Source organism: Brevundimonas sp. (assembly GCF_046293315.1).
In the GTDB taxonomy this organism is placed as follows: Bacteria; Pseudomonadota; Alphaproteobacteria; order Caulobacterales; family Caulobacteraceae; genus Brevundimonas.
In genome coordinates, this window is sequence record NZ_JBKBPF010000003.1 from 55,922 (window position 1) to 279,597 (window position 223,676).

The following is a 223,676-nucleotide window of genomic DNA, read 5'->3' on the forward strand; positions in this document are numbered from 1 at the left end:
GCCCCATGACCCCCTTGTCATCCCGGAAGCGCCAACGGCGCTATCCGGGACGGGACGGGACGCCAACCCTCCAGAACCGGCCCGGACGGCGCCCCGCGACGATCCGGGCCACCGCTTCCACCACGCCAGCCGTCGCCCTTCGCCCGGCCCAGCCTTTCGGCTGTCCGGGCGGCAGGATCATTGCGCCCGCCCGTCCCGGCTCTCCGCTTCGCTCCGGCCGGGATGACAAGGACGCGGGCTCTCCCCCCGGAACAAGTCCGGGGTCCGGCCGGGATGACAAGGTGGCTGCGCCTAAAGCAGCACCACCCGTCCGTCGCGCACCTCATGGGCCACGCCCGCGCGCTGGAACAGGGAGGCGATCATCGCCACGGGGTCCGCCGTCCCCGCCTCCAGCATCACCGCCATGTCAGCGGCCATGGACGGGTCGCCGCTCAGCCGGGTCAGCTCAGCCAGCCATTCGCCGCCGTCCAGCAGCCCGTCGTCGCGATTGGCGTCGATCAGGCCGCGCACGAAGGTGAAGGCGTCGCCGCCGCGCTCCCGGGCCGCGGCTTCGGCCAGCATGCCGAACACCGCCCCGCAGGCGTAATAGGCCCGGTTCTCGTTGCGCGCGGCCGCCGTGTGGATGGGCTGGTCCGCCAGTTCGGCGCAGTCGTCCACGGCGGACTGCAGCATGGCGTCTGCATCAAACGCCGGGTCCAGCGCCTGAGCCGCACGCAGGGCGAGCAGGTCGGCCCCGCCCTCGGTGATCCACATGTCCCGGCCCGAGGCGTAGCTGACGGTGTGGCCCAGCCAGAAGTGGACGCTTTCGTGGGCGATGAACCAGTTGAACATGTCGGCTACCCCCCCGCTCGGCTCCAGCACGCCCTCGCCCTCGAAGGCCACGGCGATCAGGCCAGGCAGGACGCTGCCGCCCATGCTGGTCATGCCCGGGGGGGGGGCCTTCCAGCTGGCCATGACGGCGGGACGGCCCTCCGGTCCTTCCCCCAGACGGTCGGCATAGAAGGCGGCGTAGCGCGGGGCCGTGTCGGCGATGGCGCGCCCGATCCAGTCCGGCAGGGCCGGGTCGATGACCGTGGCCAGATGCGGGCTTTCGCTCGCCTCCAGCGGGCCGAACAGGACATAGGTGTTCACGTCCGTCGCCACGGGCGCGGTCTGGCGCAGGCCCTGAAACAGCACCGGCCCGGCGGCGTCGACCCAGGTCATGGCCACCGGTCCGCCCGGCAGGTCGAGCCCCGTCAGATCGGGCGGCAGGGCGGCGGCGGCCTCCACGTCGTCCAGCGGGAACAGCTCATACTGCTCGGTGTGCAGCGCCACCGAGCCGTCGGAGAACAGCAGGGCCGGGGCGTAGGACGCTTCCATGGCCGTGGGAACGGGGCTGATGGCGATGCGCACCTGACGGGGCACAGGCCCGCCGTCCGTGGCGCGCAGCACGTCCCGGTGCCCAGCGCGCTCCAGCACCACGCCGGGCGTCTCCACCCGCCACTGTCCCGGTCGCCAGGGACCCCGGTTGTTCTGCTGCACGGCCGAGTGATCGAAGGCCCAGACGGCGGCGTCCCGGTCCAGCTCAAAGGTCACGGTCCAGCGGTTCCCGTCCCGCTCGATCCGCGCCGAGGGGCCGGTCTCAGTCTCCGTCGACGGCGCGGGCGAGGATGCCGCAAGGGCGATGGCGGACAGCAGGACGGCGATGGTCATGGGCGGCCTCCGGACGACATCGACCGATACCGGCCGGGCCGCCCATCGTCATCTTAAGCTTGTGTCATTTGCGCGACCGGATCAGCCCTTCAGCGACCGCAGCATCAGCTCATGGCGCCATGCCGCCACGTCCGCCAGCGCCCGGTCCAGTTCGTTGCGCACCCGGCCCAGCCCGGCGCCCTCCCCGGCCTCCGCCTCGGCGCAGGCGCGGGCCAGGTCGCCGGCCCCGATGCCCCCCGCCGCCCCGCGCAAGGTGTGGGCCGCGTCCCGCCAGCCGTCGGTGCCCGGCTCCAGCATGGGGGCCCAGATCGCCGCCTGTTCCGCGAACAGGGCCAGCACCTCCTCGGACACGCCGTCGTCCCCGCCGGTGGTCCGCTCCAGCACCGAGAAATCCACCGCCCCGCTCAGATCCCGCCTCGCCATCACGCCCTCCATTCCCGTCCGGCATCATGACCCACGCAAAAGCCTTGCGAAAGCATCCGCGACCTAGTAGGTGGTCCGCCCTTCGCCGGACATGTCCAGCGAGGCGCACGATGGTTCGGGTGATTAGCTCAGTTGGTAGAGCAGCTGACTCTTAATCAGCGGGTCCACGGTTCGAGCCCGTGATCACCCACCATCGGCCCCTCCTTCAAAGACAACGGCGCAGGAAAGCGCGGCTTCGCCCCCCGGGCGCTGTGCGTCCATGCTCCAGCCCGCTATGAACGCCTTGACGAGATCAAATGGTCGCCCGACCGACGCCATATGTCGGGTTTTCCGCCCGTGAACGTCTGGTGAGTAAGGCAGGTACCCATGGCGACGCTCGCGGACATTCTCAGGAAGGCACGGCGCGCCGTCATACGGCAGGGTATCGCCGATCACGATGCGGATGATCTGGTGCACGAGGCGTTTCTGAAAGTGGAGCAATATCAGCGCGCCCACGCGGTCCGCAGTCAGGAGGCGCTTCTGGTCCGGGCGGCTGTGAACCTGTCGATCGACCGCCAGCGCCATCGCGGGCGCATGCCGATGGCCGACGGCGCCGATCTGCACGAGATCGCCGACACTGCGCCGGACCCGGCCCGGATCCTGGAAGCCCGGGCGCGGCTGCAGCAGGTGGCCGCCGATCTGGCCCAGTTGCCCGAGCGCACGCGCCGGATCCTGTTGAAGCGGCGGCTCGAGAACATGAGCTACGCCGAGATCGCCGCGTCGGAAGAGATGACGGTCGCCGCCGTGGAGAAGGCGGTGGCCCGCGCCACCCTGCACCTCATGAACGGGAGGATGTCGTCGTGAGCCGCGCCCCCTCCCCGCGCGCTGTGGAGGCCGAGGCCGCCGCATGGCTGGCCCGGGTCCATGGCGACCAGGAAGACGCCGCGCGCGACGCCCTGGACGCCTGGCTGGCCGAGGACCCCGCCCATGCGGCGGCGTTCGAGCGCGCCAGTGAAATCTGGGCCATCCTGCCCCGCGCCGCCCGCAGCAGCGAGGACGAAGCCCGCCTGCGCGCCGCGCCCGAGCCGCAGCCGCGACTTCGGGCGGCGATGGCCATGGCCGCGTCGCTGGTGCTGGGTCTCGGCGCCCTGTGGTGGGCGCTGGACCGTCCCGGCGACTATGTGACCCGCCCCGGCGAGCAGCAGGTGGCCACCCTCGGGGACGGCAGCCGCATCGCCCTGAACACCGACACCCGCGTCGCCGTCCAGTACAACGCGGATCGGCGCCACATCACCCTCGACCGGGGCGAGGCCATGTTCGAGGTCGCCCATGACGCGGATCGCCCCTTCGTGGTGATCGCTGGCGACACCCGGATAGAGGCGCTGGGGACGGTCTTCACGGTCCGACGAACCCGGGACGAGGTGGTCGTCACCCTCATCAAGGGCGAGGTGGCGGTCACCCTGGCGGATGCGCGGGCGAGCGGCGCGCCGCAGACGCCGATGCTGCTGCAGCCCGGCGAGCGCCTGACCGAGCCGGTGGCCGGCCCCACCCGGATCGAGTCGGCCTCGGTGGAAGCGGCGACCGCGTGGCGACGCGGTCAGACCGTTTTCCGGGACACGCCCCTGGGCGAGGCGGTCACCGAGCTCAATCGGTACGGGGGGCCGCAGGTGATAATCGACGACCCGCGGGTGGCGGCCTTGCCCATATCCGGCGTGTTCACGACCAATGCGCCAGACTTCGCCGAGGCCGTCGCAGATCTGCACGGCCTCGATGTTCAACGCGAGGGCGATACCCTGCATCTGCAGCGGTGATGAAGAGCCGGTGATTTTTTTGTGTCGCAACCGTGTCGGGTTTGCGGCCAAACGTCGTCTACCTAGTGGGAGCCAAGCATCGCGCTCCCCAAGGGGGACATATGTATTCACGGACTCTCGCGGCCCTGGCCGTCAGCGCCAGCACGCTCGTTCTGTCAGCCCAGGCGCAGGCCCAGGCCCTCTACGTTTTTGATCTGCCCGCGCAGCCGCTTGAGGTTTCGCTCCGGGCCATAGCCGCCCAGACCAACACCAATGTCGTGTTCGCCAGCGAACAGGTGGGCGGCAAGACCGCGCCGGCCCTGCAGGGCAGCTACTCCCCCGAAGCCGCCTATCGCGCGATGCTGAGCGGGTCGGGCCTGCGGCTGGGCGTGACCAGCGGCGGATCGTTCGTGGTAAGCGCGGCTGCGGGGGGGCAAGGCGCCGGGCAGGGCGGGCTGGTCGGCCAGGTCGCGATCGCCGACGCCGCCCGTAGCCCCGACGGCGCCCTGGTGCGCATCGTCGAGACCGGCCAGACCACCAGCGTCGATCAGTCCGGCAGCTTTCGTTTTTCCTCGCTTCCCGCGGGCGATTACACCGTCGAGATCTCGTTTCTGGGCTACCCCCCTCTGGTCGAGACGGTGACCGTCGCGTCCGGCGGCTCGAACCTGCAGAACTTCACGCTTGGCCAGGGCTACGCCACGGCGGTCGATGAGTTGGTCATTTTCGGCTCGCGCAGCGCCCGCGCCAACGCCCTCAATCTCCAGCGCACAGCCGAGAACAGCGCGGATGTGATCTCGGCGGACGAGCTGGGCAATTTTACCGGCACCACCTTTTCCGAGGCGCTTCGCCGCGCCCCCGGCATCTCGTTCCAGCGCAATTCGGTGACCGGCGACGGCACCAATGTGATCGTGCGAGGGCTGGAACCCGACATGAACGCCATCCAGTTCAACGGCCTCAACCTGCCGGTCGGCAACGGCGTGGGCCGCTCGGCCGACCTGTCGAACCTGCTGGCGGATTCCGTCAGCCAGATCACCATCAACAAGTCCCTGCTGCCCAGCCATGACAGCGCCGGCACCGGCGGACTGATCGAGATCGAGACCATGTCGCCGCTGGATCGGCCGCGCCGCTATGCGAACTTCCTGGTGGAAGGGGACCGCACCCCCGATGACTTCGGCGACGACTTCCTCGTCTCGGGCACGGTCGCCCGCACGTTCGGCGACAATTTCGGCGTCAGCGCCTCGGTCCAGTACCGCACCCAGAGCACGCGCTCGATCGCTTATGACGCGGGCAGCAACGGGGGCCGGATGAACTTCGGTCGCTATCTGCCGCTCGACGCCCTGGCGCTCGACGGCGGTGGAAATCCTGCCCTCAACTTCAACGCCATCGACCCGCTGTTGAACTTCCCGTTCCTGTCGGGTGAGGACCAGGCCTATCCAAGCGGGCTGGTCACCAGCTTCTATCACGACGAGACCGACACCCTGGCCGGCACGCTCTCGGCCGAATGGCGGATCGGTGGCCACACCAGCCTGAAGTTCGATTATCAGCACGCCGAGACGCGCACCGACTTCTTCTCCCTGTCGGACACCTTCTCCACCGCAGCCGAGTATGTGGTCGTCCCCGGCGAGACGAACCCGCAGCTGGTGCTGGACCTGAGCCCCGGAAACGAGAGCATCTCGCGCTCGCAGAACTACAGCTACGACCGCGACATCCGGAAGATCACCGACACCTTCAGCCTCAACGGCCGGACCAACCTCGGCGCGTTCGAGTTCAACTATCTGGTTGGCTATGCGCACGGCACGGAGCGGCGTCCCGCCAGCTTCGGCATGCAGCTACGCATGCCCGATACCGACGCCAGCGCGGGCCTGTTCCTGCCTGAAGCCGTCGATCCCCAGACCGGCGTGATCCATACCGGCTTCGGCCCGCGCAGCGGCAGCGGAATCCCTTTGCCCCTGCTGAGCAGCCAGGGCTGGGCCCTGGTAAACGACCCGTCCGGCTTCGTCATCGAAAACGCCAGCGGCCAGATCGACAACTCCGAAGGCAGCAATGACCGCTACACCGCCCGCGGCAGCGCGCGCTGGACCTCGGGCCGTGGCGGCTGGCTGAACTATGTGGAGCTGGGCGGCTTCTACGAGCGCGCCGAGTTCCAGAACAACCTGACGCGCAGTCAGATCGGCGGCGGCGTTCCGGTTTCCGCGCTGGGCCTGGAGTTCGTGCCGTCGGACCTGACGCGGATCGGCCTGTCCGAGCCGGGCTTCTCGACCCTCAGTGAAAACGCCCTCCGGGGCTTCGTCGACAATCTGGGCACGCTGGCGGGCGGTCCGTCGGGCCTCACGCTCACGCCGATCACGCCCCATCCCGACCAGGGCAACGAGAACACCGAGGAGACCAATTTCGCCGCCTACCTGCAGGCGCGGATTGACATCGGCAAGCTGGAGATCATCGGCGGCGTCCGCTTCAATCACACCCGGCTGGAGGCGACCAACCTCAACTTCCCGGTCTACACAGGTCCCATCCTGCCCGAGAACGGCGGCGGCTTCGGAGTGGACTTCATTTTCCAGAACGAGTTCACCCGGCTGGTCACCGAGGAGGCCGTATCGGAAGATTTCCTGCCGCGGGTGCTGTTCAACTACCGCCACAGCGACGACCTGATTTTCCGGGGCGGCTACTTCCTGTCGGTGGCGCGGCCCGCGATCAGCCAGCTGTCCAGCGAGACGCGGATTTCCTTCATCAACTTCCCCATCCCGGGACCTGAAGGCGTCAAGCCGATCCTGCAGATCAACAGCGGCAACCCCAACCTGCAGCCGGCGACCACTGACAATTTCGACCTCAGCGCCGAGTACTATTCCGGCATCGGCATCTTCAAGATCAGCGCCTTCTACAAGCGCATCGACAACCTGCTGCAGAACAACATCACCAATGGTCCCGCCACCCTGGCGGCCGTGACCCTGCCGGATCATCCCTATTTCAACGGGGCGCCCTACTTTGATCCGGCCAATCCGTCCTCGGCCTTCATCACCGGCGGCAGCCCGGTGAACAGCGACGAGGTGGCCGAGTTGTGGGGCATCGAATTCCAGGCCGAGCGCCGGTTCGACTTCCTCCCGGGAATCTGGGGCGGGTTGGGGGTGTTTCTGAACCACACCTGGACCGACAGCAGGCGCGCCGACCGCTACAACTGGAGCTACGGGACGGCGCCCGACAACGTCTACACCTTCACGGACCTGCCGTTCGTACAGCAGCCGTCCCACTCGGGCACGGCGGCGCTGACCTACAACAAGTACGATATCGATGCGACGCTGGCCTACGGCTACCAGTCGCGGGCGCTGTCCCTGTTCCAGCCGCGCGGCGTCAGCGTCTACACCGAAGGCGTGGAGACGCTCGACTTCCGGGCCGAGTACTATCTGCGCCCGAGCTACGGCAGCTTCCGCGTCTATGTGGAGGCCAACGACCTGCTCGACGGCACGTCGGACCCCAATCTGGAGCAGACCTTCGGCGGCGAGCTGGGGGCTCCGACCTTCTTCACCCGCGCCACCTATCTCGGCGGCCGCAGCCTGCGCATCGGCCTGTCGGCGACGTTCTGATCGTCGTTCGGGTCCAACGGCCAGTGCGTCCCGACGCGCTGGCCGTATTCTTCTCCACGTCAGGAAACACCATGAAGACGATGATGCTCGTGCTGGTCGCATCGGCCGCGGCGCTACTCGGTTCGCCCGCCACAGCTCAGTCGGCGGAACAGGCGCTGCTGCCCTACGAGCAGTTCACCCTGCCCAACGGGCTGCGGGTCGTCGTGCATGAGGATCATTCCGCGCCCAAGGTGGCGGTGACCGTCTGGTACCACGTGGGGTCCATGAACGAGCCGGCGGGCCAGACCGGTTTCGCCCACCTGTTCGAGCACCTGATGTTCAACGGGTCGGAGCACCGCGACGACGAGTACATGCCGCCGCTTCAGGAAATCGGCGCGTCGGCGGTCAACGGCGCCACGACGCTGGACCAGACCTACTACTATGCGGTGGTGCCCACCGGCGGTCTGGAGCGGGTGCTGTGGCTTGAGTCGGACCGCATGGGCTATCTGCTCGGCGCCGTGACCCAGGAGAAGCTCGATGAGCAGCGCGGCGTCGTCCAGAACGAGAAGCGCACCCGCGACAACCAGCCCTATTCGATGATGCCGGAGCTGCGGGCCGAGGCGATCTTTCCGTCCGACCACCCCTATCATCACCCCATCATCGGCTCGATGGAGGATCTGGACGCCGCCTCGCTGGAGGACGTGCACGCCTGGTTCCACCAGTACTACGGCGCGTCCAACGCCGTGGTGGCCCTGGCCGGCGACGTGACGGTGGAGCAGGCGCGCGAGCTGATGACCCGCTATTTCGCCAGCGTCCAGCCGGGTCCCCCCATCGGGCGCATGACCGAATGGACGCCGCTGCTGGACCGGGTCAGGACCGAGGTGGTGGCCGACAATGTGCCGCAGACAGCGATCTCTTGGAGCTGGCCCGTTCCCGGCAACGACGCCGGGGACCGACAGGCCCTGCGCATGGCCTCGTCAATTCTGGGTCGCGGGCGGCTGTCGCGCCTGAACCAGGCGCTGGTGATCGACCGGCAACTGGCGAACAGCGTCTCGGCCAATTACGAAGGCGCCGCCATTTCGGGCCTGTTCAATATCGAGATCCGGCTCCAGCCGGGCGTCGATCCGGTCGAGGCCGAGGCGGCCCTGCAGGCCGTACTGGACGAATTCATGGCCGAGGGCCCCACCGCTGAGGAGCTGGAGCGGGTCAAGATCACCACCTATGGCGACACGGTGCGCATGCTGGAGTCGCTGTATCTGCGCGCCATGATGCTGGCGGGCGGCGCCATCGGGGAGGGCAATCCCGGCCAGTTCGAGCTTGACCAGGCGGCGTTCGACGCGGTTCAGGCCGATGAGGTGCGGGCCGCCGTGAATGAGTGGCTGGGCCGCCCCAACTACCGGCTGACCGTCGTACCCCAGACCCAGTACGCGGCCGGGCCGGACGGTGCGGACCGCAGCCAGCTTCCGCCCATGGGCCCCGAGTCAGAACTGGTGCTGCCGCCCGTGCGGGAGGGGCGCCTGTCCAACGGCATCCGCGTCCTCCACGCCCGGCGCGACGGTACGCCGACCGTGGACATGGTCATGGCCTTTGACGCGGGCGGCGCCGCCGACCAGGGCATGAAGCCCGGTCTGCAGGGCTTCACCGTCGGCCTGATGGACGATGGGACGGACACCCTCACCGGCCAGGAATTCGCCCAGGCGCAGGAAATGCTGGGCGCCCGCATCTATGCCTGGGCCGACTCCGACACCACCAGCTTCTCGGTCTCCGCCCTGACCCGCTCGCTGGACGACACCGTCGGCCTGTGGGCGCAGTACATCCGCGATCCCGGCTTCCGGGAGAGCGATCTGGAGCGCGAGCGGGGCATGGCGGTCGCCGGCGTGCAGCAGGCGCTGGCCGATCCCGGCAGCATTGCGGGGCGGGTGTTCAACTATCTGATGTTCGGCGCCGACCACGCCTATGGCGCCCCGCTGGCGGGCCGGGCGGATGTGATCCGGTCCTACAGTCGCGACGATCTCATCGCCTTCCACGAGCGTTTCATCCGGCCGGACAATGCGGTGATCTTCGCCGCGGGCGACGCCGAATTCGACGCCCTGATGGCCACGCTGGAGGACGCCTTCGGAGACTGGACGGCGCCCGCCGCGTCCCGGGGCGAGACCACCATCGCCGGGGTCGCCGACCAGACGGCGCCGCGCGTGGTGCTGGTCGACCGGCCCGGTTCGGTCCAGTCGGTGATCCGGGTCGGCCATGTGGCGCCGAACGGGCTGGATCCGCGCAACTTCGACCTGGACGTGCTGAACGGCATTCTGGGCGGCGGCTTCACGTCCCGGCTCAACATGAACCTGCGTGAGGAGAAGGGCTGGACCTACGGCGCCGGCAGCAATGTCAGCGACGCCCTGGGCCCGCAGGTGTTCTCGGTCTCCACCAGCGTCCAGACCGACCGCACGGCTGACGCCCTGTCCGAGATCGCCCGCGAGCTGAACGAGATCGGCGGAGCCCGGCCCCCCGGCAGCGAAGAGCTCGACCTGTACCGTCGCGGTCAGGTGCTGACCCTGTCGGACCGCTTCGAGACCAACAATGCGATGGTGGGCTATCTCAGCTACGTCACGCGCTTCGAGCATCCGTACGAGTGGATCACGACGCTGCCGGGCCGCTACGCCGCCCTCACGCCCGAGACCGTGGGTGCGGCCGCCGCCATGCTGCGCCCGGACGCCATGACCTGGGTGATCGTCGGCGACCTGAGCCAGATCGAGGCCGGCGTGCGCGCCCTGGGTCTGGGCGAGGTCGAGGTCTGGGACGCCGAGGGCACCCGGCTGCGTTGACCAGCCGCGGCCCGGATCAACCCGGCTCGTCCAGAGCCCTGGCCACGGCCCCGGCGCGGTTCCCGAGGATCAGGTGAACGCCCTCGGCGGTCACCGCCACGCTCCGCACGCCAAGACGCCTCAGGGCCGACACATCGGCGCCGGACGCGGCCTTCAGGCGCACCAGAACCCGGCTCTCACGGTGTTCCGTTGAAAGGACGTTGCCGCGCCCCCCCAGCGCCGCAAGCCAGCCCGGGCCGTCGACGGTGTCCGCGGCGGGACCGGGGTCTGACGCACCGGCCATGGCGCCGCGGATCTCGCTGGCCACCTGATCGGCGATGGGCCCCAGCACCACCTGCAAGGCCCGGTCCGAGGGGCGCACCAGCCCGCGCGCCCCCAACGCTTTCAGCCCGGCCTCGTCCACGGCGCCCTGATCCTTCAGGATGAGGCGCAGGCGGGTAGTGCAGGCGTCCACGCTCTCCACATTGGCCGCGCCGCCGAGGGCCGCCAGATAGCCCGCGCCGCGCCCGCCTGACGACGCCGCCTGCACGGCGCCGGACGGCGCCGCCGGCTCGTCCTCGCGCCCCGGCGTCTTCAGGTCCATGCGATGGATCACCAGCCGGAACAGGCCGTAGTAGAGCGCGAAATAGGCCAGTCCCACCGGGATCAGCATCAGCGGCCGCGTCGACTGGTTGAAGTTCAGCACATAGTCGAACAGGCCCGCCGAAAAGCCGAAGCCCAGCTTCACGTCCAGCAGACTCATGATCACCATGGCCGCGCCGGTCAGCACCGTGTGCACGGCGTACAGCACCGGGGCCAGGAACATGAAGGTGAACTCGATGGGCTCGGTCACGCCCGTCAGGAACGCCGTCAGGGCCAGGGACATGAGCATCCCGCCCACGGCCTTTTTCCGCTCCGGTTTCGCCGCGTGGTACATGGCCAGGCAGGCGGCGGGCAGGCCGAACATCATCACCGGGAAGAAGCCGGACATGAAGGCGCCGGCCTCGGGGTCTCCGGCGAAGAACCGGCGCAGGTCGCCGGTGACGCCCTGATAGTCCCCGATCACGAACCAGGCGATGTTGTTGAGGATGTGGTGCAGGCCCGTGACGATCAGCAGCCGGTTCAGTACCCCGTAGAGGAACAGACCCACCTCGCCCGAACCGACGATGGCGCGGCTGAATCCGTCCATGGCCCCGCTGATGCCGGAAAAGCCGAAGCCGATGATGGCCGCCAGCGCCAGTCCCGCCACGCCGCTGACGATGGGCACGAAGCGCCGCCCGGCGAAGAAGGCCAGATACTCGGGCAGCTTCAGGGTCGAGAACCGGTTGTAGAAGTCGCCCGCGATCAGGCCGGAGAGGATGCCGATGGGCACGCTGAGCCGCGCCAGCGCCCCATCGCGCCACGCCGCCTCGGCGAGAGCGACGGAGGTTTCGGGCAGTCCCGCCACCACTTCGGGCGGCACGACCAGCAGGGCCTTGGCCCCCTCGGTGGCGATCAGGAAACAGACCACCCCCGCCAGCCCCGCCGCGCCGTTGCCGTCGCGCGCGAAGCCCACCGCCACGCCGATGGCGAACAGCAGGCCAAGGTTCGAGAACACCGCATCCCCCGCCGCCGACATAAAGGCGATGTCCAGCAGGTCCGGCTGGCCCAGCCGCAACAGCAGGGCCGCGGCGGGCAGCACCGCGATGGGCAGCATCAGGGCCCGGCCCAGAGGCTGCAGGCGTTCGAGCAGGGCCTTCATCGGTCGGCTCCCCTTCGGAAATCATCAGCCAGGGCGCGCACCTCGTCCACGGACGAGCAGGCCAGCGCCCGCGCCGCCAGATCGCGGCACGCCTCCAGCGTCAGGCCGCGCAGCAACGCCTTCAGGTCCGGCAACACGGCGGGGGCCGCCGACAGCTCGGTCACGCCCAGCCCCACCAGAATCGGCGCAGCGGCCATGTCCCCGGCCAGCCCGCCGCACACCCCCACCCAGCGGCCTTTCGCCTGACCCGCCTCGCAGGTCTGGCGGATCAGGCGCAGCACGGCGGGGTGCAGGCCGTCGATGTCGGCGGCCACCGCCGGATTGCCCCGATCGCGGGCCAGCACATATTGCGTCAGGTCATTGGTGCCGATGGACAGGAAGTCCGCCTGTTCGGCGATCAGGTCGGCGGTGACGGCGGCGGCGGGCGTCTCGATCATCACCCCCAGCTGGACCGGCGTCGTCACCCCCATGTCGCGCCGCGCCTCCTCCAGCATGCGGCGCACGGCCGCCAGTTCATCGGGGCTGGCCACCATGGGGACCATGATGCGGCACTGGCCGGTGGGCGTCACCCGCAGGATGGCCCGCAGCTGGGTCATCAGCAACTGCGGCCGCCACAGCCCCACCCGCACGCCGCGCAGTCCCAGCGCCGGGTTCTCCTCGTGGGGAATGGGCAGATAGGGCATGGGCTTGTCGCCGCCCGCGTCCAGCGTCCGCACGATCAGCGGCCGTCCGCCCAGCCCGTCGGCGATGGCCTGATACTGGGCCGCCTGTTCGTCCTCGTCGGGCGCCGTCTCGCGCTCGAGGAACAGGAATTCGGTGCGCAGCAGGCCGCAGCCCTCGGCGCCGTTGGCCACCGCCCGCCCGGCCTCGCCCACCGCGCCCAGATTGGCGAACACCTCGATGCGGGCGCCGTCCGACAGACGACAGTCCTCGCCCGCGGTCTCGAGGGCGGCGGCGTGGCGCTGGTGACGCCGGGCCAGCGCGGTCTGCGCGGCCCCCAGCGCCGCCGCGTCGGGCGACACCCGCAGGGTGCCGGCGTCGGCGTCCAGGATCAGGGCGGCCCCGTCCATCACGTCCATCAGATCCTCGCCCAGCGCCACCAGACACGGCAGGCCCATGGACGCGGCGAGGATGGCCACATGGGACGTGGGCCCGCCCCGCGCGATGCACAGGCCGCCGATCCGCGACGGGTCCAGCGCCATCACCTGCGACGGCGCCAGCTCCTCGGCGATGATCACGGCGCCCAGCGGCGCATCCGTCCCGCTCTCGCCCTCCCCCGTCAGCACGGCCAGCACCTGACGCTCCAGATCCTTGAGGTCGTCGACGCGCTCGGCCATGCGCCGGTCGCCCAGGGCGTTCAGCGCCTGCACGAAACCGTCGATGGCGGTGCGCCAGGCATGGCCCGCGCTGCGCCCTTCGTTGATGCCCCGCTGGGCCGAGGCGAGCAGTTCGGGATCGTCCAGAAAAGCCAGGTGCGCCCCGGCGATGGCGCCGCGGGTGGCGTCGCCGCCGGTCAGGGCCTGCAGCCTTTCACGCACCGTCTCCAGCGCCCCGTTCAGGGCGGCGTGCTCGACGCGGGCGCCCCGCCCGTCGACGGCAACCTCGATCTCGGTGCGGATCAGCCGCGCGGCCTGGCCAATGGCCACCCCCGGCGCCGCCGTCACCCCACGCAGCACCCCGGTGTGCAGGGCCCGCCGGGGCCGGGGGGTCGGCGCCGGCGTCGTCTTCGGCACGGGGGCGGCGCCCGCCTCGCCCATGCCGCCCTCGATCAGTTCGGCCAGGGCCTGCACCGCCCGCGCCGCGTCCGGCCCGCTGGCCGACAGGGTGATCGCGTCGCCGTGCCGGATGGCAAGGGCCATGACGCCCACCGGGCTCTTCGCGCTGGACCTGCGGTTGAAGGCCGCCACGGTCACCTCGGCGTCGAACCCTTTCGCCAGTGCCGCGATGCGCGCCGCCGGGCGGGCATGGATGCCGTGCGCCAGCGGCGTCACCACCTGCCGTTCGGCGGCGGGCCCCGCCGTCTGCGTCGTTTCCGCTGCCGCCCCCAGAGCCCGCAGGGTCATCAGCGGATCGCCCGCCTTCACTTCCCGGTCCGTGACGCGGGTCGCCACCTCGAAGGCGTCGCCGTTGGTGATGATGATCGGCGTGATCAGGCTCTTCGCTCGCCCCGCGATCCGGTCCAGATCGAACTCGATCAGCGGATCGCCCGCCTTGACCGCCTGGCCTTCCGTGACGCGGGCGGTGAAACCCTCGCCCTTCAGGGCCACGGTCTCCAGACCGATATGCATCAGCACCTCGACCCCGCTCTCGCCGCGGATGGTCACCGCGTGGAGCGCGGGCGCCAGGATCGTCACCACTCCGTCGCAGGGCGCACGCAGCACGCCCTCGATGGGGTCCACCGCCACGCCGTCCCCCATCATCCGCTCGGCGAAGACCGGGTCCGGCGCCTCGGAAAGCGGCGTGGCCCAACCGGCGACCGGGGCGACGAGAACGATGTCGGTCATGGGCGCTCCCGGCCGCCGAGCGTAATCCGTTCGACCGCCCAGATCGGGTCGACCGAGTCCCGCGTGAAGCGCAGGCACAGGTCATGACGCCCGTCCTGCGGCGTGATCTCGCCGGTCAGGACGGTGATGCCGTCATTGTCCACGGCGGGCGCCAGCGACAGGGCGCCGATGAGCGGCCCCTCGCAGCTGTCCAGCCGGATCTCCAGCTCGCCGTGCGGTGTGGCCATGGGATGCAGCGGCACCGAGTCCCGCGCCGCGCCCACCTGATAGTTGAAGGGATGCTGGCCCACGTGCGCCGTCACCATGGTCACCCCGTCCAGCGGCGCCGCCTCATAGACCCAGCACGGGTTGAGAATGTCGGTCACCAGCACGGCGCGCTCGTCCGTGTCCGGCCCGCGCGGCGCGTCGTCCTCCAGCGCCAGAACCAGCCCGCCCACGCACTGGCCCAGCTGATGGCTGGTGCGCGTCACCGCGTCGCGGGCGGACACGGTCCATTCCCGCGCGCGGCCGATGGGTTCGCCATTCAGCCAGCTCTGCGCCCGAAAGGTCGCGCCCGGCTGGACCGTCAACGCGTCGGTGAACACCGCTGCGTCAGGCGACAGCGCGTTGCCGTCGGTGGTGTAGCGGATCTCGCCCGCGTCCAGCTCATTGGACAGCGACACCGCGATCCCGTCGTCGGCCAGGTCCAGCGACAGCATCGGCTCCAGCCAGATGGTCGCGTGGGTCACGCCCAGCGCCTCGTAGCGATCCAGCTGGTCGGGCAGGCGCGCCGCAAAGCTCGCCCAGTCGTTGGCGTGGGGCGGCGACCAGGCCAGCTCGGCGACCGCCGCCATGCGCGGGAACAGCTTGTCCCACAGCCGCTCCTCGGTGCGGATGTGCTCGGTCCAGACATTGCCCTGCACGCCCAGGATATGATCCAGCTGATCCTCGGTGAGAGCGTCCGGCGCCGGGTCGAAGGCGTAGACGTCGCGGGTGCTGATCACCGCGCCGCGCCCGGGGGACTCATCGGGGCTGTTGCTCTGGCGATGGTCGAAATACAGGACCGGCGCGGGCGTCAGGACCGTGTCATGCCCCATCCGCGCCGCCTCGATGGCGCCGTCGATGCCGCGCCAGGACATGACGGTGGCGTTGGGCGCCAGGCCGCCTTCGAGGATCTCGTCCCAGCCGATCAGGCGCCGGCCGTTGGCGTTCAGGTGGCGCTCGATGCGGCGCACGAACCAGCTCTGGAGCTCGCTTTCGTCCGCAACGCCCAGCTCGACCATGCGCGCCTGGATGCGGGCGTTGGCTTCCCACTGATCCTTGACCGCCTCGTCGCCGCCGATGTGGATGTATTCGCTCGGGAACAGGGCCATGACCTCGTCCAGCACCGTCTCCAGGAACGCGAACGTCCCGTCCTCGATGTTGAACAGCCAGGGAAAGACGCCCCAGTCGGTGAAGACGGCGTCCGGCAGATCCTCGACCGATCCCAGTTCCGGATAGGCCACGACCGCCGCCAGGGCATGGCCCGGCATCTCGATCTCGGGCACCACGGTGATGTTCAGCGCGGCGGCATAGGCCACGACCTCGCGCACCTGATCCTGGGTATAGAACCCGCCGTAGAGCAGGGGTTCGCCCTGCTCGTCGAAGCCTGCCGCCCCGGCCTGCTGGCGCCACGCGCCCACCTCGGTCAGGCGCGGATAAGCGTTGATCTCCAGTCTCCAGGCCTGATCGTCGGTCAGGTGCCAGTGCAGCACATTCAGCTTGTGCGTGGCCATGACGTCGATCAGGTCGCGGACCATGTCGATGCTCTGGAAGTGGCGCGCCGAGTCCAGCATCAGCCCGCGCCAGCCGAAGCGCGGCGCATCCTCGATGGTCGTCGCGGCGATCTCGACCGCGCCCTGCCCCGCCCCGGCGGTGGCCAGCTGCCACAGGCTCACCCCGCCATACAGCAGGCCGCCGAAGTCCGAGGCGGCGATGGTCGCTCCGCGCGGTCCGACCGCCAGCCCATAGGCGTCCTCGGCGCCGCCCTCGTTGCGTTCGAAGACGATCCCCGCCCCCGGCTCGGCCGACACGGCCAGTTCGAGCCCCCGGGTGCGTCGGATCAGGTCAGTGAAATAGGCGGCCGCCCGGGCCGCCTCTTCATCACCGGGCGGTATCCGCACCACGGTGGCGGCGTCCAGGCGGAACACGCCCTCGGCGGGCGTCGCCGCGGCCGGCGCCGGAATCAGCGAGGGAGCCTGCGCCCACGAGGGGGCCGCAACCGTCATCAGTCCGGCGACGGACAGGACAATGGCGGATGAAATGGTCTTGAACATGGAAGGCCCCTCGCACTCGGGAAGACTGTCCGGCGAAAGAGGGGGCGGCGCAATGCGGCCGCCCCAGTTCGCTCAGGGGATAGGCTGACGAAGGCGGCGCGGAGCGGCGGGATCGCCCGCCCCGCGCCCCTGCGTCAGAAGTTGACGGCGAGCGTCGCCATCAGCTTTCGGCCGGTCCGGTACACGCCGCGCGGCAGCGCCACGGTATCGGCATAGCTGTAGTACTCGCTGTCCAGCAGGTTCTGGCCCGCGAGGGTCATGCTGACCTGATCACTGAAGGCCCAGCTGACCGTGGCGTCCAGATTTTCATGGTCGTCCACGTACATGTCGTTGGCCCGGTCCACACCCGTGAAGTACTCCGAACGCCAGCTGTAGCCGAGACGGGCCGAGAACTGTCCGCTCTCGTAGAACGGGCTGATGTTCAGCTGGTGGTTCGAGTTGTACGGCAGGGGCGAACCGTCGGCCGCCTCGGCGTCCACATAGGTGTAGTTGGCCAGCAGGCCGAACCCGTAGGCGAAGGTCTGCTGGTAGGCCAGGGCCACCCCGCGCACCTCGGCCGATCCGGCGTTCACCGGGCGGCTGATCTGGTAGGTGGTGACCGCCTGCTGGGCCTGGTTGAAGTGATCCTCGGGCGCTGTCGCCTGCAGAATGTAGTTGTCGATGTCCTTGTAGAAGAACTCGGCGCCGAGGATGGCTTCAGGCTGGAAGTACCACTCAAGCGAGGCGTGCAGATTCAGCGATTCATACGGGTCCAGGTCCGGGTTGCCGCCGCCGCCGGTCAGGATCTGGTCCGACAGCCAGAAGTAGTTGGACATGTCCGCGAAGTTCGGCCGCGCGATCACCTGGGCCGCCGACAGGCGCAGGATCAGGTCGTCGCTGAGGTCGAAGGCCACGTTCGCGCTGGGCAGCCAGTTGTCATAGTCCTTGGTTGCCACCACCCATTCCCAGTCGGCCTCGGTGGTGCCGCAGCCGGACGCCGTCTGGTTGATGCAGGTGTAGCCGCCGCTCTCGGATTCGGTGCGCACATAGCGCAGGCCGAAATTGCCCCGCATCCGGCCGGTCTCGAAGTCGGCCTGCACATAGGCGGCGTGGGCGGCCTCCTGGATGTTCCAGTTCTGCGAGGTGAACTCGGCGTTGCCGAACACCGTCACTTCCGGCGCGTCCTGCCAGGGCTGGAGATAGTCGCCCGAGGCCAGGTAGTCGGCCAGGGCGGCCCCGTCGATGACGAAACGGGTGCGCATCTGGTCGTTGACGTCAAAGCCCTCCAGATAGTTGGACGGCACCTGGCGCGGATTGAACATGGAGGTGTCGCCGACATAGCCGTAGATCGGGATCGACACGCCCGACATGCGCTGGTCCGTCTCGTGGTCGCGGTACTTGTAGCCGAACTGGACACGGTTGATGGCGCCGGCCAGCTCGTAGCCCAGGTCGATCTGGGCGTACTGCTCCTCGTCCGTGGTGGGCTTGGAGACGATGTTGCCGCCCCAGCCCGAGTTCCAGCCCGTCGGGCCCTGGGTCGGATCGCCTGCGCCCCAGCCGCCGTCGAAGGCGAAGGCCGTGGGATCGTCCATGATGTTGTCTTCATAGGTGACCACGCCCGGCCGCCCGGGAGCGCCCGAGATGTCCACCGTATAGTTCGACCAGTTCAGGAACTCGCCGAACAGCTGGCGCTGGGTCCCGCCCTCGGCAGAAGTGTAGCCCGCCACCCCCGACACGTCCCAGCGCTCGCCGGACCATTCCAGATTCAGGCGGTAGCTGTCCGAGGTCATGGACGCCTCGCGGTACTGCACGTCCAGCACCGACAGGGCGTTGTCGAACGTCGCTTGGGTGATGATCCCGTCCTCGACCGTGATGTCGGTGAGGCGGTCCAGCGCGTTCCACGTGTTGCCCTGGAAGGCGAACATGGACTGGTTGGTGTTGTCGTAGCTAGCGTCGATGCGCAGCCAGTCGAAATTGATCTCCAGGTTCGGGGTGGGCCGCCACTGCAGGGCCGCCATGTAGCTGTCCCGGTCACGCTGCTGCTCGAAGTAGGACGCGGCCAGGGCGTTCAGGCCGATGGCGTCGGGGTTGGCCGCCAGGGTGTCCGCGCACTGGCCGACGCAGGTGGGCGATCCGGGTTTCCACGACGGCTGGGTCGACGGCAGATAGTCGGCCGCCGTCACCGTGCCATAGGACTGCACCCCGTCGCGTCGCAGGAAGTCGCTGGCCCGTTGGGCGGCGAGCAGGACGCCGAAGGTGCGTTCCGGATTGGTCCAGTTTCCCATGATCGAATACTGGAAGTCGCCCTCCTCGGAGCGGTCGTTCCACAGATAGGTCACCGCCCCCGAGATCGGGTCGATGCCTGCGTCCAGCGGACGGCGCGTGTTGACGATCACCGTGCCGCCGATCGAGCCCTCGTCGATGCGCGGCTCGGGCGTCTTGTAGACCTCGACGCTGCCGACGATCTGCGGCGCCAGCAGCGCATAGTTGAAGGTCCGGCCCGGCTGATCGAGGATGAACCAGTCCGCCGAGGCCACCGTCTGGCCGTTCAGCAGGGTGCGGTTCAGGGCGGGGTCGGTGCCCAGGATCGAGACCTTCTCGCCCTGGCCGAACTCGCGGTCGATGGTCACGCCCGGAATGATGGTGATGGCCTCGGCCACATTGGAGGACGGGAAGCGACCCACATCCTCGGCCGTCACCACGTCGATGATGGAGTTGGAGCTGCGCTTGGTCTCCAGCGATTGCTGAAGCGCGGCGCGGATGCCGGTGACGACGACCTCGTCCACCTCCGTCACATCCGGTCCGGTTTGAGCCATTGCGGCGCCGGCGGCCATCAGGGCCAGACCGCTGACAGACGCTGCGATGAGCGATTTATGAACTCTGGTCACCCGGCACTCTCCCCTCAAAGATGGGGACCCCCGTCCCCAAGCCGATTGAAGCCCAATGTAATACCAATGATCCTGCTTTCTCTTTGCAGGAGCACGGGCTCGCCGGGCCAATGAACCGAACACTGCCCCATTACGGAAAAATGACAAGCCCAAAATGAGCCCAATTCCGAACAAATTTCATATTGGTATCTCATTGGTCCGGTGTTACCGTCACCGACGACGCGGGATGATCGGCCCGCAAGGAAGAGGTTTCGTCCATGTTTTCTGAACGGATCGGCGCGCTGGACCAGGGCGACCACGCGCCCCTTTACAAGCAGCTTCAGAAGGCCCTGCGCGACGCCATCAACGCCAAGGTGCTGGGGCCCGATGACGCCCTGCCTGCGGAACGGGATCTGGCGGCAGAGTACAAGATTTCACGCATCACCGTGCGCAAGGCGCTGGACGGCCTGGTGGGCGAAGGCCTGCTGACCCGTCGCCAGGGCGCAGGCACTTTCGTCGCCGCGCGCGTGGAGAAGAACTTCTCCAAGCTGTCGTCCTTCACCGAGGACATGATCTCGCGCGGCCGCACCCCGCACAGCGCCTGGCTGACCAAGTCGCGCGGCGCTGTGACGCCGGAAGAGTCCATGACCCTGGGCCTGTCGCCGGGCACCCCGGTCTACCGCTTCAGCCGCATCCGCTACGCCGACGGCGCGGTCATGGCGCTGGAGTTTGCGACCGTTCCCGGGTTCTGCCTGGCCTCGCCCAATGACGTGGACCACTCCCTCTATGCGGCGCTTGAGAAGACCGGCCACCGCCCGGCGCGCGCGCTGCAGCGCTTGCGCGCGGTGCTTCTGGGCGCCGAACATGCCGAGCTGATGGGCCTGCGTCCCACCGATCCCGCCCTGTTGATCGAGCGGCGTGGCATCCTGGCGGATGGTCGGGCCGTTGAGGTGACGCAGTCCTATTATCGCGGCGACGCCTATGACTTCGTCGCCGAACTGAACGCCCTGTCGTGAGAGCCGCCGCCGTGACCGCCCCGTCCGCCGAATCCACCCGCATGTTCGCCGAAGCCGCCGAAGCCTCGACCGCCGTGGCGCGCCAGCTGGCGGCCAACGAGGACATCGTGCGCGAGCTGGCCCAGACCCTGCGCCGCGAACCGCCCCGCGCGGTCGTCACCTTCGGCCGCGGCAGCTCGGACCACGCAGGCACCTACGGCCGCTATCTCATGGGCACGCGGCTGGGGGTCCTTACCTCGGCCGCCGGCCTGTCGGTCAGCTCGGTCTATCAGACCCACCAGACCCTGGACGGCGTACTGGGTCTGGCCATCTCCCAGTCGGGACAGAGCCCGGATCTTCTGTCCGCCGTGCGCGCGGCGAAGGACGCAGGCGCCCGCATGGTCGCCCTCGTGAACGATGCCGACTCGCCGCTGGCAGAGGCCGCCGACATTGTCATCCCGCTGCACGCCGGGGCCGAACGCAGCGTGGCGGCCACCAAATCCTACATCGCCTCGCTGAGCGCCCTGGCGCATCTGACGGCGGCATGGAGCGATGACGCCGGCCTGCGGGCCGGTCTTTCCGCGCTGCCTGCCCAGCTGACCCAGGCCTGGACGCTGGACTGGTCGCAGGGGATCGAGGCCCTCAGAAACGCGCGCAATCTCTACGTGCTGGGACGCGGCGTCGGCTACGGCATAGCCCTGGAGGCGGCGCTCAAGTTCAAGGAGACGTGCGGCTTGCACGCCGAGGCGTTCTCGACTGCCGAGGTGCTGCACGGCCCGATGGCCCTGGTCGAGCCCGGCTTTCCCGCGTTCGTCTTCGCCCAGAATGATGAAACCCGCGACGGAGTGCGGGCCATGGCAGCCGACATGGCCGCGCGCGGCGCCCACGTGCTGACGGCCGCGTCCGGGGAGCCCGGCGACCTGCCTGCCCTGGCCGCCGATCCGGGGCTGGAGCCGATCCTGATGATCCAGAGTTTCTACCGCATGGCCAACGCCCTGTCGGTGGCCCGGGGCTATGACCCCGATCGCCCGCCCCATCTGAACAAGGTCACTGAAACGGTCTGATGCGCACGGTTCTGATCAATGGCCAGGTGCTGACCGGCGAAGTCCTGCGCGAGGACGTGGCGGTGGTTCTGGACGGCGACCGCATCGCCGACGTGGTCGCCGACGACGCCGCGCCCGACGGCGCGCGCGTGGATCTGGACGGCGGAACCCTGCTGCCCGGCTTCATCGACACCCAGGTCAACGGCGGCGGCGGGGTCCTGTTCAACGACGAGCCGACCGTAGAGGGCATCGCGGCCATCGCCGCCGCCCACCGCCGCTTCGGCACCACCGGCTTCCTGCCCACCCTGATCAGCGACGATCTGAACGTCATCGATCGCGCGATGCGCGCGGTGGAGGCGGCCATCGAACAGGGCGTGCCGGGCGTTCTGGGCATCCATATCGAAGGCCCCTATCTCAGCGCTCGCCGCCGCGGCATCCACAGTCTGGATCACCTGCGCGATTTGGACGAGGAGGGCCTGGCCCTGCTCACCTCGCTGACGCGCGGCCGCACACTGGTCACCGTGGCTCCAGAGGCGGCCACGCCGGCGATGATCGGCCGTCTGGCCGCCGCCGGAGTGGTCGTCGCCATCGGCCACACCAACGCCGGCTATGACGAGGCCCGCCGCGCGCTGGACGCCGGCGCCAGCGGCGTCACCCACCTGTTCAACGCCATGAGCCAGCTGGGCAACCGCGAGCCCGGGGTGGTCGGCGCCGTCCTGGACGACCCGAACTGCTGGTGCGGCCTGATCGTGGACGGCCGCCACGTCCATGACGCCACCCTGAAGATCGCCCTGCGCGCCCGCCCCCTTGACCGCTTCATGCTGGTGACTGACGCCATGCCCTCGGTGGGCATGACCGACAAGGTTTTCGAGCTGAACGGCCGCCGCATCACGGTTGAGGACGGCGTCTGCATGGACGAGCACGGCACCTTGGCCGGCGCCGATCTGGACATGGCTTCGGCCGTCCGCAACGCCGTCGCGCGCCTCGGCCTCACCCTGCCCCAGGCTGCCTTCATGGCCGCCACGGCCCCCGCCGCCTTCATGGGCCTGTCCGACCAGCGCGGCGGCATCGTCCCCGGCCTGATGGCCGATCTGGTCCTGCTGGACCACGAGGGTCAGGCGATCCGCACCTGGATCGGCGGCCGCACTCAGTCGCCGGACTAGCTTCAGGTCGGCGGCGGTGTGTCGGGCTGGCCGATGAAGCGCTGGTCGCGGGCGGTTTCGTAGGCCTCGCGCACACCCTGGCGGGGCTGGTCGGCGCCCAGCTGGCTGATCTGGCCGGTCCAGACGTCGGCCAGTTGCTGGACCGTTGCGGTGATCCAGCCCGGCTCCTGCTGGCGGGACCAGGACTGGATCGAGACGCTGTTGAACACCAGCAGGAACAGGGCGGCGAAAATCACCGTGCGGCTGGTCCAGCGGCGGTCCCGGGCCGCCTCCCCCTCCTCGTCCAGCGGCGGCTCGGGCGGGAAGGCGTAGCGGCCCAGGGTCTTCAGACGGGGCTCGCGCGTGGGAAGGTCGTGCGCGTCCGCCGACTGGATCCAGTCGTTGCGATCATCCGGCTCCGGGGCAGGCGTCCGCGCAGACGTCAGACTGTCCGGCGTCAGCTCCTCACCGCGCGGCGGAAAGGGATCGTGCTCGCCGGCCGGGAAGGGGGCGGGCTCGTCGGGGGCTTTCGGCTCGTTCGGGTCCATGGGTTCCGCCAACGCCTAGAACTGGAAATAGATGAAGGGAGCCACGCCCTCGGGACGCACGGCCTCGACCAGCAGGATCAGGATCCCCACCAGCACGCCCATGGTGATGGCCGGGGCCTCCTTGACCCGCACGGCCAGCCCCTCCACGGCGCGCGGCGGCAGCCAGTGCATGGCGACCCCGCCGACGATCAGGGCCAGCAGGAACGGCGTCAGCACCATGACCGGCGCCATGCGGGCGAGGCCATGAAGCATCTGCATGGCCAGGTCGAAGCTCTCGGCCCGGAACAGGATCCAGCCCAGGCAGACGATATGGAAGGTCACGATGACCCCCAGCCAGTGCGGCAGCCCGGCCCAAGAACGTTTTTGGCCTTCGCGGAAGTGCCGCCACACCCGCTCCACCGCCTGCACCGCGCCATGCAGGGCGCCCCAGGCGATAAAGGTCCAGGCCGCCCCGTGCCACAGCCCGCCCAGCAGCATGGTGATCATGATGTTGATGCAGGACGACACCAGCCCCTTACGGCCGCCCCCCAGCGGCACGTACAGATAGTCTCTCAGCCAGCTGGACAGGCTGATGTGCCAGCGCCGCCAGAACTGTTGCAGGGACCCGGCGCGGTAAGGCTGGTCGAAATTGCGCGGGAAGGAATAGCCCAGCAGCGCCGCCAACCCGATGGCCATGTCTGAATAGGCAGAGAAATCGCAGTAGATCTGCACTGCATAGCCGTAGGTCGCCGCGGCGATGTCCAGCGCTCCGTAGGCCGACGGATCGAAGAACACCGGGTCCACCAGCCGCACGGCCAGCTCCGAGGCGATCACGGTCTTCTTGAACAGGCCCCAGGCGATCAGCAGCAGGCCCAGGGCCGCCATTTCGCGGGTCAGGCGCGGCACCCGGTCGAACTGGGGCAGCAGGTCCGAGGCCCGCACGATGGGTCCTGCCACCAGATGGGGGAAGAAGGACATCAGCAGCATGACGTCCACCAGCGAGCGCGCCGGCGGCGTCTTGCCCCGGTGCACGTCCACCACATAGCTGATGCCCTGGAAGGTGAAGAACGAGATGCCGATGGGCAAGACGATCTGCAGCAAGGGCGCGTCCCGCTCCCAGCCGAACTGGTTCAGCAGCTCGATCGCCTGCTCGACGAAGAAGCCGTAGTATTTGAACACGCCCAGAATGATCAGATTGAGTGTGACGCCCAGCGCCACCAGCCATTTTCGTCGGCCCGGGCTGTCGCTGGCCGCGATCATGGCCGCCACGCCCCAGTTCAGAATGGCCGAGGCGATCAGCAGGCCGACGAAGCGCCAGTCCCACTGGGCGTAGAAGAACCAGCTGGCCAGCAGCAGGAAGATCTTGCGCCGCCCGTTCTCGCGATCCAGCGACCAGGCGGTGAAATAGACGAACAGGAAGAAGATCCCGAAGCCCAGGGTAGGGAACAGCATCGGCTATTCCTCCGCGGCGGCCGGGACGGCCCTCGCGCGCCACGCAGCGGTCAGATCCCCGGACAGCATCTGCCCGATCCAGTCGCCCCCGGCGGAGTTGAAATGCACATGGTCGCCCCGCATCAGGGGCTCCCAGGCCGTGGCCAGCCGGTGCGCTGAACAGTCCCCGCCCATGCGTGCATGCCAGTCCCAGAACGCCACACCCATGTCGGCGGCGACCCGGCGCTGCACATCCCGGACCAGCGGCAGTTCGCGCGGGATGCGCCACAGGGTCTCTTCGTCGCCGCAGGTCCCGCCGCCCTCCGGCCGCTGGGCGTCCGGCGCGCCGAGAATCAGGATGTCGGCGTCTGGCGCCAGCGACCTCAGCCGCGCGATCTGGCCTCGCAGCAGGGGCTCATAAGCGCCGGGGTCCAGGAACGGGTCGAAGCCCTCGTTGGTGCCGAAGGCCAGCACGATGAGATCGGGCCCCCAGGCTTCGAGCTCGGCGCGCACCACCGCCGGGTCGCGCACGGCCAGATCTCTCAGGGTCGCCCCGATGACGCCCAGCGCCGACACCGCCACCCCGGGTCCCTCAGCGAACGTCGCCACCGAGTGCAGGTCCACCGCCCCGGTCCCGCCGATGAGGGTCGCTGACCGCGCCGGTTCCCCCAGCCGCACCTCGCGGCAGGCGGCGCCGGCGGCCGCGTCGGCGAAGCTGACCACCGTCTCGCTGAAACCCGCGCGCACCGTCAGGGTCCCGGCGGCGGGGCCCGACGCACCGCACAGGACAATGCGGCTGAAGGCGGCGGAACCCTCGGCTTCCATGCGCAGGGACGACCCCTCGCCCCAGATCAGCACCCGCGATCCGCTCAGCCCCACGCCGGACATGGCGGCTGAACCCGGCCCCGGCGTCACCGCCGTCCAGGCCTGTTCGAACAGTTCCACCTGCCGGGGCTGGTACAGCGCATAGGGCTTGCCCGGCGGCAGCGCACCGCGCCCGCCGCGCCCGATGCTGTTCTGCAGCCGCGAGCGCACCGAGGCGGTGATCAGGTCACCCACCGTGTGGCTGTCGCCCAGTTGCAGGATGTGCACCGGCCGCTCGCCCTCGCCGGCGGCGGCCGCGTCCAGGGCGTCGAAGAAGCGCGTCAGGGTTTCAGGGCGTTCGAGCGCGCTCATGGGGTCCTGGGCCTGTGCGGGCGTCATGACTGTCGTAAGCGCCGCGACCAGTCCGGCCAGCCGCGTGCGGCTCACCCCCCGGCCCCGTCCGCCGTCACGTTCCCCGGGCGGTTCAGCCCGGCGTCGGCCCGCAGGCGCTCGGTCACCGGCTCGGTCAGGCGCAGGTAGCCGGCCATGGACATGTGGATGCCGTCATGGGCTCGCATCAGCCGCCGCCGTCCGTCCGTGGCAGTCAGATAGGCGTCATAGGCGCCGCCGTCGCTGGAGGTCAGGGCCACGGTGTCGATATAGGCCACATCCAGCGCCGCCATGCGCTCGGCCACAAGTCCATTGATGAGGCTCATGCGCGCGTCGCAGGACTCGCGCTTCATGCGCGGCAGGCCGACCCAGTAGACCGCCACGTCGTTGTCGCGCAGCAGGGCCACCAGATCATCCACCCGCCGGGCGTAGATCTCGCGCCAGCCGGGCGTGCCGAACGCGTGGATGACCCCGTCGTCCTCGATGGCCTGGGCGTCGTTGGTGCCGAACATGACCACCGCCGCGTCGATAGGTTGTTCGCGCAGCTGTCGGGCGGTCTTGTCGTGGACGTTGACATAGTCATAGCGCGAGAGGCCGGTGGAGACCTCTGCCATGCGCACCACACGCACCCCGTCCACGTCGCGGAGATCCCGATAGACGCCGGTCCACAGCCCGTCGGCCATGGAGTCGCCGATCACCCCGACCACCAGTTCGCCTTCCGCCACACGCCGGCTCAGCGGCGTGACGCGCGGCGCGGTGGGAAGGACAGGCTCGGGCCGGGCGACCGTCGCCATGACCTGGGGCGGGGGCGGGCTTGCAGAAGCATTGGCCGAACCCAGCATGAGAGTCGGGTTGCGCAGCCAGCCGCGACCGTCCGGCGTCAGGGCCAGGCCCACGATCACCCCCACGATCAATGCCGCCGTCAGTGCGTTGATGCTGGCGCGCAACCCTCTCGCCCCCCGGAACCTGAGCGGTTCACCGGAGCCCTGTTAACCCGACAAGGGATTGTCAGACCAGCCCGAACCCGTCTCAGGCGAGGAAAAAGGTTAACGCAGGCTGCGCGGCGCGAGGATCAGCCCCAGCGTCCCTCGGCCCAGCTGGCGGCGAAATAGCCCGCCGTGGCCGCGCTGGCGGTCAGGACCGTGCCCCAGATGATGTCGATGATCGTCATTTTCGTGGACCAGAGGCTCAGGGTCGCCTGATTAGTCAGGTCATAGGTGGCGTAGGCCACCAGCCCCAGCACCGCCCCGGTGATCAGGGCACGGGTCCACTGACCCTCCTTCAGGGCCGGAGCGATGGCCAGGAAGACGATCCCGAACAGATAGATCAGATAGAAGGCCACCGCCGCGACCATGTTCGGCTTGTCGGCCAGGATCGGGCCGATGATCGGACGATACAGCCGGTCGGTCATGGTGGTCAGCCAGACCGCGTCGATGACGGCGAAGGCCACGCCTGCCCCCAGATAGGCGGCCACATATTTGATCATCGGTCGTCTCCCATTATTCCATCAAACGAACGGCTTGAGCCGATAGTGGCTGACACCCCAGGTGCGCCCGCCGTCGTCGCCGAACAGTCCTGCGGTGGCCATGAAGAATCGTCGCCAGCGCCGCGCCCACAATTTGGCGTCCGGGCCATAGGTCTGGCGCATCAGCGCCATGATCTCGGCACTGTTGACGTCGAAATTCTCCAGCCAGTGGTCTGCGGTGCGCTGATAGTGCTCGCCGGACCAGCGCCATTCCTCCTCCACCTCGAACAGGTCGGGAAACTGGCGGATCAGGCGGTGGCTGGGCATCACCCCGCCGGTGAAGAAATGCTGGGCGATGAAGTCGCTGCTGTCGCCGTGGTCGAAGCGGTAGGGCGCGTCCTTGTGGGTGAACACATGGACGAACAGCCGCCCCTCGGGCTTCAGCCAACCGCGCGCCCGGGTCAGCAGCTCGCGCCAGTTGGCCATGTGCTCGAACATCTCGACTGAGACGATGCGGTCGAAACGTTCGTCGGTCTGGAAGTCGTTCATGTCGCGGGTGATGACGGTCAGGTTCTTCAGCCCCATGGCCGTGGCCGCCGCCTCGATGTGGCCGCGCTGACCGCTGGAGTTGGACACCACCGTGATCTCAGCATTCGGATAGCGCTCGGCCATCCACAGGCTCAGCGAGCCCCAGCCGCAGCCCAGCTCCAGGATCGACTGCCCATCCTTCAAATCCGCGTGGTGGCAGGTTTCCGCCAGGGCGAACTCTTCGGCCTCGGCCAAAGTCTCGCCGCTGGTGGGGTACAGGCAGCTGGAGTATTTCAGCCGCGGCCCCAGGCAAAGACGGAAGAACTGCGGCGGCAGCTCGTAGTGCTGCTCATTGGCCGCATCGGCATGCTCTGCCACGGGCCGCGCCGCCATCTGGCAGGCGAAATCGAACTCGGTGTGGGGCGGGTCCCTGGCCAGCCGCTTCCTGGCCTCGGCCACCAGACTGGCCACCGCCGGACGCGCCACGAAGTCGGGAAAGGGGGCGTCCTGCAGACGACGGATGGCGACATTGGCCAGGTTCATGCGGAACGGCTCCTCCAGCGCGGCATTCAAATCAGATACGGCGCAGGTTCGCATCCGGATGTCATCCGGCGGGCGCTACGGGCCGTAGTTGTCCGTGAAACCCGTTCGGACCCGGAGGTTCCCCTTGCCGCCCCATCTCGTCGCCTCCACACAGGCCGGTTCCGGCGAACGCAAGCGCATCGCGGTGGTGGGATCGGGCGTGGCGGGCCTGTCCGCCGCCTGGCTGCTGGGCAAGGCGCACGCGGTGACGCTGTATGAGGCCGAAGACCGCATCGGCGGCCACTCCAACACCGTGGACGCCCCCTCGCCCCACGGGCCGGTGGCGGTGGACACCGGCTTCATCGTCTACAACGAAGCCAACTATCCCAATCTGACCGCCCTGTTCGCGCACCTGAACGTGCCCCACAAGGCCGCCTACATGTCCTTCGCCGTGTCGCTGGACGGCGGGGCGCTGGAGTATTCCAGCCACGGGGTCGGCGCCCTGTTCGCCCAGAAGCGCAATTACGCCAGTCCCCGCTTCTGGCGCATGATCGGCGACGTGCTGCGTTTCCAGAAGGAGGCGCCCGCTGACCTGGCCGAGCTGGAGGCCAGCGGAGAAACCCTGGACGCCTATCTGGATCGGCGCGGCTACAGCCCCCTGTTCCGCGACGCCCACCTGCTGCCCCAGGCGGCGGCGATCTGGTCCTCTTCCATGAGCCAGATGAGCGAATACCCGGCCGCGTCCTTTGTGCGGTTCTACATGAACCACAACCTGCTGACCTATGACACGCGGCCCACCTGGCGCACTGTGGACGGCGGCAGCCGCGCGTATGTCCAGCGCATCCTGGCCGACTTTTCCGGCGAGGTCCGCCACGCGCGGGTGACCGGCGTGGCGCGCGGGCGAGACGCGGCGGCGGTGCGGCTGGCGGACGGGTCGCTGGAACGGTTCGACGCCGTGGTGCTGGCGGTCCACTCGGATCAGGCGCTGGCCCTGCTGGAAGCCCCCACCGCCGAGGAGCGCCGCCTCATCGGCGCCATTCCTTACCAGAAGAACCGCGCCGTCCTGCACCGGGACGCCTCGCTGATGCCCAGACGCCGCAAGGCCTGGGCCGCGTGGAACCACCTGGGTCACAGCGACCGCTGCGGCGAGGGCGGCGTCACCTACTGGATGAACGATCTGCAGTCCCTGCCGGGCCCCAACCTGTTCGTCAGCCTGAACCCGGCGCGCGAGCCGGACCCCGCTACGGTGCTGGGCGAATGGGACTATGAGCATCCCGTCTTCAATCGCGCCGCCGTGGCTGCCCAGAGCGAGCTCTGGTCCTTGCAGGGTGCGCGCAATGTCTGGTTCTGCGGGGCGTGGTTCGGCTCGGGCTTCCACGAGGACGGCCTGCAGTCCGGCCTCGCCGTGGCCGAGCAGCTGGGCGGCGTGCGCCGGCCCTGGACCGTCGACAATGAGAGCGGCCGCATCCACGTGAGCGCGCCCGCAACCGCTGCGTCCCACGGCCCCTCCATGAGCCGGCCGGTGGAGCAGGTGGCCTGATCCCATGCTGATGGCCGCCCCGCCCGACGCCAGCGCGCTCTACGTGGGCCGGGTGACCCATGAACGCATGCACGGCATCCGCCACCGGCTGGCCTACCGGGTCTATATGCTGCTGCTGGATCTGGATCACATCGAGGATCGGCGGCCAGGCCTGCTGGGTCGGGGACGGTTCGGCGTGCTGAGCTGGCGCGCGGCCGACCACGGCGACCGGTCGGGCCGCGCCCTGCGCGAACAGGTGGAGGCCCATCTGGCCGGGGCGGGCATCGACATCGCGGGCGGACCGATCCGCCTGCTGACCATGCCGCGCATCCTCGGCTATGGCTTCAATCCGCTCAGCGTCTTCTTCTGCCACCACCCGGACGGGGCGCTGGCGGCGATCCTTTATGAGGTCACCAACACCTTCCACGAGCGTCACAGCTATCTGATCGCCACGCCCCGCGTTCAGACCGACGGCCCGGTGCGCCAGAGCGCCGACAAGGTGTTCTTCGTCTCGCCCCTGATGGACATGGACCTGACCTATGACTTCACCGTGCGCCCGCCCGGCGAGGCGGTGGGCGTCACCATCGCCGTGCGCCGGGGCCAGACGCCGATCCTGACCGCCAGCTTCTCCGGCGCGCGTCGGCCCCTGACCAACGGCGCGCTGCTCCGCGCCTTCGTCACCCACCCGCTTCTGACCTGGAAGGTCATGTGGGGCATTCACTGGGAGGCGGCGGTCAGCATGATCAAGGGTGCAAGATACCGCTCGCGCGGCGCGCCCCCCGTCCATCCCGTGACCTTGGGTTCTGCGCGCTGACCGGCTAGAGACGTGGTCTTGCCCGCGCGGCCGCCTCCGGCTACGAAGCGCGCAGGCCGCGTTATTCATTAGTCGGTGAAAATCAGGAACGCAGGGACGCACTCATGGGGAAAATCTATCCTGACGCGAAGGCCGCGCTTGAGGGCCTCACCTTCGACGGCATGACCGTCATGGCAGGCGGCTTCGGCCTGTGCGGCATTCCCGAAAATCTGATCGCCGGCCTGAAGGCTTCGGGCGTGAAGGACCTGACCGTCATCTCCAACAATGCGGGCGTGGACGGCTTCGGCCTGGGTCAGCTGCTGGAGACGCACCAGATCAGGAAGATGATCTCGTCCTATGTGGGCGAAAACAAGGAGTTCGAGCGCCAGTACCTGGCCGGCGAGCTGGAGCTGGAATTCAATCCCCAGGGCACCCTGGCCGAGCGCATCCGCGCGGGCGGGGCGGGCATCCCCGCCTTCTTCACCGCAACCGGCGTCGGCACCCTGGTGGCCGAAGGCAAGGAAGTCCGAAACTTCGACGGCCGCGACTATGTAATGGAGACTGGCCTGGTCGCCGACCTGTCCATCGTCAAGGCTTGGAAGGCCGACGAGCGCGGCAATCTGGTGTTCCGCAAGACCGCCCGCAATTTCAACCCGATGATGGCCACCGCCGGCAAGGTCTGTCTGGTGGAAGTGGAGGAGATCGTCCCCACCGGGTCGCTCGACCCCGACCACATCCACACCCCGGGCATCTATGTGGACCGCCTGATTCAAGGGACCTTCGAAAAGCGCATTGAGCAGCGCACGGTGCGGCAACGGGAGGCGGTCTGATGAGCGAACAGAAAGACCCCCTGAAAGAGATCAACCTCAAGCTGAACGTCGTCCTGGCGTTGCTTTCCGCCCTGATCCTTCTCGCCATCGCGTCACTCGCGGGCTTTGGTGTCCGCGTCGAATTTCCACCCGCCCAGACCGTTGAGGAGACCGCGTAATGGCCCGCACCCGCGAACAACTGGCCGAACGCGCCGCGAAGGAACTGCAGGACGGCTTCTATGTGAACCTGGGCATCGGCATCCCGACCCTGGTGGCCAACCACATCCCCGAGGGGATGGAGGTCACGCTGCAGTCCGAGAACGGCATGCTGGGCATGGGTCCGTTCCCCCATGAGGATCAGGTGGACCCCGATCTGATCAATGCGGGCAAGCAGACCATCACCGAAATCCCCGAGAGCGCCTATTTCAGCTCTGCGGACTCCTTCGCCATGATCCGGGGCGGGCACATCGATCTGTCGATCCTGGGCGCCATGGAAGTGGCCCAGAACGGCGACATCGCCAACTGGATGATCCCCGGCAAGCTGGTGAAGGGCATGGGCGGCGCCATGGATCTGGTGGCCGGCGTCAAGCGCGTGGTGGTGGTCATGGATCACGCCAACAAGCACGGCCAGTCCAAGGTATTGAAAGAATGTAGTCTGCCCCTGACCGGAACGGCCGTCGTCAGCCGCATCATCACCGACCTGGCCGTGTTCGACGTCAAGCCGGACGGCTCGGGGCTGGAGCTGATGGAACTGGCCGACGGCGTCTCCCTGGACGAGGTGCGCGAGAAGACCGAGGCTGACTTCACGGTTTCCGAAAAGGTTAATTCGCTGGCATAGTGCTGTTCGGCCGGGCGAAATACCCCGGATGTTCAGACATGGAGGCGCCAGTGTCAGACGTTCAAACCGAGGAAAGGCCCGTGGACGCGGCGGAGCCGGTCGTCGCGGAAACAGAGCACACCGTCGCCGCCGCGCCCAACTCGGAGGAGACGGCAGAGGCTGAACCGGCTGACGATGACAGCGCCGAGCCTGCTGTCCAGGTGGCCGCCGAAGAGCCGCCCGCCGCCGAGGGCGCCCCCGCCGACCCCGGCCCGCTGGAGGGCCTGCGCGCGGCCGTGATCGCGGGCTGCGAGAGCCTGCACCAGACCTGTCAGGGCGCCGACGCCGACTTCATCCGGGGCCAATTGGCGGATTTGCGCGCACGGATCGCCAGCGTGCGCCCCGCCGAGCTGACGCCACGCACCGGTCTGGGCGGGCTGTTTGACAGCCGCACGAAGCGCCTCGCCCGTTTCCGGGACCATGTGACCGATCTGGCGCCGTCCATCTCCACCGCCGCGGTCAAGCTGCGCGACGCCGCCGCCGGACTGGCCCGCCGCAACGGCGCCCTGAACGAGCACCACCACGGCCTGCTGACCGCCATCACCGCGCTGGACGAGGCCCTGATGACCTTTCCCGAGCGCGCCGATCCGGCCCGCGACGGGGGGCTGAAACACCTGCCCCTGACCCGCATGGTCCAGAACGTGGACGCCCGTCTGGCCGAGACCGCCAAGCAGGCCGCCGAGGCGGCCATGGACTGGCGCGACGATTTGCTGAAGGCCCTGGGCGCCGACGGCAAGAAGCTGACGCCGCTGCGACGGGTGAATCCGGATCAGGGCGTCCTTAATCAGGCCTGCGAGGCCCTGCTGTCCGTCATCGACCGGGCCGAGACCGCCCTGTCCGCCGCCCAGGCCCGCCGTGACGAAGTCATGGCCCGTTTGAACCGCACCCTGATCGCGACGCGAAGCGACGAAGCCTAACCGACGAACCCGGCGGCGCGCTTCAGCCGGTCGTTGACCGCCTCCCCCAGACCGTGAGCCGGAATGGGAGCGACAGCGATGGCGCGGGGCTTTTCCCGATCCGCCTCGCGCAGCATGCGGAACAGGTTGGCCGCCGCCTCGCGCAGATCGCCGGCCGACGAAAGGCTCCAGCGCCCCGGCCCCACCGGGCCGAAGCCCAGCAGGATCTCGTCCGCCTCCGCCCGCTCTGCATTCAGCCGCACCGGCGCATCGGGCGCATAATGCAGGGCCAAGCGCCCCGGCGAGCGATGGCCGTCCCCGCCGCCGTCCGACAGGGCGCCGGCCACCGCCTCGATGTCGTCGCGGGTCACCGAGCCGGGGCGCAGCAGGCGGATCGCGCCGTCCAGCACCGCCACCACCGTGCTCTCCACCCCCACCGCGCAGGGCCCGCCGTCGAGGGCCGCGCCGGCGTGGTCGCCGGTCTCCTCCACCGCATCCTCGAAAGTGGTCGGGCTGGGCCGTCCCGAGCGATTGGCGGAGGGCGCCACCACCGCCCCGCCGAAGGCGGCGATCACCGCCCGCGCCCGCGTATGGCCGGGCACGCGCACCGCCACAGTGTCCAGACCCGCCCGCGCCAGATCACAGACCGCCGCCCGGTCCCGCACCGGCGCCACGATGGTCAGGGGGCCAGGCCAGAAGGCGTCGGCCAGGGCGCGCGCCCGGTTATCCAGCACCGCGATCCGCTCCGCCTGGGCTGCGTCGGCCACATGGGCGATCAGGGGATTGAAGCGCGGCCGCCCCTTGGCCTCGAAGATGCGCGCCACCGCCTCGCCATTGGCCGCGTCGGCGGCCAGCCCGTAGACCGTCTCGGTCGGCAGGATCACCAGTTCGCCCCGCTTCAGGGCGACGGCGGCGTGCTGGATTTCGGCCTCGGGCGTCATGCCCGCCAGCTTACGCCCTCTGGCGCAGGAAGGGCAGCATGCGCTGCAGCACATTGTCCTTGTCGATGAAGTAGTGCTTCAGCGCGCCGGCGATGTGCAGGGCGATGAGGATGTAGAGCGACTTCACCACCGCGCCGTGAATGGCCATCATCAGCCCGGCCGTCTCGCGCCCGCCGCCCACCGGCAGCAGGGGCCAGTTGAACAGGCCGTACCAGTCGAACGCCCGGCCCGCAGCCGAGGAGGCCAGCCAGCCGGTCAGGGGCATCGCCAGCAGCACCACATAGAACAGGATATGGGTGGTGCGCGCCGCCAGCCTCTGCCAGCGCGGCGTCCCTTCAGGCAGCGGGATCGCCGGATGCTTCCACCGCCAGCCGAGCCGGAACAGCGTCAGCAGCAGGATCGACATGCCGTTGGCCTTGTGGGTGGCGATCCACAGGGCCCGGTTCGGCCCTTCCTGATCCGCCGCCGAGATCAGCAGCACCTGACCGATCACCAGCGCGGCGATGACCCAGTGCAGGGCCATGGACACGGCGGAATAGCGGCTGCGGGTCTGGATCATCGGTCCCTCCTGAATCGTGACGGCTACAGTGACCCGACCTGCGCCGTTCGCCAAGATGTGCGTTGCCTGCTCACCGGCTTGACCCTGGGTGATCTTGCGTATGGGGCGCGCATCGCCCAATCAGAGGCGAAAGAAAACGCACCGCTTCAGGAACGCCCCATGACCTTCCGCGCCCCCGTTCGTGACCTGGCCTTCGCCCTCGAGGCCGTCGCCGGCATCGACCAGGTCGCCGCCACCGGCGCCTTTCCCGACTATGACGCTGACCTGATGAGCGCTGTGCTGGACGCCGCGGGCCAGTTCTCGGAGCAGGTGCTGGCGCCCCTGAACCGGGTCGGCGACCAGAAGGGCTCGATCTACGCCAACGGATCGGTCACCGCCGCGCCCGGCTTCGCCGACGCCTATCGCCAGTTCGCGGCCGGTGGGTGGACCGGGCTGGCCGCAGACCCGGCCCATGGTGGTCAGGGCCTGCCCAAGGCGCTGGAACTGGCGGCCTTCGAGACGGTCCACGCGGCCAACATGGCCTTCGGCCTGTGCCCCATGCTGTCGCAGGCGGCCATCGAGGCGCTGCAGGAACACGGCACCGACGCCCAGAAGACGACCTATCTGGGCAAGCTGGTGTCTGGCGAATGGACCGGGGCCATGGTGCTGACGGAGCCCCAGGCGGGCACAGACCTGGGCGCCCTGACCGCCACCGCCACGCCCAACGGCGACGGGACCTACGCCCTGAACGGCCAGAAGATCTACATCACCTGGGGCGACCACGACGCCACCGACAACATCGTGCATCTGGTGCTGGCCCGCCTGCCGGGCGCCCCCGCCGGGCCCAAGGGCATCAGCCTGTTCCTGGCCTCCAAATATCTGCTCAAGGACGACGGCTCGCTGGGCGAGCGCAACGGCTTCCGCCCCGTGGGCATAGAGCACAAGCTGGGCATCCACGCCTCGCCCACCTGCGTCATGAGCTATGAGGGCGCCACCGCCGAGCTGGTGGGCCAGCCCAATCAGGGCCTGTCGCACATGTTCACCATGATGAACGCCGCGCGGCTGGCCGTCGGGGTCGAGGGCGTCGGCATCGCCGAGCGCGCGTATCAGGCCGCCCTGGCCTATGCCCTGGACCGCCGTCAGGGACGCAGCGTCTGGACGGGTGAAAACAACGCCCCGATCTTCGACCATCCCGACGTGCGCCGCATGCTGTCTGTCATGAAGGCCCGGATCGAGGCGGCGCGCGGCATCTGTCTGTCCACCGGCGTCGCCGCGGATCTGGCCCGCCACGCCGGGACCGAGGAAGAGCGCCGCCAGTGGAAGGCGCGCGAGGATCTGTTCACCCCCATCGCCAAGGCCTGGTCCACCGACATGGGGGTCGAGGTCGCCTCCACGGGCGTGCAGGTCCACGGGGGCATGGGCTTCATCGAGGACACCGGCGCGGCCCAGCACTACCGCGACGCCCGCATCGCCCCGATCTATGAGGGGACCAACGGGGTCCAGGCCATGGATCTGGTGGGCCGCAAGCTGTCCATGGACGGAGGCGAGGCGGCCCGCGCGGTGATCGCCGACATGCGCGAAACCCTGCTCGCCCTTCACGGGATTCTTGAAGGCAAGCCCGTCGAGCGGTTCACCGCCGCCATCCAGGCGGTGGAAGACGCGACCCTGTGGCTGATCGACCGCAAGGCCGACCCCGAGGCCGCCGCCGATGTGCTGGCGGCGGCGGACGCCTATCTGCGCCTGATGGGCGACGTCATCGGCGGCTGGATGCTGGCAAGGGGCGCACTCGCCGCCAAAGCGCGGCTGGACGCCGGAGAAGGCGATCCCGCGTGGCTGAACGGCAAGATCATTCTTTACGAGGTCTATGCCGCCAATGTGCTTGGCCACGCGTCCAGCCGACTGGCGGCCGTGGGCCAGGGCGGTGATCTACTGCAGCGCATGACGCCGGAAGCGCTGGGCGCCTAGCCTCCGAAGGGACTGTCCGGCACAGGCGCATTGACCGCCGCGGCGTCCGTCCACTCGACGATCTGGGCGCTGAGATCGGCGGTCGCGGTGTCGAAGGCGGCGACGATGGCTGAAACCCGGTTGTCCGCCGCCGGAAGAGCCACGGTGAACACGCGTTCGTCCACTACGTCCCGGTCGGGGAACGCCAGAATGCGCGCACGGGCCGTGATGTGGGCCACGGGCACGGCGCCTTCGTAGGCGTAGCGCGCCTCGAACGACCGCACGTCAATGTCCAGGGACAGGGTCGACCGTGTGAACTCGCGCGGACCGATCAGGCGGGTGTTTCGGCTCTGGTCCGAAAAGGCGCCGACGAGGGCCTCTGTGAACAATTCGTCAGCCGGGCTGACCCAGCGCGCGCCCGACACATAGGCGGCCTGTGTCCCCGTGATCGCCAGAATGCGGTCGCCGCGCGCAGCTTCGGAAAACTGGATGCGGCGCATGGAGACCGGGCGCAGCGCGCCCGCCGGCGCGGGCGGGGCCGCTTGCATGGAGGTCTCGGAAGACCCGAAGCGGTACATCTGGACCGGATCGGGCGTGGACAGCAGGGCGCAACCGCCCGTCAGGCCCGCTACCGCGGCGACCACGACCAGACGTTTCAGAATGAGGGCTCGGCTCATTGTTCGACCTCGAGTTCGATGGATTCCGGACGGCCGATGAAGTCGCGCGGGCTGGAGCGGACATCGTTCACCAGGCGATCCAGCGATTCTGCCGCCTCCTCCAGGCTCTGGATGGCGTTGGCGAAGCGCGGCAGGCCGTTGGTGGCGAAGTCGCTGACCGGCCCCTGCAGGCCCTCGGTCGTGTCGTTCAGGGTGCCCATGGCCTGCTCGGCCTGGGCGGCGGCGCGCTCGATGCTGGCGATGGCGCGGGCCCCGTCGCCTTCCACGAGCTGTCGGGCGCTGGCCCCGAGGGCTTCGTACTCGCCGATAGCGCGGTTGGCGCCCGCCAGCGCCTCTTCCAGTTCGCGCAGCATGCCGCGCCGGGCTTCCAGCTCGGTGGTGACCTGCTCCACATTGTTCAGACTGGTGGAGAACGAGCGGATATTGTCGTCCGAGAGCACCCTGTTGATGCGATTGAGCGCGTCCACCGCCTCGGCCAGCACGGTCCCGCCGCCCTGCAGCAGCTCGGCGATGGGGCTGGGCTGGCTCTGGATCACGGGAATGACGTCGTCGTCGTACTGGGACTTCAGCAGCGCGCTTTCCGCGTCCCCGGCCGTGACCTGGATGTAGTTCAGGCCGGTGATGCCCTGGGGCTCAAGCTGGGCGCGCGAGCTGACGCGGATGGGCGTGCCGCCGTCCAGGCGGACGCGGGCCACCACCTGATCCGGCTGGTTGGGGTCCAGGTTCAGATCCGACACCTCGCCGACGCGAATACCGTTGAAGTGGACCTCTCCGCCCTCCTGAAGGCCGCGCACCGGTCCGTAGAACACGATGTCATAGACGTCATACTCATTGGCGAACTGGAACCGGGCCAGCCAGATGACGAACACCGCCAGCGCCGCGACGATCGCGACGGTGGCCATGCCGACGGCGGCGTAATGGGCGTCTCTTTCCATGGTTATCCCGCGCTCCTGTCGGGTTTGTCTGTCGTGCTGGCCTTGGCGGCCCTGCCGCGCGGGCCGAGGAAGTATTCCTTGATCCACGGATGATCGGAACGCTCCAGATCCTGAACCGGCGCCTTCACCACCACCTTTTTGTCAGCCAGCACCGCGACCTTGTCGCATACCGCATACAGGCTATCGAGATCGTGGGTGATCATGAAGATGCTCAGGTGCAGGTCGTCCGACAGGGTGCGGATCAGCGTGTCGAAGGCCGCGGCGCCGATGGGATCAAGCCCCGCCGTCGGTTCGTCCAGAAACAGAAGCTCGGGGTCCAGCGCCAGGGCGCGGGCCAGACCGGCGCGCTTGCGCATGCCGCCGGACAACTCGGCCGGCTTCAGGTGATGGCTTTCCGGCCCCAGCCCCACCATCGCGATCTTCAGCTCGGCCAGCTCGCGGATCGTGTCCCGCGACAGCCTGGTGTGCTCGATCATGGGTGACGAGACGTTCTCGATCACGGTGAGCGCCGAGAACAGGGCGCCCTGCTGGAACAGCACGCCCGAGCGACGCTCGGCGTCGGCGTGCTCCGCCCTCGACATTTCGGCGACATCCGTGCCGAACAGGCGCACGCGGCCACCGTCCGGCTTCTTCAGGCCCAGGATGGAGTTCAGCAGCACGGTCTTGCCGGTGCCCGAGCCCCCCACCACGCCCAGGACTTCTCCGCGTTCCAGCGTCAGGTCCAGATCCTGATGGATCACGAGGTCGCCGAAGGCGGTGACCATGCCCTCGACCTCGATAACGGGCTCGGCGCGCTCGGTCATACGCCCATCTCCAGGAAGACCAGGGCGAACACGGCGTCCAGGAAGATGATGGCGAAGATGGCCTGGACCACCGCGGCCGTGACCCGGCGGCCGAGGGACTCCACGTCGCCGGACACCGCCATGCCCTGACGGCAGCCGATGGCCGCCACCACGATGGCGAAGACCGGCGCCTTGGACAGCCCCACCCAGAGATGCTCGATGCCGACGTTCTGTTCGATGCGCTGGATGAAGAAGGAGGGGCCCAGACCCAGCTGCGCCCAGGCGACCAGCAGGCCGCCGAACATGCCCGCGATCACCGCGATGAAAGTCAGCAGGGGCAGCATGATCAGAAGCGCCGCCAGACGCGGGATCACCAGGGCCTGGAACGGGTCGACGCCCATCACCCGCATGGCGTCGATTTCCTGGTTCATCTTCATGGAGCCGATCTCGGCGGCGAAGGCGGAGGATGACCGGCCCGCCAGCAGCACGGCGGTGATCACCACCGCGAATTCGCGAAAGACGGAAATGCCGATCAGCTCGACCGCAAAGACCTGGGCCCCGAACTGCTGCAGCAGGTCCGCCCCGATGAAAGCGATCACGGCCCCGATGAAGAAGTTGGTGGCGATGACGATGGGGATGGCGTCCAGCCCCGCGCGCTCCACATGGCTGACCCAGGCGGGCCAGCGGATGCGGCCCGGATGCATCAGGGCGCTGCCGACGGCCAGGATCAACTGGCCCAGGAAGACCATGCTGAGCATCATCTCGGCCATCACATCGTAAAAGCCGTGGCCGATCCTGGCGAAGATGCGGGTGATGGCGTCGGGTCGCTGGGGCGGGGCGGCGGTGCCGCGCTCCAGCTTTTCGACCAGGGCGTAGATACGCCCGGCTTCGGGCCGGCTTTTCCAGGCCGAGGCGGGCAAGGCCTTGGCGGTGGCCTGAACCAGAACAAGGGCGCCGGCGGTGTCGAAGCCATCCAGCTCGCCGATGTCCAGCTGGTCCACGTGCACCCCGTCCAGGGCGCGGTTCAGCTTCTCGGGGGTGCGGCGCAGGCCCGTTGTGGTCCAGTCGCCGGACAGGCGCAGGACCGCGCCCTTCGCGCCCGAATCAATCTGGAATTCCGCAGCCTTCATGCGCGCATCATACCTCGCCCCCGCGCGTCGCCTAATGGCTGTGCCGCGTTTGGCCCTAACGTATCGCAAGCTGTTTCCGTTCAGTCACAGAAGAACAAGCCCCCCGCGTTCTTGCGATTTATTCTCAATGCCGCTAGGACCACGGCGAACCGAACGAGGAGTTCCCCATGCGTCTTCGCCTGTCCCTGATCGCCGCCGTCGCCGGCGCCGCCGCCCTGGCCGCCTGCGGCCAGAACAATCAGGCTGCAGAGAGCGGCTCCGGCGAAGTGAACCTCTACACCGCGCGCCATTATGATGCGGACCTGGCGCTGTACGACCGCTTCACCGAAGAGACGGGCATCCGCGTCAACCGCATCGAGGGCAACGCCGACCAGTTGATCGCCCGCATGCAGAGCGAGGGCGCCAACAGCCCCGCCGACGTGTTCGTCACCGCCGACGCGGGCGCCCTGTGGCGGGCCCAGAACGCAGGCCTGTTCCAGGCCGCCAATTCGGAAACCCTGAACGACGCCATCCCCGAGAACCTGCGCGCGCCGGGCGGCGAGTGGTTCGGCTTCTCCCGCCGGGCCCGCGTCGTGGCCTACGATTCCGCCCGGGTTCGTCCTGAAGAGGTGGCGACCTACGAACAGCTGGCCTCGCCCCGCTTCCGGGGACGGCTGTGCGTCCGGTCCGGCGACAACGTCTACAACCTGTCCCTCGTGGGCGCCCTGATCGAGGCCTGGGGCGTGGAACGGACCCGCGAATGGGTCGAGGGCATCGTGGCCAACATGGCGCGCCAGCCCGAAGGCGGCGATCGCGACCAGATCCGCGCCATCGCAGCGGGGGTCTGCGACGTGGCCCTGACCAACAGCTACTACTATATCCGGCTGGCCAGCGGCGATGACGCGGGGGACCGGGCGATCACCGAGACCGTCAAGCTGGCCTTCCCCAGCCTGGACGGCCAGGGCAGCCATGTGAACGTGTCCGGCGGCGGGGTGGCGGCCAATGCGCCCAACCGCGACAATGCCGTGCGCCTGCTGGAATTCCTGGCCTCCGCCCCCTCCCAGACCCTCGTGTCGCAGTACAACAACGAGTTCCCGGCCAGCCCGAACGTGCCGGCGCCCGCCCCGGTGGACGCCTATGCGGACTTTGAGGCGCACCCGATGCCCGTGTCCGCCTACGGCCCGCGCCAGGCGGAAGCGCAAAGCCTGATCAGCGCGGCGGGCTGGCGATAAGCCCCGTCGCCGCACCGACGGCCGACACCGCCCGCCCCGTCGCAAGACGGGGCGGGTTTTCGCCTTTCCGGCTCAGCCCGCTGCGCCTGCTGGCCCTGCTCGCGGCGCTCACGGCGATCCTGCCGCTGATCGGGGTGGTGATGGCCGCCCTGTCAGGGGAAACGGCCGATATCGCCGCCCGCGACCTGACGCGGTACGCCCTGACCTCGGCGGCTCTGGCGGTGATGGTGGCGGTGCTGACGGGCGTGACAGGCTCCATCGCCGCTTGGCTGGTGGTGATGCACCGGTTTCCCGGCCGCAACCTGTTCGCCTGGGCCCTGGCCCTGCCGCTGGCGGCGCCGGCCTTCGCGGTGGCTTACGCCTATGCGGATCTGTTCGACGTGGCCGGCCCGCTGCGCATGTGGATGCGGCCGACGCTGGGTTTCGACATGCCGCTCGAGATGCGCACCCTTTACGGCGCGGCCTTCATCCTCAGCTGCGCCTTCTACCCGTACGTCTATCTGGCCATGCGCGCGGCCTTCGTGAACCAGTCGGTGCATGCGCTGGAGGCCGCCCGAACCCTCGGCTGCACCCCGCGTCAGGCGTTCCTGCGCGCCGCCCTGCCGCTGGCTCGTCCGGCGCTGGCGGCCGGCGTCGCCCTGGCGGTGATGGAGACCCTGGCCGACTACGGCGCGGTGCAGTTTCTGGCGGTCCAGACCCTGACCACCGGCGTGGTGCGAGCCTGGTCGGTCTATGGCTCCACAGCCAGCGCGGCCCAGTTCGCCCTGCCGCTGCTGGGGGCCGCAGCGCTGTTGATGTGGCTGGAGCGCTGGGGCCGGCGCGGACGCGGGTTCGAGAGCCCCAGCGCCCGCTGGCGACCGTTGCCAACCACGACCCTGAGCGGCGTCAAGGCATGGGTCGCCACCCTGTTCTGTCTGGCGCTTCTGACCTTCGGCCTGCTGCTGCCCGCCAGCTGGCTGGCGTGGTCGTCGCTGGATGTCACGCCCGAGTGGCCCCGTATCGGGCGGGCGGCCTTGCACACCCTGACCATGGGCGCCGCCGGGGCCGTGGTCACCGTCGGCCTCGCCACCGCCCTCGCGCTCGGCGCCCGCAGCATGCCCCTCGCCGCGAGGATCGCCAGCCTCGGCTACGCCACGCCGGGCGCAGTCATGGCCATCGGCCTTCTGGTCCCGGCCGCTTTCGTCTGGCAGACCTTCCCCGGCGCGGCCTCGGGCTTCGGCATGGGGCTGGCGCTGTTGATCTACGCCTATGCCGCGCGGCTGATGGCGGCGGCGCTGGAGCCCATCGACGCGGGCCTGTCGCGGGTGACGCCCAACATGATCTGGGCCGCGCGCAATCTGGGGCGCACCGAGGGCGGCGCCGCCCGTGCGGTGCAACTGCCCGTCGCCTGGGGCTCGCTGCTGACCGCGGCGCTCGTGGTGTTCATCGACGTCCTGAAAGAGCTGCCCGCGACCCTGATCCTGCGGCCGTTCAATTTCGACACCCTGGCGGTGCTGGCGAGCAACTACGCCCTAGACGAGCGCCTGCCCCAGGCGGGCTGGCCATCCCTGATCATCGTTCTCATGGCCCTGCCGGCGGTGGTATGGCTGACGCGAAAGGTCGCCGCTTCGCGCCCCGGCGCCCCTGCCTGATCGGATCCGCCCCTTGGACATGCCTGTGACCGCCAGTTCCACCCTCGCCCAGCCCGCCGTTTCCGCGCGCGGCGTCTCCCGGCGCTATGGGGCCAAGACGGCGGTGCAGGCCGCAGACCTCGATCTGCGGCCGGGCCGCATCACTTGCCTGTTGGGCCCCTCGGGCTGCGGCAAGTCCACCTTGCTGCGCCTGATCGCAGGGCTGGAGCCTGCGGACGAAGGAGAGATCACGGCCGGCGGCCAGAGGGTGTCCGGCCCCGGCGTCCATGTGCCGCCCGAACAGCGCGGCGTGGGGCTGGTGTTTCAGGACTACGCCCTGTTCCCGCATCTGAGCGTGCTGGCCAATGTCGCGTTCGGCCTGAGGCATCTGCCGCGCAAGTCGCGCGAGGCGCGCGCCCTGGCCCTGCTGGAGAAGGTCAGGCTGGCCGCCCGCGCCGACGCCTGGCCGCACATGCTGTCGGGGGGAGAGCAGCAGCGGGTGGCCCTGGCCCGCGCCCTGGCCCGCGAGCCCGCCGCCGTACTTCTGGACGAGCCGTTCTCGGGACTGGACAGCCATCTCAAGGCCGAGGTGCGCCAGACCCTGCTGTCGGCCCTGCGCGCGGCGGGCGCGGCGGTTCTGATCGTGACCCATGACGCCGAGGAAGCCCTGCTCATGGCCGACGATCTGGCCTTGATGAGCGAGGGCCGCATCCTGCAGGTCGGCGACCCGCGAGACTGCTATCTGAACCCCGTCAGCATGGCGGCGGCGCGCCTTCTCGGCGAAGCCAACGCCCTGCCCGCGCGCATTGCGGGCGGGGTCGCCGAGACGGTTTTCGGCGACGTGCCTGCGCCGGGCCTGCCCGACGGTGCGGGAACCGTCATGGTTCGGCCGGAGGGCCTGCGCCTGTGGCTGGAGGGCGCCCGCGCCCAGATCGGGTCGGTGGCTTTCGGCGGCGGCTTCCACGAAGTCACCGTGATCGCCGGCGGCCAGACGGCGCGCCTGCGCCTGCATGGCGGAGTCCCGGCCGTCGGGGAAGACGTGTCCGTGATGATCGACGCGGACCGGGCGCGGGTCTTCGCCGCCTAAAGCCTGAGCAGGTTGAGCAGCGACGTGGACTGAAGCTGGCTGATCACCTGGGCCGAGGCCTGGATCGAAATCTGCGACATCTGCAGGTCGGTGACGGCCTGGGCCATGTTGGCGTCGGTCCGACCCCCGATCAGTTCCTGCAGCGCCAGTTGCTGATTGTCGTGAGACGTCAGCAGCGAGTCCACCCGCGCCTGCATCGAGCCGGAGCGCGCCGCCACATCCGTGATGTTGCTGTGGGCGTCCCGGAACCGGCCCAGCTGGGTGGTCAGGAAATCGCGCGTGTCGTCGTTCAGCAGGCCGTCGATCGGCCCGTTGGGGCCCGTGTGGTACTCCTGAATATCGCGAAAGATCTGGAACAGTTCGCTCCCCACGTCGTCGGCCAGAAAGCCGGTCTGAAGGGTTGCGTTCTCGTCCAGCCTGGACACCGTCGCCAACCGGTCGTTGACGAACACCGAGGCCACGCTCGGCGCCGCCGCCAGATCCGCCAGGGTGGAAACCGTCACCGGCGGCGTCTCGGTGTCGCCGCCCGCGAATAGCTGGCGGCCCTGGTGCTTGGCGTTGAGCCCTTCCTGGGCGATCTGGAAGTAGGACTGAAGCTCCTGCATCAGCCCGTCCACGCGTCCGGCCGCCAGCCCCTCCGCGATCGCCTGGCGCGCGCCGCTCGCCCCCTCGGCGATGCGGTCGAACGCCAGGGCCTGGGTCGTCATGCGGCCCGCCACCGCCTTGCCGGTTTCGATGAAGCCCTGGATGCGGCTCTGCGCGGACTTCAGGGCGGTGAGGGTCTCCGCGCCTCGGCCATAGCCGGCAAAATCGTCCGCCACCTTCTCGGTGGAGATGCGCTTCTGGGCCTCCAGCCCACGCGACTGGGCCGACATCAGGTTGAGCAGGGCGCTCTGGTAGTTGCCCATTGTCGAGACACGGTTCATCGCAGCATTCCAATCAGGGTGTCGTACATGTCGCTGGCCGCCTGGATCATTCGCGCCGACGCGTTAAAGGCCTGTTGATAGGTGGTCAGCAGGACCAGTTCCTCGTCCATGTTCACGCCCTCCTCGGACATCTGGCGCGATCTGGCTTCCTGGTGCAGCGTCGTCGCGGCGTCCCGGCGATCCTTGGCGATGGACGCCCGCGCCCCGATGTCGCCCGCCATTTCAGAGGCGTAACGGGAGATCGATATGGCCCCGCCCTGGGCGCCGCCCGCCGCCTGAAAGGCCGCCGCCCGCTGTCCCGCGTCGGCCAGCAGCAGGGCGCCGCGACCGTCGCCCGACGAGAGAGCCTGGGTTCCCGGTGCAGCGTTGAGGTCCAGTTGGGCAAGGGCAAGGCGCGATGGGTTCGCATCGATGTCGGCCCGGATCGAGAAGCCGTCGGCCCGCGACGACCTGACTCCGCCGCCGATGCCGAAGAGCTCCGTCAGGGACACGCCCGACGGGACCTGGGTTGTCCGGTCCTCCAGAACCGACAACTGGGGAGCAGGCATTCTGCTTGGGGTGAAGGTCAGGGCGCCCGACCCGTCCAGGGCGAAGGTTCCATAGTAGCCCAGCCCGGTGCTGGGGTCATTCATGGTGGCCAGCAGGTCGTCCACGGCGCCCCCCGGCGGAATGGTCACCTCGATGTCGCGCAAGCGCGCGCCCGTGTCGCCCGTGAAGCGGAACTTGATGGTCTCGCCCGGCGTGAAGCCATGGGCCGACAGTCCGGTCAGGCCGGTCTCGTACAGCGCCATGCGGTCGGTGGAGACCAGGTCGTTCAGGCCGAAGAAGTGCGAGAAGCCGCGCCCGGTCTTGCTGGTCGGATCGTCCGGGTCGTCCGCGATGACGACGCCGTTCGCCCCGCCCGTGCTCAGACTCAACACGCCGTTGGCGAAGGTGGCCGTCGCCTGGCCGCCCAGCTCTGCGTTCAGCACCGCCAAGAAGGTGGCCGGGGTAGCGGCCGTGCCGTTGACGGTCATGGCCCCACCCGAGAAGACGATCTCCACCTGGGCCTGCACCACACCCTGCGGATTGACCACGGCGATATTGGTAGTCCCGGTGAAGCCGGCGATGGCGTTCTCGAACGACTGTCCCACATTGCGTCCGGTCAGGGTGGACGAGGCCGGCACCGCGCTGTTGGCGTTGTGGGCGCGGTTCAGTTCGTCGGCGACGCGGGTGACCAGCTCGGCCAGCCGCTCGGCCGCGGCCGGCGCCTCCACATTGCGCAGTTCCAGCAGGCCCTTGATCTCGCCCGAGGTGATGCTTTCCGCCAGAGCCCGTTTGGTGCCGCGCGGCTCGGTGACCCAGACGTCGGAGAAGGCGCTCTCGGAATTGACCGTGCCTGCGCGCTGGTACTCCAGGGTGGCGTGACCATCGCCGGCCAGCATGACCCCCGCGTTGGTGCGTACCGTCACACCGCCCTGAGTGCGCGCCGAAACCCGCACGTCCATGATCTGGGACAGTTCGCCGATCAGCCGGGCCTGGGCGCTTTCGGCCCCGGAGGCGTCGGAGCCGGTCACGGTGGCGCGCGAGATCTCGATGTTGAGGGCCTCGATCTGCTCCAGCAGCATGTTGGCGCCATCCACCGCACTCTTCAGCCGACCGTCTGCGTCCTCCCGCACGGCCTGAATCTGCGTCTGGATCCGGGCCGCTTCGTCGAACAGGGTCTGGGCGCGGAAAAGGGCCTCCTGCCGGCGCGGCGATGAGACGGGGTCCTCCGCCGCCACGGCGAAGGCCGAGAACATCGTCTCGACCTGGCTGAAGAAGTCGGTCCCGCCGCTGGGATTGCCGAACAGGGACTGGATGCGGTCGTAGAGTTCATAGCGCACGCCCTGGCGCGCCGCTTCGGCCCCGGCGTTGAAGCTGGCGGCCTGCAGGAAGCGGTCTGTTGCCAGGCGCACCCGCGTCAGCTCGACGCCCGCCCCCACACCCTGGGTGGTCATCGCCTGCTGCTCGCCGATCTTGCGCACGTAACCGGGCGTGTTGACGTTGGCGACGTTGTCCGAAATCACCCGCAACTGCCCCTGGGCGGTCATCATGCCCGAGGTTGCGGTGTTCATGATCATGTTCAGGGACATGTGCGTACGCCTTCCGGCTGACGACCCGGCAAAGCCTGCTGGCGCCGTGGCGATTTTTGCCCGGCGAGTCCGCAGATCGATTTGCTCAAGTCATTGATATTCATGATGGTCTCTGTGTGCGGCCGTAAGTCCGCGTCCCCCACGGCGCAAATGGCGGGCCAAACGGGCGCGCGACGTGACGCCGGGCAAAAACCGGCCGCCAGCGCGGCAAAAAACACCCCTTGCGCTGCGAGCCGTCCTTTGACGAGACTGAATTTATTCCACGTAATCAATCGGCTGACTGTCATCCTCTGACTGGCGCGGGGGTTGCTTGACCCATGATGAAGCACCGGGCGCAGCAGGCGCCGCCCCATCCCCCTGTTCGCAAGGCTCCCCCGCGCCATGTCCGCGCTTGATCTTCTCACGGTCCTGTCCGCCCCCGCCTCAAATGGCGGTGGGATCGGCGCGCCTGCGGCGGCCAATGCGGACGCGGCGGAGGTCTTCGCAGGCTTTCTGGCCCTGCAAACGCCGGCCACTGCAAAGTCGGGCCCGCAGGCGGGTCTCGACCCCGGGGCCGACACGACGACGGATGGCCCCGAGGGCGAGCCGCAGGTCTTCGGTGTGCCTTCGCCGCCCTTCGCGCCCACGCCGACAAGCACGGATGTCGCCGCAGGGCCCTTGCTTGCGATCCAGGGGCAGTTGCTGAACTCTGGCCAGACGCCCGCCGAAGCGCCTGCCGGGGACCTTCCCGCACCCGGGGACGACATGGGAGCCGAGGCCGGCGACGACGGCCACAAGTCGGCGGCTTCGCCTGTGCATGCGAATGGAGCCGCCCCCGCGGCGGCGGCGCAGACAGGCGCACCGGTTCTGGACCCGGCGACCGCCCCGTCGACCGCCACGGCCAACGCCGCTCCTGCGCCCCCGGCAAACGGTCAGAATGCCCCGTCCTTCTCTGCTGCGGCCGCCACGCCCGCGTTGGCGTCTGCGGACCCTGACGCCGGGCTGAACGCGGCGTCGGCGACCGGGCCCTTGACCCGTCAGGGCGGAGCGCCCGCGACGTCCGCCGCTGGCCCGTCCGCCACGACGCCCGCAGGCTCCGCCTTCGGCGCCCCCCCCTCCGGGGCGCCGCCTCTCGTCCCCGCGTCCAGCCCCGCCGTGCCTGATGAGCCCGCGGGGCAACCGGCGGCGTCCGGGACGGTGATGACTGCGGAGACGACGGAAACGCCGGCTTTGCAAAAGCCCTCGTCCGGCGCCGTTGAGGCGATGCAGGCGGCGGTGCGAGGCGGCGGCGCTGTTGCTCCGGGCGAAGCGGGGCGGATGATGCAGGCCCAGCGGGATGTCCCGGACGACACCGGGCGACGCAGCGATCGCCGCGAGCCGTTCATGAACCCGCTTCTGGCCACAGCCTCGGAAACGGCAGACGCCGCGCGCCCCGCAGCCAGCGCCCAGATTCCGTCGGCGTTCTCCGCCATCCTCCAGCCGGGCGGCCTGAACATGGCTCAGGCCCAGGCTGGACAGCCGGGCCCGACCAAGATCGAGGTTGCGCCGCCCCCCGTGGACGCCGCCCTGCCGCAGGGTGAAGGCGAGGCTGCCCGCACCCTGGACACCGTCGCGTCCACGCCCCTCTCGGCCCGTGACGGCCTGCCCACGGGCCTGTCACGCGCCACCATCGAGACCACGGCCCTGATGGCTGCCCAGATCGTGCGCCGCCTGGAGGGCCGTTCCACCCGCTTCGAGATGGCGCTCACCCCCGAGGGTCTGGGCCGTGTGGACGTCAGCATGGAGATCGACTCCGACGGCCAGTTGTCTGCCCGTCTGGCCTTCGACAATCCAGCTGCGGCCGCCGAGCTGCGCGGCCGGGTGGACGATCTTCGCCGTCAGCTGGAGGCGTCCGGCTTCCGGATGAGCGAGGACGCCCTGGAATTTACGGACCGCGAGGCCCCCCGGGACCACGGCGCTGACAATCCCTTTGACCGTCGGCCCGGCCGCGCCTTCGCCGGGGCCGGACAGCTGATCGACGACGCTCCTGCACCTCCCCCGCCGTCCCGATGGGCGGCCCTGGCTCTCACGCCCGAGGGCGTGGACATGAAAGTCTGACCATGGTTGACGCCATTTCGACCACCCAGGCCGGGAGCCGGCTGAACTCCGGCAGCCAGATGCTGGCCTCGAACTTCGAGACCTTCCTTCTTCTGCTGACAGCCCAGTTGAAGAATCAGGATCCCCTTTCGCCGGTCGACTCCAACCAGTTCACATCACAACTGACCCAGATGGCGGGGGTCGAGCAGCAACTGCTGACCAACGATCTCCTCACCGCCCTGCTGGAGCAGAGCGGCGGGGGCGGCATGGCCAACGCGGCCAACTACATCGGCCGCGAAGCCACCGCAGCCTGGGAAGCCGTCAAGTTCCAGGATGGCCAGGCCACCTGGAGCTACGAGCTCGCCTCCAACGCCGCCTCGGCGACCGTCCAGGTCCTGAACGGCAACGGCGACGTGATCTGGACCGGCCAGGCCAGCCAGACGTCCGAGGGCATTCACGACTTCACCTGGAACGGCCAGACCACCGGCGGCGGTCAGGTCCAGGAGGGCGGCGTCTACACCCTGCGCGTGACCGCCGCCTCGGCGGGCGGCTCGAGAGTGGATTCCCAGGTGCTGATCCGCGGCCGGGTCAGCGGCGTCGAGATGTACAACGGCCAGCCCTACCTGACCATCGGCCGCTCGGTCGTGCCCCTGACCCACGTCATCGCCCTGGAGGAGCAGGCCCAGGCCCAACTTCCGCCCGACGAGGACGAGGAGAGCCTGCTGGCCTCCATCGCCTCGGCCCTGAACCCTTTCAACTGAACCCAGTCACCTCTCTCTTCGCAGGAGTCTCACCATGAGCATCAATAGCGCGCTTCTCGCCGGCGTCTCGGGCCTCGCCGCCAACTCGGCCGCCCTGTCCGCCATCTCCCAGAACATCGCCAATGTGAACACCATCGGGTACAAGCGCACCCAGGGCGAGTTCCAGACCATGGTCAACAACCAGAGCCACGGCTCCGGTTATTCCGCGGGCGGAGTCATGGCCTCCACCCGGAACTTCATCAGCCAGTCCGGCCAGCTGCAGCGCACAAGTTCATCCACCGATCTGGGCATCTCGGGCGCGGGCTTCTTCGTGGTGGCCGAGCGGTCCGAAAACCTGACCCCGGCGGACACCCGGCTGTTCACCCGCGCCGGCGCCTTCCGCGTCGATGAGATGGGCTACCTCAAGAACACGGCCGGGCTCTACCTGCAGGGCTGGCCGGTGGACACCGAGGGCAACATCAACACCGATCCGTCGGACCTGAACCGCCTGCGCTCCATCAATGTGGGCACGGTCGGCGGCACGGCCGAGGCTACCACCCGGGTACAGCTGAACGCCAATCTGCGCTCCAGCCAGGTCGTGTCGGCCGAGGCCCTGGCCGTCACAACAGCAGGGCCCAACGCCTATGATCCGGCCACCAACTCCATGGCCATGTGGGATCCCGAGACGGGCACCGGCGTGCGGCCCGATTTTGAGCTGACCATCCCGGTGTCGGACTCCAAGGGCGGCCAGCGCAGCCTGGCGGTGTCCTTCCTCAAGAGCGACACGCCCAACCAGTGGTACGCCGAGATCCGCGCCATCCCCGCCGACGACGTGGAAACCGGGGCCGGCCTGACCAACGGCCAGCTGCGCTCCGGCCTCATCGCCTTCACCCAGGACGGCCGTCTGGACGTGGCGGCCATGCAGGCCCTGGGCGCCGCCGCCCTGTTCGACGACCCGGAGAACGCCAGCCTGACCTTCGGCGCCTCGGACAGCGGGCCCCCGGCGGCGGGAGAGTTCCGCTGGGCCGACGGCCTGGGCATCCAGAACCAGACCGTCAGCTTCGATCTGAACGCCTCAGCCGGCGGCTTGACCCAGTACGACAGCGCCTCGGTGGTGCAGGCGACCCTGACCAACGGCACCGCCTTCGGCAATCTGACGGACATCCAGATCGACGACATGGGCTTTGTCACCGCCATCTTCGACAACGGGGTGATGCGCAAGATCGCCCAGGTCGCCCTGGCCACCTTCCCCAGCCCGGACAGCCTCAGCCCGGTCAACGGCAACGCCTATCGCGTGACCCAGGGCAGCGGCACCTTCAACCTGAAGGCGCCGGGCACGGGCGGCGCCGGATTCGTCGGCGCGTCCCAGCTGGAAGCCTCGACCGTGGACCTGTCCACCGAGTTCACAGGCCTGATCACCACCCAGCGCGCCTACTCCGCCTCCTCGAAAATCATCACCACAGCGGACGAGATGCTTGAGGAGCTTCTGCGGATCAAACGCTGATACGCGGGCAAGTAATCGTTAGAGTCGATGAATCATTACCTAAGCAATACCCGTGGAATCCGTTGGGAGAGGGCGGATTTTATCTTTCCGTTCACCACGGCGCTTAAGCGGCCTTTTAGGGCGTCGGCCTATGCTCCTGACTGTGATGGTGACGTACGAGGCTCAAGCCCATGCTGAAAGAACAGCGCCTAAATAACCGCGGCGAGAAGTATGTGGTGGGCCCGACGGGCACCCCGCTGACCCTCGCCGACCTGCCGCCGCCCAACACCGACCGTTGGGTCATCCGCCGCAAGGCGGAGGTGGTCGCCGCCGTGCGCGGCGGTCTGATCTCGCTCGAGGACGCCCTTGAGCGCTATCGTCTGACCGCCGAGGAATTCATCGCCTGGCAAAAGGCGATCGACAAATGGGGCATGCAGGGCCTGCGCACCACGCGCATCCAGCATTACCGCCAGTAGTCGCGGTTTTCTCCGAAGGTTTGGGGGCCGTGTCCGCAAGGACGCGGCCCTTTCCTTTGGCCGCAGCCTCGAATTCTCCGTCTTTAGCCCCTAAATGGCGCCCATGACCCTGATGGAGCCCCTCTGCCCTGTCCCCGACATCGCGCGCACCGACATGGACGCAGCGATCGAGTCCGCGCGCGCGGCGGTCGGCCTGCCCATGGGCGCGCGGGTGGTGGCGGCCATGTCGGGCGGGGTGGACTCCACCGTGGTGGCGGCCCTGCTGGCGAAGGCCGGCTATGACGTGGTGGGCGTGACGCTGCAGCTTTACGACCACGGCGCGGCGCTGAAGAAGAAGGGCGCCTGCTGCGCCGGTCAGGACATTCACGACGCCCGGCTGGCGGCCGAGATGATCGGCATCCCACACTATGTGCTGGATTATGAAAGCCGCTTCCGCGACGCGGTGATCGACCAGTTCGCCGACAGCTATCTGCGCGGCCAGACCCCGGTGCCCTGCATCCGCTGCAATCAGACGGTGAAGTTCCGCGACCTGCTGAATGTGGCCCGCGATCTGGGCGCCGAGGCCATGGCCACCGGCCACTACGTCCGCCGGGCCGCCGTCGGCAATCGCGCGCAGATGCGCAAGGCCGTCGATCACTCGCGCGACCAGTCCTATTTCCTGTTCGCCACCACGGCGGATCAGCTCGATTACCTGCGCTTTCCCCTGGCCGATCTGGAGAAGCCACAGGTGCGCGGCGTGGCGGCCGAACTGGGCCTGAAGATCGCGGCCAAGCCGGACAGCCAGGACATCTGTTTCGTGCCCACCGGCGACTACCGCACCCTGATCGACCGGCTGCGGCCGCAGGGGCGGGAAGCCGGCGAGATCGTGCACATGGACGGCCGCGTGCTGGGTACGCACTCCGGCATCACCGACTACACCATCGGCCAGCGCCGGGGTCTGAACGTGGCGGTGGGCGAGCCCCTGTTTGTCATCAAGCTGGAACCCGAGGCCCGCCGAGTCATCGTCGGCCCCCGCGAGGCGCTGCTGACCGCGTCACTGACGCTGGAGGAAACCAACTGGCTGGGCGATCAGGCGTCCATCGAGGAAGCGGCCCGAGACGGCGCGGCCGTGCTGGCGCGCGTGCGTTCCACCCGCGATCCGTCCCCCGCCCGCCTGGCCATTCAGGACGGGGCGGTGGCCGTGGTGTTCGACGACGGCGAGGAAGGCGTGGCGCCGGGCCAGGCCTGCGTCCTCTATGACCCCGCCGATCCCGACCGCCTGCTGGGCGGCGGCTTCATTCGGGACACGACGGCGGTGGTTCCGGCATGACGGCGGCGGGCGCCAGGACGATTTATCCTTTCACGCCCGCCTCGCTAACCGCCCTGGATTCCAACCTCAACGCCCGTTTTCGAGGCCTCGACGGCCACGACTGGAACGAGTGGTTCGAGATTCAGTGTGACAACGCATCCACAGTTCCCCCTGGGGCGGAGCGCGCTTGGCTGAACCGCAAGAAAGCCTCTCACAAGGGCATCAGAGAGCGCCTCTCTCTCACGCATTTGATCGCAGGTGCGGCAGATCAGTCGTATCTCGCCGAAATCGGCACACTGGTGAACCTTGAACGGCTTGAGCTGGAACACCCTGTCACCGCGCACGACCTGAGCCCGTTGCACGCCCTGAAAAAACTGAAGCATCTCCGCCTCGTCAGCCCAAGGCGCATCACGGATTTCAAGCCGCTGCTCGAACTATCTTCGCTCAAGACCCTATTCATCGAAAACCTAGGACACATGACCGAGATCGATTGGCTGCGGGGCGCCGATCACATTGAAGTTCTGGGCATCGAAGGCAGCATCTGGAAGCCACACGTCATTCCCAGCCTGGCGCCCTTAAGCGGGCTGAAGAGTCTCAAGGCGTTCTTCGCCACGTCGGTCCGACTGAAAGATCAGGACCTGTCGGCCCTTGGGAGCTGCCCCCGGCTGGAATACCTCTCATGTGCGCGCTTCGCGCCGAGGGCGTCTTTTGAACGTCTGCACGCCCTGAACTCCCGATTGGTATGCCGCTGGTTCGGCCCTGAAGGTTGGGACGATGCAAACCTCCTTCGGGATTGAATGCTCAGGTCAACGCGCCGCCGCGATCTGGTCCAGCACCGGCATGAGTTCATCCCGGAGCATCGGCGCCAGCGAGCGGGCGTAGGTCGATCCGAAATGGTGGGTGTCGTGATAGACCATGACATTGCCCACCACCGCCGGACAGGTGGTCTCGTCACAGAAGAAGCGCGAGAAATCGAGCGGATAGAGACGGTCGATCCCGGTCACCTGAAGCGTCGGGTTTTCCGGCGACAGCAGGTCCGCCCGCGCCCGTGAGCACCGAGCCGCATCGCGGCCGAAGCGCTCCACACACTCCGCCACATCGAACTGGAACCACGGGGTGTCGCGCATGCCGACGATGGGGATGCCCAGCACCTCCAGCTCGCGCCAGCGTTCGACGTATCCCGGAGCCACCTCATCGGCCGAATACTCACCGCGCGTGGTGGTGGTGAAGACCGCGTCGGGACGGATGCGCTCCAGCTCGGCCATGACATTGCGGTTCCATTCCGCACATGACGGGGGCTCGTGCGGCTCTGGCGTCTCGCGGAACAAACAGGCGCTCTTGGTGAAGATCATCAGCTTCCAGTCCGATCCTTCCACCGCCCCGACCAAGGCCGGGAACCACTGGGTCACGTGGGAGCCGCCCACCACCGCCAGGGTGTAGGGCGCATCCGGGTCGCCATAGACGCAGTTGGGTGTGGCGGTCCCGGTCTCGGATTGGTGGCAGCCGTTGTCGTAGAGTTCGGGCCGGTCGGCGCGCACGGTGAACGGGCCGGGCGTCACCGGCGCCTCGGGGATGTCCCGTCCGAAGGCACCGGCGCCGGGGTACACATCCGCATCCGCCAGCCGCGCCCACTCGGCGCGGGCCTGGAATTTGGTGTAGCCGATCCAGCCCACGGCGACCCCGCCGGCGACCGCCACGGCGGCGGCTCCGGCGATCAGGATGCGCCAGGGTTTCGCCTCGCTGAGATACCGCGTCGGTCCCTCGATGAAGCGCAGGGTCAGGTCCGCCGCAAGGATGGACGCGCCCATGATGACCAGACCCGCCAGCGGGGTGGCCACGGTCCGTTCGCTGATCGCCAGATAGGCCAGCAGGATCGGCCAGTGCCACAGATACAGCCCATAGGACCGGTCCCCCAGCCAGGTGAATGGACGGCTGCCCAGCAGCCGCGCCACGCCGAAGCGGCTGACGCCCAGACCGCCGATCAGCACCATGGCCGCGCCGAGCGTCGGCCACAGGGCCGCATAGCCGGGAAACACGGTGGAGACCTGCAGCAGGAAGCCGCACGACAGGATCAGGGCCAGGCCCAGCCAGCCGACGATCAGCCGCATCCCCTCGCCCAGCTTCAGTCGCGGCAGGATCAGGGCGACGATGCCGCCCAGGGCGAACTCCCACAGCCGGGCGAAGGTGTCGAAATAGGCGGCGGGCTGGTCGCGCGCCGTATGGATCACCGACCACGCCAGCGAGCCCACGAACATCAGGATCAGGAACCCGGTCACGGCCTTTGTGCGGTCGATAGCCGTCTTGCCCAGCGCCCACGCCAGACCCCACATGGCCACGCCGAAGAACACCAGCGCCTGCACCTGTACCGCCATGGCCCAGTAGTGCTGGACCGGCGGGGTGGCCGCGTCGCGGGTCAGATAGTCGGTGGAGAACCGGATCAGATACCAGTTCTCCAGATAGGCTGCAGAGGCGATCACATGCTTGGCGTAGGGCTCCCACCGCACCCCCGGCGCCCACAGCGGGGCGGTCAGGACGATCACCACCAGCACGAACAGGGACGCGGGCAACAACCGCTTGGCCAGCTTGGCGGCATAGCGGATCAGGTCCACCGAGCCCTTGGCAACCGTCTCCCGGCCCAGCGAGCCGATCAGCAGAAAGCCGGACACCACGAAGAACACGTCCACCCCGCCCGACACCCGGGCGAACCAGATGTGGAACACGGCGACCAGCAGGGCGCCCACGGCCCTCAGGCCCTGGATGTCTCCCCGGCGGTCAGTGCGCGCTGGCGCGACGGACATGGGCGTTCCCCGACAGTTAAGCGCCCTCCCTGCCACGGCGCCGGTTACCGTCGGCTCAACGACCGGCGATTATTTCGGCGACAGTCTGCATCCGTCGTGATGGATTGCCGCCTCTAGAGGTCATCATCGATAGAGGGGTTCTCCATGCGTAAGCTCGCCTGCCTGGTCTCGGCCCTCGCCCTGACCGCCGCCGTCCCCGCCCTGCTCGCGCCCGTCCCGGCGCTGGCCCAGACCGCTGCATCGGCCGAAGCGCCGCGCACCTACACCGCCGCCCAGTTCTTCGAGACCACCAGCTACAGCATGGCCAGCCCTGCCGGGGCGGCCTTCTCGCCGGACGGATCCTCGATCCTGATCTCCAGCGACCGCACGGGCGTGTTCAACGCCTGGGCCCTGCCCCTCAACGGCGGCGATCCCGTGCCGCTCACGGCCTCAACCGACGTGGCCACCTTCGCCGAGAGCTATTTTCCGAACGACGGCAGGGTGCTGCTGACCGCTGATTCCGGCGGCGGGGGCAGCGAGCTGACTCATGTCTATGTGCGCGAGGAGGACGGATCGGTCCGCGACCTGACGCCCGGCGACAATGTGAAGGCCGACCTGCTGGGCTGGAGCGCCGACGGGTCGACATTCTGGGTCACCTCCAACGCCCGCGACCCGCAGGTGTTCGACCTCTACGCCTATGACGCAGCCACCTACGAGAGCCGGCTGGTCTACGAGAACCCCGGCATGTTCATCTCGGCGATCTCGCGTGACGGGCGCTGGCTGGCCATGGACAAGCCCATCACCTCGGCCAATTCCGACGTCTATCTGGTGGACCTGCAGACCGGCGGCGAGCCGGTGCTCATCACCGAGCATGAGGGCAATGTCGCCCACGGGACCTACGACTTCACCCCGGACGGCGGCGCCCTGATCTACGCCACCAACGCGCACGGCGAGTTCAATCAGGCGTGGCGCCACGACCTGTCCACCGGCGAGAAGACGCCCTACCTCGCGGCCGACTGGGACGTGATGTACGTCGCCTTCTCGCCGTCCGGCCGCTACCGCGTGTCCGCCGTCAACGCCGACGCCTCCACCCAACTGACCCTGCTGGACACCACCACAAACCAGCCCGTGGCCCTCACCGGCGTGCCCGACGGCGACATCGGCCAGGTGCGCTTCAACGCCGACGAAAGCGCCATCGCCTTCACCGTCGCATCCGACACCTCGCCGTCGGACGTGTTCGTGGCGGATCTGGGAACGGGACAGGCGCGGCGCCTGACCACGGCCCTGAACCCGGCCATCGCCGAAAGCGATCTGGTGGAGGCTGTCATCGTCCGCTACCGCGCCTCGGACGGCGTTGAGGTTCCGGCGGTGCTGTATCGCCCCCGCGGCGCCTCGGCCGAAAATCCGGTCCCCGCGCTGGTGCTGGTGCACGGCGGGCCGGGCGGCCAGACCCGGCGCGGCTATTCGGCCATGGTCCAGCATCTGGTCAATCACGGCTATGCGGTGCTGGGCGCCAACAACCGGGGCTCGTCCGGCTACGGCAAGACCTTCTTCCACATGGACGACCGCGCCCATGGCGAGGCGGACCTTCAGGACATCGTCGACGGCGGCCAGTGGCTACGCGATCAGGACTGGGTGGCCGACGACCAGGTGGCGGTGATGGGCGGCTCCTATGGCGGCTACATCACCGCGGCGGCCCTGGCCTTCCACCCGGAAGCCTTCGAGGCGGGGGTCAACATCTTCGGCGTCACCAACTGGGTGCGCACGCTTGAGTCCATCCCGCCGTGGTGGGGCGCCCAGCGCGACGCCCTCTATGACGAGATGGGCGACCCGGCCACCGACGCCGAGCGCCACCGCCGCATCTCGCCGCTGTTCCACGCCTCCAACATCGTCCGGCCCATGCTGGTGGTGCAGGGCGCCAACGACCCGCGCGTGCTGCAGGTGGAGAGCGACGAACTGGTCGCCGCCATCCGCGCCAACGACGTGCCGGTGGAATACGTCCTGTTCCCCGACGAGGGCCACGGCTTCCTGCGCCGCGAGAACCGCATCACCGCACAGGAAGCCTACCTGGCCTTCCTGAATGCGCACGTGCGGGGGGACTAGCGTCGACCCGTGATCCTGGCTGACTGGCCGTTCCTCTGGTCAGTCCGCCAGGAATCCGGAAGCCAGGCATTTGAAGGCCTCGACGGCTTTTGGAAGGGTCTTCTGCGGCTCCTCGCTGGCCGCAACCCAAAGCGCCGAGTTCAACGCGGCCCCGTTCAACAACCGCGCTGCGGCCTCTATATCCACCGGCTTGAGCGCCCCCGCCCTCATCAGGTCGGTCACGGCGTCGCGCGTGGCTTCAAGGCAGGCGCTCTGGCTGGGCCATTGCGAGGGGTCGCCAAGAAAGGCTGGGCCATCCAGCAGGACGATGCGCTGGATCTCCGGATCGAGCGCCAGCTCGATATAGGCCGCCCCTTCCGCGAGCAGCGCCGCCCAGGCGCCGTCAGCCTGCCGGCCCGCCTCTCGAGCCGTCGCCGCCATCTCGCCGTCGACCTGCGCGACCACAGCCGCCAGCAGGCCCTTCTTGTCACCGAAATTGTGATAGAGCGCGCCGCGGGTCAGGCCCGCAGCCGCCGTCAGATCATCCATGGACGCGGCGGCGAACCCTTTCTCCGCAAAGGCCTGTCGCCCGGCCGCAATCAGTTTGGCGCGGGTTTCCTCCATCATGTCCGCTCGGGTCTTTTCGGCCATCACGCGCCTCGTGGATCAGGATCATCAACCGAGCCGGCTCATTGACATACGTTTCGTATGCGACCAACTGACATACGAAGCGTATGCCATGCCGCCCGCGCCCTGTGAAGCGCGGCGATCACCCGACAAAGGACCCGAACATGACCAGGCCAGAACCCGTCTATCCCGCCGAGCGCCACGCCCTCTATGACGCCCATGGCTATGCCGCCGCCATCCGCTCGGGGGATCTGCTTTTTGTCTCGGGCCAGGTGGGAAGCCGCGCGGATGGCAGCCCGGAACCCGACTACAAGGATCAGGTGCGGCAGGCGTTCGCCAACCTCAGGGCGACGCTTCAGGCGGGCGGCTGCACGCTGGAGGACATTGTCGACGTCACCACTTTTCACACCGATCCTGAGCGCCAGTTCGAGGCCTTCATGGCTGTGAAGACCGAGGTGTTTCCCCGGCCCCCCTATCCGAACTGGACCGCCGTGGGTGTGACCTGGCTCGCCGGATTTGATTTCGAGATCAAGGTCATCGCCCGCATTCCTGACGCCGCCTGAGCGAACCGGCGTCGGGCGCGCCCTTTCGCCTGCCGGACCGCTAGCTCGCGGACGGCAGGCGGATCTCCTCGACCATGGCCTGGACCTCGGCCGGCGGTGCGGGCGTAGCCAGGGTGACGACGATCGAGACGGCGAAGCTGATCAGCATGCCCACGGCGCCGAAGCCCTCGGGCGAGATGGACAGGAACCAGGCCTCGGGCGTGCCCACGGGCGCGCCGGGGAACAGGCCGAACAGGCCGGCCAGCCCGATCAGGACCAGCACGCCCGACGCCGCCGCGAAGGGGGTGAAGCGCCGTCCGCTGTCCTGGGACGCGCCCAGATGCAGCACGAAAACCGCCAAAGCCAGCACAAGGGCGGTGACGCCGATGACCATGGGCGAGAACCCGACCTTGAAGTGGATCAGATAGGCGCCGGTGATCGTCAGCCCCGAGATCATGCCCCAGATGGCGCCGTGCTTGTTCATGCGCTTCCAGAAGATGCCGAGGAAGATCGCCGGGAAGAAGCTGGCCGCCGCCAGGCCGAAGGCGAAGGCCACCACCGCCGCGACGAAGCCGGGCGGATAGATGCCCGCCAGAATGGCGATCAGCACCGCAACCACCGCCGCCAGCCGCGCCACCAGCAGTTCGCGCGCATCGCTCATGCCCTTGAACAGCACCTTCTTGCACAGGTCGTGGGACACCGCCGAGGAGATGACCATCAGCAGGCCCGCCGCCGTGGACAGGGCCGCCGCCAGACCGCCCGCCACCACCAGCCCGATGACCCAGGCAGGCAGGCCGCCGATCTCCGGATTGGCCAGCACGAAGATGTCCTGGTCCAGCCTGGTCACCTCATTGACCTCGGGGTCGGCGGCGTAGCGGATGCGGCCGTCGCCGTCCTTGTCGGTGAACTCCAGAAGCCCGGTGCGCTCCCAGTTGTAGAACCACTGGGGCGTGGCGCCCTCGCCCTGCTCCGCCGCCGTGGCCTCGCCCCGCCGCACGTCCACTGAGTACTCCGACTGGTGAACCGTATCGATGAAGTTGGTACGGGCGAACACGGCCACGGCCGGGGCAGTGGTGTAGAGAATGGCGATGAAGGCCAGGGCGTAGCCGGCTGACTTCCGCGCATCCGAGGCCTTGGGCACGGTGAAGAAGCGGATGATCACGTGGGGCAGACCCGCTGTTCCCACCATCAGGGCCAGGGTAATGGCGAACACGTCGATGCGCGCCTTGGTCCCTTCGGTGTAGGCGGAAAACCCGAGGTCCGTCAGGGTCCGGTCCAGACTGAGCAGAAGCGGCGTCCCGTCCTGGGCGTTGCCTACGAAACCCAGTTGCGGAATGGGCGAACCGGTGATCTGCAGCGACAGGAAGATGGCCGGCGCCATGAAGGCGAAGATCAGCACGCAGTACTGCGCCACCTGGGTGTAGGTGATGCCCTTCATGCCCCCCAGCACGGCGTAGAACATCACCACGATCGCGCCCACGATCACGCCGATCTCGATGGGCACATTCAGGAAGTTGGAGAAGGCGATGCCCACCCCGCGCATCTGGCCGGCGATGTAGGTGAAGGAGATGAACAGGGCGCAGATCACCGCCACGATCCGGGCGGTCTGGGAATAGTACCGGTCGCCGATGAAGTCCGGCACCGTGAACTTGCCGAACTTCCTCAGATACGGCGCCAGCAACAGCGCCAGCAGCACATAGCCGCCGGTCCAGCCCATCAGATAGACCGAGCCGTCATAGCCGGAGAAGGCGATGATTCCGGCCATGGACAGGAAGCTGGCCGCGCTCATCCAGTCGGCGGCGGTGGCCATGCCGTTGAACACCGGATGCACGTCGTGCCCGGCCACATAGAAATCGTTGGTGCTGGCGGCCCGGGCCCACACGGCGATGCCGATGTAGAGTCCGAAGGTGGTTATGACGAACAGGCCGGTCCAGAACAGGGTCGGCGACAGGCCGAAGATGGTGTCCATGTGCGCCCCTCAGTCCTGCTCTTCAGCGGCGTAGCGCCGCTCGATGCGGTCCATCACCGCCGCATAGACGAAGATCAGCACAACGAAGACATAGATCGATCCCTGCTGGGCAAACCAGAAGCCCAGCGGCGCCCCGCCGATGCTGAACTGATCCAGCCAGTCGCGGAACAGAATTCCAGCCCCGAACGACACCAGGAACCAGATTGCCAGCAGCGCCCCCATCAGGGTCAGGTTCTTCTTCCAGTAGGCCCTGTGCTCGGCCCGGCGGATCTCGACGCGGCTGGTGTCTGTCATGCATCGCCTCCCTGCATCTTGGGAGAGTGAAACGATGACGGCGCGGGGCGCAACAAATTTTGCCGGCCACGCGTCTGCGGGCCTGTGGCGGTGGCGCCGCGGATCCCGTATTTCAGCCGCCCCGGATCAAGCGTCACGTTTCCGTGGCCGACCTGTCGCGCGAGCTACATGAACGGCGATTACGGGTCTCGAACCATTTGGGGGAACTGTCATGTCGCGCACCACATCCTATCGCATCGGCCTCATGAGCGCCGCAGCCGCCTGCGCCCTGGCCGCCGGGGCCGCCCAGGCCCAGGAGGCCACCCAGGTCGACGAGATCATCGTCACGGCGCAGCTGCGCGCCCAGAACCCCATCGACGTCCCCTTCGCCCTGACCGCCTATGACGGCGACTTCCTGCGCGACCTGGGCGTCCAGGAATTCGAGGAAATGTCGGCCTTCGTGCCCGGCTTCCTGGTTCAGAACCAGTCGCCCAACAACCCCGGCTTCGTGATGCGGGGCATCACCTCGGACTCCGGCGCCGCGACGGCCGAGCCGCGCGTGTCGGTCTATCAGGACGGTGTGTCCATCTCGAAGTCGCGCGGCTCCTACGTTGAACTGTTCGACATCGAGCGCATGGAGATCGCCAAGGGTCCGCAGTCGACCCTGTACGGACGCGGCGCTCTCATCGGCGCGGTCAACATCGTCCAGCGCCGGGCCGAACCGGGCGTGTTCGACGCCGAGGCCCGGGTCGGCATGGGCGACCTGGGCTATCGCCTGGCCGAAGGCATGATCAACATGCCGCTGGGCGAGACCTCCGCCATCCGCTTCTCTACCCGCCTGAAGAGCCGCGACGGCTATGTGGAAAACCTGTCGGGTGGTGATGACTACAACAGCATCGACACCGAGGCCTTCCGCCTGTCGGCCGCGTTTGAACCCGCGTCGGGCTTCAGCATCGACGTCATCGCCAACTACCAGACCGATCGCGCTTCGGGCACGCCGTTCACCTCCATGGCCTACGCGCCCGCCAATCCGGTGACTGGCGCCCCGCTCGGCCCGATCGACCCGTGGGCGGGCGCGGCGCTGACGCCGGGCGCCGACTTCGACGGCGGACAGTCCCTCGGGCTGGACCGCGACGTGTGGGGCGTGACCGGCCTCCTGGCCTGGGAGCTGTCGCCCATGCTGACCCTGAACAGCATCACGGCCTACCGCGAGTTCGACTCCTACGAGACCTTCGACGCCGACGGCGTGTCCCTGCCCATCCTGACCGCGGCCGAGGAAGCCTACGGCGAGCAGTTCAGTCAGGAGCTGCGCCTGAACTTCGAGGCCGGGCCCCGCGTGACCGGCTTCTTCGGCGCCGGCTATTTCCATGAGGAAGGCTACCAACGCACCCCCACCCAGTTCGACGAACGCATGGCACTGGCCCAGCTTTCTGGTTTCCTGGACGGCGGACTTGGCGGCGGAACGCTGCCCGCCGCGGCCTATCCGGGCCTGTCCCAGCTGATCCTGAGCCAACTGCTGGCGCCGCTCGGCGCCGGTGGGCTCGCCCCGGCGATCGCCGCGAACCTGAAGCCGGCGCACATCGAGACGCCCACCAACGCTTCGGAGCTGACCTCCTGGGACGTGTTCGGCGACATGACCTTCCAGGCCACCGATCGACTGGAGCTGTCGGCCGGCCTTCGCTACACTACGGACGAGAAGACCACCGGCTACGCGGCCCAGGTGGACAATGGCCGCTCCACACTCGGCGGCATCCTGGGCGCCCAAGCGATCGCTACCCAGATCCAGCAGTTGGTCGCCATCGGCACCCCCGAGGCCCTGACGCAGGCGGCTGCCTTGAACGCCCAGTTGACCGGCCTGATCGGGGCCCTCGCCACGCCGGGCTTCGCCACCCTGCCCGGCCTGCCCCTGTTCGGCCTGACGTCCCAGCCGACCGCCAACAACGGCGACATGATCACCCAGGACCATGAGGACGACGGCTTTACCTGGCGCCTGACCGCCCGCTATGCGGTGTCGGACGACGTCAACGTCTACGCCAACTACGCCCGCGGCCGTCGCCCTGAGGTGCTGTCTGTCGGCCCCCCCTCGGCGCCCGGTGGCGCGCCGGCGTTCAACGTGATCGAGGCCGAGACGGTCGACAGCTTCGAAATCGGGGCCAAGATGGCGCTGATGGACCGGCGTCTGCGCCTGGACGGCGCGGTCTATTTCTACGACTATCAAAACTTCCAGACGACCGTGCAGGAAGGCACCCAGTTCATCACGACCAACGCCGGCGAAGCGGAATCCTATGGCTTTGAAGGCCAGGTGTTCTACGCCGCCTCGGACGCCCTGGACCTGTTCGCCACCTACGGCTTCAACCACTCGCGCTTCGGCAACGGCATCTATGAGGGCAACAGCTTCCGCCTGTCGCCGGACCACATGGCGTCGGTGGGCGCAGTGTGGCGGGTTCGGGCCGGCGCCGGCGCCTTCGAGATCCAGCCCACCTACACCTGGCAGTCCGAGGTCTTCTTCGACGATGACAACGACCTTCCGGCTTTGCAGGCGAACAACCTGGTCCCCGACCTGATCCAGGACGAGTTCCAGGACAGCTACGGCCTGCTCAGCCTGCGTCTGCGCTATGCGCCTGACAGCGCCAACTGGGGCGTCGAGCTGTTCGGCGACAATCTGCTGGACGAAGAGTTCATCAAGGATGCGGGCAACACCGGCGACGCCCTGGGCATGCCCACCTTCATCCCCGGCCGTCCCCGCACCTGGGGTATCAACCTGAGCCTGCGTTACTAGGGAGCCGCTGTCATGCGCATCGACCGTCGCCGCGTTCTGGGCCTGATCGGAGCGGGGGCCGCCGCCCCCGCCGCCTCCGCACAGGCCCGCCAGGCCGCTGCGGCGGTCGCGTTCCGCCATGGCGTCGCCTCTGGCGATCCGCTCAATGACCGGGTCATCCTGTGGACCCGGGTGAGCCCGGATCGCATCGACGCGGCGGTCTCGGTGGACTGGCGCATCCGGCCGCTGGACGCCGACACCGTGGTCGCCTCCGGCACGGTCGAGACCGGCCCGGAGCGCGACCACACGGTCAAGGTTGATGTGGGCGGTCTGCAACCCGGCGCCGACTACCGCTTCGACTTCGCGGTCGGCGACGTGCGCTCGCCCGAGGGCCGCACCCGCACCCTGCCCGCGGGCGGGACCGGGGACGTGGTGCTGGCCGTGGCCTCATGCCAGCTGCACCCCGGCGGCCTGTTCAACGCCTATGAGGCCATGGCCGGGCTGGAGCGCCTGGACGCGGTCGTGCACCTGGGCGACTACATCTATGAGTACGGCGCCGAGGCGGACGACTACGGCATGGTCACCGGCACGCCGCTGAACCGCATCCCCGAGCCGGCCCACGAGATCGTCAGCCTGGACGACTATCGCCGCCGTCACGCCCAGTACAAGACCGACGCCGACCTGCAGGCCGCCCACGCGCGCGCGCCGTTCATCTGCGTCTGGGACGACCACGAACTCGCCAACGACAGCTGGACCGAGGGCGCCCAGAACCATCAGCCCCGCGACGAGGGTGACTACGGCGTGCGCAAGGCTGCGGCCCTGCGCGCCTATTACGAATGGATGCCCATCCGCGAACCCCGCGACGGCCTGTCGATGGAGGCCATCAACCGCACCTTCCACTTCGGCGATCTGGCCACCCTGGTGATGGTCGAGACGCGGCTGACCGCCCGCGACGAGCCCATCGGCTACGCCACCCACCTGCCCATGACCACGGACGCGGCGGGCAATCCGATCCCCGACGTGGCCGGCTTCGAGGCCATCCGTCACGATCCCGCGCGCGAACTGATGGGCACCGACCAGATCGCCTGGCTGAAGGGCGAGCTGGAGGCGTCGCGTCTGGCGGGCCGTCCGTGGCAGATCATCGGCAATCAGGTGGTCATGGCCCGCGTGGCCGGGCCCAATATTGCCGATACGCTGCCGGCGGCCATGATCGAGGGCCTGCTGTCGCAACTTCCCGACGACATCCGGGCCCAGGTGCAACAGTCGATCCAGCTGTTCCGCTTCGGCCTGCCATTCAATCTGGACAGCTGGGACGGCTATCCCGCCGAGCGCGAGCGCCTGTACGCCGCCTTCGCCGAGGCGGGCGTTTCCCCGATCGTCCTGGCCGGCGACAGCCACGCCTTCTGGGTCAACGAGCTGAAGGATGCCGCCGGTGAGCGCCGCGCTGTCGAGTTCGGAACCAGCTCGATCTCGAGCCCGTCGGTGGGCGACGCGGTTCCCGGACTGCCGCTGGGAGCCGCCCTGGCGCAGACCAATGAGGAGGTTGTGTTCTGCGACCAGTCCTCCAAGGGCTTCGTGCTGCTGACCCTGACACGGGATCAGGCCACCGCCGAGCTGAAGGCGGTGTCCACCATCCTGGCCAAGCCCTTCGAGGTCCGCGACGCCGCGCGCTTCACCGTGGCGCGCGGCCCGGCCGGCGCCGGCGAGCTGACCCAGGGCTAGAGCGTATCAGCACCCTGACGCGGGTCTTGAGGACCCCGGCATCGAGCAGGGCCGGGCGCTTCACGGTCCGCCGCTGCCTGATGTGACGCGGTCCTCCCCTGGCAAAACCGCCGGTTCCTTCGTGTTCGAGCGTTCGACAAACGCTTGCCTAGATGATTACGGCTGTGTCATGTAAACGATTACACGCTGAACGCCGGACCGCCGCCAAGGCCGCCGGGGCGGTTCGGACGTGGCCAGGGAGACAGCACCAGGATGACGGCGAAAGCCCTCGCATCAGAGCCTGAGGCGCGGTCATGAAGGCCGCGACCATCAAGGACGTGGCCGCACGCGCGGGCGTTTCCGTGGCCTCGGTCTCGCGCGTGCTCAACGGCCAGGGCGTGGTCGCCGAGGAGACCCGCGCCCGCGTCAGGGAGGCGGTCGAGGCCCTGTCCTATGTGCCCCATTCCGGCGCCCGCAGTCTCATCACCCGCAGAACCGACACCGTGGGCGTCATCCTGCCCGACCTGTTCGGCGAGTTCTTCTCGGAACTGATCCGCGGCATGGATCGGGCGGCGCGCGAGAAGCGCCTGCACCTGATCGTGTCCAGCTCCCATGACGACGCCGACGAGGCGTCCTTCGCCATCAAGTCCATGCGTGGCCGCGTCGACGGGCTGATCATCCTGTCACCCCATCTGGACGCCGCGGCGCTGGCCGCCAGCATGCCCAGATCCCTGCCAGTCCTGCTGATGAACGGCGGCGCGCGCGATATCGGCCGGCCGTCCATCACCGTGGACAACCACGGCGGGGCGGAGGCCATGACCCGTCACCTGCTGGATCAGGGCCGCCGCCGCGTGGCGCATGTGGCTGGACCCGGGGGCAATCTGGAAGCCGAGGCGCGGCGCGCCGGGTATATGGCCGCCATGGCGGAGGCCGGAATCGACCCGGTGGTGCTGGACGGCGACTTCAACCAGGCATCGGGCTATCGGGCCGGGGCCGCCATCGCGGCCATGGACATTCGTCCCGACGCCGTGTTCGCAGGCAACGACATGATGGCGGTGGGCGTTCTACTGGCATTGCAGGAAGCAGGCCTGCGCTGTCCCGAGGATGTTGCTGTCGGCGGCTTCGACGACGTGCCCATCGCGTCGCTGGTCCGGCCTGCCCTGAGCACCATGAGAATCGACATCGCCGAGACGGGCCGCCGCGCGCTGGAGCGCCTGGTGGGCCTGATCGACGCCGCGGGGGACGCCTCCCCCGACCACGAGATCGTGCGGCCCCGACTGGTCGCGCGCGAATCCAGTAGCAGCAACAGCGGGATAAGCGGGTCCAAATCTGCGCTCGCTCAGGGAGGTTAAGACCATGATCCGGAACACCAGACGTCACCGAAGCCTGATGGGCGCATCGGCCGCCGCCATCGCGACCTCGCTGCTCCTCGCGGGAGGCGCCATGGCGCAGACCTCGACCGCCACCGTGCGCGGCGCCGTGTCCGAGCCGGGAGCGACGATCACCGCCACGGACGTCAACACCGGCTTCGTCACACGCGCAACCGCGGGCTCAGACGGGAACTACGCCCTGTCCGGACTGCGGCCGGGCACCTATCGCTTCGACGTCACAGGTCCCAGCGGCGCCACGACGAGCCAGACATCGACCCTGCAGGTGGGCCAGCAGGCCTACATCCCGTTCGAACTCGCCGGCGACGCGGCGGACGCGACGACGGTCGAGGGCCTGGTCGTCACCCTGTCGCGGCTGCCGGAAGTGCGCACGTCCGAAGTCGCCACCAATGTCACCTCGCAGCAGATCAGCACCCTGCCGCAGAACAATCGCAACTTCCTGAATTTCGCCGCCCTTGCCCCCGGTGTGCGGCTGAACACCGACGAGTTCCGTCGGGATTTCTCGGCCGGCGGCAACGCCTCGACCGACGGCCTGAGCTCCAGCCAGGTCAACGTCTTCGTCGATGGCGTCAGCCTGAAGTCCAACGTCAATCCAGGCGGCGTGATCGGCCAGGATTCCAGCCGCGGCAATCCATTCAGCCAGCTGGCGGTGCAGGAATTCCGCGTCGCCACCTCGAACTTCAAGGCGGAGTACGAACAGGCGGGCACGGCGGTCATCACCGCCATTACCCGCTCGGGCGGCAATGAGTTCACCGGCGAGGTCTTCGGGTTCTACCAGGACGACTCCATGGTCGAGCCGGACTTCTTCCAGCGCCGGGACGGTTTGGACACGCCGGAACTGAGCCGCGAGCAGTATGGTGTCTCGCTGGGCGGGCCGATCATTCAGGACCGTCTGAACTTCTTTGCGGCCTGGGAGGTCAACGACCAGGTCCGCTCCAGTCAGGTGACCGCCGGCGGCACGCCCGAGCAGCAGGCGCTCCTCCCGTTCGACGTGGCTGACTACGAAGGCGCCTTCGCCAGCCCGTTCCGGCAGGACATCTATTTCGGCAAGCTGACGTGGCGGCCGTCAGACAACCAGACCCTGGAGCTGTCGGTCAGCCATCGCGACGAGGAAGACCTGCGCGGCTTCGGCGGCGCGACCTCGGTGGAGGCGGGCGAACTGGTCAACAACACCGTGACCAGCGTCAAGGCCCAGTGGGACTATGACGCCGCCAACTTCCTGAACGAAGCCAGCGTCGACTACCGCGAGAGCAGCTTCAATCCCACGATCGTCAATCCCGACCAGGTGGGGCTGGACTACGCCGGCGTCATCCGCATCGGCGGGCGCAGCACGGCTCAGGAGGTCGAGGAGCGCAATCTCACCTTCCGCAATAACGTGACCTTCCAGCCGCTCGACTGGCGCGGCTCACACCTGTTCAAGATTGGCGGGAAGATTTCGTTCAACGAGTACAGCGTGTTTAGCGGACAGAACACCAATCCCACCTTCTTTTTCCAGAATGATCCGGATCAGAATCTCAATTTCAGCTTTCCCGCGGAAGCGCTCTACGGCGTCGGACAGCCTACGGTAACTGCAGAGAACGTTCAGATCGGGCTGTTTATCCAGGACGACTGGGAGATCAACGAGCACCTGACCCTGAATCTGGGCGTGCGCTGGGACGTGGAGACCAACGCCAACAACAAGGACTACGTCACCCCCGACGACGCGGTGGCCGCGCTGCGCTTTCTGGAAGAAGAGTTGCGTGATCAACCCGGTAACCGCTTCTTCGCCGACGACTACATCTCCACCGGCGACAACCGCGATCCGTTCATGGGCGCCATCGCCCCGCGCTTCGGATTCTCCTACGATGTGTTCGCCGACCAGCGGACGGTAGTCTTCGGCGGCTTTGGCCGCTTCTACGACCGCACCCTGTTCCGCAACGCGGCGGAGGAAAGCCTTTTCCGCCAGTTCACCAACCGCACCTTCCGCTTCTCGGCAGACGGCGCGGACCGCAACGGCCAGCCCACCATCGAATGGGATCCCAGCTACCTGAGCCGCGAGGGGCTGGACGGGCTCATCGCCTCGGGCGAAGCGCCGAACGGAGAGCTGCGCATCGTGCGCAACGACACGGAGCCGCCGTTCACCGATCAGTTCAGCATCGGCCTGCGCCAGCGCTTGGGCGAATGGCAGACCTCCATCTCGGTGGTGCACCAGGTCGGCAAGAACGAGATCGCCTACTTCCCCGCGAACCGCACCACCGAGCGCAACGCCTCAGGCTTCTACGACAATATCGTGGTGCCGGGCTTCGGCACTGTGGTCGCGTCCAACAACGAGCGTGAGACGCGATACACGGCGCTGTATCTGACGGCGGACAAACCCTACACCGCCGATTCGGGATGGGGCGTCAGCTTCGCGTACACGGGCGTGGATTCGGAGCAGCGGGGCTATCTGTTCAACTTCGACTTCCCCGATGTGGCGGCCCAGCCGTTCTATCCGAACGCCGCCGACGTGGATCACCAGATCGTCGCATCCGGCATCGTCGACCTCCCCTGGGCATTCCAGCTGTCTACCCTGATCACCCTCAGCTCCGGCACGCCCTTCAGCGTCACCGACGCGTCCAACGGCTTCGGCGAGAACCTTGTCATCGGCAACTTCGGACGCCCGGTGCGCGAGCAGTTTCTGCTGCCTGACGCCTTCGCCTTCCGCCAGATGGACCTGCGCCTGAGCCGCGAGTTCGAAGTGTTCGGGGGGCACCAGCTGCAGCTGATCGGCGAGGTCTTCAACGTCTTCGATTTCGACAACTTCGGTTGCTACGATGGCTTCATTCCGCCGGAAGGCAATCCGAACTTCGGCAATCCGGGCTGCGTGTCCGGTCCGCCGCGCAGCTTCCAGGTGGGCATGCGCTACCGTTGGTGATGATTTTCTCCTGAGCCTCGGCCGCCCCCAATTCTCCCCGGGGGCGGCCGATTTTTTGATACAGTAACGCGTAAGGAGGTTCCTCTTGGACCGCCGTCGATTTCTTCTGACTTCATGCGCCGCCGCGGGCGGCCTCTCCCTGGCGTCGCTGGGCGCCTGCGCCACCGGCGTCGCGCCGGGCCGGCTCGATCCCGAGATCGCCGAACTGCAAGAGCGCACCTTCCGCTGGTTCTGGGACGTGACGCCCCATGAAACCGGCCTGACGCCGGACCGCGCCCCCAGCCTGAGCTTCTGCTCCGTGGCCGCAGTAGGCGACGCCCTGACGTGCTGGCCCATCGGCATCGAGAACGGCTGGATCACCCGCGAGCAGGGACGCCAGCGGACCCTGAACACCATGCGCTTCTTCTACAACGCGCCGCAGGGACCCGAGGCGCGCGGCGTGACCGGCTACAAGGGCTTCTTCTACCACTTCTTGGAGATGGACACCGGCCACCGCTTCGGGACCACCGAACTGTCCACCGTGGACACGGCCCTGCTGGTGGCCGGCATGCTGTTCGCCGCCCGCTATTTCGATCAGGACCACCCCGAGGAAGTCGAGATCCGGCAGCTGGCCGAGGCGGTCTATGCCCGGGTCGAGTGGCCCTGGGCCCAGCCCTACGGGGACGCCTACATCACCATGGGCTGGCATCCCGAGACCGGCTTCATCGAGCACCGGTGGGAAGGCTACAACGAGGCCATGCTGGTGATCCTGATGGCCCTGGGCAGCCCGACTCATCCGGTCAGCCCGCAGGCGTGGACCACCTGGTGCTCCACCTATGACACCCTCAGCTGGACCGACCGCCGGGGCCAGCCCCACCTGCATTTCGCGCCGATGTTCGGCCATCAGTACAGCCACAAGTGGGTCGATTTCCGGGGCATCCTGGACCCCTACATGCGCGACAAGGGCTTCGACTATTTCGAGAACAGCCGCCGCGCCGCCTATGCCCAGCAAGCCTACGCACGGGACAACCCCGGCGGCTGGACGGGCTATTCGGACGAGGTCTGGGGCCTGACCGCCTGCGACGGGCCGGGCGACTTCTTCCTCGAATTCGGCGGACGCGAGCGGGAATTTTTCAGCTACTCCGCGCGCGGGCCGGGCGAACGGGACGACGGCACCATCGCCCCGACGGCGGCGGCGGCGTCCATCGCCTTCGCGCCGGAAATCGTCATCCCCTGCGTCAAGGCCATCAAGGCCCGCTATCCCGAGACCTACACCCGGTACGGTTTCCTCGACGCCTTCAACCCGAGCCTGACCGACACCGGCGGGAACACCCTGCTTCACGGCTCGGTCGACCCCGAGCGGGGCTGGGTGGCCGACGAGCATCTGGGTATTGATCAGGGGCCCATCGTCATCATGATCGAGAACTACAGGTCCGATCTGATCTGGCGGCTGATGCGCACCGACCCGCACCTGCGCCGGGGCCTCGAGCGCGCCGGCTTCAGCGGAGGATGGCTGAGCGCATGACTGGGTCCGGCCTTCATCGACGCGCGGCGCTCGGCCTGATGGCCGGGGGTCTGGCCGCGTCGGCGGGGGCCTGCGCGCGACCGGACGACGGCGTCACGCGCCTGACCCTGTGGGCCATGGGCAATGAGGGGGCCGCGACCCCCGCCCTGCTGGAGGAATTCCACCGCCTGAATACGGACGTGCGCGTCTCGGTTCAGGCCCTGCCCTGGACCGCCGCGCACGAGAAGCTGCTGACCGCCTATGCGGGGGACTCGCTGCCGGACGTGAGCCAGGTGGGCAACACCTGGATCGCCGAGATGACCGCCATCGGCGCGGCCACGCCGGTGCCCGCCGACGCCGACGACATCGTGGCCGGCGGCTTCGACAGCGTCATGGAGACCAACCGCATCGGCGGCCGGATGATGGGTACGCCCTGGTACGTGGACACCCGGCTGGTGTTCTATCGCACCGACCTTCTGGCGCGCGCGGGCTATGACGCCGTGCCCCAGGACTGGGCGGGCTGGAAGCGCGCGATGCATGCGGTCAAGCGCACGGCCGGCGACGGCGCCTACGCCATCCTGATGCCGGTCAACGAGTTCGAGCAGTTGCTGACCTTCGGTCTCCAGACCGGCGAGCCCCTGCTCCGCGACAACGACAGCCGCGGCAATTTCTCGAGTCCCGCCTTCGTCTCGGCCCTGGCCTTCTACAAGAGCCTGTTCGACGAGGGGCTGGCGCCCACCATGTCGGCCACGCAGATCTCCAACGTCTGGGACGAGTTCAGCCGGGGCTTCTTCAGCTTCTATTTCTCCGGCCCATGGAGCGTCGGGGACTTCCGCAACCGGTTGTCCGACGCGATGCAGGCGAACTGGGCCACCGTCGGCGTGCCGGGCCCGGACGGGCCGGGCGCCTCGGCGCCGGGGGGCTCCAGCCTTATCGTGTTCGACAGTTCGCCGCGCAAGGATGCCGCCTGGCGGCTGGTGCGCTATCTGTCCCAGGTGGACACCCAGGCGCGCTTCAACGCCCTGACCGGCAACCTGCCCGCCAAGGTGGAGGCCTGGGCGGCCGCGGGCATCCGCAGCGACGACAAGCTGGCGCCTTTCGAGGCCCAGCTGGAGCGGGCCGTGCCGGTGCCCAAGGCGCCCGAGTGGGAGCGGGTGGTCACCGAGATGCAGGTGGTGGCCGAGCGCATGGTGCGCGGGGAGTACACCCCCGAGACCGCCGGCGCCGAGATCGACCGCCGCGCCGACCGGCTGCTGGAGAAGCGCCGCTGGATGCTGGATCAGGGGCGAGCGGTATGAGCGCGGCGCGGACCGAACGGGCGGCCTGGGGCTTCGTGTCGCCGGCGCTGGCGGCGGTGGGCCTGTTTCTGGTCATTCCGGTGTTCGGCGCCCTGCTGCTGAGCCTGACCGATTTCGACATCTACGCCCTGGCCGACATCCGCAACATGCGCTTCGTGGGGCTGGACAACTACGTCAACCTGCTGGGCAATCCGCTGTTCTGGACGGCCATGCGCAACACGGCCTGGTTCGCCGTTCTGGGCGTGCCGGCCACCATCGTCGCCTCGCTGCTGGCGGCGGTGCTGCTGAACTCGAAGATGGTCAAGTGGCGGCCCATCTGGCGGGTGGCGTTCTTCGCGCCGTATGTGACGACGCTGGTGGCCACGGCGGTGGTGTGGCGCTACCTGCTGCACACCCGCTACGGCGTCATCAACTGGGTGCTGGACGGGTTCGGCATTCCGCCGGTGGACTGGCTCGGCCAGCCCGGGACGGCCATCCCCGCCATCCTGATCTTCGCGGTGTGGAAGCTGTTCGGCTACTCGATGCTGATCTTCCTGGCCGTGCTGCAGACCGTGCCGGAGGAGCTCTATGAAGCCGCCCGCATCGACGGCGCCGGGCCGGTCAAGCAGTTCCGGCACGTGACCCTGCCGGCCATCGCGCCGACCGTCCTGCTGGTCAGCATCATCTCGGTGGCCACCTTCTTCCAGTTGTTCGCCGAGCCCTATGTGATGACCCAGGGCGGACCCGCCCAGAGCACGGTGACGGTGCTCTACTTCATGTACGAAGAGGGCTTCAAATGGTGGAACCTGGGCTCCGCCAGCGCCGTGGCCTTCATCCTGTTCCTGTGCATCTTCGCCATCACCCTGGTGCAGCTGTGGGTCTCGCGCCGCCTGGGGAGCGAGACATGAAGCACGCCCTGCCCAAGGTTCTGCTCAACATCGCGGTGGCCCTGATCGGCCTGATCGTGCTGTTCCCGCTGGCGTGGATGGTGTCGGTGTCGTTCATGAGCGCGGGCGAGGCGGCGACCTTCCCGCCGCCGCTGCTGCCGGCCCAGCCGACGCTGGAGCACTACCGCGACCTGTTCGCCAACCAGGGCATGGGGCGCTATCTGTGGAACAGCGTCGCCCTGGCCGGACTGGCGACGGGGCTGTGCCTGCTGGTCACCGTCCCGGCGGGCTACGCTTTCGCCAAGCTGAGATTCACCGGTCGCGACCGGCTGTTCCAGATGCTGGTGGGCGCGCTGGTGATCCCGGCCCAGATCGGCACCCTGCCCCTGTTCCTGATGCTCAAGCAGGTGGGGCTGGTGAACACCTACGCCGGGGCGCTGGTCCCGTGGCTGACCTCCATCTTCGGCCTGTTCCTGGTGCGCCAGTACGCCCTGTCGATCCCCGACGAGATGCTGGAAGCCGCGCGGGTGGACGGCGCCTCGGAGCGCCAGATCTTCACCCGCGTGGTGCTGCCGACGCTGCAGCCGATTCTGGTGACCCTGGCCCTGTTCATTTTCGTGGGGTCCTGGAACGACTTCCTCTGGCCCCTGATCATCCTGACCGACCAGTCCAACTACACCCTGCCCGTGGCGCTGGCGACGCTGTCGCGCGAGCACGTGCAGGACATCGAGATGATGATGGCCGGATCGGTCATCACCGTCCTGCCGGTGCTGATCCTCTTCCTCGCCCTGCAACGCTACTACATCCGCGGCATGCTCGCGGGCAGCGTGAAGGGCTGAACCCGTGAGTGCCTGACCCATGCTGACCCGTCTTCTGATCGCCCTGTTCGTCCTCGCCCTTCCCGGCGCCGCCCTGGCGCAGGAGACCGTGCTGGACGATTTCGAGGACATCTCGGCCTGGAGCGCCGACGCCTCCACCGACATCAGCGCCCAGGTCAGCCAGGTGGACGGCCACGAGGGACAGGCCCTGCGGCTGGACTATGACTTCAACGACGTGTCGGGCTACGCCTTCGCCGCCCGGCCGCTCGTCATCGACCCGCCCGCCAACTACGAGATCAGCTTCTGGGTGCGCGGCGCGGGGCCGGCCAACACCTTCGAGGTCAAATTCACCGACGTCTCGGTGGACAATGTCCACTGGCGTCAGGTCACCCGTTGGGAAGCGCCGGACGACTGGACCCTGGTCACCATCCGCCGCCGTCACATCGTCAAGGCGTGGGGCCCGAACCCGGACCCGGTCTATCGCGGATCGGAGCGCATCGAATTCGTCATCGCCGCGGGCGAAGGCGGCGTGGGCTTCATCGAGGTGGACCAACTGACCCTTCGCGAGCTGCCGCCCGAGCCGTCGTCGCCGCCCCGTCCCATCGTCGCCGCCACCTCGGAGGCCGGCGTGTTCGCCGCCGCACAGGCGGTGGACGGCGACCTCGAAACCCCGTGGCGCAGCGCGGCGGGCGGGGCCCAGAGCCTGACGCTGGATCTGGGCTATGAGCGCGAGTTCGGCGGCGTGACCCTGCGCTGGGCCGAGGACGAGCAGGCGACCCGCTACACGCTGTCGACGTCGTCGGACGGGCAGGTCTGGACCCGCCAGCGTGAGGTGACCGGGGGCAACGGCGGCGCTGATCCGATCCTGCTGACCGAGACCGCCGCGCGCTGGCTGCGGCTGGACCTGATGGACGGGCCGGGCGACGCCTACGCCCTGAACGAGATCGAGATCGAGCCGCTGAGCTTCGGCGAGGACCCCACCGCCTTCATCACGGCGGTGGCCGAGGAGGCGCGACGGGGCCTGTATCCGCGCGGCTTCCACGGCGAGCAGCCCTACTGGACCCTGGTGGGCGTGGACGGCGGCGGCGACAGCGGCCTGATGGGCGAGGACGGCGCCATCGAGCTGGGCCGCGGCGGGCCGTCGGTGGAGCCGTTCGTGGTGGAGAACGGGCGGCTGGTCACCTGGGCCGACGTGGGCGTGACCCAGAGCCTGCTTGACGACGATCTGCCCATTCCGTCGGTGCGCTGGGCGGCCGAGGACTGGACGCTGGACGTCACCGCCATGGCCGAGGGCGAGCCGGAGCAGGCCGCCCTGTATGGCCGCTATGTGCTGACCAACACCTCGAACCGGACGCTGGACCTGACTTTGGCGCTGGCGGCGCGGCCGCTGCAGGTCAACGGCCCGGTGCAGTTCCTGTCGACGCCGGGCGGGGTCAGCCCCGTGACGCGCATAGACTGGGACGGGCGGCGCCTCAGCCTCGGCGAGGCCTTCGCCGTGACGCCCCTGTCCGCGCCGGACGCGGTGACGGCCTCGACCTTTGACGCAGGATCTGACCCGCAGAGCCTGATCGCCTCGGGCCGCGACGCCTCCCACTCGGTGCAGGACGGCACGGGCCTGGCCGCCGCCGCCATGATCTGGCGCGTGACGCTTGCGCCCGGCGAAAGCCGCGTGGTCGGCTGGGCCGCGCCGCTGGAAGGCGCCCTGCCCGCCCTGACTGGCGCGCCCGAGGCCTTGCTGGCGGGCGTCGAGCAGCGCACCGCCGCGGTCTGGCGCGAGAAGCTGGACCGGTTCGACATCACCGTCCCGGACGAGGGACAGCGCATCGTCGACGTCATGCGGTCGTCGCTGGCCCACATCCTGATGTCGCGCGACGGGCCAAACCTGAAGCCGGGCACCCGCTCCTACAATCGCTCGTGGATCCGGGACGGCGCCATGATCGCTGAAGGGCTGAACCGGCTGGGCTGGGTCGATGTGTCGGCGGACTATCTGCGCTGGTTCACGCCCTACATCTTCAGCGACGGCAAGGTGCCGTGCTGCGTGGATGCGCGCGGCGCCGATCCGGTGCCGGAGAACGACAGCCACGGGGAGTTCATCTTCCTGGCCGCCGAGACGTATCGCTACAACGGCGATCTCGACCTGCTGCGGTCGGTGTGGCCGCAGGTGCAGGGCGCCATCACCTACATGGACCAGCTGCGCGCCTCGGAGCGGACGGCGGAGAACCAGACGCCGGAGCGGCGGCATCTGTACGGCCTGCTGCCTCCGACCATCAGCCACGAGGGCTATTCGGACCAGCCGGCCTATTCCTACTGGGACGATTTCTGGGGGCTGCTGGGCTACAAGGACGCGATGTTCGTCGCCGAGGCGCTGGGCGAGACCGAGGCGGCGGCCCGCATCGCCGCGGCGCGCGATGAGTTCGCGGCGGACCTCCACGCCTCCATCCGCGCGACGGCGGAACACCACGGCATCGACTTCATCGCCGGGGCGGCGGACCGGGGGGACTTCGACCCCACCTCCACCACCATCGGCCTGTCGCCGGGCGGAGAGCAGGCGCGGTTGGACCCCGACCTGCTGGCCAACACCTTCGAGCGGTACTGGAGCGAGTTCGAGCAGCGGATCGAGAACCGCCGCGACTGGGACGACTACACACCCTACGAGCTTCGCAACGTCGGCGCGTTCGTGCGGCTGGGCCAGCGCGAGCGGGCGCTGGCAGCGCTGGACTTCTTCTTCGGCGACGTGCGGCCCCGGGCCTGGAACGGCTGGGCCGAGGTGGTGGTGCGCGACAAACGCGAGCCCCGCTTCATCGGCGACATGCCCCACGCCTGGATCAGCTCGGACTACATCCGCTCGGCGCTGGACCTGTTCGTGCACGACCGGGGCGAGGCCCTGGTGCTGGCGGCGGGGGTGCCCGGCCGCTGGCTAGGTGATCCGGCCGGCGTGGGGGTGAGCGATGTGCGCACGGCCTGGGGCGCCGTGACCTGGGACCTGACGCCGTCGCAGAGCGGCTGGACCCTGACGCTGGACGGCGACGCGGCGCCGCCCGCGGGCTTCATCCTGTCGTGGCCGTCGGACGCTGCCGCGCCGGGCCGCACGGTCATCGATGGGCGGCCCGCCACGTGGGACGGGCTGAACCTGACCATCCCCGCCGACGCGCGGCAGGTGACGATCGCGGACCGGACCGGGGGCTGAAGCCGCCCGGCCCGGCCGCCGGTCAGGCTGCGTCGACCAGAACGATCTCGGCGTCATTGATGGCCGTCACCGTGATCACGTCTTCACCGGTGATGGCCGCGCCGTCGCGGGCGTTCAGCCGCACGCCGTTGACCTCGACCTCGCCCTTTGCGGGCACAAGGTAGCCCCGCCGGGTCGCGCCCAGCGCATAGTCAGCGCTCTCGCCCGCCTTCAGGGTCGCGCCCACCACCCGCGCATCGGTGCGGATGGGAAGGGCGTCCGTGTCATCGTCGAAGCCCGAAGCCAGCACCACGAACTGGCCCGCGCGGTCGCCCTTGGGGAACGGCTTGGCGCCCCAGGCGGGCTTCTCGCCCTGACGGGTAGGCAGGATCCAGATCTGGAAGATGCGCGTGGTCTCCGGCTCCGCATTGTACTCGGCGTGGCGGATGCCGGTGCCCGCGCTCATCACCTGAACGTCGCCCGCCTCGGTGCGGCCCTTGTTGCCCAGGCTGTCCTCGTGGGTGATGGCGCCGTCGCGGACATAGGTGATGATCTCCATGTCCGCGTGGGGGTGGGGCGGAAAGCCCGAGCCGGCCGCGATCTCGTCATCGTTCCAGACCCGCAGGTTGCCCCACTGGGTCCGGTTCGGGTCGAAGTAGCTGGCGAACGAGAAATGGTGTTTGGCCTTGAGCCAGCCGTGGTCGGCGCCGCCCAGGCTGTCGAACGGTCTGCGCTCGATCATGATGGTGTCTCCCGTCGAAGGGTGGATGTTGATGTGGAGATAGGCGCGGGCGTGGCCGGGGAAAGGGTTAACTGGCACACATATTGTTACTGATAACCTCCAGGGTGCGGGCTGGAAACCATGGATAGGAGTTTCGAAGCTCGGAGCCTGAAAAAACAGTGTCCGAATTGTCCGAATTGTCCGAAATCGCCCCTCGGCCCACGACGGTCGCATCATAACCCGGCGGCAAAAGCAGGGGCGGAAAAGGCGCTGATCTTTGCGGCGAAGGCTTGCGCGCCAAGGCATTGGAGCCGCGAAAAGCGGGATGAACTCCGCAAATCCTCCCCCATCGGGGGAGGTAGCGCGGGCGCGACAGCGTCCGTGACGGAGGGGGCTGAAGCCGGGCTGCGGCGGGTCTGGGTGAGGCTGGATCGCCGATGGGCGCGGCGAGCGGGCAGCCAGCCTCCCGGCCAGCCCCCTCCACCGCTACGCGGTCCCCCTCCCCCGATGGGGGAGGATTGGGTCTAGGCCGCCGCTTCGGCGCGGGCCGCGTCGGCCCACGGCGGCAGGGGCAGCCCCCTGGATTTCAGGAAATCGGTGTTGAACAGCTTGGAGGCATAGCGCGTGCCCGGGTCGCACAGGGGGGTGACGATGGTCTTGCCGGGACCGATCTCGCGCGCCAGACGCAGGGCCCCGGCGATGTTGACGCCGCTGGAGCCGCCCAGCGACAGCCCCTCCTCGCGGATCAGATCGAACACGATGGGCAGGAATTCCTCGTCGGGGATCTGATAGCTGTGGTCGGGAGTGAAGCCTTCCAGATTGCCGGTGATGCGCGCCACGCCAATGCCCTCGGTGATGGACGAGCCCGTCCCCTGCATGACGCCATTGGTGAACCAGCTGTAGAGCGCCGCGCCCATGGGGTCGGCCAGGGCGATGCGGATGTCGGGGTTGCGCTCCTTGAGAAAGGCCGAGACGCCGGTGATGGTGCCGCCAGAGCCCACCGCACTGACGAAGGCGTCGACCTTGCCCTCGGTCTGCGCCCAGATTTCGGGGGCGGTGCCGGTGTAGTGGGCGTTGCGATTGGCAGTGTTGTCGAACTGGTTGGACCAGAAGGCGCCGTTGGGTTCGGTCTCGTTCAGCTCCTTCGCCAGCCGCCCCGAATAGTGGACGAAGTGGTTGGGGCTGGAGAAGGGCGCCGCGTCCACCTCAACCAGCCGGGCGCCAAGGGCGCGGATGGCGGCCTTCTTTTCCTCGGTCTGGGTGCGGGGGATGACGATGACCACCGGGTGGCCCAGCGCCGCGCCGACCAGGGCCAGGCCGATGCCGGTGTTGCCCGCCGTGCCCTCGACGATCGTCCCGCCGGGACGCAGCTCGCCCGAGGCGCGCGCGGCGGTGACGATGCCCAGCGCGGCCCGGTCCTTGATGGACTGGCCGGGGTTCAGGAACTCGGCCTTGCCAAGGATGGTGCAGCCCGTCAGCTCGGACGCCTTCTTCAGCTTGATCAAGGGCGTGTTGCCGATCAGGTCGGCGACGGACTGGGTGATGGGCATGGCGATCATTCGGGCGGGTGGGAGACCAGACATATAGGACGCTGCGGGCGGCCGCGCGACCCGGTCAGGCGGCGCGGGCGCCCATGTGGATGCCGCACTCCACCTTGTCCGTGCCGGACCAGCGGCCGGCGCGGGCGTCCTCGCCCGAGCGCACCGCGCGGGTGCAGGGCCAGCAGCCGATGGAGGCGTAGCCCTGATCCGCCAGCGGATGGGCCGGCAGGTCGTGGGCCTCGAAGCGGGCCTCCACCTCGTCCGCGTCCAGATTCGCCAGCGGATTGATCCGCACCTGGCCGTCCAGCACCTCGAACACCGCCAGCCGTTCGCGGGTCGTCGCCTGATAGCGCTTGCGGCCGGTGATCAGGGCGTCATAGGCCGCCGCCGCGCGGGCCAGCGGGCGGACCTTGCGCAGGTCGCAGCAGGCGTCCGGGTCCGTGCGCCACAAGTTGTCCTTGGGATCCTCGCCCGCGCGCTCGGCGGCGTCCGGCAGGACAATCTTCACACTGGTCAGACCGAGGCGGTCCGCCAGTTGGTCGCGATAGGACAGGGTCTGGAGGAAATGCTGGCCGGTATCGAGGAACAGCACAGGGGTGGCGGGGTCGGTCTGGGCCAGCAGATGCAGGCTGACCGCAGCCTCCGCGCCGAAGGACGACAGCTGGGCGATGCGGCCGGGGAATTCGCGGTGGGCGGCGGCGAGGATGTCCTCCGGCTCGGCGTCCCGATACTGTGCATCCAGCCGGGCGGCCTTCTGCTCCAGCGTCTCCACCGCGGCGCGGCGGCGCCAGATCGGAACGGCGGCGTCGGCGGCGGGCTGATAGACCGTGTCGATCACCGCCAGCATGGCGCGCCATTCCTTCGGGTCGGCGCCCGGATTCAGGCGCACCGCGTCAAAGCCCGAACGCTTCAGGTGCCGGGCCTGATCGGGCAGCAGGTCGCCCACAGCGATCAGCTCGCCGTTGTAGCCCCGCTCGCGCAGGATCGAGGCCAGCGAGAAGCCGCGCCCGTCGCGAAAGGCGCCGAAGCGGATGGTCAGACGGTTGGCGCCGACAGCCGCCGCCGCGACCTCGGCCAGCGGCGTGTCGCCCGGGATGGCGCCGTCCGGCTCTTCGGTTTCGGGCAGGGGATCAAGCAGCCTCATAGATGGCCTCGCGGAAGGGTTCGGCGCCGGTGCGGCGCACGGTGTCGATAAAGCGTTCGCCGTCATGGCGGATGGCCAGATAGCGGTTCAGGGCCCGCTCGATGGCGGGGGCGACGTCCTCTGCGGGCAGGCTCTTGCCCACGATCTCGCCCAGGGCCGCCTGTTCGTCGGGCGAGCCGCCGACCGTGATCTGGTAGAATTCCTCCCCCTTCCGATCGACGCCCAGCACCCCGATGTGGCCCACATGGTGGTGGCCGCAGGCGTTGATGCAGCCGCTCATGTTGACGCGAATCGGACCCAGCCTCTCCTGAAAGTCCAGATCGGCCAGCCGCTTGGACAGGGCCTGGGCCACCGGGATGGAGCGGGCGTTGGCGAGGCTGCAGTAGTCCAGCCCCGGGCAGGCGATGACGTCGGTGACCAGATCGGCGTTGGCGGTGGCCAGACCGTTGGCGTGCAGGGTGCGCCAGACCTCGGGCAGGTCGTCCAGCTTCACATGGGGCAGGACCAGATTCTGCTCATAGGCCGCGCGCACCTCGTCGAACGAGAACCGTTCGGCCAGATCGGCGACCACATCCATCTGGTCCGCCGTCATGTCGCCGGGCACCCCGCCCACGGGCTTGAGCGAGATGATCGCGCTGGCGTAGCCCGGCGCGCGGTGGCGGCGGACGTTGTTGCGGCTCCAGCGGGCGAAGTCAGGATCCGCCAGCAGGGCCCGGTCGAAGGGGCCGGAGTGCTTCGGCAGGGTCTCGAAGGGCGGCGGAGCGAAATAGGCGCGGATGCGGGCCAGCTCGTCATCGGGGATGCGCAGGTCTTCGCGGCGCAGGGTCTGGAACTGGCGCTCAACCTCCTCGCGGAAGGCGTCGATGCCCAGGGCGGCCACCAGAATCTTGATGCGCGCCTTGTGGATGTTGTCGCGCCGGCCCAGCAGATTGTAGGCGCGCAGGATGGCGGTCAGATAGGCCAGCAACTCGCGTCCCGGCACGGCTGGGGCGATCTCCTGGGCGATGTGGGGCAGGCGCCCCTGCCCGCCGCCGACAAAGACGCGGAAGGCGGTCTCGCCATCACCATTTTCGTTTTCTGGGCCCCGCACAATCTGCAGCCCCACGTCGTGGGTGCGGATGGCGGCGCGGTCGGTCTCGGAGGCGATGACAGCGATCTTGAACTTGCGCGGCAGGAACGAGAATTCCGGGTGGATGGTCGACCATTGCCGGAGGATCTCGCACCACGGGCGCGGGTCCTCGATCTCCTCGTCCGCAGCCCCGGCGAAGACGTCGGTGGTGACGTTGCGGATGCAGTTGCCGGAGGTCTGGATGGCGTGCATCTCGACCTCGGCCAGCTCGGTCAGGATGGCGGGCAGGTCCGACAGGGCGGGCCAGTTGTACTGGATGTTGGTGCGGGTGGTGAAATGGCCGTAGCCCTTGTCATAGACCCGCGCGATGTGGCCCAGCTTCCTCAGCTGGGCGCTGTTCATGGTCCCGTAGGGCACCGCCACCCGCAGCATGTAGGCGTGCAGCTGCAGATAGACCCCGTTCATCAACCGCAGCGGCTTGAACTGGTCCTCGGTCAGGCGACCGTCGACGCGGCGGCGGACCTGATCGGTGAACTCGGCGATCCGCTCGCTGACCAGCGCATGGTCGAACTCGTCATAGCGATACATCAGGCGGCCCCTTCGACGTCGGGGCGGCTGTGGCCGACCGTGGGGCCGGTAGAGCGGATGAACTCCTTGAAGCGATCGCGGCCCGAGGGCTCGCCGGCGTTCACCTCCACGAGATAGGGGTTCACGAACAGGTCGGGCCGGGCGGCGGCCGACGCCAGGGCGCTCTCGGCTTCGGTGTCGTCCAGCCACAGGGCCTCGGCCAGGCGTTCGGTGGCCATACCCTGCAAGCCCCAATACAGGACGCGGCCGTCGGACAGGCGGTTGGCGGTCAGGACCTTCATGCCGCGACCTCCCGCAACTGACGGAGCGGCTCGACGGAGGCTTCGGCAAAGGCCGCCACCTCACCCACGAACAGCATGGCCGGGCCGGTGACGGCGTGACGGGCGACCAGCCCGCCCAGATCGTCCAGCCGTCCGGTCAGCACCCGCTCGTCGGGCCGCGTGCCGTTCTCGACGATGGCGACAGGGGTGGCAGGGCTGCGGCCTGCTGCGATCAGGTTTTCGCTGACCTGATCCGCCAGGCCGGCGCCCATGTAGATGGCGGCGGTGTGATTAGCCGTGGCCAGCGAGGCCCAGTGCGCCGCCTCCCCGCCCGGCTTCGGCTGGGCGGTGACGAAGCTGACCGCCTGAGCGTGCTCGCGGTGGGTCAGGGGAATGCCCGCAGAGGCGGCGCAGGCCAGGGCGGCGGTGATGCCGGGGATCACGTGGGCCTGAACCCCCGCCGCCTGCATGGCCGCCAGTTCCTCGCCGCCGCGCCCGAACACGAAGGGGTCGCCGCCCTTCAGACGGACCACCCGGTGGCCCGACCGGGCCTCGGCGATCATCAGGGCCTCGATATCGCGCTGGGGCACGGAATGGTCGCCCTTGGCCTTGCCCACATAGATGCGTCTGGCGTCGCGCCGGGCGCGTTCCAGAACGGCGTCCGAAACCAGCCGGTCGTGGATGATGACGTCCGCGTCCTGCAGCACGCGCAGGGCCTTGAGGGTCAGCAACTCGGGATCGCCCGGTCCGGCCCCGACGATGTGCACCACGCCGTGCTCGGGCGCGGCCACGTTCAGCAGGCGCAGCATCTCGCGGCGCGCCTCGGCCTCGCGGCCATGGGCCACCAGATCGGCGGCGGGGCCCCGGAAGGCCCGCTCCCAGAACCGGCGCCGCGCCATGAAATCGGGCACCGACGCCTTGACCGTCTCGCGCAGTTCACCGGCCAGCCGGGCCAGCGGGCCCAGCGCGGCGGGCAGCACCGCCTCGATGCGCGAGCGCAGATCCCGCGCCAGGATGGGCCCCAGCCCGCCGGTGGCCACGCCCACCACCACCTGGTCGCGGTCGATCAGGGCCGGGGTCTGGAAGTCGCTCAGGTGCGGGCGGTCCACCACATTGACCTGGGCCCCCGTGGTGCGCGCCATGGCGGCCAGGCGGGCCGCATCGCCCGCGTCCTCCACCGCGATGAACACCAGCCGGGCGCCGGCCAGATGCTCGGCGGTGGGCTCGGCATAGACCGGCTCGGGCGCGCCATTGGGCCATTCGCGGCGGTCGGCCACCTCGCCCACAGCGAACCACGACAGGGCGGCGGGCGAGCCGACGAACAGGCGCAGCTTGGCCAGCGCCGCTTCGCCGCCGCCGATCACGGCGACGCGGACGTCGGTCAGGGGGATGGAGGCCAGGAAGACGCGCATGGGGCGGAACTCTTGAAACGAGCCGCGATCCAACACCCGGCGCGGGGCGCCTCACAAACCATTATGCCTTGCGTTGCGTGTTAGGAAATCTAATGACGGAGCATGGCCCGTCCTCTCCTGCCCCTCAACGCCCTGCGCGCTTTCGAAGCCTCCGCCCGGCACCTGAACTTCAGCCGCGCCGCCGACGAGCTGTCGGTGACGCCCGGCGCCGTCAGCCAGCAGATCCGCCTGCTGGAGGACATTGTCGGCGCGCCCCTGTTCAAGCGTGAGCCCAAGGGCCTGGCCCTGACCGATCTGGGCCGCGCCTCCATCCCGCTGCTGCGCGAAGGCATGGAGCGTCTGATGGACGCCTCGGCCCTGCTGCGCGAGCCGCCCCGCAAGAAACAGATCAGCGTCAGCGTGGCGCCGTCCTTTGCCGCCAAATGGCTCATGCCGCGCATGGACCGCTTCCACGCCGAGCACCCGGAGGTGGAGGTGTGGATCTCGGCCGACATGGAGCCGGCGGACCTGTCGGACGGCACCGTGGACGTGGCGGTGCGCTACGGCCCCGGCGGCTACGCCAACGCCCATGTGGACCTGCTGATGACCGAACAGGTGCTGCCGGTGTGCGCGCCGGGGCTTATGGGCGGCGATAAGCCCATCCGAAAGCCTGTCGATCTGGTCCACCACGCCCTGCTGCACGACGTGTCCTCGGACGCCGATCCGGGGCGGCCGGACTGGGCCATGTGGCTGAAGGCGCGCAAGGTGCGCCATCCCGATCCGCGCCGGGGATCGCGCTTCTCGCAGTCCAGCCTGCTGATCGAGGCGGCGGTGGCCGGACGCGGCGTGGCCCTGGCCAAGCGCACCCTGGCCCAGGCCGACCTGAGCGCGGGGCGGCTGATGGCGCCCTTCCCCGACGGCAGCCAGACGGTGGGCTTCGCCTATCACATCGTCACCCCCCGCGACCGCCCGGCCTCGCCCAGCGCCATGGCCTTCGCCGAGTGGCTCAAGCGCGAGGCGGTGGACCACGAAAACAACATGGATCAGCTCTGACGCAGAAAGGGCGGCCCCGGCTGGTACCGCCCTTTCCGTGTTCGTGCCTCAGCCGATCAGGGCTTAGTGGACCCCGGCGGCCTGCCGCTGGTCGGTGTCGGCCAGGATCAGCTCTTCCTCGATCAACAGGCCGGACTCGTCGATCTGGATGACGATGGCCGTGTAGCCCAGCCGCAGCAGTTCGCCGAGGCGGTCCACATTGTTGACCAGGATGGCCGGGCGCTGGCCTTCGCCTTCGCCGGCCGGGCTGACCAGTCCCAGAGCCAGACCGACGGGCAGCTGGATCACGCCGGTTGGACCGACCACGCCGCCGACCGGGATGATGAAGCCGTCGATCAGGACCTGGCGAGCGTCCGCATTCCCCCTGCCCACCACGGCCTGGCCGTTGATGACGAAGGTGCCGCGCGCGTCCGTGGTGATCTGGTTGAACACCCCGCCGATCACGCCGCCGGGCGCATTTACCTGAACCACGCCGCCATTCACCACGACATTGATGGTCTGGCCGGCGTTCAGGACGATGGTCCCGCCGCTGGCGTACGACCCGGTGATCGTTCCGGCGCTGTTGATGGTGACCGGTCCGGCGGCCTGTACCGAGCCGCGCACCGAGCCGCCGGTGGAGGTCAGCATGACCGCGCCGCCCGAGGTGATGGCGCGGTTGGTGTCGCCGCCAGAGGTGATGGTCACAGGACCGCCGGCCCTGATCACCCCGTTGGAAGAGCCCCCCACGTTGAGGGTGACCGAGCCGCCCGCATTGATCGGCCCTCTTTCGTTGCCGGCCACGGTGGCGTTGACGTTGCCCAGGGTGTCCAGGGTGTCGTCGCTGAAGACCTGGTCACCGCTGAGGGTCGAGGTGAAATCTCCGGCCAGCAGGACCGTCTCGGCCGTGAAGTCCCCGCCGGTGGCGGTCATCAGACCCAGGCGCAAGCCTTCGACGCCGGCGTCGCCCAGGGTGATGTCGCCATCGCCCGCCGAGCCGCCCGTCCCCGCCAGGAAAACCACGCCCTGCTGGCCGTCGGTCGTGCCGATCAGGTGCGGCGCGATGGAGATCGCCCCGGCCTGGTTCGCCGACTGGACGGTGTTGAAGGTGGTCAGCAGCGCGGTCAGGCGCACCGTGGCGTCCGCGCCGGCGCCCATGAAGGACAGGCTGTTCGCCGCGTAGGCATCGCCCGTCAGCACGGTCTTGTTGGCGCGGACCACGGTGGCGCCCAGGCGCGCCATGGCGCCCAGAGAGCCGAGTTCGACCGAACCGGCGCCGGCGTTCACGCTGAACGCCTGCCCGCCCGCGACAGAGCCGTTCACCGAACCCAGCACCGCGTCACCGCCCGAGGTGGCGATGGTCGTGGCCCCGTTCAGGGTCGCGGGGCCGGACACCGTGAAGTCGCCGCCGGCCGTGGAGAAGGCGCCCGACAGACGGACCTGATCGCCGCTCCAGGACTGCGCGCCGGTGCTGGCCGCACCGGCTATGGTGACGACGCCGCCTGAAACGATCAGATCGTCAACCGCGACGCGGGAGCCCACGGGGCCCAACGCCACATCGCCTGCCCCCGCAGAGATGGTCAGGCTGTGGGCCCCGTCAATCAGGCCCAGCATGACGTCGCCGCCCTGGGTCACGATCTGCACGTCGCCGCCCAGCGTGGTCGCGCCATTGACGCTGAAGGCGCCGCCCGAAGCGTAATCGCCGTTCAGGGTCAGGTCGCCGGCATAGGACTGAGCGCCCGTGGTGGCCGCTCCGGCCGTGGTGATCGAAGCGCCGCTGGCGGTGAGCGAGGTCAGGGCCTGGCTCGCGCCGACTGCGCCGAGGCTCACCGCGCCGTCGGCGGTCAGGCCCAGGGCGTGCGCCCCGTTCACCGCGCCCAGTGCGATGGAAGCCGCATCCACATCGACGTCGCCGCCCAGCGTGGTCGCGCCGTTGACGCTGAAGGCGCCGCCCGCCGTGTAATCGCCGTTCAGGGTCAGGGCGCCGGCATAGGACTGCCCGCCCGTGGTCGACGCTCCGTTGGTGGCGATGGAGGCGCCGCTGGCCGTCAGCGAGGCCAGGGCCTCCCCCGCACCAACCGCGCCAAGGCTCACGGCGCCGTCGGCGGTCAGGCTCAGGTCATGCGTCCCGTTCACCGCACCCAGCGCGATGGAGGCCGCATCCACATCGACGGCGCCCCCCAGCGTGGTCGCGCCGTTGACGCTGAACGCGCCGCCGGCCGCATAATCGCCGTTCAGGGTCAGGGCGCCCGCATAGGACTGCCCGCCTGCGGTGGTCGCGCCGACCGTGGTGATGGTGGAGGCGACAACATCCAGCGACGCCAGGGCGTCCACCGCTCCCGCCTCGCCCAGGATCGCCGAGCCCGCATTGATCGACAGGGCGTGAGCGCCGTCGATCGCGCCCATGACCAGCGATCCGTCCACGTCGATCGACACCTCGGTGGCCAGGGTGGTGGATCCGGTCACCAGCAGGCCGGCGGCGTTGTAGGCGGCCCCGGTGAGGGTCGCGTCGCCGAACAGCAGCAGGCTGTCGAGGGCGGTCGCCGCCCCCGCTGAGCCGACGCTGATGACGTTCGCCCCGATGCTGAGGGTCTGGCCGTTGACGCTGGAGCCCTCGACCCCGGCCAGGGAGACCCCGGCGCCGGTCAGGCTCAGATTATCGATCAGAACGATGCCGCCCTGGATGTTAATGTCGCCGCTGGCCGTGACCCGTCCGCCGAGGCCCGAACCGGCCGCGCCGGCGGTGAGGGTCAGATCCGCAAGCCCCACCCCGGCTTCATCGAAGAGGACCGTGCGTGTCGCGCCCAGGATGGCGGACTGACCGTAATCGCCCGCGCCGATGTTGATCGTGTCGCCGTCGCCGGAGGCGTTGAAGGCCGTCTGGATGGACAGCGCCCCTCGCCCGCCGCCGACCAGATCGCCGAAGCCCACGTACAGGTTGCCGTCCGCGCCCGTGCCGGTCCATCCGCCGACGAGGCTTTCCGACGCATTGGCCAGGTTTACCCCGCGATCGATCGCATCCTGCAGCGACCGGTCGAAGAACAGATAGCTGCTGACCCCGCCGTCCAGGGCGTCGTTGCCGACCACGAAGTCGAAGCCCCCGACGGTGAGGTCCCCCACCTCGTGCAGGGCGCTGTTGTAGACCTGCAGATAGACCGCCGTATTCTCGCCGAAGCTGTTGCTCGCCTCGACCGTGATATCGGTCAGCCGCTGGTCGCTGTGGTTGTTGCGCTGGTAGAGCGCCAGCCCGCCCCAGGCGTTGCCCGAGGTGGTTGTGTTGCGGATGGTGACGCCCGCGCTGTCGGTGATGGCGATGCCGTTGCCGGCGATCACGCCATTGACGGTGACGCCGTCGATCAGCACGTCGAGCACGCTGTTCAGATCAAGGCCGGTCTTGCGTGATCCGTTGATGGCCACGTCGGTGATGCTGAAGCCGGTGTTGCGGCCCGACGCCCCGGAACCGGAGGCGGCCTCGACCTTGACGCCATAGGTCGCATTGGTCGCGGCCGCAGAGCCGTTGAGCGTGAAGCCGCTCAGGGACACGTCGTCGCCGTGCACCCGGATGCCGTAGCTGCTGTGGCCCGACGCGTCGATGATCGTCTGACCTTGCCCCTGCCCCACCACGGAGATGCTGTCATCCTGGATGAACAGGGTGTTGGTCAGGATGTGCGTGCCCGCCGACAGGTTCAGGGTTTCTCCCGCATCCGCCAGCGCCAGGGCGCGAAGCGCGGCGTTCACACCCGACCCTTCGGTCACGAACAGATGCCCGTCCACCACGCGGACGAGACCGACGCCGGACTGGTCGATACCGTGATGAATGCGGTCCTCCAGAGCGAAGAGCTCCGCAGCGCTCATGGCTGAACCCAGCGCGCCGTTGAACATGACGCCGGTCATGTCCAGCCCGCTCGCGCCGACCCAGGTGAGGTGCGCCACGGTGTCGGCGCCGCTGATGAAGTTGTTGCCCGCGCCGAAGTTGATCACGCCCCCGGTGCTGGCGGGCAGGAAGATGTCATAGGCGTTGTTGTCGAAGGTGTTGCCGGTGATGTTGATCACGGTCGGCAAGGCGTTGCCCGCCCCCACCAGGAAGGCCTGCTGGTTGTCGGTGAAGATGTTGTCGGTGATGTTCAGCGTCCCGACCCCGCGAACGATCAGGGCGGCGCCGTCGTTGACCCCGGCGGTGAACCGTGTCGGGCTGGCCCCGATGCCGCTGATGTCGTTGTCGACGAAATCGACCCTCGCCGCACCGAACACCTTGAAGACGCCGCTGGACAGATCGGTGGTGTCGCCGACGTTGCGCACGGTGTTGCCGCTGATCAGGACATTGGCCGTCGGCGTGGCCTGGCGGAAGGTGACGTGTCCGACCGTGCCGTCCAGCAGGTTGTCGGCAAACACCACGCTGGTGATCGCCGTGGCGGTTCCGCCCGTGCTGGTGTCGAAGGCCGAGAAGCCCCGGATGCCGAGGAACTCGGAGTTGGTGATCGAGATGGCGCCGCCGAACTGGCCGCCGGCGAAGCCGTGGCGCCCGGCCACGTTTCCACCGTCAAAGCGCACGTCGTCGACTGTCAGATTGGTGACGCGGCCGTTGCGGACCAGGGCGTTTCCGCCGCCGTCGCCGCTCAGGGTGAAGCCCCGCAGCGTCAGGTTCGAGAAGGCTGTATTGGACAGGGCGATCCCGCCCGTCAGGAAGGTCTCGTCCATGCCCGCGCCGGCCAGGGTCATCCCGTGGCGGATCGTCACCGTCTCGTTGTAGGTGGCCGCGCCGGCGTCGACCAGGCCCCCCGCGCCGGCCAGATCCACCGCGCCCTGCAGGCCGCCGCCCTCGATGCTGACGGTGTTGTCGGACGCGCCCAGGCCGGCGAAGGTGGCCGAGCCGTAGTAGTTCAGGGCGTCGGCTCCGGCGGCGATGGTGAAGGTGTTGCCGTTGAAGCTGTTGGCGCCCTGAAGCAGGCCGACGCCCTCGACCGCGGCGTTGACGGTGTTGCCCGACACGGTGTTGCCCGTGTTCTGCAGGCTGACGCCGTAGTCGGCAGAGATGGTGTTGCCGGTGATGGTCGCATTGCCGGCGGCGTACTGGGTGGTGGTCTGGACGCCGGTCAGCACATTGTCGATGACGTTGCCGGCGACCGTCACGCCCCGGCCCGAGATCGACACGCCCACGCCGCCGCCGTCGCCCTGGATGGTGAAGCCGGACAGGGTGGTCCCGTCGGCGCGCAGGTCGATGATGCGGCCGGTCACGCCCGCGCCATTGATGATCGCGCCGTCCGCGCCGGTGATCGTCAGATTCGCCGGACCGCCGAACGCCGTGCCGAATCCGCCATAGGTCCCGGCGCCGACATTGATGAAGCCGCCGGCGCGCACGTCACGGATGGCCGCGCCGAGGGTCAGGCCGTCCACCACGGTGAAGGCGTTGGTGTAGTCCGTGCCGCTCCAGCCTTCGATGGAGCTGGTGTTCGCGGCGCCGATGTTCAGAGCGAAGGCGGTGGCGTCGTTCAGATCGGTGCGGAAGAAGGTGAACTGGTCGCCGTTGGCGCGGTGCCCGGTGTTGCGCACCGCATAGTCGAACCCGGTCAGGTTCAGCTGGCCGATCTCGGGATGAAGGGTGGAATAGCTCTGGACGAAAACGCCCAGCATTTCGCTGAAGCTGTTCTCGCCCGCGTCGATGTTGATGTTGTTGGTCAGGCCGTTATAGGCGCCCGCCACATTGCTCTGATAAATCGCCACCGAGCCCCAGGCGTTGCCCCGGGTCGTGACCCCGGTCAGGGTGATGTCGGCGCTGTCCGTGATCTGCACGCCCGCGCCGCCGGACTCATGGCTGTCATCGCTCACGCGGCGGCCGTCGGCGGTGAAGTTGGTGATGGTGGCGCCGACCACGCCGTTCAGGTCCAGTTCGGCCCGGGTCGAGCCCCGCACGGTCACATCGCTGATCGCGAAATTATAGAGGCGCTGGTCGCGATTGTAGCCCGTCGAATTCGGCTGGACCTTGATGCCGTAGTTGTTTGCGCCGCTGTCGGCCCCGTACAGGGTGAAATTCGACAGGCTGACATTGTCGGCCGAAACCAGGATCGTGCCGAGTCCGGAGCCGACGCTGCGGCCGTCCAGGATCACGCCGCCTTCGGACTCCCCGGTCAGGGTCAGCGACTTGTTGATGATCAGGCGGGAGCCGGCGAAGTTGTACACGCCGTCCGCGACAAAGACCTGGCCGCCGTTGACCACCGCCGCGACGCCGCCGTGCACCGTGCTGATCGGCGTGGGCGCCGCGCCCTGGCTGGTCGGCGAACCGGCTGTGTCCACATAGACATGGGTGCGGTTCGAGGCGGAGTAGGCCTGGTTGTAGACCGACATGCCGCTGTTGGCGTTGCTGAGATTCAGCAGGTGCAGCTGGGCCGCAGCCGACGGATTGGCGCCGAGCGCACCTCCGCTGGCTGAAATGGCGGAGCCGTTCCACACACCGTTCAGGTGGACATTGATGCCCCACTCATTGCCGAACTGGCCCTGCGCGTTGCCGGTCAGGGTCAGGTTCGAGCCATCGGTGTACTGAACCGAGATGGCGCTCTTGGTGTTGTCGATGATGTTGTCGGTGATGATCGAGCCGGTGTTGCGGCCGTCGATCAGGATGCCGTTGCGGACTCCGGTGATGACGTTGTCCGTGACCGTGACGTTTTCGGCCCCGTTGCGCAGCACCACGCCACGCGTGATGGTCGAGCCCCAGGCGAAGCCGTCGTAAGCGCTGTCGGCCTGGCCGATGAAGTGCAGACCCTGGATGACGGCGCCGTCGCCGCTTGCGTTGACGGTCAGGCCGTCCTGGCCGTTCTGGTTGGCGATGATGCGGGCCGCGCCGCCGCCGTCCACCGTCACATTGGCCGCATTGATGACCGCCCCCGCCGCATAGTCGCCCGCACCGAGGTTGAGCGTCGTGCCGCCGTCGACCACGCCGATGACGCCGAGGGCGTCGGCGATCAGGGTCTCGGCGGTTGTGTCGGCGCCGTTCGGGTCGATGTTGAGCGTCAGGGCGCCGTCGTCGACGTGCACGTCGCCCGCGCCGAAGACGCGGCGGGCGTTGAACGCAATGTCGCCTTCGACGGCGAGATTGGCCGAGACCTCGATGGCGTTGCCGGCGGCCTCCAGCACGATGACGCCGTCGTCGGAACTGGCCGAAGCCACCGACAGGACGCCCGAGGTGTTGATGACCGCGCCGACAAGGGCCGAGGCGGCGGCGGCGCTCATCTGGATGCGTCCGCCCGCCGCGAAGATGTCGCCGTGGTTCTGGACCAGCGGACTGGCGGTCGGCACCGTCAGCTCCAGCAGGCCGTCGTTGGCGAGATCAAGGGTGAAGCCCTCGGCGCCGCCCAGGAACACATGGCCGCCGGTGGCGGTGATGATCCCGCCGTTGGCCACGCTGGGGGCCACGAAGGCCGCCAGACCGGCGTCCGCCACCGTGATGCTGGCTCCGGCGGCGATGGTCACCGCGCCGGACGCGCCGGTGAAGCTGAGCTGGTTGCCCAGGGGATTGGACAGGCTGGCGCTGGAGGCGACCAGGCTGCCCACATTGACGTTGGCGCCCGAACCGAACAGCACGCCGTTCGGGTTCAGGATCATGATCATGCCGTCGCCGGACAGGGCGCCGTAGATCCGCGAGGGGTCGCCGCCCTGATCGCGGTTCACCGCGATGTCGCTGGCGGCCATGTCGAAATGGACCGAGGCGTCCGATCCGATGTCGAAATTCGACCAGTTGATGACCAGCCGGTCGCTGTTCTGGGTGATCGTGAGGTTGTTGGGCCCGCTCGATCCGATGCTGGCGCTGCCGTTGATGACATTGGCCCCCGTCGGCAGGGCCCCGGGCGCGGGCGCGACCTGCGCCAGCGCCGGTTGGGCGCAGACCAGGGCCAGCGTGCCCGCCGACAGCATCAGGGCGCGGCGTCCGCCACGGATGGCGCGGCGGCGGGACGTCATCGTTCCGGTGTTCTGCTGCTTGATCATGTCCACTCTCCCAAACCCTCTCGGCGGCCGCTGCGGGCCGCCCAAGTCCCTGTTGTCGTCAGAACGCCGCGCTCAGCGTGAAGAAGAAGCGCCCGTCGTCATTGCCCTCGGCCGCCACGTCGCGGCCCAGCGGCACGGCGTATTCGATGGAGGCGCCGAAGCGATCGTTGAAGCCGAGCCGAACGCCGACCCCGGCGGATTCCAGCGAGGCGCGCCGGGGCTCGCCCGGCAGCGGATCGTTCTGCGACACCTCGCCGCCCTCGTAGAAGGCATAGGGTTCGAGGGTCGCGAAGCCTTGCGGCGGCAGGGTGTAGAACAGCTCCACCTTGCCCGCGACGCCCTCGTCGCCAGTGATCTCGGAGGGGTCGTAGGCGCGGCCGTACTGGGTCCCGCCCAGGCCGAATTCCTCCGACGCCAGCAGACTGTCGCCGGTCACCTGGGCCACAACGCCGGCGCGCAGGTAGAGCCCGCCGGTCACCGGCTGGATGCGGCTGAGCTCGATGTTGAAGCGGGTGAACTCGCCCGACGCCGTGGCCCGCGACTTGTTCGGGTCGCCCATGCGTGTGGCGTCAAGGATGTTGATCCCCCGCGTCGCCGAGGCGCGCAGCGAACTCAGGCCGCCCCAGCGGTCAGCGTGGTTGGCCATCACCTCGGCCGACAGGGTGCGGATGCTGTCCTCGAAGACCGGATCGATGAAGTCGTTGCCGGAGTCGGCGTCGCGCGCCGTGAAGGTCAGGCGCCCCAGAACATTGGTCTCGCGGCTGCGCAGGAAGGGATACTGAAATCCCATGCCCCAGGTGGTGCTCTCGCCGGTCAGACCCAGCAGCGCCAGTTCGTCGCCCGGCTCCGTGTTCGCATAGCTGGCGAAGGCGTTGAAGCGCAGCCCGGACCAGCCGAGCGGCTGGTCATAGCTGGCGGAAATGAACCCCAGTTCGGAATCTTCGGGCGCGCTCACCGCCGTCAGGGACAGCCGCTCGCCCATGCCCAGCATGTCGTTGAGGGTGACGCCGCCATAGACCTGGATCGGACCCAGCCAGCGCGAGCCGCGGTTGTCCACGGCCACGAAGGCCTCGAACGGATCGCGCTCGACCACCAGGCTGATGTCGGCCGCCCCCTGCTGCGTGGCGGAGGGGCTGACGACGGCGCGGACGTCCACGCCGCCCAGATCGCGCGCCAGCAGCAGGGCGCGGGCCAGGGCGTCGCCCGAAGTGGGCCGCCCGTCGCGCACCGGGTCCATGTAGCGGGTCAGGAAGGGGGCATAGCCGCCGGCGTCGCCCTCGATGGTGATCCGGTCCACATAGCCTTCCAGCACCTGGATGGTCAGGACCCCATCCTCGATGCGCTGGGGCCCCACCACCGCGCGCGACAGGACATAGCCGCGCGAGCGGTATTCGGCGGTCACCGCCTCGGCCAGGGCGAACACCCCCGCCAAGGGCATGGGACGACCCAGATAGGGGGCGGCCAACGCTTCAAGAGCCGCGACCGGCACGGCCTGGGCGCCCTCGAAGCGGACGTCGGTCAGGGTGACGGAGAGATCGCTTTCGGGCGCGCTTTCCTGGCGGGGCAGCTCGGGAACGTCCACGGCGCGCACATCCGGCGCCTCAGGCTGCTGACGGAAGCGTTCATCCAGCCGGCCCGGATCCACTGGCGGCTGCTGCGCATGGGCGACGCCCCCCATCATCACCATGGCGGCGGCCAGCCACGTCCATCTTTTCCCGAAAGCCATCCACTTCCCCCAAATTCACGCCACACACCGTGTCCGCAAACACGAATACCGACGTTCCCCGGGAAGCCCATATAACAACACTATTTTTCTGGCCAGAAGATTCTCGCAGCGTTAACCAACATTCTCTTAGAATTTTTGATTCCCCATCGAAGCGATCCGTGCACAGACACCGATGTATGGGCCTCGAATACTTCAGATTATCTTCACATTATCAAATACAGATGAGATTTGGACTTTACGCTCCTCTGCAACGTCGAAGTTATTTTTAACCCTTATGATTGGTTTATAGCGAATACATCTGTTATCTTTATTTTAAGCATTCTTGTAGGCGGCAGTCTTAAGGGGCGCCGGTGCAGGATTCGGGTCGAACAGACCGGAGTCCTCGACCCCAATGCGCCTTTCAAGAACACTGTCCACTTACGCCGCCGCCGCCGTGCTGAGCCTGGCCGGTGCGTCCACGGTGCAAGCGTCCAGCCTGGACGGCGTGTTCGACGTCGCGGGGCTGCGGCCGGTCATGCAGACCAGCCAGACGCCGCAGTGGAGCCGCGTCATCGCGCGGTCTTCGATCCAGCAGGCCGAGATCGCCTCGGCTGACTGCGACACCTTCGAACAGGTCAAGTCCGCGCCCTGCCGGCTGGCCGCATGGGACCGCAAGCTGGCGGGGTGGGCTGCGCGCCCGGCGCACGAGCGGATCGACCGCATCCACCGGGCGGTGAACCGCCTGGCCTATGTGACAGACGCGGAGAACTGGGGCCGCGCCGACCATTGGGAGACTCCGCTGGAAATGTTCGAGCGTGGGGGCGACTGCGAAGGCTTCGCCCTGACCAAATATTTCGCCCTGCGCGCCACGGGCCATGCCGACGCGGACATGCGCATCGCCGTGGTGTGGGACAACCAGGATCAGGAGGAGCACGCCGTGCTGCTCGTGCGCGTCGACGGCGCCGTCTGGATGCTGGACAACAAGATGGAAGCGCCGGAGCGCGCCGCAGACCACGCGGCGCGCTACCGCCTGATCTACTATTTGAACGAGGGCGGCGTGCGGCTTCCCGAGCCGGCCTCGATCCGCGCCTCGGCGACGCCGCGGGTGCGGCTCACCAACGGCGGACGCACCCTGGTGATGCAGGTGCGGCCCCGCAATGTGCGCCAGCTGCAGAGCGACCGCGGGCGGGTCCTCGCCGCCGTCGACCGCATCCAGCCCGCCGGGGACTGAGCCCCGCTCAGCGTCCGGCCTCGAGCCGCGACAGGGCCCAGCCGGCCGCGTCGCGCACCACAGGGTCCGGATCGTCCAGCAACCGCTCCGCCGACGGGACCAGATCCGGATCGCCGCTGTTGCCGATGGCGTACAGCACATTCCGCACAAACCGGTCCCGGCCGATCCGCTTGACCGCACTCTTGGTGAACAGGGCCCGGAAGGCCGCGTCGTCCAGCGCCGCCAGATCGGCCAGACGGGGCGCGCTCAGACTGTCGCGGGCGTGCAGCCGCGCCTCTTGCGCGCCCCGGGCGAACTTGTTCCACGGACAGACCGCCAGACAGTCGTCGCAGCCGTAGATGCGGGCGCCCGCCGCCACGCGGAATTCTTCCGGCCACGGCCCGGCGAACTCGATGGTCAGGTAGGACAGGCAGCGTCGCGCATCCAGCTGGAACGGGGCGGGAAAGGCATTGGTCGGACAGGCGTCCAGACACGCCCGGCACGAGCCGCAGTGCTCGTCCTCGGCCGGGTCGGGCTCATAGTCCGCCGCCGACAGGATCACCCCCAGAAACAGCCAGTTGCCATGTGTGCGGCTGAGCAGATTGGTGTGCTTGCCCTGCCAGCCCAGACCGGCGCGCTGGGCCAGCGGCTTCTCCATCAGGGGGGCGGTGTCCACGAACACCTTCACCTCCGCGCCGGACCGGGCGGCCACGATCCCGGCCAGCTGCTTCAGCCGTCCCTTGATCAGCTCGTGATAGTCGTCGCCCCGCGCATAGACCGAGATATAGCCCGCCGAGCGGTCCTCCATCTCCGGCAGGGGATCCTGCTCGGGGCCATAGTTCAGGCCCAGCACGACGGCGGTGCGGGCGTGCTCCCACATGGCCGTGGGATGGGCCCGGCGCGCCAGCGTCGTCTCCATCCAGCCCATCTCGCCGTGGCGGCCCTGCTCCACGAAGTGGGCCAGCCGCTCGCCCGCGCTCCACGGCGCCGAGGCCGAGGCGAAGCGGCAGACGTCGAAGCCCAGGTCCGCGGCCCGGCGTCGGATCTCGTCTCGAGGGTCCCTGGCCATGGGGCGCGATAGCGCGCGCGGCGGCGGAAAGCTAGAAATCCAGATCCGCGTAGTGCACCGGCGGCGCCACGCCGGGGAAGCGGTCGCCCAGCAGCGGCCGGAACGAGGGTCGCGACTTGATCGGCACATACCAGGCCTTGAGCGCCGGGAACGAGGCCCACGGCATCTCGCTGAAATAGTCCATCACCGAGAAATGCGCGGCGGCGACCAGATCGGCCTGGGTCATGCGCCGCCCGGCCAGCCAGTCGCGGCCCTTCAGCAGGTCTTCCAGCTCGGCCAGATGCTGGCGCAGGGCCTCGCGCCCGTGACGCAGGCCGCGCGCGTCCGGCGGCCCCAGCTTCAGGATCGCCTTCTCCAGCCGCTCGTGCAGCAGCACGGCGTTGACCTCGTCATTGAAGCGGCGCTCGAACCAGGCGGTCAGGCGGCGAGTTTCAGCCCGCTCCACGGGATCCACCGGCATCAGCAGCGGCCCGCGCGCGCTGTCCTCGATCCAGCCCAGGATCGCCCCCAGCTCGCACAGGGTCAGGGTGCGGCCGTCCAGCATGGTGCGCACCACCGGCGGCATGCCGGTGGGATTGACCTGGCTCAGGATGCAGTCCGGCTCCCATGGCTTGACCGGGCTTTCGCTGAACTCCACCCGCGCTTCGCCCAGCGCCAGGCGCGCGGCGCGCGAGGCCGGATCGAACGGATAATGCAAAAGGGCGGCGACAGGCGAAGACATGGCGCACCCATGCGCCCGCCGTCCTTAATCCCGCGTTTACTCCGTCACCGGGACGCCCGTGGAGGGCTCGGCATCGCCCTTGATCCCGCCATGGGCGCGGGTGCGGCCGCGCGGGTCGGGATGGATCAGGATGTCGGCGCCGGGGAAGGCCTTCAGGATGCGGGCCTCGGCCTCCACCACCACGGCGTGGGCGGCCTCCAGCGTCTGGTCTGGCTCCAGATCCACATGCATCTGCATCATCAGCATTGGCCCGGCCATGCGGGTGCGCAGCTGGTGCACCCCGCCGATGCGCGGATCGGCCAGCACGGCGGCGACGATGCGGGCGCGGGTCTCGTCGTCCACGCCCTTGTCCATCAGATGGTCGGCCGAGCCCCTGAGCATGCCGATCGCGCCCCAGAACAGCCAGACGGCGACCACGAGGCCGGCCGCCGCGTCCAGTCCGGCGGCGCCGAGGAAAGCGCCGGACGCGACCCCGATCAGAACCACGATGTTGGCGCCCAGATCGGCGGCGTAGTGGGCGCGGTCGCCCCGCACCGCCAGCGATCCCGTGGCGCGGATGGTCCGGCTCTGCAGCCACACCAGACCCATGGTCACGGCGATGGAGACGATCATCACCCCCACGGCCCAGCCGCCCGCCGTGATGGGACGCGGGTCGACCATGCGCTGGATCGATTCCCAGGCGATGAAGACGGCCGAGGCGAACACCAGCCCGGCCTGCACCAGGAAGGCGAGCGCCTCGGCCTTGCCGTGGCCATAGCGGTGCTCGTGGTCGGCCGGGATGGCGGCCCAGCGCACGGCGAAGAACACCGACAGCGAGGCGATCAGATCCAGCGCCGAGTCGGCCAGCGACGCCAGGATCGACACCGACCCCGAGGCCCCGAGAGCGAACGCCTTGATGGCGATCAGGAACACCGCCACCCCGACCGACAGGGTCGTGATGCGGCGGTTGGCGGCGTGGGCGTCGAGGGGCGTGGCGGTGTCGGTCATCGGTCAACTTGTGGCGCAACAGCGGGGTCGGAAGCAAACCGAACCCCCGCCGGGGATCGAGAATTGCCGCGCCTGTCACGAAATCGCCGTTTCCGGGGAACAGTTTGTCAATGTTGATCGCGCTACAGCATCGACCACACGAAGATCGCAGGACAAGGGAGCCGTCATGGAGACCGCCCAGCGACACTGGATCGGCCGCACCGAGGCCCTGGACCGCCTGGGCGTGAAAACCCAGACGCTCTACGCCTATGTCAGCCGTGGACGGATCACCGCCCGCCCGGATCCTGAAAACCCCCGCCGCAGCCTGTACGCCGCCGACGACGTGGCGCGCCTGTGCGATGGCTCGCCCGCGCCCGCCGCCCCGGCTGTGATCGGCGGCTCGCCCGTGCGCGGCGAGGCCACGGTGCAGTCCTCGGTCACCGCCATCATCGGCGGCCGCCTGTTCTACCGGGGCCGCGACGCCGTCCAGCTGGCCGAGCACGCCACCCTCGAGGACGCCGCCCGGGTGCTGTGGAACGCCCGCGACGGCAATCCCTTCGCCCCCCTGAAGCCGCGCATCGACGTGGCCTACGCCGGCCCTTCGCGCTCGCGCCTGCTGCAGTTCATCGCCCGACGCGTGGACGAGGATCCGCCCGCCGCCGGCCGGGCCCAGCGTGACCTGACCATCGAATGCGCCGGGGTGCTGAGCGAGATGGTGGACGCCATCGTCGGCATGGGCCCGCGCCTGCACCTGCATCAGCGGCTGGCCCGGGCGTGGAAGATCTCCGAACTGGATTCCGGCATCCTGCGCCGGGCCCTCGTCCTGTCCGCCGACCACGAGCTGAATGGCGCGGTGCTGGCCACGCGGGCCGTGGCCGGCACCGGCGCCAGCCCCGCCGCCGCCGCCATGGCGGGCCTCGCCGCCCTGACCGGCCCGGACGTCAGCCGCCAGCTGGCGGCCGCCAGCGCCCTGGTGCTGGACGCCCGGCGCGATCCCGAGGACACCGTGCGCCGCCGCATGGATCAGGACGGCCGCCTGCCCGGCTTCGGCCACGAGCTCTATCCCGACGGCGACCCCCGCGCCGCCGCCCTGCTGGCCGCCGCCGACCTGCCCCGCGATCTGGTCGCTCTGGTGGAGGCGGGCGAGCGGGCCACGGGGCTGAAGCCGTCCTTCGATCTGGCTCTTGCCCTGATCGTGCGGCGCTTCAACCTGCCCCGCGACGGCGCCTTCGACCTGTTCGCCATCGGGCGGTCGGCGGGACTTCTGGCCCATGCGCTGGATCAATTGCTGGAGGGGGCGCCCATCCGCGCGCGCCTGCGCTATGTGGGCGTCGAACCGGGCGCGCACTGAGGGGCGCCGGGCCATCTGACCAAGACGGGGGATTCGCCGCATGGGCGACTGGTTGATTGCGCTGCTGCTCGGCATCGTCGAGGGGCTGACCGAATTCATTCCCGTCTCGTCCACCGGCCACCTGCTGCTGCTGGGCCACTTCCTCGGCTTCGAGAGCACCGGCAAGACCTTCGAGGTGGTGATCCAGCTGGGCGCCCTGCTGGCGATCGTGACCGTCTATCTGCGCCGCCTGTTCGAGCTGGCCACCCGGTGGCCCCATGACCCCCAGGCGCGGCACTTCCTGATCGGCCTGCTGGTGGCCTTCCTGCCGGCCATGGTGATCGGGGTGTTCATGTACGACATCATCAAGACGGTGTTCTTCGAGACGCCGGTGATCATCTGCGTCTCGCTGATCGTCGGCGGCTTCGTCCTGCTGTGGCTGGACCGCCGCCCCATGACGCCGGTGCATCTGGACGCGGCGAAATACCCCATGCGCATGTATCTGATCATCGGCGTGGTGCAGTGCCTGGCCATGGTCCCCGGCGTGTCGCGCTCCGGCGCCACCATCGCGGGCGGACTGCTGCTGGGGGCGGACAAGCGCTCGGCGGCGGAGTTCTCGTTCTTCCTCGCCTTGCCCACCATGGGCGCGGCGGTGGCCTACGACCTGTTCCAGAACCGCGCCGTGCTGGACTTCTCGGACTTCGGCCTGATCGCGGTGGGCTTCATCGCCGCCACCATCACCGCCTTCCTGACCGTCAAGGCCGTGCTGGCCTTCGTGACGCGGCATGGCTTCGCGGTGTTCGCCTGGTGGCGCATCGCCGTGGGCACGGTGGGCCTGGCCGGGCTTTGGCTGACCGGGGCCCTTTAGGTCCGCACGAACTCAAGGAACAGCGGCGGGGTGTCGCCCAGCTGCTTTTCCTCATAGCGGGTGGTGACATGGTCGGCGGGCGCGGTGCGCCAGTCGTCGGCGCGCTCGGCCTGCCACGCCAGCCCCTCGGTGCGCAGGAAGCGTTCGTGGGCCCAGCCGGCGTAGTCCTTCCAGTCGGTGACGAAGCGCAGACGGCCGCCGGGCTTCAGCACCCGGGCGATCTCGGCCGCCGTCTCGTCCTGGATCAGGCGGCGCTTGTTGTGCCGGGCCTTGGGCCAGGGGTCGGGGAACAGGATCATGACCCGGTCCAGACTGGCGTCCGGCAGGGCCTCCATCACCGCCCGCGCGTCGCCGGCATGCAGGCGCACGTTCTTCAGGCCCATCTCCTCCACATGGCGCAGGGCCGAGCCGACGCCGTTCAGGAAGGGCTCGCAGCCGATCATCAGGGCGTGGGGATGACGCCGCGCCTGTTCGGCCAGATGCTCGCCGCCGCCGAAGCCGATCTCGATCCAGACCTCCGTCGCCTCGGGCATCAGCGCCTTGGGGTCAATCGGCCCGGCCTCGGGATCGGGCAGGGCGATGGTCGGCAGCAGGGTGTCGAACAGGGCCGCCTGACGCGGCTTGAGCGTGCGTGAACGGATGCGCCCGAACGAGCGCATGGGGCCCCAGTCGGTGGCGGCCTCGGTCTTGTCTTCAGGTCCGGCCATCAGTCCCGCAGCAGTTCGTTGACGCCGGTCTTGGCGCGGGTCTGGGCGTCCACGCGCTTGACGATGACGGCGCAGTACAGGGACGGCCCCCCGTTCGGATCAGGCAGGGCGCCGGGCACCACGACGGAATAGGCAGGCACCTCGCCCCGGAACACCTCGCCGGTGGCCCGGTCCACGATCCTGGTGGAGGCCGACAGATAGACGCCCATGGCCAGCACCGCGCCCTCGCGCACGATGACGCCCTCGGCCACCTCGGCGCGGGCGCCGATGAAACAGCCGTCCTCGATGATGGTGGGGTTGGCCTGCAGGGGCTCCAGCACCCCGCCGATGCCCGCGCCGCCGGACAGGTGCACATTCTTGCCGATCTGGGCGCACGAGCCGACGGTGGCCCAGGCGTCGACCATGGCGCCCTCGTCCACATAGGCGCCGATATTCACGAAACTGGGCATCAGCACCACGTTCCTGCCGATGAAGGCGCCCTGACGCACGAAGCTGCCCGGCACGGCGCGGAAGCCCGCCGCGCGGAATTGTTCAGCGTGCCAGGCGCCGAACTTGTTGGGGACCTTGTCCCACCACGGGCCGTGACCGGCATGGGGCGCGGCGAACCCCTTGCCCGAGGTGGACATGATGCCGTTGTCGTTGAGGCGGAAGGACAGCAGCACCGCCTTCTTCAGCCACTGGTGGGTGGTCCAGACGCCGTCCTCGCCGCGCGAGGCCACCCGGGCCTGGCCGGAATCCAGCAGGTCCAGAGCCTCCACCACCGCGTCGCGCGCCTCGCCGGTGGTGGACGGCGACAGCTCGGCCCGGGCCTCCCAGGCGGCTTCGATCACGGATTCCAGGGGATGGGTCATGCGGCGTCTCTCAGGGACAGGCGGTTCAGGAAGGGCGGCAGGGTTTCGGTGCGGTGATCCACGAAGGCGGCGGTGGAGGCCGGGGCGTGGGCGCCCACCAGCACTGTGGCCATGCCCATGTCGGCGGCGGGCTTCAGGTTCTTCTCGGTGTCCTCGAAGAAGGCGGCGCGGCGGGGATCGACCCCGTGCCGCTCGATCATGCGGGTGAAGGCGCGCGGGTCCGGCTTGGGGATCAGGTCCGAGGCCTCGATGTGGAACACGTCATCGAACAGGTCGGCGATCTTCAGCGCGTCCAGCACCCGCTCCGCATGGGCCGCCGCCCCGTTGGTGAAGATCAGGCGCCGCCCGGGCAGGCGCGACAGGCCGTCGCGCAGCACCGGGTCCGGCGTCAGGCAGTCCAGCTCGACCCGGTGCACCTCGTCCAGAAAGGCGCGGGGGTCCACCCGGTGGTTCAGCATCAGCCCGCTCAGCGAGGTGCCGTGATCGCGCAGATATTTCAGCTGCAGCTGGCGCGCCTCGGCCGGGCCCATGCCCACAGTACGCACGAAGAAGGCGTTGATGCGGTCCTGCACCCGCCCCATCAGTCCGCTCTCGGCCGGGTACAGGGTGTTGTCCATGTCGAACACCCAGTGCTCGACGTGATCGAGCGACGGGCTCACGCCTTCACCAGGGTTCCGGCGCCGTGCTCGGTGAACAGCTCCACCAGCATGGCGTGGCTGCGCCGTCCGTCGAGGATCACCACCGCCTCGACCCCGGCCTTCACCGCCGCCATGGCGGTTTCCAGCTTGGGGATCATGCCGCCGGTGGCGACGCCGTCGGCGATCAGCCGTTCCGCCTCGGCCACCGTCATCTGGCGGATCACCTGTCCATTCTGGTCCAGCACGCCCTTCACGTCGGTCAGCAGGAGCATTCTTTTGGCCTGCAGCGACCCGGCCACCGCGCCCGCCACCGTGTCGGCGTTGACGTTGTAGGTCTTGCCGTCTTCCGCGACTCCAATGGGCGCGATCACCGGCACCCAGTCCTCGGACTCCGAGGCGATCAGGCCCCGGATCAGCTTGGGATCCACCTTGGTGGGTTCGCCCACGAAGCCCAGGTCCACCTCGTGCTCGATCATGCTGTCGGGGTCGCGGCGGGTGCGCAGGGTCTTCTCCACCGTCAGCAGGCCCGCGTCCTTGCCCGACAGGCCCACGCCGCGCACGTCGGCCTGTTTCCCGGCCTCGGTGATCCAGCTGGCGATCTCCTTGTTGACCGCGCCGGACAGGACCATCTCGGCGATCTGCATGGTGGCCGCGTCGGTCACGCGCAGGCCATCCACGAACTCGGACTTGACCCCGGCCCGGTCCAGCATGGCGCTGATCTGCGGGCCGCCGCCGTGGACCACCACGGGGTTCACGCCCATCAGCTTCAGCAGCACCACGTCGGCGGCGAACTGCTTCGCCACAGCCTCGTCGCCCATGGCGTGGCCGCCGTATTTGATGACCACGGTCTGGCGGTCATAGACCTGGATATAGGGCAGCGCCTCGGCCAGGGTCCTGGCGGTGGCCCAGCTGCGGTCTTCGGACTGCCGCTCGTCTTCGGTGATGGGAACCTGGTTCATCGCCCCGGCGCGATAGCGGACATGGGCGTCGCTGTCACCTCATCCTTCTCCCTTTGGGAGAAGGGGGCCCCGCGCACGAGGGCGCGAAGCGGCTTCGTGCGCGGGGGTGGAGGAAGGAGCGGCGGAGCCGATCCGACGACGGGGTCGGGTGGACCAGAACGCACAACCGACCCTCACCCTGCGCGCGAAACACGGATGCTCACGCACCCGTGCGCGCAGCCCTCTCCCAGCGGGAGAGGGGGCTTCATCACTCCGCGGCCAGGGCCGTCGGGTTCGAGGAGGCGTTGGCCAGCTTGGTCAGGTCCAGGTCGGTTTTCGACTCTTCCTGCAGGGTCTGGTCCAGCAGGCGCACGGCCTCGGGCAGCTCCAGCATTTCGGCCCAGCGCTTCAGGGTGCCGTAGCGGGTGATCTCGTAGTGCTCCACCGCCTGGGCGGCCGAGATCAGACCGGCGTCCAGCGCCGCCGCGCCCTCGTATTCCTCGAGGATTTCCTCGCCCTCGGCGAGGATGCCCTCGATGGCTTCACAGGTCTTGCCCATGGCGCGCTTGCCGATGATGTCGAACACCTGCTGCAGGCGCTCGATCTGGCCCTCGGTCTCCTCGAGGTGCTTCTCGAAGGCGGCCTTCAGCTCCGGCGACTGGGCGCCGCGAGCCATCTTGGGCAGCGATTTGGCGATCTTGCGCTCGGCGTAATAGATGTCCTTGAGCGTGTCGTAGAACAGGTTTTCGAGGTTTTTCTCGGTCATGGTCGCGTGCCTTCAATTGGAGTGACGGCTGACAACCGGGACGCGGCGGCGAAGTTCCCGAAATCCGGAACCGATGGCGAACACGGCCGGTTCACTGGGCATGGATGGCCAGCGCACAGACCCGGGACCGCCGACGCTGGACGCCGAACTGGCCCGGCAACTGCTCGAGCGCGGCTTCTATCTGTTCGAAGCGCCGTCGCCCCCGCCGACCGGGCCGCAGCCGGTTCAGCCGCCCGCCGCCTCCGCGAAGATCGCATAGGACTTCACCCGCGCGGCGTGGTCGAAGATCTGGCTGGTGACCATCAGTTCGTCAGGCCTGTGGCGGTCGATGAAGGCGCCCAGCTGCGCCTTCACCGTTTCCGGCGATCCCACCGCCGAACAGGACAGGGCCTGATCGATCATCGACCGCGCGCCCGCATCCAGCGCCTGCGCATAGCCCGGGCGCGGCGGCGGCAGCTTGCCGGCCTTGCCCGTGCGCAGGTTGACGAACGCCTGCTGCACCGAGGTGAACAGGTCTCGCGCCTCTTCATCGGTGTCGGCGGCGAAGGCGTTGTAGCCCAGCATGACATAGGGCTCGGACAGGCGTTTCGACGGCTGGAACGATGAGCGATAGATGGCCAGCGCCCGCTCCAGCTCGGCCGGGGCGAAATGGCTGGCGAAGGCGTAGGGCAGGCCCAGATGGGCGGCCAGTTGCGCCCCGTAGGTGGACGAGCCCAGCATCCAGACCTGCACCTCCTGGCCCTCGCCCGGCGTGGCGCGGATGCGCTGGCCCTCCTCGGCCGGCTCGAACCAGCTCATCAGCTCCATCACGTCGCGGGGGAAGTCGTCGACGCTCCCGTCCAGCGTCCTCCGCAGCGCCCGCGAGGTCGCCTGATCGGTGCCGGGCGCGCGGCCCAGCCCCAGATCGATGCGGCCCGGATGCAGCGCCGCCAGGGTGCCGAACTGCTCGGCGATCACATAGGGCGCGTGGTTGGGCAGCATGATGCCCCCGGCGCCCACGCGGATGGTGCTGGTCCCCGCCGCCACATGGCCGATGACCACCGACGTCGCCGCGCTGGCGATGCCGGGCATGTTGTGGTGCTCGGCCAGCCAGTAGCGATGATAGCCCAGCCGCTCGGCGTGGCGGGCCAGATCCAGGGTGTTGGCGAGGGATCGGGAAACGTCGGACCCTTCGGGCACCGGCGACAGGTCGAGTACGGAAAGTCTGGGCATGACGCCCATATGGGGTGGCTGGACGGCGGACCAAGGCCGGCTTGCCTCAACCCCCGTCCTGCGCCACTCACAAATGATGACTGGGGGCAGAGAATGATCGGATTGGCGATACTGGGGGCGCTGCTGTTCGGGGGTGTCGCCGCCCTTGAAGTTCGGTCAGGCCGACGGGCGGAAGCCCTGGGCTGGGTCATCAGCGGCCTGTTGCTGGGGTTCTTCATGATCGCCGCTGATCAGGGCGTGCCTCGCTGGGTGCTGACTCTCGCGCTCCTGTCCGCCGCCGCCATCAGCCTGATTCTCGGGTGGCGTTCCGTCCTTCGTCGGTGGCGCGGCGGCTAGCGCCTTCGCCTAGAGCACCACCCCGGTCGTGCGCATGATCTCGGCGCGCAGTTCGGGGATGCCGTGGCCCTTCTCCGCCGAGGTCACGGCCACGAAGGGATAGGCGGCGGGGCGCTTGGAGACGGCCTTCAGGGTCTTTTCGCCCATGGCCTCGGCCTCGCCCTTCTTCAGCTTGTCGGCCTTGGTCAGGACGATCTGATAGCTGACCGCGGCCTCGTCCAGCGCGTCCAGCGCCTCGTCGTCCACCTTCTTCAGGCCATGGCGGCTGTCGATCAGCAGATAGACCCGCTTCAGCGTCACCCGGCCGCGCAGATAGTCCCGGCCCAGGTTCTGGAACCGCTTCACCTCGCCCTTGGACGCCTTGGCCCACCCATAGCCGGGCAGGTCCACCAGACGCATCTTGCCGTCCAGGTCGAAGAAGTTCACCTCGCGCGTCCGCCCCGGCTCATTGGAGGCGCGGGCCAGCTTGTGCATGCCCACCAGCCCGTTGATCAGGCTGGACTTGCCCACGTTCGAGCGCCCGGCGAAGGCCACCTCGGGCAGGTCCGGCTCGGGCAGCTGCTCGATCTTGGCGCAGCCCATGATGAAGGTGGCCGGGCGGGCGAACAGCACCCGCGCCGCCTCGACCTCCTCCTCGGTGAACATGTCCGTCATGGCGTCGCTCCGCTCATCCCGGCGAAAGCCGGGATCACGTGGCCTTCTTCCTTATGTACCGGTCGATGAAGGTGTCGATCGGGTTCTCGGCCTTGAAGCGGTGCATGATCACGTACTGCTGCAGGATCGACAGGATGTTGTTCCACGCCCAGTAGATCAGCAGGCCGGCCGCGAACGGGGCCATGATGAAGGTGAACACGAACGGCATGAAGGCGAAGATCTTGCGCTGCACCGGGTCCGGCGGCGGCGGGTTCATGGACATCTGCAGCCACATGGTCAGGCCGTAGACGATCGCCAGCACGCTGAGGGACAGGGTGAACCCGCCCATGCCCGTGTTGGACACGCCGATCAGGCCGCCGATGAGGGGCACCGAAGCGGGGTCCCACGGGATCAGGCCGAACAGGTTCCAGACGTTCGTGGGGTCGCGGGCGGAGAGGTCCTGGATCCAGCCGAAGAACGGCGCGTGCCGCATCTCGATGGTGACGAACAGCACCTTGTACAGGGCGTAGAACACCGGGATCTGCAGCAGGATGGGCAGACAGCCGGCCAGAGGATTGATCTTCTCGCGCTGGTACAGCGCCATCATTTCCTGCTGCTGCTTCTGCGGGTCCGAGCCGTGCTTCTTCTTGATCTCCTCCATCTTGGGCGCGAGCATCTTCATCTTGGAGAGGCTCTCGTAGCTCTTGTTGGCCAGGGGGAAGAGCAGCAGCTTGATGACCACGGTCAGCAGCAGGATGGCGACGCCGAAATTGCCCACCAGGCCGTAGAAGAACTCCACCGTCAGGAAGATCGGACGGGTCAGGAACCAGAACATGCCCCAGTCGATGGCCTGGTCGAAGCGCGGGATGCCCAGGCTGCGCTCATAGCCGCGCAGGATCTCGGCCCGCTTGGCGCCGGCGAACAGGCGCTGGGTCTCGGTGATCTGGCGGCCGGGATTGATGACCCGCGCCGTGCCCAGGATGTTGGCTTCGTGGATGTTGACCTCGCCGACCCGGCGCACGCGCAGCTCGGCGTCGATGGCCTCGGTCTGATCGGGCAGCAGGGCCGCCAGCCAGTATTTGTCGGTGATGCCCAGCCAGCCGCCGGTGGACTGATAGGCGATGCGGGGCTCGTCCTCCCAGTCGCGGTATTTCTCCAGCCGCAGGCGCTCGCCCAGAACGCCGATGGCGCCCTCGTGCAGGATGAACTGGCGGCCCAGGTCGTCGGGCACGCCGTGCCGCTGCACCGAGCCGTAGGGCGCAAGCGTGATCGCCTGCGACCCCAGATTGGCCACGGTGTCGGTCAGGGTGAAGACGTACTGCTCGTCCACCTCGATCCGGCGGGTGAAGCGCAGACCCTGCCCGTTGTCATAGGTCAGGGTGACCGGCGCGCCGGGCGCCAGGGTCGTGCCCTCGGTCAGGGTCCATTCGGTATTGGGGCCGGGCACGCCCGGAACGTTCTGACCCAGCCAGCCGAACTGGGCGAAATAGGCGTGTTCGGTGCCCTGTGGGCGGAACAGCTCCACCGGATCGTCCCCGTCCAGGGTCTCGCGGTAGTTGGTCAGGAACAGGTCGTCGATGCGCGCGCCCTGCAGCGACAGCGAGCCGGCCATGGTCGGGGTGCTGATCGGCACGCGCGGACCGGTGGCCAAGGCCGTGCGCCGGTCGGAGAACACCGCCGTGTCGGGCCGGAAGGCCGTGGCCGGGCCGTCGGCCGCCGTTTCGGCGGTCGCCTGTTGCTGGGCCCGCTGACGCTCGGTGGAGGGCTGCAGCACGAACAGCTGATAGATGAGCAGGATCGCCACGGTGCACACGATGAACAGGATCGTGTTGCGGGTGCTCTCATTCTGCATGGGTCAGCGGTCCTGGCCGGAAAGGTCGCGGGTCGGCGTTGAAGAAGCGTCGGAGATCGACGGAGCGGCCGCAGGCGCGGGCGCCGGGCCGGGATTGGGCGCGAGCCTTATCAGCGCGCTTTTCACATCGTCAAGCAATCGGTCCCAGGGGCGGTCGGGCGTTCCCTGACGGGCCACCAGAACATAGTCGTATCCGGCGTGGGCGTGCAGCGGCAAAAGCGCCCGGGCGGCCTCGCGCAGGCGGCGCTTGGCGCGGTTGCGGATCACCGCCCCGCCCACCTTGCGGGTGGCGGTGAAGCCGACCCCCACTGTGGCGCGGCCGTCGTCCCGGTCCAGCGCCTGCACCACCACGGCGCCGCTGGCCTTTGAAACGCCTTTCGCGGCCGCCAGAAACTGGGGCCGCGAAGTCAGGCGTTCGATTTTGAACGGATGGTCCGTCATGCGCTCTTGCTGGAAAAGCGCAGCGGGCGCTTACGCCGTCAGGCGCTTGCGGCCCTTGGCGCGGCGACGCGCAACGATCTTCTGACCGTTCTTGGTGGCCATCCGCGAACGGAAGCCGTGACGGCGCTTGCGCACGAGTCGGGACGGCTGATAGGTCCGCTTCACGATAAGGCTCCGGCAATCAGGGTTGTGCGGCGAGCAAGGTTGTCCGCTGCAGGAAGGGCGGGCGTATAAGTCGGGCTGGCCCGGGAGTCAACGGCGAACGGGCTTTCCGGGCGCCCACAGGAGAATAAGACAGCCCATGGGCGAACGCACGGTCAGACAGTGGGTCGTCCGCCTTCTCCCGCTCATGGGGGTCGTGGCGCTCGCCGCCCTCATCATCGGCATGGGCTGGAATCGCTATCTGTCGCTGGACACCCTCAAGGATCACGGCGAGGCGCTGCACGCCTTTGTGGCCGACCATTATCTGCTGACCCTGCTGGGCCTGACCCTGCTGTTCGCGCTTCTGACCGCGAGCATCATTCCGGGCGTGGTCTTCGTCACCGTGGCGGCGGGCTATCTGTACGGCACCTGGGTGGGCGGCGTGGCCACAACCCTGGGCGCGACGCTGGGGGCCCTGGCGGTCTATGCAGCCGGACGCTCGGCCCTGGGGGAGGCCTTGAGGGCGCGGGCCCAGGCGAAGCCGGGGCTGATGAAGCGGATCTGCGAGGGCGTCGACCAGAACACCTTCCGCTATGTGCTGGTGTCCCGGCTGGTGGTGACGGTGCCGTTCCACCTGATCAATGTGGCGGCGGGAATCGTCTCGGCGCCGCTCAAGCCCTACGCCCTGGCCACCTTCATCGGCTTGCTGCCCGCCCATTTCATCTATTGCTGGATCGGAGACGGGCTGAACGACATTCTGTCGGTCAATGAGGATCCGGATCTTCGCGCCCTGTTCAACGAGTTCGCATGGCCCCTGATGGGAGTCGCCTTCCTGGCCCTGGTGCTGCCGCTGATCATGCGGCGGCTGCGGCGGCCCACGCCGGAAACGGCCGCATGACGCGGGCCCGGCTGCCCCGCCTGCGCGGGCCGGACGGCCTGTCCGCGCGACTGCTGTTGCTGACGGGCGTCTTCACCCTGGCGGTGGTGGGGCTGATCCTGGCCCCCAGCGCCGCCTCCTTCCACGAGCGCTGGCTGCTGGACCGCATCCGCGCCGCCGAACTGGCCTCGGTGGGCGTCGAGGCCCTGCCCTATTCGCTGGTGGAGGACGACACCGCCCGCCAGTTGCTGCAGATCAGCGGCGTGACCGCCGTGGCGGTGCAGGATGAAGGGGTGCGCCGTCTGCTGCTGCAGGCCCCCGCCCTGCCCCGCACGCCCGAACTGATCGACCTGCGCCAATCCGACCCCGGGGCCCGCCTGACCGACCCCTGGCGCACCCTGGCGGGCCATCCCGAGCGGTCGGTGCGGGTCATGGCGCGACCCCGCTATCGCTCCGGCGACTTCATCGAGGTGGTGGCCCCCGCCGAGCCCCTGAAACAGGAGCTGCGCGCCTATCTGGTCAACAGCCTGCTGCTGTCGCTGGTGGTGGCCGGGGCCGCCGGCGGCCTGCTCTACGCCGCCCTGGCGTTCCTGGTGCTCAGCCCCATGCGGCGGGTCACCATTTCCATCGAGCGTTTCCGCGCCGACCCCGAGGCCCCGTCCGAGCCGCCCCAGGGCCGCCGCGACGAGATCGGCCGGGTCGAGGACGAACTGGCGCGCATGCAGGAAGAGGTGCGTCAGGCCCTGCGCTCCCGCGCCCGTCTGGCCGCCCTGGGCGAGGCCGTGGCGCGCATCAATCACGACCTCAGGAACATGCTGACCTCGGCCCAGATGGCCTCGGACCGTCTGGCCGCCAGCCCCGACCCGCAGGTGGCCAAGGCCCTGCCCCGGCTGGAGCGGGCGCTGGACCGCGCCGCGACCCTGGCCACCCACGTGCTGGACTACGGCAAGACCGCCGAGCCGGAGCCGGAGCGTCAGTCCCTGCCCCTCAAGACCGTCGTGGCCGCCGCGGCCGAGGACGCCGGGCTGGAGCCGCGCGGGGTGCGGCTGGTGCGCAGGATCCCGGCCGGCGCCGTGATCCAGGCGGACCCCGACCAACTTCACCGCATCCTGGTCAATCTGATGCGCAACGCCCGCCACGCCATCCAGGGCGCGCGCGGCGATGACGCGCGGGGCAAGGTGACGGTGCAGGCCCTCGCCGCCGACGACGTGGTCATCCTCACCATCGCCGACGACGGGCCCGGCATACCCCCGCGCGTGGTCGAGCGGCTGTTCCAGCCCTTCGTGGCGGGATCGGCGGGAGGCACCGGACTGGGCCTGGCCATCGCCCGCGAACTGGCCGCCAACCACGGCGGCGAACTGACCCTGGCCTCAACCGGGCCGGCAGGCACGACCTTCCGGCTGGTGATCCCGAAGGGCCCGGGCGTGTCCTCATAAGATCGCCGACGCCACAGGTCCGCTTGTCGGCAGCGTGGAAACTGCGGGCGGGTGGGGCTGACAGGTAATCCGCTTCCCGCCCTCGACTCCCGGTCAGCGGGTGGCCCCCGTCAGGACACCCGCCTCCCTAGTCGGGAAGCGTCCGCGCAACACGAAGGCCCGTCCAGTTCTCCCTGCTGTTCGGCCAGCCATAGGAGCGCTGGGCGGAACGCAGCTGGTCCGGGCCACTGTTCCAGGCGCCCCCCCGGGCGACACGGTCGGGACAGTCATCACTCGTGCGCGCCGAGCCGTCAGCGGGCGCGTCTTCATAGCTGTCGGAATAACAGTCCTCGACCAGCTCCCACACATTGCCGTGCATGTCATGAAGGCCAAAGGCGTTGGGGAGCTTGCGGCCGACGGGATGCGTATTGCCGTAGGGGCGGAAGCGGTCGCGGCTATACCAGGCGTGGTCAACCAGCTGGCCGTCATCATCGCCAAAGCTGTAATCGGTGTCCGCGCCGGCCCTTGCGGCGTATTCCCATTCCGCCTCGCTCAGCAGACGGTAGCGGTCCGCACGGTTTGTGTAGCCCGTCTTGTGGTTCAGCCAGTCCACATAGGCTTTCGCATCATGCCATGAGACGCAGGTCACCGGCTGATCGCCGGACTGCTCGAACCCGGGTGACAGCCAGCTCGTTCCGGGCATCGCGCGCACTTGACCGCTGAACCACTGCAGGCAGAGCTCGTCCGGACTCCAGCCCGTCTCTTCCGCGAAGGCGCTGAACTCGTCCACGCTCACTTCGTAGCGGCCGACGGCCAGGCGATATCCGATCTGAACCGTGCGCTGGGGGCCTTCATCACCAAATCCCCTGAACTCCGATGCCGGCGAGCCCATCGTGAAACGCCCTGCGGGCAGAACCACCATCTCCGGGCCCTGGCCAGGCCCGGATATGAACGGGTCACGGAACGAGTCGCCTGTCCGGTTCTGGGCTTCGGCGGCCGTATCGGCCAGAGCGAGCACGCCAAGCGCACACAGGAGTGCGGCCCACGACTTCAGCCCTGCTGGCGATGGGATGGCGACTGCCATGGCATCCAGTACCCCTAAATATTCCCCGTGCTCAGGGGGATCGCCCCGGCTCGGCGGCCTGATCGACCGATGGTATGCATTTCGATCAAAACCCAAAGTCGAAAATCGGCGATCAGCGGACCTGTCAGATGCCGTCAGCCCCCGTGAGCGGGGTCTGCGCCTCCGAAATCCCGCATTTCCGAAGGCCACTCCCGCACGCCACAAGGCTTTGCGCCTCCCGCACCCGGTATTTCGTCCGCCGTCTTTCCCCATGCCCTAGACTGGCCTCAGCAAGACCCGCGCGCGGACTCGGGCGGTTATGGCGTCACGATCAAGGAGGGGATTTCGGACAATTCGGACACTGTTTTTTGGCCACGAAGTCCGAAATCCGGGCGAGGGCGTTGCACCCCGTTGCACTGTTTTTTTCGGGTGCGCCGTCTCATCCAACGGCCCGATTTCGGACAATTCGGACAATTCGGACACTGTTTTTTCGGGCCGGAGTCCGAAACCAGACCCGCCTACCGGGTCAGCACCACGCCCTCGCGGCGCGGATCGGCCCCGGCGTCCCAGCGGCCGTCGCGCCACAGCACCCCGTGCAGGCCCGAGTTCTCGGAAGCGTTGGGCCGCAACTCGATGCCCGCCGCCGCCAGCTCGGCCTGCAGCGCGGGGCTGAACATCTCCGTGTCCGCGCCGAAGCCGTCGCCCCGCGCCACCAGATTGGGCAGGTCGATGGCCTCCTGCATGGACAGGTCCCAGGCCAGGGTCCCGATCAGGGCCTTGGCCACATAGGCGAGGATGGACGTGCCGCCCGGAGAGCCCACCGCGCCCACGAAGCGGCCCTCCCGGTCGAGGATGATCACCGGGCTCATGGACGAGCGCGGCCGCTTGCCCGGGGCCACGGCGTTGGCAACTGGAACACCCGCCGCGTCGGTCGACGAAAAGGAGAAGTCGGTCAGTTGATTGTTGAGAAAGAAGCCCGCCGCCATGCGGCCCGAGCCGAAGATGCTCTCCACCGTGGTGGTCATGCTGACCGCATCGCCCTCGGCGTCCACCACCACGAAGTGGGAGGTGCCGGCGGGCTCGGCGGTGGCGCCGGCGGCGCGGGGCTGGAAGCCCGGCGGCAGGCCCGGCTCGGCCGCCCTGTCCAGCGTCGGCGCCAGGGCCGCGCGCCGGGCCACATAGGCGGGGTCCAGCAGGCCCGCGACCGGAACCTCGACAAAGTCCGCGTCGCCCACATAGCGGTCGCGGTCGGCGTACATCAGGCGCTGAAGCCGGGCGAAGGCGGCCCAGGCGTCCGCCTCGGCGGGCCCCTCGTCCAGGGCCGGGACGTGCTCGGCCATGGCCAGCAGTTGCAGCACCGCCAGCCCGCTGGACGGCGGCGGCGGCACGCAGACCACATACAGCCGCCATTCGCGACAGATGGCCTCGCGCGCCACCGGGCGATAGGCGGCCAGATCCTCGAGGCTGAGGGCGCCGGGTCGCTCGCCGGCCTGCACCGTCTGGATGATCTCGCGGGCGATGGGCCCGCTATAAAGGGCGTCCGGACCGTCCTCGGCGAGGGCCCGCACCGTGGCGGCGTAGGCCGGATTGCGCAGGGTGTCCCCGGCCTCCAGCCGTTCGCCGTCGGCGCCGCTGAAATAGGCCCGCGCCCAGTCGGTGGAGGCTTGGGGCGCCGACGAAGCGATCATGCCCGCCAGACGGGGGCTGACGGTGAAACCGTCCTGCGCCAGCCGCTCCGCATCCCCGAACAGCCCGGACCACGCCAGCCGCCCGTGCCGCTCGTGGGCCATGGCCAGCATGGCCACCGCCCCCGGCGCCCCGGTGGAGCGCCCGCTCAGCACCGCCTCGCGGAACCCCAGCGGCTGGCCGTCCTCGAAGAACAGCTCCGGCGTCGCGGCGGCCTGCGCCGTCTCGCGCCCGTCGAAGGCCGTCACCGCCCCCGTGGCGGCGTCGTAGTGCATCAGGAAAGCCCCGCCCCCCAGACCCGAGCTCTGCGGCTCCACGAGGCCCAGAACAGCCTGGATGGCCACCGCCGCATCCACCGCCGACCCGCCCCGCCGCAGCACCGCCATGCCCGCCTCCCCCGCCAGCGGATTGGCCACGCTGACGATGGGCCCGCGCGCGGCGCTCGCCGGGGCCGTGGAAACGGCGGGCGCCGCCTCGGACGCGACGCTCATCGACCCGGCGCAGCCCGCCAGGATCAGGGCGCTGGACAGGACCGGCGCCAGCAGGCGCGCCGCGCGGCGACGGAAGAAATGGGCATGGGTCATATCCATTCCCTAAGGCGGAACGCGCCCCCTGAAAACCGGCCCACCGATTTCATGCCGCTCATGCGCATTGCGGGCTTGCATCGCCGCCCCGACGCGTCTAGGTGTCCGGCCCTTCGCGGTTCCCACCGCCATGCGCGCCCGTAGCTCAGCTGGATAGAGCACCAGACTACGAATCTGGGGGTCGGACGTTCGAATCGTTCCGGGCGCGCCATCGCGGTTCAAAACTGCGAACTCCGCCAAAGGCGGCGTAATTCCCACCATCACTGGACGCCAGGGCCCCCGCAACAGCTGGGTTCGCGAGCCGATGATGCGCGCCTCGGTTTTGCTGATGACCTCCACCGGCCGGGTCAGGCGCGGAGGTGGTCGCGCCGGTAGCCGCTGGTGCAGTCGCGAGCTTGCGGCGCGTGGCGATGGTCTTCAGGTCCATCGGGCCGTGTTCCCGTCGCCGGTGAGCGCCACCGGTAGATGGTGCGGACGGTTTGGGCCTGAAGCGGATCGATCTCCAGCTTCTTCTTGATCCTGGACCCGCGCTGCTCGACCGCGACGATGCGATAGCCGATGGGCGGCAGGGCGCCGTTCCAGAAGCCTTGGCTGGCGGTCTTTGCCAGCTTGCGGACATAGAACTCACCCTGGAACTGGTCGCGGAAGAGCAGCCATCGAGTCTGGCTCGGTGGCGGGCAAGCCAGTCGCACTGTACAATCGGCGTAATGTACAGGTTCCTGGCAATCTTGGCCCTCTGTGTGGGCTGCTCTCCCACTACGCCTGAGCGCGCGGCAATGTTCGCGTCCGGGGGCCGTGCTTACGTGACGCAGACCAGCGCGCCCGCGCCCGACTATCGCGCCTTGCTCGATCAAGCCGACACAACGGCCGGCCAGGGGCAGATCCGAGAGGCCACCTCATCTCCGCCGCGTGACGGCACACGGATCGGCCGCGAATGGATCGAGCGCCTTGAGCAGCACAGCGCTCTTCTTGGGTATGGCCTGGCAGACGGCGATGAAAATGCTGCAATCAGCGTAATCGACACCGGCCTGACCGAGAGCGAATTTGATCGCTGGGTCGTCAGCAATGGCTGGACAGCGCCCGGATACATCCGCTGGAGCTTCGTGTCCGCGATGACCGTCCCAGCAGTGAGCGAAGCCGCACGGGCCGCCATTCGATATTGGCCCGCCTCGACAGTGCGCACGGGCGTTCAACTCCAGGCGCTTCATGGCGGGCGGGTCGAGCTACGTGACGGATGTTTCTTTGTCGGCGAGCGCGGCCAGGCCGCGAATAAACTGGCCTGGTTTCACGCCGAGGTGGGACTCGATATCGACGAAGCCGGCTTTCTTATACTGCGTGACCGGGTGGACGGTGCGACGCGAGCGCGCATTGGCGAAGAGATGAGCTGGGCCGGTCCAGCAAGCGCAAAGATCGACGACGATGCTCGGCGAGCACTGCAAGAAGCATGTGGTCCAGGGGACGTCCTGGTTGTCGGGTCGCCGGAATCCAGCGAGCGGTTTCAAATGCGCGTTGCGGATGTTCGAAATCGCGGCGGCCCTCGATAGAAAAAAAGCGGCGTGAGTGGTCGTTCTGGACAGGTCCGAAGGACCCCCGGGATTAGGGCGCGCGGCTCCCTGTGAGCTATCATCCATTAGATGGCCGGAGAGGGTCCATCGCGGCCATGGCTTCGGCCGAATACAGACCTTCCACATGTCAGGCCGCCCATTCGAGCATCGCTGGATAGTGCTCCGTGTCATCCGTCTCGGCGCAGCATTCTTTCCCTGGTCCGGGCGCTCTGCGCCGGATCCTCAAAACTCCTCCCACTCCGAGATCGCTGCGGCGGCCCCGCCGACCGTGGCCAGGCGCGGCCTGGCCGCAGCCAAGGCGGGTGCTGACGCCCGGGGCTTGAAGCGCTCGATCTCTGACCCGCCCCGTTGAGCGAACGGCGCCTCCGCCTCCTGGACCCCGCCATCAGCGCTGATCTGGAAGCGCCCCACCAGTTGCGCCATCTCCGAGGCGTCGCGGCTGAGCGCCACGCTGGCGGCGGTGGATTCCTCCACCATGGCGGCGTTCTGTTGTGTGACCTGGTCCATGGCGTTGACGGCGGTGTTGACCTCCGCCAGTCCCACCGCCTGTTCCTGGGTGGACGCCCGGATCTCGGTCATGAGCGTGGTCACGGTGTGGACCCCTTCCGAAATGCCTGTCAGGGCCTCGCCGGTCTGCCGCACGAGGCCGACGCCGTTCTTGACCTGCGCCCCGCTGGTGGAGATCAGCGCCTTGATCTGCCGCGCCGAGTCCGCCGAGCGTTGTGCCAGGGCGCGCACTTCCGACGCGACCACGGCGAAGCCTCTGCCGGCGTCGCCGGCGCGAGCGGCCTCGACGCCCGCGTTGAGGGCCAGCAGATTGGTCTGGAAGGCGATCTCGTCGATCACGCCCAGAATCTCGCCGATCTGATCCGAGGATCGCTCGATCTCTACCATGGCGGCGATGGCGCGCTGGACCACCTCGCCGCCGTTCTCGGCCTGGGCGCGAGTCGCGCCGACAACGGCGTCGGTGGCCTTGGCGTTCTCCGCCGTTTTCTGAACAGTCGCCGTGATCTGGTCCAGGGCCGCCGCGGTCTCCTCCAGCGCCGCGGCCTGGCGTTCGGTGCGGCTCGACAGCTCCTCGGCGGCGCTGCTGATTTCGCTGGCCCCCGACTGGATGGTTCCGGCGTTGCCCCGGATGACGCCGAGGGCCTCGTCCAGCGCGGTCATGGCCTGGTTGAAGTCGTCGCGAAGGCTGGCGTAGTCGCCCGGGAACGCCTCCGCAATGCGATAGGACAGGTCCCCGTCCGCCATGGCAGACAGCCCCCGGCGCAGACCCGCGACCACGGCGGTCTGGGTTTCGGCCGCCTCGCGATCGGCCTGCTCGCGCCGCTCGCGCTCGTCCTCGATGGCCGTGACGTCGGTGGCGAACTTGACCACCTTGTAGGGAGCGCCGGCCGCGTCCAGCATCGGGTTGTACGAGGCCTCGATCACCACGCGGCGACCGTTCTTGCCGTAGCGGACGAACTTGTCGACGAAGAACTCCCCCGCGTTCAGACGGCGCCAGAAGGCGGCGTACTCGGGCGAGGCGGCCTCGGTGGGGTCCACGAACAGGCTGTGGTGACGGCCCTGGATGTCGGCGAGCTCGTAGCCCAGCACAGCGAGGAAATTGGCGTTGGCGTCCCGCACCGTGCCGTCGAGGTCAAACTCGATCACGCCCTGGGAGCGATGGAAGGCAGCGACGAGACTGCGCAGCTCGGCGGTGGCGGCGACGTCGGCGGAAGGGGTGGATCGAACCTTGAACATCGTCGTCTCCGAACGGTCGGGAAGAGCGGGACCGACGCCCTTCGTGTGCGAAGAATATTAAGATTCAATATATCGATCATGATATAAACGAAATTCATTATGTTAATGTTTGCGGTTCAATAGGGTGATCATGAGCGTAGCGTCCAAGCCCCGAAGCGAACCTGCAGATTTCACGGAATTGCATGTGGATCAGCAGCTGTGTCTGGCCCTGCAGACCAGCAGCAGCCTGATCACCCGGCTCTATCGACGGCTTCTGACGCCGCTGGGCCTCACCCATTCGCAGTATCTGGTGCTGATCGCCCTGTGGGAGGTCGAGCGCCCGCTCACCATGGGCGACCTGGGTGAGCGCCTGTCGCTGGATACCGGCTCCCTGACGCCGCTGATCAAGCGCATGGAGGCCAGCGGGCTGCTGTCGCGCACGCGCGACAAGCGCGACGAGCGCAAGGTCTGGGTGGCCCCGACCGCCAGAGGCGCCGATCTGCGCGACGAGCTTCTGGCCGTGCGCAGGGAGGTGGTGCGGCAGATCCCGATCACAGATGAGCAGATCGTCGACCTGCGCCGCATCCTGCAGGACATGAATGACGCCATCAGCCGCGCTGACTCGCTGCGCTAGCTGAAGTCGATCAGCGGGCCCCTGGGCACTACGCCGGAGGGGTTAATCTGGCGATGGCTTTCGTAATAGTGCCGCTTGATGTGCTGCACGTTGACGGTCTCGGCCACGCCCGCCAGGCCGTGAAAGGCGCGCACATACCGCCACAGGGCCGGATAGTCGACGATGCGGCGCAGGTTGCATTTGAAGTGGCCGTGGTAGACCAGATCGAAGCGCACAAGAGTGGTGAAGAGACGGATATCGGCCTCGGTCAGGCGGTCGCCGGTCAGCCATTCTGAACCCGTCAGCAGCCCTTCCAACCAGTCCAGCGTGTCGAACAGCGGCCCGACCGCCTCCTCATAGGCGTCCTGGTTGGCGGCGAAGCCGGCGCGATAGACGCCATTGTTGAGCGTCGAATAGATGCGGTCGTTCAGGGCGTCAATTTCGGGCCGCAGGCGATCGGGATAGTAGTCGCCATCCGCAGCGCCGACCCCGTCGAAAGCGGTGTTGAACATGCGGATGATGTCGGCGGACTCATTGGAGACGATGGTCTCGCGCGTCCTGTCCCACAGCACCGGAACGGTGACCTTGCCGGTGTAGGCGGGATCGGCCGCCGTATAGACCTGATGCAGATAGTCGGCGCCGTGCAGCGGATCGCCGGTCACGGCGGGGCCCGAAGCGAAGGTCCAGCCCTTGTCCCGCATCAGCCAGTGCACCGTCGAGACGTCGATCATGCTCTCCAGCCCCTTGAAGCGGCGCATGATGAGGGTGCGGTGGGCCCAGGGGCAGGCCAGGCTGACGTACAGGTGATAGCGCCCTGACTCAGCCCTGAAGCCGCCCTCACCGGACGGCCCCGGTTCGCCGCCGGCCGTGACCCAGTTGCGGAACTGGCTATCCTTGCGCTTGAAGCGGCCGTCCGTTTTGTCAGCGAAAGCGTCGTCGGCTTGCCACTTTCCATCGACCAGTTGGCCCAAGGCGTTTCTCCTTCGTGCGGATGGGGATGCAGGGCCAACGGCTCAGGCCGCCGTCGGTTCGCCGATCACTGCCTTCACATACGCTCGCCGGGCAGCCGGCTGGCCTGTTTCACCCAGTCGGCAAACTGCGCCTCGTCGACCGCCTCATCCTCGTGGATGTGAAAATAGCGGACGTGCTTCTGTTTCGAGCTCACCGGGGGCGGCGGGTCGAGATCGGCGCCGTTGAAGAACGACACCTTCAGATACCGGTCGAAAACGTGGACGCCCAGGAACCAGCGCCCCTCCTCGACGCCGTAGAGCGGCGAGTTCCACTTCACCGCCTTGCGCACATCAGGAACCGTCTGCGCAATCAGGGCGTCCAGACGCCGCCAGGCGTCGCTTTTCCAGCCCGGCGCGGCGGCGATCCAGGCCTGCACAGGCGCGTCCCCATAGCCCTTGGCGATCTGCGGATTGCCGCCGGACAGCAGGACCGGCTTGTCTGAGGAGGCCATGGTTTACTCCGGGACGGCGCGGCGGCGAACGTAAGGCAGAGCGAACATGTAGAGCCCTGTGATCATCAGCACGAATAACGGAGCCAGCGGCAGATAAAAGATCGGACTCTGCGTGCTCTGTCCCGTCGCCGCCGCGATGGTGGCGGCGATCACAGTGGCGATGAACAGGATCGACACCCAGCGGTGGAAGAACCGCGTCCACTTGCTCAGAGCCATCTGGCCCTCCCGTTTGAATGATTGCGTCGCGTCAGTCAGTCCGGACCAGCAGCGCGTCCAGCCTGGTCAGGAACTGGTTCCAGCCCGCATGGGCGCCGCCGAAGGCCTGCTTCTGGTCGGGCCTGAACCCGGCCTGCTCCATACGCAGATGAGTCCCATCCGGCGTCGGGGTGAGCGTGAAAGTCACCACGCTCTTCAGCGCATAGGCAGGGTCGTCATGGGCATAGTCCCAGCGATAGGACAGCGTCCGGTGCGGTTCGATGGTCAGCACCTCGCAGTCCAGCACCCCGCCCCAGTCCCCAGACAGGTTGAACCGGTGGCCCACCACCGGCTGGAAGTCGTTCTTCATCAGCCATTCCTGGATCAGGTGAGGCTGGGTCAGGGCGCGCCACAGCCGCTCGGGCGGAAAGGCGAAGGCGCGCTCGACGACAACGGATCTGGTTTCGCTCATTGGTCCATCCTGGCCAGCAGGGTTTCCAGATCATCGAACCGCGACTCCCAGAACCCGGCCATCTGGCGTGTCCAGTCCACCAGCGGCCCGAGGGCGGCCAGGTCAGCGCTGTAGTGGGTCTGACGTCCGGCCGGGCGGTCGCGGACCAGCCCCGCCTGTTTCAGGGCTCCCAGATGTTTTGACACCGCCGGCTGGGACACGCCCGATCCGGGGGTGAGCGCGCCGACCGTCTGTTCCCCCTCACGGCACAGGCGCTCGAATAGCGCCCGCCGCGTGGGGTCAGCCAGGGTTTTGAACAGGACGTCATGCGCTGCGGTCATGCGAGATCGATAACCTTATGGTTATTGATTGTCACATAACCTCAGCGTTATGGATGAGTCAAGCGGCTCCTAACGGAGGGCGGCCGCCACACCCGACAGGGTTTGCGCCAGGGCCTGCCCGCGTTCCTGGTCCGCCGCATCGCCCTCAATGGCCAATCCGGACGCGAGGCTCTCAAGCGTGGCCGCCAGTTGAGCATCCCCGCCCTGCGCGTTCATGCGCGCCGCAGCCTGATCCAGCGCCGCGGTCAAGCCTGACACGGCGTCAGCCGACAGGGCGCCGGAGCGCGCCAGCTGATCCACATAGGCGCGCGCCACCACCGGGTGGGCCGGCCATGTCACCGGGAACTGCTGCTGCGGGTTGAAGGTCCCGCCCTGGTCGGCCAGACCGGCCGCCGCGATCTCGGCTGCGGACAGATGCTCGCTGGGCTGCAGGGTCAGCACGTCCAGGCCACGCACGATTTCCGTGCCGTAGATGCGGCCGTCATACCAGTAGGTGGACCAGTAGCCGCCCAGGATCGCATGCTCGCCGTCCACGGGGCCGCGGTCGAACGAGGCGATCTCCACCGGGTTGGCGGAATCGGTGAAGTCGATCACCGAGACGCCGCCCTGGTACCAGGCCTGAACGAAGATATCGCGGCCCGGCACCGGCACGATGGAGCCGTTGTGGGCGACGCAATTCTCCTGCTCGGTCTGGGGCGCGGGCAGCTTGAAATAGCCGCGCTGCTCCAGCTGGCCGTCGACGATGTCGTAGAAGGCGTTGGCGCCCCAGGTCACCGGGTCCTGCACACGACAACGCGGACGGGCGCCGCCGCCCCACTCGTCCGTGAAGAGCACCTTGGTGCCGTCGTTGTTGAAGGTGGCCGAGTGCCAGTAGGCGAAGCCCGGATCATTGACCGCGTCGATGCGCCGGGGCGCACGCGGATCGCTGATGTCCAGCAGGATGCCGTTGCCCGAACAGGCGCCCGCCGCCAGGTTCGCCGACGGGAAGACGGTGATGTCGTGGCACTGGTCGGTGCGGCTGGTGCGCTGGGTGCCCTCGCCATGATCGCCGCCCTGCCACAGGCCGGCCACCACGCCGGTCTCGTCGTCGGCGAAGACGCGCGGGCTGTCGATGATCCGGGACCGGGACGGATCGGCGACCGGAATCTCGATCACGTCGATGCTGAACAGGGCGGTGCGCGGATCGCCCGGCAGGCCGACGACGCAGCCGGCCAGCTCTTCCTCATGGCGCACCGACGAGGTGCCCGAGTTGTAGACGATGATCGATCGCTCGTAGGAGGAGACCACCGAATGGGTGTGCGACCCGCGGCAGGTCTGGACCTGTCCAACCTGCACAGGACGCACCGGATCGCTGATGTCGAAGATGCGCAGGCCGCGGAAGCGGTCGGGACTGACGTCCTCGCTGATGCCCTCGCGGCCGCAGTCGACGCGGGCGGTGGCCTGCTCCACTGACATGAGCAGGAGGTCGCCGACGATGGAGACGTCGCCCTGCCCGCCGGGGCAGACCAGCGAACTGATCAGTTGCGGCTCGGCCTCGCCGATGCGGTAAAGGTTGACGCCGTGGTAGTTGCCCACGGCCATCAGGTCGCCCGAGAAGGCCAGGTCGGTGTTGGCGAAGTTGAGGAACGGCCCGCGCTGGCCGAACCGCCCGGGTGTCTCTTCACCGCGCTCGCCCTCGACGGCGGCGTCCTGGGACGGGATCGGCGGCGGCAGGCCGGCGGGGTTGGCGGGATCATAGAAGCCGGCAGGCTTGGGAAGGCTGGCGACCAGAGCCATGTTGCTGGCGGCCTCGCCCGCGTCGCGGAAGCCCGGGGTCAGGCTGGAGCGCGGATCATCGGTCAGGCCGCGCGCCAGCGTGGTCATGCGGGTGATCTCGGCCTGCTGTTCGTTGGTGATATCGGTCGCGAACTCGAACAGCACCGGATCATAGGCCGAGCCCGACCGGCCCAGAAGGTCGTCCACCATCTCGATGGCGCCCGCGTGGTGCGCGATCATGAGCTCAAGGAACAGGCGGTCGAAGGCCGGGCCGCTGGCGGCCGCCAGTTGGGCCTTCTGCTGGGGCGTGGCCATGCCCGCCATGGCCATGTGGGCGTGGGCCGCGCCATGGGCGGCGTGGTGGCTGTGATCCGCCATGGCCGCAGGATCGGGCGCGTCCTGTCCGCGCTGGCGCAGCCAGTCTTGCATGAAGGCGATCTCGTCGGCCTGTGACGCGGTGATGCGTCCGGCGATGTCGACGATGTCCCGCGTATTGGTGCGATCCGCCACCAGGGCCGCCATCTCGGTGGCCTGATGATGGTGGTGGATCATGTCCTGCATGAAGCGCACGTCGTCGGCCGAGTAGCGGTTGTCGGCGATGCGGGCCGCCTCCTCCGCCGTCAGGGCGCGCGGGGCCTGGCCCGGCGCACCCGGCTGAATGATGGGCGCGTTCTGGGCCACGGCGACGCCGGCGGCCATCAGGCTGAAGACGGAACATCCCACAAGAAGACGGGCGACGGTTGCGGATTTCACGGACAAAGGCAGGCTCCCCACTAACTGAGGCAGAGACCGTAGCCCAATTTTGCGGCAGGTCGACTCGGGGCGAGCCTTAATAATCGGCAAGACAGGGCTGGTTCGCCGGAGTTTCGCGCTCTTGTTCCGGCTCGGCGCATGGGGCAAAGCGCGGGCATGCGCATCGCCTTCATAGGAACCCCCGACTTCGCCGTGCCGTCCCTGGCCGAGTTGATCGCCGCCGGGCACGAGGTCGTGGCGGTCTACTCGCAGCCGCCACGGCCCAGGGGACGCGGCCAGAAGCTGACCCCCTCCCCCGTTCAGGCCTTCGCCGAGAGCATGGGGCTGCCGGTGTTCACGCCCGACAGCATGAAGGCGGCCGAGGCCATCGAGACCTTCCGCTCGCTGGATCTGGATACGGCGGCGGTGGTGGCCTACGGCCAGATCCTCAAGACCGGCGTGCTGGAGGCGCCGCGTCTGGGCTGTCTCAACCTGCATGGCAGCCTGCTGCCCCGCTGGCGCGGCGCCGCCCCGATCCAGCGCGCCATCATGGCCGGGGATCGTCAGACCGGCGTACAGATCATGCGCATGTCCGAAGGTCTTGACGAGGGCCCGATCCTGCTGTCCGAGGTGCTGGACATCCGCGACGACGACACCGCCGCCACCCTGTCGGACCGTATGGCCCATGTGGGCGCCGGGCTGTGGCCGCGCGCGCTGGCGGCCATCGAGCGCGGCGGGGCGACGCCTGTCGAGCAGGCGGGCGAGCCGACCTATGCGAAGAAGATCACGCCCGCCGAGGCGCGTATCGACTGGTCCCGGCCAGCGACGGAGCTGGACTGCCACATCCGCGGCCTGTCGCCCTTCCCCGGGGCCTGGTTCGAGGGACCGGATGGAACGCGGATCAAGGCGCTGATGTCGCGGGTCGAGGACGGTTCGGGCGCGGCCGGTGAGGCGCTGGAAGACCAGCTTCTGATCGCCTGCGGCAGCGGCGCGGTGCGCCTGACGCGGGTGCAGCGCGAGGGCAAGGGCGCGCAGGGCGTCGAAGAGTTCGTGCGCGGCTACCCCATCGCGGCCGGGACGGTGCTGGCCTGATGCCGCGCTATCGCCTGACGCTGGAGTACGACGGTTCGGTCTTCAACGGCTACCAGGCCCAGGACAACCTGCCGACGGTGCAGGGGGTGGTGGAAGCGGCGATCCGGTCTTTCTGCGGTCAGGCCATCCGGCTGCAGGCCGCCGGGCGCACCGACACTGGTGTCCACGCCACAGGTCAGGTGGTCCATGCGGATCTGGACAAGGACTGGCCCGCCCAGACCGTCATGAATGCGCTCAACGCCCACATGATCGCGGCGCCGGTCTCGGTTCTGGCCTGCGAGATCGGCGGGCTTGATGACCGGGGCGAGGCGTGGCACGCCCGGTTCTCGGCGCGCGAGCGGCGCTATCTGTACCGCATCCTCAATCGCCCGGCCCCGCCCGCGCTGGACAAGGGCCGGGTCTGGCATGTGAAGAAGCCGCTGGACGTGGACGCCATGCATGCTGCGGCGCAGGTCTTCGTGGGCCACCACGACTTCACCACCTTCCGAGATGTGAACTGCCAGTCCAAGTCGCCGGAAAAGACTCTGGACGTGGCGCGGGTCACCCGCACGGGCGAGGAGGTTCACCTGACCTTTACGGCCCGGTCGTTCCTGCACCGGCAGGTGCGCTCCATGACCGGCACCCTGACCGAGGTGGGCGCCGGCCGCTGGACGGTCGAGGATGTGCAGAAGGCGATGGACGCGCGCGACCGCGCCGCCTGCGGGCCGGTGGCGCCATCCTGCGGCCTGTATCTGACCGGCGTCGGCTACTAAGGGATCAGCAGCTGCCCTGAACGGTGCACTGCACGCCTTCGCCCGCGGCTTCCAGATCCTGACCCAAGCCGCGCACGGTGTTGCAGGCGGCCACGGTCAGGGTGAGGGCGGCGATGGCGAGAACGGCGATCTTGCGCATGGGGAAACTCCAGGAAAATTCGATAGCGGAATGTCCAGCTTCGCCGCGGGTTCCGCAAGTGGAATAGGCGCCGCGGCGCGCGATCTGCTACTCACCGTGGCCATGACGCACGCCCGCTCCCAGCCGCAAGGCACCGCCGCCCGCCGCCTCGTCGAGACCCTGGTCATCAACGGCATCGACACCGTCTTCTGCGTGCCGGGCGAAAGCTATCTGGCTGTTCTTGACGCCCTGGCCGATGTGAAGGACCAGATCCGGGTCGTCACCTGCCGCCACGAGGCGGGCGCAGCCAACATGGCCGAGGCCTATGGCAAGCTGACCGGAAAGCCGGGCGTCTGCATGGTCACGCGCGGGCCGGGCGCCACCCACGCCGCCATCGGCGTGCACACGGCCCATCAGGACTCCACCCCCATGATCCTGTTCGTGGGCCAGATCGCCCTGACCGACCGGGGCCGCGGCGCCTTTCAGGAAGTGGACTACCGCGAGGTGTTCGGGGGGCTGGCCAAGTGGGCCACCGAGATCGAGACCCCCGCCCGCACGGTGGAGATCGTGGAGCGCGCCCTCGCCACAGCGCTTCAGGGCCGCATGGGTCCGGTGGTCGTGGCCCTGCCCGAGGACATCCTGCACGACGATGGCGGCCCCGCTCCGGTGCGCGCTGTGACACCCGCCCGCTCGGCCCTGTCCCCCGCCTTCGTGGCGCAGGTGCACGAAGCGCTGGCGAAGGCCGAACGGCCTCTGCTTGTGCTGGGCGGTTCGGGCTGGACGCAGGAGGCGTCGGACGCGGTGGCGGCGTGGTGCGAACGCATCGGCCTGCCGGTCAGCCTGTCGTTCCGCCGCAAGGACATTCTGAAAAACGACCATCCCTGCTACGTCGGCGACCTGGGTCTGGGCTGCAATCCCAAGCTGATGACGCGGGCCAAGACGGCGGACCTGATCATCGCCGTCGGCGCGCGACTGGGCGAGAACCCGACCCAGGGCTACACCCTGTTCGAGCGTGACGATCTGGCCGGCCGGCTGATCCACATTCACCCAGGGCCCGAGGAACTGGGCCGGGTCTGGCCGACCCTGCTGTCGGCGGCGGCGGACAATTCCCTCGCTGGGCTGGCTCTGTCCGGGATCGATCCGGGCCGCACCTGGCATGACGAGGCCGCCACGGGCCATGCGGACTATCAGGCGTTCTCCACCCCGGTGGCCGTCACCGGCGCGGTGAACATGAGCGAGTGCATGGCGCACCTGAGCGAAGCCCTGCCGCCCGACGCGGTGGTCACCAACGGGGCGGGCAATTTCGCGGCCTGGCTGCATCGCTTCTACCGCCACAAGGCGTGCCGCACCCAGCTAGCGCCCACGTCCGGAGCTATGGGCTACGGCTTTCCCGCCGCGATAGGGGCCAAGGCGGTACATCCGGACCGCGAGGTCATCTGCATCGCCGGGGATGGCGACTTCATGATGCTGGCGCAGGAGCTGGCTACGGCGGTCCAGCACGACCTCAACATCATCACGGTGGTGGTGGACAACGGAACCTACGGCACCATCCGCATGCACCAGGAAGGGCATTATCCGGGCCGGGTCATCGCCACCGATCTGAAGAACCCGGACTTCGTGAAGTATGCGGAAGCGTTCGGAGCCTTCGGTGTGCGCTGTGACCGGACCGAGGACTTCCCCTCGGCCCTGACGGCGGCGCGCGCGGCGTCCAAGACCCGGCCCGCCCTGATCCACCTGATCACCGACGCCGAGGACATCGCCCCCAACCGCACCATCAGCGGGCTGCGGAAGGGATGACCCCTGATTCTTCTCCCCCACGGGAGAAGCAGGCTCACGTCACTCCGCCGGCAACGGCTGTTCCTGCTCCAGGGGAACCTCGTCCTCCGGCTTGCGGCCCATCCTGCGCCGCACGAAGCGCGCGAAGTCATCGACGATTGTGAAAATTGCCGGGATGTACAGCAGCGACAGGAAGGTGGACGAAATCAGCCCGCCCACTACTGCAATGGCCATCGGCGAGCGGAATTCCACGTCTGCGCCCCAGCCGATAGCCACCGGCAGCATGCCGGCGCCCATGGCGAAGGTCGTCATGATGATCGGACGCGCGCGCTTGTGCGCCGAGTCCATGATCGCGTCATAGCGGCTCATGCCGTTCTGTTCAGCGATGATGACGTAATCCACCAGCAGGATCGAGTTCTTGGCCGCGATGCCCATCAGCATCAGGATGCCGATCAGCGACGAGATCGAGAAGCTGGAGCCGGCGATCAGCAGGGCCGCAAAGGCGCCAGCGATGGCCAGCGGCAGGGCCGTCATGATGGTGATCGGATAGGCGAAGCTCTTAAACAGCAGGACCAGAACCGCGTACATCAGCAGCAGGCCAGTCGCGAAGGCGATGGTGAAGCCGGTCAGCATCTCCTGGATGAACTCGGCGTCGCCGGCCGGCGTCTGGCGTACACCTGCAGGCAGGTTCTGCACGGACGCCAGTTGCTGAACCCGTTGAGCGGCCTCGCCGGTCCGGATGCCGTCCAGCTCGGCGGTGATGGTTGCGACACGGGCGCGGTCCTGTCGCGTGATCTGTGAGGGACCAGCGCCGAAACGGATGTCGGCCACGGACGACAGGGGCACGCTGGCCCCCGTGCTGGTCGGCACCTGCAGAGTCTCCAGAACCGACAAATCCTCTCGCGCGTCAGCAGTCAGGAGCATCCGGATCGGAATCTGGCGGTCACCGAGATTGTATTTCGGCAGGTTCTGATCGACGTCGCCGAGGGTCGCCACCCGCACGGTCTGCGAGATGGCGCTGGTGGAGACCCCCATCATGGCGGCCTGATCAGTGCGGGGGGTGACCAGAATTTCTGGCCGAGCGATGGCGGCGGTGTTCACCACATTGGCCAGTCCTGGTACACCGCGCATGTCGGCCTCGATCTGGCGGGCGGCCGCCTGCAAGGCTTCGCCATCGTCGCTGAGGATCGAGAAAGTGTAGCTGGTGCCGTCGCTCGGGCCGCCGCCCTGCTGGGCGATGCCGGCGCCGATGCGGGCGCCGGCCACTGTGTCCCACTCGTCCACCATTTCACGGGCGAACTCCTGCTGGGTCATGGCCCTGCGGCCGGGCTGCACCAGATCGGCGTAGATATAGGCCTGACGCGGCTCCGATCCCCCAATGGAGGCGTAAACCGAAAGGACTTCGGGTCGCTCGCGCAGGTCGCGGGTCATGCGTTGAACCACGGCGTCCGTCTGAAGCAGCGTCGATCCCGGCGGCAGCTCGGCCGAGAACGAGGCGCGCGAGCGATCTCCCGACGGCTGGAACTCGAACGGCAGCATCGGGATCAGGAACAGAGAACCGATGAACAGCCCCGTCCCCATGCCGAACGCCTTCCAGCGGTTACCCAGCACCCAGGCCAGCGCCAGGATGTAACGCCGCATCCAGAACGGATCCTTGTCCACATGATTGGCGTCGCGCTTCAGCATGTAGGCGGCCATCAGCGGCGTCAGGGTCCGCGCCACGAGCAGAGAGAAGCCAACAGAGACGCAAGAAGCAATCGCGAATGCCTTGAAGAACTGGCCCACGATCCCGGGCATGAAGCCGGTGGGGGCGAACACGGCGATGATGGTGGCGGTGGTGGCCACGACCGCCAGGCCGATCTCGTCCGCCGCCTCCATAGCCGCTTCATAGGGCTTCTTGCCCCCGCGCATGTGTCGGACGATGTTCTCGATCTCGACGATGGCGTCGTCCACCAGGATGCCGATGGTCAGCGACAGGGCCAGCAGGGTCACCCCGTTCAGCGACTGGCCGGTCAGCTCGAGGATGGCCATGGTCGGGATGATCGACATGGGCATGGCGGTCGCAGCGATCAGGGTGGCGCGCCAGTCCCTCAGGAAGACGAACACCACCACAACGGCCAGAACGGCGCCCAGCAGAAGGGCTTCAATGGAGGCCAGATAACTTTCCTCGATGTACTCAACCTCGGCGCTGATCTGCTCGATCGAGACATCGTCATTCTGCGCGTCCAGCTGGGCCACCGCCTCGCGCACCCGTTCGGCGGTTCGGACCTCCGAGGCGTCGCGCGAGCGCAAGAAGTTAAAGGTCACAACCTCCTGGCCGTTGAAGCGGGCCATGCGGCGCGGTTCGGTCCAGTTGTCTTCGACCGCACCCAGGTCGCGCAGCCGCACAGTGCCGCCGCCCGAGAGCGGGATCAGGGTCTCGCGCAACTGTTCGATGGATCCGGCGGACCCAAGGGTGCGGATGGCTCGCTCGGCCCCGGCCACGGTGATGCGGCCACCCGGCAGATCGGAATTGACGCTGGTCAAAGCCTGGCTGACTGCCGCGGCGGTCACGCCGTATGAGGCCAGCCGGTCGGGGTCCAGCTCGACCCGAATTTCGCGGTCTACGCCGCCCTGACGATTGACCTCGCCGACGCCGGCCACTGCCAGCAAGGCGCGACTGACCGTGTTGTCCACGTACCAGCTGAGCTGCTCCGGCGTCATGGTCGGCGAGCGGACCACATAGGTGATCAGGGCGTCGCCGGTGATGTCGATACGCTGGACCGTCGGCTCCTGCATGTCCTGGGGCAGGTCACCGCGCAGGCCAGACATGGCGTTTCGCACGTCATTGGTGGCGCGCTCGGTGTCGGTGCCCAGCTCGAACTCGATGGTCGTGGACGAATAGCCGTCGCCCACGTTCGAATAGATGCGTCGGACGCCGGACAGGGACGTGATCGAATCCTCGATCAGGCGCGTGACCTGAACCTCCATCTCCGCCGGCGCGGCGCCTGGCCGCGCGGCCGATACGGCCACCAACGGAAAGTCGATGTCCGGGTTATTGTTGATCCGCATCGACATGAAGCTGAGCGTTCCCGCCACCGTCAGGATAATGAACAGCAGGATGATCGGGATCGGATTCTTGATCGACCAGGAGGAGATCTGGTTCATGGCGGCGCCCTATTCCGCCGTCTGGGCGGGAGCAGCGGGGGCGGGGGCGGCCTCAGGTCGGGCTGGCTGCGCCACCGTGACCCGGTCGCCGTCGCCCAGGAAGCCAGCGCCGTCGACGACCACGCGCGCGCCCTCGGCTACGCCCTCCACGGAGGTCAGTTGATCGGTGCGCGACAGGATCTCGATGGGCTGGAAGCTCACGCGGTTCTCCGCGCCCAGCACGAACACGCCCGGCCGGTTCTCGCGGTAAAGCACCGAGGGCGTCGGCACGGCGACGGCGGGCTGGGCCCCCACGTCGATGGCGGCGCGAGCGAACATGCCGGGCTGAAGCCCGCTGTTGCCGGTCAGAGCGATGCGCGCGACGCCCAGGCGGGTCTGGGAATCCACTTCCGGGGTCACAATGCGCACCCGGCCGGTGGCCGAGCCCACACCATCGGAGGTCACCGTCGCGCTCTGCCCGGCGCGGATGAGGCCGAGCTCGGTTTCCGGCACCCGGGCGTCAAGCTCGAGCCGGCCGTCGCGAACGATGCGGAACAGCTCGGTCCCCGTCGAGACGATCTGGCCGCGCGTGACGTTGCGGCTGATCACCAGGCCCGCCACCGGCGCGCGGATGGTACTCTGGTTCAGGCGAGTCCGGATCTCCGACAGCGACGCCCGGGCAGACGCCAGTTGGGCGTCGGCTGCGCGCTGCTCGGAAATGGCCAGGTCAAGGGACGCCTGGGCCAGGAAGCCCCGCTCGCGCAGTTCGCGGGCGCGGCCCAGTTCGGTGTTCTCGCGTTCGGCGTTGGCCTCGGCCGACGATACCGCCGCCTCCTGCTGAGCCAGCTGGGCGCGCAGGAGAGCGTCGTTCAGTTGCACGAGGGGCTGGCCCTGACGCACATAGGCGCCCTCGTCCACATAGACGGCCGTTGCGGTCAGCCCGCCAGCCTCGGCGCCTACCGGCACCTCTTCCCAGGCGTTAACGGTGCCCGAGGCGGTGATAGTGCGCACCAGGTCCTGGGTGGTGGCCACGGCCACGGTCACGGTCTGGGATGACGCCCCGCCGCCCGCTTCCGCCGCCTCATCGTCACCTCCGTGCCCGCCGCACGCGGCCACAGCCAGCAGGGCGCACAGGCCCAAGGCCACCGCTCCGCCGCGCAGTGTCTTCGTTAGGCGATCGCCGGTTCCGGCCGCGGTCGTCTGTGCCACGCCATGGTTCCTTCGTCTGGCCGCACGGCCGCTGGGGGGAGGCGAGCGCGCGCAAAGGCCGAAGCCACACGCTCCGACAGACCGGCTGGATAGACGGTTTGGCGGCGCCCCTCAAACGATCTTAGGCTGCATTACGACATCTTAATTCTCGGGCGCTCTTCAGCGGCGGGCCGAGGGCGTCGCCGCGCCGCGCTTGGCGCTGCATCGGGGGCGTGATACCGGCGCGGCATGAGCCAGACGCCCCTCGAACGCATTCGCAATTTTTCCATCGTTGCGCACATTGATCATGGCAAGTCGACGCTGTCGGATCGGCTGATCCAGGTGACCGGCGGCCTGACCGTGCGCGAGATGCGCGAGCAGGTGCTCGACAACATGGAGATCGAGCAGGAACGGGGCATCACCATCAAGGCCCAGACCGTGCGCCTGACCTACAGGGCGAAGGACGGGCTGGATTATGTCCTGAACCTGATGGACACCCCGGGCCACGTGGACTTCGCCTATGAGGTCAGCCGCAGCCTGGCCGCGTGCGAGGGCTCGATCCTCGTGGTGGACGCGTCGCAGGGGGTGGAGGCCCAGACCCTGGCCAATGTCTATCAGGCCATCGACAACAACCACGAGATCGTCCCGGTCCTCAACAAGATCGACCTGCCCGCGGCCGAGCCCGAGCGCGTGCGCCAGCAGATCGAGGACGTCATCGGCATCGACGCCTCCGACGCCGTCCTCTGCAGCGCCAAGTCCGGCATCGGCATCGAGGACGTGCTGGAAGCCATCGTCACCCGCCTGCCCGCCCCCAAGGGCGACCCCGATGCGCCGCTGAAGGCGCTGCTTGTGGACGCCTGGTACGACCCCTATCTGGGCGTCGTGGTCCTGGTCCGCGTGTTCGACGGAACCCTCAAGACCGGCCAGCGGGTCCAGATGATGCAGAACGGCTCGACCCACCTGATCGACCGGGTCGGCGTCTTCCTGCCCAAGAACACCCCGGTGGACCAGTTGGGCCCCGGCGAGGTCGGCTTCATCACCGCCCAGATCAAGGAAGTGGCCCACGCCGCCGTCGGCGACACCATCACCGACGAGAAGAAGCCCACCGCCGAACCGCTGAAGGGGTTCAAGGAAGTCCAGTCGGTGGTCTTCTGCGGCCTGTTCCCCGTGGACGCCGCCGATTTCGAGGACCTGCGCGCCGCCATCGGCCGCCTGCGCCTGAACGACGCCAGCTTCACCTATGAGATGGAATCCAGCGCCGCCCTCGGCTTCGGCTTCCGCTGCGGCTTCCTCGGCCTGCTGCATCTGGAGATCATCCAGGAGCGCCTGAGCCGCGAGTTCAATCTCGACCTGATCGCGACCGCCCCCAGCGTGGTCTACAAGATCGCCATGCGCGACGGGTCCGAGATCGACCTGCACAACCCCGCCGACCTGCCCGACGTGATGCAGATCCTCGAGATCAGCGAACCCTGGATCAAGGCCACCATCCTGACCCCGGACGAGTATCTGGGCGGGGTCATCAAGCTGTGTCAGGACCGCCGCGGCAGCCAGGTCGAACTCAGCTACGTCGGCAGCCGCGCCCTGGTGGTCTACGAACTGCCCCTGAACGAGGTGGTGTTCGACTTCTACGACCGGCTGAAATCCATCTCCAAGGGCTACGCCAGCTTCGATTACGAGCTGTCGGGCTACAAGCCCGGCGATCTGGTCAAGATGAACATCCTCGTCAACGCCGAGCCGGTGGACGCCCTGTCCATGCTGGTCCACCGCAACCGCGCCGAGACCCGCGGCCGCGGCATGGTGGAGAAGATGAAGGAGCTGATCCCGCCCCACATGTTCGTCATCCCCATCCAGGCGGCCATCGGCGGCAAGATCATCGCCCGCGAGACCGTCCGCGCCCTGCGCAAGGACGTGACCTCCAAGTGCTACGGCGGCGACGCCACCCGCAAGAAGAAGCTGCTGGAGAAGCAGAAGGCCGGCAAGAAGCGCATGCGCCAGTTCGGCAAGGTGGAGATCCCGCAGGAAGCCTTCATCGCCGCCCTGAAGATGGACGACGACTGATGCGCGGCCTCGACCTCAGTTCATGGTCGGGGGCGCTGACCACCGTGATCGGCATCGCCCTGTTCGCCCTGATCGGGGTCAGCATCCGGCTGATGCTGATGATGTCGTTCCAGCAGCGGCGCGAGCGCGCCAACCGCCAGATCAGCGAGCGGCTGAAAACGCTGATGGCCGCCTACAAGGTGCTGGGCGGCTCGTTCACCGGAACCCTGTCGGTGGACCCGCGCCACATGCGCGACCTGCGCCGGGCTGAGGCCGAGGGCGCAGAGGGCGGCGCGGCGGCGCCGACGGCAGGGGCGGACGAGGGCTCGGACCGCGCCCGGCGCATCCGCGATGCGGTGGAGGCGGCCCTGTCGGACATCATCCTGCTGGGCACCGACGAGCAGGTGCGGCTGGCCCAGCGCGCCGCCACGGCCCTGGTCGAGGGCCGCCCGGTGCACACCGACGAACTGGTGGTGTCGCTGCGCGACTTCATCCGCGCCTCGCTGGACCTGGCCCCCATTCCCCCCGGACTGGCCATCCCCCGTCAGGGCCCCACCCGGCCCGGCGGCTCGGCGCGCGGCGGCGGCGGTGACAAGGGCGGTCGCGGCGGCGGTGGTGGCGGCATGGGCGGTGGAGGCGGCGGCGGCATGGGCGGCGGCGGCGAGGGCGGGGATACGCCGGCGCGGTAGGTGGGGCTCAGGTTGCGACGCCGCGAAGAAGCCGCTGCTGATGCGGCATCTGACCATTTCGGTGACATCACGCACATAGTCAGATGAGCCGACTGAGAACGTGCCTTTCATCCCGGCGGCGGACTGAACTCGGTGTGGTCTGCATCGAGGTGACCGGCCGCTCGAAGCTTTTCTGCCTCGCGCTCCGTTCGCGGCGTAAAGCTGATGAACTCATCTGAAAGCAGCGGCGGTAGGCCGAGGGCGGCGATCAGGGCGCGGTCGTTCTGCCCCCAGAGGATCACGATCCCTTCAGGACGCAAGATGTCGCGCGCACCGCCGTTCGCTCGCACACGTTTCAGCGGGTCCAGTTGGGCCGCGATCGCGGCGATCGCGGTCCTCGGTATGGGGCGGCCCTGGAGGTTGCGGAACAGTTCCGCGATGCGGGCGGCGCCGCCGCGATGCGCACTGATCACAGCCAGAAGTTCCGGATCGAAACCCTGCCAGATATTCGCAGGATAGGGCTCATTCCTTGCGAGCCATAGGGCCTGTTCACGCCCATAGGCCGACACCTGCAACTTCTGATCCCGGTTCCCACCGGCCGTCAGATTTTCGGGACGGCAGATGATCAAGCCCAGATTAAAGCGCGCCGTCTCTTCGTTCTCAGAGATCAGCACGCAGGGCTTGTGAAGCGCCTCGCGCGGAATCATCCAAGCCGTACCGATGGAATGCTTGATGTCTGTATCCACACCCCCGAGATTCAGATCGAGGTACTCACCTTTCGGTTGCCCGATGGCATCCCGAAAGAGGATTTCCACTTTGGTGCCGAGGTAGGTTTTCTCGGTCTTCTCGCACTCCGACAGAACGAGCCGCTTCGTCCGAGGCGCATCGATCACTTCATCGATTGCGCGACGGATCAGCTGTGCCGTAGCGCCGATGACTCCGTCGGGATCATCAATGGCGGCACGCAGACGGGCAGCCAGATAGGCCAGAAGCTCCTGATCATCGGCGAAGGAAGGTGGCGGCATACCTCCATCTGGCGAGCAGAGCCGTTTGCACCGAGTTAACTACGCCGCCATTTGCTTCCCGATGAGAATGTCATGAACCATCTTCGCCAGCGCGCCAGCCAGATGCGGCGGTACGGCATTGCCGATCTGTCGGGCCACTTCGACCTTCGTGCCGTAGAATTGGAAATTGTCCGGGAAGCCCATCAGGCGCGCCGCCTCGCGATGGGTGATGGGGCGATCCTCCGCAGGGTGCAGGTAGCGGCCCTTTTCCGGCTTGTAGAATTCGGTGCGGATAGTGACGGAGGGGCGATCCCACCACAGTCGCCCGAACAGGTCTGTGCCGCCGCTGGTTTTTCGTATCCAGCAGTCTGGGGTTATGTCGGGACGATTGGCCTGTAGGTCAAAGCGATTTCCGCCCGGCGGAACGGCTGCGTACCGCGCCAAACTCTTGTCCGTAGGCGTCCTGCCGAAGTGAAGGTTCAGCGGCGCGCGTGTACCGATCTCGGTTCCGATGGCGTTATTCGGCAAGTCACCGATAACATCGCGCACCGTTCGCCAGCGTGGGAGATTTCGCTTCAGCTTAGGGTCGGCATGAGAAGGCATGGGGGGGAACGTCGGCAGATCGCAGGCCTCCCGCCATCCGAGAATGATCGTCCGCTTTCTGGTCTGGGGGGCACCATAATCGGCTGCATTGACGATGGTCGCCTGCGTCTTAAAGCCGTGTCGTTGAGCTTTGGCTTCGATTAGTTGTCGTTCAGGCGAGCGGAACAGCTCGGCGACGTTCTCCATTACGAAGACGCGCGCGCCGGAGCGTTCAGCAATCTCAATGAACGGCTCCCACAGGGCGCGGCGCGCGTCACCGTCGCGCTTCTTATTCAACAAGCTGAATCCCTGACAGGGCGGGCCACCGATCACCACGTCAGCTTGAGGCACGTCGTTGTTGAGAAGCCACTCTTCGATATTGGCCTGAACCGCACGCCCGCCGAAATTCAGCTTATGGGTCTTCAGGGCGGCGGCGTCGTTGTCGAGAGCCAAAACCGTTTCAAAGCCGCCGCAGAAATTGGGGTCGCAGAACCCGAGGCTCATGCCTCCGGCGCCGCTGAAAAGATCGATAAGGCGCAGGGTCATGGCTTCCCCATTGGGTCGACGAACAACGTGAAACAAAATGCGAACAAGACGCCGCTGTCAACCATGCGATAACTAGTTCTTGTGGGTGAAGGCAAGGTTACCTACCGCAGGTAGGAGGTGAGCCTGTTTTTCAAACCGACTGTATCTTTCGTCTCGCATTCCCACACGGTCAGCACACGCAGCCCTCGTGACCGAATCGCTGCCTCGGCTGCCGCATCTCTCGCCTTGTTCCGGGCGAACTTTGCCATCCATGCTTGGTGGTTGTGCGCAGGCACCGTCGCTCTCTTGCAGTCGTGCTGATGCCAGAAGCAACCGTGAACTTGGATCACCCAACCCCGTGCCTGATTGGCGAAATCCGGTGAGCCCGGCAGGGTCTTGACGTTGCGGCGATAGCGAACCCCCAACTCTCTCAGCACAGCGGCGACACGATCCTCCGGCGTCGTTCGCTTTTGTCCGACCCGCGACATGGCATGTGATGTGCGGTGATTGAGAGGCTTCATACTCATTGCGGAATGTACCATTGTGGGGAGCGAAAATGTCCAAAGGAGGCAGCAATGGACAGAGCGCAGTGGACGGCGACAGTAGATCAGTTGATGCGCAGGGACTGGCGCATCGGCATTGATGACGCCGGCATCGGTGAACAGCAGTTGGCCGACCATTGGGGCCAGGGGGATACACCTGCCGCGTTCGTCGATTGGTTCGCCGAAAAATACGATCTGATCCGGTTCGAACCCGGATTTTGCGTATCGAGGGCTCAGCCCTTGAAGTAGGTCTCCCGATGATGCGCCAAGAATGCCGGATGAGGCCAGTAGGCCCTATCAGTCGGCAGGTTCAGGCGCCCATTGGCGTTGATCAAGCGCTCCATTTCGGCGGGCAGTTTCCCTTCGGCCTTCATGATCGTCATATCATCGGCAACCGAGAGCAGGCCGCGGTCAAACAGCCAATGAATCGTGCCGGAAAGGGCGAGACCATTTCGTACTGAGTCTGGGCCATGGTCAGCGACCGGTCGGATGTGGGCAGCCTGAACCTCCGGTCGACCGCCACCATTTATGAGGCGCAAACCCGTTACGGCACATCGATTGTCATAGGCTGCGCGGACGGAGCGTCGAAACGCGAGGTCTCTAAAGGGACGAATGGTTGTCAGCTCGACCATGGGGCGTTCGAAGGGAACACTCAGTTCTTCGACCCCCATGTAGGGGCCTTCAGGGGCCGCCACGGGGGCTTGCAGCGGAGGACCACTGAGCCCGGCGGCTAGGATCGCCTCAAACTCTTCATCAGGCATGAGCCGTACCGAGTGACCGAAAGCCCCCTTATTTGTCTGCCCATCGTCGCGTCGGAGAGCGCTTTCGCGATACTCGTCGCCGTCGCGGAAATGCACAGGGCCATCAAAATCCAGATAGTCCCGAACGTCGCAGTAAAAGTGGTCTGGTCTGACCGGATCATCGCGAATCGCGTGCGGGCGCGCGATGGCGAAATAGGACTGCCGTCCACCCCGGCTGCTCAGTTCGGCAGTGCCCCGTCTCGGCTCGTAATAGACGATCGAGTCACCGAGCGTTTGCTCGACCCGCCGAAGGTAGACGCGGGGAAAATGATAATAGAGTTCCGGAAGATCGTCATAGCCGGGGCTCAGCTTGGTGGTGAAGACCGCTTTGACCATCTGCTGATGCTGGCCCATGTCGCGTCAGCGCTCAAGGCTCAGCTTCGTCGCATCGGGCGGGTCAGCGCCGCCGGACTCCGCTGCGTTCGGAAGCCTAACGCCTTGATCCGAAAGGACCGGGCCTCCGTATGGGGGCGACTTGTCCGCACGCCTTGGGGGCGGCCGTATCATGGCCCCATGACACGCAAGATCGAAGAGGCGCAGCCGACCTGGTTTCGGCTGAGCGACGAGAGCTGGGCCGAGATCGGGGAGGCGTACCGCAACGGGGCGACGGCCAAGGAGCTGGCGATCCGGTGGAAGGTGTCGCCCAGCTCCATCTATCGCCACGCCTGGGAGGGCGGCTGGACCAAGAAGCGCAGCGCCGACGCCGATGCGCGGGCGAACGCGGAAGGGATCGGGGCGGAAGAGCGGGCGGACCAGACGCGGCCGGACATGGAGGTCGGCCTGTTCGCGCCGCCCGGCCCGGAGGACGCGGGGCTGGGTGATCCGGCGGCTCTGGCGGAGCAGGCCATGGCGGCCTCGGTGCGGGCCATGCGGGCGCGGCTGTTCGCGGAGGCGGAGAAGCTGGCCCGGCTGTCGGAGACCTATGGCCGCATGGCGGAGAAACGGGGCGGGCCGGCGGTGACCATCGAGACCATCGACCTCGAGACCCTGTGCGACATCGTCATGAACAAGGACGGGCGGGTCGGCGAGCGGTTCCGGGTGGACCCCGACGATCCGGGGCCGCGCGACCCGGTTCTGGTGCGCTACTGGATGCACCGGTACGCCGAGCGCGAGGCCTTCAAGGAACAGGTGCGCAGGGTGCGCGCCAATGCCAGAAAGGCGGCCTGCAGGGCGGTCGGGCTGGACCCGGACGCGCCGCTGCCGGGGTTTTAGGGGGGCTCATGTTAGTGCGCTAACGCTCGGCGCGCGGCGCCGCGCTGCTTGAGCGCGTTTTTTGTGCGCTAACGCTCGGCGCGCGGAGCCTCGCGGCTTGAGCGCAGCGGGGCGGCGGGGTGGCCGCCGCCCCGTGGGGATCAGCCCTTGAGCACGTCCATCAGGGTCGAGCCGAGGCGCGCGGGGGACGGCGAGACGCGGATGCCCGCCGCCTCCATGGCCTCGATCTTGGAGCCGGCGTCGCCCTTGCCGCCCGAGACGACCGCGCCGGCGTGGCCCATGGTGCGGCCTTCGGGGGCGGTGCGGCCGGCGATGAAGCCGACCATGGGCTTGGAGCGGCCCTTTCTGGCTTCGTCGATCAGGAACTGGGCGGCGTCTTCCTCGGCGCTGCCGCCGATCTCGCCGATCATGACGATGGATTTGGTCTCGTCGTCGGCCAGGAACATCTCCAGCACGTCGATGAACTCGGTGCCCTTGACCGGGTCGCCGCCGATGCCGACGGCCGTGGTCTGGCCGAGGCCCTCGTTGGTGGTCTGGAACACCGCCTCATAGGTCAGGGTGCCCGAGCGGGAGACGATGCCCACATTGCCCTTCTTGAAGATGGAGCCCGGCATGATGCCGATCTTGCACTCTTCGGGGGTCAGGACGCCGGGGCAGTTGGGGCCCAGCAGGCGCGACGAGGAGCGGTCCAGCCGCGCCTTGACCCGCACCATGTCCATGACCGGGATGCCCTCGGTGATGCAGGTGATGAAGGGGATCTCGGCGTCGATGGCCTCGATGATGGCGTCCGCGGCGCCGGCCGGCGGCACATAGATGACCGAGGCGTCGGCGCCGGTGCGCGCCTTGCCCTCGGCCACGGAGGCGAAGATGGGCAGGCTCTCGCCGTTGGCGCCGGCCCAGGTCTGGCCGCCCTTGGTGGGGTGGATGCCGCCGACCATTTGCGTGCCGTGGTAGGCCAGGGCCTGTTCGGTGTGGAAGCTGCCGGTTTTGCCGGTCAGCCCCTGGACGAGGATTTTCGTGGTCTTGTCGACGAGGATGGACATGGTGTGTGCTCTGAAATCTGAAGGTCTGGGGCGGCTGTGACGGCGCTCAGGCGACCGCGGCGACGATCTTCTGGGCGGCGTCGTCCAGATCATCGGCGGCGGTGATGGCCAGGCCGGACTCGTTCAGGATTGTCTTGCCCTTTTCGACATTGGTGCCTTCCAGGCGCACCACCAGCGGCACCTTGAGGCCCACTTCCTTGACCGCCGCGACCACGCCCTCGGCGATCACGTCGCACTTCATGATGCCGCCGAAGATGTTGACCAGGATGCCCTCGACCCGGGGGTCGGCGGTGATGATCTTGAAGGCCGCCGCGACCTTTTCCTTGGAGGCGCCGCCACCGACGTCGCAGAAGTTGGCGGGCTCTTTGCCGTACAGTTTGATGATGTCCATGGTGGCCATGGCCAGGCCGGCGCCGTTGACCATGCAGCCGATGTTGCCGTCCAGGGCGACGTAGGCGAGGTCCCACTTGGAGGCCTCGATCTCCTTGGCGTCCTCTTCGCTTTCGTCGCGCAGGGCCTTGATGTCGTCGTGACGGAACAGGGCGTTGCCGTCGAAGCTGACCTTGGCGTCCAGAACGCGCAGGTGGCCGTCGGTCATGACGATCAGCGGGTTGATCTCCAGCATGGCCATGTCCTTGTCGACGAAGGCCTTGTAGAGCGCCGGGAACAGGCTCTTCGCATCCTCGGCGGCGTCGCCGGTCAGCTCGAGGGCCTTTGAAATCTTCGCCACGTCATCGGCGGTGACGCCGGCTTCGGGGGCGATGGCGATGGTCTGGATCTTTTCCGGGGTGTCGTGGGCGACGGTTTCGATGTCCATGCCGCCTTCGGTGGAGACCACGAAGGCCACCTGACCCACGGTGCGGTCCACCAGCAGGGAGCAGTACAGCTCGCGGTCGATGTCGGCGCCGTCCTCGATGTAGAGGCGGTTGACCTGCTTGCCGGCGTCGCCGGTCTGGGCGGTCACCAGGGTGTTGCCCAGCATGTCCTTCGCGTGGGCGACCACTTCCTCGATGGACTTGGCCAGACGCACGCCGCCCTTGGCGTCAGGACCCAGTTCCTTGAACTTGCCCTTGCCGCGCCCGCCGGCGTGGATCTGGGACTTCACGACATACAGGGGCCCGGGAAGCTGCTTGGCGGCCGCTTCAGCCTCGTCGACCGAGGTGATGGCGACGCCCGACGCTACGGGAGCGCCGAAGCCCTTCAGAACCTGTTTGGCCTGGTATTCGTGAATGTTCATGGAGAAAGACCGCTGTCGTGGGGAGGAGGGTTCAGGCGCGCTTATAGGGTCCGCCCCTCCGCCGACGCAACCGGCTAAGTCCGTGCGGCGACCCTCGAGGGGCCGCCGCACGGCGCGATCAGTCGACCCAGTCGCGCTTGAGGGTGCGCGAGGCCGCGATCAGCAGCACCGAGGCCAGCAGGTAGAAGCCCATGCCGGTGTAGATGGCCCAGCGCAGGCTCTCGTCCCCGAAGCGGGGCGCCAGCAGGTCGCTCATCCAGCCGAAATAGTAGAAGCCCACGGCGATGCCGAGCAGGTTGTTGATCAGCAGGAACAGGGCCGAGGCGGTGGAGCGCATGGCCGCCGGGACCAGATGCTGGATCGAGGCCGTGATCGGTCCCAGCCAGGCCAGGTTCAGCCCGGTGGGGATCAGGAAGATCAGGAAGGCCAGGGTCAGCTGCTGCACCTGGCTGCCGCCGCCGGGCAGCACCAGGCCGATGATCCACGGCGAGTTCATGGCGGCGATGAACAGCGGCGCGGAGATGAGGAAGGCGATGGCGGGCGTCAGGGGATAGGCGCCCTTGCCGCGCTTGGCCAGCTTGTCGGCGATGGCGCCGCCCATCCAGATGCCCAGGGTGCCGCCGATCAGGGCGATGCCGGCATAGTACCAGCTGGTCTGCAGCAGGGTCAGGTCGAAGCTGCGCATGAAGAACAGCGGCAGCCAGCCGGCCACGCCATAGCCGCACACCGACGACGAGGCCGCGCCCAGGGCCAGCAGCCAGAAGCTCTTCTTGGGAATGACACGCGAGGCGGTGATGCGGGCGATCCACACCGAGACGCCGATCACCACGGCGAGGCCGCCGGCGAAGGCGATGACCAGCGGGTTGCCGATGGCGAGGCCCGCGAACTGCGCCAGCGCCGCCAGGCCCAGGGCGCCCGCCCCGATGCCCAGCATGATTCGGGCGGCGATGAGACCTACGCGGGCCGAGGCGGGGGGAACGGCCTGGATCGGCGCGCCCTCGACCGGGACCGGACGGGCGATGTCGGTGGCGCCGCGTTTGGGGTCGCGCACGGTCAGGCGCAGCACGGGCGCCACCAGCACACCGAGCAGGCCCACCACGATGAAGGCCGTGCGCCAGCCGTACTGGGCCGCCAGCACGCCGCCCACCAGGGTGCCCGCCGCGGTGCCCAGCGGAATGCCGAAGGCGAACACGGCCAGGGCGCGCGCCCGCTGGTGGGGCGGGAAATAGTCCGCCACGAGGGAATAGGCCGGGGCGACCCCGCCCGCCTCGCCGACGCCCACGCCCATGCGGAACAGGAACAACTGGCTGAACGACCCGGCCACGCCGCACAGGGCGGTGAAGCCGGACCAGACCGTCAGGGCGCCGGTCATGATCCAGACCCGGCTGTAGCGGTCGGCCAGCCAGGCCAGAGGGATGGCCAGGGTCGAATAGACCGAGGCGAAGGCGATGCCGCCCAGCAGGCCGAACTGGCTGTCGGACAGGCCGAACTCGGCCTTCAGCGGCGCGGCGAGGATGCCGATGATCTGCCGGTCCAGGAAGTTCAGCATGTAGACCAGGACCAGGATCGCCAGAACGTAGTAGCGATACCCGGGCTTCTCGATGCGCGCTTCGGCCTGTGCGGTCATCGGCGTCTCCCTCGACTCTTGTGGTTGACCGGAACGGTAGCGTCGTCGCCGCCCCATGCAAAAGAAAAAGGCGGCGAACCGGAGCCCGCCGCCTGTTTCGTGCGACCGCCGCGATCAGTAGCGCGCGGTGAAGTTGATGCTCCAGGTGCGCGGCGCGCCGTAGTAGGCGGTGCGGATGCCGCCCACGGCCGAGAACTCCTGGGCGTCGGTCTTGTAGACCTCGTCGCCGAGGTTGCGGCCGAACACGCCCAGCGAATAGCGGCCGTCCACCGTCTCCCACACCGCGCGGGCGTCATAGAGCCAGTAGCTGTCCTGGAACATGGACCGGTATTCTTCGCGGGTGAGGATGTTGGCGTTGTCCACCGACAGGGCCATTTCCGAACGGTAGCGGGCGTTGGCGCCCACCGTGATCATGCCGTTGGAGCCCAGGTCGAAGCCGTAGGAGCCGCCCAGACGAATGGTCCACTCCGGCGAGAAGGCCGGGGTCTGCCAGCTGCGGTCGATCACGACCTGCTCGCCTGAGCCAACCGGAATTTCTCGCGTCTCATTGAACTCACCGTATTCGGCGTCCAGATAGCCGATCTGGGCGTCCAACTGCAGGTTCGGGGTCGGGTTGGCGTACAACTCCAGCTCGACGCCGCGGATGTCCAGCTGGCCGGCGTTCAGCACCGTCAGGGCGATGGTGCAGGCGCCGCCGGGGATGGTCGGGTCGGCCACGCAGTCCGACACCCGGGCCTGGAAGTCCTCGTAGTCGTTGTAGAAGGCGGCGAAGTTGGCGCGCAGGCGGCGGTCGAACCACTCGGTCTTGGCGCCGATCTCGAAGCTGGTGACGGTTTCCGGATCATAGGGCTGCTGCTCGCCCGGATTGTTGGCCCGGCCGTTGAAGCCGCCCGACTTGAAGCCGCGCGAGATGCGGCCGTAGATCATGGCGTCGGGCGTGACCTGATAGTCCGCCGAGATCATGGGCGAGACGTCGTCCCATTCCTCCGACACCTCGAAAGCGAAGGTTGAACCCGCCAGGGCCCCGGACCAGTCAATGGTGGTGGTGCGCCAGTAGTCCTTCTTCTCCTGGGTGTAGCGGATGCCGGCCGACAGACGCAGGGCTTCCGTGGCCTGCCAGCTGGCATTGGCGTAGGCGGCCCAGCTGGTTGTGTCCAGGTCGTCGTCGATGGTGCGCAGGAAGTCGAGCGGGGCGCCGCCAAAGGTGAAAAGGTCATCGCCGTAGGCTTCCTGGTGGGAGACGATATCTTCCTGCAGGTAGTACAGACCCGCAACGGCGGTGATCGGTCCACCGTTGTCGAAGTTCAGCTGGAACTCCTGGCTGAACTGGTTCTGGTCCACCGCGACCAGCACGTCGCCCATCTCCAGCTCGGTTGCGTCGATGTCGATGTAGTCGTCATACGACAGGTCGCGATAGGCGGTGATCGACTTCAGGGTCAGGGCGTCAGACAGGGTCCATTCGGCGATAGCCGAGACGCCCCAGTGATCCAGCGGCGTTTCGTTGGGCAGGCCCGGCGTGGTGCGGGTCTGGTAGTCGAACTCGCTGCCGGCGGCCGGCGCCGGCTGGCGAATGGTTACGCCTCCCAGAAAATCCGTCGTGATGAGCGCCGCCTCGGCCCGGCCCACGGTCATGGCGGCGCGCTGGCGGGTGTAGTCAGCGGTCAGGTCCAGGCGGAAGTTCGCCCCGGGCGTCCAGGCGGCGGTCACGCGGCCCGACAGGGTATCCTCATCGTTGTACTCGGCGCCGGTGACCGGATCGGTCACATAGCCGTCGCGCTGGGCGTACAGGACCGCGCCGCCCACGGCGAAGGTATCGGTCAGCGGCGTGGCGCCGGACAGGCGGACCCGTTGCTCGTTGTAGTCGCCGTAGGTGACGCTGGCGGTGCCGTACGGGCCGGAGTCGGGGCGGCGGCTGATCAGCTTGAGCGCGCCGCCGATGGTGTTCTTGCCGTACAGGGTGCCTTGGGGCCCGCGCAGCACCTCGATGCGCTGCAGGTCCAGCAGGTCCAGCTGGGTGCCCCGGATGCGGCTGTAATAGACGTCATCCACATAGACGCCGACGGCCGGGTCGAAGGTCTGCAGGGCGTCGGGCTGGCCCACGCCGCGGATGTAGATGTTGGTGGCGTCCGACGAGCCGCGTCCCTGCACCAGATTGAGGTTCGGCACCGCACCCTGCAGGTCGGTCACGTCCTGGGCGCCCAGGCGCTCCAGAGTCTCTTCAGAGAAGGCCGAGACCGACAGCGGCGTGCGCTGCAACGATTCCTCGGTGCGGCGTGCGGTGACGATGATCTCTTCGACCTGGGTGGCGCCGGACGGTTCGGAAACCTGGGCCACGGCGGCCGGGGCGATGAGCGCGCTGACGGCGGCTCCGGCCAGAAGAGCGGATTTGACGAGCGTGTTCATGGGATGACCCAACCTGTGTGTTTCCGGTGACGACGCCATTTATTCAGCGTTCAATGATTTTCCGGGAACCTGATCGGGTTTTCGCTTTCTGTCAAATGGTCAGACGTCGCCGGGGCGGGGGAAAGCCTGACCGTGTGGCGCCGGCGCCATGCTCGCCGATTGCCCGACGCCCCCGCGCGCACTAGCGTCCGCCCATGACCAGCGCCCCCGTCTCCACCCCCCCGGCCAAGGCCGCGCCCGCGCGCCGGGGCCGTCCGTCCAAGGATCAGAAGGCCGGGGAGACCCGCGAGGCGATTCTCGACGCCGCCGAGGACCTGTTCTCCAAGCACGGCTTCTATGGCGTTACCATCCGCGAGGTGGCGCGCGAGGCCGGCGTGGATACGGCGCTGGTGCACTATTATTTCGGGGCCAAGCGGGGGCTGTTCGACGCGGTCTTCATCCGCCGGGCCGAGGTCTGGAACAACGAGCGGGTCGACGCCATCGACCGCTATGTGGCGGAGGCCGGCGATCAGGCGACGCTGGAAGGCATACTCGAAGCCTTCCTGCGCCCGCCGTTCGAATGGTCGCTGAAGGGCGGGCCGGGGTGGAAGCACTATGCGGCGCTGGTGGCCCAGACCAACGCCAACCCGGCCTTCGGCGGCGAGACCATGGCGCGGTATTTCGACCCGGCCATCCACCGCCTGATCGAGGCGGTGCGGCTGGTCCTGCCCGAGGCGCGGGACGTGGATCTTTACTGGGCCTGGCACAATCTGTCGGGGGCCCTGACCCTGACCCTGGGCGAGACCGGGCGCATCGACCGGCTGTCGGGCGGCCAGTGCCGGTCCGGCGATCTGGACACCGCGTGCGACTACATGGTGCGCTTCGCCTCGGCCGGCTTCCGGGCGGTGTGCGGCCGCTGAGGTTGATCGGATGGCGGGGCGGCTCTGTGAAAAAGTCATGCCAGACTGTCGAAATGTCATGTTGACCTGACATCGAGCCCGTGTCATGTAGACCTTACATCTGGTCAGGAGAACATGACATGACGGACACCGTCGCCGCGCACAAACGCTATCTGTTTCGAACCTTCGCCTTCATGGGCGGCTATGTGGCCATCAATGTCGCGGCCATCTTCGACGCCTTCGACGACGCTGCTGGATGGGGGGCCTATGCGCTCGGGCTGGCGGTGGCCGCGCCGGTGGCGGGGCAGATCTGGGCCACCCTGATGCTGATGCGCGAGTCCGACGAGTTCGTGCGCGGCCTGACCGCCAAGCGGTTCATCATCTCGGCGGGCCTGGCCATGGCCCTGTTCACCGGCTGGGGCTTCATGGAGACCTATGGCGACGCGCCCCATGCGCCCGGCTGGATCATCTATCCGCTGTTCTGGGGCCTGTACGGCCTGGTCACCCCCTTCGTTCGGGACTCGCACTGATGAAGAACCGACTTCGGGTGCTGCGCGCTGAAAAGGGCTGGACCCAGGCCGAGCTGGCGGAGCGGCTGGGCGTCTCGCGACAGGCCGTCAATGCGCTGGAGACCGAGAAGCACGATCCGTCCCTCGATCTCGCCTACCGCATCGCCGCCCAGTTCGGGGCCGCGGTGGAAGACATCTTCGACAATCCGCACGGCTGAGGCCGGCGGCTCAAACCCAGGGAGACACCTTATGTTCAACGTACGCTCATGGAGCGGGCGGCTGGCCGCCTGCGCGCTGGTCGCCCTTGCTGTCGGCGCCGTGGCCGCCTTGCCGGAACGGGCCGAGGCCCAGATCGCCGCCCCGGCGCCCGGGTTCGCCTCGGACCGCATCAGCGTGGAGGTGACGGGCGTCGGCCCCGACGTGGTGCTGATCCCAGGCATGGCCTCCTCGCGCGAGGTGTGGCGGGCGACCACCGAGGCGCTGGCCGTCGATCACCGGGTGCATCTGGTGCAATTGTCCGGCTTCGCCGGTCAGCCGTGGGCGCATGGCGAGAGTGACTTTTTGCGGCCCGCCGTCGCCGAGATCGCGCGGTACATCGAGACGGCGCAGTTGGAGCGGCCCGCGATCATCGGCCACTCCATGGGCGGCGCCTCGGGCGTCCTGCTGGCGCAGGCGCGGCCGGACCTGATCGGCCGGGTGATGAGCGTGGACTCCCTGCCCTTCTTCAGCGTGCTGTACGGCTCCGACATGACCGTCGAGCGCGCCCGCCCCTTCGCCCAACAGGCGGTCCGCGCCGGACTCGGCATGGATGACGCGGCGTTCCGCGCCGGGCAGCAGGCCCTCGCCCAGGGCATGAGCCGGGATGAAGCGACCCGCGCGGCCATGGTGGACTGGTCCATGGCGTCGGACCGGCTGGCGCTGGGTCTGGCCATGCGCGACGTGGCGACCACGGACCTGCGCCCGGGTCTGGCGGCCATGACCACCCCGGTGTGGGCGGTCTATGCGGCTGACGCCGACGGCGGCGCCCCGGCCGCCATGGCCGACGCCATGTGGGCGCGGGAGTACGCCGATCTGCCCGGCGTACGGCTGGAGCGGGTGGACGGCGCGCGCCACTTCATCATGGCCGACCAGCCGGAGGCGTTCATGGCGCTGGTGCGGGCGTTCCTGGACGAGTGATCCGGGGCTGCCGGTCCCGGTCCTAGCGGGGCTTGATCTCGCTGGGCATGCGGATGCGGCGCCAGCGGGCCTCGACGAGGGCGAAGGCGCCGAAGGCCATGATGCCGAGACCCGTTCCGCCCAGGATCCAAGCGCCGTAGGGCTGGGACTGCAGCACATCCAGCGAGGCGCCGAAGCTGCGCGCTTCCTCGGCACGGGTGTTGAGGCCCGCCAGCACGACGAACACGCCCATGGGCAGATAGACCACGCCGCGCGCCGCATAGCCCGCCCGCGCCAGAGGCACCACGCGCTCGCAGGTCTTGCGGTCGCACGCCAGCCAGGACGCGAAGTCGCCGCGCAGCCCCTTGATGATGTTGCCCACGCCCATGCCGAGAATGAAAAGCCCGGCCCCGATCAGCAGCCAGTCGCCGTAAGGCAGGCTCATGACCGTGCTGGCCTGCTGTTGCGCCTCGGCGCCGCCGTCGTCGGCCTGGATTTCGCCCGCCTCGTCCAGCAGTTCGAACACGGAGGCGGCCAGCACGCCGTAGAACACGCCGCTCATGGCCTGGCCGCCGCGCTGCAGCAGCGCCTTCCAGGAGCGGCCTTCGTGGTCCACATCGGCGATCGACTGCAGGGCGCGCCAGAGGACGAAACTCCAGAGCCCAAGTCCCAGAAGCGTCAGCCAGACACGCCCGAAGGGCTGCTGGGCGGTCAACGCCAGAACCCCGCCCGCGCCCACGCTGTCGCCCATCAGCCCCATGGCCGTCAGGAGGGCCACCAGCCCCACGTTCACATAGACAAAACCGCGCGCGCCGTAGCCGATGCGCGCGGCCCATTCCAGCAGGGTCTGGATCGACGGCAGGGGTCGCCCTGTCAGGCGCTCGATGCGGCGGCCGGCGCGCTGTCCGAAGCGGCGGCTCTCTGCGATCGCCTGGGTCAGGGTCATGGGTGTTCATCCTCCGTGCGCGGAGGCAAACGCCCGAGCCCTGCAAACGGCTCCGCCTATTCGGCGGCCTGAAGGGCGGCGGGGCGGGCGGCCTCGAGCTCGGCCGCCTTGGCCTCGACCAGCGCGACGATGTGCTCGACCATGCCGGCGTTGTCCTGTTTGTGGGTCATCTTGCCGGCCAGATAGACCATGCCCGCCCCCTTGCCGCCGCCGGTGAAGCCCACGTCGGTGTAGAGCGCCTCGCCCGGTCCGTTCACGACGCAGCCGATGATGGACAGGCTCATGGGGGTGGTGATGTGGGCCAGCCGCTCTTCCAGCACGCCCACGGTCTCGATGACATTGAAGCCCTGACGGGCGCACGACGGGCAGGCGATGATGTTGACGCCGCGGTGGCGCAGGCCCAGCGACTTCAGGATGTCGAAGCCGACCTTGATCTCCTCGACCGGGTCGGCGGCCAGACTGACCCGGATGGTATCGCCGATGCCGGCCCACAGCATCGACCCCAGACCGATGGCGGACTTGATCGTGCCGGTGCGCAAGGGGCCCGCCTCGGTCACGCCCAGATGCAGCGGGCAGTCGATGGCGTCGGCCAGCTGCTGATAGGCGGCCACGGTCAGGAAGGGGTCGGACGCCTTCACCGAGATCTTGAACTCGTGGAAGTCCTCGTCCTGCAGGATGCGGGCGTGGTTCAGCGCGCTTTCCACCATCGCATCGGGGCAGGGCTCGCCGTATTTCTCGAGCAGGTCGCGTTCCAGCGAGCCGGCGTTGACCCCGATGCGCATGGAGCAGCCGTGGTCGCGCGCCGCCTGGATCACCTCGCGCACCCGGTCACGCGAGCCGATGTTGCCGGGATTGATGCGCAGGCACGCGGCGCCGGCCTCGGCCGCCTCGATGCCCCGGCGGTAGTGGAAATGGATGTCGGCCACCAGCGGCACGCGGGACTCCCGCGCGATGGTGCGGAAGGCGGCGGTGGACTCCTCGTCCGGGCAGGACACCCGCACGATGTCGGCCCCGGCCTCCTCCAGCTGGCGGATCTGGTCCAGCGTCCCCGCCGCGTCGACGGTGGGCGTGTTGGTCATGGACTGGACGCTGATGGGCGCGTCGCCGCCTACGGCCACGGAGCCCACGTGGATCTGGCGGCTCTTGCGGCGCTCGATGTGGCGCCAGGGGCGGATGTGGCCCAGCTGGTCGGCGGCGTTTGACATGATGTCCCCTAGATAGGGGATCAGGCGGCGCTATTCCACGACGGAAAGATGTCAGCCGGCGGGCGGCGGCGGACCGGTCCGCTGGGCCAGATCGGCGGCGGTCTGGCGGGCGGCTGCCTGGGCGCGGGCATTCAGGCCCGCCAAGGGCGTCACGGCGGCAGCCAGGGGCCCCTCGTACTCGCCATTCAGATAGACGGTGAAGGCGGACGGTTCGGACACGTCGATGACGGCCGTCACATCGCGCGGCGCGCGCCAGGATTCTCCAGCAGCCAGCTGGCGGGCGAACAGGACCCGGTTGTCGGCCATGCGCACCACAATGCTGGCCGGGCGCTGGGCCTGGATGACCACATTGGAGGCGGTGGGCGAGGCGCCATAGCTGGCGCCACGGGGATTGAAGGCGCGCTGCACCGGGGCGGCGGGCGCCGCCGCGGCGACCTCTCCACCGGCCGCCATCTCGGCGTCCACTCCGCTCAGTTCGGCCTCAAGGCCGGGCGTGATGTAGAGGACCGGGACGGTCTGGTCCGGCGGCGCGGCGCGCGGCGCGCCCAGGCGCACGACGCCGGGGGCGGAGCCCAGCGACCAGGTTTCAGGCGTCTCGGCGATCGCGGGCGGGCTCGGCGCCTGCATCAGGCTGACCCGCTGGAACACGTTCCAGCCGATCACGGCGAACACGAGAGCGGCGGCGGCCGCGATGAGACGCGGCGAGCGGCGGCGGGCTTCGCGCACATCGACCCCGGTCGGCGGCTGCAGCCCCACGGGCGCGTGGGGGCTTTCGCGCTTGAAGCGCTCGCCCGCCAGCTGTTCATCCAGCCCGAGGGCGGCGGCGTAGGCGCGCACATAACCCAGCGCAAAGGCCTGGGACGGCAGGGCGGTGAAGTCACCCTGCTCCAGCGCCCGAAGGTAGCGGACGTGGACACGGGTCGCGGCGGACATATCCTCGATGGAGCGGGACGAATGGTCACGCGCCCGGCGCAGGGCGTCGCCCAGGGTGGCGGACTCCGTCAGAATGCGGTGGGGATCGCTCCACTCCGCCTCGTCGTGTCGCACGTCAGGGTGAACCCCTGCATCCAGCGGCATGTCGCCCGCCCCCATACTCGCACTGTCGATCGATGGATGATCGAAACGCCACGTCCCCCGCGGCGCCCGACCCTGACCTCCCCCCGGAAGTCCCCCGAACTCGTCCTGTGGATAACCCATTGACAGCCCCGGATCAATGTCTGGTTAACCGATTCGCGCCCGGCGCGAGCGGCTTTCTCACAGAGCGACGTTCAACTTCCGGGCCAGGGCCTCCACCTCGTTGCGAACCGAGGCGGACGAGGCGCCGAGCAAGCCCGTCACCCCGCGCCGCGCCGCCGCCAGATCCAGCGACAGGATCATGCGCTTGACCGGCCCCACCCCGCCCGCGGGCGCCGAAAGCCGTGTGTATCCAAGGGCCAGCAGAACCATGGCTTCCAGCGGCCGCCCGGCCAGTTCGCCGCAGACGGAGACGGGGGTCTCGCTCTCCGCGCACTGGCGCTGGATGTCCTGCAGGGCGCGCAGGGTCGGGGGCGAGAGCGGATCGTACCGATCCGAGACCAGCGGATTGGTCCGGTCGGCCGCGTACATGTACTGAAACAGGTCATTGGTGCCGACGGAGACGAAATCGGTCAGCGGCAGCAAGGCGTCCAGATGCCACAGCAGGCTGGGCGCCTCGATCATGGCCCCGACCCGCAGCGACTCCGGCAGGGTCTTGCCGCGCCGCTCGGCCCATTCGCATTCGGCGTCCATCAGGGCGCGGGCGGCGCGGAACTCGTCCACCGTGGCGATCATGGGGAACATGACGCGCAGCTCACGCCCGGCGGCGGCGCTGAGCAGGGCGCGCAGCTGCAGCCGCAGCAGGCCGGGCCGGTCCAGCCCCAGGCGGATGGCGCGGCGGCCCAGCGCCGGGTTCTCCTCGCGCTCCACCTCCAGATAGGGCAGCACCTTGTCGCCGCCGACATCCAGGGTGCGGAAGGTGACCGGGCGGTCGCCGGCCACGTCAAGCACCCGGCGATAGAGATCGGTCTGGGCCTGAAGGCGCGGCAGTTCCTCGGAGACCATGAACTGGAACTCGGTGCGGAACAGGCCGATGCCCTCGGCGCCCGTCTCGTCCAGGGTGTCCAGATCCACCACCAGGCCGGCGTTGGCCAGAACCGTCACGCGCACCCCGTCGCGGGTGACGGCCGGGGTGTCGCGCAGGGCCACGAATTCGGCCCGGCGCTGGGCGCGCAGTTGCATACGCGCCTGCACCGCGTCCAGCATCTCGGGCCGGGGGCGCAGGAAAGCCTCGCCCGACTCGCCGTCGGCGATGACCAGATCGCCTTCGGACAGGCGGTCACGCAGGCCGGCGAGGCGCCCGACGCACGGAATCTGGAGCGCGCGGGCGACGATGCCCGCATGGCTGGCGGCGGAGCCTTCTTCCAGCAGCAGGCCCCGCAGCTTGTCGCGCGGATACTCCAGCAGGTCGGCCGGACCCAGGTTGCGGGCCACCAGAATGGTGTCGTCCGGCAGGTCGCGCTGGCCGGGCTGATCGCCCGCCAGCACCCGCAGCAGGCGGTTGGCCAGATCCTCGAGGTCGTGGAGGCGTTCGCGGATGTAGGGGTCGCGGGCCTTGGCGAAGCGGGCGCGGTGCTCGTTCCTGACCCGGTCCACCGCCGCCTCGGCGGTCAGGCCGCCGCGCACCGCCTCCTCCAGCGACCGGTTCCAGCCCCGGTCCTCGGCGAACATGCGGTAGGTCTCCAGCACCTCGTAGGACGGGCCGGCGAGGCCCTGCCCCCCCTCGAGCATGGAGTCGATATTGGCCTTGAGCGCCGTCAGGCCAAGCTTCAGCCGGCCCTCCTCGGCCACGGGATCGTCGGCCAGCAGCCGTTCGGGCGCCACCGGGGCCTCGTGCAGAACCGCATGGCCGATGGCCAGACCCTCGGCGAAGCGCTGGCCCTTGATGCGCTCGGGACGGTGGGGGGCGACCTCCACGTCGCGCAGCTCGTCCAGCCCCAGCAGTTCGCCAGACGCGACGGTCTCGGCCAGCACCATGGCGATGGTCTGGATGTCCTCGACCTCGTCCTCGTCATAGCGGCGGGCGGCCTGGTTCTGGACCACCAGCACGCCGATGGAGCGGCCGCCGCGCAGCAGGGGGGCGCCGAGGAAGGCGTGGTAGGGGTCCTCGCCGGTCTCCGGGCGGTACGAGAAGCTGGGATGGCTGGGGGCGTCGGACAGGCTGATGGGCTCGTTCAGCCGCGCCACCTCGCCCACCAGACCCTCGCCGGGGCGCAGGCGGGTGGTGTGGACGGCCTCCGGGTTCAGGCCCTCGGTGGCGAACAGCTCCAGCTCGCCCGTGGAGCGGCGCAAGTAGATGGAGCACACCTCGGCCACCATGGACGAGGCGATGGTCCTGACCACCTTGTCCAGCCGCTCCTGGGCCGGGCCGCCGCCGGCCATGGCCTCGCGGATCTGGCGCAGGAGGTTTCTGGGCCCCCTCGTCGTCAATCCGCCGCCCATGGGCATCACGCGCCTGCTCCCGCCATCCGATTCCGCCATAGCTTATACAGAAGGTTCCCCGTCGCGCACCCCGGCTAGTCCGGGACGGATGACCTCGGGGGCACTGGATCGTACCCCGAGCCGCCGAAAGGATGGCAGCGGCAGACCCTTTTCATGGCCAGCCAGCCGCCGCGCGCGGGGCCGTGGGTGATCAGGGCCTCCGCCGCATAGTCCGAACAGGTGGGCAGGAAGCGGCACTGCTGTCCGGTCAGGGGCGACAGCGCAACCTTGTAGCCCCGGTGCGCCAGACGCACGCCGCGCTCGTAGAGGCTGGCCGCCACCGTCAGGCCGCGCCCGAAAGTCGGGCGCGCTCGGCCGCACGCACGGCATCCAGCGCCGCCTCCACCGCCACCAGGGTCGAGGCGTGGCGGGCGGGATAGTCGGCCACCTGTTGCAGCACGCGCAGCTCGGCGAAGCGGCCCTGCGGCCCCTCGCCGCCGGACTTCAGCATGGCCCGCAGGGCGTCGCGGGCCTGTTCGATCTCGTCGCCGGTGGCGCCGATCACATGCTCGCCCAGCACCCCGGCGGCGGCCTGACCGAGGGCGCAGGCCTTCACCGTCTGGGCGTAGTCCCCCACGCGGCCGATTTCATCCAGACTGACATCGACGGTCGCGGTCGAGCCGCACAGTCTGGCGACCCTGTGGCCCGTCCCCTGTGGCGCGGCCAGACGCCCCGTGCGCGGCATGTTGGCCGCCAGGGTCAGGATGCGCGCGCTGTAGAGGTCGTCGATCATGGCTGACAGATAGGCGCTAGGGCGTCCAGCCGAAAGGCTCAGTAGCCGCCGAACCCGCCCGCCGCGCCGGGGAAGACCACGGGGCTTTCGGCGCCGTTTTCGGCCACCGCCGCCACGCCGAAGAAATAATTGTCGATGACCACGTTCTCCAGGGTGAATTCGGTGACGTCCCCGACCCAGCGGCTGTGGGTCCATTGGGGCTCGGTGGTCAGGCGCCAGTAGAGGCGGTAGCCGGCCAGATCGGGGGCCTGGGCGTCGGTCGGACGGGTCCAGCGCAGGGTGGTGTCCGGGCTGACCGCGCCCTCGATCTGGACCCCGGCGGGCGGCGGCGGGCCCCAGGCCATGCCGGCCAGCGCCACCGCGTTCAGCCCGGTCAGCTTGGCCGCATAGTCGAAGTCCACATACTCGATGGTGTCGCCGTAGTGGCGGCCGTCCTCGTTCCTGAGGTCCTGGTGCTGGCGGTCATAGTGCTCGTTGGTCTCCATGATCCGCACGCCGGGGTAGCCCAGATCATTGAACGGTCGGTGGTGCCCGCCGCGCCCGAACCGGTCCAGGCGATAGACCATCATCACGTTCAGGTTCGGCACGTACTGCTCGCCCATCCGCGCGATGTAGCGGGCCAGATTGCGCGAGGGGCTGTCGACCTCGCCGCCGGTGAAGCGACGCTGGGTCGCTTCCTGATCGGTCTCGGTCATGCGCGTGCCTTCGGCGAAGACCCGGGCGGTGACGTTGTCCACCACCCCGTTGATGCCCGCCGAATTGCCGATCATGTCGTTGTTCAGCACCGCCTGGAGCCGCCAGCCCTCGCGCTGGGCGTGGGCCGCCAGGATCTGGCCGCCGAACAGGCCCTGCTCCTCCCCGGCCAGCGCGGCATAGACGATGGTGGCGGGGAACCGGTGTCGGGTCAGCACCCGCGCGGCCTCCAGCGTGCCCGCCACGCCCGAGGCGTTGTCGTTGGCGCCGGGGGAGTCGTCGGTCGCGTTCATCACATCGGTGACGCGGCTGTCGATGTCCCCGCTCATCAGCACATAGCGGTTCGGGTCGGTGGTCCCGCGCTGGATGGCGATGACGCTGACCACCTCGGCGGGTTGGGGGATGCGCGCGCCCGTGACGGTGTCCGAGACATACATCACCTCGAGACAGCCCCCGCAGGCCGCCGAGATGCGCTCGAACTCCGCATGGATCCAGCGGCGGGCCGCGCCGATGCCGCGCGTCTCCGACTCCGTTTCCGACAGGGTGTGGCGGGTGCCGAAGCTGACCAGGGTCGCGATGTCGGCCTCGATGCGGGCGGCGGAAGGCGCCGTGGCGATGTCGTGGAGGGCAGGAACCTCGCCGGGCGGCGGCGGCGTCTGGGCCAGGCCCGCGGCGGGCAGGCTCGCCATGATCAAGGCGGACATCAGGGCGCGCATGGAGGACTCCGTCACTTGAGCCGGCCGACGATGCGGCGGCAATGCTGTGGGGCGCACTTAACAGCGGCTCGCGCGCTCGCGAAAGCCACTGGCGTCGAGAAAACGACGGCTGGGCGCGCGCGGGAGCGGTGCGCCACAGCCGTCATAGCGGTTCGATCGGCGCCAGACAGTGCGCCGACCAACGCGCTTCCCTTGTGTGTCCCTGCCCTAGAACCTCCAGTTCAGCGTCGCCGCCAGCGCATTGGCGTTGAGGTCGGAGGCGAGCTGGGCGGACCAGTCGACGGTGAGGCTGAGGCGGTCCTTCAGGTCCAGATCGAGGCCCAGTTGGGCGACCACGGCATCCTGCGTCACCGGCAGGCCGTGGACGGTGAAGGCGCCGGCGGGGGTGGGGCTGGCGGCGAAGGCGTGGCGGCCGTCGCCGGCGGCAGCGTCCCAGGCGTGACGCCAGCCGAGGCGGCCCGACAGGACGGCGGTGCGGCCGTCGCCCTGATCGTAAGACCGGCTCATGCCCAGCCCGATCGTGGCCAGACTGGCGGTCTGAACCCGGCCCTGCACGGCCAGCGCCGCGTCGCCGCCGGTCTCGGTGAAGGCGTCGCTTTCGGTGCGCACCCGGGCGATGTTGACGAAGGGCTCCAGCGTGGCGCCCGGGCCCATGTCCACCCGCCACGACGCTTCCACGAACGCATGGACCGTCTCGGCGTCATAGTCGGCGATCAGCACCTCGGCGAAGCCCGGGAAGGCGGCCAGACGCTCCGTCTCCACCTCGTGCCAGGTCCCGGACACGGCGCCCCTCAGACCCAGCGCGCCCCATTGACCCGAGCCGTAAGCGGCCAGGCTGAGGCTGGTTCCCTCCGCCGAGCCCGAGCGGGCATGGCTGTCGTAGTCGTGGGCCGAGGCTCCGCCCGCGACGCCCAGACGCACCGCGCCGAAGCCGGCGTCCGCGCCCATCATCAGGCCGGTGGCCCCGTGGGTCAGGGAGGCGGCGTTGCCGTCGGCAGCCATGCGGGTGCGCGAGCCGGTGGCCTGGGCCCAGAAGGCCGCGCCGGTGTCGATGGACCGGGCCGCGTCCATGCGGCCGGTGAGGGTTCCAGCCAGGATCTGGGCGGCCTCGGACTGGGCCGTGCGGATCGAGCCGTGCAGCTCGCCCGACAGCATGTCGAAGGCCAGTCGCGCGTTCCCGGCGTTGAGGCCGACCACGGCGTCGTACAGGGCCGCGCCCGGCTGGGTCGCCTCGACGGCGGCGGCGGTGGACCGCTGGTTGAAGGTCTCGCCCACGGCCGGGAACGGGATGGCGTTGCGCTCCAGCGTCATCAGCACCGCATTGGTCTGATAGGTCAGGCCAGCGTCGAGGAAGGCGAAGTCGGTCTCGATGGCGTCGAAGGCCCCGGTGACCCCGCCGGCGGCGGTCAGGATGGTGTAGGTGGACGAGGGCCGGTACGCCCCGGTCAGGCCGATGTGACGCACCGTCCCGCCGTTGAGGGTGGCGGTTCCGCCCGCCACGATGCGGTCCGAGGCGTCGGAGGCGGGATCCACCTCCACCTCATAGATCGAGCCCGTCTCGAACACGACGTCGCCGGTGATGGTGAGCGTACCGATGGAGTTGCCCGGCGCGATCACCGATCCGGCGCCCGCCGTCAGCTGACCCAGCGCGCCCGAGCCCCCCAGCATGGCCCCGTCGAACAGGCGCAGCTGGCCGCCCAAGGCCCCGTTCACCAGCAGCAGGCCGTCCCGGATCTCGGTGATCCCGGCGAAGGCCGAGGAGTTCCCGGTCAGGGCCAGGCCGCCCGCCCCGGTCTTGGCGAAGGTTCCGTCGCCGCTCAGCACCCCCGAGAAGACCGCGTTCTGGCTGGCGTTGAGGGTGAAGTCCGCGCCCGAGGCGATCTCCACGTCGCCCGAGAAGGCCCCGGCCTGGGCCAGCAGCCCGCCGGTCTCAACGACCCAGTCCATGGCGTTGGCGCCCAGCAGGCTGAGCACCCCGTCGCCCCGCTTGATGGTCTCGCCGTCGCCGGTGATGGCGCCGGCGAAGTCTGCGTCGGTGATCTGGTCGAACACCAGCACGGCGTCGTTGTCGATGTCGCCGATCAGGGAGTCCACATCGCCGATCAGCACGCCGCCGCGCACGACGGTTCCGCCCTGATAGCTGTTGGTCCCGGTCAGGATCAGCGTGCCCAGATCGGTCTTCACCAGCCCGCCCGCGCCGGTCAGGCTGGACGCGATGGTCGCGGTCATGGCCGCCCCCGCCGTCGTGCCGTCGCCCACGCGAACGAGGGTCTGGTCTTCAGTCAGGGCGATCCCGTCGCCGGTGATCGCATAACCGTCCACGGCGAACTGCATGCCGGTGACGCCGATGCCGGCCCCGTCCACGCTCACCGTCCCGCCGGTCCCCATGAACACCGCAAAGGCCGGGTTGTCATAGGCCCCGTTCACCGCCCCGTCCGCCCCGGTCCAGCCGCGGCCGGACGTGCTCCAAACGCCGGACCCGCCCTGGATCGCGCCGTCGTCGGCCGCCCCCCCGCCGTCCCAGAAGCGCAGGTCCACCTCATAGGTGGAGACCAGATTGACCTGATTGCTGACCGAGGTCTGGACGAACAGGTCGTCCGCGCTGACCCCGTCCGGCGTGGCGCCGATGTCCAGACCCAGATCGGTCAGGGTCCCGCCGTAGTCGAACAGGCGGTAAACCCCGGCCCCGAAGCCGCCCACGTCCGTGACCTCGAGCTCGCCATCCAGCGTCAGGTCGCCCGCCACATCGAACAGGGCCGTGTCGCCCGCCGCACCCAGCGCCGCCGACACCACCGAACCGCTGGACAACACCAGCGCGCCCAGCCCCAGCGTCTGCCCCTGCACGCCCGACAGCACCCCGCCCTCGGCGATGGTGGTCAGACCGCCGACAGAGCCCGCGCCGGTCAGGGCGGCGCCGTCGTTGATGGTCAGGCTTCCGCCGAAGGCCGAGGAGTCGCCGCCGAGGCTCAGGGCCCCGCTGGACAGGGTCAGGTCCCCGGTCCCGGCGAAGTCGCCGCCGAACACAGTGTCACCGAGGGCCAGCTCCAGCGCGCCAGCGCCCAGATCCACCTGGCCGAAGCCCGACAGACCCACCAGCCGCTGATCCGTATCGTTCAGGTCGAACCGCCCCCCGGAAGCCACCGCCAGCGCCAGATCGCCCGTCAGGGCGGCGGTCGACGCCAGAACGACACCGCCGTTCACGATGGTCAGGTCGCCGTCGTAGGACACGTCGCCCGCCAGGGTGAAGTCGTCCGCGCCATCCTTGATCAGTGCGCCAGACCCCGTGATGGCGCCGTGGAACTGCGTCCGTCCGTCGCTGAGGGTCAGCACGCCGCCGTCGCCCAGATCCAGAGCCCCGGGCTGGGTAAGGTCTTCCAGCGTCTCGATCAGCAGGGCGTTTCCGTCCAGATCCAGCAGGCCGCCGGACATCTGCACCACGGGGCCGTCGGTTCCGGTCAGATCGCTCCACCCCCCCGCGCCGATACGCACCGTGTTGGAGATGCGCAGGGTGTCCACCGCGTGCGCGCCCGACAGCGTGAGAGTCCCGGTTCCCGACAGGTTCACCGCCGACACCAGCAAGCTGCCCGAGAAGATCGTGTTGTGGTGGTTCAGGCCGGCGCTGAGCGTTCCGCTCGCGCCCGAGATCACGCCATCGCCCGCGAACGAGCCCACGTTCTGGACCGTGGCGCCCAGCGCGAAGGTGGCCCCCTCGGCCACGCTCAGCGCCGTCAGGCTGCCCAGACGATCATCTGCGGAGGATACGTCCAGCGTCCCCGCCTCGACCCGGGTGGCCCCGGTGAAAGTGCTGGCCCCGGTCAGGCTCAGCACGCCGCCGCCGGCCTGAACCACCGCGCCCGTCCCGCTGATGACGCCGCCGAAGCTGACGTCGTCCGCGCGGTCGAAGGCCAGCACGCCCGCATTGAGCACGTCCCCGGCCAGCGATCCGGTCGTCCCGCCGTCGCCGATGCGAAGCGCGCCATGGGCGATCTCCGTGCCGCCGGTGTGGGCGGCGTTCCCCGTCAGGACCAGCGTCCCCAGATCGCTCTTGCGCAGCCGCACTGCACCGGTCAGGTCCGAAGCGATGGTTGCGACCCAGCCCGCGCCCGCCGCCGTGCCGTCGCCCACGCGCAGGTTGACGCCCGAACCGGGAGTCTCCTCCACCAGCGCCAGCCCATCGCCGGTCAGGACATAGCCGTTCGCCGCGAACTGCAGGCCGGTCGCCGACAGGGCCCCGGCGCTGTCGTCCAGCGTGACCGTTCCGCCCATCCCCATGAACACGGCCAGACCGGGGGTCGGGTTCATGGCGCCGTTGGCCGCCCCGTCCACGTCGGTCCAGGTGGCGCCGGTCAGGGTCCAGACCCCGTCGCCGCCGTCGATTGCGCCGTTGTCCGCATTCAGCGGATCGCCGCCGTCCCAGAACAGCAGGTCGGCTAGGCTGGTGTTGACCAGATTGACCTGGCCCGCCACCGAGGTCTGCACCGCGAACCGCCCGGCGCTGTAGCCGATGGGCAGATCGCCCATCTCGAGGCCGTTGTCGGTCAGGGCGCCGCCATAGGTCATCAGGCCATAGACTCCGGCCCCGAAGGCGCCGCCGTCGGTGATGTCCAGCACCCCGTCCAGGGTCAGGTCGCCGGTGACAGCGAACAGGGCGTCAGCGGCCGGCGCGCCCAGCGTCACGTCGATGATCGCCCCGTCGCTGAGCGTCAGCGCATTCATCGTCAGGACCGATCCGGCCGCGCCCACCAGGGTTCCGCCGTTCTGGATGATGGTCAGGCCGCCGATGGAACCCGCGCCCGCCAGCATCCCGCCGCTCTGAACGGTCAGGCCGCCGCCGTTGGTGAGCGATCCGGCGACGTCCAGCACCCCCCCGCTGACCGTCGTGGCGCCGCTGTAGGTGTTGGCGCCCGTCAGCGTCAGCGAACCGGCGCCCGTCTTGGTCAGCGCGCCGCCGCCCGAGATGACGCCGCTGAACGAATCGTTCATGCCCGCGCTGCCCACCGTGAGCACGGCGCTGCCGAGTTCGATCGCTCCAGTGCCATCGATGCGACCGATGGCTGTGCTGAAGCCGGCCAGATCAAGCAAGGTCCCGTCATTTCCATAATAGGACGTGATGCCGGTCACCGCGCCGGTGAGCGTGACGGTCGCGCCACTGGCCTCGTTGGCGATCCCGCCATTGACCTGGTTCTCGATCAGCGCCGTGCTGAAATTACTGATGTCCCCGTTGATGACGCCAACGCTGACGAAGTCGGCGAAATTCTGGACGCCCCCGTCGATCGTGCCGGTGCTGTGGTTGGTCGCAACGCCGGACAGCGCCTGCAGCTGGCCCATGGTTCCGTGATTGTCGAAGGTGCCGAAAGTCTGCGTGAGGCCGATGATGGCGCCGCTATTGGTCGTCGTGCCGAAGTTCTGGAGGACGCTGAATGCGGTGACCGATCCGGCGTTGTCGAGCGTGGCGAAATTCTGGAGGAGATCCGTGGTGACGTCCCCGGCCCCGCTGACCACGAGCGTGCCGGCATTGACCTTGACCATGTTGGTCGCCGCACCGCTGGTCGCCATAGTGACGACGCCGCCCAGGGTCAGGACGCCCGCGCCCTCCTTGGACAGGGTGGCGCCGCTCCCGTCGGTGGCGGTGAGGGAGCCGCTGAAGACGGTCGAGCTGTTGTCTGAGCCGACGCGCAGTTGCCCGCTGCCGAGGGTCACATCGCCTGCGCCGGCGAGCGAGCCCACCGCGGTCGAAAAGCCATCGAGATCGAAGGTTCCGTCCGCGCTCACCGTCAGGGCCGAGACGCTGGCGATCGCGTTGGCGATGCCGAGGCGGAGGGTTCCCTCCGTAATCGTGGTCTCGCCGGTCCAGGTGTTGGCGGCGCTCAGCACCAGTTCGCCGGCGCCGGTCTTCTCGAAGGCGCGCGGGCCGTTCAGCTCCGAGATAACGCCTGACTGGGTGGCCGACCCGGTCAGCACCTGGAACTGTGTCGTGTCTGAGTCGATGACGATGGCGTTGCCGACGGTCACGCCGTCGGCATAGTCGACGACAGAGCCGAAGGTGGTCAGGGTCGAGGCGCCCAGGGCGTTGTCATGGCCCAGGGTCAGCGTCCCTCCGTACAGATTGGTGCCGCCGGTATAGCTGTTGGCGCCGCTGAGGATGGTGTGGCCGGCGTACAGGTTGACCGCGCCCGCGCCGCTGACGGCCGCGGCGAAATCGTAGTCGTCGGTCGTGTGGTTGAAGTTCAGCACGCCGGCGCCGTCGCCGAAGGTCACGGTAGGGGCGTTCAGCGTTCCCGCACCCACGGCGTCCAGCGGATCGGTCGACGCCGCGCCGATGTTCAGCACGCCGGTCGCGCCGACGTCCCACGCGAGAGTCACTCCGCTCGCGCTCACCGCGCCGCCATCGGCGATGGTCAGCGCACCGTCGCCGGAGGCGCCGACAAAGAGATTGAAACCACTGGTCCACGCGCTGTCGGCGCCCGTGACCGTGACGGCGCCGCTGGAGCCGCCTGCGTTGCCGATATAGGCGCTCTGGCTGGACACCGCGCCGCCATCGGCGATGGTCAGGGTTCCGTCGCCAAAATGGCCGACCGAAAGGGCAAAGGCGTTGGTCCAGGCGCTCCCCGCGCCGGTAACGGTGACCGCGCCGCTGGAGGCATCGCTGAAGCCGACATCGCCGACCGTGTTGGAGACCACACCGCCATCGGCGATGGTCAGCGTTCCGCCGCCGGCGTGGCCGACAGCGAGGCCGCCGCTGTTGGTCCAGGTGCTGCCCGCGCCCATGACCGTGACATCGCCGGTGGAGCCCGCGTGGTAGCCAACAAAGCCCTGGGCGTTGGAGACCGCGCCGCCATCGTCGATGGCCAGCGTGCCGCCCCCGTTAAGTCCGACATACAGGTTGCCGCTGTTGGTCCAGGTGCTGCCCGCGCCCATGACCGTGATATCGCCGGTGGAGCCCGCCCAGTAGGCAACAAAGCCCTGGGCGTTGGAGACCGCGCCGCCATCGGCGATGGTCAGCGCGCCGCCCCCGTCAAGTCCGACATACAAGTCGCTGCTGTTGGTCCAGACGCTATCTTCGCCCATGACCGTGACCTCGCCGGTCGAGCCCGCGCTGTAGCCGACAGAGCCCTGGGCGCTGGAGACCGCGCCGCCGTTGCGAATGATCAGGGCGCCGTCATCGCCGACGTTTCGACCCACCATCATGGCTCCGGCCAGGCTGACCGAGCCGCCGTCGAAGGTCAGGGTTCCGTCACGGACCGTGGTCTCGCCGGTCCAGGTGTTGGCGCCGGTCAGGATCAGGGTTCCCGCGCCCGTCTTCACCAGCGAACCGGAGCCGGAGATGACGCCCCCGAACGTGGTCGAGGCGTCATTGGCGCCGGTCGTCAGGACCGCCGATCCGAGCAGGACCGAGCCGGCGCCCGCCAGCCCGCCGATGGTCTGCGCATTGTTGCCGAGCGACAGGGTCGCCCCGGTCGCGACCTCATGGGTGCTGGCGGCCGAGAACACATTGGCCGCGCCGGCCTGAATACGGCCCTGGGCGATCAGGGTCGTGCCGGAATAGGTGTTGGCGCCCCAGAAGGTGAGGCGTCCCGCGCCCGTCTTGGTCAGTCCGCCGACGCCCTGAAAGCCCAGATCGGTGTGGACATTGTAGCTCTGGGTATCGATCGTTCCGCCACCGGCCGCCAGGATCACGTCCTCATTGGCGAAGCCCTGGAAGAGAAAGGACTGGTTGGCGGTCGTTCGCAGGACGCCGCCGTCGAATACCACGCTGGCGTCCCCGTCGAGCTTGCTGACCTGCGAGGTCGCCAGCACCCCGCCGCTTTCGAGCCGGAGGGCGCCGCTCGATCCGGTGAAGAAGCCGACATCGACGTAGTCGGCCTCGACCAGGGCGCCGTCGGCGATGGTCAGCGACCCTTGCCCCAGGAAGCCGATGGACAGGGAGTCCGTCATGGTCAGGACCGAGCCCGCGCCGGTCACGGTGACGGCGCCGCTGCCGTTCTCGTCCAGCCCGATGGTGGCCCACTGCGAGGCAATGCGGCCGCCGTCGGATACGGTCACCACGCTGTCGCCCGCGCCGACACCGACCGAGAGATCGCCGGCGATCGCAAGCTCGGCCCCCGCGCCGGTCACCGTCAGGTCGCCGTCGCCCGGGCCATCGCCCAGATAGACGGAATTGTCGGTCGAGACCACGCCCCCGTCCGAGACGGTCAGGGCGCCGTTTCCGTTCATGCCGACATAGATGTCGCCGGTCACCGTCAGGGTCGACCCGGCGCCGGTGATCGTCGCCGACCCCTCAGCGCCGAAGTGGATACCCATCAGGATCGCGCCGCTCGTCATCGTGGCCCCGTCCGAGACGGTCAGGGCGCCGGTTCCAAACTCGCCGAGGAACAGGCTTCCGGCGTTGGCCCAGCTCGACCCCGCGCCCGTCACCGTCGCCGTCCCGGCGGAGCCGCCGAAGCGCCCCAGATTGGCGTAGCCGGTCGTCAGGGCGCCGCCGTCCTCGATGGTCAGAATGCCCGCGCCGCCTTCCCCGACATTCAGGGAATTGGTCACCGTCCAGCTGGACCCCGGCCCCGTGACGGTGGCGGTGCTGGTTCCGCCATCGCTGGCGATCGATGCGCTGCCGGCCTGCACGAAGCCGCCGTCCGCGATGGTCAGGGCGCCCGCGCCGGACTGCCCCACCGACAGGCCGGCGCCGACGGTCCAGGTGGAGCCCGGTCCCGTGACAGTCACCGTCCCGGTGGCGTCCGACCAGATCGCGATCCAGCCGTTGTCATTCGAGACCGAGCCGCCGTTCCGGATCGTCAGGGCGGCGTCGCCGTCCAGATAGCCGACCAGCAGGTTGCCGGTCAGCGCCAGCGAACCGCCGTCGAAGGTCAGGGCGCCGTCGGTGATCGTTGTCTGGCCAGTCCAGCCGTTGTCCGCCGTCAGCACCAGTTCGCCATCACCGATCTTCTCGAAGGGGCGGGGGCCATTGTCTTCCGAAATCACGCCGGACTGCGTGGCCGAGCCGGTGACAACCTCAAACTGGGTGGTGTCGGAATCGATGACGATGGAATTGGTGATGTTCACGCCGTCGAGATAGCCCACGACGGAGCCGGTCGTGCGCAGCGTGGCGGCGCCCAGCGCGCCATCGGAACCGAATACGAAGCGTCCGCCCTCGAGGTCTATCGTGCCTGTGAAGGCGTTATTGCCCGACAGCATCGTGGAACCGGAGAGGAAGCGGACCGTGCCGGCGCCTGTAATATCGGCGCCCAGCTCGAAATCATCATCAGTATGGTTGAAGATGATGGCGCCCATACCCGAACCGAAATTGATCGCAGCCGTGTTCAGCGTCCCTGCCGCCACGGCCGCTTCACCCGCCGCGGCGCCGAAATTGAGCGTGCCGGTGGCTGAGGCGCTGTTCGCGATGATGACTTGAATGGCGCTTACTGCGCCGCCGTCAGCGATGCTCAGGGCGCCGGCGCCATTCCAGCCCACATAAAGTTGAGCACTATTCGTCCAGCTTGACCCTGCGCCGGTGACACTCACTTCGCCTGTGGAGCCGGAATACGTTCCGATCTCGCCAACAAGGTTGCTGACGGCCCCGCCATCCGCGATGCTCAGAGAGCCGGCGCCCGAACCGCCGACAGCCAGCCAATCACTATTGATCCAGCTCGAGTCAGCGCCGGTGACAAGCACCTCGCCAGTGGAGTCATCGAATCGGCCGATCCAGCTCCCGCCGCTGCTGACCAGACCGCCGTCCGCGATGCTCAGCACGCCGGCGCCTTCAACGCCGACAAACAGCTGACCATTATTTGTCCAGGTGCTGCCCGCACCGGTGACTAGCACCTCGCCTGCCGAGCCGTGAATCAACCCGATATAGCCGAACGTGTTGCTGACCGTGCCGCCGTTGCGCACGATCAACAGGCCCGTTCCTACGTCGCCGACGACGAGATCGCCACCGACGCTCCAGGGGCTGGGCCGGGTGAACACCGGCGCGCCCTCGTCGATGCCGTCGCCGTCAACCATCTCGGCGGCGCCGCCATCAATAACCGCCTGCGCCTGCGCCGCCTGGGGCGCGAAGGCGAGCGCCGCCGCGACAAGGGCGGTCGAGCAGAGCAGCGCGCCGCGGCGCGCCATCGCCCGGCGGGCGGGATTCGGAACAGAAGTGGCCATGGTCGTCAAAGTCCCCCCATCGTCCGGGCGCAGGTCGCCCGTCGGCGAGCAGACGCGCTCCTCGCCGTTGTGATGACGTCCCATGGCGCGGCCCGCACGTCCTGATGGCGCACTGCTGGCGTTCTGATATTTTTCTGATATCTGAAAGGGCTGGCCGACAGGGAAGACGCGCGACAAGCGTCCGGTCGGCCGCGGGGGGCGCGGGGTGTTTCGTTTCGCCGGTTTCGAACTGGATCAGCGCCGGGCCGAGCTGCGGGGTCCCGATGGCGCGCCTGTGAAACTCAGGTCGAAGCCCTTTTCCCTCCTGCTTCTGCTGGTCCGGAATCCCGGGCGCGTCATCAGCAAGCAGGAGGTGATCGACGCTCTCTGGCCGACTGTTCATGTGAGTGAAGACGGCCTGTTTCAGTGCGTGCGCGAAGTCCGGGTGGCCTTGGGCGACCATCGGCGTGAGATGCTCAGGCTGGTTCCCGGACGCGGCTACATCCTGACGGTCGCGGTGACCGACGATGAGACTGTTCCGTCTGAACCCGACCCCGCCGCCGCGTTCGCCGCCAGCGAGGACCGGCGCTCCGGATGGCGCGGCTGGCGCCCCCCCGGGATCGCGGCCGTGGTGATCGGGCTGTGCCTGATGGTCGGTCTGGCGATCGGGGCTCTGGCGTTCGGCGACGCGGTCTTCGGGCGCCGGGCGCCGTCGATCGCCGTGATCCCCATCCTTGACGCCAGCGACGACCCGTACGGCCCGGACATGGCGGGCGCCATTTCCGATCGCCTTGTCGACGGCCTCGCCCGGATCGACAGCGTGCGGGTCGTCACGGGGCCCTCGACCCGGGCCTCATCGCCGAACACGAAAGCGGATTTCGTGGTGCGGGGCGAACTGCGGCGGGCGGCGGGCTCATGGAGCTTGCAGGCGCGCCTGATCCGCACATCCACGGGTCAGGTCGTGGCGGTGGCCGACGCCGCCGTCGACGCCGAGGGGCGCGATCCCGAGTTGCAGCAGTCGCGGCTGACGGCCGGGGTCGGCCATCTTCTGGCGCGGCGGCTCAATGACATGCTGGAGGGCGGCCCCGCCGCCACCGCGTCGACGGCGTCGGCGCGAAACACCCGCTTCGTCATCGATCAGGCCAGCGCCTCCATCAACCAGACGTCCCGCGAGCGTTTCGGGATCGCCGAGGCGCTGCTGCAGGACGCCCTGGCCCGAGACCCGGACAATGTCGACCTCGGCGTCGCCCTCGCCGGCCTGCAGCTGCGCGGGATCCAGATGACCTGGTACACGCCGGAGGAGGCCGCCGCCGCCCGGGCCCAGGCCGGGGCCACTCTGGAACGCGCCCTGCGCGTGAAGCCGGACTCCATCCCCGTCGCCGAGACCTATTGCCGCTTTCTCAGCGCCACCAACCAGTTTGTCGACAGTCTGGTGGCGTGCTCCCGCACCCTGAGCCTCGACCCGTGGAACGGCCTTGCCCTGTACCACGTCGGTCTTGGCCAGATTTATCTCGGGCGTTTCGAGGACGCGCTGGCGACCTTCCAGCAGGCAGACCGCTATGGCACGCCCGAGGTGTCGCGCTGGACGTGGCTTCTCGGCGCCGGGTGGGCCCATCTTCTGCTGGGAAACGCCGAGGACGCGGCGCCATGGCTCCACCGATCCATCGCCATCACCCCGGGGTCGGGGCGGTCCCACATGCTTCTGGCCGCAGCCTACCAACGGACCGGCCGCACGGCCGAGGCCCGGGCGGCCATGCAGGAGGGGCTGAGACTGCGGCCCGGCTCGACCGCGCTCAACCTCCCCGCCCCCACCACGAACGCCAGCCCGGCTTTTGTGGCGGCGTCCGAAGCTGTCCTCCAGTCGATGGTGGAGGCCGGACTGCCAGCGCGCTGATGGGCGCGCCCCCGGGACCGCCGCACCGGCGAGGCAGGCTTCGGCGGTGACGGCCGCCTTGCCAGTCATTGCGGTCTGGGGAGGCCTCAGTCCCGGATGAAGTGCGGCACGAACCGTGAGGTGTTGCGGGTGATGCGGCCGGGGTCGTCGCGCAGGGCGATCCCGGCCGGCTTGTCGCCGACCAGCCACGAGCCGACGATGACATGCTGGCCGTCGAACAGCGGCGGGGCTTGCAGGGCCTGACGGATGTGGCGGCCCTCGCCATAGCCGGCGTCCAGCCCCTCTTCGCGAACCGCGCCCTCGACGATCGAGATATTGGCGCCCTCGCGCGAGAACAGCGGCTTGCGCACAATGAGTGGCGACCCCGGGAGGACTCCAACCTCCGACCTCGGCTTTAGGAAAGCCTTGCTCTATGCAGCTGAGCTACGGGGCCACGTTCGGGGTTCCTAGCGGCTGGCGCCGCGTGTGAAAAGCAGCCGTCTCGATTTGGAAGGGTTTGATGGACTTCACCCACCCCCGCCCCCTGATCGTGTGCGGCTTCGGCCGGTCGGGGACGCGCATGTGCGCCAATCTGCTGGCCAACGCCGGGGTGGTGGAGTTGCAGGGGGAAATCCCGCGTGAAATCGCGCCGGGGACCCTGAGCTGGCTTTCGGACGTGCGCGCGGGGGCGCCGGCGGATCAGCCCGACCGGATCTATCGTCTGGCCCGGTCGGTGTTTCGGGACATCACGCCTGCGCGGCCCATGGACCGGCCCGACGCCATCTGGTTCGGCCACAAGACGCCCCATCACGAGCGCCACTTCGACGGCTACGAGGCGATCTTCGATCATCCGGAGGGTTTGCCCGTCTATGTCTATTGCCTGCGCAATCCCTTCCACGTGTGGCGATCCTACCGGGTGATGCCGTGGGGCGGGTTCGACAGGGCGAGCGGTTTCCTCAAGTCCTGGCTGCGGTCCGTGGCCGCCTGGGAACGGATGCTGCAGGTCGCGCCGGAGCGGGTGCTGCTGTTCAATCTCGACGCCATGATCCACGCACCGGACCGCGCCGCCTGGCTGGACGAGACGCTGTTCGCCCCGCTGGGCATTTCAGCCCAGACCTTCCGCAAGCCGTTGGAGGCGATCGGCAACACCAACTCGGCCGAGGCCAAGCTTGGCGTCGCGCCTTCGCCGCCCCCGCCCGGCGACCTGAGGGTCATCGCCCGCAACCGTCAGGCCATGGCGGTGGTGAGGGCGCACTTCCCGTGGATTGAGGACGAGATACGGGCCGGGTCAGGCGTCGGGCTGTTTCGGACCTGATCGGCCGAGGAACGAGAATTCGGCCTCGGACGCCTTGCGCACGAACTGCTCGCTGACCAGCCAGGCCTTGACCGGGCGCAGGGTGGCCAGACAGCCGACCACGAACAGCGGCAGGGTGAAGATGAAATGCACCCACATGGGCGGGCGCAAGGCGATCTCCATCCACAGGAACATCAGGGTCACCGCGATGCCGACCCCCGACATGACGAAGAAGGCCGGGCCGTCGGCCGGGTCGGCGAAGCTGTAGTCCAGGCCGCATTCCGGGCAAGCCGGGCGTACGGTGATGAAGCCCTTGAACAAGGCCCCTTGCCCACAGCGGGGACAGCGGCAGGCGAGGCCGGTCTTGAGCGGCGACAGCGTCGGCCATTGGGGGGGCTGGGCCTGGGCAGGCGGAGAGGGATCGACCATGCCCCCATATAGGCGCTTGCCTGCGGTTCGGCAGCATCGGGCGCCGCGCTACAACGCCGCGCCGTCGCGATTGTGACTAGTGGTTAAACCCCGTTAAGATACAATATTTTGTATAGAACAAAGCCTGAATCGCCCGACGTCGGTGATTCGGTCCTGATTCGTTTCGTCCCTGTTCCCGCCGCACAGACGTAGCTGTTTACGCTTGAGAGCGAAGGCGGAAACGACGCTTGAGACCCGGCGCGGAAATCGCCACCTTGGGGAAGTCATGAACGACCGCCCCACCGGCATGGCCCCGTCCCGCGTCACCGCGGTGCTGGGGCCCACCAACACCGGCAAGACCCATCTGGCGGTCGAGCGGATGCTTGGCCACGCCTCGGGCATGATCGGCCTGCCGCTGCGGCTGCTGGCGCGCGAGATCTACGACCGCATCGTGGCGCGCATGGGGGCCCGGTCGGTGGCGCTGGTCACCGGTGAAGAGAAGATCATACCGCCCCGGCCTCACTGGTGGGTGTGCACGGTCGAGGCCATGCCGCTGGAGAAGACGGTCGAGTTTCTGGCCGTGGACGAGATCCAGCTGTGCGCCGATCCCGAGCGCGGGCACCTCTTCACCCAGCGGCTGCTGCACGCGCGCGGTCAAGTGGAGACCATGTTCCTGGGCGCGGGGACCATGGCGCCGCTGGTAAGGCGGCTGGTTCCGGACGCGGAGATCGTGTCGCGGGAGCGGCTATCGACCCTGAGCTATGCAGGATCGAAGAAGCTGACCCGCCTGCCACCGCGCTCGGCCATCGTCGCCTTCTCGGCGGATCAGGTCTATGCCATCGCGGAGCTGATCCGCCGCCAGAGGGGCGGGGCGGCGGTGGTCATGGGCGCCCTGAGCCCCCGCACCCGCAACGCCCAGGTGGCGCTGTTCCAGTCGGGCGAGGTGGACTTTCTGGTGGCCACCGACGCCATCGGCATGGGCCTGAACATGGACGTGGACCATGTGGCCTTCGCGGGCTTGAGGAAGTTCGACGGGCGGCGCACCCGCTGGCTTCACGCCCACGAAATCGGCCAGATCGCCGGGCGCGCCGGGCGGCATCTGCGAGACGGCACGTTCGGGGTCACGGGCGAATGCGACGAGATCGACGAGGACATCGTCGAACAGGTAGTGGAGCACCATTTCGACCCGGTTCTGGCGGCGGAGTGGCGCAACGCCCGACTGGACTTCGACACCCTGCCGGACCTGCTGCGCTCGTTGACGGTGACGCCCGGGCGCGACGGCCTGAGCCTGTCGGGCGAGGCGCTGGACGAGACGGTGCTGCGCCGGCTCATGCACGACGAGGCGGTCACGCGGGTGGCCGGGTCGCGCGGCGCGGTGATGCGGCTGTGGGAAGCGTGCCAGCTGCCCGACTTCCAGAAGACGACGCTGGACGAGCATGCGCGGCTGTCGTTGACGGTGTTCAAGGCCCTGACGGGTCGCGGGGGCCGCCTGACCGAGGACTGGTTCGCCGCGCGCTTTGACCAGGCGGACCGGGACGACGGCCAGATCGACCAGCTGTCGGCGCGTCTGGCGGCGGTGCGGACCCTGACCTACATCGCCAATCGGCCCGACTGGCTGCACAATCCCAGGCACTGGCGCGAGCGCGCGCGGGTGCTGGAGGAACGGCTGTCCGACGTCCTGCACGAGCGGCTGACGGCCCGCTTCGTGGACCGGCGCACCACCGCCCTGATGCGGGCGCTTAACGTGCGCGAGGACATGGCCACCGAGATCGAGGGGGACGGGCAGGTTGTGGTCGAGGGCCAGGCCGTGGGCCGCCTGACCGGCGTGGCCTTCGCGCCCGAGCGGGGCGCCACGGGCCTTGAGGACCGCGCCTTGCGCGCCGCCGCGCGGCACGCGGTAGGGCCGGAGATCACGCGGCGGCTGGGGAGGCTGGCCGCCGACGAGGACACAGTCTTTTCGGTGCTGCCGGACGGCGCGGTGCTGTGGCGGGGCGAGATCGCGGCGCGCATCACCGGGGGCGATCCGTTCAATCCCCGTGTGAGCCTGCTGGGCGACCTGGGGCCCGCGCCGGCCCGCGAGCGGGCGGTGCGGCGCCTCGAGGCCTGGCTGGCGGCCGAGGCGGGCCGGGCCCTTAGACCGTTGAAGCGGCTGCGCGACCTGACGGCCAGCGGAAGCCTGAAAGGCCTGCCGCGCGGGCTGGCCTTCCGCCTGATCGAGGCCGGAGGCCTGATCGATCGGCGCACGGTGCAGGCCGATCTGGCGGCCCTGAGCCAGGTGGAGCGGCGGACCCTGAAGGCCATGGCCGTGCGCGTGGGCGCCCATTCGGTTTGGCTGCCCGCCCTGTTGAAGCCGCGCGCGCAGGGGCTGATGCAGGCCCATGTGGCGGACCAGCCTTTCCGGGCGACGCCGGGCGCGGTCATCGCCGCGCCCGCCCCCCTGCCCGCGCCCCGCGCGCTGTCAGCGTTCGGCCTGCGCGCCGTCGGACCGTGGCTGGTTCCAGTGGGGGCGCTGGAGCGCATGGCGGAACTGGCGGGCAATGACAGGGGGCGCCCGGTCCTGTCGGACGCCGCCCTGACCGAACTGGGATGGAGCGAGGATCAGGGCCGCGCGATCCTGAACGCGCTGAGACAGGCGCCCAAGCGCAAGCCCGCCAAGACCGGGCAGGTCAAGGATTCGCCCTTTGCGGCCCTCGCGATTCTGAACGCGTCCTCGCCGCCCCCCGCCCGGCGGCGCAGGCGCCGCAGGGGCGCGGGGCGCCCTGAATGAGCGACGAGGCCTGTCGGCTGGACGTATGGCTTCATCGGGCGCGGTTCATGCGGACCCGGGCTCTCGCGGCCGCCTTTGTGGAGGCGGGCCGGGTGCGCGTCACCCGTGGGGGCGCTCAGCAGCGCGTGGATCGGCCCGGCCGCCCGGTGCGGGTCGGCGACGAGTTGCTGTTCGCCATCGGCGGGCGGGTGACGTCGGTGCGCATCGCCGCGCTGGGCGAAAGGCGCGGACCGCCCGATGAGGCCCGCGCCCTTTATTCAACCCTTAGTCCCGAAGGATGAACTCGCCTTCGATGTGGAGCTTCACCTCGTCCCCCAGCAGGGGCAGGCCGTAGGCGATGCCGAACTCCGAGCGCCGGATGGTCGCTTCGCCGTCGAAGCCGACGGTGTAGCGCTGATTGACCGGGTTCACGCCGGCCTGGTTGAACTCGACCTCCATCACCACCGGCCGGGTGACGCCGCGCAGGGTCAGGTCGCCGGTGACCGTGGCCTCGTCCGCATCGTCGTCATCCACCACGACGGAGGTGGCGATGAAGGTGGCCGTGGGGTGGTTTTCAACGTCGAAGAAGTCGGCGGTGAGGAGGTGCCCGTCCAGGGCGTCGTCATTGGAGGCCACATCGCCCAGCGGGATGGACGCGCTGAGGGCGCTGTTGGACGGATTGGCGGGGTCCAGGGTCAGTTCGCCCGAGACGTTCACGAACTGGCCGACATAGGTGGAGAAGCCCAGGTGGCTGACCGACCAGGTGATCTTGCCGTGGCTGGCGTCCAGATCATAGACGCCGGCGCGCACCTGGGCCGGGTCGGTGACGAACGGGTCCTGGGCGGTGACGGCGCCCGCGGTCGCGGCGGCGGCGAGGATGGCGGCGAAGGCGACGGGTCGGAATGTCGACATGGATTTGATCCCTCTGTGAGCAAACGGCGCGCCGGATCGGCAATCGCCAGAGTTACAGATAGGGGCTCTGCCTGTCCGCGCCAGAGGAACTGCGGTTGACTTGACCGCGCGCCGGGGCCATTTCCGCGACCCGTTCCTGAAACCGCGACCGGACCCGCAACCTTCGATGACCTACATCGTCACCGACGCCTGTGTGAGATGCAAGTTCATGGACTGCGTCGAGGTCTGTCCGGTGGACTGCTTCTACGAAGGCGAGAACTTCCTCGTCATCAGCCCGGACGAGTGCATCGACTGCGGCGTTTGCGAGCCGGAATGCCCGGTGGACGCCATCAAGCCTGACACCGAAGACGAGCCCGACGGCAAGTGGCTGCAGGTCAATGCGGAGTATGCCAAGGTCTGGCCCAACATCACCGTCAAGGGCGAACCTCCGGCCGACAAGGAGCAGTTCGAGCGCGAGACGGGCAAGTTCGAGAAGTATTTCTCTACGGCCCCCGGCAAGGGTTCCTGAGCCGCTTTTCGCGCCTCAATTCCGCCATGGTCGCTCCCGGCGGCGAATGTCCGACCGTGCAACGCGGACATTTTGAAATTGTGCGGTTTTGTGATAGATTATCCCTCATTGGGTCGGGCGGTCGCCGCTTTACAGCGCGCCGCCCGCGTTCGTTAAAGAATCCCGCCCCGGAAGGCGGGATCGGCCAGAGGTTGGGTGTCCCGTTCTCGTTTCTAGTTTTTGCATGCTGATCGCCGGCGATCCTGAATCGCCGTCGATGACCCGTGCCCTGGACGAACGCCCCGTCTTCGCCGCTGAAAGGATTTGATATGACGAGCAAGAGCGGTCTGGAATTCAAGGTGGGCGACAGCGTGGTCTATCCGGCGCATGGCGTCGGCAAGGTGGCGGCGGTCGAGACCCAGGAAGTCGCGGGCATGTCGCTGGAGGTCTATGTGGTGACCTTCGACCACGAGAAGATGACCCTGCGCGTCCCCACCGCCAAGGCAAAGACCGCCGGCCTGCGTTCGCTGGCAGCCGAGGACGTGGTGACCAAGGCCCTGACGACCCTCAAGGGTCGCGCCCGCGTCAAGCGCACCATGTGGTCGCGACGGGCCCAGGAATACGAAGCCAAGATCAACTCGGGCGACCTGATCTCCATCGCCGAGGTGGTTCGCGACCTGCACCGCGCCGAGAGCCAGCCGGAACAGTCCTATTCCGAGCGTCAGCTCTATGAATCGGCGCTCGACCGCATGGCTCGCGAAGTGGCGGCCGCCAACCGCATCGACAAGGATGAAGCCGTGGCCCTGCTGGCCAAGTCGCTGAGCGCCAAGAAGGCCATCACGCCGCCCGCAGCCGAAGCGGCCTGATCCTTTCCCGTTTTCCGTCGTCAGAACGCCCGGCCCTCAGGTCGGGCGTTTTGCTTTACTGACCCCGTAGCGCCGCCTTCTTCATCATCCGCGCCATACCTCCACGCAGATCAGCGATGCGGGCCAGCTCCGGAGCTGTGGCGAAAACCTCGGCCCGGTCCAGGGCTTCAGCCGCCTCATCGAAATGGTGGATGCGGGCTAGGCACGCGGCGCGTTGGCAGTGGGCGCGGGCTGAGTCCGGCCGCAGTCTCAGCGCCTCATCGAGATAGCGCACAGCCTTCCCGGGCTGGCCGGCAGACCTCAGGGTCTTGGCCATGGACTGGAAATAGCTGAAGGATCCAGGGCGGGCGGCGCGCAGGGCATTGCGTGCGTCTCGCCAGGGCTCGGGCGCGCCATGGGCATAGGCGCGGAGCAGCGCACCGCCCTGCCGACCCTCCGCCAGTACGAACCCCGGCGCGTGGCCTTGCCCTGTTGCGACGACCGGTCTGACAGCCGCGCCGCTTTGCGCCAGTCGTTCGAAATGGAAACGATCCATGGGAAAGAGCGGGTCGTAAATCACATGGGTCTCTTTCGCCATGTCACCGGCGGTTATCCGCATGTCCCGGTGAAGCTCCGGCACGAAACTGCTGACGTATCGGGGATCGACATGGCCGACTTCAGCCGGATCAATGGACCACTGCGGCACGATGGCGAGCGCGACCTCTGCGCCGATCTGGGAGGCGTACTTGACCGCCCCGTAGCCGCCCATACTGGTGCCGTAGGTGATGATCCGCCGGTTTCGGAACAGGCCGGTCCCGGCGATTCCGTCCAGCAGCGAGCGCGTGTCGTCTTCCGGATACCAGTGGCGCGTTCTGGCGATGAGCCCCAGCGTCGACACGCCGAGTTTCGCCAGCGGTTCCTTGCCCCAGTATTCCTTGCCGCTGGCCGGCGTCCAGTTGCGGTGGCTGAAGGTGACGAACAGGACGTCGCCGCCCCGGTCATCCAGATAAACACCGGTCAGATTCGTGCTGTTCAATGAACCTTCGCTCCGTTTCGGCGGAGACCAACCGGCGCGGGGGCACGCGCGTTCCTGCAAGACGCAGGCTTTTTTCCAAGGGAGCGCTCGCCTGCCTTCGGCAGCGCAGGCTATGCTGAGGTGAATGACGGTCCGCAGGCAGCCAAGGCGCGCAAGTGAAGGTCTTTGTCGACATTCCGAACTATTTCTGGAAGTCGGACGATCCGGATCGGGCCGACGTGCGGACGACCTATGTCAGCCTGTTCGCCGCCTTGTCGCGCCTGGGCTGCGAGATCGCGGCGCGACCGTTTCGGCCCTATTCAGACACCCTGACCCGGCCCGATCCTGCCGAGGGGCTGCATTACGCCTACCACGCCCGAGACCCCGGACCGGGCGCCTATTGCATCAAGGGCGCCGCCCTGCCGGATCTCTGGTACCTTGACCCTTGCGGCTACAGCGGCTGGTGCGCCCTCGCCAATGACCCCACCCTGCAGGCCGCCGGCGCCGACTACGATCTGGCCGCCGCGGACGCCGTCATCGCCGGTTATCAACATCGCTTTCGAACAGAGAACCTCTCGCGCTACGCTCAGCCGGAGCGGGCTCCCGGGACGACGCCACCGGAGAGCTTCGCCGTCTTCTATCCGCTGCAGGTGAATGACGACGAGGTGCTGAAGCTCAGTCGCTTCGCCCAGTTCGAGGTGCTGGAGGCGCTTGAACAGACGGCTGAACGTCTGCAGCGGCCGGTGGTGGTGAAGCGCCATCCCCTTTGCACCTCTGACCACATCGCCCAGGCCCTGGAAGCGGCGGCTCGCTCGGATTTCGTCGCCGTGTCGGACGCCTCCGTTCATGACCTGATCGCCTCCAGCACGGCGGTGCTGGCGGCGAACTCAGGGGTCGGGGTTCAGGCGCTTGTTCACGGCAAGCCTGTTTTCAGCGTGGCGGGCAGCGAGTACGCGCACATGACGACACCGATCGCGAGCCTCGACACCCTGGCGTCCGCGTTTGAAGCGCCGGCGGGCCCGCAACCGGAAGTCGTTCGTCGTCAACTGGGGTTCCTGTTGAATGCGTACTGGGTGAACACCCGTGACGAGGAAGCGGTGTTCCAGAGGGTGCGAGGCCATCTTGAAGCGTGGCGGACCGATCAGGGCGTGACGACAGGGAAAGTCGGCGACGAAAACAAGAGACGCTCCGGGCTGCTGGCCATGGAGCGGCGCTCCAACGACATGGTCGACCACATGCTGAGGCTGCACGACGTGGCGACAGGGGTCGGCCGGACCGATATCGAGACCCTGCTGCTGCGTTCCTACCGACTGGACGTGCGGCCCGAGTTGATCATCCGGCGGATGTCGGATCGGGCGTTCCTGCTGCGTTGCCTTTCGCACCGCAGAAAGATCGGCGATGAGGCCGGCGCCGGGGTGGTCACCGAACGGCTGGCGGACCTGCCGGACGCGGGTCCCGACGATCTTTTCGCTCACGCCCGTCAACTGTATCGCTTGGGCCGTGACCAGGACGGCCTGGCGGCGCTTCGCCGGATGGCCGACAGGGAAGACGCCCCGGCCCCCGCGCTGGTCTTTCTTGGACGCAAGCTGCTGGCACAGGAGCGGGCCTCAGCCGCCGACGCCGCACTGACGATGGCCGATCGGGCGCTGGCCCTCCAGCCCGACGCGGGGCAGGCGCACTGGCTGAAAGCACGCGCCCTGTTCCTGCTGGACCGCCTGGACGAGGCCCGGGACGCGGCGTTTGCGGCCGTCCGACTGGAGCCGACGGATGCGGCCTTCACCCAGCTGCTGCAGCGTATCGAAGCGGCGAAGTCCGCATCGGCGGCCGCGGGGGATCAATCCTGACTCCCGGCGGCCTCGCCGCGGTCAGAAGTACTCCGCGTTTGCGGGACACTGGGCCGAGATGCGGCGGGCGGTGATGCTGGCCGGGATGTAGGGCGTGCCCCGCGTCAGCTGGGCGCCGCCACTGAAGCGGAAGCTCTCGCTGGTGTACGGGCCCGTCAGCCGCACATTGACGGTTCGCCCGCGCCGGTCCTGGCAGGTGCCCTCGAAGCGGGAGTTGCCGCCCCCGACCTGGCGCACCGGGTAGGTGCACTGCCAGCGGCGCGTGGACAGGCCATTGAAGAAGCGGTTGATCTCGCTCGGGCGCACGCACTTCTGCTCGGTGTCTCGCACGCCCATCACACTGGTGGTGTACTCCCAGTACCCCGGCTGGGGCTGGTCGGGCGCGGGGGTCTGGGCGTGGGGGCCCGTCGCAATCGACAGTGCGGCCACGGCGGCGAGGCCGGAGCCGATCGTCAGGGCGCGTCGCTTTGTAGTCATGGTCGTCATGGTCGCTCTTTCTTGCGGCGATGTTGACAGTCGATCCTACAGATGGCGGTTGAACGGGGGCTGAACAATGGCAGTTCTCCCGCCGGGCGAAAGACTCCCGAGCCCTTGACGCAAAGGGGTCGGTGCGCCTATACGGCCCCCTCTCGCGCGGGAGCCCTGCCCTGCGCGCCACTGTTTCATGCGCCGCGCGGCCGATCAGCCCGCCCGCCTGCCAAGGATTTTGACGATGTCGCGTCGTTGCGAACTCACCGGGATCGGCCCGATGGTCGGCCACAGCGTCAGCCACTCCAATGTGAAGACCAAGCGCCGGTTCCTGCCGTCGCTGAAGACGGTCAAGCTGGCTTCGGACTCGCTGGGTCAGACCTTCTCCCTGCGCATCTCCAACGCGGCGCTGCGCACCCTGGACTACAAGGGCGGCCTGGACGTGTTCATCGTCAAGGCCCGCGACGAGCAGCTGTCGGTCAAGGCCCAGCGCATCAAGCGTCAGGTGCGCGCCAAGCTGGCGGAACAGGCCGCCGCCTGATCAGGCGAGCGATCAAGCATTTCGAAGGGCCGGCGGAAACGCCGGCCCTTTTGCTTTGCACCGCTTGGAATGGTCATCAGGGGCCTCTATCTGTCGCAAGGAACAAGCCCAGGAGCCATCCATGACCATCAAGCCCGGCGACCATCTGCCCGACGCGACCCTCGCCACCATGACGCCCGACGGGCCCAAACCGGTGAAGACAACCGAGCTTTTCGGACAAGGCACCACCGTGCTGTTCGCCGTGCCCGGCGCCTTCACCCCCACGTGCTCGGCCCGCCACCTGCCGGGCTTCAAGGACAAGCGCGACGAGCTGAAGGCCAAGGGCGTGGACCGGATCGTGGGCGTGTCGGTCAACGACCCCTTCGTCATGGGCGCCTGGGCCGAGCAGCAGGGCCTGAGCGGCGACGACATCCTCCTGCTGGCCGACGGCAACGGCGACTTCACCAGGAAGCTGGGCCTGGAGCTGGACGCCACGGGCTTCGGCATGGGTCACCGATCGCAACGCTACTCCATGCTGATCAAGGACGGCGTGGTGACCGAGCTGAATGTGGAGCAGGGCGGCGAGTTCAGGGTGTCCTCGGCAGAGCATCTGCTGGCGCAGCTCAGCTGACAAGCGCCCTATCGCTCGCCGCGCGGCGGCTCGCTGCTTGAGGGCAAGGCGCTGACGCCCCCAATCATGACCACTGACGTCTTCACACCCGAGAAGCGCAGCGCCGTGATGCGGCGGGTGAAGGGTCGTGACACCGGCCCGGAAATGGCCGTTCGGAGAGCGCTTCGCGCGCTGGGCGTCGGCTATCGTCTGGGCGGGGAGAACCTGCCCGGCCGCCCGGACGTGGTGATGAAGGGACGCCGGGCGATAATCTTCGTCCACGGCTGCTTCTGGCACGGCCATGACTGCGCCCGGGGCGCCCGGGAACCCAAGGCCAACGCCGATTACTGGCGCGCCAAGATCGGGGGGAACAGGGAGCGGGATCGGGCGTCCGAACAGGCGCTGACCCTCGACGGCTGGCGAGTGCTGATCCTTTGGGAATGTGACCTGAAGGATACGGCGGTGCTGGAGACGCGCCTGCGGGTCTTCCTGAGCCCTCAGGCGGCCTCGGTCTCGCGCGCTGCCTCTGCAAGGACGTGATCCAGGGCACCCAGCAGGGCCGCCGGCGTCAGGGGCTTGGAGACGAAATAGTCCATACCAGCCGCCATGCAGGCGTCGATGTCTTCCTGGGCGGTATCGGCGGTGACCGCGATCACCGGCGTGGCGCGGTTCGGCCCGTCACCGGCGCGCAGACGCCGCGTGGTCTCGCGGCCATCCAGTTCGGGCATGCGCACGTCCATGAAGATGACGTCATAGGTCTGGACCTCGCACACCTTCAGGGCGGCCATCCCGTCGGCGGCCGAGGCCAGCTCGACGGCAAGCGGAGTCAGGATCAACTGGACCGCCCGGCGATTGATCTCATGGTCGTCCACGACCAGCACGCGCAGCGGCCTGTCAGCAACCTCGGTTTCGGGCTGTTCCGGGACGACAGGCGGCGGCATGGAGGCAGGGTCCGGCGCGGGCGAAACCATATCCGGCGGAGACGCTATACGATCGGGCTTCTCCGGCCGCCTTTCGACCGCCAGCGGACGGCTCTGGGCGATGCGGTCACGCGCCTCGGGCGCCGCCATAAGCGGGGCGTTCGGGGCGGATGTACGCGGCAGCGTCAAGGCCAGCGTGAAGGTCGCGCCTTCGCCCCTGGCGCTACGCGCGGTCAGCCACCCGCCCATCAGTTGGGCGAGATCGCGGCTAATGCTGAGACCCAGGCCGGTCCCGCCGTGCCGGGCGGAGACCGCGTCGCCGGTCTGGTCAAACGGGGTGAACAACCGCGCCAACTGAGCCGCATTCATGCCGGGGCCGGTGTCGATGATGTCGAGGGTCAAGGCGACCGAGCCGTCCTGGTCCCAGGCGCGAATGCGCACGGTCACCGTGCCGTCCTGGGTGAACTTCAGGGCGTTGGAGATCAGATTGTTCAGAACCTGACGGATGCGGGTCGGATCGCCCACGACCCAGTCGGGCGTCTGGGAGGCGCCTTCCAGTCGCAGCTTCAGGCCCTGTTCAGCGGCCTCGCGTTGCCAGAGCCGAATGGTGCGGGAGAGAACCTGGCGCAGGTTGAAGGGCCGCGCCTCCACCTCCATGCGCCCGGCCTCCAGCTTGGCGTGATCCAGCAGATCGTCCAGCAGATTCTTCATCATGCGGCCGGCCTCGCCGATGAGGGCGGCGTTCTCGCGCGAGGCCGCGTCCCGGGCCTTCGCCTCCAGCTCGTGAGCACCGGCCAGAATGGCGGACAGAGGTGTTCTGAGATCGTGGCTCACAGTGGCCACGAAGGCGGACTTGCCGGCGACGGCGGCTTCCGCCTCACGACGGCGACGGTCGGAATCGCGCTGGGCCTGCCGTTCCGATTCCGCCAGTCGGGCGTTGCCGGTGTAGGCGGCGAGGGCGAAGGCGAGAATCGTGAAGGCGACGACAGCCGCCGCCGTGGCCTCGGCGCGGCCCGCGCCTTCCGCCAGCATCAGCAGCGGCGTTCCCGCCAGATACAAAAACAGGGGCGTCAGATACAAGCCCAGCATCAGCGATGACCGTCCCGACACCATCAGGGCGTTCATGACCCCTCCGGTCAGGACCAGCACCGCGCATATGCCGCCCGCCAGTCCGCCCAGGTTCCACAGAGGCAGGGCGAAGAAGCCGTAGACCAGGGTGCTGGCGGCGATCGCGGGCCAGGCTATCAGCTTGCGCCACAGAGACAGGGTTTCCGTCCGGCCCGAGGTAATAGGCGAACACGCCAGGGCGTCGATCAACTGAACGACAAAATACGCCGCGATCCAGGCAAGGGCGAGCCCGGCACCGATGATGGGCGCGAACACCAGAACACCTACGACAGACACGCCCATGCGGATGGGCAGGTTCTTGCGACGACGCCGAACCGCGTCGGCGAAGGCCTCGTCATGAATGGCGGCGTCGTGAGCCATGGATACGCCCGTCTGCGCGCCTTTCGGCGGCGGTGGCGGGTACTCTGCCGTAGACGCCCTAACGTGGAGTCAACGCAAGGGTCACAGATTGAGCAGGGCCGGGTCGCCGCCCTGGGCCGCGATGTTGACGCTGATGGCCTTCTCCGAGGCGTAGCGGATCAGGCTGTTGGGGCCCCCCGCCTTGGGACCGGTGCCCGACAGCCCCTCGCCGCCGAAGGGCTGGACGCCCACCACCGCCCCGGTGATGGAACGGTTTACATAGACGTTGCCCGCAGGGACCAGCGCCATGACATCGGCGGCGAAGGCGTCGATGCGGCTGTGCACGCCCAGGGTCAGACCATAACCGCGCCCGGCCAGCTTGCGCGCGACCTCCTCCAGATTGTCGGGATCGTAGCGATAGATGTGCAGGATCGGGCCGAATACCTCCTTTTCGAGGAAGTCCGGCGTGGGGATCTCGGCGATCACCGGGGCGAACAGGTCGCCACGCCCGGCACCCTCGGGCAGGTCGGCGCGGGCGACGATTTTCGCTTCCTTCTCCAGCCGCTGGACGTGCTTTTCCAGGATGTCGCGGGCGTCGGCGTCGATCACCGGGCCAATGTCCGTGGACGGATCAGCCGGATCGCCGACCACGCGCGTCTTCAGCGCCCCGGCCAGACGCTGGATGAAATCGTCGGCGTTGGCCTTGGGGATGAACAGGATACGCAGGGCCGAGCAGCGCTGGCCGGCCGAGCCGAAGGCCGAGACGATCACATCGTCGATGACCTGTTCGCGCAGGGCCGTGGTGTCCACGAACATGCCGTTGAGCCCGCCCGTCTCGGCGATGAAGGGGATGATCGGGCCCTGACGGGCGGCGATGGAGCGGTTGATGGCGAAGGCCGTCTCGGTGCCGCCGGTGAAGGCCACCCCGTCGATGCCCGGATGATTGACCAGAGCCGCGCCGACGGTGTCCCCCCGGCCGGGGACCAGCGCCAGCAGATCGGGATCCAGACCCGCCTTGTGGAACTGGCGTACCGCTTCGCAGGCCACCAGCGGCGTCTGTTCGGCGGGCTTGGCCAGCACGGCGTTGCCGGCGGCCAGGGCCGCAGCCACCTGACCGGTGAAGATAGCGAGGGGGAAGTTCCACGGGCTGATGCAGGCGAACACGCCCCGGCCGTGCAGGACCAGACGGTTGGTCTCGCCGGCCGGGCCGATCAGATCCTCGGGACCTCCGAACTGCTGCTCGGCCAGCATGGCGTAGTAGCGGCAGAAGTCGGCGGCCTCGCGCACCTCGGCGACGCCGTCGTCCAGAGTCTTGCCCGCCTCGCGGCACAGCAGGGCGATGAGGCGGTCCATGTCCGCCTCCAGGGCGTCGCCCATGGCGCGCAGCACCACCGCGCGCGCGGCGCCGCCCGCGCGGTCCCACGCCACCTGGGCGTTGGCCGCCCGCTGGATGGCCTCGTCCACATCGGCGGCGGTGGCTTCGGAGACATAGCCCAGAATACGCGCGCGGTCACAGGGGTTGGTCACATCCCGGGGGCTCTCGCCAGCCTTCAGGGCGCCGCCGATGAAGGGGCCGGCGTTCAACTTCTCACGGTCCAGCGCCTCCAGCGCCTGCGCGTGGATTTCGCGGTCTTCAGCCTGGGAGTAGTCGCGGCCGAGGGAGTTCAGACGGTTTCCGTACATGTCTCTGGGCACCGGGAGTTTGGGGTGACGGTCGGGCTGGGCCTCGACGGCGGAGATGGGGTCAGCGGCCACGTCGCCGGCCGGGACGCGCTCGTCCAGCAGGGCGTGGACGAAGGACGAATTGGCGCCGTTCTCCAGCAGGCGGCGCACCAGATAGGGCAGCAATTCTTCATGGCCGCCCACGGGGGCATACGCGCGCACCACCGGCTCTGCGCCCTCGTTCCAGGTATGGCGGGCGGCGTCATAGAGCGCCTCGCCCATGCCGTGCAGGCGCTGGAACTCGATGCGCACCTCCCGTTCCCGCGCCATGCGGTTCACCGCCGCAAGGGTGTGGGCGTTGTGGGTGGCGAACTGGGAATAGATGTGGGGCGCAGCCTGGATCATCGCCTCGGCGCAGACAAGGAAGTTGAGGTCGGTGGCCTGTTTGGTGGTGAAGACGGGATAGTCCACGCGGCCCGCGATCTGGGCGCGTTTGATCTCGGTGTCCCAGTAGGCGCCCTTGACCAGACGCACCATCAGGCGACGGCCGGACCGCTGGGCCAGGTCGGCGAGGAGGGCGATGACCTGGGGCGCGCGCTTCTGATAGGCCTGAACCGCCAGACCCAGACCGGTCCAGTCGCCCAGTCCGGGTTCGTGGGCCAGCCGGTCCAGAAGCTTGAGCGACAGGACGAGGCGATCCGCTTCCTCGGCGTCGATGGTGAAGTTCAGATTGTACTTTGCCCCCAGCTTCGCCAGGCGCAGCACACGGGGATAGAGCTCGTCCCAGACCCGGCCTTCCTGAATGGCCTCGTAGCGGGGCGACAGGGCCGACAGCTTGACCGAGACGCCGTGGCCGTCCTCCGGGCCCTGTCCCTTGGGGCGTGCCTTGCCGACGGCCTCGATGGCGCCCGCGTAGATGCGCTCGTAGTTCTCGGCGTCGGCGGCGGTGCGGGCCCCCTCGCCCAGCATGTCGAAGCTGCACAGCCACTCATTGCGATCTGCGCGCTTGAGTGCGGCGGCGATGTTGCGGCCCAGCACGAACTGCTCGCCCATGATCTTGACCGCCGTAACCACCGCCTGGCGGATCACCGGCTCGCCGATGCGGCCGGCGACGCGCGCCAGGAAGCCGGGCAAATCGCGCCGGGCGTCGTCGTCCACATCTACCAGCTTGCCGGTCAGCATCAGGCCCCACGTTGAGGCGTTGACGAACAGGCTGTCGGACTGACCCAGATGGCTGGCCCAGTCGGCGGAGCTGATTTTCTCGGCGATCAGGCGGTCGCGGGTCTCGTCGTCGGGGGTGCGCAGCACCGCCTCCGCCAGGCACATCAGGGCCAGTCCCTCGCGGGTGCCCAGGCTGTATTCCTGCAGGAACCCCTCGACCACGCCCTGACGGTTGGCGGCGGCGCGGGCGCGCTCGACCAGGGAGATGGCTTCGGCGACCACCGCGCCCCGCTCGACGGGGTCCAGCGGCATGCGCGCAAGCAGGTCGGCCACGGCCTCCCGCTCGTCGCGGAACTTCAATTGATCCAGGGCGTCCCAGTTCGTCACGCGTATCGACTCCGGAGGTGTGCGGCTCCCCATACGCTGGGCGGGAAGAAATATCCTCTGTATCTTGCCCACCGAGACCGAACATAATTTGGTTTGGAAGCGAGAACGCCGAATGCATGATTTGGATGCCACTGACCGCCGGATTCTCACGACGCTTCAGCTGGATGGGCGGATCACCAACGCCGAGCTGGCCAAGCGCTGCAACCTGTCGCCTGCCGCCTGTCTGGAGCGGGTCAAGCGGCTGCGAGAGCGCAAGGTGATCCTGGGCTATTCCACCCTGATCGACCCGGCGGCGGTGAATCGCGGCCTGCTGATCTTCATCGAGGTGGTCCTGGATCGCACCACCGGCGATCTGTTCGACGCCTTCGCCGCCCAGGCCCGGAAAACGCCTGAGATCATGGAATGCCATATGGTGGCGGGCGGCTTCGACTATCTGATCAAGGCGCGGCTGGCCGACATGGACGCCTATCGCGCCTTTCTGGGCGACGTTCTGGTGCAGATGCCGGGGGTGCGGGAGACCCGCACCTATGCGGTTATGGAGGAGATCAAGAGCATCCCGATCCTGCCGATTTGATGCGCCCCTCCGGACGCGGATCATGTCTCGCGTTTGTCGCGGTTAGGCGTTAATCCTGTCGCCCTTCGGAAACGGGGAGCTGAAGCTCTTAATGCGCATCGTACTGGCCACCGACGCCTGGGAACCCCAGATGAACGGCGTCGTCCGCACCCTGACCCGCACGGTCGCCGAATGCCGCGCCATGGGCCACGAGGTGGAGGTCATCGAGCCGGGGCAATTCAAGACCATTCCCTGCCCCACCTATCCGGAAATCCGGCTGGCCCTGGGCGCCGAGGAGGAGATCCGCGAGCGCCTGCGCGCCTTCGAGCCCGAGGCGGTGCACATCTCCACCGAGGGGCCCATCGGCATCGCCACGCGGCGCATCTGCGTGGAATGGAAATTGCCGTTCACCACCAGCTATCACACCAAATTCCCCGAGTACGTCTCGGCCCGGTTCCCGATCCCGGTGCAGGTGGGCTACGCCTATATGAAGTGGTTCCACAAGCCGTCGGGACGGCTGATGGTGGCCACCCCCACCTTGCGCGACGAGCTGACCGAGCACGGCTTCAGGAATGTTTCGCCGTGGTCGCGGGGCGTGGACACCGACCTGTTCCGGCCCGACCGCGAGGCCATCTATGAAGAACTCGGCGGCAAGGACTGGCCGCGCCCGTTCTGGCTGAACGTGGGCCGGGTGGCGGTGGAGAAGAACATCGAGTCTTTCCTCAAATTGGACTTGCCGGGCACCAAGATCGTGGTGGGCGACGGCCCGGCGCGGGCTGATCTGGAGGCCCGTTACCCCGAGGCCAAATTTCTGGGCGCACGGTTCGGCGAGGACCTGGCACGCTGCTTCGCCGATGCGGATGTCTTCGTGTTCCCCAGCTGGACGGACACTTTCGGACTGGTGATCCTGGAGGCCATGGCCGCGGGCACCCCCGTGGCCGCCTATCCGGCCCACGGGCCCATCGACATCATTCCCGGCTCCAGCGCCGGCGCTATCGACGATGATCTGAAGTCAGCGTGTCTCGAGGCCCTCAAGATGGATCCCGAGGCCGTGCGCGCCTATGCGGAGAAATTCAGCTGGCGCGCCTCAGCGGAGCAGTTTGTGGAGAACCTGCAGCCCTATCCAGAGCCGCAGAAGACCCGGCTGTGGCGGCGCCTGCGGCGTCTGGCCCGGGTGCGCGGCAAGGCGGCCTGAGCCCGCCTGGGAAGACAGACAAAGAAAAACGCCGCGAACCAGAAGGCTCGCGGCGTTTGTCGTTGCAGGCCTTGTGCCGGGTCAGTCTTCCGGGCGGGTCATGATCGTCTGGCTGGCGACCACCTCGCGCTGTGCGGCGAAGGCGTCCGGCATCAGCGGGATCAGGCCGCGATCCTGCAGATAGCCGCCACGCCCCATGCTGTTCTCGGACACATATTCGGCAACGAACTGCTCCAGGTTCGGAATCACGCCGATGTGGGCTTTCTTGACGTAGATGAACATGGAACGGCTGATCGGATACTCGCCCGAAGCGATGGTTTCGACCGTCGGCGCCACGCCGTCGATGCTGGCGGCCTTCACCACATCGCGGTTCTGCTCCAGGAACGAGAAGCCGAACACACCGAGCGCACCCGGGGTGCGGGTCAGGGTCTGGACGATGGCGTTGTCATTCTCGCCGGCGTCGATCCAGGCGCTGTCCTCCCGCAGGGTATGGGACAGGGTCTCGAAGCGGTCCGGGTCGCTTGCGGCCAGGGCGGCCATCTGCGGCACCGCTTCGGCCGAATGGGCCATGCCCAGCTCCAGCCAGGAATCGCGGGTGCCCGAGGTCGGCGGCGGGCCGTAGACCTGGATGCGCTGGGCCGGCAGGCCGGCGCGAACCTGATCCCAGCGGGCGTTCGGATTGGCGACGAAGCCGCCGCCGCCGGGCACCTCATTGGCCAGGGCCAGGTACAGGTCGCCGCCCGTGAAGGCGAAATCAGCGCCGTCGCGGGCCGTGGCGATGACGATGCCGTCATAGCCGATCATGATCTCGATGATGTCAGTGACGCCGTTGGCCACGCACTGGTCGAACTCCGACGCCTTCATGCGGCGCGAGGCGTTGGCGATGTCCGGGGTCTGCTGGCCCACGCCGGCGCAGAAGGCGGCGATGCCGCCGCCGGTGCCGAGGGATTCGACGCGCGGGGCGACGCCCCCGCTGCGCTGGGCGAAGTTCTCGGCCACGCGGGTCGTGAAGGGGAAAACGGTGGACGAGCCGGCCACCCAGACGGTGTCGCGCTGGGCGCCCGCGCCGCCACCGGCGCCGTCACCGCAGCCGGCCAGAAGGGCGGCCGCCGCCGCTACGATCAGATAGGATCTCATGCCTTCAGTCTCCGATTTCGTATATGAATTTCAAACTGTCCTTACCCGGAGCACGTGACATGGCGTCGGCGCGCCGATGACGGTTCGGTTACAGCAAGCGCTTTCGCATGGCTTGGGACAGCATGTCGATCAGGCTGACGGCGATGACGATGACGATGGCGATGGCCGAAACCGTCGCATAGTTGAACGACTGGATGTTCTCGAACAGCAACTGGCCGATGCCGCCGGCGCCGATCAGGCCCAGCACCGTGGCCGCGCGGCTGTTGGACTCGAACCGGTACAGGGCGAACGAAGTCCACAGGGGCGCCACCTGGGGGATCACCCCCCAGACGATCTCGTGCAGGCGCCCCGCACCGGTGGCGCGCACGCCCTCGACCGGGCCGTGGTCGATGGACTCCACCGCCTCGGAAAACAGCTTGGCCAGAACCCCCGCCGTGTTCAGCGCGATGGCCAGCACGCCCGCCAGCGGTCCCAGGCCGACGGCCACGATGAACAGGGTGCCCATGACCAGGTCCGGGATGGAGCGCAGAATGTCCATGACCCGGCGGATCGGCCAGACCATCCAGTTGGGGGCGATGTTGCGCGCTGCGGCCAGGCCGAGCGGGATGGCCAGAAAAACGGCGATGAAAGTGCCCCACAGGGCGATCTGGATGGTCAGCCACATCTGCCCCACCAGCCGCGCCCAGAGGGCGGGGTTGTCCCAGGGCATGGGCGGATTCAGCAACTCGCGCCCGTAAAGCCGAATGTTGTCGGTGTTGGTGAACAGCAGCGGCAGGCGGCTCATGTCCACCGGGCCGAAGCTGATCAGCAGCAGCAGAAGAAGGCCGCCCCAGAGCAGGATGTCCAGGGCCCAGGCCCCGGCCGAACGGGCCGGGGGCTCAGGGATCGTTCCGGGCGGCAGCGGCGTGGTGGTCAAGGCGTGACCTCACGACGGGCGCGCAGTTCGGACAGCTGGGCCTGAGCCGCAGCGATGCCGGCCTGGTCGCCCGAGGCGGTGGCCTCGCGCAGGGCCTGGTCGGCGCGCATCTCGCGGATGGGGTCCAGATAGCTTCCGTCTGCGGCGCGGAACTGGGAGTAGTTGAGCTGGGCCAGAACCTGACGCTGGCGCTCGGCCTCGGGGCCTTCGCCCTGGCCGTAAGTCAGGAAGAAGCTGCGGATGCGCTCCTTGAGGGCCGGGTCCAGGTCGGACCGCAGGACGATGCCGGATTCCGGGATCGGCGGCGATTCCCAGATGGTCTCCAGTTGCGCGATGATCTGCGGGTTGTTCCGGGTCAGGAATATCGTGTTGACCGAGTTGGAAGTGGAGACGTCCAGCACGCCGGTGGCCACCGAGAACGAGTTGGCCTGATGGTTGGCCGAGCGCACGGTGCGGAAGCAGTCGCTGGGCTCGATGCCGCGGGGGCTGAACAGATAGGTCATGGGCGCCAGGGTGCCCGAGGTGGACTGGGCGTCGCCGAGACCGAACGTCAGCCGCCGGTCGCAGGCCAGAACCTGATCCAGGGTGATGCCCGAGCCACGCCGCACGATCAGGGTGGAGGTGTAGCTGTCGTTGCCCTCCACATCCACGGTGCGGGCGATGACTTCGCCCTGTGACCGGTCGATGGCCTGAAGCGCCGGCAGGGCCGAGAACCAGCCCACCTGCACCTGATTGAAGCGCATGGCCTCGATCAGGGCGTTGTAGTTGCTAGCGAAGAAGGGGCGAACGCGCACGCCGGTTTCCGCCTCCATGTCGTCAAGCAGCGGCTCCCACAGAGGGCCCGACTCCGTCTGGCTCTCGGCTGACAGGATGGAGAAGGTGATCTCGGTCGGAACACCGTCGGCGTCGGTTCCGCCCTGGCCGCACGAGGCGGTGAAGGCGGCCAGGGCGATGGCCGAGGCGGCGACGGCGAGGCGGCGAGTGATGGCGCGGCTCATGCCTGAGTCTCCCAGAACGCGTCCTCGAACTCGGGACCGTAGATATCGATGAGGGTGGCGCGGTCCAACTGGGCCGAGGGGCCGTCATAGACCACCTCGCCCGCCTTCAGGGCGATGACGCGCTCGCAGTAGCGGATGGCGTAGTCCACCTGATGCAGGGTGACGAGCACGCCCATGCCGTCGCGGCGGTTCAGTTCGACCAGCAGTTCCATGACCTTGCGGGCCGAGACGGGATCCAGCGAGGCCACCGGCTCATCGGCCAGGATGGCCTTCGCCCCCTGGACGATGGCGCGGGCGATGGCGCCGCGCTGCTGCTGGCCGCCGGACAGGGTGTTGGCGCGCTGGCCGGCATAGTCCGCGACCCCGACCCGGTGCAGGGCCGCCATGGCCCGGGCCTTGTCCTCGGGCGGCCACAGGCCGAACACGCCGCGCCATGCGGGCAAACGGCCCAACGCCCCCAGCATCACATTCGAGAACAGGGTCAGACGACCCACCAGATTGAACTGCTGGAAGATGAAGCCCAGCTTGCCCCGGGTGCGACGCACGGACGACGCCTGGCGCCCGTTCTGCTGCACGGTTTCACCGAATACGCTGATCGTGCCCTTGCCGCCGTCGATGGGAATCAGGCCCGTGATAGACCGCAGCAGGGTGGACTTGCCTGATCCGGACGGGCCGATCAGGGCCACCATTTCACCGGGCGCGACAGATACCGTCACCCCATTGAGCGCCTTGCGCGCGCCATAGGTCTTGGACACGTCGCGCACATCTGCGACGGCGGCGATCTGGGAGCTCATGAACGCGTCAGGGGGCTGCTGGGAACGGGCAAGTTCGAAGGGCAAGCACCCTTTGTGGCGGGCGCGAATGACCCGTTAATGACACGACGGGCCACGCCCCGTCCAGTGCGGCCGGTGCGGCGGATTGCACGGACCTAGTCCAGCGCCTTCTCCACCGTCTGGAGGTCCTGAGGCGACGGCAGGGTGGTCCTGGCGCGCGCCAGCAGCCGCGCGTCGATCCCGGCCGCAGACAAAGCCAGGTCAGGGGAGACTGCAGAGAGCGCCGCCAGGCCCTTTCGCAGACGGATCAGCACCGCCGGATCGCCGCCTCCGTGAAAGGCGATCGGCTCGAAAACGTCGATCATGAGATCCTCCGCATCGAGGGCGGGGGCGAGAACCCGCGCGCATGGCTCGGGCATGTCGTCTGCCTCCGCAACCGGTCGGGCCCAGCCGTCCAGAAGGCGCACTCCGGCGCCCACCACCTGAATGGCTGTGCCGGGATCGTTGACCCCCGGCGACAGAGCGCGCGTAGCGATCTCCGCCAGCACGATCAGCCCATAGCGGGGATCCTGATCGAAAGATCGACTATGTCCGATGGTGAAGGCGGACAGGAACCGGCGCCGGGCCTTCTCCGCGCAGTCCGACTGGTCCAGCCGGGCCAAGGGATCGCCACGCAAGACGAAGGCGCCGGGCATGATCAGCACCTGGACCCGGCAGTCCAGAGCTTTGGCGGCATCGGCGAGCCTGTCAGGATCGACGTTCTGGACATAGCCGGTGTCCGGCGCCGTGATCTCGAAGCCGCTCTCCACCACGCCCGCCACGCCGCCCAGGCGCGGGCGTCGCACCCGGTCAGCCAGAGCGTCGGCCGCGCACTTCTCAACCACCCCGATCATGTGTCCCACACGCGCCAGATCGGAAAGCCGACCGATCCAGGCCAGAAGGCGAAACGCCACCAGGGCCACAACACACAGACTGACGATGAAGATGATCGCCCGGCCCTCAGCGCCGTAATAGTTGGCGTTGACTGCGGTCACGCCGACGATGGCGTAGAGAAAGGCGCCCACGAAGGTCGCCAGCGCCTTCTGGGTCCCCTCGTCGCCCGTGACCAGGGCGGCGGCGCGCGGTGTCGCCGCAGAGGACACCGCCGTATAGGCCGTCACCATGGCGCCCAGGGAGAACGTGGCCACCACCAGCAGGCTTGAGGCCAGGATAGTCAGGATCTCCTCGACCGACTCGCCCCCCAGACGGTCCGCCATGGCGGACGGAACCCAGGGCGCGCCAGCGACCGCGAGGAGGGCCACCGCCACGCCCACCAGCGCATAGAGCGAGGCGCGAAACCACATGCGGCGCTCGAGCCGCCGCCACGCGAACAACCATCGGTCCATGAAAGGCCTCCCTTGGGGCCTGCAACGCGCCGGATCGGCTGGCGGCTCCCGACAAACATCGGAACGCGCCCTGAAATTGTCACTTTACATGACAGGCCATGAACCTTATGTCGCGCTCTCCGGCGGACCCCGTAGGTCCCTATGCTTGCGCCGCTAACGCCGGTCTGGGTTAACAATCAACAGGGGGTTACGTGAATTGCGCACGTACCACATGCCCCTGGACCTGGTCCGTGAGCGGTCCCCCGAGCGTCCCGTCGCACTTGTGCGGCCGCGCTCTGTTTCCGTAGCGGCACGCTGGTTCCAGGACAATCTGAAGGCCGAGGTCTTTTACGCCGTCAAGGCGAACCCTTCGTCGTGGGTCATCGAGACCCTGATCGAGGCGGGCGTCACCGCGTTCGACGTGGCTTCCCTATCCGAGATCGAACTGGTGCGTTCGGTCAGCGCCGACGCGCGTCTGGCCTTCATGCACCCGGTCAAGGGCCGGTCGGCCATCACCAAGGGCTATTTCGACCACGGCGTCCGCACCTTCGCGCTCGACAGCCACGATGAGCTTCAGAAAATTCTCGACGCCACCGGTGGCGCGAAGGATCTGAACCTGATGGTGCGCATGGCGGTGTCGGCGGACGGCGCGGCCTATACCCTGTCCGGCAAGTTTGGCGTGGCGCCGCACGATGCGCCGTCGTTGCTGCTGGCCGTGCGCCAGGCGACAGTGGACGGCCTGATGGGCGTTTCGTTCCATGTGGGATCGCAGTGCATGCGCCCCTCGGCCTACGAGGCGGCCATGGCCCAGGTCGGCCGCGCCATCACCCGCGCGGGCGTGTTCGTGGACATCGTCGACGTGGGCGGCGGCTTCCCGTCGGTCTATCCGGGCATGGTCCCGCCGGACATGCAGGAATACGCCGACGCCATCCATCGCGGCTTCAACGAGATGCCGGTTTCGGAGACCACCGAACTGTGGTGCGAGCCGGGCCGCGCGCTGGTGGCGGAATCGTCCTCGATCCTGTGCCAGGTCGAACTGCGCAAGGGCGACGCCCTTTATCTGAACGACGGATCCTATGGCTCGCTGTTCGACGCGACGCACTCGCGCTGGCCGTTCCCGGTCAAGCTGGTGCGGGACGGCGACAGCGCGGGCGAACTGAAGCCCTTCCGCTTCTATGGCCCGACTTGCGACTCCATCGATCACATGCCGGGGCCGTTCTACCTGCCCGCCGATGTGCGCGAAGGCGACTACATCGAGATCGGCATGCTGGGCGCCTACGGGGTGGCCATGTCCACCGGCTTCAACGGCTACGGCGTGCACGACATCGCCGTGGTCGAGGACGCCCCCATGGCCTCGCTGTATGGTCTGGCCCCGCGCTCCATCCCCACCGTGCGCACCACGGCCGAGGAGAACGCCCGCAAGGTCGTACGTCTGTCACGTCCAAAGGGTAAGGCCGGGCAAAAGCGCCGGAGGAAGTAGCCTTGAAGTTCATCTCGGGATTGAACGCGTTCCAGGCTGACCGTGCATGGGGCGCTCTCGACGTTGGACAGGTCGATGCGACGACGGTTCGCCTTCACTGGACGGACCAGCCCTATCGGTGGCACGTCAACGACGGTGCGGAAGTCTTCATCGTCATGACCGGGGCGGTCGACATGCACTGGCGGAAGGACGGCGATGAAGGCGTGCAGCGCCTGGAGGCAGGCGACGCCTGTTTCGCTGAGGCAGGCGACGAACACGTCGCCCACCCCGTCGGAGCAGCGCGCATTCTTGTAATAGAACGCGAGGGCAGCGAGTAAGTCGCCTGATATTGAACCAATTCGTGGGTCGGTCGCTCCGTCCTGGCCCGCGGTTTTCTAGAGACGGGCGCTCAAACCAAAGGGAAACCCTTGCTATGAACGCTCCCGTTCAGTCGAACCAGAAAGCCCAACTGCTCCAGAACACCGTCGAGCACGTGGACATCACGTCCTTCGACGCCCGTCCGATCATCGATTCCATGCGCAAGATGTCGTTCTCGAGCCGAGATACGGCCCGGGCCGCCGACATCTTCAACATGGCCATCGAGGACAAGGACTGCTCGCCGTGGCTGATCCTGGCCGGCTCGACCTCGGCCGGCGGCTGCATGCACGTGTACCGGGACATGGTGAAGTTCGGCATGGTCGACGCCGTGGTCGCCACCGGAGCCTCCATCGTCGACATGGATTTCTTCGAGGCCCTGGGCTTCAAGCACTATCAGGCCGCCGGCGAGGTGGACGACAATGTGCTGCGCGAGAACTACATCGACCGCATCTACGACACCTATATCGACGAGGAAGAGCTTCAGGCCTGCGACCACACCATCCTGGAGATCGCCAACCGGCTGGAGCCGCGCGGCTATTCCAGCCGTGAGTTCATCTGGGAGATGGGCAAGTGGCTCTCGGAGGGCAACGCGAAGAAAGAGGGCAGCCTGATCCAGACCGCCTATGAAGAAGGCGTGCCGATCTTCTGCCCGGCGTTCGTGGACTCCTCGGCCGGCTTCGGTCTGGTCAAGCACCAGAAGGAGCGCGCCGCCGCCGGCCAGCCCTACATGATGCTGGACGCCATCGCCGACTTCCGCGAACTGACCGACATCAAGATCGCCGCGGGCGTCACCGGCCTGTTCATGGTGGGCGGCGGCGTGCCCAAGAACTTCGCCCAGGACACCGTGGTGTGCGCCGAGATCCTCGGCGTCGAGGCCGAGATGCACAAATACGCCGTGCAGATCACCGTGGCCGACGTGCGTGACGGCGCCTGTTCGTCGTCCACGCTCAAGGAAGCCGCCTCGTGGGGCAAGGTCCAGACCACCCACGAGCAGATGGTCTTCGCCGAGGCCACCACGGTGGTGCCGCTGATCGGCTCGGACGCCTATCACCGGGGCGCCTGGAAAAACCGCGAGAAGCGCCGCTGGCAGAAACTGTTCGCCTGATCTGAAGGGGCCCCGGTGAAAGCCGGGGCCTTTTTCCTAGTCCTTGAGGTGACGGCGGCGGCGCATCAGGCGATCCGACAGCGCCTCGGCATGTTTCAGGGTAAAGGCGAGAGCCGCCGGATGTCCCCTCTGGGCGCCGATGGTGTCGGCCATTACGGCGCCCCGCTCCCCGAGCGGAACCGGAGCGCCGGTGGTGGTGTCCAGCGCGGTCTGATGCTCGATCTCGGCGTTGAGCTCGGCGCCCATCAGGATGATCTGCACGGTCACCCAGGTCCACAACAGGAACGCCATCATGGCGGCCAGAGGACCATAGGTGTCGGTGCGCACAAAGTTGCTCAGGAACCAGCTGAACAGGAACGAGGTCAGGACGCTGAGGGTCGCGGCCGTCAGGGCGCCGGGCGTCAGCCAGCGCCAGCGCGCGCGCGACCGGCAGGGCCCCATACGATAGATCAGCGTCAGGGCGGAGACATAGCCGGCGAACAGCAGAGGCCAGCGCAGGGGGGCGAGATAGGCCCATTCCTCGCGCAGGCCGAACAGGTCCAGCACCACCGGCACGCCGATCACCATGGCGGCGGTCATCAGAACGAAGACCAGCGCCGAAACGGTGAAGCCCATGCAGATCAGATTGTAGCGCACGAAGTTGCGCTTCTCGATCTCGCTGTAGGCGACGTTCAGGCCGTAGAACAGTTGCTTGACCCCGTTGTTAGCGGTCCACAGCGACAGGGCGAGGGTCCAGACCAGGGTGAAAGTCAGCTGCCCGGCGGAATTTTCGGCCAGCCGCTGCATCTGGGCGCCGATGAACTCCGCGATGTTGGCAGGCAGCACCGAATAGAGAAATTGCAGTCTGCCCCAGGCGTCGCTGGGATCGGCGAACAGGCCGTAGATGGTGACGAAGGCCGCCAGCATGGGGAACAGCGACAGCACCATGAAGAAGGTCACGCCGCCGGCCACAAACCCGACCCGGTCACCCAGATAGGCGGCGCCGACGCGCCAGAGGATGTCGCTCCAGCCTCTGTGCGGGATGTGGGACGGACGGGCCGCGAGACGGCCCCGGCCCGGCTCCTTCTCATCGTAGTCCTCGGGACCCGGATCGGCCGCGTCAGGCTCGTAGGGCCGCGTGCCGGGCTCTACGCCCAGATTGCGCACCAGCTTGTTGCCGCGCGTGTGCAGCAGGTGTGCGCCCGCAGCGCCCGCCGCCAGACCGCCTGCGCCGGCGGCGATCCAGCGCCACAGACTTCCGCCGCCGCCAGAACGGGCCAGAGCCGAAAGAAGACTGTTGTCGGGTCGTGGAAGGCGCGCCATCAGCGGACAACGGCCAAGCCTGATCACCGTTCCCGCTTGCCCCGTCCCGCACGCGAGGCCATCTAGCGCCCATGACCGAGACCCCCACCCTGCTGACCGCCTGGAAGGATGCCCAAGGCCGCCTGAAAGCCGCGCGCATCGACAGTCCGTCCATCGACGCGCGCCTCTTGCTGGAGGCCGCGGCGGAGGTGTCGCGCACCGACATCCTGACGGATCCCTACCGCCCTCTGGAGCCGGACGCCCTGGCGCGGATGGAGGATTATGTGGAGCGGCGCCTGAAGCGCGAACCGGTGTCGCGCATCCTGGGCCGTAAGGGTTTCTGGAAGATCATGCTGTCGGTGACGCCCGACGTGCTGTCGCCGCGCCCGGACACCGAGGCGGTGCTGGACGTGTGCCTGAAGGCGTTCCCCGATGGGCGTTCGTTCGAGATGGCCGATCTGGGCGTGGGCTCCGGCGCCCTCCTGCTGGCGGTGCTGGCCGAACGGCCGGCGGCGAGAGGACTGGGCACCGAGGTGTCCGAGGAAGCCCTGGCGGTGGCCCGCGAGAACGCCGCGAATCTGGACCTGAACACCCGCGCGGTGTTCCTGCGCACGGACTGGACCGCAGGCCTGTCCGACGCCGCCTTCGATCTCGTGGTGTCCAACCCGCCCTATATTCCCAGCAAGGACATCGACACCTTGGACCCGGAGGTGCGCGACCATGACCCGCGCCTGGCGCTGGACGGGGGCGAGGACGGGCTGGATGCCTATCGCCTGCTGGCCCCCGAGATCCGGCGCATCCTGAAGGCTGACGGAATCTTCGCCGTGGAGATCGGCTGGGACCAGGCCGTGGCGGTCAAGGCGCTGTTCCAGGCAGCCGGTTTCGAGGACGTGAAGGTGGTCAAGGATCTGGCCGGGCGCGACCGGGTCATCACCAATGGTCCGGATCCGCATGAGGGTACAGCGCTGAACTGAAGGCTTTCGCGCGAAAGCCTCTTGGAAAGCGGCGCGGCGCGCGCTAAGTCTTGGCTCGTCTCCCACCAATCCGCATCGCTTCGGGACCGTCCCGACGATCGACGACTGGAGTTCGTGACGGCTAACGGGGCTTCCCGCGCGTCGTGATGCGAAGGGCGATGAACGGTTTTCCGAGCAGCGGACGCCGGGGATCGGCCCCGGCCGGCAGGATCAGACCATTTCCGGCGCACGTCCCACCGCCCCAGGCGGCGACCCGCCCCAAGCACGGTAACGTCTATGAGAGATTTCAAGGGCATGAAGCGCCAACGCGGGCGCAACAGGAAGCCCGGCGGCAGTCAGAACAACAACAGCGCCAATCCGAACCGCTCCTGGGACTCGCAAGGGCCCGAGAACATCAAGGTTCGGGGCAACGCCCAGACCGTCTATGAACGCTACCAGCAGCTGGCGCGGGACGCGACCTCGGCTGGAGACCGTGTTCTGGCCGAGAACTATCTGCAGCACGCCGAGCATTATTTCCGGGTCCTGCGCGCGCTGCAGCCGCAGCGGTCGTTCCAGGAGATCGCCCAGCGCGAACAGATCGGTCAGGGCTTCGACATCGATTTCGAGGACGAGTCCGGCGCCCAGGCCGCCGCCTTCCTCGCCGCGCAGCAGGCGGCGGACCGTCAGGCCCAGCCGCAGCAGCCCAACCAGGGCGGACAGGGATCTGGCCAGAACAACAACCAGAACCACGGTCAGAACGGGAACCAGAATTCAGCCCCGGCTTCGGGTCAGAACGAGCGCGCCGGCGACGACAACGACAGTGACAGCGCTCGCCGCGAAAGCCGCCGGGATCGCTGGGAGCGCCGCCGCGACTCGCGTCGGGGCCAGTACGAGCGCGATGAATCCGATGGCGGCCCGGCCCAGGCCGGGGACGAGACGCCTCAGCCCCCGGCCAAGGTCGAAGACTCCGCGGACGACCAGCCCAAGCCCCGTCGTCGAGGCCGCGCTGAAACGGCGGTCTCCGAAGCAGAATCGTCACCCGAAACGGCGCTGCCCGGGTTCCTGACCCGCGCCACACCGACGTCAACCAGCGAGAGCACCCCGGAGACGGGCGAGGACAAACCGGCGCGCCGTCGGGCCCCGCGTCGCAAGACCACGGTGGACGAAGAAGCCTGAGGCGATCGGATATTGGCCGTCCAGACTTGACGTCCCCCGGGCGGCCCGGGCCATAAACGCCTCAGCTTTCAACAGCCAAGGCAAGCCATGCGCATTCCATCCCTCGGCCTGGCGCCCCTTCTGATTTCGGCGGCCATGCTGGCCGCCTGCACGCCGGCCCTGCCGCCCCCGCCGCCGCTGCCCGACGCGTCCGGGGGTGGCGGACGAATCCTGCCGGATTGGGGGGCCTCCATCACCAGCCATGACCGTGACCGGCTCCACCGCATCGACGCGGCCTGGAGCCTGGCGCTGGAGCAGGCGCGCCGCCAGGAAGGCTCAGGCGATCTCGCCTCTACGGGTCGGCTGATCGACCCGAACGCGGCGATCAGCGCCGTGGCGCCGCCGGTGGGCGACTATCGCTGCCGGACGGTCAAGCTGGGATCCCAGGGAGGCGAGCAGGGTCTGGGCTATGTGGTCTACGGCTGGTTCGCCTGCCGGGTCGAGGAGTCGCCGAACGGCCTGAAATTCATCAAGCTGACGGGATCCCAGCGCCCCGGCGGCCTGCTGTTCCCCGAAAGCGACCGGCGCATGGTGTTCCTAGGCTCCATGGCCCTGGCCAGCGAGCCGCCCGCCAACTCCTATGGCCGACGGCCGGAGCGGGACATGGTGGGCGTTCTGGAGCGGATCGAAACGCGGCGTTGGCGACTGGTGATTCCCTGGCCGCAATACGAATCCAATCTGGACCTGCTGGACCTGGTCCCCGCCTGAGCCGGTGAGCACCGGCCCTCGCGACATCGCGGTTGTCGGCGCGGGCCCTTCGGGGCTGGCGACCGCGCTGATGCTGGCGCGTCAGGGACGGCGGGTGGTTGTGCATGAGCGGTTCGAGGCCCCGCGCCCGGTCGGCGCCGGGTTCCTGCTGCAGCCCACAGGCCTGCACGTGCTGGACGATCTGGGCCTGACCGACGAAGTGGCGGCGCTCGGCCAGCCGGTGGCGCGGCTGTTCGGCCGGGCTGCGCCGACCTATCGCACCGTTCTGGACGTGCGCTACGCCGACCTGAAGCAGCCGCGAGCGGCGCTGGGTGTGCACCGGGCCGCGCTGTTCGAGGTGCTCTATGGCGCCTGTCTGGCGGCGGGCGTTGGTTTTGAGACCGGATTTGCTGCGGTCGGGGCGAATGATGGCCGTCTGACCGACGCCAAGGGGCGGAGCTCCCCGCAGTTTGATCTGGTCATCGACGCCTCTGGCGCCCGGTCACCCATCGCCGAGGGACTGGAGGGGCCGCGTCGGCCGCTGACCTTCGGGGCCCTCTGGGCGACCGTGCCATGGGCGGACGGGGCGGGCTTTGACGCCACCGCGCTTGAGCAAGTCTATCGCCGCGCCGACACCATGATCGGGGTGTTGCCATGCGGCCGCAGGCCCGGGTCAGATCAGCGTCTGGCGACGATCTTCTGGAGCCTGAAGGGCCGGGACCACGACGCATGGCGCGCTGGAGGGCTGGACGCCTGGAAAGCCGCGGTGCTGGGCTTCTGGCCCGAGATGGATCCCCTGCTGAACGCCATTACCGCGCCCGGGGATCTGACCCTGGCGCACTACGCCCACTGCACCCTGCAGCGCCCCTATGGAGACCGGCTGGCGGTGATCGGTGATGCGGCCCATTCCACCAGCCCGCAACTGGGCCAAGGTGTGAACATGGGTCTGCTGGACGCGTTCGCCCTGGCCGAGGCGCTGGCGCGGACCGATGATCTGACCATCGCCCTGCCCGCCTACGCCGCCGCCCGCCGCTGGCACGTGAGGCTGTATCAAGCGCTGAGCTGGGCCTTCACGCCATTCTATCAGGCGGACGGACGGGTGCTGCCCTGGGTGCGTGACCACGTCCTGGGGCGTGCGGCGCGATTGCCGGTCGCGCCGCGTTTGCTGGCCGCTACAGTGTCGGGACTGTTGCTGGACCCGCGTTGAGGTCTGTCAGAACTGGATGTCGGCGCGATCGCCCAGATCGGGGGTCTCTTTCGTCAGGTTCGCCTTGGCGATCTCGAAGGCGAAGCGCACCGGACCGGCCTCGCTGATCCAGATCTGGGCGTCGTCCAGCCGCAGGCGGACGAGCGTCAGTCGGGGGTCGTCCTTGCCCTGCGGGTACCAGGCGGCGACGACCGGGTTCCAGTACCGCTCCATGCGCTCGCGATCGAACTGCTCTTCAAGGTGACCGCCGAGGCAGGCGTAGACTTCGCGGTCCTTGGAGATCAGACAGAACATGGCGTGGTGGCCGCCGGAGGCGTTCACGTCGCGCACCAGGTCGGTGTCGCGGTAGGTGTAGAACCAAAGCTCGCCGGCCTCGCGTTCGAGGAAGGCGGTCATGGGCTGCATGTGCCGGGGCTCACCGCCCGCGACGCCCAGCATGCCCACGCGGGTGTCCTCGATCGCCTTGAACAGGCGCTCCTCGGCGTCCTTGCGGTCCAGATGGTCGGTCATGATCGGCTCCTCTTGCGGATGAGCCCCGATAACCGGCGGCGGCGGCCTATGTTCCGATCAGAACCGGGGCCCGGCTGCGCTGGTGTCGAAGCCCGCCAGGTTCACCAGATGAACGATGAGGAAGATGCAGGCGACGATGCCCAGCAGCATCAGGCTGCGCCACGGCACCATGCGCGGTCCCCGCATCAGATCGGGCGGGCGCGCGCCCCGCCAGCCGCTGAAGACGGTCAGGCCCAGGACGATGGCCAGGGCAACGAGGGTGGCGAGGGTGCTCATGACGACGGCCAGATGGCGTGCGCGGCGCCAGGCGGCAAGTGCTGCCGAAAGATTACGCAGGCCGTTAACCCTTTACGCCTCGTTAACCGTATCACCGCAGGTATGAATCCGGCGGCGTGACTGTCCACAGGAACAAGACGGCGCCGCTAGATATTGGGGTTAACCATCCGTTTACACCCCGGATTTGGGCGAGTAGCGTCATGGAAACGGGTCGGGAGACGAATCAGTGAGCGCAGCGGCGCCTTGGAGCGTCAAAGGGATTGAACCCAAGGCGCGTGAGATCGCCAAGGATCTGGCGCGCCGTTCGGGGATGACCCTGGGCGAGTGGCTCAACCAGATGATCCTGGAAGACGAGGATGACGGGGTGACGCCCCTGCCGCGCCGGCATCAAGCCGCGCCGCGGGACGACCGCCGTTCGCGTCTGCGACGGATGGATGACGCCTATGGCCGGGACGAAACCCTGGACCGGGTCGCGGCTTCTGTAGAGATGATCGCCGACCGGCTGGAGGCGTCCGAGCGGCGCTCGACCACCGCGATCTCCGGCGTCGATCAGGCCGTCAGCGGGCTGGTGCACCGCCTGGACAACGTCGACGACCAGTTCAGGACCCACGGCCGCCGCATCGACGACATCGCCGAGGAACTGCGCGAGGGCCATCGCCGTCTGCGTCGCTTCGAGACCGACACCGGTCCGCAGACCGCCGATGCCTTCAAGAAGGTCGAGACCGCGCTGGGGACCCTGGCGGGTCGGTTCTATGATCTGGAAGAGCGCCAGCGGACCGGTTTCATCGAGCTGCGCGGCCGGGCCGACAAGGCCGAGGAGGCGGTCTCGCGCGTCTCCAGCTCGGAGATCCTCAGCCAGGTCGGCGCCCGGCTGGACGCGGCCCAGACCCGCACCACCGACGCCCTGCGGGCGCTGGAGCAGTCCTTCGCCGGGCTGGATCAGCGCATGCGCGCCGCCGAGAGCACGCCCCGCAGCGAAGGGGCCAGCGACGCCGCACGCTTCGAGAAGCTGGCCGAGACCCTGAGCCGTCAGGTGGAGACCAACCGCGCCGAGATGATGCGGCGGCTGGACTCGGCGGCCGCCGAGGGGCGGATCGAGAAGATCGAGCGCGCCGTTCTGGCCATCGGCGAACAGGTGCAGGCGTCCGAGCGACGCTCGGCCCAGGCCGTCGAGACCATGGGCAAGGAGGTTCTGCGCATCGCCCAGAACCTGAACCAGCGCATGGTCAAGGCCGAGGGTGACGACGGCCGCCGGTTCGACGCGCTTGGCCAGGAGATGACCCGCCGGGTCGAGCAGGACATGGTCAAGCTGGCCCAGGGGGTCGAGCAGCGCCTGATCCGCTCGGAAGACCGGCACGCCCTGGCCATCGAGAAGCTGGGCGGCGAGATCACCAAAATCTCCGAGCGGCTGGCCGAACGCATTTCCGACTCCGAGCGGCGCTCGGCCCAGGCGCTGGACGACATCGGCGAGCGGCTCAAGCGGTCGTCCGACAAGATCGAACAGCAGTACGACCGCGCCTCGGGCGAGTTGGCTGAGCGTATGCGGCTCAGTGAAGAGCGCACCGCGCGATTGCTGGCCGAGGCCCGCGAAAGCATCGAGAAGCGCGTCGGGGATCGCCCGGCCGAGCCGGCAACGCCCGCGCGGGGCCCCGAGCCCGACTGGCGCGCCGCCGCCTTCCCCGACGCCTTCAGCGACGAAGACCCCATGAACTGGCCCGGCGAGGATCTGGGCGAGATGGACATCGCGGCGGCGCCGACCGCCGCCGCCGCGGAGCCTTTCGCGCGGCTGCCGGCGGCTGGGCCTGCGGCGGCCGAACCGACGCCGGCCGAGCCCGCATCCGCGGAACCCGCGCAGCAGCCGGTTCTGGCCGAGGCCGCGCCGGCGCCCCAGGTCACGCAGCCCTTCGGCGCTTTCGGCGGAGCCGACGTCAGCGACGCCCTGGCGGTCGAGAACGACTTCGCCGCCGAGACCGAGTTCGTGGAGCCGGGCCCTGGCCAGCGCATCAGCGCGACCCGCGACACCATCAACGCCGCACGCGCCGCCATGGCGACCCCCGAGCCCGCGCCGTCCAGCGGCGGCTTCGGCCTGAAGCGCGGCGGCAAGTCGCGGCTGCAGGAGCGCATGGATCGCCAGTCGCGACGCGACGGCGGCACCATCAAGAAGGCGTTTCTGGCCTCGGTGGCTGTGGCCGCCCTGGCGGGGGCGGTGTTCGGCTACACCCGCCTGACGGACGCCTCGGGCCTGGGGCCGCGCATGGCGGGCGACGAGGGCGGGACAACCCTTCTGGCCGCCGCCATGCTGCCGGACCTGGACGCCGCCGCACGGCCGACCGGGGAGAGCGAGGCGGAAGCCCTGTACCAGCAGGCCGAGGCCCAGCTGGAAGCGGGCGACGCGGGCGCGATCGAGACCCTGACCCGGGCGGCCAACCTGGGCAACGTCACGGCCCAGTTTCATCTGGCCCGCCTCTATGAAGGCGGCGACAACGGGGTGACCCAGAACGCGGCGGAAGCCCGGGTGTGGACCGAGCGCGCCGCGCAGGGCGGCGAGGTGCGGGCCATGCACAATCTGGGGCTCTACCTGTTCGACGGCCTGGGCGGCGATCGCAGCCAGGTGCAGGCGGTGCGCTGGTTCCGTCAGGCGGCCGAGCGCGGCCTGACCGACAGCCAGTACAATCTTGGCCGCATCTACGAGCAGGGCGCCGACGGCGTGGCCGCCAATGCGGGCGAGGCGTACAAGTGGTACCTGGTCGCGGGCCGGGCCGGGGACGAGCAGGCGCAGATCGATGCGGACCGCCTCGCGGGCTTGCTGTCGGCCGGCGTCCGGCGCACCGCGCGGCAGGCGGCCGACGCCTTCGAGGCCCCGCCGCTGGCCTGATGACGGCCTGACGCACCCTTTTCGGGTGTCCGCGCTGGCGCATCATCAGGCGGGTCGGTAGACCAGCCTTTCACGCCTCCCCTTCGGAGGTTGTTTCGAGTTCCTGAGCCGAAGGCGAGCGCCTTGGACATCTACCTGCCGATCGCCGAAGTGTCGGTGAACGCACCCCTGCTGATCCTGCTGGGCGCGGCGGTGGGCTTCATCTCGGGCCTGTTCGGGATCGGCGGCGGCTTCCTGATGGCGCCGGTGCTGATCTTCATGGGCATTCCGCCGACCGTGGCCGTGGCCAGCCAGGCCAGCCACGTGGTCGCCTCCTCCACCTCGGGCGTGATCACCTACACAGCCAAGAAGGGCGTGGATTACCGCATGGGCGGGATCATGGCCCTGGGCGGCGCCATGGGGGCCATCGGCGGGGTCGAGCTGTTCCGCTTGATGCGCCTGCTGGGCCAGGCCGATCTGGTGGTGGCCCTGTCCTATCTGATCTTCCTGGGCGCCATCGGCGGGCTGATGCTGAAGGAGAGCCTCGAGGCCATCATCCGCCGCAAGAAGGGCCTCCCCGCCCCCCGGCCCCAGAACCGCCGCCCCATGTGGCTGTACGGCCTGCCGTGGCGGATGAAATTCCCGCGCTCAGGCCTGTACATCAGCGCCATCCCGCCGCTGGGTCTGGGCGTGCTGGCCGGGATCCTGTCGGCCATCATGGGGGTGGGCGGCGGCTTCATCCTGGTGCCGGCCATGCTGTACGTGCTGCGCATGAGGGCCAGCGTGGTGGTGGGCACCAGCCTGTTCCAGATCATCATCACCACGGCCATCACCACGGTGCTGCAGTCGGGCCGCAACCAGACCGTGGACATCGTGCTGTCGTCCCTGCTCCTGTTCGGCGGGGTGGTGGGGGCCCAGTACGGGGCGCGCATGGCGGGCAAGTTCCGGGCCGAGGAGATGCGGGCCGTGCTGGGTCTGATCGTGCTTCTGGTGGGCATCCAGATGGGACTGGAGTTGTTCGTTCGGCCCGCCGAGATGTTCGTCCTGGCGCCGGGGGTGGACTGATGTTCCAGGACTCACCCCCCCCGCCCGAGCCGCCCGCCGTCGTCGCCGAGGCCCCGGCCGAGAGCATGCAGACCATCACCCCCGTGACCCGGGCGCGGGTGGCCGCCGCCCTGACCGAGGCCACGGTGGACATCGACACGGGCTTCGCCGGCGCCTCGATGGTTCTGTACGGGGCCGTGTTCAATCCGAGCGACACCCCCGCCGACGTGGTGGTGGTGGTGCGGGGCCCGGACCAGCCCCTGCGGCTGGTGCGGAAGGTGCGCGTGGCGGGCCTGTGGCTGAACAGCCGCCCGGTGGTGTTCGAGGGCGCGCCGGGCTTCTACATGACCGCCTCGACCCGGCCGCTCAGCGACATCGCCAGCTTCAGCGTCCTGCGCCGTCTGGGCGTAGGCGTCGACCACCTGCGCATCAACGCCCCGGAGGAAGAGACTACCGTGACCCGGTTCGGGGTGCGGGATGTGGTCATCAACCGGCTGGGCGAGGACTATCTGGACTGGCGCCGGGCGGTGATCCGCCTGAAGGAGGACGCGGCCCTCTACGCCACCGACCCGGACGGGGTGCGCTTCGTGGATCAGGGCCTGTTCCGGGCCGAGGTGGAGCTGCCCACCGAGGCGCCGACCGGCATCTATGAGGCCGAGGTCTGGCTGTTCCAGGAGGGCGAGGCCGTGTCGGTCAGCCGCATGGAGCTGACCGTGGACAAGGTGGGTGTCGAGCGCGCCATCTATGACTTCGCCCATATGCGGTCGTGGCTCTACGGCATCGTCGCCGTGATCCTGGCCGCCTTCACCGGCTGGGCCGCCTCGGCCCTGTTCCGCCGGACCTGATTTCGGACTCCGGGCTTGAAGAAAAGAGAGTCCGAATTGTCCGAAATCCGGAAAACGCCTTTCCATACAAAGCCCCTCCCGGCCGGCGACCTGGGGGGTTTCGGGCCCGGCGGCTAAAAAAACAGTGTCCGAATTGTCCGAATTGTCCGAATCGCGCCTCCGCTTCTAACGAGACCAGTCATTATAGGGGCGCTGGAAAGGCGGCTGCGTAAAAAGCCGCTCCAGCCGTCGAGGAAGCGGTTCCTGAAGATGCCGTTGAAAGCGATTTGAGGGCCATCGCTTCTGACCGTCATCCTCGGGCTTGACCCGAGGATCCAGACTCACTGACAGGGCCGGGCTGGTTCTGAACGGCCGGTGAGTCTGGATTCCCCGCTCAAGGCGGGGAATGACGGGTGGGTGGGGGCACGTTCCGGTTTCGTTTCAGGCGGGCGGCGGCTATGAAACACCGGTGACCACCGCCCTCCACACCCCCGCCATCCAGACCGACGCGGCCGCCGCGTGGCGGGATCTGCCGCCGGCGCTGGCGGTGCCGCCGGGGGCGGGGGCCGTGGCGGATGAGGCGGGGGCGCGGGCGATCGGGCGGGGGGCGGCCGAGGGGCTGTTCACCGGCGGGGCGGTTCTGGTGGCCCACGCCAGCCTGACGGCGCGGCGGCTGGGCCTGACGCCGCCGGGGCGGTCGCCCAAGCTGATGGATGCGCTGGAGCTGTTCGCCTTTGTGCGGCCGGTGGAGTTCTGCGCCCCGTCGCCCACGGGGCTGGCGCTGGCGCTGGGGCGCGAGGCGCCGAAGACCGCGCCGGAGCAGGCCGCGGCCCTGCGCGAGGCGGCGGAGAGCCTGCTGAAGGAGATGACCGATCCGGCCTGGCCGGGGCGCGAGGCGGCGGTGACCCTGGCCGAGACGCTGGAGAAGGCGGGCTGGGCCTGGGCCCCGCGGGTGCTGACGGCCCTGAAGTCGCAGCCGATCCGGGACCGGCAGTATCGGGGCTCGGGCCTCGACGTGTGGTCGCGGCTGACGGAGTGGGAGGACGAGGCGCCGCGCGGCGAGGCGGGGTCGGCGCCGGTGGATTCGGAGTCCGCGCGCATCCGTCTGGCCAAGCTGCTGGAAGCGTCCGGGCTGGACGAGACGCGGCCGACCCAGTCGGACTATGCGGCCGAGGCGGCCTTCGCCTTTTCGCCCCGCAACGAGGAGGGGCGGCCCCGGGTGCTGCTGGCCGAGGCGGGGACGGGCACGGGCAAGACCCTGGGCTATCTGGCCGCCGCCTCGCTGTGGGCCGAGCGCAATCAGGGGGCGGCGTGGGTGTCCACCTACACCCGCGCCCTGCAGCGCCAGATCGACCGGGAGAGCCACGCCATCTGGCCCGATCCGGAGGTGCGGCGGGTCAAGGCGGTGGTGCGCAAGGGGCGCGAGAATTACCTGTGCCTGCTGAACCTGCAGGAGCTGGTTCAGGGGGCGCAGCTGGGGAACGGCGACCTGATCGGGGCGGCTCTGACGGCGCGCTGGGTGATGCACAGCCGCGACGGGGACATGACCGGCGGGGACTTCCCCGGCTGGCTGCCCGGGCTGTTCGCCGTGGCCCCGGCGCAGCAGGCGGGGGCGGCCAATCTGGTGGACCGGCGCGGGGAGTGCGTGCACGCCGCCTGTCCCCACTACCGCATGTGTTTCGTGGAGAAGACCATCCGCGCCAGCCGCCGGGCCGATCTGGTGGTGGCCAATCATGCGCTGGTGATGAGCCAGGCGGCGTTCGACGGGGCGCGGGCGGCGCGGGGCATCAAGGGCGACACCGAGACCGCCGCCCTGAAGCGGGTGGTGTTCGACGAGGGGCACCATCTGTTCGACGCGGCGGACAGCGCCTTTTCCGCCTGTCTGTCGGGGCAGGAGGCGGCCGAGCTGCGGCGCTGGATCCGGGGGCCGGAGGGGCGCGGGCGGCGCGGGCGGGGGCTGGAGCAGCGCCTGGGCGATCTGGTGGCGGAGTCGGAGTCCGCGCGGCAGGCCCTGACGGATGCCGTCAGGGCGGCGGCGCAGCTGCCGGGGGAAGGCGCGTCGGGCCGGATCGCGCCGCCGTCCGGCGAGGTGAACCCCATCGGCCCCATCGAGATCTTTCTGGCCGCGGCGCTGGTGCAGCTGCGGGCGCGCACGTCGGAGACGGCCACCTATGGCGGCGGCGAGTTCGGCATGGAGTGCGCGGTGCGCCCGTCGACCGAGCCGGTGGTCGAGGCGGCGCGCGGGGCGGCGCGGGCGCTGGCGGCGGTGGAGGCGCCCCTGCTGGCCCTGGCCCGGCACCTTGAGGACATTCTGGACGACGAGGCGGCCGAGCTGGACGGCGGGGCGCGGGCGCGCATCGAGGGGGCGCTGCGGGGGCTGGAGCGGCGCGCGCGCATGACCCTGCCCGGCTGGCGCGCCATGCTGGCGGCGCTGGAGGACGGGGACGCGGCGCCGGACCCGGACTTCGTGGACTGGCTGTCGGCGGAGGTGGCCTTCGGCCGCATCCATGACGTGGCCCTGCGGCGGCACTGGATCGATCCGACCATCCCGCTGGAGGCGGCGGTGATCGCCCCGGCGCACGGGGTGCTGGTGACCTCGGCCACCCTGTCGGACCCCATGGCCGACGATCCGTTCGACATGGCGCGCATGCGCACCGGCTCGGCCCGGCTGGTGGAGCGGCCCCGGACCCTGAAGGTGGAGAGTCCGTTCGACTACGCCGCCAACAGCCGGGTGATCGTGGTGGGCGACGTGGCGCGCGACGACCCGCGCCAGATCGCGGCGGCCATGCGCGAGCTGTTCCTTGCGGCGGGCGGCGGGGGGCTGGGCCTGTTCACCGCCATCCGCCGGCTGAAGGCCGTCTATGAGCGGCTGGGGCCGGATCTGGCCCGGGCGGGCATCCCGCTGTACGCCCAGCACATGGATCCGCTGGAGGTGGGCGGGCTGGTGGACGTGTTCCGGGCCGAGGAGGACTCGTGCCTGCTGGGGACCGACGCCGTGCGGGACGGGGTCGACGTGCCCGGCCGGTCGCTGCGCATTCTGGTGTTCGATCGGGCCCCGTGGCCGCGGCCGGACCTGCTGCACAAGGCGCGGCGCGAGACCTTCGGCGGGCGCGGCTATGACGACGCCATCGCCCGGGGCCGGGTCAGCCAGGCGTTCGGGCGCCTGATCCGCCGGGCCGACGACAAGGGGGTGTTCGTGATGCTGGACGCCGCCAGCCCGACGCGGCTGTTCGCGGGCCTGCCGCCGGGGGCCGAAGTGCAAAGAATGGGACTGGTGGAGGCCATCGAGACGGTTGGCGCGTTCCTCAAGCCAAGCTAACGGAGGGCGCATGACCCAAACCCGCGCGGGCTATGCGCCCCTGATCATTCCGTTCGCCATTGTCCTGATCGTCCTGGTCGCCTGGACCGGCTGGTGGTTCTGGCTGTCGCAGCAGGTGCGTGATCGTCTGGACCTGGCCGCCGAGGGCCTGCGCACCCAGGGCTGGGAGGTGGTCTACACCGAGCCCGCCCTGACCGGCTGGCCGTTCCGCACGCGGCTGGAGAGCCAGCATGTGCGCCTGACCGCGCCCACGGGTCATGAGATCGCTGCGCCGCGCCTGATCGCCGAGGCCAACGCCTATCGGCCCGATCGCTGGGTGGTGATCGCGGGCGACGGGCTGGTGCTGACCCGGGGCGACAAGGGCAAGGTGGCGGTGGACGCACCGGTGATCCGCGCCTCGGCCAGCGGCCTGACCCAGCCGTTCCCGACCCTGGCTCTGGAGGTGCTGGAGCCGGTGTTCACCGCCCACCCCGGCGCCGAGCCCTTCCCGCTGGCGCGGGCCGAGCGGATCGAGCTGTATGTGCGGCCGGGTCAGGCCCGCGAGGCCACGGCCGAGGTGGTGCAGACCGCTCTGCCCGCGTCGCGGCGCAATGTGGACGTGCTGTTCCGCCTGATCGACGCCACCGGGCGCGACGGCGGGCCCATCGCCTTCATGAGCCGGGACGGACTGTTCAGTCTGCAGGCCGAGACCGTGGTGGAGAATTTCCAGGGCCTGAGCGGGCCGGACGCGCCGACCCTGCTGGCGGCGTGGACCGCCTCGGGGGGGCGCTTCCTCGACGTGCGCGGCGAGATGCAGGCGGGCGACAGCGCCGCGCGGCTGACCTCGGAAGAGCTGCGCGCGGACGAGGACGGGCGGCTGGTGGGGACCCTGCGGCTGTCCGCCGACCGGGCGGCCACGGCCCTGACGGGGCTGTCCCGCTCGGACACCGTGGACCGGACCGCCACCGTGGGCGCCGCCGCCGCCGCCGGGGCGACGGAGGTCCTGACCGGCGACGTGGAGCTGGAGGTGGAGTTCCGCGACGGCCGGGCGTGGATGGGGCCGTTCAACCTGGCCCCCGCGCCCGAGCTGTTCTGATGACCGATCTGGCCGATCTGGACCGGGCGCTGATGGCCGCGCTGGCCGCGCGCGCGGGCGCCGGCCGGGTCCGGTCGCGCGACGAGTCGGTGATCGCCCTGCGTGCGGTGCTGGCCGAGGCGGGGGGCGTGTCGCCGGCGCTGGTGCGGACCCTGTGGAGCCGGATGGAGGCGGGCAGCGCCGGGCCGGTGAGCGTGTGGGGGCCGCTGTCGGCCCTGCTGGCGGCGGACCGCTTCGGCCACGGGGTGCGCTCGGCCCATGACGCGGAGACCGCACTGAAGGCGGCGCGCGAGGGCGGCCGGGCGGTGCTGGATCTGGGGCGGTCGACGCCGTGGTGGGCGCGGCTGCTGGCCCAGCCGGATCTGCGCGTCACCGCCGCCCTGCCCGACGACGCCTCGGGCCGTCCGCTGGCGCTGGTGGTATCGGGCGAAGCGATCGGGCCCACGGGCGACGACCGCACCTTCTGGGTGGTGGAGGCGGCGGGCGACGAGGCGAAGATCACGGACCTTCTGGCCCAGCGGGGTCTGGCGGGAACGCCGCTGGAAACCGCGGGCGGCTTGAAGCTGTTCATGCTGGCGGGCTATGTGCAGCCCGACGACGGGCGCCTGATCGCCCCCACCGGACGGCTGAGCGGCGTGATCGGCGCCGCGCCGGTGTTCTGAAGATACGACAGGGAAGATGCTGATGACCGACACCGACAAGGGCGCCGCGCCGACTGGACCCGCCCCCAAGAGCGGGATTCTGGACATCGCCCCCTATGTTGGCGGCAAGTCCAAGGTGGACGGGGTGGCCGAGCCCATGAAGCTGTCCTCCAACGAGAACGCCCTCGGGGCCGGGTCGCTGGCGCGCGAGGCCTATGAGACGGCGATCAGGAATCTGGCGCTGTATCCCGACGGACGGGCCGCGAAGTTGCGCGAGGCGGTGGCCAACCACCACGGGCTGGAGCCCGAGCGCCTGATCTTCGGCAACGGCTCCGACGAGGTGTTCGCCCTTCTGAACCAGACCTATCTGACGCCGGGCGACAACATCGTCACCGGCCAGTACGGCTTTCTGGCCTACCGCATCTCGGCACTGGCCAACCAGGCCGAGGTCAAGTCGGCGCCCGAGCCCAAACTCAAGGCCGAGGTCGACGCCCTGCTGGCGCAGGTCGATGAGCGCACCCGCATCGTCTATGTCTCCAACCCGTCGAACCCCACCGGATCGTGGAACGCGGCCGAGGAGATCGAGCGCTTGCACGCGGAGCTGCCGTCCTCGGTCATTCTGGTTGTGGACGAGGCCTATGCGGAGTTCGTGACCGAGCCCGACTGGGCCACGGCCTTCCCGCTGGCGCGGGACAGCGCCAACATCGTGGTGACGCGGACCTTCTCGAAGATTCACGGTCTGGCGGGCCTGCGGGTCGGCTTCGGCTATGCCCCGCTGCACGTGGCCGAGGCGGTGGACCGCATCCGCCTGCCGTTCAATGTCTCCGTCCCGGGCATCGAGGCCGCCGTCGCCGCGCTGGCCGACGAGGCCCACGTGAAGGCGTCGCGCGAACTGGTCCAGACCTGGCGGCCGCGCCTGACCCAGGCCATCAAGGGCTTCGGCTTCGAGGTTCCGCCCAGCGCGGGCAACTTCGTTCTGGTTCGCTTCAAGGACGCGGACCGGGCCAAGGCGGCCAGCGACTATCTGAACTCGAAGGGTATCATCGTGCGGCCCGTGGGCGGCTATGGCCTGCATGACTCCCTGCGCATCACCGTGGGGACCGAGGACCAGAACCGCGCCGTCATGGACGCCCTGAGCGAGTTCGCGGCGACCTGATCCGGCGTCTTGACGCAGGTCCGGACCTGTCGGCTGATGTCGGCGGGAGGGACCATGCATGATCGAGATCAGCCGCCTGAACGCCCTGCAGTCCGGGGCCATGCTGGCCCTGAGGCTCTATGTGGGCGGATTCCTGATCTGGGGCGTGTGGGACAACATCACCTCGACCGCCCGCATGGCCGAGTTCGAGGCGTTCCTCGCCGGGGTGAACTGTCCCCTGCCCGCCATCGCCGCGCCGCTTTCGGTCTGGGCCCAGTTCGCCATCGGTGTGGCCCTGATCCCCGGTGTGCTGACCCGCTGGGCCGGGCTGCTGCTCAGCCTCAACTTCATCGTCGCTGTGGCGCTGCTGTGGGGCGCCGGGGCGGACGGGCGCGGGCTGTTCCCGCCCGCCATCCTCATCTTCGTCGGACTGATCCTCGCCACCTACGGGGCCGGGCGGTGGTCGCTTGACCACCGGTTCGACCGCCGCTGAGCCCGGTCAGGCGGCGGCGACCATCCGAACGTCGGCGTCGCGGGCGGCGTCGAGACGGAACATGGACACCAGCTGGGCCAGTCGCTGGGCTTCCTCGGCCAGGCGATGGCTGGCGGCGGTGGTCTGTTCGACCATGGCCGCGTTCTGCTGGGTCGCCTGATCCATCTGGTTCACAGCGGTATTGATCTCGTGCAGGCCGGTGGACTGTTCCTGGGCCGAGGCCGCGATCTCGGCCACGAGGCCGTCGATGCGCCCGGCCTGGGCGACGATGCCGTCCAGGGCGGTGCGGGTTTCGCGGACGAGCTTCACGCCCGATCCCACCTGGGCCCCCGAGGTGGAGATCAGCGTCTTGATCTCCTTGGCCGCGTCGGCCGAGCGCTGGGCCAGGGCCCGCACTTCGGAGGCCACCACGGCGAAGCCGCGACCGGCGTCGCCGGCCCGGGCCGCCTCGACCCCCGCGTTGAGGGCCAGCAGGTTGGTCTGGAAGGCGATCTCGTCGATCACGCCGATGATCTGGCTGATCTGGGTCGAGGACTGTTCAATGTCGCCCATGGCCTGCACCGCCTGGACGGCGAGATCGCCGCTGGAGCGGGCCGCTTCACGGGCCGAGCGCGCCTCCCGGGTGGCCTCACCGGCGCCTTCGGACGCGTGGCGCACGGTGGCGGTGATCTCGTCCAGGGCGGCGGCGGTTTCCTCCAGCCCGGCGGCCTGCTGTTCGGTGCGGCGCGACAGGTCGTCGGCGGCACCGCGGATTTCTCCGGCGCCGGACGTCAGGGCGTCCACCGCGACCATGATGGTGCGCATGGCGTCCGCCAGCCTGTCGGCGGCGGTGTTGAAATCGTCCTTCAGCTGCGCGGCTTTCGGCGGCAGGGTCGTGGTGATCCGGTGCGTCAGATCCCCGTCGGCCAGGGCGGACAGCGCCCGGTTGAGGGCGGTGAGGATGGCGCGGTCGCCGTCGGCCTCTGCGGTCCTGGTCTGTTCATTCGACAGGCGCTGGGCGTCCGCTTCGGCGCGCGCGGCCTCGGCCTCGCCTTCAAGCCGACGGCGCGCGATCTCGGCGTCGCGGAAGGCGACCACGGCGCGCGCCATGCCGCCCACGTCGTCGCGACGCGCCACTCCGGGCGTGTCGATATCGGTGTGGCCGTCCGCCAGCGCCGTCATGGCGCCGCCCAGCGCCGACAGGGGTTGGAACATGCGGCGCGCCACCAGCGTCCCGCCGCCGGCGATCAGCAGAGTGGCGAGCACGCCCAGGCCCAGCAGCCACAGGCGCGTCTGTTCCACCGAGGCCATGAAGTCGGCGCGGGGAATGCCGACATAGAGCACGCCGATCACCTCGCCGGCGGCGTTCAGGATCGGGTCGTAGGCCACGAAGAAGGGAGTACCCAGGATATCGGCCTCGCCGCGATAGGGCTGGCCGTCGCGCAGCACCGCGTCCCACACCGGTCCGCGCGCCAGCTGGGTGCCCACGGCGCGGCCGCCCTCGGGACGCTCCACATTGGTGGTGATGCGCACATCGTTCTGGAACACGGTGGCCGTGCCCCCGACCAGGGTCTTGATCCGGTCGACAGGCTCGAAATTGTCGTTCAGGGCGGCGTCGCCCGCGTACATGGTCTCGCCGCGGATGGTGAAGGTGTCGCCGTAGCCGCTCAGCACCTCCCAGGCCACGCGCATGTTGGTTTCCTGGCGCTCATGGGCGCGGGACTCAGCCTCGCGCGTCATCAGGTGAGACGCGGTCAGGGTCAGGGACAGGCCAAGGACGATCAGGCCGACGACCGTCAGCAGGGTGACCTTGGCTGACAGGGACAGGGTGCCGAACATGGACAAAATAAAAGACTCCGGTACCGCCCGGCCATTCTGGCGACGGCGACGCATCGCACCGCAACATGGAAAGCTTAAAAAGCCGGAAACCGGCGTTCCCCTGTCCGACATTGATCCGGGCCGGCGGGTTTCCTATCTGCACGGAGACGCCGGGCGTCCTCGCCGCTCACGGGAGGATGCGGACCGGCAGACAGTCGCTTGTTGCGAGGACTGGAATGACGACGCGAACCCTGTTGTTCGACAGCCCCTTCCTGCTGGGTTTCGACCAGACCCGGGCCCTGATTGACCGGGCCGCCAAGGCGGCGGCGGAAGGCTATCCGCCCTACAATGTCGAGGACCGGGGGCCGGACGGCGTGCGGATCAGCCTGGCGGTGGCCGGGTTCACGCCGGATGATCTGACTGTGACCCTTGAAGGCCGTCAGCTGACCATCGCCGGCAAGCGCGAGGACGCAGGCAAGACCGACAACGCCTATCTGCACCGGGGCATCGCGGCGCGCGGTTTCGTGCGCAGCTACGTCCTGGCCGACGGGCTGGAGGTCACCGGCGCGGCGCTGGAGCACGGGCTGCTGCACGTGGATCTGAAGCGCCCCGAACGCGCCGAGAGCATCAGGCGAATCCCGATCACCTCGGCCTGAACCGCATTCTTTTCGTCTGACGGCCGGCGCGCGTCGAACCGCGCGCCCGTCCGGGCGTTGGCTTACTGAAGGAGATATTCCCATGACCCCGGTCATGACCAAAGACGACTTTACCGCCCTTGGCGCGCCGGACCTGGTCTATGTGCGCGAAATCAAGGCTGCCGACGTGCTGGCCGATGCGCGCGTGGACGACATCCGGGGCCTGGATCTGGAGCCCGACCAGACGCTGTACGCCGTGCATGGCGCGGACGGCGAGCGACTGGCGATCATGATCGACCGCGAGACTGCCTTCGCCGCCGCCGTGGCCCACGAGCTGGCGCCGGTTTCAGTCCACTAGGTCACTTATGCCGCCTGCACGGGCCGGTCGCGCACGAACAGGGCGTTGATGGCGTCGGTGGTGCGGGCCTTGCGCAGTTGTTCGCGCATTTCCGACGAGCGCAGCAGGCGCGACACCGCCGCCAGGGCGCGCAGGTGCTCGGCGCCGGATTCGGGTGGCGCGAACAGGCCGAACAGCAGGTCCACAGGCCGGTCGTCCACCGCGTCGAAGGCGACCGGATGATCCAGACGCACGAACACGCCCACGACCCGGTCCAGACCTGCAAGACGCGCGTGGGGGGCGGCCACGCCGCCGCCAAGGCCCGTCGAGCCGAGGGCCTCGCGCTCCATCAGCGCCTCGAGGATCCGGGCGTGATCGATTCCCAGAATCGGCGCCGCCGCGTCGGCCACCATGTTCAGGGCCTGCCGCTTGGACGACGCCCCGCTGCGCGTGACGATGCCGTCCCGCGCGAGCAATTCACCGATGTCCATCTTAACCCCGAAACACTGTTAACTTTTGCGGGCAGGCGGCGCCCCATTAGACGCTTAAGCCGGCAGGGGGAAGCTATAACTCAGGAACCCTGACCGTTCCGTGAAACCACGGTCCGCTCGGGATCGATCCAGCCGATGTTGCCGTCGGGCCGTCTGTAGACCACCGAAATGCCGCCATGGCCGGCGTTGCGGAACAGCATCACCGGGTATCCGGTGAGGTCGAGCTCCAGAACCGCGCGACCAACCGTCATGGTTTTGATCTCGGAATGACTCTCGGCGATGACCATGGCGGCCGGGGCGTCGCCCGGGGCGCCGGCGTCGCCGAATTCCTCATCCTCGACGCTGTCCGGGTCCCGGAAAACCGTCAGGGAAGCCACTTCCCGGGCCGCATTCTCTTCCTGTTCGGGCGACAGCCCTCTGGGGCCTGCGTGGTGGTCCTTGAGGCGGCGCTTGTACCGCCGAACGCGCTTTTCAAGCTTGTCCAGGGATTCGGAAAACGCCGCGTGTGCGTCGCCGCCGAGGCCGTGGGTGACCAGGGTCTGGCCCGAAGCCAGACGGACCCAACAATCCACCTTGAACTGATGCCCGTCGCGGGAAACCACGACCTCGGCGTTCTCTCCGCCGCGTTCGAAGTATTTTCCGATCCCGTCTTCGAGTTCCTGGGAGATGCGCGAGCCTAACGCGTCGCCGACATCCACGTGCTTGCCACTAACCTGGATCTGCATGCCCAAAGAACGCGCCCGCGCGCGTTTGGTGTCAAGCGGAACGGGGGTTTTCGGCGTTTTCTCACGCGGGTGTGAAAGCGGGGCCGTTCAGGCCGATTTCAACGTCCGGCGGCGCTCCACCGAGGAGGGAATCCGCAAGGCCTCGCGGTACTTGGCCACGGTGCGGCGGGCGATGTCGACGCCGGCCTCCTTGAGGATGTCGACGATGCGGTCGTCGCTGAGCACGTCGCCGTCGCGGACCTCGTTGTCGATCATGGACTTGATCCGGTGGCGGATGGCTTCGGCGGAGTGGGCCGCCCCGCCGTCGGTGGCGGCGATGGAGGCGGTGAAGAAGAATTTCAGCTCGAACACCCCGCGCGGGGTGGCCACATATTTGTTGGAGGTGACGCGGCTGACTGTGGACTCGTGCATGCCGATGGCGTCGGCCACGGTCTTGAGATTCAGGGGGCGCAGGAACTCGACCCCAAAGGCGAGGAAGGCGTCCTGCTGGCGTACGATCTCCGACGACACCCTGAGAATGGTCTTTGCGCGCTGGTCGAGGCTTTTCACCAGCCAGTTGGCCTGGGCCGCGCAGTCGGCGACGAAGGTCTTCTCCTCCTCGCCGCGCGCGCCGCCCGAGACGAGGCCGTGATAGCGCTTGTCCACCAGCAGGCGCGGCAGGGTGTCGCCGTTCAGCTCGACCCGCCAGCCGCCCGCGGGATCGGGGCGCACGAAGACGTCGGGGACCACGGTCTGCGCCGGCTCGCCGCCGAAGGCCGCGCCGGGTCGGGGCGTGAGGGCCTTGAGCTCGCTGATCATCTCGCGGAGATCTTCATCGTCGACGCCGCAGGCGCGCTTGAGCGCCGCCATGTCGCGCCGGGCCAGAAGCTCCAGATTGTCCAGCAGGCAGGCCATGGCCGGATCGAAGCGGTTGCGCTCGACCAGCTGCAGCCTGAGGCACTCGGGGGCGGAGCGGGCCATGACCCCGGTGGGCTCGAAGCCGTGGCAGACGGCCAGCACGGCCTCCACCTTGTCGAGGCCGCAGCCCAGCCGGTCGGCCACCTCGTTGAGGTCGCCGCGCAGGTAGCCGCCCTCGTCGGTCATGTCGATCAGGGCCTGGGCCACCGCGTGGTCGGCGGGGCTGAACCCGGCCACGGCGGCCTGGTCCAGCAGATGCTCCCACAGGGTCTGTTCGCGTCGGTCGGGCCGGTCGTCGGAGCCCTCGCCCGGCGGCTGGCCGCCGCCCTTGCCCGCTGCGGACCATTCCGAAAGCCCGGGCTGGCCGGTCTCGTCGGCGGCGCGGTCGCCGCTGCGCTCGCCCGGCGCGGCGTCGCCATAAAGGTCGTCGTCGCGGGCGTCCATGGCGCCCTCGGCGTCGCGCGCAGAGCCTTCGGTCAGGTCGCGTTCCGAGGCGTCGCGGTCATCGGCGACCTCCACGGGCGCGTCGGCGTCGCGGCGCTCCTCGGCGTCGGTCTCGCCTTCGTCGCGCAGCAGCAGGGGGTTGCGTTCGAGCTCGGCCTCGACGAAGGCGTCGAGCTCGAGGTTGGACAGTTGCAGAAGCTTGATGGCCTGCTGCAGCTGGGGCGTGATGACCAGCCCCTGGCCCTGTCTGATCTCCAGCCTTTGCCCGATCACGGCGTCGCCCCTGTCGCGTTCTGTCCGTCCGAGGCCGAGTGGCCCGAAACTTGCTGACGACCATGCCCGGCGAGGGTTAACGCCGCTCTAAGGGCTCCGGAATCGTTGAACGATCGGCCCTCATATGCGCTATGGGAGCGGACCAAACGGAGCCTCCCCCTCATGAAGATCTGGACCCTCGCCGCAGCCGCCGCCGCCGCCCTGACCCTGGGCGCCTGCATGCCGACCACCGCGACCGGGCCCGACGCCGGCCCAGCGGCGCCGACCGCCGTGCCCGAGACGCAGGCGGCTTGTGGCGCCGAGGGCGGAACCTGGCGCGCGGAAGGCCGGCTGGGCCGCATGACCTGCGTCATGCCCCATGCTGACGCCGGTCAGGCCTGCACCGACAGTGACCAGTGCGCGGGCGACTGCCGGCTGGCCGACGACAAGCGTCCGGCCGAAGGCGAGGCCGTGACCGGGATCTGTCAGGCGGACACCTCGAATTTCGGCTGCTTCACCCGCGTCGAGGACGGCCGGGCCGCGGCCACCCTGTGCGTGGACTGAGGCCTCGCCGCATCCGCCAACCCTGATGGACCGTTTCTGACGCCATGACCGACATCCTTCTGCTGCTCGCCCGGAACCTGGCCCTGATCTTGGTGGTCATGCTGGCCCTGTGGGCGCTGGCGCTGCGGCTGAAGGACGTCAGTTTTATCGACGGGGTGTGGGGTCTGGGCATGGTGCTGCTGGCGGGCGCGACCTTCGTGCAGACGGACGGCGATCCCCTGCGCAAGGGGCTGCTGACCGGGCTTTGCGCGGTGTGGGGCATCCGGCTGGGCGTTCACCTGCTGAGGCGCTGGCGCGCCCACGGGCCGGACCGGCGCTATCAGGCCCTGCTGAAGAGCCGCGCGAACAAGGGACAGGGCTTCGCACCGGCCTCGCTGATGTTCGTGTTCCTGCCCCAGGCGGTGCTGCTGTGGCTGACCTGCCTGCCGGTGCAGCTGGGGCAGGTCTCGGCGGCGCCCGCCGTGGGCTGGATCGGCTGGGCCGGCGCGGCCCTGGCGGTGTTCGGGATCGTGTTCGAGACCGTGGGCGACGCCCAGCTCTCGGCGTTCAAGCGCGACCCGGAGAGCAAGGGCAAGGTGCTGGACACCGGCCTGTGGCGCTACACCCGCCATCCCAACTATTTCGGCGACGCCTGCGTCTGGTGGGGTCTGTGGCTGGTGGCGGCGGAGACCATTCCGGGCCTTTTCGCCATCCTCGGGCCGATCTTCCTGAGCTTCACCCTGACCAAGTGGTCGGGCGCGCCCACCACCGAGGGCGGGATGCACAAGTCGCGGCCCGGCTATGCGGACTATGTGGCCCGCACCAGCGGCTTCTTCCCCTTGCCGCCGAAGAAGGCCGCGCGCTGAATTCGCGCCGGAGGCGATAAGCGAACCAAGTCCCGACGGCCGCGTTAACCTTTGCGGCCGAGCTGGAGAACCGCCATGAGATCTGTGCTGTCGATCGCAGCCGTGGGCATGCTGACGCTGTCCGCCGCCCCGGCCCTGAGCCAAACCTATTACGGCGGCGGGTATGATTATGACCGGGTAGCCTACGCCTATGGGGGCCAGAACCCGTCCTACGGCTATGACCGACAGCCGTCCTATGACCGGGGTTACGACCGCCGGGGCTACGACGACCGGGGACGTGGCGACCAGCGCCGTCAGACGCGGTATGATCCGCCCCAGCGCCCGGCGCCCTACACCACCTATAATTCCTACGGTGTGAACAGCGCCCATTTGACGGGCTACAGCCACGGGTATGGCGGGGTCGGCTATCCGTACGCCCGGACCCAGAGCTACACCTACAGCCAGCCGAGCCATGGCTACAGCCAGTATGGCTATGACCGAGGCGGGCGGTACGGCTACAGCCGCAGCTACAGCCATGACCAGCGGCAGCCCGGCTATCGCGACCGGTACGGCTATCACGACGACCGCCCGCCGACACGGCGCCGGGCCGAGTACCGGTATGACAACGATTACCGCTATGACCGGGACTGCTATTGCCAGGACGTCTATCTGTACGACCGCTGAGGTTCGTCAGGCGGCGGTCATCTCCTGAACGATGGCCTGAGCTGCACCGCGAGGATCAGGCGCGGCGGTGATGGGGCGGCCCACCACCAGATGGGTGGCGCCCGCCTGCAGGGCCGAGACCGGCGTTGCGGCGCGGGCCTGATCGTCCAGGGCGGCGCCCGCAGGACGGACACCCGGCGTGACGATCAGGAAGTCCGGGCGGCCCGCGGCCTCGGCCAGCGCGCGAACCTGCGCCGCCTCCTGGGGGCTGGAAACCACGCCTTCGATGCCCGCGTCCAGCGCCTGACGCACCCGCAGCGCCACCAGATCGGCGGCGGAGAGGCTGTGATCGTCGGCGGTCAGGTCCGCATCGGTCAGGCTGGTCAGGACGGTGACGCCCAGAATTTTCAGGCCCGAACCCTCGGCGCCCTTTCTGGCGGCCGCCATCACCTGCGGCCGGGCGTGGACGGTCAGAAGATCACAGCCGGACCCGGCCAGGGCGGCGGCGGCCTTTTCCACCGTCGCGCCGATGTCGTGCAGCTTCCAGTCCAGAAACACCTGTTTGCCCGCCCCCTTCAGATCGCGGGCCAGCGCCATGCCGTCCGTGGCGAACAGCTGCAGCCCCACCTTGTAGAATTCGACGGCGTCACCCAGCCGTTCGGTCAGGGCGCGGGCCTCCTCCGCCGTGGGCAGATCAAGGGCGCAGATCAGGCGGGGGTCGGACATGGCGCGGTCTCCGGGCGCTCGGGTGGATGAACGCGGGTTGCGAAGCGGCGCGACCCGGCCGATAGAGGCGGGACGCGGGGCAGAACAGATTTTCAGGCCAAGACATGGACATGAACGCCGTCGATCTCGGGGTCAATCTTTTCGTGGCCCTGTTCGCCCTGGTGGACCCCATCGGCAATGTGCCCATCTTCGCCGCCGCCACGGCGGGGGCGACGGCGGCCCAGCGGCGCGGCGTGAGCCTGTACATCTCGCTGTTCATCGTCGCCTTCCTGACCTTCTTCTTCTTCACCGGTCTGGCGCTGCTGGAGTTCTTCGGCATCTCTCTGGCGGCGTTCCGCATCGCGGGCGGCATCCTGCTGCTCCTGCTGGGCCTGGACATGGCGCGCGAGGACTTCCTGAAGACCTTCGCCGACGTGGATCCGACCACCGACCCGGGCGATGTGCGCGGCTATGCCCGGCGACGGTTCCAGCGGCTGGTGGTTCCCATCGCCATCCCCCTGCTGATCGGGCCGGGCGCCATCTCGGCGGTGATCATCCAGGCGGGCGAGGCCACCCGGATCGGACCGGCGGGCACGGCGGCGGGTCTGGCCGCCATCGGCGCGGCGGCTCTGGTGACCTTTGTCTGCTTCTCGCTGTCCGGCCTGATCAGCCGGTTGCTGGGCGAGGTCGGCATGGCGGTGGTGGTGCGGGTGCTGGGCCTGATCCTGTGCGCCCTGGCCATCCAGTTCATCATCATCGGGCTGGGTGAGTCGACCAACGGCTTCATCAATCTGGCCGCCTCGTCGCCCTATGCGGACGCGGCCGAATAGGGCTCAGCCCTTGCGGATCGTCGCCAGTACCTCGCCACGCACCTCGGGTGCATAGGGGGCGGCGCGCCCCCGGCCCCACACCGGATCCGGCCACAGGCCGTCGTCGCGGCGACGGCCGACCACATGGACGTGCAGCTGGGCGGTGACATTGCCGAGGGCGGCGATGTTCAGCTTCTCCACCGGCCGCATGGACCGCTGGCCGATGGCGCGCACGACGGCGCCGGCCCGCACCGTCTCCTCCATCAGCACCGCCCGCTGTTCGGCGTTCAGATCGCCCAGCTCGACCAGACCCTCGAAGCGGGGAATCAGGATCAGCCAGGGAAAGCGCGCGTCATCCTGCAACCGCACCTGACAGAGCGGCCAGTCGCCGGCGAACAGGGAACCGGCGTCGAAGGCGGGGTCGGGCTGGAAACCGGCCATGCCTCAGTTCAGGCCGTACACGACACACGCCTGGGACGAGAGCCAGCGCAGAGGCGGCTGGAGCGCCAGGCCGGCGGCGTCGGCCTGATCCGCCCCGCCGCCGGGCGCCGCCGGCGGCGGCGGCGGCGGAGCCGCAGCGACGTGAGCGCCTGTTACGACGACGTCGTCCACGGTCGTGGGCAGAGGCGCCGCGCCATAGGACGGCCAGCCCGCCAGCACGTCGGTCTGGCACGCGCGGCCCGAGGGGTCGATGACGCGGGCCGGGCCCAGGCGCGAACCGGCGGCCTCGGCGGCGACCCGGGCCCGGGCGGCGGCGTCGCGCACCGCCTCGTTCGCCAGCCAGGTGACGGTCTCGTTGTCCGGCTGCAGCGAGAAACTGACATGTCCGATATTGGTGGGCTGGGCCGCCACCACGATCCCGTAGGCCCGCTCCAGCACCGCCGTGTCCTGGACCGTGACGCTGATCACCGCATCCACCTGATAGCGGTCGATACGGTCGGCCCGGACATTGTCGCGCAGATTTCCATCTGCGTCGCGGTACTGGTCATAGAGGGGGCGCGTGGTCAGGGTCGTCTCGACCCGCACCGCGTCCTCGCCAAAACCGGCGAGGGTCTGGCTCAGGGCCCGCACCTGATCGGCAGCGCGTCGGGAGCCCTCGGCCGCAGTACGGTCCACAACCTGGAAAGTGGCCGAGAAGGCAGCGCGGTTGGTCGGGACCTCGACCCGCACATGGCCCACCGAGGCGATCACCGGGTCACGCATCCACCAGGGAGCTGGAACGTACCGTTCGCCGATGGTGGCGGGCGGCGTTTGGGCCAGCGCGGGGCCCGCAATGGCCGCAACGCCCAGGGCCAGGAAGAGATATCGGGTCATGAAGCCTCCGTTGGACGTCCACAGTGCCGACAGGAGCCGGAACCGTAAAGCCGTGATCACAGGCAGTTGCAGCCGCGCCCGCGCGGGTCTAGACCGCCGCCAAGGTTTCAACCTCCCCCTGCCTCGACGGTTCCGACGGCTTGCGCCGCCCGGCGCCGCCAAGACATCCCCGGCCTTCAAGCCGCGCGACTGCGCGACCGGCCACCAGAATGGAGACTTGCCCATGGCTCGCGCCAAGATCGCCCTCATCGGCGCCGGAATGATCGGCGGCACCCTGGCTCACATCGCCGCCCGCGAGGAGCTGGGCGACGTGATCCTGTTCGACATCGCCGAGGGCACGCCGCAGGGCAAGGCGCTGGACATCGTCGAGGCCACCGCCGTGTTCGGCTCGGACGTGATACTGAAGGGCGCCAACGACTATGCCGACATCGCCGGCGCGGACGTGTGCATCGTCAC

Annotated in this window: 186 protein-coding genes and 3 tRNA genes (1 of these 189 cut by a window edge); 92 read left to right on the forward strand and 97 right to left on the reverse strand. The window is 68.6% G+C overall.

The features are described 5' to 3' along the window. Positions 1-9: the 3' end of a hypothetical protein gene (locus tag ACK4SE_RS03435; RefSeq protein WP_409688810.1), read on the forward strand. 732 nt of this gene lie to the left of the window's left edge; only the last 9 of its 741 coding nucleotides appear in the window; the start codon falls outside the window, past its left edge; it ends in the stop codon at positions 7-9. Between the two features lie 282 nt (positions 10-291). Here the strand turns inward: ACK4SE_RS03435 and ACK4SE_RS03440 are convergent, their stop codons facing one another. Together ACK4SE_RS03440 and ACK4SE_RS03445 are read right to left on the reverse strand one after the other, a co-directional pair. After that, positions 292-1,692: a hypothetical protein gene (locus tag ACK4SE_RS03440; RefSeq protein WP_409688812.1), complete on the reverse strand. Its 1,401-nt coding sequence runs from the start codon at positions 1,690-1,692 to the stop codon at positions 292-294. A gap of 81 nt (positions 1,693-1,773) precedes the next feature. Then, positions 1,774-2,115 (reverse strand): Hpt domain-containing protein, encoded by a 342-nt coding sequence (locus ACK4SE_RS03445; RefSeq protein WP_409688814.1) that lies wholly within the window; start codon positions 2,113-2,115, stop codon positions 1,774-1,776. A gap of 117 nt (positions 2,116-2,232) precedes the next feature. On the opposite strand from ACK4SE_RS03445, the gene ACK4SE_RS03450 reads away from it, so the two are divergent. The 5 genes from ACK4SE_RS03450 to ACK4SE_RS03470 all read left to right on the forward strand — a co-directional run bounded on the left by ACK4SE_RS03450 (position 2,233) and on the right by ACK4SE_RS03470 (position 10,260). Then, a tRNA-Lys gene (locus tag ACK4SE_RS03450) sits at positions 2,233-2,308 on the forward strand. Between the two features lie 173 nt (positions 2,309-2,481). After that, positions 2,482-2,958, forward strand: coding sequence for an RNA polymerase sigma factor (locus ACK4SE_RS03455; RefSeq protein WP_409688816.1), 477 nt, complete (start codon positions 2,482-2,484; stop codon positions 2,956-2,958). Then, positions 2,955-3,905 carry a FecR family protein gene (locus tag ACK4SE_RS03460; protein ID WP_409688818.1) on the forward strand — a complete coding sequence of 317 codons (951 nt, stop codon included), beginning with the start codon at positions 2,955-2,957 and terminating at the stop codon, positions 3,903-3,905. The genes ACK4SE_RS03455 and ACK4SE_RS03460 overlap by 4 nt, the downstream gene beginning before the upstream one ends. Before the next feature lie 101 nt (positions 3,906-4,006). After that, positions 4,007-7,462, forward strand: coding sequence for a TonB-dependent receptor (locus tag ACK4SE_RS03465; protein ID WP_409688820.1), 3,456 nt, complete (start codon positions 4,007-4,009; stop codon positions 7,460-7,462). A gap of 71 nt (positions 7,463-7,533) precedes the next feature. Then, the gene (locus ACK4SE_RS03470) at positions 7,534-10,260 is read left to right on the forward strand and encodes a M16 family metallopeptidase (RefSeq protein ID WP_409688821.1); all 2,727 of its coding nucleotides are present in this window, start codon (positions 7,534-7,536) and stop codon (positions 10,258-10,260) included. A gap of 16 nt (positions 10,261-10,276) precedes the next feature. Here ACK4SE_RS03470 and nagE read toward each other — a convergent pair whose 3' ends face one another. From nagE to ACK4SE_RS03490, 4 genes are all read right to left on the reverse strand, one after another. Then, positions 10,277-11,980 (reverse strand): N-acetylglucosamine-specific PTS transporter subunit IIBC, encoded by a 1,704-nt coding sequence (nagE, locus tag ACK4SE_RS03475; RefSeq protein WP_409688822.1) that lies wholly within the window; start codon positions 11,978-11,980, stop codon positions 10,277-10,279. Continuing rightward, complete coding sequence (ptsP, locus tag ACK4SE_RS03480; protein ID WP_409688823.1) at positions 11,977-14,484, reverse strand: phosphoenolpyruvate--protein phosphotransferase; 2,508 nt, start codon at positions 14,482-14,484, stop codon at positions 11,977-11,979. The genes nagE and ptsP (ACK4SE_RS03480) overlap by 4 nt, the downstream gene beginning before the upstream one ends. After that, a complete protein-coding gene (locus ACK4SE_RS03485) occupies positions 14,481-16,778 on the reverse strand; it encodes a family 20 glycosylhydrolase (protein WP_409688825.1) in 2,298 nt (765 codons plus the stop codon). The genes ptsP (ACK4SE_RS03480) and ACK4SE_RS03485 overlap by 4 nt, the downstream gene beginning before the upstream one ends. A gap of 134 nt (positions 16,779-16,912) precedes the next feature. After that, the gene (locus ACK4SE_RS03490) at positions 16,913-19,645 is read right to left on the reverse strand and encodes a TonB-dependent receptor (RefSeq protein WP_409688827.1); all 2,733 of its coding nucleotides are present in this window, start codon (positions 19,643-19,645) and stop codon (positions 16,913-16,915) included. 257 nt (positions 19,646-19,902) lie between these two features. Between ACK4SE_RS03490 and ACK4SE_RS03495 the strand changes: the two genes are divergently transcribed. From ACK4SE_RS03495 to nagA, 3 genes are read left to right on the forward strand one after another with little or no spacing between them, the layout of a single operon-like run. Next, a complete protein-coding gene (locus ACK4SE_RS03495; RefSeq protein WP_409688829.1) occupies positions 19,903-20,640 on the forward strand; it encodes a GntR family transcriptional regulator in 738 nt (245 codons plus the stop codon). Beyond that, a complete protein-coding gene (locus ACK4SE_RS03500) occupies positions 20,637-21,683 on the forward strand; it encodes an SIS domain-containing protein (protein ID WP_409688831.1) in 1,047 nt (348 codons plus the stop codon). The genes ACK4SE_RS03495 and ACK4SE_RS03500 overlap by 4 nt, the downstream gene beginning before the upstream one ends. Further along, entirely contained in the window at positions 21,683-22,825 is a 1,143-nt protein-coding gene (gene nagA, locus ACK4SE_RS03505; protein ID WP_409688833.1) for an N-acetylglucosamine-6-phosphate deacetylase, read from the forward strand. The genes ACK4SE_RS03500 and nagA overlap by 1 nt, the downstream gene beginning before the upstream one ends. A gap of 2 nt (positions 22,826-22,827) precedes the next feature. Here nagA and ACK4SE_RS03510 read toward each other — a convergent pair whose 3' ends face one another. The 6 genes from ACK4SE_RS03510 to ACK4SE_RS03535 all read right to left on the reverse strand — a co-directional run bounded on the left by ACK4SE_RS03510 (position 22,828) and on the right by ACK4SE_RS03535 (position 28,492). Continuing rightward, positions 22,828-23,352, reverse strand: coding sequence for a hypothetical protein (locus ACK4SE_RS03510; RefSeq protein WP_409688835.1), 525 nt, complete (start codon positions 23,350-23,352; stop codon positions 22,828-22,830). Between the two features lie 15 nt (positions 23,353-23,367). After that, a complete protein-coding gene (locus ACK4SE_RS03515; protein ID WP_409688837.1) occupies positions 23,368-24,783 on the reverse strand; it encodes an MBOAT family O-acyltransferase in 1,416 nt (471 codons plus the stop codon). 3 nt (positions 24,784-24,786) lie between these two features. Further along, a complete protein-coding gene (locus ACK4SE_RS03520) occupies positions 24,787-26,013 on the reverse strand; it encodes a GDSL-type esterase/lipase family protein (RefSeq protein WP_409688839.1) in 1,227 nt (408 codons plus the stop codon). Next, entirely contained in the window at positions 26,010-26,903 is an 894-nt protein-coding gene (locus ACK4SE_RS03525) for a DUF459 domain-containing protein (RefSeq protein WP_409688841.1), read from the reverse strand. The genes ACK4SE_RS03520 and ACK4SE_RS03525 overlap by 4 nt, the downstream gene beginning before the upstream one ends. 125 nt (positions 26,904-27,028) lie before the next feature. Beyond that, positions 27,029-27,442, reverse strand: coding sequence for a DUF2177 family protein (locus ACK4SE_RS03530; protein WP_409688843.1), 414 nt, complete (start codon positions 27,440-27,442; stop codon positions 27,029-27,031). A 21-nt stretch (positions 27,443-27,463) separates the two neighbouring features. Further along, positions 27,464-28,492, reverse strand: a complete 1,029-nt coding sequence (locus tag ACK4SE_RS03535) for an SAM-dependent methyltransferase (RefSeq protein WP_409688845.1) — start codon at positions 28,490-28,492, stop codon at positions 27,464-27,466. Between the two features lie 124 nt (positions 28,493-28,616). Here ACK4SE_RS03535 and ACK4SE_RS03540 point away from each other — a divergent pair, with 124 nt between their 5' ends. The 6 genes from ACK4SE_RS03540 to ACK4SE_RS03565 all read left to right on the forward strand — a co-directional run bounded on the left by ACK4SE_RS03540 (position 28,617) and on the right by ACK4SE_RS03565 (position 33,386). Beyond that, positions 28,617-30,011 carry an NAD(P)/FAD-dependent oxidoreductase gene (locus ACK4SE_RS03540; protein WP_409688847.1) on the forward strand — a complete coding sequence of 465 codons (1,395 nt, stop codon included), beginning with the start codon at positions 28,617-28,619 and terminating at the stop codon, positions 30,009-30,011. Positions 30,012-30,015: 4 nt separating this feature from the next. Next, on the forward strand, positions 30,016-30,804 hold the full coding sequence (locus ACK4SE_RS03545; protein WP_409688849.1) for a DUF1365 domain-containing protein: 789 nt from the start codon (positions 30,016-30,018) through the stop codon (positions 30,802-30,804). A gap of 104 nt (positions 30,805-30,908) precedes the next feature. Further along, a complete protein-coding gene (locus tag ACK4SE_RS03550; RefSeq protein WP_409688851.1) occupies positions 30,909-31,613 on the forward strand; it encodes a CoA transferase subunit A in 705 nt (234 codons plus the stop codon). Further along, on the forward strand, positions 31,613-31,771 hold the full coding sequence (locus ACK4SE_RS03555) for a hypothetical protein (protein ID WP_409688853.1): 159 nt from the start codon (positions 31,613-31,615) through the stop codon (positions 31,769-31,771). The genes ACK4SE_RS03550 and ACK4SE_RS03555 overlap by 1 nt, the downstream gene beginning before the upstream one ends. After that, complete coding sequence (locus tag ACK4SE_RS03560) at positions 31,771-32,430, forward strand: 3-oxoacid CoA-transferase subunit B (RefSeq protein ID WP_409688855.1); 660 nt, start codon at positions 31,771-31,773, stop codon at positions 32,428-32,430. Before ACK4SE_RS03555 ends, ACK4SE_RS03560 begins: the two co-directional genes overlap by 1 nt. A 50-nt stretch (positions 32,431-32,480) precedes the next feature. Further along, positions 32,481-33,386, forward strand: a complete 906-nt coding sequence (locus ACK4SE_RS03565) for a hypothetical protein (protein WP_409688857.1) — start codon at positions 32,481-32,483, stop codon at positions 33,384-33,386. Here the strand turns inward: ACK4SE_RS03565 and ACK4SE_RS03570 are convergent. Then, entirely contained in the window at positions 33,383-34,306 is a 924-nt protein-coding gene (locus ACK4SE_RS03570) for an L-threonylcarbamoyladenylate synthase (protein ID WP_409688859.1), read from the reverse strand. The two genes, ACK4SE_RS03565 and ACK4SE_RS03570, sit on opposite strands and share 4 nt — an antisense overlap. A gap of 10 nt (positions 34,307-34,316) precedes the next feature. Further along, positions 34,317-34,865 carry a cytochrome b gene (locus ACK4SE_RS03575; RefSeq protein WP_409688861.1) on the reverse strand — a complete coding sequence of 183 codons (549 nt, stop codon included), beginning with the start codon at positions 34,863-34,865 and terminating at the stop codon, positions 34,317-34,319. Positions 34,866-35,024: 159 nt separating this feature from the next. On the opposite strand from ACK4SE_RS03575, the gene ACK4SE_RS03580 reads away from it, so the two are divergent. Beyond that, positions 35,025-36,809 (forward strand): acyl-CoA dehydrogenase, encoded by a 1,785-nt coding sequence (locus ACK4SE_RS03580; protein ID WP_409688863.1) that lies wholly within the window; start codon positions 35,025-35,027, stop codon positions 36,807-36,809. On the opposite strand, the gene ACK4SE_RS03585 is transcribed toward ACK4SE_RS03580, so the two are convergent. From ACK4SE_RS03585 to ACK4SE_RS03600, 4 genes are read right to left on the reverse strand one after another with little or no spacing between them, the layout of a single operon-like run. After that, the gene (locus ACK4SE_RS03585; RefSeq protein ID WP_409688865.1) at positions 36,806-37,465 is read right to left on the reverse strand and encodes an ABC-type transport auxiliary lipoprotein family protein; all 660 of its coding nucleotides are present in this window, start codon (positions 37,463-37,465) and stop codon (positions 36,806-36,808) included. The two genes, ACK4SE_RS03580 and ACK4SE_RS03585, sit on opposite strands and share 4 nt — an antisense overlap. Beyond that, positions 37,462-38,400 carry an MlaD family protein gene (locus ACK4SE_RS03590; RefSeq protein ID WP_409688867.1) on the reverse strand — a complete coding sequence of 313 codons (939 nt, stop codon included), beginning with the start codon at positions 38,398-38,400 and terminating at the stop codon, positions 37,462-37,464. The genes ACK4SE_RS03585 and ACK4SE_RS03590 overlap by 4 nt, the downstream gene beginning before the upstream one ends. Positions 38,401-38,402: 2 nt before the next feature. Beyond that, positions 38,403-39,203 (reverse strand): ABC transporter ATP-binding protein, encoded by an 801-nt coding sequence (locus tag ACK4SE_RS03595; protein WP_409688869.1) that lies wholly within the window; start codon positions 39,201-39,203, stop codon positions 38,403-38,405. Then, positions 39,200-40,312, reverse strand: coding sequence for an MlaE family ABC transporter permease (locus ACK4SE_RS03600; protein WP_409688871.1), 1,113 nt, complete (start codon positions 40,310-40,312; stop codon positions 39,200-39,202). The genes ACK4SE_RS03595 and ACK4SE_RS03600 overlap by 4 nt, the downstream gene beginning before the upstream one ends. Before the next feature lie 167 nt (positions 40,313-40,479). Here ACK4SE_RS03600 and ACK4SE_RS03605 point away from each other — a divergent pair, with 167 nt between their 5' ends. The 3 genes from ACK4SE_RS03605 (at position 40,480) to ACK4SE_RS03615 (ending at position 44,220) form a co-directional block, all read left to right on the forward strand. Further along, complete coding sequence (locus tag ACK4SE_RS03605) at positions 40,480-41,523, forward strand: extracellular solute-binding protein (protein WP_409688873.1); 1,044 nt, start codon at positions 40,480-40,482, stop codon at positions 41,521-41,523. Between the two features lie 140 nt (positions 41,524-41,663). After that, complete coding sequence (locus ACK4SE_RS03610) at positions 41,664-43,154, forward strand: ABC transporter permease (RefSeq protein WP_409688875.1); 1,491 nt, start codon at positions 41,664-41,666, stop codon at positions 43,152-43,154. Between the two features lie 19 nt (positions 43,155-43,173). After that, entirely contained in the window at positions 43,174-44,220 is a 1,047-nt protein-coding gene (locus tag ACK4SE_RS03615; RefSeq protein WP_409689150.1) for an ABC transporter ATP-binding protein, read from the forward strand. Here ACK4SE_RS03615 and ACK4SE_RS03620 read toward each other — a convergent pair. Further along, positions 44,217-45,146 (reverse strand): flagellin, encoded by a 930-nt coding sequence (locus ACK4SE_RS03620; RefSeq protein WP_409688877.1) that lies wholly within the window; start codon positions 45,144-45,146, stop codon positions 44,217-44,219. The two genes, ACK4SE_RS03615 and ACK4SE_RS03620, sit on opposite strands and share 4 nt — an antisense overlap. Then, on the reverse strand, positions 45,143-47,260 hold the full coding sequence (gene flgK, locus ACK4SE_RS03625) for a flagellar hook-associated protein FlgK (RefSeq protein ID WP_409688879.1): 2,118 nt from the start codon (positions 47,258-47,260) through the stop codon (positions 45,143-45,145). The genes ACK4SE_RS03620 and flgK overlap by 4 nt, the downstream gene beginning before the upstream one ends. Before the next feature lie 381 nt (positions 47,261-47,641). On the opposite strand from flgK, the gene ACK4SE_RS03630 reads away from it, so the two are divergent. The 6 genes from ACK4SE_RS03630 to ACK4SE_RS03655 all read left to right on the forward strand — a co-directional run bounded on the left by ACK4SE_RS03630 (position 47,642) and on the right by ACK4SE_RS03655 (position 54,099). After that, positions 47,642-49,336, forward strand: coding sequence for a flagellar hook-length control protein FliK (locus tag ACK4SE_RS03630; protein WP_409688881.1), 1,695 nt, complete (start codon positions 47,642-47,644; stop codon positions 49,334-49,336). Between the two features lie 2 nt (positions 49,337-49,338). Beyond that, positions 49,339-50,076: a flagellar hook assembly protein FlgD gene (locus ACK4SE_RS03635; RefSeq protein WP_409688883.1), complete on the forward strand. Its 738-nt coding sequence runs from the start codon at positions 49,339-49,341 to the stop codon at positions 50,074-50,076. Between the two features lie 34 nt (positions 50,077-50,110). Then, a complete protein-coding gene (gene flgE, locus ACK4SE_RS03640; RefSeq protein WP_409688885.1) occupies positions 50,111-51,559 on the forward strand; it encodes a flagellar hook protein FlgE in 1,449 nt (482 codons plus the stop codon). A 170-nt stretch (positions 51,560-51,729) separates the two neighbouring features. Then, on the forward strand, positions 51,730-52,014 hold the full coding sequence (locus tag ACK4SE_RS03645) for a DUF1153 domain-containing protein (protein ID WP_292104335.1): 285 nt from the start codon (positions 51,730-51,732) through the stop codon (positions 52,012-52,014). A gap of 103 nt (positions 52,015-52,117) precedes the next feature. Continuing rightward, on the forward strand, positions 52,118-53,323 hold the full coding sequence (gene mnmA / locus ACK4SE_RS03650) for a tRNA 2-thiouridine(34) synthase MnmA (protein WP_409689152.1): 1,206 nt from the start codon (positions 52,118-52,120) through the stop codon (positions 53,321-53,323). Continuing rightward, positions 53,320-54,099 carry a hypothetical protein gene (locus tag ACK4SE_RS03655; protein ID WP_409688888.1) on the forward strand — a complete coding sequence of 260 codons (780 nt, stop codon included), beginning with the start codon at positions 53,320-53,322 and terminating at the stop codon, positions 54,097-54,099. The genes mnmA and ACK4SE_RS03655 overlap by 4 nt, the downstream gene beginning before the upstream one ends. A 9-nt stretch (positions 54,100-54,108) precedes the next feature. Here ACK4SE_RS03655 and ACK4SE_RS03660 read toward each other — a convergent pair whose 3' ends face one another. Then, positions 54,109-56,100: an acyltransferase family protein gene (locus ACK4SE_RS03660; protein ID WP_409688890.1), complete on the reverse strand. Its 1,992-nt coding sequence runs from the start codon at positions 56,098-56,100 to the stop codon at positions 54,109-54,111. A gap of 144 nt (positions 56,101-56,244) precedes the next feature. On the opposite strand from ACK4SE_RS03660, the gene ACK4SE_RS03665 reads away from it, so the two are divergent. Next, a complete protein-coding gene (locus ACK4SE_RS03665; protein WP_409688892.1) occupies positions 56,245-58,182 on the forward strand; it encodes a S9 family peptidase in 1,938 nt (645 codons plus the stop codon). A gap of 39 nt (positions 58,183-58,221) precedes the next feature. Here the strand turns inward: ACK4SE_RS03665 and ACK4SE_RS03670 are convergent, their stop codons facing one another. Next, positions 58,222-58,812 (reverse strand): TetR/AcrR family transcriptional regulator, encoded by a 591-nt coding sequence (locus ACK4SE_RS03670; protein ID WP_409688893.1) that lies wholly within the window; start codon positions 58,810-58,812, stop codon positions 58,222-58,224. Positions 58,813-58,952: 140 nt separating this feature from the next. Here ACK4SE_RS03670 and ACK4SE_RS03675 point away from each other — a divergent pair, with 140 nt between their 5' ends. Further along, positions 58,953-59,351 carry a RidA family protein gene (locus ACK4SE_RS03675; RefSeq protein ID WP_409688895.1) on the forward strand — a complete coding sequence of 133 codons (399 nt, stop codon included), beginning with the start codon at positions 58,953-58,955 and terminating at the stop codon, positions 59,349-59,351. Between the two features lie 40 nt (positions 59,352-59,391). On the opposite strand, the gene ACK4SE_RS03680 is transcribed toward ACK4SE_RS03675, so the two are convergent. Both ACK4SE_RS03680 and ACK4SE_RS03685 read right to left on the reverse strand, forming a co-directional pair. Next, positions 59,392-61,299 (reverse strand): sodium:solute symporter family protein, encoded by a 1,908-nt coding sequence (locus tag ACK4SE_RS03680; protein WP_409688897.1) that lies wholly within the window; start codon positions 61,297-61,299, stop codon positions 59,392-59,394. Between the two features lie 9 nt (positions 61,300-61,308). Beyond that, on the reverse strand, positions 61,309-61,593 hold the full coding sequence (locus ACK4SE_RS03685) for a DUF4212 domain-containing protein (protein WP_409688899.1): 285 nt from the start codon (positions 61,591-61,593) through the stop codon (positions 61,309-61,311). A 211-nt stretch (positions 61,594-61,804) separates the two neighbouring features. Here ACK4SE_RS03685 and ACK4SE_RS03690 point away from each other — a divergent pair, with 211 nt between their 5' ends. The 9 genes from ACK4SE_RS03690 (at position 61,805) to ACK4SE_RS03730 (ending at position 77,964) form a co-directional block, all read left to right on the forward strand. Next, positions 61,805-64,351, forward strand: a complete 2,547-nt coding sequence (locus tag ACK4SE_RS03690) for a TonB-dependent receptor (RefSeq protein ID WP_409688901.1) — start codon at positions 61,805-61,807, stop codon at positions 64,349-64,351. Positions 64,352-64,363: 12 nt separating this feature from the next. Then, positions 64,364-66,052, forward strand: coding sequence for an alkaline phosphatase D family protein (locus ACK4SE_RS03695; protein WP_409688902.1), 1,689 nt, complete (start codon positions 64,364-64,366; stop codon positions 66,050-66,052). Between the two features lie 293 nt (positions 66,053-66,345). Continuing rightward, complete coding sequence (locus ACK4SE_RS03700; protein WP_409688904.1) at positions 66,346-67,383, forward strand: LacI family DNA-binding transcriptional regulator; 1,038 nt, start codon at positions 66,346-66,348, stop codon at positions 67,381-67,383. 4 nt (positions 67,384-67,387) lie between these two features. Next, a complete protein-coding gene (locus ACK4SE_RS03705) occupies positions 67,388-70,312 on the forward strand; it encodes a carboxypeptidase regulatory-like domain-containing protein (RefSeq protein ID WP_409688906.1) in 2,925 nt (974 codons plus the stop codon). Positions 70,313-70,397: 85 nt separating this feature from the next. Next, positions 70,398-71,816 (forward strand): glucoamylase family protein, encoded by a 1,419-nt coding sequence (locus ACK4SE_RS03710; RefSeq protein ID WP_409688908.1) that lies wholly within the window; start codon positions 70,398-70,400, stop codon positions 71,814-71,816. Continuing rightward, entirely contained in the window at positions 71,813-73,093 is a 1,281-nt protein-coding gene (locus ACK4SE_RS03715) for an extracellular solute-binding protein (RefSeq protein WP_409688910.1), read from the forward strand. Before ACK4SE_RS03710 ends, ACK4SE_RS03715 begins: the two co-directional genes overlap by 4 nt. Next, positions 73,090-73,980, forward strand: coding sequence for a carbohydrate ABC transporter permease (locus ACK4SE_RS03720; protein WP_409688912.1), 891 nt, complete (start codon positions 73,090-73,092; stop codon positions 73,978-73,980). Before ACK4SE_RS03715 ends, ACK4SE_RS03720 begins: the two co-directional genes overlap by 4 nt. After that, positions 73,977-74,798 (forward strand): carbohydrate ABC transporter permease, encoded by an 822-nt coding sequence (locus tag ACK4SE_RS03725; protein WP_409688915.1) that lies wholly within the window; start codon positions 73,977-73,979, stop codon positions 74,796-74,798. The genes ACK4SE_RS03720 and ACK4SE_RS03725 overlap by 4 nt, the downstream gene beginning before the upstream one ends. A gap of 19 nt (positions 74,799-74,817) precedes the next feature. After that, positions 74,818-77,964 (forward strand): discoidin domain-containing protein, encoded by a 3,147-nt coding sequence (locus ACK4SE_RS03730; protein WP_409688917.1) that lies wholly within the window; start codon positions 74,818-74,820, stop codon positions 77,962-77,964. A 22-nt stretch (positions 77,965-77,986) separates the two neighbouring features. Here the strand turns inward: ACK4SE_RS03730 and ACK4SE_RS03735 are convergent, their stop codons facing one another. The 6 genes from ACK4SE_RS03735 to cysG all read right to left on the reverse strand — a co-directional run bounded on the left by ACK4SE_RS03735 (position 77,987) and on the right by cysG (position 84,678). After that, positions 77,987-78,685 (reverse strand): pirin family protein, encoded by a 699-nt coding sequence (locus ACK4SE_RS03735; protein ID WP_409688919.1) that lies wholly within the window; start codon positions 78,683-78,685, stop codon positions 77,987-77,989. Positions 78,686-79,188: 503 nt separating this feature from the next. Next, positions 79,189-80,214: a cysteine synthase A gene (locus ACK4SE_RS03740; protein ID WP_409688921.1), complete on the reverse strand. Its 1,026-nt coding sequence runs from the start codon at positions 80,212-80,214 to the stop codon at positions 79,189-79,191. Positions 80,215-80,278: 64 nt separating this feature from the next. Next, positions 80,279-81,349, reverse strand: coding sequence for a phosphoadenylyl-sulfate reductase (locus ACK4SE_RS03745; RefSeq protein WP_409688923.1), 1,071 nt, complete (start codon positions 81,347-81,349; stop codon positions 80,279-80,281). Continuing rightward, positions 81,336-83,006 (reverse strand): nitrite/sulfite reductase, encoded by a 1,671-nt coding sequence (locus tag ACK4SE_RS03750; protein WP_409688924.1) that lies wholly within the window; start codon positions 83,004-83,006, stop codon positions 81,336-81,338. Before ACK4SE_RS03750 ends, ACK4SE_RS03745 begins: the two co-directional genes overlap by 14 nt. Then, positions 83,006-83,287: a DUF2849 domain-containing protein gene (locus tag ACK4SE_RS03755; RefSeq protein ID WP_409688926.1), complete on the reverse strand. Its 282-nt coding sequence runs from the start codon at positions 83,285-83,287 to the stop codon at positions 83,006-83,008. Before ACK4SE_RS03755 ends, ACK4SE_RS03750 begins: the two co-directional genes overlap by 1 nt. Continuing rightward, complete coding sequence (cysG, locus tag ACK4SE_RS03760; protein WP_409688928.1) at positions 83,284-84,678, reverse strand: siroheme synthase CysG; 1,395 nt, start codon at positions 84,676-84,678, stop codon at positions 83,284-83,286. Before cysG ends, ACK4SE_RS03755 begins: the two co-directional genes overlap by 4 nt. Positions 84,679-84,780: 102 nt before the next feature. On the opposite strand from cysG, the gene gcvA reads away from it, so the two are divergent. Next, positions 84,781-85,710, forward strand: a complete 930-nt coding sequence (gcvA, locus tag ACK4SE_RS03765) for a transcriptional regulator GcvA (RefSeq protein ID WP_409688930.1) — start codon at positions 84,781-84,783, stop codon at positions 85,708-85,710. A 63-nt stretch (positions 85,711-85,773) separates the two neighbouring features. Here gcvA and ACK4SE_RS03770 read toward each other — a convergent pair whose 3' ends face one another. Both ACK4SE_RS03770 and ACK4SE_RS03775 read right to left on the reverse strand, forming a co-directional pair. Beyond that, a complete protein-coding gene (locus tag ACK4SE_RS03770; RefSeq protein ID WP_409688932.1) occupies positions 85,774-93,663 on the reverse strand; it encodes a beta strand repeat-containing protein in 7,890 nt (2,629 codons plus the stop codon). 58 nt (positions 93,664-93,721) lie between these two features. Continuing rightward, positions 93,722-95,389 (reverse strand): ShlB/FhaC/HecB family hemolysin secretion/activation protein, encoded by a 1,668-nt coding sequence (locus ACK4SE_RS03775; protein ID WP_409688934.1) that lies wholly within the window; start codon positions 95,387-95,389, stop codon positions 93,722-93,724. Between the two features lie 391 nt (positions 95,390-95,780). Between ACK4SE_RS03775 and ACK4SE_RS03780 the strand changes: the two genes are divergently transcribed. After that, entirely contained in the window at positions 95,781-96,599 is an 819-nt protein-coding gene (locus ACK4SE_RS03780) for a transglutaminase-like cysteine peptidase (RefSeq protein ID WP_409688936.1), read from the forward strand. Positions 96,600-96,606: 7 nt separating this feature from the next. On the opposite strand, the gene queG is transcribed toward ACK4SE_RS03780, so the two are convergent. From queG to ACK4SE_RS03795, 3 genes are read right to left on the reverse strand one after another with little or no spacing between them, the layout of a single operon-like run. Continuing rightward, positions 96,607-97,647 carry a tRNA epoxyqueuosine(34) reductase QueG gene (queG, locus tag ACK4SE_RS03785; protein ID WP_409688938.1) on the reverse strand — a complete coding sequence of 347 codons (1,041 nt, stop codon included), beginning with the start codon at positions 97,645-97,647 and terminating at the stop codon, positions 96,607-96,609. A 31-nt stretch (positions 97,648-97,678) separates the two neighbouring features. After that, the gene (locus tag ACK4SE_RS03790; protein WP_409688940.1) at positions 97,679-98,368 is read right to left on the reverse strand and encodes a glutathione S-transferase family protein; all 690 of its coding nucleotides are present in this window, start codon (positions 98,366-98,368) and stop codon (positions 97,679-97,681) included. A gap of 36 nt (positions 98,369-98,404) precedes the next feature. Beyond that, entirely contained in the window at positions 98,405-99,355 is a 951-nt protein-coding gene (locus ACK4SE_RS03795) for a cation diffusion facilitator family transporter (protein WP_409688942.1), read from the reverse strand. 166 nt (positions 99,356-99,521) lie between these two features. Here ACK4SE_RS03795 and ACK4SE_RS03800 point away from each other — a divergent pair, with 166 nt between their 5' ends. Beyond that, entirely contained in the window at positions 99,522-100,685 is a 1,164-nt protein-coding gene (locus ACK4SE_RS03800) for a citrate/2-methylcitrate synthase (protein WP_409688944.1), read from the forward strand. Between the two features lie 40 nt (positions 100,686-100,725). Further along, on the forward strand, positions 100,726-101,532 hold the full coding sequence (locus ACK4SE_RS03805; RefSeq protein WP_409688946.1) for an undecaprenyl-diphosphate phosphatase: 807 nt from the start codon (positions 100,726-100,728) through the stop codon (positions 101,530-101,532). Here ACK4SE_RS03805 and trmB read toward each other — a convergent pair. The 5 genes from trmB to ACK4SE_RS03830 form a co-directional block, all read right to left on the reverse strand. Further along, positions 101,529-102,239: a tRNA (guanosine(46)-N7)-methyltransferase TrmB gene (gene trmB / locus ACK4SE_RS03810; protein WP_409688948.1), complete on the reverse strand. Its 711-nt coding sequence runs from the start codon at positions 102,237-102,239 to the stop codon at positions 101,529-101,531. The two genes, ACK4SE_RS03805 and trmB, sit on opposite strands and share 4 nt — an antisense overlap. Then, the gene (gene dapD / locus ACK4SE_RS03815; protein ID WP_409688950.1) at positions 102,239-103,090 is read right to left on the reverse strand and encodes a 2,3,4,5-tetrahydropyridine-2,6-dicarboxylate N-succinyltransferase; all 852 of its coding nucleotides are present in this window, start codon (positions 103,088-103,090) and stop codon (positions 102,239-102,241) included. Before dapD ends, trmB begins: the two co-directional genes overlap by 1 nt. Beyond that, positions 103,087-103,749, reverse strand: a complete 663-nt coding sequence (locus ACK4SE_RS03820) for a pyrimidine 5'-nucleotidase (RefSeq protein ID WP_409688952.1) — start codon at positions 103,747-103,749, stop codon at positions 103,087-103,089. Before ACK4SE_RS03820 ends, dapD begins: the two co-directional genes overlap by 4 nt. Beyond that, positions 103,746-104,687: an acetylglutamate kinase gene (gene argB / locus ACK4SE_RS03825; RefSeq protein WP_409688954.1), complete on the reverse strand. Its 942-nt coding sequence runs from the start codon at positions 104,685-104,687 to the stop codon at positions 103,746-103,748. The genes ACK4SE_RS03820 and argB overlap by 4 nt, the downstream gene beginning before the upstream one ends. 247 nt (positions 104,688-104,934) lie before the next feature. Then, a complete protein-coding gene (locus tag ACK4SE_RS03830) occupies positions 104,935-105,432 on the reverse strand; it encodes a ferritin-like domain-containing protein (protein ID WP_409688956.1) in 498 nt (165 codons plus the stop codon). Positions 105,433-105,505: 73 nt separating this feature from the next. On the opposite strand from ACK4SE_RS03830, the gene ACK4SE_RS03835 reads away from it, so the two are divergent. Beyond that, positions 105,506-105,691: a hypothetical protein gene (locus ACK4SE_RS03835; protein WP_409688958.1), complete on the forward strand. Its 186-nt coding sequence runs from the start codon at positions 105,506-105,508 to the stop codon at positions 105,689-105,691. On the opposite strand, the gene ACK4SE_RS03840 is transcribed toward ACK4SE_RS03835, so the two are convergent. Further along, entirely contained in the window at positions 105,658-106,644 is a 987-nt protein-coding gene (locus ACK4SE_RS03840) for an LLM class flavin-dependent oxidoreductase (protein ID WP_409688960.1), read from the reverse strand. The two genes, ACK4SE_RS03835 and ACK4SE_RS03840, sit on opposite strands and share 34 nt — an antisense overlap. 93 nt (positions 106,645-106,737) lie before the next feature. Here ACK4SE_RS03840 and ACK4SE_RS03845 point away from each other — a divergent pair, with 93 nt between their 5' ends. Continuing rightward, the gene (locus tag ACK4SE_RS03845) at positions 106,738-106,980 is read left to right on the forward strand and encodes a hypothetical protein (protein WP_409688962.1); all 243 of its coding nucleotides are present in this window, start codon (positions 106,738-106,740) and stop codon (positions 106,978-106,980) included. A gap of 9 nt (positions 106,981-106,989) precedes the next feature. Here the strand turns inward: ACK4SE_RS03845 and yihA are convergent, their stop codons facing one another. The 4 genes from yihA to rpmH are packed head-to-tail and all read right to left on the reverse strand — an operon-like array spanning position 106,990 to position 110,071. After that, positions 106,990-107,634 (reverse strand): ribosome biogenesis GTP-binding protein YihA/YsxC, encoded by a 645-nt coding sequence (gene yihA / locus ACK4SE_RS03850; protein ID WP_409688964.1) that lies wholly within the window; start codon positions 107,632-107,634, stop codon positions 106,990-106,992. A gap of 34 nt (positions 107,635-107,668) precedes the next feature. Further along, entirely contained in the window at positions 107,669-109,465 is a 1,797-nt protein-coding gene (gene yidC, locus ACK4SE_RS03855; protein WP_409688966.1) for a membrane protein insertase YidC, read from the reverse strand. Between the two features lie 3 nt (positions 109,466-109,468). After that, on the reverse strand, positions 109,469-109,906 hold the full coding sequence (locus ACK4SE_RS03860) for a ribonuclease P protein component (RefSeq protein WP_409688967.1): 438 nt from the start codon (positions 109,904-109,906) through the stop codon (positions 109,469-109,471). Between the two features lie 30 nt (positions 109,907-109,936). Then, positions 109,937-110,071, reverse strand: a complete 135-nt coding sequence (gene rpmH, locus ACK4SE_RS03865; protein ID WP_003164000.1) for a 50S ribosomal protein L34 — start codon at positions 110,069-110,071, stop codon at positions 109,937-109,939. A gap of 136 nt (positions 110,072-110,207) precedes the next feature. Between rpmH and ACK4SE_RS03870 the strand changes: the two genes are divergently transcribed. Together ACK4SE_RS03870 and ACK4SE_RS03875 are read left to right on the forward strand one after the other, a co-directional pair. Next, on the forward strand, positions 110,208-110,945 hold the full coding sequence (locus ACK4SE_RS03870) for a TVP38/TMEM64 family protein (protein WP_409688969.1): 738 nt from the start codon (positions 110,208-110,210) through the stop codon (positions 110,943-110,945). Further along, a complete protein-coding gene (locus tag ACK4SE_RS03875) occupies positions 110,942-112,360 on the forward strand; it encodes a sensor histidine kinase (protein ID WP_409688970.1) in 1,419 nt (472 codons plus the stop codon). The genes ACK4SE_RS03870 and ACK4SE_RS03875 overlap by 4 nt, the downstream gene beginning before the upstream one ends. Positions 112,361-112,487: 127 nt before the next feature. Here ACK4SE_RS03875 and ACK4SE_RS03880 read toward each other — a convergent pair whose 3' ends face one another. Further along, on the reverse strand, positions 112,488-113,423 hold the full coding sequence (locus ACK4SE_RS03880; protein WP_409688972.1) for a formylglycine-generating enzyme family protein: 936 nt from the start codon (positions 113,421-113,423) through the stop codon (positions 112,488-112,490). A gap of 497 nt (positions 113,424-113,920) precedes the next feature. Continuing rightward, positions 113,921-115,672 carry a gamma-glutamyltransferase gene (locus ACK4SE_RS03885; RefSeq protein ID WP_409688974.1) on the reverse strand — a complete coding sequence of 584 codons (1,752 nt, stop codon included), beginning with the start codon at positions 115,670-115,672 and terminating at the stop codon, positions 113,921-113,923. A gap of 134 nt (positions 115,673-115,806) precedes the next feature. Here ACK4SE_RS03885 and ACK4SE_RS03890 point away from each other — a divergent pair. After that, positions 115,807-115,883: transfer RNA gene (locus tag ACK4SE_RS03890), tRNA-Arg, on the forward strand. Positions 115,884-116,019: 136 nt separating this feature from the next. Here the strand turns inward: ACK4SE_RS03890 and ACK4SE_RS03895 are convergent. Continuing rightward, the gene (locus ACK4SE_RS03895; protein WP_409688976.1) at positions 116,020-116,364 is read right to left on the reverse strand and encodes a hypothetical protein; all 345 of its coding nucleotides are present in this window, start codon (positions 116,362-116,364) and stop codon (positions 116,020-116,022) included. 111 nt (positions 116,365-116,475) lie between these two features. Here ACK4SE_RS03895 and ACK4SE_RS03900 point away from each other — a divergent pair, with 111 nt between their 5' ends. Further along, positions 116,476-117,216 (forward strand): hypothetical protein, encoded by a 741-nt coding sequence (locus ACK4SE_RS03900; protein ID WP_409688977.1) that lies wholly within the window; start codon positions 116,476-116,478, stop codon positions 117,214-117,216. 243 nt (positions 117,217-117,459) lie between these two features. On the opposite strand, the gene ACK4SE_RS03905 is transcribed toward ACK4SE_RS03900, so the two are convergent. Then, on the reverse strand, positions 117,460-118,980 hold the full coding sequence (locus ACK4SE_RS03905; RefSeq protein ID WP_409688978.1) for a methyl-accepting chemotaxis protein: 1,521 nt from the start codon (positions 118,978-118,980) through the stop codon (positions 117,460-117,462). 184 nt (positions 118,981-119,164) lie between these two features. On the opposite strand from ACK4SE_RS03905, the gene ACK4SE_RS03910 reads away from it, so the two are divergent. After that, on the forward strand, positions 119,165-119,593 hold the full coding sequence (locus ACK4SE_RS03910) for a MarR family winged helix-turn-helix transcriptional regulator (protein ID WP_409688980.1): 429 nt from the start codon (positions 119,165-119,167) through the stop codon (positions 119,591-119,593). On the opposite strand, the gene ACK4SE_RS03915 is transcribed toward ACK4SE_RS03910, so the two are convergent. The 6 genes from ACK4SE_RS03915 to ACK4SE_RS03940 form a co-directional block, all read right to left on the reverse strand. Further along, positions 119,590-120,543 (reverse strand): glutathione S-transferase family protein, encoded by a 954-nt coding sequence (locus ACK4SE_RS03915; RefSeq protein WP_409688982.1) that lies wholly within the window; start codon positions 120,541-120,543, stop codon positions 119,590-119,592. The genes ACK4SE_RS03910 and ACK4SE_RS03915 overlap by 4 nt on opposite strands. Before the next feature lie 74 nt (positions 120,544-120,617). Beyond that, positions 120,618-121,034 carry a DUF1801 domain-containing protein gene (locus tag ACK4SE_RS03920; protein ID WP_409688984.1) on the reverse strand — a complete coding sequence of 139 codons (417 nt, stop codon included), beginning with the start codon at positions 121,032-121,034 and terminating at the stop codon, positions 120,618-120,620. Between the two features lie 3 nt (positions 121,035-121,037). Continuing rightward, positions 121,038-121,250 (reverse strand): hypothetical protein, encoded by a 213-nt coding sequence (locus ACK4SE_RS03925; RefSeq protein WP_409688985.1) that lies wholly within the window; start codon positions 121,248-121,250, stop codon positions 121,038-121,040. A gap of 31 nt (positions 121,251-121,281) precedes the next feature. Beyond that, a complete protein-coding gene (locus tag ACK4SE_RS03930; RefSeq protein WP_409688987.1) occupies positions 121,282-121,701 on the reverse strand; it encodes an SRPBCC domain-containing protein in 420 nt (139 codons plus the stop codon). Next, complete coding sequence (locus tag ACK4SE_RS03935) at positions 121,698-122,021, reverse strand: ArsR/SmtB family transcription factor (protein WP_409688989.1); 324 nt, start codon at positions 122,019-122,021, stop codon at positions 121,698-121,700. Before ACK4SE_RS03935 ends, ACK4SE_RS03930 begins: the two co-directional genes overlap by 4 nt. Before the next feature lie 69 nt (positions 122,022-122,090). Then, a complete protein-coding gene (locus tag ACK4SE_RS03940) occupies positions 122,091-124,529 on the reverse strand; it encodes a DUF305 domain-containing protein (RefSeq protein ID WP_409688991.1) in 2,439 nt (812 codons plus the stop codon). A gap of 156 nt (positions 124,530-124,685) precedes the next feature. Here ACK4SE_RS03940 and fmt point away from each other — a divergent pair, with 156 nt between their 5' ends. Further along, positions 124,686-125,600: a methionyl-tRNA formyltransferase gene (gene fmt / locus ACK4SE_RS03945; protein WP_409688993.1), complete on the forward strand. Its 915-nt coding sequence runs from the start codon at positions 124,686-124,688 to the stop codon at positions 125,598-125,600. Further along, positions 125,600-126,352 (forward strand): tRNA pseudouridine(38-40) synthase TruA, encoded by a 753-nt coding sequence (gene truA, locus ACK4SE_RS03950; RefSeq protein ID WP_409688995.1) that lies wholly within the window; start codon positions 125,600-125,602, stop codon positions 126,350-126,352. Before fmt ends, truA begins: the two co-directional genes overlap by 1 nt. Positions 126,353-126,356: 4 nt before the next feature. Here truA and ACK4SE_RS03955 read toward each other — a convergent pair whose 3' ends face one another. After that, positions 126,357-126,491, reverse strand: coding sequence for an entericidin A/B family lipoprotein (locus ACK4SE_RS03955; protein WP_409688997.1), 135 nt, complete (start codon positions 126,489-126,491; stop codon positions 126,357-126,359). 102 nt (positions 126,492-126,593) lie between these two features. On the opposite strand from ACK4SE_RS03955, the gene ACK4SE_RS03960 reads away from it, so the two are divergent. Then, complete coding sequence (locus tag ACK4SE_RS03960; protein ID WP_409688998.1) at positions 126,594-128,267, forward strand: thiamine pyrophosphate-binding protein; 1,674 nt, start codon at positions 126,594-126,596, stop codon at positions 128,265-128,267. Positions 128,268-128,306: 39 nt separating this feature from the next. Here ACK4SE_RS03960 and ACK4SE_RS03965 read toward each other — a convergent pair whose 3' ends face one another. Together ACK4SE_RS03965 and ACK4SE_RS03970 are read right to left on the reverse strand one after the other, a co-directional pair. Further along, entirely contained in the window at positions 128,307-131,393 is a 3,087-nt protein-coding gene (locus tag ACK4SE_RS03965) for an efflux RND transporter permease subunit (RefSeq protein WP_409689000.1), read from the reverse strand. A gap of 9 nt (positions 131,394-131,402) precedes the next feature. Beyond that, complete coding sequence (locus tag ACK4SE_RS03970) at positions 131,403-132,581, reverse strand: efflux RND transporter periplasmic adaptor subunit (RefSeq protein ID WP_409689002.1); 1,179 nt, start codon at positions 132,579-132,581, stop codon at positions 131,403-131,405. 228 nt (positions 132,582-132,809) lie between these two features. Here ACK4SE_RS03970 and lepA point away from each other — a divergent pair, with 228 nt between their 5' ends. Both lepA and ACK4SE_RS03980 read left to right on the forward strand, forming a co-directional pair. Further along, positions 132,810-134,618 (forward strand): translation elongation factor 4, encoded by a 1,809-nt coding sequence (lepA, locus tag ACK4SE_RS03975; RefSeq protein ID WP_409689004.1) that lies wholly within the window; start codon positions 132,810-132,812, stop codon positions 134,616-134,618. Then, positions 134,618-135,286, forward strand: coding sequence for a hypothetical protein (locus ACK4SE_RS03980; RefSeq protein WP_409689006.1), 669 nt, complete (start codon positions 134,618-134,620; stop codon positions 135,284-135,286). Before lepA ends, ACK4SE_RS03980 begins: the two co-directional genes overlap by 1 nt. Positions 135,287-135,393: 107 nt before the next feature. On the opposite strand, the gene ACK4SE_RS03985 is transcribed toward ACK4SE_RS03980, so the two are convergent. From ACK4SE_RS03985 to vsr, 3 genes are all read right to left on the reverse strand, one after another. Next, the gene (locus ACK4SE_RS03985; protein ID WP_409689008.1) at positions 135,394-136,290 is read right to left on the reverse strand and encodes a NaeI family type II restriction endonuclease; all 897 of its coding nucleotides are present in this window, start codon (positions 136,288-136,290) and stop codon (positions 135,394-135,396) included. A 39-nt stretch (positions 136,291-136,329) separates the two neighbouring features. Beyond that, positions 136,330-137,397 carry a DNA cytosine methyltransferase gene (locus ACK4SE_RS03990; RefSeq protein ID WP_409689010.1) on the reverse strand — a complete coding sequence of 356 codons (1,068 nt, stop codon included), beginning with the start codon at positions 137,395-137,397 and terminating at the stop codon, positions 136,330-136,332. 101 nt (positions 137,398-137,498) lie between these two features. Next, a complete protein-coding gene (vsr, locus tag ACK4SE_RS03995; RefSeq protein WP_409689012.1) occupies positions 137,499-137,897 on the reverse strand; it encodes a DNA mismatch endonuclease Vsr in 399 nt (132 codons plus the stop codon). Between the two features lie 54 nt (positions 137,898-137,951). Between vsr and ACK4SE_RS04000 the strand changes: the two genes are divergently transcribed. Continuing rightward, positions 137,952-138,167, forward strand: a complete 216-nt coding sequence (locus ACK4SE_RS04000; RefSeq protein WP_409689014.1) for a hypothetical protein — start codon at positions 137,952-137,954, stop codon at positions 138,165-138,167. Here ACK4SE_RS04000 and ACK4SE_RS04005 read toward each other — a convergent pair. Then, complete coding sequence (locus ACK4SE_RS04005) at positions 138,152-139,072, reverse strand: HNH endonuclease (protein ID WP_409689016.1); 921 nt, start codon at positions 139,070-139,072, stop codon at positions 138,152-138,154. The two genes, ACK4SE_RS04000 and ACK4SE_RS04005, sit on opposite strands and share 16 nt — an antisense overlap. Positions 139,073-139,231: 159 nt before the next feature. Here ACK4SE_RS04005 and ACK4SE_RS04010 point away from each other — a divergent pair, with 159 nt between their 5' ends. Next, on the forward strand, positions 139,232-139,930 hold the full coding sequence (locus ACK4SE_RS04010; protein WP_409689018.1) for a helix-turn-helix domain-containing protein: 699 nt from the start codon (positions 139,232-139,234) through the stop codon (positions 139,928-139,930). A gap of 140 nt (positions 139,931-140,070) precedes the next feature. On the opposite strand, the gene sucD is transcribed toward ACK4SE_RS04010, so the two are convergent. From sucD to ACK4SE_RS04030, 4 genes are all read right to left on the reverse strand, one after another. After that, positions 140,071-140,973, reverse strand: coding sequence for a succinate--CoA ligase subunit alpha (sucD, locus tag ACK4SE_RS04015; protein ID WP_409689020.1), 903 nt, complete (start codon positions 140,971-140,973; stop codon positions 140,071-140,073). 46 nt (positions 140,974-141,019) lie between these two features. After that, positions 141,020-142,210 (reverse strand): ADP-forming succinate--CoA ligase subunit beta, encoded by a 1,191-nt coding sequence (gene sucC, locus ACK4SE_RS04020; protein WP_409689022.1) that lies wholly within the window; start codon positions 142,208-142,210, stop codon positions 141,020-141,022. 118 nt (positions 142,211-142,328) lie between these two features. Continuing rightward, positions 142,329-143,837, reverse strand: a complete 1,509-nt coding sequence (locus ACK4SE_RS04025; RefSeq protein WP_409689024.1) for a spinster family MFS transporter — start codon at positions 143,835-143,837, stop codon at positions 142,329-142,331. 114 nt (positions 143,838-143,951) lie between these two features. Further along, complete coding sequence (locus ACK4SE_RS04030) at positions 143,952-146,240, reverse strand: TonB-dependent receptor (protein WP_409689026.1); 2,289 nt, start codon at positions 146,238-146,240, stop codon at positions 143,952-143,954. Positions 146,241-146,434: 194 nt separating this feature from the next. Here ACK4SE_RS04030 and ACK4SE_RS04035 point away from each other — a divergent pair, with 194 nt between their 5' ends. The 4 genes from ACK4SE_RS04035 (at position 146,435) to ACK4SE_RS04050 (ending at position 148,803) form a co-directional block, all read left to right on the forward strand. Then, positions 146,435-147,139, forward strand: coding sequence for a TetR/AcrR family transcriptional regulator (locus tag ACK4SE_RS04035; protein WP_409689028.1), 705 nt, complete (start codon positions 146,435-146,437; stop codon positions 147,137-147,139). A 119-nt stretch (positions 147,140-147,258) separates the two neighbouring features. Then, positions 147,259-147,648, forward strand: a complete 390-nt coding sequence (locus ACK4SE_RS04040; RefSeq protein WP_409689030.1) for a hypothetical protein — start codon at positions 147,259-147,261, stop codon at positions 147,646-147,648. Next, entirely contained in the window at positions 147,648-147,845 is a 198-nt protein-coding gene (locus ACK4SE_RS04045) for a helix-turn-helix transcriptional regulator (protein ID WP_409689032.1), read from the forward strand. Before ACK4SE_RS04040 ends, ACK4SE_RS04045 begins: the two co-directional genes overlap by 1 nt. Positions 147,846-147,876: 31 nt before the next feature. Beyond that, the gene (locus ACK4SE_RS04050) at positions 147,877-148,803 is read left to right on the forward strand and encodes an alpha/beta fold hydrolase (RefSeq protein ID WP_409689033.1); all 927 of its coding nucleotides are present in this window, start codon (positions 147,877-147,879) and stop codon (positions 148,801-148,803) included. Positions 148,804-148,825: 22 nt separating this feature from the next. Here the strand turns inward: ACK4SE_RS04050 and ACK4SE_RS04055 are convergent, their stop codons facing one another. The 8 genes from ACK4SE_RS04055 to ACK4SE_RS04090 all read right to left on the reverse strand — a co-directional run bounded on the left by ACK4SE_RS04055 (position 148,826) and on the right by ACK4SE_RS04090 (position 166,857). Next, complete coding sequence (locus ACK4SE_RS04055) at positions 148,826-149,728, reverse strand: DUF1206 domain-containing protein (protein WP_409689034.1); 903 nt, start codon at positions 149,726-149,728, stop codon at positions 148,826-148,828. A gap of 56 nt (positions 149,729-149,784) precedes the next feature. Continuing rightward, positions 149,785-150,933: a flavodoxin-dependent (E)-4-hydroxy-3-methylbut-2-enyl-diphosphate synthase gene (gene ispG / locus ACK4SE_RS04060; RefSeq protein ID WP_409689036.1), complete on the reverse strand. Its 1,149-nt coding sequence runs from the start codon at positions 150,931-150,933 to the stop codon at positions 149,785-149,787. Between the two features lie 51 nt (positions 150,934-150,984). Continuing rightward, positions 150,985-152,010 (reverse strand): helix-turn-helix domain-containing protein, encoded by a 1,026-nt coding sequence (locus tag ACK4SE_RS04065; protein WP_409689038.1) that lies wholly within the window; start codon positions 152,008-152,010, stop codon positions 150,985-150,987. Positions 152,011-152,187: 177 nt separating this feature from the next. Further along, positions 152,188-154,449 carry a phosphoenolpyruvate--protein phosphotransferase gene (ptsP, locus tag ACK4SE_RS04070; protein ID WP_409689154.1) on the reverse strand — a complete coding sequence of 754 codons (2,262 nt, stop codon included), beginning with the start codon at positions 154,447-154,449 and terminating at the stop codon, positions 152,188-152,190. 74 nt (positions 154,450-154,523) lie between these two features. Next, positions 154,524-154,769: a membrane protein insertion efficiency factor YidD gene (gene yidD / locus ACK4SE_RS04075; protein WP_409689040.1), complete on the reverse strand. Its 246-nt coding sequence runs from the start codon at positions 154,767-154,769 to the stop codon at positions 154,524-154,526. A 2-nt stretch (positions 154,770-154,771) separates the two neighbouring features. Then, positions 154,772-155,221, reverse strand: a complete 450-nt coding sequence (locus ACK4SE_RS04080; protein ID WP_409689042.1) for an iron-sulfur cluster assembly scaffold protein — start codon at positions 155,219-155,221, stop codon at positions 154,772-154,774. 38 nt (positions 155,222-155,259) lie between these two features. Further along, positions 155,260-156,630, reverse strand: coding sequence for a M28 family metallopeptidase (locus tag ACK4SE_RS04085; RefSeq protein WP_409689043.1), 1,371 nt, complete (start codon positions 156,628-156,630; stop codon positions 155,260-155,262). 207 nt (positions 156,631-156,837) lie between these two features. Beyond that, on the reverse strand, positions 156,838-166,857 hold the full coding sequence (locus ACK4SE_RS04090; protein WP_409689045.1) for an autotransporter-associated beta strand repeat-containing protein: 10,020 nt from the start codon (positions 166,855-166,857) through the stop codon (positions 156,838-156,840). A gap of 121 nt (positions 166,858-166,978) precedes the next feature. Here ACK4SE_RS04090 and ACK4SE_RS04095 point away from each other — a divergent pair, with 121 nt between their 5' ends. Further along, positions 166,979-168,646, forward strand: coding sequence for a winged helix-turn-helix domain-containing protein (locus ACK4SE_RS04095; protein WP_409689047.1), 1,668 nt, complete (start codon positions 166,979-166,981; stop codon positions 168,644-168,646). Between the two features lie 86 nt (positions 168,647-168,732). Here ACK4SE_RS04095 and ACK4SE_RS04100 read toward each other — a convergent pair whose 3' ends face one another. Together ACK4SE_RS04100 and ACK4SE_RS04105 are read right to left on the reverse strand one after the other, a co-directional pair. After that, positions 168,733-168,996 carry a glutathionylspermidine synthase family protein gene (locus ACK4SE_RS04100; protein WP_409689049.1) on the reverse strand — a complete coding sequence of 88 codons (264 nt, stop codon included), beginning with the start codon at positions 168,994-168,996 and terminating at the stop codon, positions 168,733-168,735. 6 nt (positions 168,997-169,002) lie between these two features. Next, positions 169,003-169,079, reverse strand: a tRNA-Arg gene (locus ACK4SE_RS04105). A 66-nt stretch (positions 169,080-169,145) separates the two neighbouring features. Here ACK4SE_RS04105 and ACK4SE_RS04110 point away from each other — a divergent pair. After that, positions 169,146-169,940 (forward strand): sulfotransferase, encoded by a 795-nt coding sequence (locus tag ACK4SE_RS04110; protein ID WP_409689051.1) that lies wholly within the window; start codon positions 169,146-169,148, stop codon positions 169,938-169,940. Here ACK4SE_RS04110 and ACK4SE_RS04115 read toward each other — a convergent pair. Then, a complete protein-coding gene (locus ACK4SE_RS04115; RefSeq protein WP_409689053.1) occupies positions 169,914-170,348 on the reverse strand; it encodes a DUF983 domain-containing protein in 435 nt (144 codons plus the stop codon). The genes ACK4SE_RS04110 and ACK4SE_RS04115 overlap by 27 nt on opposite strands. Positions 170,349-170,613: 265 nt before the next feature. Between ACK4SE_RS04115 and ACK4SE_RS04120 the strand changes: the two genes are divergently transcribed. Continuing rightward, entirely contained in the window at positions 170,614-173,094 is a 2,481-nt protein-coding gene (locus ACK4SE_RS04120; protein WP_409689054.1) for a helicase-related protein, read from the forward strand. Continuing rightward, a complete protein-coding gene (locus tag ACK4SE_RS04125; protein WP_409689056.1) occupies positions 173,091-173,375 on the forward strand; it encodes a S4 domain-containing protein in 285 nt (94 codons plus the stop codon). The genes ACK4SE_RS04120 and ACK4SE_RS04125 overlap by 4 nt, the downstream gene beginning before the upstream one ends. Here ACK4SE_RS04125 and ACK4SE_RS04130 read toward each other — a convergent pair. Further along, positions 173,359-173,985, reverse strand: a complete 627-nt coding sequence (locus tag ACK4SE_RS04130) for a YceI family protein (protein ID WP_409689058.1) — start codon at positions 173,983-173,985, stop codon at positions 173,359-173,361. The genes ACK4SE_RS04125 and ACK4SE_RS04130 overlap by 17 nt on opposite strands. A gap of 166 nt (positions 173,986-174,151) precedes the next feature. Between ACK4SE_RS04130 and fdxA the strand changes: the two genes are divergently transcribed. Then, the gene (gene fdxA, locus ACK4SE_RS04135; protein ID WP_409689060.1) at positions 174,152-174,493 is read left to right on the forward strand and encodes a ferredoxin FdxA; all 342 of its coding nucleotides are present in this window, start codon (positions 174,152-174,154) and stop codon (positions 174,491-174,493) included. 308 nt (positions 174,494-174,801) lie between these two features. Further along, positions 174,802-175,338: a CarD family transcriptional regulator gene (locus tag ACK4SE_RS04140; protein WP_409689062.1), complete on the forward strand. Its 537-nt coding sequence runs from the start codon at positions 174,802-174,804 to the stop codon at positions 175,336-175,338. 55 nt (positions 175,339-175,393) lie between these two features. On the opposite strand, the gene ACK4SE_RS04145 is transcribed toward ACK4SE_RS04140, so the two are convergent. Then, positions 175,394-176,353, reverse strand: coding sequence for a tetratricopeptide repeat protein (locus ACK4SE_RS04145; protein ID WP_409689064.1), 960 nt, complete (start codon positions 176,351-176,353; stop codon positions 175,394-175,396). Positions 176,354-176,508: 155 nt separating this feature from the next. Between ACK4SE_RS04145 and ACK4SE_RS04150 the strand changes: the two genes are divergently transcribed. Continuing rightward, positions 176,509-178,176, forward strand: coding sequence for a hypothetical protein (locus ACK4SE_RS04150; RefSeq protein ID WP_409689066.1), 1,668 nt, complete (start codon positions 176,509-176,511; stop codon positions 178,174-178,176). 21 nt (positions 178,177-178,197) lie between these two features. Here the strand turns inward: ACK4SE_RS04150 and ACK4SE_RS04155 are convergent, their stop codons facing one another. Then, entirely contained in the window at positions 178,198-178,662 is a 465-nt protein-coding gene (locus ACK4SE_RS04155; RefSeq protein ID WP_409689068.1) for a DUF3617 domain-containing protein, read from the reverse strand. A 226-nt stretch (positions 178,663-178,888) separates the two neighbouring features. Here ACK4SE_RS04155 and rpmB point away from each other — a divergent pair, with 226 nt between their 5' ends. The 3 genes from rpmB (at position 178,889) to ACK4SE_RS04170 (ending at position 180,314) form a co-directional block, all read left to right on the forward strand. Next, positions 178,889-179,185, forward strand: a complete 297-nt coding sequence (rpmB, locus tag ACK4SE_RS04160; protein ID WP_409689070.1) for a 50S ribosomal protein L28 — start codon at positions 178,889-178,891, stop codon at positions 179,183-179,185. Positions 179,186-179,306: 121 nt separating this feature from the next. Further along, positions 179,307-179,795, forward strand: a complete 489-nt coding sequence (locus ACK4SE_RS04165; protein WP_409689072.1) for a peroxiredoxin — start codon at positions 179,307-179,309, stop codon at positions 179,793-179,795. A gap of 66 nt (positions 179,796-179,861) precedes the next feature. Continuing rightward, on the forward strand, positions 179,862-180,314 hold the full coding sequence (locus tag ACK4SE_RS04170) for a very short patch repair endonuclease (protein ID WP_409689074.1): 453 nt from the start codon (positions 179,862-179,864) through the stop codon (positions 180,312-180,314). On the opposite strand, the gene ACK4SE_RS04175 is transcribed toward ACK4SE_RS04170, so the two are convergent. Then, positions 180,272-182,182: a hybrid sensor histidine kinase/response regulator gene (locus ACK4SE_RS04175; protein WP_409689076.1), complete on the reverse strand. Its 1,911-nt coding sequence runs from the start codon at positions 182,180-182,182 to the stop codon at positions 180,272-180,274. The two genes, ACK4SE_RS04170 and ACK4SE_RS04175, sit on opposite strands and share 43 nt — an antisense overlap. An 81-nt stretch (positions 182,183-182,263) precedes the next feature. Beyond that, positions 182,264-185,371, reverse strand: coding sequence for a bifunctional proline dehydrogenase/L-glutamate gamma-semialdehyde dehydrogenase PutA (putA, locus tag ACK4SE_RS04180; protein WP_409689078.1), 3,108 nt, complete (start codon positions 185,369-185,371; stop codon positions 182,264-182,266). A 112-nt stretch (positions 185,372-185,483) separates the two neighbouring features. Here putA and ACK4SE_RS04185 point away from each other — a divergent pair, with 112 nt between their 5' ends. Both ACK4SE_RS04185 and ACK4SE_RS04190 read left to right on the forward strand, forming a co-directional pair. Next, a complete protein-coding gene (locus tag ACK4SE_RS04185) occupies positions 185,484-185,945 on the forward strand; it encodes an Lrp/AsnC ligand binding domain-containing protein (RefSeq protein WP_409689080.1) in 462 nt (153 codons plus the stop codon). Between the two features lie 91 nt (positions 185,946-186,036). Then, entirely contained in the window at positions 186,037-187,119 is a 1,083-nt protein-coding gene (locus ACK4SE_RS04190; protein WP_409689082.1) for a glycosyltransferase family 4 protein, read from the forward strand. An 81-nt stretch (positions 187,120-187,200) separates the two neighbouring features. Here ACK4SE_RS04190 and ACK4SE_RS04195 read toward each other — a convergent pair whose 3' ends face one another. The 5 genes from ACK4SE_RS04195 to ACK4SE_RS04215 all read right to left on the reverse strand — a co-directional run bounded on the left by ACK4SE_RS04195 (position 187,201) and on the right by ACK4SE_RS04215 (position 192,328). Beyond that, positions 187,201-188,256 (reverse strand): substrate-binding domain-containing protein, encoded by a 1,056-nt coding sequence (locus ACK4SE_RS04195; protein WP_409689084.1) that lies wholly within the window; start codon positions 188,254-188,256, stop codon positions 187,201-187,203. An 88-nt stretch (positions 188,257-188,344) separates the two neighbouring features. Next, on the reverse strand, positions 188,345-189,172 hold the full coding sequence (gene phnE / locus ACK4SE_RS04200; protein ID WP_409689086.1) for a phosphonate ABC transporter, permease protein PhnE: 828 nt from the start codon (positions 189,170-189,172) through the stop codon (positions 188,345-188,347). Continuing rightward, a complete protein-coding gene (gene phnD / locus ACK4SE_RS04205; RefSeq protein WP_409689088.1) occupies positions 189,169-190,170 on the reverse strand; it encodes a phosphate/phosphite/phosphonate ABC transporter substrate-binding protein in 1,002 nt (333 codons plus the stop codon). The genes phnE and phnD overlap by 4 nt, the downstream gene beginning before the upstream one ends. Further along, entirely contained in the window at positions 190,167-190,964 is a 798-nt protein-coding gene (gene phnC / locus ACK4SE_RS04210) for a phosphonate ABC transporter ATP-binding protein (protein ID WP_409689090.1), read from the reverse strand. The genes phnD and phnC overlap by 4 nt, the downstream gene beginning before the upstream one ends. A gap of 134 nt (positions 190,965-191,098) precedes the next feature. Next, entirely contained in the window at positions 191,099-192,328 is a 1,230-nt protein-coding gene (locus ACK4SE_RS04215; protein WP_409689092.1) for a DUF2254 domain-containing protein, read from the reverse strand. Positions 192,329-192,524: 196 nt separating this feature from the next. On the opposite strand from ACK4SE_RS04215, the gene ACK4SE_RS04220 reads away from it, so the two are divergent. The 3 genes from ACK4SE_RS04220 (at position 192,525) to ACK4SE_RS04230 (ending at position 195,249) form a co-directional block, all read left to right on the forward strand. After that, positions 192,525-193,787 carry a type III PLP-dependent enzyme gene (locus ACK4SE_RS04220; protein WP_409689094.1) on the forward strand — a complete coding sequence of 421 codons (1,263 nt, stop codon included), beginning with the start codon at positions 192,525-192,527 and terminating at the stop codon, positions 193,785-193,787. A 2-nt stretch (positions 193,788-193,789) separates the two neighbouring features. Then, the gene (locus ACK4SE_RS04225) at positions 193,790-194,104 is read left to right on the forward strand and encodes a cupin (protein WP_409689095.1); all 315 of its coding nucleotides are present in this window, start codon (positions 193,790-193,792) and stop codon (positions 194,102-194,104) included. A gap of 95 nt (positions 194,105-194,199) precedes the next feature. Then, positions 194,200-195,249 carry a 1,9-bis(guanidino)-5-aza-nonane synthase gene (locus ACK4SE_RS04230; protein ID WP_409689097.1) on the forward strand — a complete coding sequence of 350 codons (1,050 nt, stop codon included), beginning with the start codon at positions 194,200-194,202 and terminating at the stop codon, positions 195,247-195,249. 36 nt (positions 195,250-195,285) lie between these two features. Here the strand turns inward: ACK4SE_RS04230 and ACK4SE_RS04235 are convergent, their stop codons facing one another. After that, positions 195,286-196,551: a YihY/virulence factor BrkB family protein gene (locus tag ACK4SE_RS04235; protein WP_409689099.1), complete on the reverse strand. Its 1,266-nt coding sequence runs from the start codon at positions 196,549-196,551 to the stop codon at positions 195,286-195,288. 71 nt (positions 196,552-196,622) lie between these two features. Between ACK4SE_RS04235 and prmC the strand changes: the two genes are divergently transcribed. From prmC to ACK4SE_RS04255, 4 genes are all read left to right on the forward strand, one after another. Continuing rightward, positions 196,623-197,504 carry a peptide chain release factor N(5)-glutamine methyltransferase gene (prmC, locus tag ACK4SE_RS04240; RefSeq protein WP_409689101.1) on the forward strand — a complete coding sequence of 294 codons (882 nt, stop codon included), beginning with the start codon at positions 196,623-196,625 and terminating at the stop codon, positions 197,502-197,504. A 294-nt stretch (positions 197,505-197,798) separates the two neighbouring features. Continuing rightward, positions 197,799-198,659 carry a DUF4167 domain-containing protein gene (locus tag ACK4SE_RS04245; protein WP_409689102.1) on the forward strand — a complete coding sequence of 287 codons (861 nt, stop codon included), beginning with the start codon at positions 197,799-197,801 and terminating at the stop codon, positions 198,657-198,659. Between the two features lie 87 nt (positions 198,660-198,746). Further along, positions 198,747-199,406, forward strand: a complete 660-nt coding sequence (locus ACK4SE_RS04250; RefSeq protein ID WP_409689104.1) for a DUF4893 domain-containing protein — start codon at positions 198,747-198,749, stop codon at positions 199,404-199,406. 4 nt (positions 199,407-199,410) lie between these two features. Then, the gene (locus ACK4SE_RS04255) at positions 199,411-200,592 is read left to right on the forward strand and encodes an FAD-dependent oxidoreductase (protein WP_409689106.1); all 1,182 of its coding nucleotides are present in this window, start codon (positions 199,411-199,413) and stop codon (positions 200,590-200,592) included. A gap of 6 nt (positions 200,593-200,598) precedes the next feature. Here the strand turns inward: ACK4SE_RS04255 and ACK4SE_RS04260 are convergent, their stop codons facing one another. Together ACK4SE_RS04260 and ACK4SE_RS04265 are read right to left on the reverse strand one after the other, a co-directional pair. Continuing rightward, entirely contained in the window at positions 200,599-201,102 is a 504-nt protein-coding gene (locus ACK4SE_RS04260) for a pyridoxamine 5'-phosphate oxidase family protein (protein ID WP_409689108.1), read from the reverse strand. Between the two features lie 57 nt (positions 201,103-201,159). Continuing rightward, entirely contained in the window at positions 201,160-201,378 is a 219-nt protein-coding gene (locus tag ACK4SE_RS04265; RefSeq protein ID WP_409689110.1) for a hypothetical protein, read from the reverse strand. Positions 201,379-201,604: 226 nt separating this feature from the next. Here ACK4SE_RS04265 and ACK4SE_RS04270 point away from each other — a divergent pair, with 226 nt between their 5' ends. From ACK4SE_RS04270 to ACK4SE_RS04305, 8 genes are all read left to right on the forward strand, one after another. Then, complete coding sequence (locus ACK4SE_RS04270) at positions 201,605-204,253, forward strand: hypothetical protein (protein WP_409689112.1); 2,649 nt, start codon at positions 201,605-201,607, stop codon at positions 204,251-204,253. 123 nt (positions 204,254-204,376) lie between these two features. Beyond that, on the forward strand, positions 204,377-205,297 hold the full coding sequence (locus tag ACK4SE_RS04275; RefSeq protein WP_409689114.1) for a sulfite exporter TauE/SafE family protein: 921 nt from the start codon (positions 204,377-204,379) through the stop codon (positions 205,295-205,297). Further along, a complete protein-coding gene (locus tag ACK4SE_RS04280; RefSeq protein WP_409689116.1) occupies positions 205,297-206,121 on the forward strand; it encodes a TIGR02186 family protein in 825 nt (274 codons plus the stop codon). The genes ACK4SE_RS04275 and ACK4SE_RS04280 overlap by 1 nt, the downstream gene beginning before the upstream one ends. Before the next feature lie 448 nt (positions 206,122-206,569). Beyond that, positions 206,570-209,419, forward strand: a complete 2,850-nt coding sequence (locus tag ACK4SE_RS04285; RefSeq protein ID WP_409689118.1) for a helicase C-terminal domain-containing protein — start codon at positions 206,570-206,572, stop codon at positions 209,417-209,419. 10 nt (positions 209,420-209,429) lie between these two features. Further along, a complete protein-coding gene (locus tag ACK4SE_RS04290; protein WP_409689120.1) occupies positions 209,430-210,494 on the forward strand; it encodes a DUF2125 domain-containing protein in 1,065 nt (354 codons plus the stop codon). Further along, on the forward strand, positions 210,494-211,156 hold the full coding sequence (locus ACK4SE_RS04295; protein ID WP_409689122.1) for a hypothetical protein: 663 nt from the start codon (positions 210,494-210,496) through the stop codon (positions 211,154-211,156). Before ACK4SE_RS04290 ends, ACK4SE_RS04295 begins: the two co-directional genes overlap by 1 nt. Positions 211,157-211,172: 16 nt before the next feature. Further along, a complete protein-coding gene (hisC, locus tag ACK4SE_RS04300; protein ID WP_409689123.1) occupies positions 211,173-212,291 on the forward strand; it encodes a histidinol-phosphate transaminase in 1,119 nt (372 codons plus the stop codon). 58 nt (positions 212,292-212,349) lie between these two features. Beyond that, positions 212,350-212,763: a DoxX family protein gene (locus ACK4SE_RS04305; protein WP_409689125.1), complete on the forward strand. Its 414-nt coding sequence runs from the start codon at positions 212,350-212,352 to the stop codon at positions 212,761-212,763. A 6-nt stretch (positions 212,764-212,769) separates the two neighbouring features. Here ACK4SE_RS04305 and ACK4SE_RS04310 read toward each other — a convergent pair whose 3' ends face one another. Continuing rightward, positions 212,770-214,581: a methyl-accepting chemotaxis protein gene (locus ACK4SE_RS04310; protein WP_409689156.1), complete on the reverse strand. Its 1,812-nt coding sequence runs from the start codon at positions 214,579-214,581 to the stop codon at positions 212,770-212,772. A 215-nt stretch (positions 214,582-214,796) separates the two neighbouring features. Here ACK4SE_RS04310 and ACK4SE_RS04315 point away from each other — a divergent pair, with 215 nt between their 5' ends. Next, positions 214,797-215,216 carry an Hsp20 family protein gene (locus tag ACK4SE_RS04315; protein WP_409689126.1) on the forward strand — a complete coding sequence of 140 codons (420 nt, stop codon included), beginning with the start codon at positions 214,797-214,799 and terminating at the stop codon, positions 215,214-215,216. A gap of 82 nt (positions 215,217-215,298) precedes the next feature. Beyond that, positions 215,299-215,553 (forward strand): DUF1150 family protein, encoded by a 255-nt coding sequence (locus ACK4SE_RS04320; protein WP_409689128.1) that lies wholly within the window; start codon positions 215,299-215,301, stop codon positions 215,551-215,553. Between the two features lie 5 nt (positions 215,554-215,558). Here the strand turns inward: ACK4SE_RS04320 and ACK4SE_RS04325 are convergent, their stop codons facing one another. From ACK4SE_RS04325 to rpoN, 3 genes are all read right to left on the reverse strand, one after another. After that, the gene (locus ACK4SE_RS04325) at positions 215,559-216,023 is read right to left on the reverse strand and encodes a PTS sugar transporter subunit IIA (protein WP_409689130.1); all 465 of its coding nucleotides are present in this window, start codon (positions 216,021-216,023) and stop codon (positions 215,559-215,561) included. An 80-nt stretch (positions 216,024-216,103) separates the two neighbouring features. Then, positions 216,104-216,748: a ribosome hibernation-promoting factor, HPF/YfiA family gene (hpf, locus tag ACK4SE_RS04330; protein WP_409689158.1), complete on the reverse strand. Its 645-nt coding sequence runs from the start codon at positions 216,746-216,748 to the stop codon at positions 216,104-216,106. Positions 216,749-216,835: 87 nt separating this feature from the next. Next, positions 216,836-218,362: an RNA polymerase factor sigma-54 gene (gene rpoN, locus ACK4SE_RS04335; protein ID WP_409689131.1), complete on the reverse strand. Its 1,527-nt coding sequence runs from the start codon at positions 218,360-218,362 to the stop codon at positions 216,836-216,838. Positions 218,363-218,524: 162 nt separating this feature from the next. Between rpoN and ACK4SE_RS04340 the strand changes: the two genes are divergently transcribed. The 3 genes from ACK4SE_RS04340 (at position 218,525) to ACK4SE_RS04350 (ending at position 220,413) form a co-directional block, all read left to right on the forward strand. Next, a complete protein-coding gene (locus ACK4SE_RS04340) occupies positions 218,525-218,905 on the forward strand; it encodes a hypothetical protein (protein ID WP_409689133.1) in 381 nt (126 codons plus the stop codon). 44 nt (positions 218,906-218,949) lie between these two features. Then, complete coding sequence (locus tag ACK4SE_RS04345) at positions 218,950-219,750, forward strand: DUF1295 domain-containing protein (protein ID WP_409689135.1); 801 nt, start codon at positions 218,950-218,952, stop codon at positions 219,748-219,750. Positions 219,751-219,825: 75 nt separating this feature from the next. Next, on the forward strand, positions 219,826-220,413 hold the full coding sequence (locus tag ACK4SE_RS04350) for a hypothetical protein (protein ID WP_409689137.1): 588 nt from the start codon (positions 219,826-219,828) through the stop codon (positions 220,411-220,413). 6 nt (positions 220,414-220,419) lie between these two features. Here the strand turns inward: ACK4SE_RS04350 and pyrF are convergent, their stop codons facing one another. Then, positions 220,420-221,118 carry an orotidine-5'-phosphate decarboxylase gene (gene pyrF, locus ACK4SE_RS04355; protein ID WP_409689139.1) on the reverse strand — a complete coding sequence of 233 codons (699 nt, stop codon included), beginning with the start codon at positions 221,116-221,118 and terminating at the stop codon, positions 220,420-220,422. Between the two features lie 110 nt (positions 221,119-221,228). Between pyrF and ACK4SE_RS04360 the strand changes: the two genes are divergently transcribed. After that, the gene (locus ACK4SE_RS04360) at positions 221,229-221,927 is read left to right on the forward strand and encodes a MarC family protein (RefSeq protein WP_409689141.1); all 699 of its coding nucleotides are present in this window, start codon (positions 221,229-221,231) and stop codon (positions 221,925-221,927) included. A 3-nt stretch (positions 221,928-221,930) separates the two neighbouring features. On the opposite strand, the gene ACK4SE_RS04365 is transcribed toward ACK4SE_RS04360, so the two are convergent. Next, on the reverse strand, positions 221,931-222,347 hold the full coding sequence (locus tag ACK4SE_RS04365) for an HIT domain-containing protein (RefSeq protein ID WP_409689142.1): 417 nt from the start codon (positions 222,345-222,347) through the stop codon (positions 221,931-221,933). 3 nt (positions 222,348-222,350) lie between these two features. Next, positions 222,351-223,220 carry an SIMPL domain-containing protein gene (locus ACK4SE_RS04370; RefSeq protein WP_409689144.1) on the reverse strand — a complete coding sequence of 290 codons (870 nt, stop codon included), beginning with the start codon at positions 223,218-223,220 and terminating at the stop codon, positions 222,351-222,353. A 223-nt stretch (positions 223,221-223,443) separates the two neighbouring features. On the opposite strand from ACK4SE_RS04370, the gene ACK4SE_RS04375 reads away from it, so the two are divergent. Continuing rightward, positions 223,444-223,676: lactate/malate family dehydrogenase (locus ACK4SE_RS04375; RefSeq protein ID WP_409689146.1), on the forward strand; the 233-nt coding region annotated here is incomplete at its 3' end.

Coding starts and splice junctions, on each gene's coding strand:
- ACK4SE_RS03440 (WP_409688812.1), bottom strand. CDS start 1,692: ATGACCATCGCCGTCCTGCTGTCCGCCATCGCCCTTGCGGCATCCTCG.
- ACK4SE_RS03445 (WP_409688814.1), bottom strand. CDS start 2,115: ATGGCGAGGCGGGATCTGAGCGGGGCGGTGGATTTCTCGGTGCTGGAG.
- ACK4SE_RS03455 (WP_409688816.1), top strand. CDS start 2,482: ATGGCGACGCTCGCGGACATTCTCAGGAAGGCACGGCGCGCCGTCATA.
- ACK4SE_RS03465 (WP_409688820.1), top strand. CDS start 4,007: ATGTATTCACGGACTCTCGCGGCCCTGGCCGTCAGCGCCAGCACGCTC.
- ACK4SE_RS03470 (WP_409688821.1), top strand. CDS start 7,534: ATGAAGACGATGATGCTCGTGCTGGTCGCATCGGCCGCGGCGCTACTC.
- nagE (WP_409688822.1), bottom strand. CDS start 11,980: ATGAAGGCCCTGCTCGAACGCCTGCAGCCTCTGGGCCGGGCCCTGATG.
- ptsP (WP_409688823.1), bottom strand. CDS start 14,484: ATGACCGACATCGTTCTCGTCGCCCCGGTCGCCGGTTGGGCCACGCCG.
- ACK4SE_RS03485 (WP_409688825.1), bottom strand. CDS start 16,778: ATGTTCAAGACCATTTCATCCGCCATTGTCCTGTCCGTCGCCGGACTG.
- ACK4SE_RS03495 (WP_409688829.1), top strand. CDS start 19,903: ATGTTTTCTGAACGGATCGGCGCGCTGGACCAGGGCGACCACGCGCCC.
- nagA (WP_409688833.1), top strand. CDS start 21,683: ATGCGCACGGTTCTGATCAATGGCCAGGTGCTGACCGGCGAAGTCCTG.
- ACK4SE_RS03510 (WP_409688835.1), bottom strand. CDS start 23,352: ATGGACCCGAACGAGCCGAAAGCCCCCGACGAGCCCGCCCCCTTCCCG.
- ACK4SE_RS03515 (WP_409688837.1), bottom strand. CDS start 24,783: ATGCTGTTCCCTACCCTGGGCTTCGGGATCTTCTTCCTGTTCGTCTAT.
- ACK4SE_RS03530 (WP_409688843.1), bottom strand. CDS start 27,442: ATGATCAAATATGTGGCCGCCTATCTGGGGGCAGGCGTGGCCTTCGCC.
- ACK4SE_RS03535 (WP_409688845.1), bottom strand. CDS start 28,492: ATGAACCTGGCCAATGTCGCCATCCGTCGTCTGCAGGACGCCCCCTTT.
- ACK4SE_RS03545 (WP_409688849.1), top strand. CDS start 30,016: ATGCTGATGGCCGCCCCGCCCGACGCCAGCGCGCTCTACGTGGGCCGG.
- ACK4SE_RS03550 (WP_409688851.1), top strand. CDS start 30,909: ATGGGGAAAATCTATCCTGACGCGAAGGCCGCGCTTGAGGGCCTCACC.
- ACK4SE_RS03555 (WP_409688853.1), top strand. CDS start 31,613: ATGAGCGAACAGAAAGACCCCCTGAAAGAGATCAACCTCAAGCTGAAC.
- ACK4SE_RS03560 (WP_409688855.1), top strand. CDS start 31,771: ATGGCCCGCACCCGCGAACAACTGGCCGAACGCGCCGCGAAGGAACTG.
- ACK4SE_RS03570 (WP_409688859.1), bottom strand. CDS start 34,306: ATGACGCCCGAGGCCGAAATCCAGCACGCCGCCGTCGCCCTGAAGCGG.
- ACK4SE_RS03575 (WP_409688861.1), bottom strand. CDS start 34,865: ATGATCCAGACCCGCAGCCGCTATTCCGCCGTGTCCATGGCCCTGCAC.
- ACK4SE_RS03580 (WP_409688863.1), top strand. CDS start 35,025: ATGACCTTCCGCGCCCCCGTTCGTGACCTGGCCTTCGCCCTCGAGGCC.
- ACK4SE_RS03585 (WP_409688865.1), bottom strand. CDS start 37,465: ATGAGCCGAGCCCTCATTCTGAAACGTCTGGTCGTGGTCGCCGCGGTA.
- ACK4SE_RS03590 (WP_409688867.1), bottom strand. CDS start 38,400: ATGGAAAGAGACGCCCATTACGCCGCCGTCGGCATGGCCACCGTCGCG.
- ACK4SE_RS03595 (WP_409688869.1), bottom strand. CDS start 39,203: ATGACCGAGCGCGCCGAGCCCGTTATCGAGGTCGAGGGCATGGTCACC.
- ACK4SE_RS03600 (WP_409688871.1), bottom strand. CDS start 40,312: ATGAAGGCTGCGGAATTCCAGATTGATTCGGGCGCGAAGGGCGCGGTC.
- ACK4SE_RS03605 (WP_409688873.1), top strand. CDS start 40,480: ATGCGTCTTCGCCTGTCCCTGATCGCCGCCGTCGCCGGCGCCGCCGCC.
- ACK4SE_RS03610 (WP_409688875.1), top strand. CDS start 41,664: ATGGCCGCCCTGTCAGGGGAAACGGCCGATATCGCCGCCCGCGACCTG.
- ACK4SE_RS03615 (WP_409689150.1), top strand. CDS start 43,174: ATGCCTGTGACCGCCAGTTCCACCCTCGCCCAGCCCGCCGTTTCCGCG.
- ACK4SE_RS03620 (WP_409688877.1), bottom strand. CDS start 45,146: ATGAACCGTGTCTCGACAATGGGCAACTACCAGAGCGCCCTGCTCAAC.
- flgK (WP_409688879.1), bottom strand. CDS start 47,260: ATGTCCCTGAACATGATCATGAACACCGCAACCTCGGGCATGATGACC.
- ACK4SE_RS03630 (WP_409688881.1), top strand. CDS start 47,642: ATGTCCGCGCTTGATCTTCTCACGGTCCTGTCCGCCCCCGCCTCAAAT.
- ACK4SE_RS03635 (WP_409688883.1), top strand. CDS start 49,339: ATGGTTGACGCCATTTCGACCACCCAGGCCGGGAGCCGGCTGAACTCC.
- flgE (WP_409688885.1), top strand. CDS start 50,111: ATGAGCATCAATAGCGCGCTTCTCGCCGGCGTCTCGGGCCTCGCCGCC.
- ACK4SE_RS03645 (WP_292104335.1), top strand. CDS start 51,730: ATGCTGAAAGAACAGCGCCTAAATAACCGCGGCGAGAAGTATGTGGTG.
- mnmA (WP_409689152.1), top strand. CDS start 52,118: ATGACCCTGATGGAGCCCCTCTGCCCTGTCCCCGACATCGCGCGCACC.
- ACK4SE_RS03655 (WP_409688888.1), top strand. CDS start 53,320: ATGACGGCGGCGGGCGCCAGGACGATTTATCCTTTCACGCCCGCCTCG.
- ACK4SE_RS03660 (WP_409688890.1), bottom strand. CDS start 56,100: ATGTCCGTCGCGCCAGCGCGCACTGACCGCCGGGGAGACATCCAGGGC.
- ACK4SE_RS03665 (WP_409688892.1), top strand. CDS start 56,245: ATGCGTAAGCTCGCCTGCCTGGTCTCGGCCCTCGCCCTGACCGCCGCC.
- ACK4SE_RS03670 (WP_409688893.1), bottom strand. CDS start 58,812: ATGGCCGAAAAGACCCGAGCGGACATGATGGAGGAAACCCGCGCCAAA.
- ACK4SE_RS03675 (WP_409688895.1), top strand. CDS start 58,953: ATGACCAGGCCAGAACCCGTCTATCCCGCCGAGCGCCACGCCCTCTAT.
- ACK4SE_RS03680 (WP_409688897.1), bottom strand. CDS start 61,299: ATGGACACCATCTTCGGCCTGTCGCCGACCCTGTTCTGGACCGGCCTG.
- ACK4SE_RS03685 (WP_409688899.1), bottom strand. CDS start 61,593: ATGACAGACACCAGCCGCGTCGAGATCCGCCGGGCCGAGCACAGGGCC.
- ACK4SE_RS03690 (WP_409688901.1), top strand. CDS start 61,805: ATGTCGCGCACCACATCCTATCGCATCGGCCTCATGAGCGCCGCAGCC.
- ACK4SE_RS03695 (WP_409688902.1), top strand. CDS start 64,364: ATGCGCATCGACCGTCGCCGCGTTCTGGGCCTGATCGGAGCGGGGGCC.
- ACK4SE_RS03700 (WP_409688904.1), top strand. CDS start 66,346: ATGAAGGCCGCGACCATCAAGGACGTGGCCGCACGCGCGGGCGTTTCC.
- ACK4SE_RS03705 (WP_409688906.1), top strand. CDS start 67,388: ATGATCCGGAACACCAGACGTCACCGAAGCCTGATGGGCGCATCGGCC.
- ACK4SE_RS03715 (WP_409688910.1), top strand. CDS start 71,813: ATGACTGGGTCCGGCCTTCATCGACGCGCGGCGCTCGGCCTGATGGCC.
- ACK4SE_RS03720 (WP_409688912.1), top strand. CDS start 73,090: ATGAGCGCGGCGCGGACCGAACGGGCGGCCTGGGGCTTCGTGTCGCCG.
- ACK4SE_RS03725 (WP_409688915.1), top strand. CDS start 73,977: ATGAAGCACGCCCTGCCCAAGGTTCTGCTCAACATCGCGGTGGCCCTG.
- ACK4SE_RS03730 (WP_409688917.1), top strand. CDS start 74,818: ATGCTGACCCGTCTTCTGATCGCCCTGTTCGTCCTCGCCCTTCCCGGC.
- ACK4SE_RS03735 (WP_409688919.1), bottom strand. CDS start 78,685: ATGATCGAGCGCAGACCGTTCGACAGCCTGGGCGGCGCCGACCACGGC.
- ACK4SE_RS03740 (WP_409688921.1), bottom strand. CDS start 80,214: ATGCCCATCACCCAGTCCGTCGCCGACCTGATCGGCAACACGCCCTTG.
- ACK4SE_RS03745 (WP_409688923.1), bottom strand. CDS start 81,349: ATGAGGCTGCTTGATCCCCTGCCCGAAACCGAAGAGCCGGACGGCGCC.
- ACK4SE_RS03750 (WP_409688924.1), bottom strand. CDS start 83,006: ATGTATCGCTATGACGAGTTCGACCATGCGCTGGTCAGCGAGCGGATC.
- ACK4SE_RS03755 (WP_409688926.1), bottom strand. CDS start 83,287: ATGAAGGTCCTGACCGCCAACCGCCTGTCCGACGGCCGCGTCCTGTAT.
- cysG (WP_409688928.1), bottom strand. CDS start 84,678: ATGCGCGTCTTCCTGGCCTCCATCCCCCTGACCGACGTCCGCGTCGCC.
- gcvA (WP_409688930.1), top strand. CDS start 84,781: ATGGCCCGTCCTCTCCTGCCCCTCAACGCCCTGCGCGCTTTCGAAGCC.
- ACK4SE_RS03770 (WP_409688932.1), bottom strand. CDS start 93,663: ATGATCAAGCAGCAGAACACCGGAACGATGACGTCCCGCCGCCGCGCC.
- ACK4SE_RS03775 (WP_409688934.1), bottom strand. CDS start 95,389: ATGGCTTTCGGGAAAAGATGGACGTGGCTGGCCGCCGCCATGGTGATG.
- ACK4SE_RS03780 (WP_409688936.1), top strand. CDS start 95,781: ATGCGCCTTTCAAGAACACTGTCCACTTACGCCGCCGCCGCCGTGCTG.
- queG (WP_409688938.1), bottom strand. CDS start 97,647: ATGGCCAGGGACCCTCGAGACGAGATCCGACGCCGGGCCGCGGACCTG.
- ACK4SE_RS03790 (WP_409688940.1), bottom strand. CDS start 98,368: ATGTCTTCGCCTGTCGCCGCCCTTTTGCATTATCCGTTCGATCCGGCC.
- ACK4SE_RS03795 (WP_409688942.1), bottom strand. CDS start 99,355: ATGACCGACACCGCCACGCCCCTCGACGCCCACGCCGCCAACCGCCGC.
- ACK4SE_RS03800 (WP_409688944.1), top strand. CDS start 99,522: ATGGAGACCGCCCAGCGACACTGGATCGGCCGCACCGAGGCCCTGGAC.
- ACK4SE_RS03805 (WP_409688946.1), top strand. CDS start 100,726: ATGGGCGACTGGTTGATTGCGCTGCTGCTCGGCATCGTCGAGGGGCTG.
- trmB (WP_409688948.1), bottom strand. CDS start 102,239: ATGGCCGGACCTGAAGACAAGACCGAGGCCGCCACCGACTGGGGCCCC.
- dapD (WP_409688950.1), bottom strand. CDS start 103,090: ATGACCCATCCCCTGGAATCCGTGATCGAAGCCGCCTGGGAGGCCCGG.
- argB (WP_409688954.1), bottom strand. CDS start 104,687: ATGAACCAGGTTCCCATCACCGAAGACGAGCGGCAGTCCGAAGACCGC.
- ACK4SE_RS03830 (WP_409688956.1), bottom strand. CDS start 105,432: ATGACCGAGAAAAACCTCGAAAACCTGTTCTACGACACGCTCAAGGAC.
- ACK4SE_RS03835 (WP_409688958.1), top strand. CDS start 105,506: ATGGCGAACACGGCCGGTTCACTGGGCATGGATGGCCAGCGCACAGAC.
- ACK4SE_RS03840 (WP_409688960.1), bottom strand. CDS start 106,644: ATGCCCAGACTTTCCGTACTCGACCTGTCGCCGGTGCCCGAAGGGTCC.
- ACK4SE_RS03845 (WP_409688962.1), top strand. CDS start 106,738: ATGATCGGATTGGCGATACTGGGGGCGCTGCTGTTCGGGGGTGTCGCC.
- yihA (WP_409688964.1), bottom strand. CDS start 107,634: ATGACGGACATGTTCACCGAGGAGGAGGTCGAGGCGGCGCGGGTGCTG.
- yidC (WP_409688966.1), bottom strand. CDS start 109,465: ATGCAGAATGAGAGCACCCGCAACACGATCCTGTTCATCGTGTGCACC.
- ACK4SE_RS03860 (WP_409688967.1), bottom strand. CDS start 109,906: ATGACGGACCATCCGTTCAAAATCGAACGCCTGACTTCGCGGCCCCAG.
- ACK4SE_RS03870 (WP_409688969.1), top strand. CDS start 110,208: ATGGGCGAACGCACGGTCAGACAGTGGGTCGTCCGCCTTCTCCCGCTC.
- ACK4SE_RS03875 (WP_409688970.1), top strand. CDS start 110,942: ATGACGCGGGCCCGGCTGCCCCGCCTGCGCGGGCCGGACGGCCTGTCC.
- ACK4SE_RS03880 (WP_409688972.1), bottom strand. CDS start 113,423: ATGGCAGTCGCCATCCCATCGCCAGCAGGGCTGAAGTCGTGGGCCGCA.
- ACK4SE_RS03885 (WP_409688974.1), bottom strand. CDS start 115,672: ATGACCCATGCCCATTTCTTCCGTCGCCGCGCGGCGCGCCTGCTGGCG.
- ACK4SE_RS03905 (WP_409688978.1), bottom strand. CDS start 118,980: ATGTTCAAGGTTCGATCCACCCCTTCCGCCGACGTCGCCGCCACCGCC.
- ACK4SE_RS03920 (WP_409688984.1), bottom strand. CDS start 121,034: ATGGCCTCCTCAGACAAGCCGGTCCTGCTGTCCGGCGGCAATCCGCAG.
- ACK4SE_RS03925 (WP_409688985.1), bottom strand. CDS start 121,250: ATGGCTCTGAGCAAGTGGACGCGGTTCTTCCACCGCTGGGTGTCGATC.
- ACK4SE_RS03930 (WP_409688987.1), bottom strand. CDS start 121,701: ATGAGCGAAACCAGATCCGTTGTCGTCGAGCGCGCCTTCGCCTTTCCG.
- ACK4SE_RS03935 (WP_409688989.1), bottom strand. CDS start 122,021: ATGACCGCAGCGCATGACGTCCTGTTCAAAACCCTGGCTGACCCCACG.
- fmt (WP_409688993.1), top strand. CDS start 124,686: ATGCGCATCGCCTTCATAGGAACCCCCGACTTCGCCGTGCCGTCCCTG.
- truA (WP_409688995.1), top strand. CDS start 125,600: ATGCCGCGCTATCGCCTGACGCTGGAGTACGACGGTTCGGTCTTCAAC.
- ACK4SE_RS03955 (WP_409688997.1), bottom strand. CDS start 126,491: ATGCGCAAGATCGCCGTTCTCGCCATCGCCGCCCTCACCCTGACCGTG.
- ACK4SE_RS03960 (WP_409688998.1), top strand. CDS start 126,594: ATGACGCACGCCCGCTCCCAGCCGCAAGGCACCGCCGCCCGCCGCCTC.
- ACK4SE_RS03965 (WP_409689000.1), bottom strand. CDS start 131,393: ATGAACCAGATCTCCTCCTGGTCGATCAAGAATCCGATCCCGATCATC.
- lepA (WP_409689004.1), top strand. CDS start 132,810: ATGAGCCAGACGCCCCTCGAACGCATTCGCAATTTTTCCATCGTTGCG.
- ACK4SE_RS03980 (WP_409689006.1), top strand. CDS start 134,618: ATGCGCGGCCTCGACCTCAGTTCATGGTCGGGGGCGCTGACCACCGTG.
- ACK4SE_RS03985 (WP_409689008.1), bottom strand. CDS start 136,290: ATGCCGCCACCTTCCTTCGCCGATGATCAGGAGCTTCTGGCCTATCTG.
- ACK4SE_RS03990 (WP_409689010.1), bottom strand. CDS start 137,397: ATGACCCTGCGCCTTATCGATCTTTTCAGCGGCGCCGGAGGCATGAGC.
- vsr (WP_409689012.1), bottom strand. CDS start 137,897: ATGAAGCCTCTCAATCACCGCACATCACATGCCATGTCGCGGGTCGGA.
- ACK4SE_RS04000 (WP_409689014.1), top strand. CDS start 137,952: ATGGACAGAGCGCAGTGGACGGCGACAGTAGATCAGTTGATGCGCAGG.
- ACK4SE_RS04005 (WP_409689016.1), bottom strand. CDS start 139,072: ATGGGCCAGCATCAGCAGATGGTCAAAGCGGTCTTCACCACCAAGCTG.
- ACK4SE_RS04010 (WP_409689018.1), top strand. CDS start 139,232: ATGACACGCAAGATCGAAGAGGCGCAGCCGACCTGGTTTCGGCTGAGC.
- sucD (WP_409689020.1), bottom strand. CDS start 140,973: ATGTCCATCCTCGTCGACAAGACCACGAAAATCCTCGTCCAGGGGCTG.
- sucC (WP_409689022.1), bottom strand. CDS start 142,210: ATGAACATTCACGAATACCAGGCCAAACAGGTTCTGAAGGGCTTCGGC.
- ACK4SE_RS04025 (WP_409689024.1), bottom strand. CDS start 143,837: ATGACCGCACAGGCCGAAGCGCGCATCGAGAAGCCCGGGTATCGCTAC.
- ACK4SE_RS04030 (WP_409689026.1), bottom strand. CDS start 146,240: ATGAACACGCTCGTCAAATCCGCTCTTCTGGCCGGAGCCGCCGTCAGC.
- ACK4SE_RS04035 (WP_409689028.1), top strand. CDS start 146,435: ATGACCAGCGCCCCCGTCTCCACCCCCCCGGCCAAGGCCGCGCCCGCG.
- ACK4SE_RS04040 (WP_409689030.1), top strand. CDS start 147,259: ATGACGGACACCGTCGCCGCGCACAAACGCTATCTGTTTCGAACCTTC.
- ACK4SE_RS04045 (WP_409689032.1), top strand. CDS start 147,648: ATGAAGAACCGACTTCGGGTGCTGCGCGCTGAAAAGGGCTGGACCCAG.
- ACK4SE_RS04050 (WP_409689033.1), top strand. CDS start 147,877: ATGTTCAACGTACGCTCATGGAGCGGGCGGCTGGCCGCCTGCGCGCTG.
- ACK4SE_RS04055 (WP_409689034.1), bottom strand. CDS start 149,728: ATGACCCTGACCCAGGCGATCGCAGAGAGCCGCCGCTTCGGACAGCGC.
- ispG (WP_409689036.1), bottom strand. CDS start 150,933: ATGTCAAACGCCGCCGACCAGCTGGGCCACATCCGCCCCTGGCGCCAC.
- ACK4SE_RS04065 (WP_409689038.1), bottom strand. CDS start 152,010: ATGCCGCTGGATGCAGGGGTTCACCCTGACGTGCGACACGACGAGGCG.
- ptsP (WP_409689154.1), bottom strand. CDS start 154,449: ATGGGCGGCGGATTGACGACGAGGGGGCCCAGAAACCTCCTGCGCCAG.
- ACK4SE_RS04080 (WP_409689042.1), bottom strand. CDS start 155,221: ATGATCGACGACCTCTACAGCGCGCGCATCCTGACCCTGGCGGCCAAC.
- ACK4SE_RS04085 (WP_409689043.1), bottom strand. CDS start 156,630: ATGCGCGCCCTGATGTCCGCCTTGATCATGGCGAGCCTGCCCGCCGCG.
- ACK4SE_RS04090 (WP_409689045.1), bottom strand. CDS start 166,857: ATGGGACGTCATCACAACGGCGAGGAGCGCGTCTGCTCGCCGACGGGC.
- ACK4SE_RS04110 (WP_409689051.1), top strand. CDS start 169,146: ATGGACTTCACCCACCCCCGCCCCCTGATCGTGTGCGGCTTCGGCCGG.
- ACK4SE_RS04115 (WP_409689053.1), bottom strand. CDS start 170,348: ATGGTCGATCCCTCTCCGCCTGCCCAGGCCCAGCCCCCCCAATGGCCG.
- ACK4SE_RS04120 (WP_409689054.1), top strand. CDS start 170,614: ATGAACGACCGCCCCACCGGCATGGCCCCGTCCCGCGTCACCGCGGTG.
- ACK4SE_RS04125 (WP_409689056.1), top strand. CDS start 173,091: ATGAGCGACGAGGCCTGTCGGCTGGACGTATGGCTTCATCGGGCGCGG.
- ACK4SE_RS04130 (WP_409689058.1), bottom strand. CDS start 173,985: ATGTCGACATTCCGACCCGTCGCCTTCGCCGCCATCCTCGCCGCCGCC.
- fdxA (WP_409689060.1), top strand. CDS start 174,152: ATGACCTACATCGTCACCGACGCCTGTGTGAGATGCAAGTTCATGGAC.
- ACK4SE_RS04140 (WP_409689062.1), top strand. CDS start 174,802: ATGACGAGCAAGAGCGGTCTGGAATTCAAGGTGGGCGACAGCGTGGTC.
- ACK4SE_RS04155 (WP_409689068.1), bottom strand. CDS start 178,662: ATGACGACCATGACTACAAAGCGACGCGCCCTGACGATCGGCTCCGGC.
- rpmB (WP_409689070.1), top strand. CDS start 178,889: ATGTCGCGTCGTTGCGAACTCACCGGGATCGGCCCGATGGTCGGCCAC.
- ACK4SE_RS04165 (WP_409689072.1), top strand. CDS start 179,307: ATGACCATCAAGCCCGGCGACCATCTGCCCGACGCGACCCTCGCCACC.
- ACK4SE_RS04170 (WP_409689074.1), top strand. CDS start 179,862: ATGACCACTGACGTCTTCACACCCGAGAAGCGCAGCGCCGTGATGCGG.
- ACK4SE_RS04175 (WP_409689076.1), bottom strand. CDS start 182,182: ATGGCTCACGACGCCGCCATTCATGACGAGGCCTTCGCCGACGCGGTT.
- ACK4SE_RS04185 (WP_409689080.1), top strand. CDS start 185,484: ATGCATGATTTGGATGCCACTGACCGCCGGATTCTCACGACGCTTCAG.
- ACK4SE_RS04190 (WP_409689082.1), top strand. CDS start 186,037: ATGCGCATCGTACTGGCCACCGACGCCTGGGAACCCCAGATGAACGGC.
- ACK4SE_RS04195 (WP_409689084.1), bottom strand. CDS start 188,256: ATGAGATCCTATCTGATCGTAGCGGCGGCGGCCGCCCTTCTGGCCGGC.
- phnD (WP_409689088.1), bottom strand. CDS start 190,170: ATGAGCCGCGCCATCACTCGCCGCCTCGCCGTCGCCGCCTCGGCCATC.
- phnC (WP_409689090.1), bottom strand. CDS start 190,964: ATGAGCTCCCAGATCGCCGCCGTCGCAGATGTGCGCGACGTGTCCAAG.
- ACK4SE_RS04215 (WP_409689092.1), bottom strand. CDS start 192,328: ATGGACCGATGGTTGTTCGCGTGGCGGCGGCTCGAGCGCCGCATGTGG.
- ACK4SE_RS04230 (WP_409689097.1), top strand. CDS start 194,200: ATGAACGCTCCCGTTCAGTCGAACCAGAAAGCCCAACTGCTCCAGAAC.
- ACK4SE_RS04235 (WP_409689099.1), bottom strand. CDS start 196,551: ATGGCGCGCCTTCCACGACCCGACAACAGTCTTCTTTCGGCTCTGGCC.
- prmC (WP_409689101.1), top strand. CDS start 196,623: ATGACCGAGACCCCCACCCTGCTGACCGCCTGGAAGGATGCCCAAGGC.
- ACK4SE_RS04245 (WP_409689102.1), top strand. CDS start 197,799: ATGAAGCGCCAACGCGGGCGCAACAGGAAGCCCGGCGGCAGTCAGAAC.
- ACK4SE_RS04250 (WP_409689104.1), top strand. CDS start 198,747: ATGCGCATTCCATCCCTCGGCCTGGCGCCCCTTCTGATTTCGGCGGCC.
- ACK4SE_RS04260 (WP_409689108.1), bottom strand. CDS start 201,102: ATGACCGACCATCTGGACCGCAAGGACGCCGAGGAGCGCCTGTTCAAG.
- ACK4SE_RS04265 (WP_409689110.1), bottom strand. CDS start 201,378: ATGAGCACCCTCGCCACCCTCGTTGCCCTGGCCATCGTCCTGGGCCTG.
- ACK4SE_RS04280 (WP_409689116.1), top strand. CDS start 205,297: ATGTTCCAGGACTCACCCCCCCCGCCCGAGCCGCCCGCCGTCGTCGCC.
- ACK4SE_RS04290 (WP_409689120.1), top strand. CDS start 209,430: ATGACCCAAACCCGCGCGGGCTATGCGCCCCTGATCATTCCGTTCGCC.
- ACK4SE_RS04295 (WP_409689122.1), top strand. CDS start 210,494: ATGACCGATCTGGCCGATCTGGACCGGGCGCTGATGGCCGCGCTGGCC.
- hisC (WP_409689123.1), top strand. CDS start 211,173: ATGCTGATGACCGACACCGACAAGGGCGCCGCGCCGACTGGACCCGCC.
- ACK4SE_RS04305 (WP_409689125.1), top strand. CDS start 212,350: ATGATCGAGATCAGCCGCCTGAACGCCCTGCAGTCCGGGGCCATGCTG.
- ACK4SE_RS04310 (WP_409689156.1), bottom strand. CDS start 214,581: ATGTTCGGCACCCTGTCCCTGTCAGCCAAGGTCACCCTGCTGACGGTC.
- ACK4SE_RS04315 (WP_409689126.1), top strand. CDS start 214,797: ATGACGACGCGAACCCTGTTGTTCGACAGCCCCTTCCTGCTGGGTTTC.
- ACK4SE_RS04320 (WP_409689128.1), top strand. CDS start 215,299: ATGACCCCGGTCATGACCAAAGACGACTTTACCGCCCTTGGCGCGCCG.
- ACK4SE_RS04325 (WP_409689130.1), bottom strand. CDS start 216,023: ATGGACATCGGTGAATTGCTCGCGCGGGACGGCATCGTCACGCGCAGC.
- hpf (WP_409689158.1), bottom strand. CDS start 216,748: ATGCAGATCCAGGTTAGTGGCAAGCACGTGGATGTCGGCGACGCGTTA.
- ACK4SE_RS04340 (WP_409689133.1), top strand. CDS start 218,525: ATGAAGATCTGGACCCTCGCCGCAGCCGCCGCCGCCGCCCTGACCCTG.
- ACK4SE_RS04345 (WP_409689135.1), top strand. CDS start 218,950: ATGACCGACATCCTTCTGCTGCTCGCCCGGAACCTGGCCCTGATCTTG.
- ACK4SE_RS04350 (WP_409689137.1), top strand. CDS start 219,826: ATGAGATCTGTGCTGTCGATCGCAGCCGTGGGCATGCTGACGCTGTCC.
- pyrF (WP_409689139.1), bottom strand. CDS start 221,118: ATGTCCGACCCCCGCCTGATCTGCGCCCTTGATCTGCCCACGGCGGAG.
- ACK4SE_RS04360 (WP_409689141.1), top strand. CDS start 221,229: ATGAACGCCGTCGATCTCGGGGTCAATCTTTTCGTGGCCCTGTTCGCC.
- ACK4SE_RS04365 (WP_409689142.1), bottom strand. CDS start 222,347: ATGGCCGGTTTCCAGCCCGACCCCGCCTTCGACGCCGGTTCCCTGTTC.
- ACK4SE_RS04370 (WP_409689144.1), bottom strand. CDS start 223,220: ATGACCCGATATCTCTTCCTGGCCCTGGGCGTTGCGGCCATTGCGGGC.